233 protein-coding genes, 3 tRNA genes, 1 pseudogene and 1 riboswitch (1 of these 238 cut by a window edge) are annotated in these 228,088 nt (G+C 56.9%); of the genes and pseudogenes, 110 read left to right on the top strand and 127 right to left on the bottom strand.

The genetic code is table 11. The features are described from left to right. On the bottom strand, positions 1-452 hold the 5' portion of the coding sequence (locus GOX73_RS10180; protein ID WP_171126179.1) for a FadR/GntR family transcriptional regulator. It extends 229 nt beyond the left edge of the window; 452 of the gene's 681 nt are visible here — the first part of the coding sequence; it begins with the start codon at positions 450-452; its stop codon lies beyond the left edge, outside the window. A gap of 141 nt (positions 453-593) precedes the next feature. On the opposite strand from GOX73_RS10180, the gene GOX73_RS10175 reads away from it, so the two are divergent. The 5 genes from GOX73_RS10175 to GOX73_RS10155 are packed head-to-tail and all read left to right on the top strand — an operon-like array spanning position 594 to position 5,336. After that, entirely contained in the window at positions 594-1,508 is a 915-nt protein-coding gene (locus tag GOX73_RS10175; RefSeq protein WP_281995639.1) for a fumarylacetoacetate hydrolase family protein, read from the top strand. A 58-nt stretch (positions 1,509-1,566) separates the two neighbouring features. Then, a complete protein-coding gene (locus tag GOX73_RS10170) occupies positions 1,567-2,595 on the top strand; it encodes an ABC transporter substrate-binding protein (protein WP_171126180.1) in 1,029 nt (342 codons plus the stop codon). Next, positions 2,592-3,401 carry an ABC transporter ATP-binding protein gene (locus tag GOX73_RS10165; protein WP_171134881.1) on the top strand — a complete coding sequence of 270 codons (810 nt, stop codon included), beginning with the start codon at positions 2,592-2,594 and terminating at the stop codon, positions 3,399-3,401. Before GOX73_RS10170 ends, GOX73_RS10165 begins: the two co-directional genes overlap by 4 nt. After that, positions 3,398-4,270 carry an ABC transporter permease gene (locus GOX73_RS10160; protein WP_170383463.1) on the top strand — a complete coding sequence of 291 codons (873 nt, stop codon included), beginning with the start codon at positions 3,398-3,400 and terminating at the stop codon, positions 4,268-4,270. Before GOX73_RS10165 ends, GOX73_RS10160 begins: the two co-directional genes overlap by 4 nt. Further along, positions 4,260-5,336, top strand: coding sequence for an Ldh family oxidoreductase (locus GOX73_RS10155; protein WP_170770683.1), 1,077 nt, complete (start codon positions 4,260-4,262; stop codon positions 5,334-5,336). Before GOX73_RS10160 ends, GOX73_RS10155 begins: the two co-directional genes overlap by 11 nt. 42 nt (positions 5,337-5,378) lie before the next feature. Here GOX73_RS10155 and GOX73_RS10150 read toward each other — a convergent pair whose 3' ends face one another. Then, a complete protein-coding gene (locus GOX73_RS10150) occupies positions 5,379-6,053 on the bottom strand; it encodes a GntR family transcriptional regulator (protein WP_171126182.1) in 675 nt (224 codons plus the stop codon). Positions 6,054-6,062: 9 nt separating this feature from the next. Further along, positions 6,063-8,939, bottom strand: coding sequence for an FAD-binding and (Fe-S)-binding domain-containing protein (locus GOX73_RS10145; RefSeq protein ID WP_171126183.1), 2,877 nt, complete (start codon positions 8,937-8,939; stop codon positions 6,063-6,065). 134 nt (positions 8,940-9,073) lie between these two features. On the opposite strand from GOX73_RS10145, the gene GOX73_RS10140 reads away from it, so the two are divergent. Further along, complete coding sequence (locus GOX73_RS10140) at positions 9,074-10,237, top strand: alanine--glyoxylate aminotransferase family protein (protein WP_171126184.1); 1,164 nt, start codon at positions 9,074-9,076, stop codon at positions 10,235-10,237. Here the strand turns inward: GOX73_RS10140 and GOX73_RS10135 are convergent. The 9 genes from GOX73_RS10135 to GOX73_RS10095 form a co-directional block, all read right to left on the bottom strand. Continuing rightward, positions 10,224-11,342, bottom strand: coding sequence for a cytochrome c peroxidase (locus GOX73_RS10135; RefSeq protein WP_171126185.1), 1,119 nt, complete (start codon positions 11,340-11,342; stop codon positions 10,224-10,226). The genes GOX73_RS10140 and GOX73_RS10135 overlap by 14 nt on opposite strands. 8 nt (positions 11,343-11,350) lie before the next feature. After that, positions 11,351-11,728: a hypothetical protein gene (locus GOX73_RS10130; protein WP_171126186.1), complete on the bottom strand. Its 378-nt coding sequence runs from the start codon at positions 11,726-11,728 to the stop codon at positions 11,351-11,353. Then, positions 11,725-12,540 carry an amidohydrolase family protein gene (locus GOX73_RS10125; protein ID WP_174825637.1) on the bottom strand — a complete coding sequence of 272 codons (816 nt, stop codon included), beginning with the start codon at positions 12,538-12,540 and terminating at the stop codon, positions 11,725-11,727. The genes GOX73_RS10130 and GOX73_RS10125 overlap by 4 nt, the downstream gene beginning before the upstream one ends. 12 nt (positions 12,541-12,552) lie before the next feature. Further along, the gene (locus GOX73_RS10120) at positions 12,553-13,419 is read right to left on the bottom strand and encodes a dioxygenase (protein ID WP_171126188.1); all 867 of its coding nucleotides are present in this window, start codon (positions 13,417-13,419) and stop codon (positions 12,553-12,555) included. Positions 13,420-13,429: 10 nt separating this feature from the next. Further along, a complete protein-coding gene (locus GOX73_RS10115; RefSeq protein WP_171126189.1) occupies positions 13,430-14,734 on the bottom strand; it encodes a TRAP transporter large permease in 1,305 nt (434 codons plus the stop codon). Further along, a complete protein-coding gene (locus GOX73_RS10110; RefSeq protein WP_171126190.1) occupies positions 14,731-15,282 on the bottom strand; it encodes a TRAP transporter small permease subunit in 552 nt (183 codons plus the stop codon). The genes GOX73_RS10115 and GOX73_RS10110 overlap by 4 nt, the downstream gene beginning before the upstream one ends. 30 nt (positions 15,283-15,312) lie before the next feature. Further along, on the bottom strand, positions 15,313-16,386 hold the full coding sequence (locus tag GOX73_RS10105; RefSeq protein WP_171126191.1) for a C4-dicarboxylate TRAP transporter substrate-binding protein: 1,074 nt from the start codon (positions 16,384-16,386) through the stop codon (positions 15,313-15,315). Positions 16,387-16,533: 147 nt separating this feature from the next. Beyond that, positions 16,534-17,199, bottom strand: a complete 666-nt coding sequence (locus GOX73_RS10100) for a malonic semialdehyde reductase (protein WP_171126192.1) — start codon at positions 17,197-17,199, stop codon at positions 16,534-16,536. Next, complete coding sequence (locus tag GOX73_RS10095; RefSeq protein WP_171126193.1) at positions 17,196-18,080, bottom strand: fumarylacetoacetate hydrolase family protein; 885 nt, start codon at positions 18,078-18,080, stop codon at positions 17,196-17,198. Before GOX73_RS10095 ends, GOX73_RS10100 begins: the two co-directional genes overlap by 4 nt. An 84-nt stretch (positions 18,081-18,164) precedes the next feature. On the opposite strand from GOX73_RS10095, the gene GOX73_RS10090 reads away from it, so the two are divergent. The 5 genes from GOX73_RS10090 to yghX all read left to right on the top strand — a co-directional run bounded on the left by GOX73_RS10090 (position 18,165) and on the right by yghX (position 23,057). Then, complete coding sequence (locus GOX73_RS10090; protein WP_171126194.1) at positions 18,165-18,551, top strand: YciI family protein; 387 nt, start codon at positions 18,165-18,167, stop codon at positions 18,549-18,551. Positions 18,552-18,593: 42 nt separating this feature from the next. Further along, entirely contained in the window at positions 18,594-19,259 is a 666-nt protein-coding gene (locus GOX73_RS10085; protein WP_171134880.1) for a GntR family transcriptional regulator, read from the top strand. Position 19,260: 1 nt separating this feature from the next. Next, on the top strand, positions 19,261-20,559 hold the full coding sequence (locus tag GOX73_RS10080; protein ID WP_171126196.1) for a malonyl-CoA decarboxylase: 1,299 nt from the start codon (positions 19,261-19,263) through the stop codon (positions 20,557-20,559). Beyond that, entirely contained in the window at positions 20,556-22,079 is a 1,524-nt protein-coding gene (locus GOX73_RS10075) for a malonyl-CoA synthase (protein ID WP_171126197.1), read from the top strand. Before GOX73_RS10080 ends, GOX73_RS10075 begins: the two co-directional genes overlap by 4 nt. A 90-nt stretch (positions 22,080-22,169) precedes the next feature. Next, entirely contained in the window at positions 22,170-23,057 is an 888-nt protein-coding gene (gene yghX, locus GOX73_RS10070) for a YghX family hydrolase (RefSeq protein ID WP_171134879.1), read from the top strand. Between the two features lie 648 nt (positions 23,058-23,705). Here the strand turns inward: yghX and GOX73_RS10065 are convergent. Further along, positions 23,706-24,434 (bottom strand): LysR family transcriptional regulator, encoded by a 729-nt coding sequence (locus tag GOX73_RS10065; protein ID WP_254429162.1) that lies wholly within the window; start codon positions 24,432-24,434, stop codon positions 23,706-23,708. A gap of 130 nt (positions 24,435-24,564) precedes the next feature. On the opposite strand from GOX73_RS10065, the gene GOX73_RS10060 reads away from it, so the two are divergent. The 3 genes from GOX73_RS10060 to GOX73_RS10050 all read left to right on the top strand — a co-directional run bounded on the left by GOX73_RS10060 (position 24,565) and on the right by GOX73_RS10050 (position 25,739). Next, on the top strand, positions 24,565-24,789 hold the full coding sequence (locus GOX73_RS10060; protein ID WP_171126199.1) for a DUF1127 domain-containing protein: 225 nt from the start codon (positions 24,565-24,567) through the stop codon (positions 24,787-24,789). Then, positions 24,779-25,006, top strand: coding sequence for a DUF1127 domain-containing protein (locus GOX73_RS10055; RefSeq protein WP_171126200.1), 228 nt, complete (start codon positions 24,779-24,781; stop codon positions 25,004-25,006). The genes GOX73_RS10060 and GOX73_RS10055 overlap by 11 nt, the downstream gene beginning before the upstream one ends. A gap of 181 nt (positions 25,007-25,187) precedes the next feature. Next, positions 25,188-25,739 carry a GNAT family N-acetyltransferase gene (locus GOX73_RS10050; protein ID WP_171126201.1) on the top strand — a complete coding sequence of 184 codons (552 nt, stop codon included), beginning with the start codon at positions 25,188-25,190 and terminating at the stop codon, positions 25,737-25,739. Positions 25,740-25,898: 159 nt separating this feature from the next. Here GOX73_RS10050 and GOX73_RS10045 read toward each other — a convergent pair whose 3' ends face one another. The 3 genes from GOX73_RS10045 to GOX73_RS10035 all read right to left on the bottom strand — a co-directional run bounded on the left by GOX73_RS10045 (position 25,899) and on the right by GOX73_RS10035 (position 29,192). Beyond that, on the bottom strand, positions 25,899-27,476 hold the full coding sequence (locus tag GOX73_RS10045; RefSeq protein WP_171134878.1) for a PfkB family carbohydrate kinase: 1,578 nt from the start codon (positions 27,474-27,476) through the stop codon (positions 25,899-25,901). A 337-nt stretch (positions 27,477-27,813) separates the two neighbouring features. Next, on the bottom strand, positions 27,814-28,056 hold the full coding sequence (locus tag GOX73_RS10040) for a hypothetical protein (protein WP_171123612.1): 243 nt from the start codon (positions 28,054-28,056) through the stop codon (positions 27,814-27,816). 668 nt (positions 28,057-28,724) lie between these two features. Beyond that, the gene (locus tag GOX73_RS10035) at positions 28,725-29,192 is read right to left on the bottom strand and encodes a cupin domain-containing protein (protein ID WP_171126203.1); all 468 of its coding nucleotides are present in this window, start codon (positions 29,190-29,192) and stop codon (positions 28,725-28,727) included. 86 nt (positions 29,193-29,278) lie between these two features. On the opposite strand from GOX73_RS10035, the gene GOX73_RS10030 reads away from it, so the two are divergent. Both GOX73_RS10030 and GOX73_RS10025 read left to right on the top strand, forming a co-directional pair. Next, positions 29,279-29,857 (top strand): TetR/AcrR family transcriptional regulator, encoded by a 579-nt coding sequence (locus GOX73_RS10030; protein WP_171123616.1) that lies wholly within the window; start codon positions 29,279-29,281, stop codon positions 29,855-29,857. Between the two features lie 149 nt (positions 29,858-30,006). After that, positions 30,007-31,665: a pentapeptide repeat-containing protein gene (locus tag GOX73_RS10025; protein WP_171134877.1), complete on the top strand. Its 1,659-nt coding sequence runs from the start codon at positions 30,007-30,009 to the stop codon at positions 31,663-31,665. Between the two features lie 104 nt (positions 31,666-31,769). On the opposite strand, the gene GOX73_RS10020 is transcribed toward GOX73_RS10025, so the two are convergent. Together GOX73_RS10020 and GOX73_RS10015 are read right to left on the bottom strand one after the other, a co-directional pair. After that, positions 31,770-32,276, bottom strand: coding sequence for a hypothetical protein (locus GOX73_RS10020; protein ID WP_171126205.1), 507 nt, complete (start codon positions 32,274-32,276; stop codon positions 31,770-31,772). 412 nt (positions 32,277-32,688) lie between these two features. Further along, positions 32,689-33,639: a GlxA family transcriptional regulator gene (locus GOX73_RS10015; RefSeq protein WP_171123622.1), complete on the bottom strand. Its 951-nt coding sequence runs from the start codon at positions 33,637-33,639 to the stop codon at positions 32,689-32,691. A gap of 123 nt (positions 33,640-33,762) precedes the next feature. Here GOX73_RS10015 and GOX73_RS10010 point away from each other — a divergent pair, with 123 nt between their 5' ends. Genes GOX73_RS10010 through GOX73_RS09995 form a run of 4 tightly spaced genes read left to right on the top strand, consistent with a single transcriptional unit; the run spans position 33,763 to position 38,233 of the window. Then, positions 33,763-34,470 (top strand): GntR family transcriptional regulator, encoded by a 708-nt coding sequence (locus GOX73_RS10010; RefSeq protein ID WP_171126206.1) that lies wholly within the window; start codon positions 33,763-33,765, stop codon positions 34,468-34,470. 7 nt (positions 34,471-34,477) lie between these two features. Beyond that, positions 34,478-35,395 (top strand): dihydrodipicolinate synthase family protein, encoded by a 918-nt coding sequence (locus tag GOX73_RS10005; protein WP_171126207.1) that lies wholly within the window; start codon positions 34,478-34,480, stop codon positions 35,393-35,395. Between the two features lie 4 nt (positions 35,396-35,399). After that, the gene (locus GOX73_RS10000) at positions 35,400-36,896 is read left to right on the top strand and encodes an aldehyde dehydrogenase (RefSeq protein WP_171126208.1); all 1,497 of its coding nucleotides are present in this window, start codon (positions 35,400-35,402) and stop codon (positions 36,894-36,896) included. Then, positions 36,893-38,233 (top strand): FAD-binding oxidoreductase, encoded by a 1,341-nt coding sequence (locus GOX73_RS09995; protein WP_171126209.1) that lies wholly within the window; start codon positions 36,893-36,895, stop codon positions 38,231-38,233. The genes GOX73_RS10000 and GOX73_RS09995 overlap by 4 nt, the downstream gene beginning before the upstream one ends. Before the next feature lie 16 nt (positions 38,234-38,249). Here GOX73_RS09995 and GOX73_RS09990 read toward each other — a convergent pair whose 3' ends face one another. Then, entirely contained in the window at positions 38,250-39,797 is a 1,548-nt protein-coding gene (locus GOX73_RS09990) for a trimethylamine methyltransferase family protein (protein WP_171126210.1), read from the bottom strand. Positions 39,798-40,000: 203 nt separating this feature from the next. Here GOX73_RS09990 and GOX73_RS09985 point away from each other — a divergent pair, with 203 nt between their 5' ends. The 6 genes from GOX73_RS09985 (at position 40,001) to GOX73_RS09960 (ending at position 45,236) form a co-directional block, all read left to right on the top strand. Continuing rightward, positions 40,001-40,906 carry a LysR substrate-binding domain-containing protein gene (locus tag GOX73_RS09985; RefSeq protein WP_171126211.1) on the top strand — a complete coding sequence of 302 codons (906 nt, stop codon included), beginning with the start codon at positions 40,001-40,003 and terminating at the stop codon, positions 40,904-40,906. Positions 40,907-41,005: 99 nt separating this feature from the next. Beyond that, a complete protein-coding gene (locus GOX73_RS09980; protein ID WP_171126212.1) occupies positions 41,006-42,160 on the top strand; it encodes an aromatic ring-hydroxylating dioxygenase subunit alpha in 1,155 nt (384 codons plus the stop codon). A 47-nt stretch (positions 42,161-42,207) separates the two neighbouring features. Further along, positions 42,208-42,453 carry a hypothetical protein gene (locus GOX73_RS09975; protein ID WP_171126213.1) on the top strand — a complete coding sequence of 82 codons (246 nt, stop codon included), beginning with the start codon at positions 42,208-42,210 and terminating at the stop codon, positions 42,451-42,453. A 173-nt stretch (positions 42,454-42,626) separates the two neighbouring features. Next, complete coding sequence (locus GOX73_RS09970) at positions 42,627-44,099, top strand: NAD(P)/FAD-dependent oxidoreductase (RefSeq protein ID WP_171126214.1); 1,473 nt, start codon at positions 42,627-42,629, stop codon at positions 44,097-44,099. Position 44,100: 1 nt separating this feature from the next. Then, the gene (locus GOX73_RS09965; RefSeq protein WP_171126215.1) at positions 44,101-45,075 is read left to right on the top strand and encodes an alpha/beta fold hydrolase; all 975 of its coding nucleotides are present in this window, start codon (positions 44,101-44,103) and stop codon (positions 45,073-45,075) included. Between the two features lie 84 nt (positions 45,076-45,159). Next, positions 45,160-45,236 (top strand) — tRNA-Met (locus GOX73_RS09960). A gap of 183 nt (positions 45,237-45,419) precedes the next feature. Here the strand turns inward: GOX73_RS09960 and GOX73_RS09955 are convergent. Next, complete coding sequence (locus tag GOX73_RS09955) at positions 45,420-45,827, bottom strand: ectoine synthase (RefSeq protein ID WP_171126216.1); 408 nt, start codon at positions 45,825-45,827, stop codon at positions 45,420-45,422. A gap of 17 nt (positions 45,828-45,844) precedes the next feature. Continuing rightward, positions 45,845-46,594, bottom strand: coding sequence for an SDR family oxidoreductase (locus GOX73_RS09950; RefSeq protein WP_171126217.1), 750 nt, complete (start codon positions 46,592-46,594; stop codon positions 45,845-45,847). 118 nt (positions 46,595-46,712) lie between these two features. On the opposite strand from GOX73_RS09950, the gene GOX73_RS09945 reads away from it, so the two are divergent. The 7 genes from GOX73_RS09945 (at position 46,713) to GOX73_RS09915 (ending at position 57,122) form a co-directional block, all read left to right on the top strand. Next, entirely contained in the window at positions 46,713-47,591 is an 879-nt protein-coding gene (locus tag GOX73_RS09945) for a LysR substrate-binding domain-containing protein (protein ID WP_171126218.1), read from the top strand. A gap of 93 nt (positions 47,592-47,684) precedes the next feature. After that, positions 47,685-51,257: an AAA family ATPase gene (locus tag GOX73_RS09940; RefSeq protein ID WP_171134876.1), complete on the top strand. Its 3,573-nt coding sequence runs from the start codon at positions 47,685-47,687 to the stop codon at positions 51,255-51,257. A gap of 27 nt (positions 51,258-51,284) precedes the next feature. After that, positions 51,285-51,542, top strand: a complete 258-nt coding sequence (locus GOX73_RS09935) for a DUF4242 domain-containing protein (RefSeq protein ID WP_171123675.1) — start codon at positions 51,285-51,287, stop codon at positions 51,540-51,542. A gap of 114 nt (positions 51,543-51,656) precedes the next feature. Then, positions 51,657-53,072: an FAD-binding oxidoreductase gene (locus GOX73_RS09930; protein ID WP_171126220.1), complete on the top strand. Its 1,416-nt coding sequence runs from the start codon at positions 51,657-51,659 to the stop codon at positions 53,070-53,072. A 185-nt stretch (positions 53,073-53,257) separates the two neighbouring features. After that, positions 53,258-54,637, top strand: coding sequence for an amidohydrolase family protein (locus GOX73_RS09925; protein ID WP_171126221.1), 1,380 nt, complete (start codon positions 53,258-53,260; stop codon positions 54,635-54,637). Positions 54,638-54,640: 3 nt separating this feature from the next. Further along, complete coding sequence (locus GOX73_RS09920) at positions 54,641-55,852, top strand: carbohydrate porin (RefSeq protein ID WP_254429161.1); 1,212 nt, start codon at positions 54,641-54,643, stop codon at positions 55,850-55,852. Between the two features lie 28 nt (positions 55,853-55,880). Beyond that, positions 55,881-57,122 (top strand): membrane dipeptidase, encoded by a 1,242-nt coding sequence (locus GOX73_RS09915; protein WP_217351001.1) that lies wholly within the window; start codon positions 55,881-55,883, stop codon positions 57,120-57,122. 8 nt (positions 57,123-57,130) lie between these two features. Here the strand turns inward: GOX73_RS09915 and GOX73_RS09910 are convergent, their stop codons facing one another. Further along, a complete protein-coding gene (locus GOX73_RS09910) occupies positions 57,131-57,676 on the bottom strand; it encodes a DUF2796 domain-containing protein (RefSeq protein ID WP_171126222.1) in 546 nt (181 codons plus the stop codon). A 234-nt stretch (positions 57,677-57,910) separates the two neighbouring features. Here GOX73_RS09910 and GOX73_RS09905 point away from each other — a divergent pair, with 234 nt between their 5' ends. From GOX73_RS09905 to speB, 10 genes are all read left to right on the top strand, one after another. Next, a complete protein-coding gene (locus tag GOX73_RS09905) occupies positions 57,911-59,182 on the top strand; it encodes an imelysin family protein (RefSeq protein ID WP_171126223.1) in 1,272 nt (423 codons plus the stop codon). Positions 59,183-59,315: 133 nt separating this feature from the next. Then, entirely contained in the window at positions 59,316-59,609 is a 294-nt protein-coding gene (locus tag GOX73_RS09900) for a bacterioferritin-associated ferredoxin (RefSeq protein ID WP_171126224.1), read from the top strand. Next, positions 59,557-60,042: a bacterioferritin gene (gene bfr, locus GOX73_RS09895; protein WP_171126225.1), complete on the top strand. Its 486-nt coding sequence runs from the start codon at positions 59,557-59,559 to the stop codon at positions 60,040-60,042. Before GOX73_RS09900 ends, bfr begins: the two co-directional genes overlap by 53 nt. Next, complete coding sequence (locus tag GOX73_RS09890) at positions 60,029-61,543, top strand: di-heme oxidoredictase family protein (protein WP_171126226.1); 1,515 nt, start codon at positions 60,029-60,031, stop codon at positions 61,541-61,543. Before bfr ends, GOX73_RS09890 begins: the two co-directional genes overlap by 14 nt. After that, entirely contained in the window at positions 61,543-62,553 is a 1,011-nt protein-coding gene (locus tag GOX73_RS09885) for an imelysin family protein (protein ID WP_171126227.1), read from the top strand. The genes GOX73_RS09890 and GOX73_RS09885 overlap by 1 nt, the downstream gene beginning before the upstream one ends. Before the next feature lie 3 nt (positions 62,554-62,556). Beyond that, complete coding sequence (locus GOX73_RS09880) at positions 62,557-63,639, top strand: DUF1513 domain-containing protein (protein WP_171126228.1); 1,083 nt, start codon at positions 62,557-62,559, stop codon at positions 63,637-63,639. A 101-nt stretch (positions 63,640-63,740) separates the two neighbouring features. Beyond that, a complete protein-coding gene (speA, locus tag GOX73_RS09875) occupies positions 63,741-65,630 on the top strand; it encodes a biosynthetic arginine decarboxylase (RefSeq protein ID WP_171126229.1) in 1,890 nt (629 codons plus the stop codon). Between the two features lie 14 nt (positions 65,631-65,644). Continuing rightward, the gene (locus GOX73_RS09870; RefSeq protein ID WP_171126230.1) at positions 65,645-66,856 is read left to right on the top strand and encodes a saccharopine dehydrogenase family protein; all 1,212 of its coding nucleotides are present in this window, start codon (positions 65,645-65,647) and stop codon (positions 66,854-66,856) included. A gap of 84 nt (positions 66,857-66,940) precedes the next feature. Beyond that, on the top strand, positions 66,941-68,110 hold the full coding sequence (gene nspC / locus GOX73_RS09865) for a carboxynorspermidine decarboxylase (protein ID WP_171126231.1): 1,170 nt from the start codon (positions 66,941-66,943) through the stop codon (positions 68,108-68,110). Continuing rightward, the gene (gene speB, locus GOX73_RS09860; RefSeq protein WP_171126232.1) at positions 68,107-68,949 is read left to right on the top strand and encodes an agmatinase; all 843 of its coding nucleotides are present in this window, start codon (positions 68,107-68,109) and stop codon (positions 68,947-68,949) included. Before nspC ends, speB begins: the two co-directional genes overlap by 4 nt. Here the strand turns inward: speB and GOX73_RS09855 are convergent. Then, positions 68,946-69,536, bottom strand: a complete 591-nt coding sequence (locus GOX73_RS09855; protein WP_171126233.1) for an HD domain-containing protein — start codon at positions 69,534-69,536, stop codon at positions 68,946-68,948. The genes speB and GOX73_RS09855 overlap by 4 nt on opposite strands. Before the next feature lie 100 nt (positions 69,537-69,636). Here GOX73_RS09855 and GOX73_RS09850 point away from each other — a divergent pair, with 100 nt between their 5' ends. Beyond that, the gene (locus GOX73_RS09850) at positions 69,637-70,467 is read left to right on the top strand and encodes a LysR family transcriptional regulator (protein ID WP_171126234.1); all 831 of its coding nucleotides are present in this window, start codon (positions 69,637-69,639) and stop codon (positions 70,465-70,467) included. On the opposite strand, the gene lptF is transcribed toward GOX73_RS09850, so the two are convergent. The 3 genes from lptF to GOX73_RS09835 form a co-directional block, all read right to left on the bottom strand. Continuing rightward, positions 70,464-71,603 carry an LPS export ABC transporter permease LptF gene (gene lptF / locus GOX73_RS09845; RefSeq protein WP_171123707.1) on the bottom strand — a complete coding sequence of 380 codons (1,140 nt, stop codon included), beginning with the start codon at positions 71,601-71,603 and terminating at the stop codon, positions 70,464-70,466. The genes GOX73_RS09850 and lptF overlap by 4 nt on opposite strands. Before the next feature lie 91 nt (positions 71,604-71,694). After that, the gene (locus tag GOX73_RS09840) at positions 71,695-72,138 is read right to left on the bottom strand and encodes a hypothetical protein (protein WP_171126235.1); all 444 of its coding nucleotides are present in this window, start codon (positions 72,136-72,138) and stop codon (positions 71,695-71,697) included. Positions 72,139-72,269: 131 nt separating this feature from the next. After that, a tRNA-Trp gene (locus tag GOX73_RS09835) sits at positions 72,270-72,345 on the bottom strand. Between the two features lie 142 nt (positions 72,346-72,487). Between GOX73_RS09835 and GOX73_RS09830 the strand changes: the two genes are divergently transcribed. Next, on the top strand, positions 72,488-73,192 hold the full coding sequence (locus GOX73_RS09830) for a DUF374 domain-containing protein (protein ID WP_171126236.1): 705 nt from the start codon (positions 72,488-72,490) through the stop codon (positions 73,190-73,192). Here the strand turns inward: GOX73_RS09830 and GOX73_RS09825 are convergent. The 5 genes from GOX73_RS09825 to GOX73_RS09805 all read right to left on the bottom strand — a co-directional run bounded on the left by GOX73_RS09825 (position 73,189) and on the right by GOX73_RS09805 (position 80,366). Then, positions 73,189-73,434 carry a MoaD/ThiS family protein gene (locus tag GOX73_RS09825; RefSeq protein ID WP_170385336.1) on the bottom strand — a complete coding sequence of 82 codons (246 nt, stop codon included), beginning with the start codon at positions 73,432-73,434 and terminating at the stop codon, positions 73,189-73,191. The two genes, GOX73_RS09830 and GOX73_RS09825, sit on opposite strands and share 4 nt — an antisense overlap. After that, positions 73,427-75,682, bottom strand: a complete 2,256-nt coding sequence (locus tag GOX73_RS09820; protein ID WP_171123713.1) for a xanthine dehydrogenase family protein molybdopterin-binding subunit — start codon at positions 75,680-75,682, stop codon at positions 73,427-73,429. Before GOX73_RS09820 ends, GOX73_RS09825 begins: the two co-directional genes overlap by 8 nt. Next, positions 75,682-76,161: a (2Fe-2S)-binding protein gene (locus GOX73_RS09815; RefSeq protein WP_171126237.1), complete on the bottom strand. Its 480-nt coding sequence runs from the start codon at positions 76,159-76,161 to the stop codon at positions 75,682-75,684. Before GOX73_RS09815 ends, GOX73_RS09820 begins: the two co-directional genes overlap by 1 nt. Then, a complete protein-coding gene (locus tag GOX73_RS09810) occupies positions 76,158-77,024 on the bottom strand; it encodes a xanthine dehydrogenase family protein subunit M (protein WP_171126238.1) in 867 nt (288 codons plus the stop codon). The genes GOX73_RS09815 and GOX73_RS09810 overlap by 4 nt, the downstream gene beginning before the upstream one ends. A 129-nt stretch (positions 77,025-77,153) precedes the next feature. Continuing rightward, positions 77,154-80,366 carry a reductive dehalogenase gene (locus GOX73_RS09805; protein WP_171126239.1) on the bottom strand — a complete coding sequence of 1,071 codons (3,213 nt, stop codon included), beginning with the start codon at positions 80,364-80,366 and terminating at the stop codon, positions 77,154-77,156. Between the two features lie 76 nt (positions 80,367-80,442). On the opposite strand from GOX73_RS09805, the gene GOX73_RS09800 reads away from it, so the two are divergent. Continuing rightward, positions 80,443-81,345, top strand: a complete 903-nt coding sequence (locus GOX73_RS09800; protein WP_171126240.1) for a LysR family transcriptional regulator — start codon at positions 80,443-80,445, stop codon at positions 81,343-81,345. Here GOX73_RS09800 and GOX73_RS09795 read toward each other — a convergent pair. Then, positions 81,336-82,187, bottom strand: coding sequence for a LysR substrate-binding domain-containing protein (locus GOX73_RS09795; RefSeq protein ID WP_171126241.1), 852 nt, complete (start codon positions 82,185-82,187; stop codon positions 81,336-81,338). The genes GOX73_RS09800 and GOX73_RS09795 overlap by 10 nt on opposite strands. Positions 82,188-82,290: 103 nt before the next feature. Between GOX73_RS09795 and GOX73_RS09790 the strand changes: the two genes are divergently transcribed. After that, positions 82,291-82,992: an SDR family oxidoreductase gene (locus tag GOX73_RS09790; protein ID WP_171126242.1), complete on the top strand. Its 702-nt coding sequence runs from the start codon at positions 82,291-82,293 to the stop codon at positions 82,990-82,992. A 2-nt stretch (positions 82,993-82,994) separates the two neighbouring features. On the opposite strand, the gene GOX73_RS09785 is transcribed toward GOX73_RS09790, so the two are convergent. The 4 genes from GOX73_RS09785 to GOX73_RS09775 are packed head-to-tail and all read right to left on the bottom strand — an operon-like array spanning position 82,995 to position 87,529. After that, positions 82,995-84,035, bottom strand: coding sequence for an NAD(P)/FAD-dependent oxidoreductase (locus tag GOX73_RS09785; RefSeq protein WP_371808584.1), 1,041 nt, complete (start codon positions 84,033-84,035; stop codon positions 82,995-82,997). Further along, a complete protein-coding gene (locus GOX73_RS21025) occupies positions 83,978-84,265 on the bottom strand; it encodes an FAD-dependent oxidoreductase (RefSeq protein ID WP_371808583.1) in 288 nt (95 codons plus the stop codon). Before GOX73_RS21025 ends, GOX73_RS09785 begins: the two co-directional genes overlap by 58 nt. 40 nt (positions 84,266-84,305) lie before the next feature. Continuing rightward, on the bottom strand, positions 84,306-85,340 hold the full coding sequence (locus GOX73_RS09780; protein ID WP_171126243.1) for an ACP S-malonyltransferase: 1,035 nt from the start codon (positions 85,338-85,340) through the stop codon (positions 84,306-84,308). Next, on the bottom strand, positions 85,337-87,529 hold the full coding sequence (locus GOX73_RS09775; protein ID WP_171126244.1) for a dehydrogenase E1 component subunit alpha/beta: 2,193 nt from the start codon (positions 87,527-87,529) through the stop codon (positions 85,337-85,339). Before GOX73_RS09775 ends, GOX73_RS09780 begins: the two co-directional genes overlap by 4 nt. 237 nt (positions 87,530-87,766) lie before the next feature. Here GOX73_RS09775 and GOX73_RS09770 point away from each other — a divergent pair, with 237 nt between their 5' ends. After that, positions 87,767-88,681, top strand: coding sequence for a LysR substrate-binding domain-containing protein (locus tag GOX73_RS09770; protein WP_171126245.1), 915 nt, complete (start codon positions 87,767-87,769; stop codon positions 88,679-88,681). A gap of 136 nt (positions 88,682-88,817) precedes the next feature. On the opposite strand, the gene GOX73_RS09765 is transcribed toward GOX73_RS09770, so the two are convergent. Next, a complete protein-coding gene (locus GOX73_RS09765; RefSeq protein WP_171126246.1) occupies positions 88,818-89,975 on the bottom strand; it encodes an acyl-CoA dehydrogenase family protein in 1,158 nt (385 codons plus the stop codon). Between the two features lie 113 nt (positions 89,976-90,088). Next, positions 90,089-90,655: a TetR/AcrR family transcriptional regulator gene (locus GOX73_RS09760; protein ID WP_171126247.1), complete on the bottom strand. Its 567-nt coding sequence runs from the start codon at positions 90,653-90,655 to the stop codon at positions 90,089-90,091. Between the two features lie 305 nt (positions 90,656-90,960). Here GOX73_RS09760 and GOX73_RS09755 point away from each other — a divergent pair, with 305 nt between their 5' ends. From GOX73_RS09755 to GOX73_RS09730, 6 genes are all read left to right on the top strand, one after another. Continuing rightward, entirely contained in the window at positions 90,961-91,425 is a 465-nt protein-coding gene (locus GOX73_RS09755; RefSeq protein ID WP_171126248.1) for a nuclear transport factor 2 family protein, read from the top strand. A 12-nt stretch (positions 91,426-91,437) separates the two neighbouring features. Continuing rightward, on the top strand, positions 91,438-92,058 hold the full coding sequence (locus GOX73_RS09750) for a pyridoxamine 5'-phosphate oxidase family protein (RefSeq protein ID WP_171126249.1): 621 nt from the start codon (positions 91,438-91,440) through the stop codon (positions 92,056-92,058). 327 nt (positions 92,059-92,385) lie between these two features. Then, entirely contained in the window at positions 92,386-94,860 is a 2,475-nt protein-coding gene (locus GOX73_RS09745) for a heavy metal translocating P-type ATPase (protein ID WP_171126250.1), read from the top strand. Next, complete coding sequence (cueR, locus tag GOX73_RS09740) at positions 94,857-95,246, top strand: Cu(I)-responsive transcriptional regulator (protein ID WP_171126251.1); 390 nt, start codon at positions 94,857-94,859, stop codon at positions 95,244-95,246. The genes GOX73_RS09745 and cueR overlap by 4 nt, the downstream gene beginning before the upstream one ends. Positions 95,247-95,323: 77 nt before the next feature. Further along, positions 95,324-96,196: an NAD(P)-dependent oxidoreductase gene (locus GOX73_RS09735; protein WP_171126252.1), complete on the top strand. Its 873-nt coding sequence runs from the start codon at positions 95,324-95,326 to the stop codon at positions 96,194-96,196. A 105-nt stretch (positions 96,197-96,301) separates the two neighbouring features. Further along, positions 96,302-99,367, top strand: coding sequence for an aminotransferase class III-fold pyridoxal phosphate-dependent enzyme (locus GOX73_RS09730; protein WP_171126253.1), 3,066 nt, complete (start codon positions 96,302-96,304; stop codon positions 99,365-99,367). Positions 99,368-99,419: 52 nt separating this feature from the next. On the opposite strand, the gene GOX73_RS09725 is transcribed toward GOX73_RS09730, so the two are convergent. Together GOX73_RS09725 and hemP are read right to left on the bottom strand one after the other, a co-directional pair. Beyond that, positions 99,420-99,896: a hypothetical protein gene (locus GOX73_RS09725; RefSeq protein WP_171134875.1), complete on the bottom strand. Its 477-nt coding sequence runs from the start codon at positions 99,894-99,896 to the stop codon at positions 99,420-99,422. Then, on the bottom strand, positions 99,893-100,060 hold the full coding sequence (hemP, locus tag GOX73_RS09720; protein ID WP_171126255.1) for a hemin uptake protein HemP: 168 nt from the start codon (positions 100,058-100,060) through the stop codon (positions 99,893-99,895). The genes GOX73_RS09725 and hemP overlap by 4 nt, the downstream gene beginning before the upstream one ends. A 220-nt stretch (positions 100,061-100,280) precedes the next feature. On the opposite strand from hemP, the gene gph reads away from it, so the two are divergent. Beyond that, a complete protein-coding gene (gph, locus tag GOX73_RS09715; RefSeq protein ID WP_171126256.1) occupies positions 100,281-100,958 on the top strand; it encodes a phosphoglycolate phosphatase in 678 nt (225 codons plus the stop codon). A gap of 267 nt (positions 100,959-101,225) precedes the next feature. Here gph and GOX73_RS09710 read toward each other — a convergent pair whose 3' ends face one another. The 5 genes from GOX73_RS09710 to GOX73_RS09690 all read right to left on the bottom strand — a co-directional run bounded on the left by GOX73_RS09710 (position 101,226) and on the right by GOX73_RS09690 (position 106,451). Then, a complete protein-coding gene (locus tag GOX73_RS09710; RefSeq protein ID WP_171123749.1) occupies positions 101,226-101,981 on the bottom strand; it encodes an ABC transporter ATP-binding protein in 756 nt (251 codons plus the stop codon). 9 nt (positions 101,982-101,990) lie between these two features. Continuing rightward, positions 101,991-102,746 carry an ABC transporter ATP-binding protein gene (locus GOX73_RS09705; protein WP_171123751.1) on the bottom strand — a complete coding sequence of 252 codons (756 nt, stop codon included), beginning with the start codon at positions 102,744-102,746 and terminating at the stop codon, positions 101,991-101,993. Between the two features lie 12 nt (positions 102,747-102,758). Continuing rightward, positions 102,759-103,964 carry a branched-chain amino acid ABC transporter permease gene (locus GOX73_RS09700; protein WP_171123753.1) on the bottom strand — a complete coding sequence of 402 codons (1,206 nt, stop codon included), beginning with the start codon at positions 103,962-103,964 and terminating at the stop codon, positions 102,759-102,761. Between the two features lie 3 nt (positions 103,965-103,967). Then, positions 103,968-104,999 carry a branched-chain amino acid ABC transporter permease gene (locus tag GOX73_RS09695; RefSeq protein ID WP_171123755.1) on the bottom strand — a complete coding sequence of 344 codons (1,032 nt, stop codon included), beginning with the start codon at positions 104,997-104,999 and terminating at the stop codon, positions 103,968-103,970. A 105-nt stretch (positions 105,000-105,104) separates the two neighbouring features. Next, a complete protein-coding gene (locus GOX73_RS09690; RefSeq protein ID WP_171123757.1) occupies positions 105,105-106,451 on the bottom strand; it encodes a substrate-binding protein in 1,347 nt (448 codons plus the stop codon). Between the two features lie 669 nt (positions 106,452-107,120). On the opposite strand from GOX73_RS09690, the gene GOX73_RS09685 reads away from it, so the two are divergent. Then, a complete protein-coding gene (locus tag GOX73_RS09685) occupies positions 107,121-107,966 on the top strand; it encodes a LuxR family transcriptional regulator (RefSeq protein ID WP_171123759.1) in 846 nt (281 codons plus the stop codon). Beyond that, on the top strand, positions 107,966-108,457 hold the full coding sequence (locus tag GOX73_RS09680; RefSeq protein WP_171126257.1) for a prepilin peptidase: 492 nt from the start codon (positions 107,966-107,968) through the stop codon (positions 108,455-108,457). The genes GOX73_RS09685 and GOX73_RS09680 overlap by 1 nt, the downstream gene beginning before the upstream one ends. A 3-nt stretch (positions 108,458-108,460) precedes the next feature. Here the strand turns inward: GOX73_RS09680 and GOX73_RS09675 are convergent, their stop codons facing one another. The 15 genes from GOX73_RS09675 to urtA all read right to left on the bottom strand — a co-directional run bounded on the left by GOX73_RS09675 (position 108,461) and on the right by urtA (position 123,609). Further along, positions 108,461-109,444, bottom strand: coding sequence for a type II secretion system F family protein (locus GOX73_RS09675; protein WP_171126258.1), 984 nt, complete (start codon positions 109,442-109,444; stop codon positions 108,461-108,463). Positions 109,445-109,456: 12 nt separating this feature from the next. Further along, positions 109,457-110,485, bottom strand: coding sequence for a type II secretion system F family protein (locus GOX73_RS09670; protein ID WP_171126259.1), 1,029 nt, complete (start codon positions 110,483-110,485; stop codon positions 109,457-109,459). 11 nt (positions 110,486-110,496) lie between these two features. Further along, a complete protein-coding gene (locus tag GOX73_RS09665; protein WP_171126260.1) occupies positions 110,497-111,894 on the bottom strand; it encodes a CpaF family protein in 1,398 nt (465 codons plus the stop codon). A gap of 49 nt (positions 111,895-111,943) precedes the next feature. Continuing rightward, positions 111,944-113,146, bottom strand: a complete 1,203-nt coding sequence (locus GOX73_RS09660) for an AAA family ATPase (protein WP_171123769.1) — start codon at positions 113,144-113,146, stop codon at positions 111,944-111,946. Between the two features lie 11 nt (positions 113,147-113,157). Beyond that, complete coding sequence (locus tag GOX73_RS09655; RefSeq protein WP_171126261.1) at positions 113,158-113,844, bottom strand: TadE/TadG family type IV pilus assembly protein; 687 nt, start codon at positions 113,842-113,844, stop codon at positions 113,158-113,160. Further along, entirely contained in the window at positions 113,841-114,344 is a 504-nt protein-coding gene (locus GOX73_RS09650; RefSeq protein ID WP_171126262.1) for a TadE/TadG family type IV pilus assembly protein, read from the bottom strand. Before GOX73_RS09650 ends, GOX73_RS09655 begins: the two co-directional genes overlap by 4 nt. Next, positions 114,341-115,900: a Tad domain-containing protein gene (locus GOX73_RS09645; protein ID WP_171126263.1), complete on the bottom strand. Its 1,560-nt coding sequence runs from the start codon at positions 115,898-115,900 to the stop codon at positions 114,341-114,343. The genes GOX73_RS09650 and GOX73_RS09645 overlap by 4 nt, the downstream gene beginning before the upstream one ends. A gap of 27 nt (positions 115,901-115,927) precedes the next feature. Beyond that, complete coding sequence (gene cpaB, locus GOX73_RS09640) at positions 115,928-116,779, bottom strand: Flp pilus assembly protein CpaB (RefSeq protein WP_171126264.1); 852 nt, start codon at positions 116,777-116,779, stop codon at positions 115,928-115,930. Positions 116,780-116,944: 165 nt separating this feature from the next. Further along, positions 116,945-117,127 (bottom strand): Flp family type IVb pilin, encoded by a 183-nt coding sequence (locus GOX73_RS09635; RefSeq protein WP_171126265.1) that lies wholly within the window; start codon positions 117,125-117,127, stop codon positions 116,945-116,947. Between the two features lie 54 nt (positions 117,128-117,181). Continuing rightward, a complete protein-coding gene (locus GOX73_RS09630) occupies positions 117,182-117,364 on the bottom strand; it encodes a Flp family type IVb pilin (RefSeq protein ID WP_174825635.1) in 183 nt (60 codons plus the stop codon). A gap of 281 nt (positions 117,365-117,645) precedes the next feature. Then, positions 117,646-118,341: an urea ABC transporter ATP-binding subunit UrtE gene (gene urtE, locus GOX73_RS09625; protein WP_171123779.1), complete on the bottom strand. Its 696-nt coding sequence runs from the start codon at positions 118,339-118,341 to the stop codon at positions 117,646-117,648. A 3-nt stretch (positions 118,342-118,344) separates the two neighbouring features. After that, positions 118,345-119,085, bottom strand: coding sequence for an urea ABC transporter ATP-binding protein UrtD (gene urtD, locus GOX73_RS09620; RefSeq protein WP_171123781.1), 741 nt, complete (start codon positions 119,083-119,085; stop codon positions 118,345-118,347). Then, positions 119,082-120,311 carry an urea ABC transporter permease subunit UrtC gene (urtC, locus tag GOX73_RS09615; RefSeq protein ID WP_171126267.1) on the bottom strand — a complete coding sequence of 410 codons (1,230 nt, stop codon included), beginning with the start codon at positions 120,309-120,311 and terminating at the stop codon, positions 119,082-119,084. Before urtC ends, urtD begins: the two co-directional genes overlap by 4 nt. A 3-nt stretch (positions 120,312-120,314) precedes the next feature. Continuing rightward, positions 120,315-122,267 carry an urea ABC transporter permease subunit UrtB gene (urtB, locus tag GOX73_RS09610; protein ID WP_171134874.1) on the bottom strand — a complete coding sequence of 651 codons (1,953 nt, stop codon included), beginning with the start codon at positions 122,265-122,267 and terminating at the stop codon, positions 120,315-120,317. 61 nt (positions 122,268-122,328) lie between these two features. Further along, positions 122,329-123,609, bottom strand: coding sequence for an urea ABC transporter substrate-binding protein (gene urtA / locus GOX73_RS09605; RefSeq protein WP_171126269.1), 1,281 nt, complete (start codon positions 123,607-123,609; stop codon positions 122,329-122,331). A 416-nt stretch (positions 123,610-124,025) separates the two neighbouring features. Between urtA and GOX73_RS09600 the strand changes: the two genes are divergently transcribed. The 9 genes from GOX73_RS09600 (at position 124,026) to ureG (ending at position 129,465) form a co-directional block, all read left to right on the top strand. After that, the gene (locus GOX73_RS09600) at positions 124,026-124,823 is read left to right on the top strand and encodes an urease accessory protein UreD (RefSeq protein WP_171126292.1); all 798 of its coding nucleotides are present in this window, start codon (positions 124,026-124,028) and stop codon (positions 124,821-124,823) included. 1 nt (position 124,824) lies between these two features. Beyond that, positions 124,825-125,127, top strand: a complete 303-nt coding sequence (locus GOX73_RS09595) for an urease subunit gamma (protein ID WP_152460019.1) — start codon at positions 124,825-124,827, stop codon at positions 125,125-125,127. Between the two features lie 15 nt (positions 125,128-125,142). After that, a complete protein-coding gene (locus tag GOX73_RS09590; protein WP_171123792.1) occupies positions 125,143-125,304 on the top strand; it encodes a peptidase M23 in 162 nt (53 codons plus the stop codon). After that, a complete protein-coding gene (locus tag GOX73_RS09585) occupies positions 125,301-125,606 on the top strand; it encodes an urease subunit beta (RefSeq protein WP_171123794.1) in 306 nt (101 codons plus the stop codon). The genes GOX73_RS09590 and GOX73_RS09585 overlap by 4 nt, the downstream gene beginning before the upstream one ends. Beyond that, positions 125,606-127,366 carry an urease subunit alpha gene (gene ureC / locus GOX73_RS09580; RefSeq protein ID WP_171126270.1) on the top strand — a complete coding sequence of 587 codons (1,761 nt, stop codon included), beginning with the start codon at positions 125,606-125,608 and terminating at the stop codon, positions 127,364-127,366. The genes GOX73_RS09585 and ureC overlap by 1 nt, the downstream gene beginning before the upstream one ends. A gap of 115 nt (positions 127,367-127,481) precedes the next feature. Beyond that, positions 127,482-127,706 (top strand): hypothetical protein, encoded by a 225-nt coding sequence (locus GOX73_RS09575; protein WP_171126271.1) that lies wholly within the window; start codon positions 127,482-127,484, stop codon positions 127,704-127,706. A gap of 28 nt (positions 127,707-127,734) precedes the next feature. Next, positions 127,735-128,187 (top strand): urease accessory protein UreE, encoded by a 453-nt coding sequence (locus GOX73_RS09570; protein WP_171123801.1) that lies wholly within the window; start codon positions 127,735-127,737, stop codon positions 128,185-128,187. Next, complete coding sequence (locus GOX73_RS09565) at positions 128,153-128,824, top strand: urease accessory protein UreF (protein WP_254429160.1); 672 nt, start codon at positions 128,153-128,155, stop codon at positions 128,822-128,824. The genes GOX73_RS09570 and GOX73_RS09565 overlap by 35 nt, the downstream gene beginning before the upstream one ends. Then, the gene (ureG, locus tag GOX73_RS09560) at positions 128,821-129,465 is read left to right on the top strand and encodes an urease accessory protein UreG (protein WP_171123803.1); all 645 of its coding nucleotides are present in this window, start codon (positions 128,821-128,823) and stop codon (positions 129,463-129,465) included. Before GOX73_RS09565 ends, ureG begins: the two co-directional genes overlap by 4 nt. 73 nt (positions 129,466-129,538) lie before the next feature. Here the strand turns inward: ureG and GOX73_RS09555 are convergent, their stop codons facing one another. The 7 genes from GOX73_RS09555 to GOX73_RS09525 form a co-directional block, all read right to left on the bottom strand. Next, the gene (locus GOX73_RS09555) at positions 129,539-130,552 is read right to left on the bottom strand and encodes an iron ABC transporter permease (protein ID WP_171126272.1); all 1,014 of its coding nucleotides are present in this window, start codon (positions 130,550-130,552) and stop codon (positions 129,539-129,541) included. 1 nt (position 130,553) lies between these two features. Then, positions 130,554-131,501 carry an ABC transporter substrate-binding protein gene (locus GOX73_RS09550; protein ID WP_171126273.1) on the bottom strand — a complete coding sequence of 316 codons (948 nt, stop codon included), beginning with the start codon at positions 131,499-131,501 and terminating at the stop codon, positions 130,554-130,556. Between the two features lie 12 nt (positions 131,502-131,513). Then, positions 131,514-132,305 carry an ABC transporter ATP-binding protein gene (locus GOX73_RS09545; protein WP_171126274.1) on the bottom strand — a complete coding sequence of 264 codons (792 nt, stop codon included), beginning with the start codon at positions 132,303-132,305 and terminating at the stop codon, positions 131,514-131,516. Further along, the gene (locus tag GOX73_RS09540; protein WP_171126294.1) at positions 132,302-132,658 is read right to left on the bottom strand and encodes a DUF1636 family protein; all 357 of its coding nucleotides are present in this window, start codon (positions 132,656-132,658) and stop codon (positions 132,302-132,304) included. Before GOX73_RS09540 ends, GOX73_RS09545 begins: the two co-directional genes overlap by 4 nt. Before the next feature lie 100 nt (positions 132,659-132,758). Next, positions 132,759-132,965: riboswitch (cobalamin riboswitch) on the bottom strand. A gap of 94 nt (positions 132,966-133,059) precedes the next feature. Next, the gene (locus GOX73_RS09535) at positions 133,060-133,857 is read right to left on the bottom strand and encodes an iron chelate uptake ABC transporter family permease subunit (RefSeq protein WP_171123813.1); all 798 of its coding nucleotides are present in this window, start codon (positions 133,855-133,857) and stop codon (positions 133,060-133,062) included. Then, the gene (locus GOX73_RS09530) at positions 133,857-134,588 is read right to left on the bottom strand and encodes a metal ABC transporter ATP-binding protein (protein WP_171126275.1); all 732 of its coding nucleotides are present in this window, start codon (positions 134,586-134,588) and stop codon (positions 133,857-133,859) included. Before GOX73_RS09530 ends, GOX73_RS09535 begins: the two co-directional genes overlap by 1 nt. A 2-nt stretch (positions 134,589-134,590) precedes the next feature. Beyond that, complete coding sequence (locus tag GOX73_RS09525) at positions 134,591-135,103, bottom strand: Fur family transcriptional regulator (RefSeq protein ID WP_171126276.1); 513 nt, start codon at positions 135,101-135,103, stop codon at positions 134,591-134,593. 56 nt (positions 135,104-135,159) lie between these two features. On the opposite strand from GOX73_RS09525, the gene GOX73_RS09520 reads away from it, so the two are divergent. From GOX73_RS09520 to GOX73_RS09500, 5 genes and pseudogenes are all read left to right on the top strand, one after another. Continuing rightward, positions 135,160-136,167 carry a zinc ABC transporter substrate-binding protein gene (locus GOX73_RS09520; protein WP_171126277.1) on the top strand — a complete coding sequence of 336 codons (1,008 nt, stop codon included), beginning with the start codon at positions 135,160-135,162 and terminating at the stop codon, positions 136,165-136,167. Between the two features lie 303 nt (positions 136,168-136,470). After that, positions 136,471-137,685: pseudogene (locus GOX73_RS09515) on the top strand (GTP-binding protein). Then, a complete protein-coding gene (locus GOX73_RS09510) occupies positions 137,682-138,317 on the top strand; it encodes a DUF1826 domain-containing protein (RefSeq protein WP_171126278.1) in 636 nt (211 codons plus the stop codon). Before GOX73_RS09515 ends, GOX73_RS09510 begins: the two are co-directional and overlap by 4 nt. Continuing rightward, entirely contained in the window at positions 138,317-138,574 is a 258-nt protein-coding gene (locus GOX73_RS09505; protein WP_171123824.1) for a DUF6525 family protein, read from the top strand. The genes GOX73_RS09510 and GOX73_RS09505 overlap by 1 nt, the downstream gene beginning before the upstream one ends. A gap of 204 nt (positions 138,575-138,778) precedes the next feature. After that, positions 138,779-139,627, top strand: coding sequence for a 1-acyl-sn-glycerol-3-phosphate acyltransferase (locus GOX73_RS09500; RefSeq protein WP_171126279.1), 849 nt, complete (start codon positions 138,779-138,781; stop codon positions 139,625-139,627). 22 nt (positions 139,628-139,649) lie between these two features. On the opposite strand, the gene GOX73_RS09495 is transcribed toward GOX73_RS09500, so the two are convergent. Continuing rightward, entirely contained in the window at positions 139,650-140,330 is a 681-nt protein-coding gene (locus GOX73_RS09495; protein ID WP_171127136.1) for a GntR family transcriptional regulator, read from the bottom strand. A gap of 110 nt (positions 140,331-140,440) precedes the next feature. Between GOX73_RS09495 and GOX73_RS09490 the strand changes: the two genes are divergently transcribed. From GOX73_RS09490 to GOX73_RS09470, 5 genes are all read left to right on the top strand, one after another. Then, positions 140,441-141,478: an AbrB family transcriptional regulator gene (locus GOX73_RS09490; protein WP_171127139.1), complete on the top strand. Its 1,038-nt coding sequence runs from the start codon at positions 140,441-140,443 to the stop codon at positions 141,476-141,478. A gap of 211 nt (positions 141,479-141,689) precedes the next feature. Continuing rightward, positions 141,690-143,090, top strand: a complete 1,401-nt coding sequence (locus GOX73_RS09485) for a selenium-binding protein SBP56-related protein (RefSeq protein WP_171127135.1) — start codon at positions 141,690-141,692, stop codon at positions 143,088-143,090. Between the two features lie 3 nt (positions 143,091-143,093). After that, the gene (locus tag GOX73_RS09480; protein WP_171127134.1) at positions 143,094-143,753 is read left to right on the top strand and encodes a hypothetical protein; all 660 of its coding nucleotides are present in this window, start codon (positions 143,094-143,096) and stop codon (positions 143,751-143,753) included. A 324-nt stretch (positions 143,754-144,077) separates the two neighbouring features. Beyond that, the gene (locus GOX73_RS09475; RefSeq protein WP_171127133.1) at positions 144,078-144,383 is read left to right on the top strand and encodes a hypothetical protein; all 306 of its coding nucleotides are present in this window, start codon (positions 144,078-144,080) and stop codon (positions 144,381-144,383) included. Between the two features lie 359 nt (positions 144,384-144,742). Beyond that, positions 144,743-144,916, top strand: a complete 174-nt coding sequence (locus GOX73_RS09470) for a hypothetical protein (RefSeq protein WP_171127132.1) — start codon at positions 144,743-144,745, stop codon at positions 144,914-144,916. 57 nt (positions 144,917-144,973) lie between these two features. On the opposite strand, the gene GOX73_RS09465 is transcribed toward GOX73_RS09470, so the two are convergent. The 6 genes from GOX73_RS09465 to GOX73_RS09440 all read right to left on the bottom strand — a co-directional run bounded on the left by GOX73_RS09465 (position 144,974) and on the right by GOX73_RS09440 (position 150,768). Continuing rightward, the gene (locus GOX73_RS09465) at positions 144,974-146,281 is read right to left on the bottom strand and encodes a TRAP transporter large permease (protein ID WP_171127131.1); all 1,308 of its coding nucleotides are present in this window, start codon (positions 146,279-146,281) and stop codon (positions 144,974-144,976) included. Further along, entirely contained in the window at positions 146,281-146,778 is a 498-nt protein-coding gene (locus GOX73_RS09460) for a TRAP transporter small permease (protein ID WP_371808582.1), read from the bottom strand. The genes GOX73_RS09465 and GOX73_RS09460 overlap by 1 nt, the downstream gene beginning before the upstream one ends. Positions 146,779-146,844: 66 nt before the next feature. Then, positions 146,845-147,852 carry a TRAP transporter substrate-binding protein DctP gene (dctP, locus tag GOX73_RS09455; protein WP_171127138.1) on the bottom strand — a complete coding sequence of 336 codons (1,008 nt, stop codon included), beginning with the start codon at positions 147,850-147,852 and terminating at the stop codon, positions 146,845-146,847. Between the two features lie 98 nt (positions 147,853-147,950). Continuing rightward, positions 147,951-148,562, bottom strand: a complete 612-nt coding sequence (gene leuD / locus GOX73_RS09450) for a 3-isopropylmalate dehydratase small subunit (protein WP_171127129.1) — start codon at positions 148,560-148,562, stop codon at positions 147,951-147,953. Beyond that, the gene (gene leuC, locus GOX73_RS09445) at positions 148,562-149,968 is read right to left on the bottom strand and encodes a 3-isopropylmalate dehydratase large subunit (RefSeq protein ID WP_171127128.1); all 1,407 of its coding nucleotides are present in this window, start codon (positions 149,966-149,968) and stop codon (positions 148,562-148,564) included. Before leuC ends, leuD begins: the two co-directional genes overlap by 1 nt. Continuing rightward, the gene (locus GOX73_RS09440) at positions 149,965-150,768 is read right to left on the bottom strand and encodes a GntR family transcriptional regulator (protein ID WP_171127127.1); all 804 of its coding nucleotides are present in this window, start codon (positions 150,766-150,768) and stop codon (positions 149,965-149,967) included. Before GOX73_RS09440 ends, leuC begins: the two co-directional genes overlap by 4 nt. A gap of 146 nt (positions 150,769-150,914) precedes the next feature. Here GOX73_RS09440 and GOX73_RS09435 point away from each other — a divergent pair, with 146 nt between their 5' ends. From GOX73_RS09435 to GOX73_RS09385, 11 genes are all read left to right on the top strand, one after another. Continuing rightward, on the top strand, positions 150,915-151,481 hold the full coding sequence (locus GOX73_RS09435) for a tautomerase family protein (RefSeq protein WP_171127126.1): 567 nt from the start codon (positions 150,915-150,917) through the stop codon (positions 151,479-151,481). After that, on the top strand, positions 151,478-153,172 hold the full coding sequence (locus tag GOX73_RS09430; RefSeq protein WP_171127125.1) for a hydantoinase B/oxoprolinase family protein: 1,695 nt from the start codon (positions 151,478-151,480) through the stop codon (positions 153,170-153,172). The genes GOX73_RS09435 and GOX73_RS09430 overlap by 4 nt, the downstream gene beginning before the upstream one ends. Continuing rightward, positions 153,169-155,229, top strand: coding sequence for a hydantoinase/oxoprolinase family protein (locus tag GOX73_RS09425; RefSeq protein WP_171127124.1), 2,061 nt, complete (start codon positions 153,169-153,171; stop codon positions 155,227-155,229). Before GOX73_RS09430 ends, GOX73_RS09425 begins: the two co-directional genes overlap by 4 nt. Then, the gene (locus GOX73_RS09420; protein WP_171127123.1) at positions 155,230-155,850 is read left to right on the top strand and encodes a cysteine hydrolase family protein; all 621 of its coding nucleotides are present in this window, start codon (positions 155,230-155,232) and stop codon (positions 155,848-155,850) included. Further along, entirely contained in the window at positions 155,847-156,713 is an 867-nt protein-coding gene (locus GOX73_RS09415) for an oxaloacetate decarboxylase (RefSeq protein ID WP_171127122.1), read from the top strand. The genes GOX73_RS09420 and GOX73_RS09415 overlap by 4 nt, the downstream gene beginning before the upstream one ends. Then, entirely contained in the window at positions 156,694-158,064 is a 1,371-nt protein-coding gene (locus GOX73_RS09410) for an FAD-dependent oxidoreductase (RefSeq protein WP_371808581.1), read from the top strand. Before GOX73_RS09415 ends, GOX73_RS09410 begins: the two co-directional genes overlap by 20 nt. Positions 158,065-158,356: 292 nt before the next feature. Next, a complete protein-coding gene (gene aspT, locus GOX73_RS09405) occupies positions 158,357-160,057 on the top strand; it encodes an aspartate-alanine antiporter (protein ID WP_171134873.1) in 1,701 nt (566 codons plus the stop codon). Between the two features lie 469 nt (positions 160,058-160,526). Then, positions 160,527-160,787: a hypothetical protein gene (locus GOX73_RS09400; protein ID WP_171127120.1), complete on the top strand. Its 261-nt coding sequence runs from the start codon at positions 160,527-160,529 to the stop codon at positions 160,785-160,787. Positions 160,788-160,799: 12 nt separating this feature from the next. Then, positions 160,800-162,098 carry an integrase arm-type DNA-binding domain-containing protein gene (locus GOX73_RS09395; protein WP_171127119.1) on the top strand — a complete coding sequence of 433 codons (1,299 nt, stop codon included), beginning with the start codon at positions 160,800-160,802 and terminating at the stop codon, positions 162,096-162,098. Between the two features lie 212 nt (positions 162,099-162,310). Further along, entirely contained in the window at positions 162,311-162,574 is a 264-nt protein-coding gene (locus tag GOX73_RS21020) for an AlpA family phage regulatory protein (RefSeq protein WP_171127118.1), read from the top strand. Positions 162,575-162,849: 275 nt separating this feature from the next. Then, positions 162,850-163,383, top strand: coding sequence for a hypothetical protein (locus GOX73_RS09385; protein ID WP_171127117.1), 534 nt, complete (start codon positions 162,850-162,852; stop codon positions 163,381-163,383). A 54-nt stretch (positions 163,384-163,437) separates the two neighbouring features. Here the strand turns inward: GOX73_RS09385 and GOX73_RS09380 are convergent, their stop codons facing one another. From GOX73_RS09380 to GOX73_RS09365, 4 genes are all read right to left on the bottom strand, one after another. Next, positions 163,438-164,100 carry a hypothetical protein gene (locus GOX73_RS09380; RefSeq protein WP_171127116.1) on the bottom strand — a complete coding sequence of 221 codons (663 nt, stop codon included), beginning with the start codon at positions 164,098-164,100 and terminating at the stop codon, positions 163,438-163,440. 468 nt (positions 164,101-164,568) lie between these two features. After that, the gene (locus GOX73_RS09375; protein ID WP_170356190.1) at positions 164,569-165,852 is read right to left on the bottom strand and encodes an adenylate/guanylate cyclase domain-containing protein; all 1,284 of its coding nucleotides are present in this window, start codon (positions 165,850-165,852) and stop codon (positions 164,569-164,571) included. Positions 165,853-166,067: 215 nt separating this feature from the next. Next, complete coding sequence (locus GOX73_RS09370) at positions 166,068-166,421, bottom strand: putative quinol monooxygenase (protein WP_010437910.1); 354 nt, start codon at positions 166,419-166,421, stop codon at positions 166,068-166,070. A gap of 96 nt (positions 166,422-166,517) precedes the next feature. Next, complete coding sequence (locus GOX73_RS09365; protein ID WP_170389915.1) at positions 166,518-167,279, bottom strand: IclR family transcriptional regulator; 762 nt, start codon at positions 167,277-167,279, stop codon at positions 166,518-166,520. Between the two features lie 70 nt (positions 167,280-167,349). On the opposite strand from GOX73_RS09365, the gene GOX73_RS09360 reads away from it, so the two are divergent. The 9 genes from GOX73_RS09360 (at position 167,350) to GOX73_RS09320 (ending at position 177,137) form a co-directional block, all read left to right on the top strand. After that, complete coding sequence (locus GOX73_RS09360) at positions 167,350-168,705, top strand: selenium-binding family protein (RefSeq protein ID WP_171127115.1); 1,356 nt, start codon at positions 167,350-167,352, stop codon at positions 168,703-168,705. Next, complete coding sequence (locus GOX73_RS09355; RefSeq protein ID WP_170412916.1) at positions 168,702-169,067, top strand: 2Fe-2S iron-sulfur cluster-binding protein; 366 nt, start codon at positions 168,702-168,704, stop codon at positions 169,065-169,067. The genes GOX73_RS09360 and GOX73_RS09355 overlap by 4 nt, the downstream gene beginning before the upstream one ends. A gap of 3 nt (positions 169,068-169,070) precedes the next feature. Then, positions 169,071-169,535 (top strand): CoA-binding protein, encoded by a 465-nt coding sequence (locus GOX73_RS09350; RefSeq protein WP_170389882.1) that lies wholly within the window; start codon positions 169,071-169,073, stop codon positions 169,533-169,535. A gap of 497 nt (positions 169,536-170,032) precedes the next feature. Beyond that, positions 170,033-171,742 carry an adenylate/guanylate cyclase domain-containing protein gene (locus tag GOX73_RS09345; protein ID WP_171127114.1) on the top strand — a complete coding sequence of 570 codons (1,710 nt, stop codon included), beginning with the start codon at positions 170,033-170,035 and terminating at the stop codon, positions 171,740-171,742. A 297-nt stretch (positions 171,743-172,039) separates the two neighbouring features. Then, complete coding sequence (locus GOX73_RS09340; RefSeq protein ID WP_170464173.1) at positions 172,040-173,458, top strand: circularly permuted type 2 ATP-grasp protein; 1,419 nt, start codon at positions 172,040-172,042, stop codon at positions 173,456-173,458. Positions 173,459-173,460: 2 nt separating this feature from the next. Then, a complete protein-coding gene (locus GOX73_RS09335) occupies positions 173,461-174,402 on the top strand; it encodes an alpha-E domain-containing protein (RefSeq protein WP_171125968.1) in 942 nt (313 codons plus the stop codon). Positions 174,403-174,405: 3 nt separating this feature from the next. After that, positions 174,406-175,203, top strand: a complete 798-nt coding sequence (locus GOX73_RS09330) for a transglutaminase family protein (RefSeq protein WP_171125970.1) — start codon at positions 174,406-174,408, stop codon at positions 175,201-175,203. 11 nt (positions 175,204-175,214) lie between these two features. Further along, positions 175,215-175,964 (top strand): peptidase, encoded by a 750-nt coding sequence (locus tag GOX73_RS09325; RefSeq protein ID WP_171125972.1) that lies wholly within the window; start codon positions 175,215-175,217, stop codon positions 175,962-175,964. A 273-nt stretch (positions 175,965-176,237) separates the two neighbouring features. Next, positions 176,238-177,137, top strand: coding sequence for a sterol desaturase family protein (locus GOX73_RS09320; RefSeq protein ID WP_170464538.1), 900 nt, complete (start codon positions 176,238-176,240; stop codon positions 177,135-177,137). Between the two features lie 427 nt (positions 177,138-177,564). Here the strand turns inward: GOX73_RS09320 and GOX73_RS09315 are convergent. From GOX73_RS09315 to GOX73_RS09300, 4 genes are all read right to left on the bottom strand, one after another. Further along, a tRNA-Arg gene (locus GOX73_RS09315) sits at positions 177,565-177,641 on the bottom strand. A 64-nt stretch (positions 177,642-177,705) separates the two neighbouring features. Continuing rightward, complete coding sequence (locus tag GOX73_RS09310) at positions 177,706-179,088, bottom strand: HAMP domain-containing sensor histidine kinase (RefSeq protein WP_254429158.1); 1,383 nt, start codon at positions 179,086-179,088, stop codon at positions 177,706-177,708. 18 nt (positions 179,089-179,106) lie between these two features. Further along, positions 179,107-180,525 (bottom strand): NAD(P)/FAD-dependent oxidoreductase, encoded by a 1,419-nt coding sequence (locus GOX73_RS09305; RefSeq protein WP_171127089.1) that lies wholly within the window; start codon positions 180,523-180,525, stop codon positions 179,107-179,109. Positions 180,526-180,529: 4 nt separating this feature from the next. Then, positions 180,530-181,261 carry a TVP38/TMEM64 family protein gene (locus GOX73_RS09300; RefSeq protein ID WP_171127088.1) on the bottom strand — a complete coding sequence of 244 codons (732 nt, stop codon included), beginning with the start codon at positions 181,259-181,261 and terminating at the stop codon, positions 180,530-180,532. 297 nt (positions 181,262-181,558) lie between these two features. On the opposite strand from GOX73_RS09300, the gene rpmH reads away from it, so the two are divergent. The 13 genes from rpmH (at position 181,559) to GOX73_RS09240 (ending at position 192,324) form a co-directional block, all read left to right on the top strand. After that, positions 181,559-181,693 (top strand): 50S ribosomal protein L34, encoded by a 135-nt coding sequence (gene rpmH, locus GOX73_RS09295; RefSeq protein ID WP_005980833.1) that lies wholly within the window; start codon positions 181,559-181,561, stop codon positions 181,691-181,693. A gap of 25 nt (positions 181,694-181,718) precedes the next feature. Then, a complete protein-coding gene (gene rnpA, locus GOX73_RS09290) occupies positions 181,719-182,144 on the top strand; it encodes a ribonuclease P protein component (RefSeq protein ID WP_171127087.1) in 426 nt (141 codons plus the stop codon). Further along, positions 182,141-182,398: a membrane protein insertion efficiency factor YidD gene (yidD, locus tag GOX73_RS09285; RefSeq protein ID WP_371808580.1), complete on the top strand. Its 258-nt coding sequence runs from the start codon at positions 182,141-182,143 to the stop codon at positions 182,396-182,398. The genes rnpA and yidD overlap by 4 nt, the downstream gene beginning before the upstream one ends. Before the next feature lie 56 nt (positions 182,399-182,454). Further along, complete coding sequence (locus GOX73_RS09280; protein ID WP_171127086.1) at positions 182,455-184,071, top strand: acyl-CoA dehydrogenase family protein; 1,617 nt, start codon at positions 182,455-182,457, stop codon at positions 184,069-184,071. Positions 184,072-184,115: 44 nt separating this feature from the next. After that, positions 184,116-185,009, top strand: coding sequence for a tRNA 2-thiocytidine(32) synthetase TtcA (gene ttcA, locus GOX73_RS09275; RefSeq protein WP_171127085.1), 894 nt, complete (start codon positions 184,116-184,118; stop codon positions 185,007-185,009). 43 nt (positions 185,010-185,052) lie between these two features. Then, positions 185,053-185,904, top strand: coding sequence for a GGDEF domain-containing protein (locus GOX73_RS21015; protein WP_371808579.1), 852 nt, complete (start codon positions 185,053-185,055; stop codon positions 185,902-185,904). Then, the gene (locus GOX73_RS21010; RefSeq protein ID WP_371808591.1) at positions 185,880-186,623 is read left to right on the top strand and encodes an EAL domain-containing protein; all 744 of its coding nucleotides are present in this window, start codon (positions 185,880-185,882) and stop codon (positions 186,621-186,623) included. Before GOX73_RS21015 ends, GOX73_RS21010 begins: the two co-directional genes overlap by 25 nt. A gap of 123 nt (positions 186,624-186,746) precedes the next feature. Next, a complete protein-coding gene (yidC, locus tag GOX73_RS09265) occupies positions 186,747-188,576 on the top strand; it encodes a membrane protein insertase YidC (protein ID WP_171127084.1) in 1,830 nt (609 codons plus the stop codon). Further along, positions 188,573-189,310 carry an MOSC domain-containing protein gene (locus GOX73_RS09260; protein ID WP_171127083.1) on the top strand — a complete coding sequence of 246 codons (738 nt, stop codon included), beginning with the start codon at positions 188,573-188,575 and terminating at the stop codon, positions 189,308-189,310. Before yidC ends, GOX73_RS09260 begins: the two co-directional genes overlap by 4 nt. Continuing rightward, the gene (gene yihA, locus GOX73_RS09255) at positions 189,307-189,960 is read left to right on the top strand and encodes a ribosome biogenesis GTP-binding protein YihA/YsxC (RefSeq protein ID WP_171127082.1); all 654 of its coding nucleotides are present in this window, start codon (positions 189,307-189,309) and stop codon (positions 189,958-189,960) included. Before GOX73_RS09260 ends, yihA begins: the two co-directional genes overlap by 4 nt. Before the next feature lie 301 nt (positions 189,961-190,261). Then, on the top strand, positions 190,262-191,125 hold the full coding sequence (gene argB / locus GOX73_RS09250; RefSeq protein WP_171126063.1) for an acetylglutamate kinase: 864 nt from the start codon (positions 190,262-190,264) through the stop codon (positions 191,123-191,125). A gap of 18 nt (positions 191,126-191,143) precedes the next feature. After that, positions 191,144-191,830, top strand: coding sequence for a ferredoxin (locus GOX73_RS09245; RefSeq protein ID WP_171127081.1), 687 nt, complete (start codon positions 191,144-191,146; stop codon positions 191,828-191,830). Continuing rightward, positions 191,827-192,324, top strand: a complete 498-nt coding sequence (locus tag GOX73_RS09240; protein WP_171127080.1) for a histidine phosphatase family protein — start codon at positions 191,827-191,829, stop codon at positions 192,322-192,324. Before GOX73_RS09245 ends, GOX73_RS09240 begins: the two co-directional genes overlap by 4 nt. 46 nt (positions 192,325-192,370) lie before the next feature. On the opposite strand, the gene GOX73_RS09235 is transcribed toward GOX73_RS09240, so the two are convergent. From GOX73_RS09235 to GOX73_RS09145, 19 genes are all read right to left on the bottom strand, one after another. Continuing rightward, the gene (locus GOX73_RS09235; protein WP_269149813.1) at positions 192,371-193,162 is read right to left on the bottom strand and encodes an amino acid ABC transporter ATP-binding protein; all 792 of its coding nucleotides are present in this window, start codon (positions 193,160-193,162) and stop codon (positions 192,371-192,373) included. Between the two features lie 12 nt (positions 193,163-193,174). Beyond that, complete coding sequence (locus tag GOX73_RS09230) at positions 193,175-194,473, bottom strand: amino acid ABC transporter permease (RefSeq protein WP_171126058.1); 1,299 nt, start codon at positions 194,471-194,473, stop codon at positions 193,175-193,177. A 3-nt stretch (positions 194,474-194,476) separates the two neighbouring features. After that, positions 194,477-195,709 carry an amino acid ABC transporter permease gene (locus tag GOX73_RS09225; protein WP_171126056.1) on the bottom strand — a complete coding sequence of 411 codons (1,233 nt, stop codon included), beginning with the start codon at positions 195,707-195,709 and terminating at the stop codon, positions 194,477-194,479. 125 nt (positions 195,710-195,834) lie between these two features. Beyond that, positions 195,835-196,851, bottom strand: a complete 1,017-nt coding sequence (locus GOX73_RS09220) for an amino acid ABC transporter substrate-binding protein (RefSeq protein WP_171126054.1) — start codon at positions 196,849-196,851, stop codon at positions 195,835-195,837. A gap of 207 nt (positions 196,852-197,058) precedes the next feature. Then, positions 197,059-197,766: an ATP12 family chaperone protein gene (locus tag GOX73_RS09215; protein ID WP_171127079.1), complete on the bottom strand. Its 708-nt coding sequence runs from the start codon at positions 197,764-197,766 to the stop codon at positions 197,059-197,061. Positions 197,767-197,770: 4 nt separating this feature from the next. Next, positions 197,771-198,442, bottom strand: coding sequence for an HAD-IA family hydrolase (locus GOX73_RS09210; RefSeq protein WP_171127078.1), 672 nt, complete (start codon positions 198,440-198,442; stop codon positions 197,771-197,773). Beyond that, positions 198,439-199,482 carry an RluA family pseudouridine synthase gene (locus GOX73_RS09205; RefSeq protein WP_171127077.1) on the bottom strand — a complete coding sequence of 348 codons (1,044 nt, stop codon included), beginning with the start codon at positions 199,480-199,482 and terminating at the stop codon, positions 198,439-198,441. The genes GOX73_RS09210 and GOX73_RS09205 overlap by 4 nt, the downstream gene beginning before the upstream one ends. A 109-nt stretch (positions 199,483-199,591) precedes the next feature. After that, the gene (locus GOX73_RS09200; protein ID WP_171127076.1) at positions 199,592-200,902 is read right to left on the bottom strand and encodes a replication-associated recombination protein A; all 1,311 of its coding nucleotides are present in this window, start codon (positions 200,900-200,902) and stop codon (positions 199,592-199,594) included. A gap of 4 nt (positions 200,903-200,906) precedes the next feature. Beyond that, entirely contained in the window at positions 200,907-202,292 is a 1,386-nt protein-coding gene (locus GOX73_RS09195) for a trypsin-like peptidase domain-containing protein (RefSeq protein WP_171127075.1), read from the bottom strand. A gap of 137 nt (positions 202,293-202,429) precedes the next feature. Beyond that, positions 202,430-203,320 (bottom strand): DUF2950 family protein, encoded by an 891-nt coding sequence (locus tag GOX73_RS09190; RefSeq protein ID WP_171127074.1) that lies wholly within the window; start codon positions 203,318-203,320, stop codon positions 202,430-202,432. A 1-nt stretch (position 203,321) separates the two neighbouring features. Beyond that, positions 203,322-204,635, bottom strand: coding sequence for a DUF3300 domain-containing protein (locus GOX73_RS09185; protein ID WP_171127073.1), 1,314 nt, complete (start codon positions 204,633-204,635; stop codon positions 203,322-203,324). Between the two features lie 132 nt (positions 204,636-204,767). Beyond that, positions 204,768-205,190: a 50S ribosomal protein L17 gene (gene rplQ, locus GOX73_RS09180; protein ID WP_039538314.1), complete on the bottom strand. Its 423-nt coding sequence runs from the start codon at positions 205,188-205,190 to the stop codon at positions 204,768-204,770. A 117-nt stretch (positions 205,191-205,307) separates the two neighbouring features. Continuing rightward, positions 205,308-206,324, bottom strand: coding sequence for a DNA-directed RNA polymerase subunit alpha (locus tag GOX73_RS09175; RefSeq protein WP_170403678.1), 1,017 nt, complete (start codon positions 206,322-206,324; stop codon positions 205,308-205,310). Positions 206,325-206,438: 114 nt separating this feature from the next. Beyond that, positions 206,439-206,828 (bottom strand): 30S ribosomal protein S11, encoded by a 390-nt coding sequence (gene rpsK, locus GOX73_RS09170; protein WP_008757289.1) that lies wholly within the window; start codon positions 206,826-206,828, stop codon positions 206,439-206,441. 15 nt (positions 206,829-206,843) lie between these two features. Then, on the bottom strand, positions 206,844-207,212 hold the full coding sequence (gene rpsM, locus GOX73_RS09165; RefSeq protein WP_171126038.1) for a 30S ribosomal protein S13: 369 nt from the start codon (positions 207,210-207,212) through the stop codon (positions 206,844-206,846). Positions 207,213-207,422: 210 nt separating this feature from the next. Beyond that, a complete protein-coding gene (locus GOX73_RS09160) occupies positions 207,423-208,070 on the bottom strand; it encodes an adenylate kinase (protein WP_171127072.1) in 648 nt (215 codons plus the stop codon). Next, the gene (gene secY / locus GOX73_RS09155; protein WP_171126034.1) at positions 208,067-209,431 is read right to left on the bottom strand and encodes a preprotein translocase subunit SecY; all 1,365 of its coding nucleotides are present in this window, start codon (positions 209,429-209,431) and stop codon (positions 208,067-208,069) included. Before secY ends, GOX73_RS09160 begins: the two co-directional genes overlap by 4 nt. A 109-nt stretch (positions 209,432-209,540) precedes the next feature. Further along, on the bottom strand, positions 209,541-210,014 hold the full coding sequence (rplO, locus tag GOX73_RS09150) for a 50S ribosomal protein L15 (protein WP_171127071.1): 474 nt from the start codon (positions 210,012-210,014) through the stop codon (positions 209,541-209,543). 240 nt (positions 210,015-210,254) lie between these two features. Further along, complete coding sequence (locus GOX73_RS09145) at positions 210,255-210,467, bottom strand: DUF1127 domain-containing protein (RefSeq protein WP_171126031.1); 213 nt, start codon at positions 210,465-210,467, stop codon at positions 210,255-210,257. A gap of 445 nt (positions 210,468-210,912) precedes the next feature. Between GOX73_RS09145 and GOX73_RS09140 the strand changes: the two genes are divergently transcribed. Beyond that, positions 210,913-212,187 (top strand): adenylate/guanylate cyclase domain-containing protein, encoded by a 1,275-nt coding sequence (locus GOX73_RS09140; RefSeq protein ID WP_171127070.1) that lies wholly within the window; start codon positions 210,913-210,915, stop codon positions 212,185-212,187. A gap of 157 nt (positions 212,188-212,344) precedes the next feature. On the opposite strand, the gene rpmD is transcribed toward GOX73_RS09140, so the two are convergent. The 26 genes from rpmD to GOX73_RS09010 form a co-directional block, all read right to left on the bottom strand. Next, positions 212,345-212,533, bottom strand: coding sequence for a 50S ribosomal protein L30 (gene rpmD / locus GOX73_RS09135; RefSeq protein WP_074736195.1), 189 nt, complete (start codon positions 212,531-212,533; stop codon positions 212,345-212,347). 13 nt (positions 212,534-212,546) lie between these two features. Then, positions 212,547-213,110 carry a 30S ribosomal protein S5 gene (rpsE, locus tag GOX73_RS09130; RefSeq protein WP_170356677.1) on the bottom strand — a complete coding sequence of 188 codons (564 nt, stop codon included), beginning with the start codon at positions 213,108-213,110 and terminating at the stop codon, positions 212,547-212,549. A gap of 172 nt (positions 213,111-213,282) precedes the next feature. Continuing rightward, positions 213,283-213,642 carry a 50S ribosomal protein L18 gene (gene rplR / locus GOX73_RS09125; RefSeq protein ID WP_170356678.1) on the bottom strand — a complete coding sequence of 120 codons (360 nt, stop codon included), beginning with the start codon at positions 213,640-213,642 and terminating at the stop codon, positions 213,283-213,285. Positions 213,643-213,653: 11 nt separating this feature from the next. Beyond that, a complete protein-coding gene (rplF, locus tag GOX73_RS09120; protein WP_170373361.1) occupies positions 213,654-214,187 on the bottom strand; it encodes a 50S ribosomal protein L6 in 534 nt (177 codons plus the stop codon). 11 nt (positions 214,188-214,198) lie between these two features. Beyond that, entirely contained in the window at positions 214,199-214,591 is a 393-nt protein-coding gene (rpsH, locus tag GOX73_RS09115; RefSeq protein WP_155148687.1) for a 30S ribosomal protein S8, read from the bottom strand. A gap of 13 nt (positions 214,592-214,604) precedes the next feature. Further along, the gene (rpsN, locus tag GOX73_RS09110; RefSeq protein ID WP_010437098.1) at positions 214,605-214,910 is read right to left on the bottom strand and encodes a 30S ribosomal protein S14; all 306 of its coding nucleotides are present in this window, start codon (positions 214,908-214,910) and stop codon (positions 214,605-214,607) included. A gap of 19 nt (positions 214,911-214,929) precedes the next feature. Then, complete coding sequence (gene rplE, locus GOX73_RS09105; protein ID WP_171127069.1) at positions 214,930-215,490, bottom strand: 50S ribosomal protein L5; 561 nt, start codon at positions 215,488-215,490, stop codon at positions 214,930-214,932. Continuing rightward, positions 215,483-215,794 carry a 50S ribosomal protein L24 gene (rplX, locus tag GOX73_RS09100; protein WP_170356681.1) on the bottom strand — a complete coding sequence of 104 codons (312 nt, stop codon included), beginning with the start codon at positions 215,792-215,794 and terminating at the stop codon, positions 215,483-215,485. Before rplX ends, rplE begins: the two co-directional genes overlap by 8 nt. A gap of 2 nt (positions 215,795-215,796) precedes the next feature. Next, positions 215,797-216,165: a 50S ribosomal protein L14 gene (gene rplN / locus GOX73_RS09095; protein WP_008757934.1), complete on the bottom strand. Its 369-nt coding sequence runs from the start codon at positions 216,163-216,165 to the stop codon at positions 215,797-215,799. Positions 216,166-216,241: 76 nt separating this feature from the next. Further along, a complete protein-coding gene (rpsQ, locus tag GOX73_RS09090) occupies positions 216,242-216,472 on the bottom strand; it encodes a 30S ribosomal protein S17 (protein ID WP_068340771.1) in 231 nt (76 codons plus the stop codon). A gap of 4 nt (positions 216,473-216,476) precedes the next feature. Further along, on the bottom strand, positions 216,477-216,683 hold the full coding sequence (rpmC, locus tag GOX73_RS09085) for a 50S ribosomal protein L29 (RefSeq protein ID WP_010437082.1): 207 nt from the start codon (positions 216,681-216,683) through the stop codon (positions 216,477-216,479). A gap of 428 nt (positions 216,684-217,111) precedes the next feature. After that, the gene (locus tag GOX73_RS09080) at positions 217,112-217,732 is read right to left on the bottom strand and encodes a 2OG-Fe(II) oxygenase family protein (RefSeq protein WP_171126024.1); all 621 of its coding nucleotides are present in this window, start codon (positions 217,730-217,732) and stop codon (positions 217,112-217,114) included. 71 nt (positions 217,733-217,803) lie between these two features. Beyond that, positions 217,804-219,171: a sodium:proton antiporter gene (locus tag GOX73_RS09075; protein WP_174825634.1), complete on the bottom strand. Its 1,368-nt coding sequence runs from the start codon at positions 219,169-219,171 to the stop codon at positions 217,804-217,806. Between the two features lie 23 nt (positions 219,172-219,194). Next, positions 219,195-219,659: an HPP family protein gene (locus GOX73_RS09070; RefSeq protein WP_171127068.1), complete on the bottom strand. Its 465-nt coding sequence runs from the start codon at positions 219,657-219,659 to the stop codon at positions 219,195-219,197. A 304-nt stretch (positions 219,660-219,963) separates the two neighbouring features. Then, positions 219,964-220,377 carry a 50S ribosomal protein L16 gene (gene rplP, locus GOX73_RS09065; protein WP_058283513.1) on the bottom strand — a complete coding sequence of 138 codons (414 nt, stop codon included), beginning with the start codon at positions 220,375-220,377 and terminating at the stop codon, positions 219,964-219,966. Positions 220,378-220,389: 12 nt separating this feature from the next. After that, positions 220,390-221,100: a 30S ribosomal protein S3 gene (gene rpsC, locus GOX73_RS09060; RefSeq protein ID WP_008758042.1), complete on the bottom strand. Its 711-nt coding sequence runs from the start codon at positions 221,098-221,100 to the stop codon at positions 220,390-220,392. Continuing rightward, positions 221,100-221,480, bottom strand: a complete 381-nt coding sequence (rplV, locus tag GOX73_RS09055) for a 50S ribosomal protein L22 (RefSeq protein WP_039538267.1) — start codon at positions 221,478-221,480, stop codon at positions 221,100-221,102. Before rplV ends, rpsC begins: the two co-directional genes overlap by 1 nt. 3 nt (positions 221,481-221,483) lie before the next feature. Further along, a complete protein-coding gene (gene rpsS, locus GOX73_RS09050) occupies positions 221,484-221,762 on the bottom strand; it encodes a 30S ribosomal protein S19 (RefSeq protein ID WP_005980699.1) in 279 nt (92 codons plus the stop codon). Positions 221,763-221,765: 3 nt separating this feature from the next. Continuing rightward, on the bottom strand, positions 221,766-222,608 hold the full coding sequence (rplB, locus tag GOX73_RS09045) for a 50S ribosomal protein L2 (protein WP_171126021.1): 843 nt from the start codon (positions 222,606-222,608) through the stop codon (positions 221,766-221,768). Positions 222,609-222,822: 214 nt separating this feature from the next. Continuing rightward, positions 222,823-223,146: a hypothetical protein gene (locus GOX73_RS09040; RefSeq protein WP_217350999.1), complete on the bottom strand. Its 324-nt coding sequence runs from the start codon at positions 223,144-223,146 to the stop codon at positions 222,823-222,825. Positions 223,147-223,215: 69 nt separating this feature from the next. Next, complete coding sequence (locus GOX73_RS09035) at positions 223,216-223,695, bottom strand: Panacea domain-containing protein (protein ID WP_171127067.1); 480 nt, start codon at positions 223,693-223,695, stop codon at positions 223,216-223,218. Positions 223,696-223,978: 283 nt separating this feature from the next. Continuing rightward, positions 223,979-224,275, bottom strand: coding sequence for a 50S ribosomal protein L23 (locus tag GOX73_RS09030; RefSeq protein WP_008757532.1), 297 nt, complete (start codon positions 224,273-224,275; stop codon positions 223,979-223,981). Continuing rightward, entirely contained in the window at positions 224,272-224,889 is a 618-nt protein-coding gene (rplD, locus tag GOX73_RS09025; RefSeq protein ID WP_170694153.1) for a 50S ribosomal protein L4, read from the bottom strand. Before rplD ends, GOX73_RS09030 begins: the two co-directional genes overlap by 4 nt. Continuing rightward, a complete protein-coding gene (gene rplC, locus GOX73_RS09020) occupies positions 224,886-225,611 on the bottom strand; it encodes a 50S ribosomal protein L3 (protein ID WP_171126011.1) in 726 nt (241 codons plus the stop codon). The genes rplD and rplC overlap by 4 nt, the downstream gene beginning before the upstream one ends. A gap of 18 nt (positions 225,612-225,629) precedes the next feature. Further along, a complete protein-coding gene (gene rpsJ, locus GOX73_RS09015) occupies positions 225,630-225,944 on the bottom strand; it encodes a 30S ribosomal protein S10 (RefSeq protein ID WP_008756422.1) in 315 nt (104 codons plus the stop codon). A gap of 174 nt (positions 225,945-226,118) precedes the next feature. Beyond that, positions 226,119-227,846: an amidohydrolase gene (locus GOX73_RS09010; RefSeq protein WP_371808201.1), complete on the bottom strand. Its 1,728-nt coding sequence runs from the start codon at positions 227,844-227,846 to the stop codon at positions 226,119-226,121. Positions 227,847-228,088 lie beyond the last annotated feature (242 nt).

Below are 228,088 nucleotides of genomic sequence, written 5' to 3'. Positions count from 1 at the left end.
AGCTGGTTACGAGTGGAGCGGGCTATAGCGTAATGCAAATTATTGTCCCAAGCTTCGTACGTGCGCCAATCCTCTGCGGTACGACATTTGTCCGCGCATAGCCTCATTTGCTCACGATCGGAACGTGTGGAATGGAGCGCTGCGAGGCGGCTAAGCTGCGGCTCGATAGTAAATCTAACAGATACAACCTGCTCAGGTTTAATTTGGTTGCCCAAATAAGTTACATCGGTGAGGTTGAGAACCGGCCTGGAACCAACAAATGTTCCCCGCCCCACATGACGCCAGATCAGCCCCTGGGCCTCAAGCTCTGCCAACGCTCTTCGCAACTGATTGCGAGTGGTCCCAAGTTTTGAACACAGCTCACGTTCAGGTGGGAGCCTGTCGTTATGCCTGTATCCGGCATTGTTAATCATGTCGCGTACACGGTGCGCGAGTTCGGTTGGTGCACTCATATCTCCACCCAATTTGGCGATTGGTTGATTGATTGAAACGCCAAGTCGGAAAAAACTCAAGGGCAAGAGGAAAGCAAGAAACGAGTCGCCGGACAGGATCCGTGACCACGTCTTGACACAAGCACGAGGGAGGAGTGCCGAGTGCGGTTAGCAACTGTTTCCGTAGAGGGCCACGCCGTTTGCGTGGCAATACTAAACGATGGCGGCAAGTTGGACGTTTTGCGCGCAGCGCAAGTGCTTGGCGAAGCGCTGGACGCAGGTTCAATGCAGCATCTGATCGCAGGCGGAAAAGAAACGCTCGGCGTTTTGAAAACCCTCGTTTCATCGGCCGAAACGGGTAATCTAAACGACGCACTGGTCCCGGATGACGCGCCGTTTCTGGCACCAATTCCTTCCCCGCGTAAGAACGTTTTCTGTGTCGGGCGCAATTATGCTGAACACATCGCCGAGGGCGAACGTGCCCAAAACCAAAAAATTGGCGTAACAGAGCATCCGGTCTTCTTCACAAAACCGCCGACATCGATTGTGGCGCCAGAGGCAGACATTCTGATATTCCCCTCGGTCTCACATGCCATTGACTATGAAGTTGAACTGGCAGTTGTGATTGGAAAACCGGGGCGAAACATAGCCAAGGCTGACGCATACGACCATGTATACGGCTATACGATCCTCAATGACATCACCGCACGCGACATTCAACGCCGACATGGTGGGCAGTATTTTAAAGGCAAAGGTTTAGATGGGTCTTGCCCATTGGGCCCCTTCATAGTGACCGCTGATACAATCAGTGATCCGCACGCTCTATCAATCGGATTAACAGTCAACGGCGAACAGCGCCAAAACGGATCGACGTCGGACATGATTTTCGACATTCCAACGCTGATCGCATCCCTTTCAGAAGGTATGACCCTGGAACCTGGCGACGTAATCGCGACCGGCACACCGTCTGGTGTCGGATACGCCATGGACCCACCACAGTTCCTGAAAGACGGGGACACTGTGGTTTGTGAAATTTCAGAAATCGGCACGCTCAGGAATACCGTGCGCGTCGTTTAAGTGGCTCCTGCATAGCTGAATCTGCGGGTTGCCAACCATGCAAGGGAGGAAGACTAAAATGATGAACAGAAGGACTTTCACAGCGTCCTTGCTTTCGGCGGTTCCGGTAGCAGGAGCACTAGGAACACAGGGCTTTGCGCAGGCCTTGCGTAAAATTACCTTCGTGCAGCCAAGCCCTTCGGCAATCAATTCATTTCCGGTTTTTGTCGCCATCGGCGAAGGTTATTTCGCTGATGAAGGGTTGGATGTGACCGTCGAGGCGATCAACGGCTCAGGAGCCGTGCTTCAAGCATTGTCCGCCGGACAGGCTCACTTCGGTCGCCCCGGTCCTGGCCCCTTAATTGCCGCACGGTCGCGGGATGTAGATGCCGTACACATCTACAACGTTGCGGCACGCAGCAACTTTGGCATAGCCGTGCCAGAAGACTCTGACATCCAAAGTGTTGAAGAGCTTCGAGGTAAAGTTATCGGAACAGGTACGGCCGATGGCGCAGAAGTCGGCTTTGCACGTAACGTGATGACCGGAGCAGGCATGAAAGAGGGTGAAGACTTTACCTTCCTTACCGTCGGCGACGGTGGCCCGGCGACCGCGGCTTTCCTAAACGGTGAAATCGACGCTTACTCTGCTTCGACGGCTGATACGGCAATTCTGAACCAGCGCGGAATGGCGGTGCGTGACATCACGCCTGCGGAGTTCGGGCGTTTCTTCGGTAACGGCATCGCCACAATGGCTGACACAATCGCCAACGACCGTGAATTAGTCGAAGCTTGGAGCCGCGCGTTCGCACGTGGTCATGCATTTGCACTGGATGATGCCAACCGTGAAGCTGTTTTGAAGCATTTGGCGGATGGCAACCCGCAGGAAGGCGAGGACAAGGAGTTCCAGTCAGCACTGTTCGATGCCGTACGCTCGAAAACTATCGCGGCGGATCCGAGCAATGGCCTGGGATGGTACCCCGCCGAAGTTTGGCAGGAATGGCAAGACGCACTTGTTGCAGGGGGCGAAATCCCAGGGCCGCTGGATGACCTGAGCGCTGCTTGGACCAACGAGTTTGCTGCCATTGGCAATGCGGCTGTCAGCAAATGAACGCTGTAGTCACACATGAGTTTTCCGGCGCGCCTTTGGGCACGCCGGTCTATGAGTTGACCCATGTAAGCAAGACCTATGCACGCAATCTTGTTGTCGCTCTCGAGGACATCAATCTGACGCTTCGGAAAGGAAGCTTCACATCTGTCATCGGGTCCAGCGGGTGCGGCAAGTCAACTCTACTAAAGATCATGGCGGGTCTGATCCCGCCCACCAAAGGGCGTGTAATCCTTCAGGGGCAACCAGTCACTGGGACCCGCCGGGACATCGGTATGATGTTTCAGCAAGCGACGCTTTTCCCCTGGAAAACAGCGGTGGAAAACATCGTCTTGCCAATTGAGATCCGCGATGGAAAAGCGGCGGCCAAGCAAGCTATGGCCAAGGCGCATGAACTTTTGGACATCGTAGGTTTGCAAGGGTTCGAAAACGTATATCCGAACGAATTGTCAGGCGGTATGGCACAACGCGCTTCGATCTGCCGAATGCTGATCACGGAACCAGCCGTGCTATTGATGGACGAACCGTTCAGCGCGCTCGACGAGTTGTCACGCGACATGATGAACATGGAATTGCAGCGGATTTGCAGGGAACAGGATGCGACTGCTTTTCTTGTGACGCACTCAATTCAGGAAGCTGTTATTTTGTCTGACGAAATCGTCGTCTTGAAACCGCGCCCAGGCAGGGTTGCTGAAATCGTTGAGGTCGACCTGCCACGCCCACGAACACTCGACATGATGACGACACCCAAATTCGGCGCTATCGTTGACTACATTCGCAGCCTCCTTGATAAGGGAGAAGAAATGTGAGCGAAGTTCAGAATTACTCACCTTCCGTAAAAGACGCTGCCCCCTCAGAAGACACTGTATGGGAGCAGAAGGTTCACTTTATCGACTCGGTTCCTCGCTGGCTGGCGATGACCTTTGTCTTCGTGGTTTTTGTCGGAACTTGGCAAATTGTGACCAGCCTTAGGCTGGTCTCTCCGATCATTCTACCCACGCCGATGGAGACCCTCAAAGATATGATCTTCGTGGGGCAAAACCTTTTGACCGGCGGCTACATGCTTGGGGCACTGTGGATTACCATCAAAGAGGTCATCTATGGTTTTGCGCTGGCAATCGCGATCGGATTTTCGCTGGGTGTTTTGGTTGGCGAAACAGCCTTTGGCGAGAAGGCAGTAATGCCCTATTTGGTTTCTATCGATACGATGCCGAAAGTCGCGTTCGCTCCTCTTTTTGTGGCTTGGTTGGGTTTCGGCATTGAATCCAAGGTGGCACTTGCGGCCTTTATCGCGACGTTTCCAATCGTGGTTGGGACTGCGGCCGGACTTCACGCCGCCGACGAAAACGCGCGCATGTTGTTCAAGACGATGGGCGCCAGCCGGATGCAGACATTGATCAAGATGAAGCTGCCAACCGGTCTGCCGCAGATATTCACCGGCCTCAAAATCGGAGCAGTTGGTGTTATGGCAGGCGCGATCACGGGAGAGTTCCTGGGGGGCGGTAAGGGATTTGGTGAGTTGATCCGTGTTGCGGCATCGCAGCTCAATACTCCGCGCGTGTTCTCCTTGATCCTGTACCTAAGTCTCGTTGGTCTCGCTGTATTTGCGACGGTGGTTTGGACACAGCGAAAACTGGTGTTCTGGCACAAAGAGCAGGTTGGCAGAGATGACTTCTGAGCCAGTGAAAATAAACTGCCAGACCTTGCGTGAATTTGTGGCGAGCGCGCTCGAAACTCGAGGTGTTCCAAAAGCGGATGCAGATCAGGTGGCCTCGACGATGGTTGAGGCCGACATATTCGGATATGGCACCCATGGGGTCTTTCGCTTGCGCCAGTATCTTGCCCGATTGGCCGGAGGCGGGTGCAACGCCAAACCAAACGTTACCGTCATACATCAGTCTGTCGCGACCGCGTTGATTGACGGCGATGACGGCCTTGGGCATTTGGCTATGTCGGCGGCGCGAGATCTTGCGATAGAAAAGGCGAAAGAGGCAGGTATCGGATGGGTCGGTGTTCGGCGCGGCAATCATGCTGGACCTTTGGCACTTTATGTGCGCCCACAAGCCGAAGCTGGAATGCTTGGCATGGCCGCAGCGGTGGGCAGTGCTAACCACGTTCCGCCCTATGGCGGAAGCGACTTGCTTCTTGGCACCAATCCTATCGCTTTCTCTGCACCTGCCGATGGCCCCGACCCGTTTGTGTTTGATATGGCGACGACAGTTGCCGCGATGGGTAAGATCAAGACCCTGTTGCAGCAAGGCGAACCTATGCCCGAAGGTTGGATGGTTGGGCGTGATGGCAATCCGTTAACGGACCCTGCCCGCAAATCAGAAGGGTTTCTTTTGCCGATCGGAGGTCCGAAGGGTTTCGGCCTTTCCGTGGCCATAGGGTTGATGGCCGGAGTCTTGAACGGCGCTGCCTTCGGCTCTGACGTAGTCAACTTCACATCAGACACAACCTCACCCACAAACACAGGGCAATTCGTAATGGCGCTTGATCCGGCGGCCTTTGGAATGGAAAAAGACTTTGCTTCGAATGCAGCCCGCGTCTTCTCTGAAATGCGCGCATCCGCCCCCCTGCCCGGTCATGACCCGGTACGCCTGCCCGGAGACGGAAAAACGGCTGCAGCTGAGGCCCGTCGCAAAGACGGTGTAAGCCTCAACCCCGCTCTTTGTCGAGACCTTAACAATCTCGCCCTGGACTGTGGACTGACTCCCCCGTTTCCTGATGTTAACACTGACTAGCGGCATATCTGAGGGTAGCCGGACTGCACTTTTGACCAGGGTTTAGCGAGGCGTCACTTCTGGCTTCAGCGCTTTTACAAGCGCCGAAAGTTTGTTCATCATGTGAAGTTTCATTGCCTTTCCAAGCCCATCTGCATCTCGGGCCTTGAGCAACTCCATCATGGTTTCATGTTCGTCTATTGCCTGTGCCCAACGCTCGTCCGACAAGTTGGCCAAAAAACGTGCACGGCGGACCCGCGCGGCCAAAAGCTTGTGGTGGTTTTCCAGTATGTCGTTTCGCGCGCCCTTTATAAGTGCCTGATGGATGTCTTGATTGGCTTTAAAGTACGCCTGTCGATCACGCGCTTCGTACGCGCTCAGCATATCCTTGTGGCTACTTTCAATCCGTTGAATTTCCGCAACGTCCATTTTCTGACACGCTAGTTCCCCCGCCAGTTGCTCAAGCGCTGCGAGCACTGGAAACGTGTTTTCCAATTCTTCCCTCGTAACACTCGCGACACGGGCACCCCGGTTGGCTTGAAGCACCACAAAGCCTTCGGATGCAAGAACCTTTAGGGCCTCTCGCAATGGTGTCCGGGAAACACCCAATGAGTCGCAAAGCTGTTTCTCGGGCACTTTCTCACCCGGCTTCAAAACGTCTTCGACGACAAGATTGCGCAAGCGTTCGACCAACTCTTCATGTAGGGTCGGGCGATTAATGCTATCCGTCAGGTTCATATCCACATCCTAATATTCAAGGACCATATCCAGCAGGCGCGCGACGTGCATCGCTTGGCGCTGCGTACCTTCGGCGATTTGGTGGCGGCATGATATTCCATCCGCCACAACAATTGCATCCGCAGGCGCCGCCTCTAAAGCTGGAAACAGGTCGAGCTCTGCCATCTTGATCGAGACATCAATAGTACCGGGCGCGTATCCAAACGCCCCGGCCATACCACAACAACTGCTTTCGATCATGTGAACCTGTGATGCGGGAATACGCTTAAGTAAGTTGAGCTTCGGTGTAACGGCATCGTGTGCTTTCTGGTGGCAATGACCATGCACATAAATGGGGCGATCTACCGATTTGAGAGGCAGATCCGGCTGTTTGGCCAGAAACTCCTCAAAAGTATGAGAGGCTTTGGATAGCAACTCCGCATCCCGCCCCGGACAAAGAGCCAAATATTCGTCCCGGAATGTGAGGATAGAAGAAGGTTCGAGACCGACTACCGGTATGCCCTGTGCAGCTGCTTCTCGCGTCGCGTCAATCACACGCTGTGCCTCGTGACGCGCCTCTTCCACGCAACCCTCAGCCAAAAGAGTGCGCCCGCAATCCAGCGGCCTTCCTGTTTGGTCATCTCTTGCTATGGCAACCCGAAGCCCTAGCGCACGCAGAACCCGGACAGCGGCGCGCAGATTGTCTGGCTCGAAATATCGGTTGAACACATCGGCAAACAGAAGCACCTGCGGATCTATGTCTTGGGCCTCGACATCCCGGAACGGGTCGGAGGACCACACTGGCAGGTCACGTCGCGCCGAAATTCCAGTTGGTTTCTCCAACAGCGTACGCAAGGGCCCAATTTTGTTCCGAGCATTCAATAACCACGCGACTTTTGCAGCTTTTGGCGCATATCTCGGCAAATAAGCTATTAATTTATCAGCCAATGTCAGCCCGTCTTTTTTGCGCTTTGCTGAAAGTACTTCGATCTTCATGCGGGCCATATCGACGCCAGTCGGGCATTCACGCGCACAAGCCTTGCAAGACACGCAGTATTCCATCGTGTCCTGCATTGCGTCTGAAGTTAAACCACCCGGCAACTGCCCGCTGATGGCAAAACGCAACGTGTTTGCCCGCCCACGTGTGGCATCACGCTCGTTTCTCGTCGCACGGAAGGAAGGACACATTACTCCGCCCTTGAGCTTGCGACACGCACCGTTGTTGTTGCACATCTCGACGGCACCCTGAAATCCTCCTCCGGCACCCGGCCAAGCGGACCAGTCCAGCGCCGTTTCGAATTCAGGAACTGAGTAGTCCGGGCTGTAGCGAAATAGGCGGCGATCATCCATGGCAGGCGCGTGCACGATTTTGCCGGGGTTCATTAGCCCGGCAGGGTCAAACCGGGCCTTAACCTGTTCAAACGCGGAAACGATACGAGGGCCGAACATCTTTTCATGAAACTCTGATCGCACGATCCCATCACCGTGTTCGCCTGAATGAGACCCTTTGTATCTCTTGACTAGATCAAAGGTCTCTTCGGCAATCGCCCTCATTGTCCGGACGTCTTTGTCCTGCCGCATGTTCAGGACAGGACGAACATGGAGACACCCGACTGAGGCATGCGCGTACCATGTCCCTTTTGTGCCGTGCCGGGTAAAAATTTCGGTCAGGCCAGCGGTATAATCGGCGAGATCAGGCAACGGGACGGCGCAATCTTCCACAAAAGAGATCGGCTTGCCGGCCTCCTTCATCGACATCATAACGTTCAACCCGGATTTTCGGTATTCGGCGATCGAGTTTTGCAGTTTGGTATCAGTAACTGATACAACCCCGCCCCAACGGTTTTCAGTCCCACTGAAATCAAACCCGAGATCTCCCATCAGTTGCGATAGCTCGACAAGCTTTGCAGCATTGGCGTCAGCGCTACCCTCAGCAAATTCCACTAACAACAACGCTTCAGGGCTGCCTTCTACAAACGCCTCAATCGTACTGCGGAACAATGGGATATCTCTCCCCAACGCAATCATGGTGTCGTCGATCAATTCTACCGCCTGCGGCTTGAGCGTCACGAGGTGCTGTGTTGCCTCCATCGCAGCACGGAACGTCGGGAAATGACACACGCCGACAACTTTCTCGCCCGGCAAGTGAGCAAGGTTCAGTTCCAATTCAGCGAAATAGGCCAGAGTGCCTTCTGACCCCACCAGCAAATGAGACATGTTGACGTCGTTGCCGACAAGCGCATCGATGTTATACCCGCCCACACGACGCTGGAGATTGGGAAACCGGGCGTCAATTTCCGCAGCCTCGCTACGCCCCAGAGCACGCATGTCCCCAACAAGATCGGCATAATCGCCAGATGCCGTCGTATCGGCGCTGAACCGTGCTTCCATACCATCGCTGAGGATTGCACTTATTGCACGGACGTTATCGCGCATGATCCCGTAGCGCAGGGATTTTCCACCAGAAGAGTTGTTGGCAGCCATTCCTCCAAGCGTGCAACGCGACGCGGTCGAGGGGTCTACGGGAAACCATAAGCCATATTGCTTTAGTGACTGGTTCAACTGATCCAGAACAACGCCGGGCTGAACACGCGCGACACGGTTCTCAACGTCCACGTCAAGAACACGATTCAAGTGCTTGGTGTTGTCTAAGACAACGCTTTGGTTGACCGTTTGCCCACATTGCGATGTGCCGCCGCCGCGCGGAAGAACGGAGCATCCTTCGTCGCGCGCTACAGACATCACGGCCTGCACGTCCTCTTTGTTTCGGGGAATGACCACGGCGTCCGGCATCATCTGATAGATCGAAGCGTCAGTCGAGTATCGTGCGCGTGATGCCGGGTCAGCCATCACCTCGCCTTGGACGTCAGACATCAGTCGGCGATGCAACGATCCATTCTCAAGCATCGGGTTCGCCTTCCCTTCCCAACTAGCCAATTAGAAGCTTCACTTCACCGTTGACTGAATAATGAATTCATAATTAACTTTTGCCAATAGGTAATTGCGCCACTGTTTCGGCGCCAGCGGAAGGATCAGTTCAGATGCGCCAGGCGGGCAGACATTTTTTGCAAATCCCAGGGCCAAGTGCCGTGCCGGAACGCATCCTGAAGGCCATAAGCATGCAGACCATCGATCACCGGGGGCCAGATTTTGCAGAAGTAGGCCACAAAGCCCTCGCTGGGATGAAAACAATTTTCAAGACACAACAAAACGTCTTTATCTATCCTTCATCCGGTACAGGCGCGTGGGAAGCTGCGCTTGTGAACACAGTGTCGCCGGGCGGAAATGTTCTCATGTACGAAACAGGACATTTCGCATTCATGTGGTGCAACTTGGCTGAAAAAATTGGGTTACAGCCAGAGTTGATTGAAGGGGATTGGCGTGGCGGTGCGGACCCCAATCAGATAGAAGACCGCTTGCGCGCGGACAGTCAGCACGAGATCAAGGCGGTATGCGTCGTCCACAATGAAACTTCTACCGGGTCAGTCTCGCCTATTGAGGAAGTGCGCAGGGCAATAGACACGGCGAAACACCCTGCCCTTCTTTTGGTTGATTCAATCTCTGGCCTTGCATCGATCGATCTTAGGTTCGACGAATGGGGCGTAGATGTCTGTGTCTCCGGTTCGCAAAAAGGGATGATGCTACCGCCGGGTCTCAGCTTCAACGCTGTGAGCGATCGTGCTCTGGAACATTCAAAATCCGTGACCATGCCACGCAGCTATTGGAATTGGCAGGATATGGTCGAGCCGAACCAGAAAGGGTTCTTCCCTTATACCCCTGGCACCAATCTTATCTATGGATTGAATGAGGCCATCGATATGTTGCACGAGGAGGGGCTGGAGAACGTATTCGCTCGTCATGCCCGCCACGGAGCCGCGACTCGAGCTGCCGTGCAAGCATGGGGGCTTGAGGTATTGTGTGCCCGCCAAGGTCAGGAGTCAGGCGTACTGACCGCTGTCAAAGTGCCTGAGGGACATTCTGCTGATGCCTTTCGTGCGACGGCGCTGGAGCACTATGATATCTCACTCGGAAATGGTCTATCCAAAGTAGCCGACAAGGTATTCCGAATAGGTCACTTGGGCGATTTCAACGACCTGATGTTGATGGGCACACTCTCAGGCGTAGAAATGGGACTCGCCAAAAGCGGCGTGCCGCACACTACAGGCGGTACTCAGGCTGCATTGGAGTATCTCAAGGCCGCGTAACGCCGGACAGAGTCTCCAAGAACTCAACCAGGTCTGCAATCTCCTGCTCGGATAAATTCAGTTCAGAGAGTATGGCTTCGCCATCGGCGTGAAGCCTTTCTATATCAATTTCGTTATAGTGTCGGACCACGGCGTCCAGATCATCCAGGCTGCCGTCATGCATGTAGGGGGCGGTTTCGGCCACACCTCGAAGGCTGGGCGTACGAAAGGTTCCAAAATCGGAATGGCTCCTTCGTACATTTCGGACCGCCCACGCGCCTTGCTTTTCCGGATCGTCAGCCCAGTCTCCGTCCAATGTGTAAGGGCTGGAGAGCAAGAAGTTCAGCCCTCCGAACCGGCCATCGTCAACTTCGGTTTCACTCAGAAAATATGGCACGCCCGCGTCGTGGAATTCGTTGTTGGAAAATCTCGGGCCATTATGGCAGAACGCGCAATTCCCGCGCCCCAAGAAGAGCTGAAGCCCTCGCTGGGCAGCTTCGGGGTAGTTCGCAGCCTCTGCCAGATCGCTGCGCTCCAACGCGTCGCGAAAATCGTCAAATTGTGTCCGCTCGGTTACCAGCGTTTCCAGATAAGCTGATAGGGCTTTGGCAATGTTTACCAAGACCTGCTCTGTGTCTTGGCTTTGAACATCGCCAAAAATGACCTCAAAATCTTCAATGTACGTACTCTCGGAAATGGCTCTCATTAGGCTTTCTTTGCTGTGCGCCATCTCTTGTTCTTCAATGATCGGATGCAAGCTGGCAGCCCACAGATTATCGCTCTTTCCGCCCCACCCGTACCATCGCAGACCTGCCAGATTTCGCAGTGATGGCGTATTCCGATCCAAAATCACGCGACCGAATGTTCGTGCCTCGGAGTTGGTGAGTGCCTGCTCGGGGTCGTGACAACTTGCACAGGCAAATGCACCATCAATCGACAACACCGGATGGTCGAAAAGCGCTGCGCCCAGCGCAATCGCTCGGGGATCGTTTGAAACCCTGTTGCTTGGATCAGGTTGGAATGATGGTGGCCACGGCCCAAAGGACAGCGTTTGTTGGATTTCATCTTCTGACAATAGGACTTCTGCACGCACCGAACTCGTCAGTAAGACTAGCGCAGTTGTCACCCACAACTTCATTTCAGCGCAACGTCAAAGGTGTAGGATACCGATTGCCCTTTGTATTCGACGTCCACTTTAAGCTCCCACATTCCCGGCATGTGAAACAGCATATCATCAACACGGAACACACCGTCGCCTTTTGCAGTGACGACTGGAAGGTAGTTCATCCCGTGTTGGTGAGCAGGCATGATTGCATCGACGCGCATATCACTCACGGCAATTTCGCTGCACACAGTGAGGAGTATTGAAAACGGTTGAGCCAACGGAATTTCGTTGACAGTCAAACGCACAGCAGGCGCGTTCTGAATTTCCGAACCCATCCGTTGCCCGGTCGCCTCACAAGCGACGGCAGCGCCGGAAGATACCAGAAACCAGACGAGCCAGCGGATCATTTTGTTGCCAGCAATCGTTCTGCGTTGGCATAGGCAATGTTGTCCGCTATCTGGTCTGGAAGCAAATCCAGCCATTCGCGTGAAAAATCTGCATGCGGGCCGACGTAATACCAGCGCTCCGGCGCAAATGTATCGGTACCGACCATAAACCGATCAGGATGCGCTTCGAACGCAGCTTGCCAATCCGGATCGACACGGCCCCGCGAGACCATGTCGGAACGGAACGCCAGATCGGCCCAAAGCCGGGGATACGCATTTAAAGCGTCGACAACCTTTCCCGGATCGTCAAAGCCAGAATGTGCCCACAATACCCGAGCCTCCGGCCAGGTTTCGAAGATCAGGTCAACCGCGTCGCGATCACCGTGATGGTGCAGAATTAAGTTCCGTTCCTTCGCCAGTGCGATCATACGCTGGATAACCGGCGTTTTGATATCGTCCCCATAGGCGTGAAACTCGCCGATGGCTTCGTAGTCGTTCTTCGACAGATTTGCTTCCAGATAATCGATTACTGTTTCGTCGTGCATCCAGGTGTTGATCTCACCGCGACGACGATAGGGACGAAGTGCCGGAACAACGATGTCCGGCGCTGCAGCCAAAAGCAGTTGCGTTCCGCTATCGTCCGAGCTGGAAACCAGGGCTTTCCGCACGCCTGCATCCCGCAGGATTTTGGCCACTTGTTCGGGCGGAACCAGTTTCACGGCATCATGGCTGTAGTGAATATGTGCATCGAAAATCGGTCGCTCATCGGCGATGGCCACTCCGCTGACTAGCGCTGCATATACAATGAATATGTATTTTAGCACTTCAAGCATCCTCCATAGCGTTCAGTCCCGAGCAAGCGTGACGTCGAAATTCACGTGTAGGTAAGGTTCAGTGATCCTACCAGAAAGTGCCATGTCATCGGGAAATTCCGAAGCTGGTCGTTCAACATACGTCATCACCAGATCGTCTCGAACACCAAAGACCGTATCCTGATCCAGATAGGGATCGTCGTCCGGAAAAATCTCGGTCACGAGTGAGCGATAGCCGGGGGCTTTGACGATAAAGTGCAGGTGTGAGGGCCTCCACGGATGGCGACCGCAAGCACGCAGAATATCGCCAACTGGCCCGTCAGACGGCACAGTGTATTCAACTGGCTTTACTGTGGTGAACGCGTATCTGCCATCGTCACCAACTGTCATCAGCCCGTGGAAAGAGTAGGTGTCCTGTTCTTCATCCTGACTGGCGTAGAGGCCGTTGGGTGCCGTTTGCCAGATGTCGAGTTCTGCTCCTGCAATGGGATTGCCCGCTGTGTCCCGAATGATGCCTTCAGCAAGCAGAACCGACCCGCCGTAGTGTCGTTTCATATCCCCACCCATGGGCAGCGGAGGTGCGCCGGATACATGAAACGGGCCCAACACCGACGAACTTGTTGCGTCTGGACTTGAATGCAGCATGTCCACCAAAGAAGACAGGCCCAGCACGTCCGACGCCAGCACAAACTCGTGCCGGTCCTCGGTTTCCACAGCGGCACAGCCCTCGAGAAACGCAATCCCAGCTCGCCATTCGTCATGCGTCAGGTTGGTTTCGCGCGCGAAGTCATGAAGGTGTTTGACAAGTGACCCCATGATTTCGCGCATCCGCGGATCAGTGTCTTTGGACAAGTATCCCATGAAGACGTCGGTGATATTGTCTTTGGTGACAGAGCGCATCTTGGCCTCCTTAAATCAGGGCAAGGCTGAGGATCGGAAACTCGATCAGAATGAACAGAACAATTAGCATCACGAACGCAAAGGGAAGCGCGCCCATGAACACGTCCTTGAGTGATATGCGATCATCGTTGATCGTGGATTTTATAACAAAGCACGATATGCCCAAAGGCGGTGTCAAAAGCCCGATCTCAGCTCCGACCACGGTGATTATCCCGAACCAGATCAGCGACATATCAAGGGCTTCGGCCATCGGAAGGAACAATGGCACAACGATCAGAATGATGGACGCAGTGTCGAGCAACGTTCCCAAGAAAAGCATCAGAAAGACATAGAGCAGCATGATCGACCAGAAGGACGCCGAATTCCCAGCGAGCAAGTCCTGCAACTGGTTGGGTAGCCCGGCGAGTCCCAGCATGCGGCTGTAGATTGACGCTGCTGTGATCAGGAACAGGATCGCCGCTGTGATATGGCCGGTCTCCAGCAACGCATCCCAGAAGGCTCTGGGCGTCATGGACTTGCGCGCAACGGCGATAACCAGCGCGACCAGCGCCCCGGCTGCCCCTGCCTCGACAGCAGTTAGCCACCCCGTGTAAATGCCGCCGAGCACCACGGTGATGATGAACAATGTCGGCAGGGTTTTAGATGCGATCTCGCGCCCTGACATCCACTCGGTGTCTTCGACAACGCGGCCTCCAACGAAAGATGGTGTGAAACGCCCCATGACCCAGATCGCGCCGACATATGCGATTGCCAGCATAATCCCCGGAATAACCCCCGCTAGGAACATGTCCCCCACGGATTGTTCCGCCACAAAAGAATAGATAATCAGCATCGCCGAAGGCGGGATAATCATGCCCAAAACCGAAGACCCGGCAACCACGCCAACAGCAAAGCGTGGGTTATAGGCCTGCGCCATCATCTGCGGCACTGAGACTTTGGTGAACACGGATGCGGATGCAATTGACGACCCGGTTACGGCAGCAAAAACGGCATTGGCCCCGACGGTCGCCATGCCGATTCCGCCTTTGACCTTGCGAAACCGCATCGTCATGACTTCGTAGATGTCCTTACCTAATCCAGCCTTTGAAACGATGAGCCCCATGAAGGTAAAAAGAGGGATTGTCGCGAAGCTGTATTCCATCGCGCTGTCGCCGACCGCCACTTTCAGCAGGTTGAGCGCCAGCGTGAAGTTGTCCCGCATCAGCCAGATCGACACGAACGAAACCACGCCCAAAGCAATCGGAATGTAGACGCCGGCGTAAATCAGAAAGACGATTGCAATGACCGAGATCAGGCCAATCTCAATCGGCGTCATTCTGCGGCCTCGTCATGCTCTGGGGTGCGAATAAGTTGCGGGCGGTCCTGCGCCGTGACGACCTTGAGCAGGAAAATCACGCAAGCAAGCGCAGTACCGCACGCGATGACCAGTTTGACCGGCCACCATGGCAGTGTGAAAAGACCCGGAACGCCAAAATAGTCCTGCGTCTCCCACATGTGTAGAAATTCTGGAAAAGTCACATAAGCGATCAAAGCCATGAAGATTGCCGAGATGGCGTTTATGATACGCCGCAGGTTGGCTGTCAGGCCGGGGCGGCGATGGTGCAGCAGGTTTAGAAACCCGTCAGAACGTGTCAGCCGGTCCACTCTGACTACGTCGGCCAACTGCAGGAAGACGATCATCACGACCGAAAACTGCACCATCTCGTAGGTTCCGCGCAGTGGGGCAGAAAACAGACCGCGCGCAACGACATCCACGTTTAGGATAACCACCAACGCCAGAACGACGAGCGTACCCAAAGCGTTGGCAGCGATTGCAAGCGAATTGGCAACCCGTGACAGGACAGCAACAGCAGTCTTCAGCATGTAAGGCCCCTTTCTCAGGTCGCCGAAAGGTTATTTGACCGTCCAGTCGCGCACACCAGTGAATCCGGCGCCCTGAAGCTTGCTCAGATAAGCGGCTAGCATCTCTGTGCCCTGTTCGCCGTTTTCGTTAAGCGTTGCAGCCCATTCCTGCGCAACATTGGGCATAGCATTTGCCCACGCGACGCGGTCTTCATCCGAGATTTCAATGATCGATCCGCCAGCTTCTACAAAGGCATCTCGTGACGCTGCGGCTCGGTCCATCGCAATGCCTGCCACATGGTCACGGTAGTCAATAGCCACGGCCTGTAGTACTTCTTTGACCTCATCGGGCAGACTCGCCCAGTAGTCGGCATTGACGGTAACTGTTTTTGTATTCACCGCACCAAGGTCTGCCTTCAACATGTAAGGGGCCACTTCGACGATTTTGAACGTCTTGGAAGCTTCCGGCCAAATCATTACGCAATCGACGAGGCCGGTTTGGACCATGTTGTAGAAATCTGTAAGGCCACCGCGAACGCCAGCCGCGTCCTTGATACCCTCGAGATAGCGCAGGTTCAAACCAGCACCCGCGATCTTGCGTCCTTCAAGATCTGCAACTTTCTCGACCGGCTCTGAGCAGAACATCTGATATGTGTCGAGCACAACGCCCGTCGCCAGATAAACCTGATTTTGCGCAGCAAACTCATTTTGCATAGCCGGGTATTCTCGCGCGATCTCGTCAACTGCCTTGGCCACTGCACGAGCATCCGACGCGACGAATGGTGTCGAGCCCGAGATCCCCTGGCTGGGCAGCTTGGACGAATGGAAGATGGTTGTGACGATGCCAATGTCGCCCAAACCCAACTGTACGCCTTCCAGAACACCTTTGGGTTTTACAATAGAACCGCCATAGTTCTCCTGCCAGTTCATCTTGTAATTGCCGGACTCGGCCAACCGCTTATCCACTTCAGGAATAAAGAAGTTTGTGAATTCTTTCACCCACAAGGCCCGGTCTGGGTAACCATCAATTACGACAGCTGAAATGGTCTCTTCCGCTGCGACTGACAGTGCCATAGTGCTTGCCACGGCAACACCCAGTAGACTGCACTTGGTCCAGTTTTTCATTATCTCTCCTCCCAGAAAGTTTGATCTTGTTGCCCTTTATTTGTTCGCCTTGAACCCCGGCAGTCAGTCTTTTCCACACCAACGGATTTGCGCAGCATTGCGACGGCAAAGTACTTGGCCGATTGGCCACCCACTTGCGTCATTTCCTCATGCATAAGAACAAACCCTGTCGAACGGAAATCGCGGCAGTTTGTGAAACAAACCCGTTTCATCGGCGTAACCTAGATTGCACAGAAAGTTCGATTTGAGGGTGGTTCCTGCAAAGAACTCCTCGTCGACAATCTTGTTCGAAAAGCCTGACATGGCACCAACGTCCAACCCAACGGCCCGTGCCGCGATCATGAAGTAGGCACCCTGAAGCGTACCATTGCGAAACGCCGTATCGGCCACGTAATCGGGATTATTTTCGAACAACGGCCGACGATCTTCGTGTGGGAAAAGGAAGGGCAGTTCCTTCCAGAACTCCATGTCGTGGGCAATTATGGCCGTGACTGGCGCGCCCATCATCTTTGGCACGTTCTTTGGCTTCAAAGACTTGGCAAGCCGTTCTTTGCCCTCGGCACTTTTCACGAAAATGAACCGCGCAGGCAGCGTATTCATACTGGTCGCGCCGCTGATCGTGATGTCGTAAATCTCTTCAAGCATCGCGTCGGAAACCGGCTTGTTTGTCCACGCATAGTGCGACCGGGACTCGCGCAGAATCAAAGCGATTGCGTCATCCGACAGACGAGGAATGCGCGCGCGCAGTTCGCGATGATCTTGCTGCGCCTTGGCGCGAAGTGCCTCCAGCTCTGCCCCGGTCGGTGCGCTCATTCTGCTGCCACCTTTGACCTGTTGTCTTTTTCGTCCACGATCGGGCTGGAACAGACGCCGATACCTTCGATCTCGACTTCAACGGTTTCGCCCGGCTTCAACCAGCGAGGGTCGGGTTTTTTGGCGTGGCCCACGCCCGGCGGTGTTCCCAATGCAACCAGATCTCCCGGTTCCAGGGTCATGAATTCCGAAATTGTCGCGATCACCTGGCGGACACCCCAGATCATGTTGGCGGTATTCGAACTTTGAAGAACCTCATCGCCAACGCGGCTTTCGATCTTGAGGCCCGAAGCGCCTTCGGGCAACTCATCCTGAGTCACGGTGAAGGGGCCAATTGCGCCCGTGTCGTCAAAGTTCTTACCCGGTGTCCACTGAACCGTTTTGCGCTGATAGTCCCGCACCGAACCATCGTTGAAAACGGTATAACCAAACACATGATTCAGCGCCTTTTCTTCCGAGATATGGCGACCGCGTTTCCCAACGATCAGCATCAATTCCGCTTCATAATCGAAATGCTCGGAAGCCGCCGGTCGCACCATGGGTTTGCCAGCCGCCATGATTGAGTTCTTTCCGCGCATGAATAGCGTTGGGTACGCGGGAATGTCGTATCCACCTTCTTTGATATGGTCGGTATAGTTCAATCCCATGCAAACAATGGTGCCGGGGGCGGCCACCGGCAATGCCGGCGTGATAGTCGAGACTGGCACAGGCACCGCTGCTGAGATTTTATCGGCCAGTGAGTCGCTCAAACCAGGATCGGCAATCAACCCCATCAGATCTGTCCCGACACCAGAGTCCAAAGCCGTTAAATTTACTGCTTTTTCGCCGTTCACGGCAAACACCGCGGTACCTTCCAAAGTCTCTCCCACTAGGTATTTCATTTTCATCATCCATATCAGTTTGCTTGATTTTTGCCGATTATTTTGCCATATGTCAATTAATATCGATTTTATTGGAGGGCGCAGATGGTTGCCTGGGCAGACTACAAATCAGAAGCACAGAGCCGCGGCGCACTTGCTTTGGAGCTTTACGTTGCACACAGCACGCCTGCCAAAGCGCCCGAAGACGTGAAGGCGTCACTTCCTGATCACTTGGCATATCAGGCGCAGCTTGAACGTTCGGGTCAGCTGGCTTTTGCCGGACCAATGTCGGATGAAACCGGTGAGCATATGCAGGGAATGGGCCTGATCATCTACCGCGCCGACAGCCTTGAGGCCGCTCGAAATCTAGCCGAGGACGACCCGATGCATAAAAGCGGGGCGCGCAGTTTTGTTCTTCGGCGCTGGATGATCAACGAAGGCTCACTGAACCTGACAGTCGGTCTATCGACCGGAACAAGCGCCCTCAGTTAAAAGCACTTCAAAGATTGCGCATTCAAAGAGGAAAAGTCGGATATGGACGTCATGCTTGATACCGAGGGCAAAGAGAAATCAGCCACTCATGGTGCGTATCGACGGCTGCGCGATATGATCCTCACAGGCGAGTTGCCGCCCGGACAGAAGCTCAAGATCGAACAACTCCGTGGCCTTCTGGATACGGGCGCAAGCCCGGTTCGGGAGGCGCTTAGCCTCCTGACGTCTGACATGCTGGTCGAGCGGATTGATCAGCGCGGATTTCGGGCGGCGCCAGTCAGCAAATCCAACTTCGAGGAAATACTGTTGCTCCGATGCAACCTCGAGGAAACAGCGCTGCGCGCTTCCATCGCTAATGCAGATGGAGCTTGGGAGGACAGGCTTGTTTTGCGGCATCACCATATGAAAAAGGCCAGTCAAAAAAGTGCACCAGACTTCGAAGACGCCCACAAAGTGTTTCATATGGCCTTGTTGGAAAATGCAAAACTGCCGTTGCTGCTACGGTATTGCTCGCAGCTTTATGACCTCAACATTCGCTATCGTTATCTGGCGGCGGGAGGGCCCAGTTACAAAAAGCGCGATATCGCTGCCGAACACCAGCAAATCCTGGATGCCGCACTCGACTACGATGCAGACAGCGCGACCCGGCACTTGCTCAACCACTACCGCCGAACGGGTGAGTACCTGAGCAGTCAGATGGAGTCCTGAAATGCAGCGGAACTGGTTTCTGGGCGATCTGCTGAATCAGCTGTTCGATCGTCCCGGCAAAAAGCGCGGCAACGATGACTATCGATCCATTGCAGAGCTTTGTGAGGCCTTGTTGTCCGCAGAAGGCGAAGTATCGGGCTTCACCCTCGCCTCCACAATTCTTGATCGGTACCAGACCTTAGAAGACCCCGAGAAATTGGAGTTTTTTGCCTATTTGAATGACCAACTTGAGCTGGACGCGGATCAGCTTGCCGAAGTGGCAAGCCTCTATGCAAACGACAGAAGTGTCAATTTATATCAAAAGCTTAGCGAATTCGCGGAACCCAAACGGCAAGAGTTGTTGCGCCGATTGAACCAACCGTCCGGCGCGACACAAGAACTCGTAGCAATGCGCGTTGACCTATTGCGCTTTCTTAAATCCAACCCCGAGCTCAAACGAACAGATATTGATTTCGTTCATTTGCTGAGAAGTTGGTTCAATCGGGGCTTTCTTGTCCTCAAACAAATCAGTTGGGATACCCCTGCCCGCGTTTTGGACAAGATCGTTGCCTACGAAGCGGTCCATCAAATCAACGATCTGGATGATCTGCGACGCAGGCTCTACCCGCCGGATCGTCGTTGCTTTGCATTCTTCCATCCTTCGATGCCAGATGAGCCGCTGATTTTTGTCGAAGTTGCTCTGACGGCTGAAGTTCCAGACGCAATCGATGCGCTTTTGTCCGAAGATCGGGAACCGATCGAAACCGAACAAGCGAAAGTCGCGGCGTTCTACTCTATCTCGAATTGCCAGAAAGGTTTGACCGGTATCAGCTTTGGCAATCTGTTGATCAAACAGGTTGTAACTGAGCTGTCGCGAGAACTTGAGGGGCTTGATACATTTGTGACCTTGTCGCCGATACCGGGACTGAACCGTTGGCTAGAGGGCGAAACAGACAATCCTGAGCACGGCCACGCCGCCGAGGCCGTACTTGCGGCAACAACCTCGCCGCAAGATTTGCGCGCAATGGCCGCCCGGTACCTGTTGTTCGCCAAGCGCGAGGATGGGATGCCGTTGGATCCCGTGGCCCGCTTTCACCTCGGAAACGGTGCTGAGTTGCACGAGTTGCACGCCGAAGCCGATTTGTCACCGAACGGACGATCACAATCCGGCGGTGCGATGGTGAACTACCTGTACGATTTAAACAAAACAGAACGTCATCACGAAGAGTTCGCGACACATGCGACGATCGAAGCCTCGCGTTCTGTTCGCGCGGCCTCAACCGCTGCGCTTGCGACCAAGCCAAGGGAAAATACCGCGTGACCAACACTCTATACGACAGCCTGTTTGCCCGGCATGAGGGCAACGAGGCTCCGTTCCTGCAACTCGACGATGACCAGGTTGTGTCCTATGACGCGTTTTTGAAGCGCACCGCGCAGGTCGCGCATGTTTTGCAAAACAACGGCGTTTCACCAGGCGATCGCATCGTTGTGCAAGCGCCCAAGTTGGCCGATACGATTGCCCTCTACGCCGCTTCGGTACAGGCAGGTGCAGTCTATCTGCCGCTTAACACTGCCTACACTTTGGCAGAGTTGGACTATTTCATCTCTGATGCCCAACCTTCGATGATCGTTTGCGATAGCAGAGACGAAATTGAAGTCGGAAAATTGGCGGCTCGGTCTGGGGCGAAGCTGCGGACACTCGGCGGCGTTTACCCTAGCCTGAGCAGCGAGGCCGACGCGCAGCCCTGCGTCTTCGAAACCGTGGATCGCGCTCCGGACGATCTTGCCGCGTTGCTCTACACATCAGGCACCACAGGCCGTTCCAAAGGCGCAATGCTGAGCCATCAAAACCTATTGTCCAACGCCCAAGCTCTTGTTGGTCTGTGGGGTATCACAAACGACGATCGCTTGGTTCACGCGCTGCCGATCTTTCACACGCACGGGCTTTTCGTGGCGATGAATACGTCACTACTCGCCGGTGCCAGAGTTCGCCTTATGCAAAAGTTCGACCTCAGCGCCATCCTGGATGAATTGCCCAAGTCGACCCTTTTGATGGGGGTTCCCACTTTCTATACCAGACTGTTGGCAGACGACCGGTTCACAAAAGAGATCACAGGGAACATGCGCCTGTTCGTCTCGGGCTCTGCCCCCCTGCTTGCCGAAACCCATCAGGCATTCGAAACGCGCACCGGCCACCGAATACTTGAGCGCTATGGCATGACCGAGACAAACATGAACACCTCTAACCCCTATAGTGGCGAACGTCGCGCGGGAACTGTTGGCATGGCACTGCCCGGCATCGAGGTGATCGTCACACATACGAAAACCGGAGAACCACTTCCCCCGGGCGAAGTTGGAATGATCGAAGTCCGCGGCCCCAACGTGTTCAAAGGCTATTGGCAGATGCCCGAGAAAACCGCCGAAGAGTTACGAGAGAACGGGTTCTTCATCACCGGGGACTTGGGCCAATTCAGCGAGGACAGCTATCTATCGATTGTGGGGCGGTCGAAAGACTTGATCATTACCGGGGGTTACAACGTGTATCCCAAAGAAATTGAAGAGATACTGAACGACATCGACGGTGTTCTGGAATCGGCGGTTTTCGGCGTCCCCGACAACGATTTTGGTGAAGCAATCATCGCCGCTCTGGTTATTGAGCCAAGCGTAAAACTTGAAGCGGATCAGATTGCAGAGACCATCAGGGACAAGCTGTCGCGCTTCAAACATCCGCGCCGCTACGAATTCGTCTCGGAATTGCCGCGAAACACTATGGGAAAAGTTCAAAAGAACGTGCTGCGCGAACGGTACGCGGACATGGAACTGTCGCCGGCAGAATCTTAGTAAGCCCATCCAGACGCTCAATCAAATAAAGACTTTCAGATCGGATACTACCCTCCCCTTCAGACTGCCAAACTCATTAGGAGATCCATAATGACCCGCATGACGGCAAAAGACTTCGACCAGGAACTTCTGGACCTGTACGACTTTTACGCGCACGGCAAGATCACCAAGCGCCAATTCCTGGATCGCGCCGGAAAGTTCACGGTCGGCGGCGTGACGGCGGTTGCGTTGCTGAACATGCTCAGCCCGAATTATGCGATGGCTCAGCAAGTGTCATTCAACGATCCCGATATCCACGCAGACTACATTACCTATCCGTCACCCAATGGAACCGGTGATGTCCGAGGGTATCTTGTCCGGCCCGCTGGCGTTGAAGAGCCCCTACCTGGGGTGCTGGTGATCCACGAAAACCGCGGTTTGAATCCTTACATCGAGGATGTGGCGCGCAGGTTGGCAAAAGCCGGATTTATGGCGTTGGCCCCCGACGGCCTGACATCGGTTGGCGGCTACCCGGGCAACGACGCCGATGGGCGCGAGTTGCAAAAGACAGTGGACCGTGTCGAGTTGATGAACGATTTCTTCAATGGGTTTGAATACCTGTTGAACCGAGATGACAGCACCGGAAAGGTCGGCGCAGTGGGTTTCTGCTATGGCGGCGGTATAGTCAGTGCAATTGCCGTGGCCTACCCGGAACTGGCCGCAGGCGTGCCGTTCTATGGTCGCCAGCCAGCAGCTGAGGATGTAGCCAATATTCAGGCACCGTTGCTGATTCAGATGGGAGAGCTTGATGAGCGCATCAACGCAGGTTGGCCGGATTTTGAAGCCGCTCTGCAATCCAACGGAAAAGTTTACGAGGCCTACATCTACGAAAATGCCAACCACGGTTTTCATAACGACAGCACGCCTCGTTATGACGAGGAAATGGCAAACCTAGCCTGGGACCGCACCATTGATTGGTTCAACACTTATCTGAAGTAACTACAGTGTACAGCGAAGCGAGCATTGTGTTTTCATAGCTACGTCCCAACCCAAGGTTCATCTTGGCCGAGCCCTCAGTGGCCTTAGAAATTTGACTTTCGCAGACTGCGTTTCCGCGACCAGGTCTTGGCCTACTATCCCAAACATTGGATATTTTTTTGGTGTTGAAACGATTGGAAAGTAATGTCGAAGCAGATTTGGGTGAAGCGATCCATCGTTAAGTGTTCAGCTTATCTGCGGGTTAAGCACACTATCACTTTAATGCCGCTAATAGCAGCCATTGATTATGTGTTCGGAGAAAGGCTCCTCTTAGTTTGAATTAACCAAATCTATATTCACCAACCGCTACCAGATTTTTGATCGAGGTGCCCAGTCAGTTCTGTTTGAAACTCGGCTGGGCTTTTAAACAGTCACAGCAGATTGGATCGGATAAACTTGGACAACTGCTATCGTTTCTACGCGTAGTTAGCCGTTCTTTTGGTTCTCTTCGGTATCCCGAAACCGCCGCACGAGATAATCTACGAACGCGCGGGTTTTTGGTGCCAGATTCCGCCTTTCGGCAAACATTACGACAATATCTGTGCTGGGTGGTGCATACTCCGGCATGACGTGGACAAGTTCGCCGGAGCTAAATTTAATGTTTGCCATTTAGCATGGCAGCCGTGCGATCCCGATGCCCGCAAGAGCGGCTCGAAAGACGACATCGGTGCTGTTTCCCTCAAAACTACCCGTTGCTTCAAATTTTTCGCCTGCGTTCGGTTCGATGCTGTTCCAAGCGTTCCGCTGGCTTCTCCCAGCAACTCTCAAGCAATTGTGCTCAGCCAATTCGGCGAAATTCGACGGTGTTCCAGAACGCTCAAGGTATTCAGGTGAGGCACATAGTACCCTCCGACTCTGCATAATGCGCCTGATGACCATATCTGGATTCTTGTGTTGTTCCGCAAAGCAGATCGCCACGTCAAACCCTTCACTGCGAAGATCAATCTCCCGGTCGGTTAAGTCCAACGATACTTGAACTTCAGGATTCTCCTCCATGAATTCAGGCAAGGCGGGGATCAGCTGTGACTTACCAAAGGCGACAGTGGACGCGATCCTGAGTTCTCCGCGTGGGACGCCGTCAAAGCTATGGATCATCGCTTTGGCTTCATTGAATTTGTCAGCCATCGCTTTGCATTTTTCATAGAAATCTTGGCCTTCTCGCGTCGGAGAGACACCCGTTCGGGTGCGATTAAGAAGGCGGTAGTGAACCTGATCTTCAAGTAATCCGATCTGCTTACTTACTGCTGATGGGGTCTGCCCCATTGATCTTGCAGCCGCAGAGATGCTGCCCTGCTCGACAACCGTCGCAAAGATTAACATTTGCGCAGAAATATCCATGTCATGACCCTTGCTGTTCCAATCTGGCATGGGGCCTATGCCAGATTGCCAAATTGTGAGCGCTACCAAACAGGCGTACCTCTGCATTGCAGCATAAATACTGCACTGCAGCAACGGACGAGGCAATATCATGGCAATTACACGATCAAACAGCGCGCTGGATGTCGTTTTCGAAGCTGGCCGCACGTTCTTTCATCAAAATCTGGACACGATACGAAAGGCACAGGCCAAACGCAGGGTTTATCGCGCAACGTATTATGAGCTCTCGGTGCTATCTGACCGTGACTTAATAGATCTGGGCATTCCACGCAGTAGCATCAAAAGACTTTCTATGGAGGCTGCATATGGCTGCTAACACCCAAACGGCTAGTACAGATCGTAGTCACTCCATCGCCCTATCAATCAGCTTCCTGGCGAGGATCGGAGCCACGGCCAATGCGGCCTTGAAGGCACTGAAAATGGCCCGGATGCTCTCTGCGCTTTCAAATATGAGCGATTACCAACTCTCTCAGATCGGAATTTCGCGATCTGAGATCCCGGAATATGCCGGAAAATTGATGGCTGACGAATAGCTAAGCGAGCCCTCAGGTCCAAAAGCTTACACGGAAAATGCTGGTTCTCGCTCCTCCCAGAGTAAGCCAGCATGAGCGGTGGCGAAAAAGCCAACAGGGAGCGCCAACGCACGGGCCAGCATTTTCAACTCCTCCCGAAAGTGCTGGCCCAAACCAACCTGCCAAGCAGGAGCCCCGAAAAATGAGCGATAGGAGAACTTCACAAGATCTGGTCGTCCGTCGTCTCGGTTTCGGCGATCAAGATAAAATCTGTGATCATTTTCTGCGTTTAGATGTCCAAACGCGGCGGGCACGGTTTTGTGGAGCCGTCGACGACAATGGTGTCTTGAGTTACGCACAGAATATCCTTCGATACGACAGTATCGCTTGTGGAGCGTTTGTCTGGGGCCAATTGAGGGGCCTTGTGGAACTGCGCGGCCTCTTTCATTCATGGCCATCAAAGCCAGAGGTTGCACTCTCTGTCGAAGCCGAATGGCAAGGCATTGGGATTGGCGACGCTTTGTTTCGACAGATGTACGCGATGGCGCAGAACAGAGGCGTCCGGACTATCCAAATGATGTGTCTGAAGGAAAACCACCACATGCGCTATCTTGCGGCGAAACATAACGCGCGGTTTATAGCTGACGCAGATATTGTTGAAGCAGTGTTGCATCCCAACTGGCCCACGCCAACGTCAATTGCCATTGAGATTTTCGCTGAAACTAGGGCACACTCACATCTGCTTTTTACTTAGACGACCAATGGCACACTGCGTATTGCGGTCTTTTGATTGCACTTAAGCGAATGACCTTTTCTAATGCCTTTATTGTTTCAGTGTTAAAGTTACCTTTCTTGAGATAATGGCCGTGCGGTGCGAATATTCCACGTTAAACACAAGTCGGGATTAATCGCCTCAGGCTGTAACACGCAGTGCATCGACAGGAACCAGCGCTCCCTTGGCTTGGATTACGTAGCTGGCCAATTGGCAGCCTAATGATATTCCTGCGCGGAAATCGCTTTTCTCCAAAACGCTGAGCAAAACGCCAGCGTTGAAGCTATCACCAGCGGCTGTTGTATCAATAGCGGAAGTTTCCGGCTTAGCGGGCACCTCCCCTCTAATATTCCCATCTTGATAAACCACAGAATGCTCGCCGTTCTTTACGACGATCCGCTCCACACCATGTCTTGCATATCGTTCAAGAGTAGCGGTCGGACAGTCGTCATTAAACCACGCGCTTTCATCGTCAAAAGACGGCAACACGATATCCGAGAGTTCAGCAGCGCGCATGATTGAACGCTTCATTTCTTCGGTACTCGACCAAAGTTTGGGTCTGATGTTCGTATCGAAAGCCACGGTTTTCCCTACATCGCGCCCCTTTTGGAGAGCACCAAGTAGGTTTTCACGCGATTGAGGACCAAGAATTCCCAGCGTAATTCCTGAGTAATAGATCAAATCCGCTTTTTCGATAGCACGGTCAAGCGCATCTGGGTCGTCAGCAAGCCGTCTGGCGGCAGAGCTGTTGCGCCAGTAGGAAAAACTACGCTCGCCGTTGGAAAGGTGGATCATATAGAGACCCACCGTTCCATCCGGGATTTCACAAATGTGAGAGGTATCGATGCCTGTTCTGTCAATAAAGGCTCGCGTTTCGCGGGACAGTTTGTCGTCACCAACTGTCGTAAAATAAGCGACCTCTGTATTCGGTAATATTTTCGCTAAATACCAAGCTGTGTTGAACGTATCACCAGCGTACCCGATCTTGAACTCCCCTGGACCGCCTACCCCGGTCAAAATTAGAAGTTTCAGAGCGAGGTGGGTGACTGTACCTTCGTCCAAGCTTTTGTAGAACTCAGGCACTTCACTCCAGGCAAGCGACGGAATGTTGGTGGTGGCCTTACGCGGTTTGCCAAGCAATGCACGTGCCTTCCTGGGGGCCTGCAAGTCAACATCAATGCCCAGCGCGGCTGCATGCTCCAGACAAATAGATGTCCGTGTCAACGCCTTCCGAGCAGTCTCGGCTTTCTCATGCCAGATAGGCGCAAGGCAATCCCGCAGATCGATCTGAGTAATTTCAGCAACCGGCACATGACCAAGTTTGGGTATGACGTGTAACTCCAGCGGGCTAAACCAACGCCCCGCCTTTCCGCCACCCCGCAACTCAGACTTCCGCGCTTCAAACGCGTCCCGAGCGATGTCTCTAAACAGATGCAAATTGCGCTGGGCTTCTACACGCCGCTTTTGCCCCTCTCTAATCGGGTCTCGGCCTTCTCGCAGTTCGCGTCGTGCTGCGTCAGCTGTTTCCCGGGCTTCCGCCAAGCCAACATCCGGCCACCGCCCGAGGCCCATTTCCCGTCGCTTACCGAAAACCGTCAGTCTAAGAACCCACTTACCGCTGTTAGGATCTGCCTTCACAAGCCAGAGCCCAGCGCCATCGCAGTGCTTTCCAGCCTCTAGCGCGATAACGCCACGCGCGCTCAATTTGTTTTTCGCCATATAGCTCTCTACCAGTCCACCTATTAGTCCACCTCTAGGTATTGTATGAACTGCCGCTAGTCGAGATTAATTGAGGCCGAATGAGGGAGATAAGTTGATGTATTTCATATAGTTAATCTCTATCTGAGATTCTTTGAGACATCTACATATAGGGTTTCAATGCCCTCCAGCAGCACCATCAAGCCCCCAAATTTTTTTGTTTGAAAATCCGGTCGAACACTGGATTAGCAAACTGAATTCGCCGGTATTGGGCGCCCGTGGGTGAAACGCTGTTTATCGATAGGTTTTGCCACCTCCTGCATCCAGCTTTGGTCGCAATTGGTCAGCCCCGTTTGGGCTATTCCGTAAAATGTGCTTCGAAATGCAGAACCAGGTGCTTTGGCTTTTGACTGTTGCCCTGTTCTTTCACGTCGTCGCGCGCCTCGCGCATTAGGCGCAGGACAGTCTCAAGGTCATCGCTTTCTGATTTCATCAACCCGTAGGCGTGCAGGATTTTTCCCGCAGGCTCATGTTCTCCGGCCATCGCCAGTTCCGTGGCGCATTGCCAAGATCGGTTTTTGACCATGTCGGAATACCTCATCGGCGTTCGGTTCCTTACTTAGTCGTTCCGGGCCTCCGTCCACCGCTGGCACATCGTCGCCAGTTACGACCCACATTGGTGTACCGGTTTGTCATTCGGGTCTAATTGTTCGATTAGCGAGACCGTATCATATTCAACAGATACAACATATCCGCTGTACAGTCTGCACAAACCCCGTTCTGGACCTTTTCGGACAACCAATCGGTTTCCAGCCATATTGGGACATCTGCGCAATCTTTGCATTCAGCATATCCAAGGTGGGCTCCTCAATCAGTCTTTCGATATTCGCCATACGTCTATCTCCATTCCAATCACCCAAATGATGTGGAAGGAGGCAGTTCACGCAGCATGTTGCAAAGCGCCAATGACATGCGCATTGCGGCCAAATGGGTTTCCAAGTCTGAATGTGGTTACAGTCGGGGGGCATCACAGCCTCCGCGAGTGCTTGGTGTTTTGGCTATGCGCCGCACCCCCTGATCCCGCCGCAACCCCCTCGGTTGACGTGGCAACCATACGATACAGCAGGACTGCCGCGCATATGGCAAGCGCCCTGCGGGTCTACGTATGAATCCCTGCCAGAAACATGTGTCCAAGCGACAAAAGGCTTTGCATCTAGCGGGCAAGACAAGGCAAATCTCTGTTGCCTTGTCAGGCGCAGTTGAAAGGGATCAGGCGTCAGCAGGTGCCAGGATCGTCATACCGGCGCTGGTTGCGACAGCCATGATCGCCGGTATGTCAGGGGGCGCGTCCATAACCGGAATCTCGGTTGTTCCGTCGGGCATGGCTTCGCCAGCCTGGGTAAAAAACGCGTCATGCATGGCGCCCGGAGAATTGACGCAAAGCAGCCGACCGGGTTGGGCGCTAGTACAAGTAAATGCGTGAACCGCGCCATCTGGCACTTTTACAAAATCACCGCCTGAGACCTTGATGGTCTCACCGTCCACAAGAAACTCAAACTCCCCGTCCAGTACGAAGAAACTTTCGTCTTCACCCGCATGATGATTAGGCGGCGCGCCAGCACCCGGGGCGGTCCTGATCTCGACAATCGTATAACGATCCCCGGTCTCTGCCGGAAAGGCGTGAAAGGTCAAAAGATTACCAAGCAGGTGATAAATGCGTGGACGAGATTCAGTCATCGGGCGACTCCCTTTACTTCAATCTTCATGTCATTATGATACACATATCTACTTATGAGACAAGTGTATCATAAAAGGACCTGAACTTGGCAACACGGACAAATCAGAAAAACCGAACGCGCGAGGCACTTTTGTCGGCGGCGCGTGCGCTCATGTCCGAGGGCACCGAAGTAACCCTGGCGAAAGTGGCCGAACACGCGCAGATCAGCCGCGCCACGGTTTACAGGTATTTCTCCGATCCCGGGGTGCTGGCTCTGGATGCCACATTGGACATGGAGGTCAGGCCGACTTCAGACTTGCTTGAGGGGATATCGGACGTTCGGCGGCGTGTTCATGCGGTGGCGCGGTATTACCTTGAATTCTCGCGCACGCATGAGGCGTATTTTCGCCAATTTTTGTCAGAATCCTTCAAAGCATCGCTTCAGGACGGAACCGTAAAGATGCGGGGGGCCAGACGCGTTGCCGCCTTTGCTGAGGCTCTTACCCCTGTTCGGTCTGCTCTGGGCCCTTCAAAGTTCGAAGATCTTGCAAACCGGCTTTCCATGACAACCGGAATGGAACAATTCATCATTCTCGAAGACATTTTGCGCGTGGACCAGCCGACCGGTGACCGGCTTCAAGAGGGGTTGGTCGATGCCCTGCTGGACAGATATCTTCCGACCTAGGAGTGCATCAAATACTTATTTCGCTGTCACAGGCTGGTGTTAGTCCCAGCGCGTTTTCGGCGAAATTTTCAGAGTTTCCGAAAATGTGGCATAACTCACCAAAGCACGTGTCTCAGTAAACTATTGTTTCCGAAGGACGAGAGCGACGGATGGGTACGAAACGGCCACCCCAAACGACCAAATGTCCGAATTGCGGTCAGCTTACGGATATAGCGTCCGGAACCTGTTCGTCTTGCGGTGCTCCGCTCAGTGCGAATTGGTCGGGGTTTCAGGGGCGCACGCTGTGGGATGTCCTAAACCTTTTGATCGTGCCTTTTGTTCTGGCGGTGGGTGGGTTCTGGCTGAACGATATTTCGGTCAAACGTCAGAACGAAATTCAGCAGCAAGAAACACTTCGGCAACGCGAAAGGGATGAAAGCCGATTGCAGACCAACGCGCTGCAGGCGTATTTCGACGCGATCGGCGAGCTTCAGTTGGAACAGTCCTTGGGAAAAGTCTGGGTCCGACCGGCGGTATTGGCGATCGCAAGAACCAAGACGCAGACCATCATGCGGGAAATCAACCGCGAACGGCAGGGTCTGGTTGTTCAGTTTCTGAAAGACGCCAACCTCATTGTTCACAGGCAGCCGGCAACAGTCGTCCCGTTCTATCAAAACAATGACTGTACGCCGCAATCGACGACGAAAGTTGATAATCGCGCGTTTCTTTCCTTGGAGGATACCAAACTGATCGGGGTGTCCCTAGCCAACGCGGATCTGCAAGCCGTCGAACTGACCGACGTGGACATGCGCGAAGCCGATCTTCGCAATGCCAACCTGTCCTCGGCCATTTTGGTCAACTCGGATCTACGGGGGGCCAACCTTAGTTCCGCGAACCTGATCGGCGCAGAAATGACAGGCGCCTATCTGGTGAATACCCAATTGCGTGGTGCAGGGCTGACCGGTGCAATCCTGAGGTGTTCCTTTCTGAGAGGGGCCAATCTGGAGGCCGCAGACTTGCGCCGCGCGAATTTCAGGGGTTCGTCCATGGAAGGCGCTAATTTCTGGGCCGCCGATATCCGAAACGCAGACTTGTCAGAAACATTTTTGCGCAAAGCAGACTTCAAGGCGGCATTTCTGGATGGCGCCGATTTCAACTGGGCTGATCTGCAAGGGGCGCTGCTGGATGACTCTTACCTGATCGGGACTTCGTTTCTGGGCACCGATCTCAGTGGCGCGAATCTGACCAATGCCAGCTTTATCGAGGAAATCCACGACCCCGAGCACGCTCAGAAAGAGGAAACCCTGAAAAAGAACTTTGAAGTCGCCCGGAAAGCGCTGCAAAACGCGATCCTGTGCGACACGATCATGCCTGACGGTTCACTTGAAAGCCGCGACTGCAATCCAGACTCAGGCTTAGAGGCGGCTGCCCCGATGACAATGCAACCCATCGAAGACGTTGAGCGGATCGTCGGCACGTATTTTGTGGAGGGGTATTTCGACGGTTATTTCGATAACGCGACAAACACCTATGTTGAAGAACAGTGCTGCTACAACGGAATCCTCTCGATTCAGGCCGAGGAAGACCTAAAGAACTATGCACGCCTACACTGGACGATTATTTCCGACGACCAAAACCAACAACGGGCGGAAGGTGTCGGCCAAGTTACTGACACCGGAGAACTGTACTTCATCTTTTCCTTGGGTGCCTTCAAGGGCGACGGCCTGACATCCGCGGTCGAGGCCGGCACGCTGTCAGCCAGGTTCCGCTTTTTGTTCAATGGCGGCTTTGGAGGCGAAACCTGGGGTCTGTTAGAAGCCCGGGAGTAGGATGTTGATTACTCAACCCTGCCCGGCGCTTCTGTAGCGCAAACCGCCCGATTGTTAGTGAGGGTTCCAGCCTGCGTAAGCGGGGCCATTTGCCGCCGATGGCGTCAGTTCAATCGCTTGGACGCTGCCAGCGCACCCGCCAGGGCATTCTCGATCTCACCGGGAAATTCGCGGCCTTTTTCATGCAAACCAGCGGCGACCCAGCCAACCGTATGACCCCTAGCGCCAATGTCGTTCGCCCGACCCAATGTCAAAGAGGTGCGTTCCGTGCGAACAAGCGCCATCGATTCCTCGATTTCGCTTTCCGTCAGCACCATGCTGACGGCGCTGTAGATATCCATAGATACCTGCAACGTCTGATGCTCCAACCGATGCACGGACTCTGAAAGCATCCGCGTGCAAAAGGCTGAAAGAAAATACCACCGGAAAATGGAGAACACGCGTTTCTGGAACTCACCCGTCAAACCCGCACCGAAAGAGGCAGCGCGAGCAATCTGCTCAAACGCTGCTTCTGCCGCCGAGGATGCCTGACAGATCTGATGTTCGCGCATTTTTGTAGGAACACCGCACGATGCTGAACTCACTGCGGCGTCTTGTGTTTCAAAATTCATTTTAGCCCTCCGGTAAAAACCCTTGATGAGGACATGGGAAACTCAAAGTTCATTCTAATGTTTTTTTCTGCCTTATTTCGCTGTAATCCCTCGATTTCTGGCAATTACAAAAATGACACAAATGGGCGTTTAACGCAAACATATCCGCTCTGAGTTTGTTTTCGCCGTGACGCGGCCCGTCCCAAGCACCGGCTGAACCGTGCAACAAAATCAGGCGTTCCCGCGCAAAATGCCCTCAAAACGGACATGATCTGGTACCAGTTATGCCTATTTCACCGCCTATACCAGTTCAATCCCGCGGATTTGTTTACCAGTAAGACTTTAACGAGGGGGTACGAGCGGGACTAAGGGGGGTGAGCGCCTGCCCAGCCCGACTCGCCCAAGGGCAGAGCAGCTCCCCCATCATAGCGACTTAATCGATCTTGCTTTTTTGCGCATGCGGGGTGACGCCGAAACTCGACCGATACACCCTTGAGAAATGGCCCGGGCTTTCGAACCCACAGGCCATCGCCACCTCGGTGACTGACGCTTCGGTTTGCAACAGCAATTTCTGCGCCCGCTCCAGACGTAACTCCATAAAATATTTCTTGGGGGACGTATTCAGGTATTTTCCAAACAGTCGCTCAAGTTGCCGGGTCGAAATGCCAAGGTCTTCGGCAATCTGAGACGGAGACATGGGGGCCTCTATGCAGTCTCGCATGATGTGGATGGCTTTCGCCAAATGCGCATTACGCATCCCGTTTCTGGATTGCAACGAAACGCGTTGTTTTGCGGTGGCATTGCGCACGGCGTTGTAAACCATCTGGTCAGCCACCGCGATGGCCAGTTCCTCGCCGTGGTCGCGCTCAATCAGGTGCAACATCAGGTCGGCTGTGGCCGTACCGCCGGACGCGGTAATGTGCTTTTCATCTGCCACAAAAACGCTACGGACAAGGTTTACTTCGGGAAAGGCCTCCATAAAGGCGTCGTGGTATTCCCAATGAATTGCCGCCTGCATTCCATCCAGAAAACCTGCCTCGGCCAGCAGCCATGCGCCCGAACATAAGGCACCGATCGCCGTTCCTCGCGCCCGTTCGCGGCGTAGGGTCGCCAGCAAAGGGCGTGTGACGTGGTTGCGCATATGGATGCCGGACAACACAAAAAGCTGGTCGGTCTTCGGCAGATCGTCCAGCCCGCCATGCACTAATGTCACCAGTTCATTGGAACAGACCGCGCGTTCACCATCCTCTGAAACCAGCGTCCAGTCATAAAGCTGTTCCTCGCTGACGAGATTTGCGATCCGCAACGGTTCGACCGCGCATGAAAAGGCAAGGTGCGAAAACTCCTCGATCAGGATGAAGGTGATGTGCCGGGTTTGGCGCATGGGGTGATCCGTCTAGTTGGGCGTGTTTCATGCTGCACGATTCTTTTCTGTATACAATTTGTATTTTTTTCGAATACAGAAGGGAAGACCCAACACGAATCGTGTTTGACTGGGGGAAACCGGATGAAAGACGACGCCAAATCTCGCAAAGCGGAGCTGACCGAACATCTGAAGGTCGGAATTCTAACCCTGCGCTTGCAACCCGGCACTGATCTGGACGAGGCGCATCTGTCCGATGCGTTCGGCCTGTCCCGCACGCCTCTGCGCGAGGTGTTCCGACAACTTGCAGGTGAAGGATATCTGGATCTGCGCACAAACCGATCTGCGCGGGTGTCCGAGATGTCATATACCACCCTGCGCGACTTCTTTCTGGCCGCACCGATGGTTTACGGGGCCATTCTGCGACTAGCGGCGCAGAACGCGACAAGGGCACAGATCGACGCGCTGAAAGATGCGCAGCAGGCGTTCAAGGCGGCCTTGCGCGCTGGGTCCGCCGAAGACCGCGCCCTGGCCAATAACCGTTTCCACGACGTGACCGGAGAGATGTCGGGCAATGTCTATCTGTTGCCCTCGTTCAACCGCCTGCTGATAGATCACGCCCGGATCGGGATGACGTTCTATCGCCCTCAAACCACCAAGATGACCGAAAACCTGTCTGAAGCCAGTCGCCAGCACGACGCCATCATCGCCGCCATCGAGGCGGGCAATGAGGCGGCGGCTGCACAGTTGGCCGAGGACCACTGGAACCTGTCACGCGATCAGATCGAACTGTTCGTGATGCCCGACGCGTTGGATGTGCCCATGGGCGCGCCCCTGTCGAAACCTGCATGAGGATGCAATGAACCCGATTTTCAAGTTTGAGGGGATCTATACCCCGGTGATCACGCCCTATCACGCCGATGGGTCCGTGAATTGGGACGCTCTGGCGCAGGTAATCGAGTACCTGATCGACCACGGTGTGCATGGGTTGATCTCGGGCGGGTCGACGGGTGAGAACTATGCCCAGACGGTCGAAGAACGGCTGGAGTTGGCGCGGTTCACGCATCAGCAGTTGAAGGGCCGTCTTCCCCTGGTGATCGGCACAGGCGCGATGCTGACGGCGGATTCGATCGCTCTGGCCTCGGGCGCGCGCGAGATCGGCGCGGATGCAATCCTGCTGGCCAGCCCGCCCTACGCGGTGCCCACCGACCGCGAGAACGCATTGAACGCGCTGGCCGTCGACAAGGCCGCTGACCTGCCCGTGATGCTGTATAACTATCCGCACCGCACCGGCACGATGATGGGAGAAGAATTCCTTGACCGGGTTGGTCGCAGCCGAAACTTCTGCGGCATCAAGGAAAGCTCGGGCGATATCAACCGGGTGCATCTGCTGGCGCGGGATTACCCGCATATCCAACTGGGCTGTGGCATGGACGATCAGGCGTTGGAGTTCTTTGCCTGGGGCGCTCCGTTCTGGGTTTGCGGTGGATCAAACTTTCTACCTGCCGAGCATGTGGCGCTGTATCAGGCTTGCGTGACCGAGGGGGATTTTGCCAAGGGCCGCCGGATCATGTCGGCGATGATGCCCCTGATGCGGGTCTTGGAGCAGGGCGGCAAATTCATCCAGACGATCAAGCACGGCGTAACCATGAACGGGATTAATGCGGGCGAGATGCGCCCCCCGCTGAAAGGGTTGAACAAGGATGACAAGCGCGCGCTGCAACAGGTGACACGCGTATTGAAGAAAACAATCGCTGACATTGTGGCTGAGAGGTAAGGCAATGGAACTGCTGACACAGGACGAATACACATCCATCGCCGCAAGGCTGGACCTGCCCACCGGGGCCTTCATTGACGGCGGCTATCGCCCCGCGATCTCGGGCCAGACGTTTGAGACGGTGAACCCTGCAACCAACGCGAAACTGACCGATATCGCTTCCTGCGGCGGCGCAGACGTAGATTTTGCCGTCGAAAAAGCGCGCGAGGCGTTTGACGATGGCCGATGGTCGCGATTGCATCCTTCGGACCGTAAGGATGTGCTGATCCGCCTGTGCAAACTGATGACGCGCAACGCCCGCGAGCTGGCGGTGATGGAGAGCATCGACAGCGGCAAGACCATCTATGACTGCGAAACCGTCGACATCCCCGAGGCGATCCATTGCCTGAAATGGCACGCCGAGGCGATCGACAAGATTTATGATCAGGTCTCACCCGCCAGCGACGATCACATCGCTATGGTGGTTCGTGAACCGATTGGCGTAGTGGGTCTAGTGCTGCCGTGGAACTTCCCTCTGCTGATGCTGGCGTGGAAGATCGGACCAGCCTTGGCGGCGGGCTGTACCGTGGTCGTGAAACCGGCGGCCGAAACCACGCTGACCGCCCTGCGTCTGGCCGAACTGGCGATGGAGGCCAGTCTGCCGCGCGGCGTGCTGAACATTGTTCCGGGTGGCGGGGCCGAGGTGGGCGAGCCCATCGGGCGACATATGGATATCGACATGGTGTCCTTCACCGGCTCAACCGTCACCGGCAAGCGGTTCCTGACCTATTCGGCGGAAAGCAACGCCAAGGAGGTAGTGCTTGAGATGGGCGGCAAGAACCCCGCCATCGTGATGGAAGATGCCGAAAATCTGGACCGCGTGGCCGCGCATATCGTCAACGGCGCGTTCTGGAATATGGGCGAGAATTGCTCGGCCTCGTCCCGGTTGATCGTGCATAAGGACGTGAAGACTGAGCTGCTGGAACGCATCGCCCATCACGCGAAACAATGGAATATCGGCGACCCTCTGAACCCCGAAACCCGCATGGGCGCGATGGTCAGCGAGGGGCATTTTACCAAGGTCTGCGGCTATCTGGAACAGGCCGATAATGTCGTGATCGGCGGCACCGCCACGGACGGATTTGTCGAGGCCACGGTGGTTGAGGTGCCCGGCAATGACGCAGTTTTGGCGCGCGAGGAAATCTTCGGCCCCGTGCTGTCGGTGATCGAAGTCTCGGGCTTTGACGAGGCCATCAAGATTGCCAATGACACTGAGTATGGCCTATGTGCTTCGATCTTCACGGCCAATGTCAAACGCGCCATTCGCGGCGCTCGGGCGATCCGGGCCGGTACGGTCACGGTGAACAGCTTTGGCGAGGGCGACATCACCACGCCCTTCGGCGGCTACAAACAGTCGGGCTTTGGCGGGCGCGACAACTCGGTTCACGCCCATGATCAATACACCCAGCTGAAAACCATCTGGATTGATCTGGCCGATGACGCGGATGAGGCGGTGGATTGAGCAGCTACACCGCCCGCACCCTGCCCCTCCACCGTGGGCCTGCGGCGTGGAGCGTTCTTTTGGGGGCGCAGCCCTCGGCCCGCGAGCTGAAGGCCGAAATCAATGCTGACTTCACGATCATAGGCGCAGGATTTGCTGGCTTGTCCGCAGCCCGGCGTCTGACGCAACTGCAGCCCAGTGCCAAGATCGTAGTGCTGGAGGCCGGGCGCGTGGCCGAAGGCGCGGCGGGGCGGAACTCAGGCTTTATGATCGACCTGCCGCATGATCTGGCGTCCGACGATTATGCGGGCGCGGGCGATGACAGGGCCATGATCGCATTGAACCGCCGCGCTATTGCGTTCGCGCGTGAAGCCGTCGAGCAATACCGGATCGACCCGAACTATTTCGATGCGGCGGGCAAAGTGAACGGCGCCGCCAGCGCAGCCGGGCACGTGCATAACAAAAGCTACGCACAGCATCTGGCCAGTCTGGGCGAGACCAGTGAAATGCTGGACCCACAGCAAATGTATGAGTTGACCGGCTCGCGCCACTATCGCTCGGGTCTTTTCACACCGGGGACGGTGATGCTGCAACCGGCGGGCTATGTGCGCGGTTTGGCGGCTGGGCTGGTCGGGGATGGGGTCGCGGTGTTCGAGAACTCAGCCGTCACTGGGTTTCAGAAACAAGGCGGCGCGTGGCAGGTACGAACGGCGCGTGGCGCGGTCAGCACGGGCGCGGTTATCCTTACCGTAAACGGTCATCTGGAAAGCTTCGGGATCGAGACCGACCGACTGATGCAACTGTTTCTCTTTGCTGCAATGACGCCCGAGCTGAACGTGGATCAAATGGCCCTTATCGGCGGTCAGCCGCGCTGGGGTGTGACCCCGTCTGACCCGATGGGCACGACCATGCGTCGGATAGATACCGGTCAGGGCGGCAATCGTATCATTACCCGGACCTGCGCAGCGCTGCGTCCCGGAATGGCCGCCACGCCGCGCGATCTTGAACGCGCCTCGCGGGTCATGCAGCGCAAGTTTGATCAGCGTTTTCCACAGTTGGCAGGCCTGCCAATGCAGTACCAATGGGCGGGCCATCTGTGCCTGAGCCTTAACGGAGTGTCCGTCGCGCGGCAGATCGAACCGGGTGTCTTTTCCGGCTGCGTCCAGAACGGGCTGGGCACCGCACGCGGAACGCTGACAGGCATCGCAGCGTCCGAGCGCGCCTGCGGGTACAACTCGGACATCACCCGGCACTTCGAAACAGAACACCCCCCCAAACTCTTGCCCCCGCAGCCCTTTCGCGAGCTTGGTGCGAATGCAGTATTACGATGGAAGGAATGGCGGGCCCGCGACGAATGAACGGACCCACCGCTTTTCAATAGCTTTGGTTCAACTCATCCGCCGCCGGGATTTCCCGTTCCCGTCGGGCGATATAATCCAGCAGCGCTTCGTTCTTGGCCTCGTCCAGCTTTGGTTCCTGGTATTCGGCCAGCAGGGTTTTGGCCCGGGTCAGGGCGCGTTCTGTGATCTCGATGCTGCCTTCGGCCTGCCATTGCTCGATCGAGTTGTTGTCGAACATCTCAGGCATGAAAAAGGCGCTTTGGAAATTGTCCTGCGTATGCGGATGGCCCAGGTAGTGTCCGCCGGGACCGACATCGGGAACAGCGGCCAAGGCTTGATCGAAATCATCCCATTTCGGCCCTTCGGCCATGCGATAGGCCATGGCGCATTGTTCCGCATCGACGATGAACTTGGCGACGGAACAGTGCATCCCGGCCTCATTCCAGCCCGCGCTGTGCCATATATAGTTGGCACCTGCATGGACCACCGCCTGCAACGTGGTGGCGGATTCATATCCGGCCTGCGCGTCAAAGGTCTTGGCACCGCCCAAAGTGTTCGAGGTACGCCACGGCACGCCGTAGTACCGCGCCATTTGGCCGATCATGAAGTTCATCAGGCTGATCTCGGGCGTGCCTGCCATCGGCGCACCGGACTTCATCGAGACGGTCGACAAGTAATGCCCGTAGATCGCGGGCGCACCCTTGCGGATGATCTGCGTATAGGCCAGCGCGCTTAGCGCTTCGGCGTTCAACTGCGCCACGGTGGCTGGAACGGATGCCGGTGTATTCGCCCCACCTAGTACGAAGGGCGAACACAGCACCGGTTGCTTGCGGCGGCAAAAAGCGCGCAAGGCCCCCAGCATGGTTTCGTCCCATACCAAGGGCGAGTTGCCGTTACAATTGCCGGTGGTGACCGGGTGATCCTCTAGGTAATCCTCGCCGAACAGGATGGCGCACATCTCCATCACGTCCTCGGCGTTTTTGGGGCTGGTGGTCATGCCCATGAAGGTCTTGTCCGAATGCTTCATCGACGAATAGGTGATCCGCAGATGGCGCTGGCTGATCGGGTGATCATAGGGTTCGACGATGTGATGGGCGCTGGAATGCAGCGCGGGCAGCATGTGCGACAGCTTGTGGAACATCGCCAGATCGTCCAGCGTCGGGTTGCGGCGCACATCGTCCAGGTCGCGCAGGAAGGGCGCGCCGGTCATCGGCACAAAGATCGAATGCGGCCCGCCCAGCCGCACATTCTTTTTCGGATCGCGCGCGTAATAGGTGAAATCGTTGGGGATGGTGGCGATCAGATCGCGCACCAGGCCCCGATCCAGATAGACCATCTCATCTTCGACCTTGGCGCCAACCCTCTTCCAATCCTCCAACGCGATGGGATCGCGGAACTGGACACCCACATTCTCGAGAATATCCATCGAGGCGTTATCGAGGCGTTCAACCTGCGCGCCGTCCATCACCTCACACAAGGGGATGCGACGGGTCAGGCCGGGCAGCATGTCGAAATTGGGCGCGGTGCGCAGGGCGCGGCGGGCGGAACGGCCTCCTGCGCGGTTGGCGGTGCGAATGTTCATGGGGCAATCCTCCGATCTTGACCCCAGACTGGAGGATTCGCAGGCCACGTACGTCACTGATTGCGATATCTGTTTGCAAGAAGCGACATTGACAAGAAAGCGATCCGCTAAACTCTTAAATGCTGACTGGCTTTCACCCGTCGAATTGCCAATACTGAGGTGAATGAAAGTAATCCAAAACCCGCCGATGATTGCCGCCCATCATGTCCAGACGCCACTATAACCTCCCGCCGTTAACCACCTTATCCGCGTTCGAGGCCGCAGCGCGGCACCTGAGCTTTAAGAACGCGGCCGAGGAACTTTCGGTCACCCCCGGCGCGGTCAGCCACCAGATCAAGGCGCTTGAGGGCGATCTGGGCACAGCCCTTTTCCAACGAAAACACCGGGGCGTTGATCTGACCGAAGATGGGAAAGCCTTGTACGAGGCACTGTCGTCCTCTTTCACTCGTATCTCGAAAACTCTGGGCGCAATCCGGAATCGCGCTTCGGTCGAAAAGGTCACGGTGGGATCGACCACGGCCGTTGCCGCCCTGTGGCTGTCCCCGGCTGTCATCCGGTTCTGGCGCGACATGCCCGAGGTCAACGTTGATCAATTGTCTCAAGACCGCGCCTTTCGCGACAGGCCGGATGTTGACTTCTTTATCCGCTATGGCCGTGACAGTGATCCCAGCCTTACAAATACGCCTTTGTTTCGCGATCATTTGGTGCCGGTCGCCAACCCCGAGGTCGCCGACAGACTGATCGGCGCTAGTTTGGATCAACTTGCAGCCGAGCGGTTGATTCACCTTGAGTCCGAAGACCGTAGCTGGACAACCTGGCCCGAATGGTTTCAGCAATTGGGGTTTAACGGCACAATTCCAATTGAATCCCGCGTAAACAGCTATTCGGTTGCCTTGCAGCTTGCCCGCAAGGGGGCTGGGTTGGCGCTGGGGTGGCAGCGGCTTATCCAGCCGATGCTGCAATCCGGCAAATTGGTCACCATCGGCCCGCATCAACTGACCGCGCCAAACCAGTTCTACCTTGTCGGTCGCCCCGATGAAGACCTGTCCGACAGCGCGCGCGCGCTGAAGAACTGGATCATTCAAGAGGTGCAGAACGGTTCGGTTTAGGTGAAATCACTCTTTGATGAGGTTTTCTGATGTTGTGTGGTGCCCTTCCCTTCCGCCAATACAGATAAAGCGCATCCAGCACACCTTCAGGAGAGCCCGATGAACAAGCATAGCCCGCTATCCTCCGTTCTGGCCGATGTAAATGTCGCCAACGGCCTGCCTAACGAACATTATGTCGACCCGACCGTTTTCGCCGAAGAACGGAAATCGGTCTTGTACGCGAACTGGTCCGGCATCGGGTTCGGCAAGGATGTGCCCGAAGAAGGCGACGCCAAGCCGGTCGACTTTCTGGGAATGCCCCTGCTGATCGTGCGCGACCGCGACGGAGAGGTTGGCGTTTTCCAGAACACCTGCCGCCACCGTGGCATGATTCTGGTCGATACCCCCCGCAAAATCGGCGGCGCGATCCGCTGCCCCTACCATAGCTGGTGTTACAGCCTGAAAGGGGAATTGCGCGCGACCCCACATGTGGGCGGCCCCGGCCACAACACCCACGAAGATGTTGACCGCAAGAACCTGGGGCTGGTCCGCGTGCGATCTTATGTCTGGCGCGATGTGATCTTTGTGAACGTGGACGGCAATGCCCCTGCCTTCGAGGACGCCCATGCCGCTCTGCTGGAGCGTTGGAGGGAATTTGACCAGCCCGTGTATCACGGCGGCGAGACATCCTCGTTCAAGCTGGAGGTCAAGACCAACTGGAAACTGGCGGTCGAGAACTATTGCGAAAGCTATCACCTGCCGTGGGTCCACCCCGGCCTGAACAGCTATTCCCGGCTTGAGGATCACTACAATATCGAAGAACGCGGGCACTATTCCGGTCAGGGCACGCTGGTCTATCGGCAACTGACCGATCAGGACGGCGCAACCTTCGAGGACTTTGAAGGCCTCAGCGACCAATGGGATGAGGGCGCGGAGTATGTGGCGCTCTATCCGAATGTCCTGCTGGGCGTGCAGCGCGACCATGCCTTTGCAATCGTGCTGGAACCCGTCGATCAGGAAAACACGGTCGAGCATATCGAACTGTACTATGCCAAAAGCATAGAAGACACACCCCAGCATGACGGCCTGCGCGCCTCAAACGCGCAACTCTGGAAGACCGTATTCGAAGAAGACGTCTTTGTTGTCGAAGGCATGCAGAAAGGCCGCCACGGTGTTCTGTTCGACGGCGGCCGCTTCTCGCCCGCGATGGACGGGCCGACGCATAACTTCCATCACTGGGTCGCAACACAGATCGAAAACGGTCGCGCGGAGTAGAGCCACGAACCGGTTGGCCTGCGCCGACCGATCCCGACGGAGACCGAATGGACAAGACCGATCTAGACCGTCTGTTACTTGAGGCGCATAATCGCAATGATCTTGACGCCTTGATCCGCTATTTCACCATGTCCGCTGACGAGTGTGAGACCGAGCAGGACATCGACGCGGCCTGTTTCTATTTGACCCACGCCTTTGTCTTTGCACTGGAATCCGGCGCAGCCGAGGCAGACGCCTTGAACGCGCGACTGGCTGCTTATGGGCGTGTGCATCGGTTGGACTTTCTGGATTAGCGTGGCACTAAGCCTGCTCGACCCGAAATAAGAACTGCGTCAGTTGCCCTTCCTGCACCGATGGTGAAAGAAAGCACGTGGATTAGCACCTGACCCTACGGGACCCTATCCACGAGCCTGCGCAGTTTATATCCTGATCGCACCACCACGGTCGCTTTGGGAGGGGCGGACGCATGGAACATGAAACGGATATGCTGATCGTTGGCGCGGGGTTCTCGGGTCTGATCATGGCGATCGAGGCGCGAAAGCGAGGGATCACCAAAATCGCAATCCTTGAAAAGGCAGACGATATCGGCGGGACCTGGCGCGAGAACACCTATCCCGGCGTGGCCTGCGATGTGCCTTCGCACCTGTATTCCATGGCCACGCATCTGAACCCTGACTGGAGCCGCGCCTATGCGGGCGGGGCCGAGATACAGGCGTATCTACAAAAAGTCGCACAGGACGAAGGGCTGTACGACCTGTGCCATTTTCACCATCGCCTGAAGGCGGCGCGGTGGGACGGAGCGCGCTGGCAGGTCGAAACCCACGAGGGTCAGCTCTGGTCGGCCCGGTTTCTTGTTTCCGCCATAGGCGCCCTGCATATTCCCAGTATTCCAAACATTCCCGGCGCAGACAGCTTTCCCGGCCCCAGCTTTCATTCGGCCCAGTGGAACCACAATGTTTCCCTTACAGGCAAACGTATCGCGGTCGTAGGAACAGGCGCTTCGGCTGTCCAGTTCGTCCCTGAGATCGCGAAGATGGCAGCCCAAGTCACGATCTTTCAACGCACCGCGCCTTATGTACTGCCCCGCCCCGATGGACCGATCGCGCCGTGGGTGCGCCGCCTGTATCAACGCCTGCCCATACTGCCTTGGCTTCGCCGCAAACTGATCTATCTGGTTTTCGAATACCGCCACCGAGTCTTTCGCGGCGAAAAGGGGGCCGTCAACTTTGCTATGAAGATGTGGCGCAATTCGCTGGAAAAAGCGATCTCGGACCCAGCCCAGCGCGACATGCTGACGCCCGACTATCAGATCGGCTGTAAACGTATCCTCAGTTCTAACGACTGGTACTCTGCCCTTGCACGCGACAACGTAACGGTCGTACCGCAGGGTGTGGCCGCAATCGAAGGCGATCAGATCATCGCCTCTGACGGCACGCGTACCAAGGCCGATATCCTGATCTGGGGCACCGGGTTCAATGTCACGGAAACGGTCGAATTTCTGAATATCAATGGAACAAATGGCCTGAGCTTGCGGGACGCGTGGTCTGACGGGATGAAAGCCAATCTGGGCACAGCTATCGCCGGATTTCCGAATTTCTTTATCCTGCTGGGGCCCCATACCGGGCTGGGTCATAACTCGGTCGTTCTGATGATCGAGGCGCAAGTGCGCCATATCGGGCGTGTCTTGGACAAAATGAATAGCAATGGCACCCAGACCATCACGCCGGATGCTGAAAAGCAGGCTTCTTTCCTGCAGGAAATGCAGGACCGGCACGTAGACAGTGTCTGGCAAGCCGGAGGGTGCACATCCTGGTATCAGGATGCCAAGGGCCGCAACACAACCCTCTGGCCCGGCACCGTATCAGAATATGAAAAGCGCATGGCGCGGTCCGGGATCGAGCAATACTCGGTCGTCCCGACCCAAAGTGGAGAGCATTGAGATGACCACCCTATTCATTATCGTTCTTTTGATCGCGGCATTTTTCGGAGCCATGAATCTCTGGACCCGAAAGCTGACACAGGATGGCTTGAAGCGAGTTCCGCAACTGGGTCAGATCGCACCGGTGCAAGGCGGCAGTATTCACTATGTCGAGGCGGGCGATCCTGCAAAACAGACCATCGTGATGATCCATGGTCTTGCCGGGCAGTTGCAGCATTTCACCTATGCGATGGTCGACATGATGGCCGATGATTACCATGTCATTGCGGTCGACCGCCCCGGCTGCGGATATTCGACACGCGACACGGGCGATCTTGGTCAACTGCACCAACAGGGCCGGATGATACAAGAGTTGCTGGATGCCAAGGGCGTGGAAAATGCCGTCTTGGTCGGACATTCACTGGGCGGGGCGGTTTCACTGGCCATGGCACTAGACAATCCTGGCAAGACAAAGGCGCTGGCACTGCTGGCTCCGTTGACGCAAGTCATGCCGGGGCCGCCTGACGTTTTCAAACCGTTGGCGATCCGAACGGATTGGCTGCGCAGCTTCATCGGTAATACGATCGCGGTGCCAATGGCCGCAAAAACCGCCCCTCATACTCTGGGCATCGTGTTCGGCCCCGAGCCAGCGCCCGAAGATTTTCTGGATCGCGCGGGTGGTGCCTTGGGTCTGCGCCCGACGGCTTTCGTTACCGCGTCACAGGATGTTGCGGGCATTGACGACAGCATGGACACGCAGGTCGCGCGCTACCCGGATCTGAAAGTCCCCGGCGGCATCCTGTACGGCCAAGAAGACGCCATCCTGTCGCCCGAGGCGCATGCCGCCCCCATGACGCAGTTTGGTCTGACAGACGAACGACTTGAGGGGCTGGGTCACATGATACCAATTACGGCCCCAGAAACCTGCGTTGCTTTTATCCGCCGCATTGCGATGGCCGCAAACGCCGAAGGCGAGGCCGCCGACAAGACAGGTTGAAGCACCGTCAAAAAGAATCCCGGTTTGGGGGTCATTTCCCTCTTGACCCCCTCGGGCCCCTCCCTTAAATCGCCTTTCACTCGTGGCGGAGTAGCTCAGTTGGTTAGAGCAGCGGAATCATAATCCGCGTGTCGGGGGTTCAAGTCCCTCCTCCGCTACCATTATCCCCCTCATTTTCCGTTTGGTACGTGAACTTCCCGCCGTTGGTTTTGCGTGGAATGTGCACTGGGTGACAATCCGGATAACAGCAGATGAAAATTCACCTACGAAAGGTGTTGGGATTCGCTGCACGGGCGTTGCATGAGTTGAAACTGCGCCGCACATCGCATCCTTGGTTGGGCTGTTCAGACCTCGCCGCCATCATCGTGATCCAAGGGCGCATAGCTTCCATCCTTGCGATGCACTTCCCGTCCACTTAGCGGCGGATTGAAAACGCAGACTAGCCGCAGGTCCGTGTCTGTCGCACGCACCACATGCCGGTCGTGTTGGTCCAGCGCATACAGGGTGAATGGCTCAAGGGTGTGCCATGTGTCATCGTCAAACGCCCTGATCTGCCCTTTACCTTCGATACAATAGCACGCCTCGAAATGATGTTTATATTCAAGTTCAAGCGCAGCACCCTTTTTGATGATCGTGTCCGTCAGCGAAAACCCTAATCCGTCAGAGGCAAGCAGCAACCTTCGGCTGCTCCACCCCGGACCAGAGACGTCCCGATCTGTCTCAAGGATATCTGCAAGTGCTGTAACAATCATCTTTCTCCGCCTTTTTGCTATCGCACCGCCCGGTTCATTCCACCGTCGGACAGTACACTCTGGCCATTGATATACCGCGCGGCGTCGCTGGCAAGAAACACGCAGGCCTGCCCGATTTCCTCAAAGGTAGCGGGCCGTTGGGCGGGGATTTCCCGACGGGCCCGATCGGACAGGTTCACATTCTCGCAGAATCCGGGCAGCAGGTTGTTCATGCGAATGTTGTGCCGGGCGTAACGATCACCATACAGCTTCGAGAAACTGTGCAAGGCACCGCGCAGCATGCTCATGGGGTAAGGCGCACGCGGCTCTACAGCGTTCATGGATGAGATATTGACGAATGCACCGCCGCCCTGCTCGATCAATATGGGCGTGAGGATGCGGGCAATTTTGACAACGTTCAGCACGTACATGTCCAAACTTTCGTGCCAAAGCGCGTCGCTGAGCTCCAGCAGCGGCCCGTCAAAATCCGGATCGAATCCGACGGTTTTGATGGCTTCGGGCACCGTCCCACCGTGGCCCATATTACTGACGATCGCGTCAATCCGCCCGTACTTGCTTATGGTGTCGTCGATCATTGCTTGCAGATCATCAACATCCAGCACGGACCCCCTGCGTCCAATACCGCCAAGTTCCTCTGCCAGTTCAACCGAACGGTTAGATGGGGACATCAGCGAGACCTTGTAGCCGGCTTTCGCCATTTCAATGGCGCATCCCCGGCCGATACCTTGTCCGGTTCCCGTCATCAGGGCGACCTTAAGTTCGGGCATGATCTTTCCTTTCTTCAGGCAGACTACTTATGAGATTTACTCAATCGAAATCAGCCTAATTGCTGGAAAGGAAACAGTACTATCGAGTTTTTGGTATCCTGATGTTAGATATTCTCACATGATGGAAAATCTCAGACACCTACGGGCCCTTCAAGCGTTTGATGAAACGGCGACCCATTCCAGCCTGACAAAGGCAGCGGATGTGCTGAACGTCACCCACGGGGCGATCAGCCGTCAAATCAAGCTACTGGAACTGCATCTTGGCGCGGTGCTTTTTCATCGTCGTCCCAATGGAGTCGAACTGACCAAGGCCGAGGAACGCTTGTATCAATCGACGCGAGGGGCGTTTTCCGCATTGCAACTGGGTGTGTCAGAGGTAAAGCGGATTCGTCATCGCCAGTCGATTACAGTGTCGTTGTCCACATCTCTGGCGCTCAAATGGCTTGTCCCATTGCTCAGTTCGTTTCAACAGGAGCATCCGGGTATCGCCCTGCTGCTGGACACAAATGACGCCTATGCGGACTTCGACAGGTCCGAGGTCGACGTAGCCCTGCGTTTCGGCAAGCCCGGCTGGGGCGAGCTGTATCATGAGCAAATAAAGCAAGAAGAATTGATTGTCGTCGCCGCGCCATCGCTTGTTGAAAAACAACGACGACCGATGCACGCCGCGGAGGTTGCTGACCTCCCGCTCTTGCACGACGCCTTCAACGTTGGATGGGAAAGTTGGGCTGCGCAGGTTGGGCTAAGCCCCGAGCGGATCAAGTCACAGAGTGTCAAGTACGTGGATAGCGCCGTTTTGTTGGAGGCCGCTATTGACGGACAGGGCGTGGCATTGGCAAGAAACCTGCTGGCCGCCAGAGACTTGGAACTTGGCCGACTAATCCGCCTGGATGACAGCAGCGTCCCACTGGACCGTGGGCTGTATTTCGTCTGTCGCCCCGGCGATCAGGAGCGGGTCACGGTGAGAATTTTCAAGAAATGGCTCATGTCGATTTGAGGATTTGCCTGTTGTACCGAAGTCAGCATCACCACCTACAGGTTCAGACTCGACGTTCTTGATTAGTATTCAACAACTCAGCATGATCCAAAGATGGGAGTTGGGATCCAAAATTGGCTGAACGGTCTTGGTCTGGACCAGTATGTTGACGCTTTTGTCCAGAATGACGTTGACGCGCGGGTCTTGCCACTTTTGACCGCGGAAGACCTGAAGGAATTAGGCGTCAGCCTCGGTCATCGCAAAATTCTGTTGGCGGCGATCTCTGATCTGACACCCGATGACGCGCCCGCGCCCAAGGCTGTGGACACGGACCCCATCGACCGGCCCACCCGATCAACCCCCGTGCCAGAAACATCGGACAGCGCAAGCCCGGTCGCCGAGCGACGCCACCTGACGGTTATGTTCGCTGACCTTGTTGGGTCGACCGAATTGACGAACCGGCTGGACCCAGAGGACATGCGGATCTTATTGCTGAACTATCAGGACGCAGTCGCAGGGGCCGTCAGTCGATATGGCGGGTACGTGGCAAAATATCTGGGCGACGGGCTTCTTGTATTCTTCGGCTGGCCGCGCGCCTACGAAGATCACGCCATTCGCGCGGTCAAGGCCGGGTTGGATGCGATCAACCGCGTCAGAGAGCTTAGAACACCTGATGGGGACCAACTGTCGGCACGGCTGGGCATCGCAAGCGGCGATGTCGTGGTCGGGGACACCGTCACCGAAAACACTTATGAGGAAGGCGCCATGACCGGCCCGATCCTCAATCTGGCGGCACGGATTCAGGAACATGCAAAACCAAATACGGTTGTCGTACCCGAAGAAGAAACCGAAGCTGCCCTGCATCGTATCTTTGAGTTTGAAACGCTCGGGGAAGTGGATCTGAAAGGGTTCAAAGACCCCCGAACCTTGTTAGAGGTGGTGGCCGAACGCAGTGCCGAAAGCCGGTTCAAGGCCTCCCACGGGGACGAAAGCACCAGCGCCCTTATTGGGCGGGATTACGAAAAGGGCATCCTTCTACAATCGTGGCAAAGGGCCCGTAACGGACAGGGCGAGGTGGTTCTTCTGTCGGGCGAACCGGGCATTGGCAAATCCCGTCTGACAGAAGAGTTCCTGGCTGACTGCACGACGGATGATCAGGCAGACGTTATCCGGCTGAACTGTTCTCCATACCTGACCAGCAGTCCCTTCCATCCGGTCACGGAACGAATTTCCCAAGACGCAGGTGTCGAGCCCGATTTCGACGACAATCAAATTTTGGAACATGTGCGCGACATGCTCAGTTCGCGCCCCGGGCTGAATCTGGAAAAGGTTCTGCCGGTTTTCGCCGCTCTGGTTGCCCCGCGCAGTGCGCTGGCCCGACAGATTCTTGAATTGTCACCACAGGAACAACGCGACCTTACGATCCAAACTCTGATCAAGACGGTCAAGATACGGTCGAACGCACGACCCGTGATCCTGTGCGTGGAAGATGCGCATTGGATCGACCCGTCGACTCAGGCCCTGTTAGAGCGGTTCAAAACGATCTGTGCCGACCTACGCCTGATGATCCTGATTACCCACAGACCAGAATGGGAGTTGGGCAAGAGCGAAGGCGAAGCGCATGTTCAAACACTGAAATTGCGGCGCTTCGATTCCGCTCACGTCGCGAATTTAATCCGCAATATCTCGGGGGCAGAGCCTGATCAGAAGATGATCAATCTGATCATCGAAAAAACCGACGGCGTGCCGCTGTTTGTCGAGGAACTGACGCGCGCAATCCTAGAGGCCGGAGGTCAGGACAACGTCGCCATTCCCTCCTCGCTCAAGGGTGCTTTGATGGCCCGTCTGGACGCCGTTTCTCAAACCGCAAAGCGGGTTGCGCTGACGGGGTCGGTCATTGGCCGTGAATTCGACCCGGTCTTGCTGGGCGCTGCCATGGGAGAAGACAAGTCAAGCGTTCAGACAAGTCTGGATGAGTTGTCCCGTACTGGCCTGATTTTCGAAAGCGGGCATAACCGTGGGCATTTTGTCTTTCGCCATGCCCTGATCCGCGACACGGCCTATCAATCCATGCTTGGCTCTACACGGCGGCAGCAACATGCGGATGTCGCACAGGCCCTGAACACGCTACGATCCGCCGAAATTGCACGCCGGCCCGAACTGGTCGCCCGCCATTTATCCGAGGCCGAGGACTGGACCGCTGCTTTCGACAAGTGGTGCACAGCAACCGAAATGGCCCTTGCCCGGTCCGCCAGCCAAGAGGCAATGTCCAATGCGCGCGAGGCGCTTATGGCGGCCCAAAATATGGGCGCTGGGGTTAGCGTGGAAACGATTGTCGGGCAGATTCTTGTTGGCAGAAGCTATGACAGCCTTGGCGAGTTGCCGGAAGGGATTGCGGTTCTCAAAAAGGCGTCAGACGCCGCCTGTCAGATTGGCGATATCGGATTGGCGGCGGATGCCGCCAACCATTTTGCGGATTCCTGCATGATGTCCAGCGAACGACACGCCGAAGCCATAGAGCTTTGCAGAGACGCTCTGGACGCCCTGCCGGAAGAAGATGAAACCCGCCGCTGCCGCCTGATAAGCCAGCTTGCACGGGCCTATATCTTTGTCGGCCAATTAGCCGAGGGTTCCCGATATGGACAGCTTGCCATGGAGCTTTCAGCGAAACTTGGGGATCATAAGTCCCAGTTTTCGGTCATGATGATGCATTATGGCGCGCCCTTTGTCGCCAGAAAGGAAAGCGAAGCACGTAACTGGCGCGAGAACCTAGAAGCAATGCACAAAGTTGCCGAAAAGCTTGGCAGCATTGATCAGGGTCGCGACAGAACCCTAAGCCTGTTTGTGGGTGCGGAAATGGCAGATCGCCAGCTAATGGAGCACTCGCTTGAGTTGTTGACCGAAATATCCAGAAAGGACAATCACCTACAGCTTTACTGGGTGCAAAAACATGCGCGCGCAATGGTTGCCATAATGGACGGAGACTTTGAGGCGGCGGAGAAACACGCGACAGAAGCCGTCAAAATTGGCCGAAAGACGCATGGTGAGCATGTCGAAGGCGTCTATGGCGTTCAGATGTTCACGATCCGTCGCGAACAGAACCGATTGCACGAAGTGGCGCCAGTCATCAAGAAGCTGATGTCGGAAAGCCCCGGCGATGTCGCTTGGAAACCGGGGTTCGGGCTGATCGCAGCCGAGCTTGGGTACAAGGAACCGGCCGAACGTATTCTTAACGAAATGGCTGAAAACAATTTCGTTTTGCCGCCCGACGCGATGTATACGACGACCTTGTCCTACCTTTCTGACATCAGCGTCGCCGTCGAACACAAGCGGCACGCGGAAGCGCTTTTTGAAATTCTCAAACCCTACGAAGAGCTGACGATTACAGCAGGCGCAACCACAGTGTGTGCCGGTGCCGCAGCGCGGCGTCTGGGCAGCCTTGCCGCTTTGCTTGCGGATTGGGAGGCGGCCGAGCGCCTTTTCGAAAAGGCAATCGAGATCGACACGCGGATGGCCTCGGTCCCCTGGATTGCGCATAGCAAGGCGGCTTTTGCCTCGGCGCTGCGGCGTCGAGGGCGCGCGACCGACATACGCCGGGCATTTCAACTGGAAGCGGAAGCGTTGGCAACGGCACAAAAATTAAGTATGGTTTCCCTTAGGTCAAAGCTTGAAGGAACTGCCGTTTGACCCCTTAAAAATGCTTGGGGGAGCATGATGCCAAGATACATTATCGAAAGAAATTTTGCAGAACAGCTTGATGTAACAGACGACGACAAGATCAAGATTAAAGAAATCAACGACGAAGAAGGGATCGAGTGGATTTTCTCGTTCCTCAGCGCGGATAAGCGAAAAACCTACTGCCTGTACGAAGCCCCGGACGAAGAAAGTTTGCGCAAGGCGGCCAAAAGGCTGAATATCCCAGCCGACGTCATTACGCCGGTCGACAGGATCGACCCCGGAATTTTTGCCTGAAGCCCAACCGTTCTCTTACGGATCAAAAATCACTTCAACACCGGGAAAAGGTGGAACTTCGATTACTGGGGCAGTAGCGCAAGAAACCTTTTATGCAAATGAAAGGTTATCCCAATGTTTGATTTGAAGTCGCTGCACGGCGATATGGTAACGGTTGATCAAGACGCGCTCGATGCCCTTAGCGCATCGCTCAGGGGGGGCGTCTATCTTCGCGGCAGCCCCGAATACGACGAAGCCAGAACAACCTGGAACAGTATGGTCGAGCGATACCCCGGTTTCGTGATCCGGGCCTTGGGCGCCAGCGATGTTCAGAAGGCAGTCAATTTCGTGCGAGATGCCGGGTTGGTGATGTCTGTCAGATCTGGCGGCCACCAGATTGCAGGTCACGCGGTTGCGGACGAAACAGTCATGCTGGACCTGTCGCATATGCGATCCGTCCACGTTGACCCGATTGCAAAATCTGCGCGGGTCGCTCCGGGTGCCCTGCTTGGCGATGTGGACCGCGAGACACAGGCCCACGGTCTTGTCGTTCCGACCGGTATCAACTCGACCACAGGGATAGCTGGACTTACGCTTGGCGGTGGCTTCGGCTGGACCACGCGGAAGTTCGGCATGACAATCGACAATCTGGTATCGGCTGAGGTTGTTACGGCAGAGGGCGAAATTGTCACCGCATCCGCCAGCAGTCACCCCGAGCTGTTCTGGGCGATCCGAGGGGGCGGCGGAAACTTTGGCGTCGTGACGTCCTTTGAGTTTCAATTGCATGACTTGGGGCCAGAGGTCCTGTCAGGCTTGATTGTGCATCCCATTGAAAACGCCCCTGCGCTGTTGGCAGAATATGCCAAAATCGCGGACACATCACCGGACGAGCTGACCGTCTGGAGCGTCATGCGAAAGGCCCCGCCATTACCCTTCCTGCCGGAAGAGTGGCACGGACGAGAAATCCTGATCTTTGCCGCCTGCTATGCCGGTGCAATGGAGGATGGCGAAAAGGCCGTCGCCGGGTTGCGCGCGTTGGGTGATCCGATTGTCGATGTTATCTCGCCGCATTCCTTCGTGGATTGGCAGGCTGCTTTCGATGCTCTTCTGACACCCGGCGCTCGAAATTATTGGAAAAGCCACGATTTCGAAACGTTGTCTTCGGATGCGATAACGGGATTGCTGGACGGCATTGCCACGCTTCCGGATCCGGCGTGCGAGGTGTTCATTGCCCATGTCGGGGGTGCGATGGCACGGGTTGGAGCAGATTCAACGGCCTATCCACAACGGTCGGCGCATTTCATCATGAATGTGCACACACGTTGGGAAGATCCCGCCAAGGACGCCGAATGCATCGACTGGGCGCGTACTCTGTATGACAGAATGCAGCCGCACGCGACCGGCAGCGCCTATGTGAACTTCATGCCCGAGGATGAGGCCGACCATATGGCTGGAGCCTACGGCGCGAACGGCGGCAAGCTGTCCAAAATCAAGGGCAAGTACGACCCCGGCAACCTGTTTAGAGTCAATCATAATATCCTGCCGACCTGAACGGCACAGGGTTATGCCATCCGACGGCGGCCAAAACACGGGTCGCCGTCAAGGGTGATCGAACCGTGACGCTCATTGTTCGACATACGCAAATGCGCCCTTTTCAAATCGTTGACACCGCGCGGGCATCCCCGTCACATTCAAAAATATGATAGTTTAAGAACCAACTTGATCAGGAGGGATGGATGCGGCTTTCCAAGATTAACCTGCTCATAGCACTCGTTTTTTCGGGCGCTGCTTTTGCGCAGGACGCCACGCCCAAGCAAACGCTTTTCACCAACGTGCATGTCTTCGACGGCGTGAATGAACAACGGGTCGAAAACGCAAACGTTCTGGTCGAAGGGAACCTGATCAAAGCTGTCTCGACCTCACAGATAGACGCGCCCAATGCCACTGTGATCGACGGTGAAGGCCGCACCCTGACGCCGGGGTTTATCGAAACGCACGCGCATCTGATGCTGATGGGGCCAAGCATTCCCGCGATGGAAGCCAATGCCACGTGGGAAGATTTCGGCATCCACGGCACGCGTATGGCCGAGATGTACCTGATGCAGGGCTTCACAACTGTACGGGACGCCGGAAGCGCGAATGGAGGGCTGCGCCGGGCCATTGATTCAGGGCAAATACTTGGTCCGCGTTACTATCCTTCAGGTGCGTTTCTCGGCACGCGGGGCGGACATGCGGATTTCGCCAGCTTTACCTCTCCACCCGGCGCGTCGACGAATTTCAGCCGCCTGAACATGGCACAGGAAGTTGACAGCGTTGCAGACGTTCAGAAATTTGGCCGGAACAACTTTCGGATGGGCGCGACGCAGTTGAAATATATGCAGTCGGGCGGCGTGGTGTCTGCCTTTGACCCGTGGCAACTGCTGGCCGGATCCCCCGAAGAAATTGAGGCCGCCGTGCAGGTTGCCAGTGAATACGGCAGTTACGTCATGGCACATTCCTACCGGAAAGAGGCCATCATGAATGCGCTCAACGCGGGCGTCAAAAGCATCGAACACGGGTTTTCCTTTGATTGCGAAATCGCCGCTCTGATGAACGAGAAAGGTGCCTACATCACGACCAACCTGACCGCATTCGACCCCGGCCTGTTGGAAATTCCCGCCGTTGCCAGCGTGCCGTCCAGCCTCGCCAAGGCCAAGTCTGCGTCCGAGACCTTTGCTGGCTATATCAACAACATGAAGGAATGTCCTGTCAAACGCGGGTTTCAGACCGACTGCGTCGGCTCGGTCGAAGCCTGTAGTATCCAGATTGCCTACGAGAAGAAGCTCAACAACGATTTCTTCGGCCCTTTCGTGTCCATGACAACGCTGACCTCGACAGGTGGTGAGATCGTCGCCCTGTCCGGCGATTTCATGAACCCCTACCCTGCGGGCAAATTGGGTGTGATCGAAGAAGGCGCCTATGCCGACATCCTGCTGATCGACGGCAACCCGCTCGAGGATTTTTCCGTCGTTGGCACAGGTGATCAATGGTTCGGCGCTGATCCGCGTCCCGAAAGCCCCGAGACCATTCACCTGATCATGAAAGACGGGGTGATCTACAAGAATACGCTGGAGTAACGCTTGCCTATCCACTGGTCCGAGGGGTTCGGGACGATCAAAATGCTCGGCGCGTCACTGGCGTTCATGTCTTGCGGCACTGCAGCTCTGGCGCAGGGTTTGTCCGGGCCATCATCTGTCGGCGCAGAGCTTGAGCCCGGTGACGGGTTGACCGACCCGCAATACCGATCAGACTTTCCCCGCAATATCGCGCCGAACTGGTTTGCGTGGAAAGATCGCCTTGCCGAGAATGGCTTTCGGTTCAACATCGACTATCTCGCACTTGGACAGACAACGAATGCTGATCTGGGCGAAGCCGAAGCCGCCGGAGGTATCGCGCGGTTCTATGGGAACTGGCAAGCAAGCGACCTTGGCTCGCTGACCTTCAAGATCGAAGATCGCCGCAGCTATACCGATGTCGCGCCGCAGTTTCTGGGACTAGACGGGGGGGCGCTGTCGATCACCGGCACCGCATTCAACGATAGCGGGCTTCTGCTGACCAATCTGTTCTGGACCCAGCGCGCCCAGAACGGTGCATGGACCTTGCAGGTTGGGCAAATCGACGTGACAGATTTCGTCGATATCTACGGGCTGGTCAGCCCCTATAGCGGCTTTCAAAACCTCGCCTTCAACACAAACCCCACGATCAACACCCCCAATCAGGGACTGGGGATCGCCGGGGGGCTTAAACTCAACAACAACCTATACGCGGTGGCCAGCATCGCCGACGCCAACGCGGATCCTTCCGACCCGAATTTCAACGTGTTCAGCGACGGCAACCTCTTTAAGTCGTTAGAACTGGGCTATACCTCTGCCTTTGATCGTATCTACTTCGACAATGTCCACCTGACCCTTTGGCATGCAGACGCCGCAGAAGACGGCAGCCGCGCCGAAGACTACGGTGCCGCCTTTTCCGCAGCGTGGTTCGTTGGCAACACGTGGATGCCGTTCCTTCGCGCAGGTGCCTCTAAGGGAACGGCAGCTTTGTACGACCGATCCGTCTCGACCGGTATCGGGTATTATGGGCGCAACACGGACCTTGCCGGTCTGGGCCTGAACTGGGCCGAAGCGCGCGGCGTGGACGGGGATCAGATCACGCTCGAAGCGTTTTATCGGTTCTCGATTGCGCCGGGGCTGCAGATCACGCCGTCTGCCCAATTCATTTCCAACCCGCTGCTTAATCCCGATCAGGACAGCATCGCAATGTTCAGCCTTCGCACGCGCATCGTCTTCTGACATCCGCCTATCCCAAAGGAGTATCCTGATGAACAAATTGATCGCCGCCGGTATTTTGGCTCTGTCTTTGGGTACCCCGATCCTTGCCAGCGAGGAAAGCAAAACCTGGGACGCCTCTGATGAGGCCAAGCAATTTGTTCAGGACACGATTGTTCTGGGTATGCTGGCCAGTCCCTATGGCACAGGTTGGACGGAATACGACCAGCTTCACACCTATTTCGAACGCGCCCGAGACAACGGTATAACCGGGCACGAAATGACGCTTGCGGCGGCGGGCATGTCTTTTGAAGCGCTGCTTGAACAGCACTATCACTTTCGGGCGGCGATGGCCCAGCAGCCAGAGAACTACCTGATCGTGAACGAAACACGCGACATCGAAGCAGCCCATGCCCAAGGTAAGACGGCTGTGATCTGGAACAGTCAGACAGCCACGGTTCTGGACGGCGACCTGACGAAAATGGCGCTACTCAAGGACATGGGGGTCAAAAGCATGATCCTTGCCTATAACGACATTTTCAGAACCGGTTCGGGGCAACTGGCGGCGTATAACGGGCGTGACATTGGCCTGACGCCGTGGGGCAAGTCCGTCATCGACGAAATGGTGCGGTTTGGGATCTTACTGGACCTTAGCCATACCGGGTCAAAAACCGCCAATGATGCTATGGATTACATGGACGAGACCTATCCCGGCGTCCCGTATGTCTATACCCACTCGGTTCCTGCCGGGCTGTACAAAAACGCGCCAGAAGCCACCGCGCGCGGGTGCTATCGCGCGATCCCCGACGATGAAGCCCTGCGTGCCGCCAAGTCGGGCGGCTATGTCTCGCCCACATTTACGGAATGGATGATGGACGGCATCTGGCCCGAGGATATCTCACCCCAGCAAGCTGCGGACATGATTGACTATTACGTGCAACTGGTGGGCGTTGATCACGTGGGCATCGCCACTGACGACATGTTCTCACTCGAACTTGTGGTGCAATTCGCGACGGCCAATGCCAGCATGTATGACGACGGTGGTTACATGATTGACGCCTTCAATAAAGGCGCAACCGGCAACGGAGAGCTTGCCAAGATTTTGGCCGCAATCACTGACGACCTATGGGCGCGCGGTTACAGCAACGAGGACTTGGCGAAGATTTACGGCGGCAACAAGATGCGGGTCTATGCGCAGGTTTGGGAAGGCAAACCTCCGCAACAGTTCCTGCAGGAATACCCCGAACGCCTGCGCATGCGGCAGGAATTTCGGGATCATTTCCATTCTCGCTGAACCGAAAGTCAGCGCGCGGGGGCTACGCTTAAAACCGGCGTTGTGCGGGTTACCTGCTGTGTGCTGATTCCTTCGGCTTCGGTGATTTTCACCGCCAATGTCTTGGCGCTTGGGAAACGATCGAAATACCGGAACTCGATTTCCCTTAACGCGTCCATGTTCTGACACCTGATCTCATAATCGGCGTGAAACTCAGAATTTTTGACCTGATCTCTTTCTCCGCCCTTGTCGGAAATCACGCCGAAGCGTTTTCCCGGCAGTGTGACATTGGCCGAGGTTGCAAAGCACCTTGCACTGTCAGCCATGCGAAACAATTCCAGCGGATCAGACAGGCGCGAGACTGCAATCGCCACACGTGTTTGGCTGTCTTGTTCGACACCCAATTGATCCATGATTTCCGAACCGGGGGCAGACAATGACAAAGTGATCTGCCCATCCGAAATTGCGATATTCAGGCGGCCTGACCCGACCTGCCCATACGCTTTGGACTGCGTGGATGGCACGGAGATTGCGGTAATCAAGGCCAAAACTAAAACAAAAAACTTCTTTAACACGGCAACACCCGACCTGAGCTCTGCGCCTCAAAAATAAATCTGTGTTACACCCGGTACAACCACAACACGAGCCCCCAAGACCCCACCAAATATGGGGAGTGCGCGGGCTTCGACGAGGAAAGTATCCGACAATAAAAGTCAGGTTGACATTGTTGACTATTTCACTCAGTTACCAATTAGCAAGCGTCGTGATGCCCGCCAAATACCGGCTCAGCAATGGAAGACCCTACCCCGATGATAAAGTTATTTGCCGCCACCAGCGTCCTGACCCTTACCGCAGCAACCGCGTTTGCCGCGGGCGATACTCATTCGAAATCCGATGTCCTGACCACTTATGCCGACATTGCCGAGGCGAAATACGAAGACAGCCTGATTGCGGCAAAGTCCCTGCAGACGGCCGTGAACGCGCTGATCGCACAACCGTCAGATGCAACACTGAACGCTGCCCGGGCTGCATGGATCGCAGCGCGCGTGCCGTATCAGCAGACCGAAGTTTATCGCTTTGGAAATGCCATTGTCGACGATTGGGAAGGCAAGGTTAACGCGTGGCCGCTGGACGAAGGGCTGATCGACTATGTCGATGCCTCCTATGGTGGCTCGAGCGACAAAAACGAATTCGCAACTCTGAACGTGATCGCCAATCCCAGCTTCGACCTTTCAGGCGAAACAATTGACGCCACCGAGATCACCCCAGCCCTTCTAAGTGATACTCTGCACGAAGCGGATGGGATCGAGGCCAATGTCGCGACCGGCTATCACGCCATTGAATTCCTGCTATGGGGTCAGGACCTGAACGGCCACGGTTCTGGCGCAGGAAACCGTCCTTTCACGGACTACGTGCAGGGCAATGCATGCACAGGCGGCAATTGCGACCGCCGCGCGCAGTACCTGAGTGCAGCCACCGACCTGCTGGTCAGCGATCTGGCTTGGATGGCCGATCAATGGAAAGAAGGCGGCGAAGCGCGGGCCGCTCTGGCCGTGGACGAAACCGCCGGTGTGTCCGCCATTCTGACCGGAATGGGTTCGCTGTCTTACGGTGAACAGGCGGGCGAGCGGATGCGCCTTGGCCTGATGCTGAACGATCCCGAGGAAGAGCATGATTGCTTTTCTGACAACACGCACAACAGCCATTACTATGACGGGCTTGGTATCCAGAATGTCTATCTGGGCAGCTACACCCGCATAGACGGCACCCCGGTCAGCGGTGCATCTCTGTCTGATCTGGTGTCGTCAAGCAATCCGGAACTGGACGCCGAGATGAAGATCAAGCTGGCGAACACAATGCAGGCGCTGGGGCGCTTGAAATCCACGGCTGAGGCCGGGTTTGCTTATGACCAGATGCTGGAGCGTGGCAACGAAGGCGGTGAACAACTGATCATGGGCGGCGTTAACGGTCTGGTCGATCAGACGAAGACGATCGAGCGGATCGTCACAGCTCTGGAACTGGACCAGATCGAGTTTGAAGGCTCGGACAGTCTGGACAACCCAAACGCTGTTTTCCAGTAACTCAAGCATTGCCGGAGGCGCGTCTTTTGCCACGCCTCCGACATTCCTGATCCCGCAGACCCACCAGTTGACTCTGGACCAAGGTCAAATAACTTACTAATTAAGTAAGAAATATATCAAGCACCGAGTCGCTATGATCGTATGCCACTGCACAAATATAACGGATCACGACATCCAAACAGCGATTGACTGGATGCGCTCGGCTGATCCCTTCGCGGTCATCACGCCCGGAAAGATCTACCATGCCCTTGGAAAGTCTGCGGATTGTGGCGGTTGCATGCCGCTTTTCTTAGACACGATGCGGTCCAGCGACAAACTGGAAGTCCCCATGCAGCTTCGTGCGTTGCGCACCGATGCATCACAGGAGAATACGAATGAAGGGCGACCCAAAGGTCATAGAATATCTAAACAAGTCTCTGCGGCATGAGTTGACGGCCGTCAGCCAGTACTGGCTTCACTATCGTCTGCAGGAAGACTGGGGTCTTGGTCACATGGCCAAGAAAAGCCGCGAGGAAAGCATCGAAGAGATGGGGCACGCGGACAAGCTGGTCGAGCGGATCATCTTTCTTGGCGGCCATCCAAACCTTCAGAAACTGGACCCTTTACGCATCGGGCAAACCCCAAAGGAAACACTCGAATGCGACCTGGCGGCAGAGATCGACGCCAGGGCCCTCTACAAGGAAGCGCGCGAATGTTGTCAGAGCGCCGGAGACTACGTCACCATGTCTCTGTTTGAAGGATTACTGGCCGATGAAGAAGGGCATATTGATTTTCTTGAAACGCAGCTTGATCTGTTTGAAAGGATCGGCGAGGCCAATTATGCACACCTCAACGCATCGAAAATGGATGAAGGCGAGTAAACTTTCGTTTGCGGTGGCGGCCGTTTGTGCGACGACCCCATCCCTGTCGGCCGAATTACAGGACCTGCACTTAAACGTCATCCCCAGAACCGAAGACGAAAAATCCCGGATTGCGGCTGTCACGGCTACTCCGTTGGATTTCGACGCCCCACAACGGTTTGAAGAACTACCTGCGGGTGCAGCAACCGTGCGCCTGCGCACCGACGCGGATGCGTTTTCCCAACCGTCCGGCAATCTGGAATTCGCCCAGGAACTTGACTTCAAAGTCGGCAATGGGCTGTTCAAGAAAATCTGGGTCTCATCGCCGTCATCCACTCTGGCTTCGGACGGGTTGGGGCCGCTATACAACGCGCGCTCGTGTCAACGCTGCCACCTCAAGGACGGTCGGGGGCACACGCCGAATGGGCCGGATGACAACGCCATTTCGATGTTTCTGCGTGTGTCGATCCCCGGCGGGGATTCGATACAGGAGATCAAAGACTACATCGCCACACAGCCCGAGCCGAACTACGGCGGACAGATGCAGGACCTGTCCCTACCCGGTCACCCGGCGGAATACAGGTTGGACATCACTTACGAGGACGTGCCCATAAAGCTTTCGGGCGATGAAACTGTCGTCTTGCGCAAACCAACTTATAAGGCCGCTGATCTGGGCTATGGCCCTCTGCACCCCGATGCGATGCTCAGCCCGCGTGTCGCACCGCAGATGATCGGGTTGGGACTGCTTGAGGCGATCCCCGTCGATGACTTGCTCGCCAAGGCTGACGCCGACGATGCAGATGGCGATGGTATTTCTGGCCGACCGAATATCATCTGGTCGATCGAATATGGCGCGCCGATGATGGGCCGCTTTGGGCATAAGGCTGGTATGCCGACGATTGCGCAGCAATCCGCTGCGGCCTTTGCCGGGGACATCGGAATTTCAAGTCCCCTGTACCCGGCAGCTTATGGGGACTGCACTGAATTGCAGGCAGAGTGTGTAAGCGCCCCGCACGGAGACGGTGACGATCGCACGTTTGAAATAGACCAGCAGGGCATGGATCTGGTCGTTTTCTACAGCCGCAATCTGGGTGTGCCAGAGCGTCGTGACGTGGACGATGCCGAAGTTTTGCGCGGCAAGCGCGTGTTTCACGACAGCGGGTGCGCCGCGTGCCACACGCCATCACACGTCACGCACCGGCTGGAAGACCGGCCCGAGCATAGTTTCCAATTGATCTGGCCCTATACCGACCTGTTACTGCACGACATGGGCGAGGGTCTTGCCGACAACCGTCCCGAGTCCCGCGCGACAGGCCGCGAGTGGCGTACACCGCCGTTGTGGGGAATTGGCCTGACGGAGCAGGTTTCGGGGCATACCCAGTTCCTGCACGACGGTCGCGCGCAATCGCTGCTGGAAGCTATCCTGTGGCATGGCGGCGAAGCTCAGGTGGCACGCGACAAGATTGTCACGCTGCCCAAGGCGGACCGTGCGGCCCTCATCCGGTTTTTGGAGAGCCTGTAGTGCGTGCCGTTCTACTCGCTTGCGCTCTGATGACCCCTTTGCCCGCAACAGCTCAGAACCGGGGGCCGATCCTGACGGACGTGGTCGAAGGGCACATCCTGCCCGGCTATGCGCGTTTGTCCAAGGCAACCGGCGCACTTAGCAGCGCGGCGCAAGGGGATTGCGCAGCCACATCCCCCGAATTGCGAGCGGCTTATCATGCTGCTTTTGATCGCTGGATTACAGTAAGTCATTTGCGGTTCGGTCCCTCCGAGACCGACAACCGGGCATTTGCGCTGGCGTTCTGGCCCGATACCAAAGGGTTCACACCCAAGGCGCTGTCAGGTCTGATCGCAGTTCGGGATTCCGCCGTCGAAACGCCCGAAGGATTTGCTGAGACGTCAGTCGCCGGGCGCGGTCTCTTTGCGCTGGAGATGATGCTGTACGACCCCGCCTTCATGGAAACCGAAGACGAGCCGTACCAATGCGCCCTTGTTCAAGCAATCGCAGTCGACATCAATCACAACGCCAATGCGATTGATGCGGATTGGGTGTTATACGCAAGTCAAATCACCAAACCCGGAGGCCAAAGCGCATTCCGCTCGGACAGTGAAGCCGTGCAAGAGCTGTACAAGGCGCTTGTCACGGGGTTGGAATTCACGGCCAACACCCGCCTCGGGCGGCTATTAGGAGCGTTAGACCGCCCCCGGCCCAAGCGTGCCGAGGCGCGGCGATCTGAACGCTCGTTGCGCCATGTCGAACTGTCCCTGATCGCATTGCGGGATCTTGCGGCGCGATTGTCGGCTGATCACCCCGAGATTGACACCGATCTGGCCAAAGCGTTCGAAAAGGCCATCGACCGCGCGCAGCGTTTGGATGATCCGGGGCTTGCGGGCATCGCGACACCTCAGGGGCGATTGCGGGTTGAAGCTCTGCAACAGTCGATCAACGACATCCGGTCGGTTGCCACTAGTGACCTTGGCCCAACATTGGGCATCAATGCCGGATTCAACGCATTAGATGGGGATTAAGGTATGACCAGCCGCCGCCGATTTCTGGCAGGACTGGCTGCGGCTAGCCTTGCCCCCACCCAAGGATGGGCGGCCGTCGGTGCGCCCGACTATCTGGCCGCCGCCCTGTTTCCTGATGGATCACACCGTTTGGTCGGTTTGATGGCGGATGGAAGTATTCTGTTCTCACTGATATTGCCCGCCCGAGGCCACGCCGCCGCCGCGCACCCCCATCGCCCGCAGGCTGTTGCCTTCGCGCGGCGACCGGGGACCTTTGCCGTGATCATCGACTGCACAACAGGTGCGCAAACCGCGGCGTTAAACGCGCCTGACGGCAGACACTTCTACGGTCACGGCGCATTTTCACAGGATGGCACCCGACTATTCACAACAGAAAATGACTACGAAGCCGGAGAAGGCGTGATCGGTGTCTGGGAGACTGCACAATATACTCGGTTGGGCGAGTTTCCGTCAGGGGGAACCGGCCCCCATGACATTCGCCTTATGGCGGACGGGAAAACACTGGTCATCGCCAACGGAGGGATTGAAACGCACCCCGACACCGGCCGCACCAAGCTGAACCTGCCGGTCATGCAGCCGAACCTCACCTATCTGGACCTCGACGGCTCCATGCTTGAACAGGCCGAATTGCCGCCGGGGCTGCGCCAGAACTCGATCCGTCATCTGGCGGTCCGGCCTGACGGGCTGATTGGGTTTGCGACCCAATGGCAGGGTCAAACCATTGAACACCCGCCCCTGCTTGGCCTGCACAGACCGGGCGACGAAATCCGCTTATTATCCGCCCCGAATGCGTATCAAAGCAGGTTGCAAGGCTATGCCGGCAGCATCGCTTTTTCCGGCGATGGTGCATCGGTCGCGATCACCTGTCCCCGCGGAAACGCTTTGCACCAATTTCGTGTCGAGGACGGTCAATTGATAGGTGCTTTCGAACTGGATGACGTCTGCGGACTTGGCACCGGCGGAGACGGGTTTGTGTACACCACAGGCACCGGCGCGGTTGGAACGCTGGGCGCGACGGTCAAAACGTCGGCCCTGCAGGACTGCCAATGGGACAACCAGCTGATCCCCGTGGGACGTCCGGCGTAATTTGGGCAAATCCACCCCTTAGATTACACTTGGAAGAATCAAACAGCTACCGTATTGGCGGGCGAAACACCGGCTCCCCTCTGAGTTAAGGACTGACTCGATTGAAACAGACGCCCGACGCACCGCATTCCATCTACGGGGTTGATAAATGGGGCAAAGACCTGATCGAGGTGACGAAGCAGGGTGAAATCGGTCTGCGCAATCCGCTCGCGCCCGACGCTGCCGCGATCAGCCTGCCCGGGATTCTGGCCGATCTGGATGATCGGGGGATCAAGGCCCCGATGCTGCTGCGGGTTTCCTCTTATCTGGAACATGAAATTGCGCATCTGAACGAAAGCTTCCGCGACGCCATTGCGCGCGTGGGCTACAAAGGCTCCTATCGCGGCGTCTTTCCGATCAAGGTGAACCAGCAAGCGCAGGTCGTCGACCGCATCGTCGAGTTCGGTAAGAAGTACAATTACGGGCTTGAGGCCGGATCAAAACCCGAACTGGTTGTGGCGCTGGCGCATCGCCTTGCGCCTGAGGCGTTGATTGTCTGCAATGGCGTCAAAGATGCCGAGTTCATCCAACTGGCCATCCTCAGCCGCAAGATCGGCTTTAATACCGTGATCGTTCTGGAAAGCCCGAAAGAGGCCGACACAGTGATCAAGGTCTGTAACGAGCTGGGCATCGAACCGCTGATCGGCGTGCGGGTGAAGCTGACCAACCAGATCAGCGGCAAATGGGAAGAAAGCTCAGGCGACCGCTCAGCCTTTGGCATGAACACTGACCAACTTGTCGCAGCGGTGGACAAACTGCGCGACGCGGGGCTGTTGCATTGCTTGAAACTGCAACACTCGCATCTGGGCAGTCAGGTACAGGACGTCAACGACGTGCGCCGTGCTGTGGGCGAAGCGTGTCGCTACTACACCGAACTCACGCGCGAAGGCGTGCCGATGACCCATCTGGACCTCGGCGGCGGCATGGGCGTGGATTACACGGGCGAGAAGAAAGCCGCCGAGAACTCGATCAACTACACGGTCGAGGAATACTGCGCCAACGTGGTCGAAACCGTGGCTTATGCCATGGATGAGGCCGAGATCGCCCACCCAACGCTTGTCACCGAAAGCGGGCGGGCCGTGGTGGCTACATCCTCGATGCTGGTGTTCAATGTGTTGGAAAGCACGCTCTACGACGCCCCAACCGGCCCCGAGGTTGAACCCGACGATCATCACATGGTCGCTGACCTTGCAGCCGTTCACGGATACCTCAGCAAAACCCGCCTACAGGAATGCTGGAACGACGCCACATTCTATCGCAACGAACTGCGCGCGCTGTTCAGACGCGGCTATGTCGACCTGCGCCAGATGGCGCGCGCTGAACGAATCTACCTGTCGCTCATGGCCCGCCTCAAGGCGCTGGCCGCAAGCGATGATCTGGACACGGATGTGGATGACCAGCTTGAGAAAGTCGCCGATATCTACCACTGCAACTTCTCTCTGTTCCAATCCCTGCCCGATGTCTGGGCCATCGACCAGCTACACCCGATCGTGCCGTTGCAGGGCCTGAACAAAACGCCCGACCGGCGCGCTGTCCTGTCCGACATCACCTGCGACAGCGACGGCAAGATCGACCAGTTCATTCTGGCCGACGGGGTCTCACCCAGCCTGCCGGTGCATTCGCTCCCGGATGAGGGCGAATACTTCATGGGCGTCTTTTTCGTCGGCGCCTATCAGGAAACGCTGGGCGATCTGCACAACCTCTTTGGCGACACCAACGTCGTCACCATCGACCTGCGCGCCGATGGCGGCTTCGACCTGCTGCATGAACAAGAGGGCGACACGATCAGTCAGGTCCTGTCCTATGTCGAATTCGACCCGCAAGACTGCGTCGCCGCTTTCCGCAAAATGGTGGACGAGGCGATCTCGACCGGTACTCTGCAAGCCAAGGACCGCAAAACCCTGATGAGCGCCTATCGCGACTCGATCAACGGCTACACCTATTACGAATAAGAAGGAGACAGACCATGGGCAAAACACTGGTTGTCGGCGCCGGCGGCGTATCCCACGCAGCCGTGCACAAAATGGCGATGAATTCAGATATATTCACCGAAATCACGCTGGCCAGCCGCACGAAATCGAAATGCGATGCCATCGCAGCGGCCGTCAAGGATCGCGTTGGCGTGGATATCAAGACCGCCGAACTGGACGCCTACAAGGTCGAAGATACGGTCAAACTGATCAAGGAAACCGGTGCTGAAATCCTTGTGAACCTCGCCCTGCCCTATCAGGATCTGGTGCTGATGGATGCGTGCCTCGAGGCCGGAATCCACTATCTCGATACCGCGAACTACGAGCCCGAGGATGAGGCCAAGTTCGAATACCACTGGCAATGGGCCTATCAGGAGCGGTTCAAAGCGGCGGGCCTGACCGCCATCCTCGGCTCGGGCTTTGATCCGGGCGTGACATCCATGTTCGCCAAATGGCTGAAGAAACACAAGCTGGAGACAATCCGCCAGATCGACGTTCTGGATGCCAATGGCGGCAGCAACGATCAGGAATTCGCCACCAACTTCAACCCCGAAATCAACCTGCGCGAAGTGCTGGCCGAGGTCCGCCACTGGGAAGGTGGCGAATGGAAACACTCCCCCGCCATGACCCACAAGGTCGAGTTCGACTTCCCCGCCATCGGCCCCAAAAACATGTACCTGATGTATCACGAGGAACTGGAGTCACTCAGCACCCACTTCCCCGAAATCGAGCGCGCCCGATTCTGGATGACCTTCGGCGACGCCTATATCATGCACGCCAAGGTACTGGAAAATGTCGGCATGACCCGCATCGACCCGGTGATGCATGACGGCAAGGAAATCATACCTATCCAGTTCCTGAAAACCCTTCTGCCCGATCCCGGCGATCTGGGCGCGGAAACCAAGGGCAAAGCCTGCATCGGCGACATCGCCACAGGTCAGGCCAAGGATGGCTCGGGCGAGAAGACCTTTTACATCTACAACATCTGCGACCATGAGGAATGCTACGCTGAGGTCGGCTCCCAGGCCGTCAGCTACACCACTGGCGTCCCCGCCATGATCGGCGCGGCACAAGTGCTGAAAGGCAACTGGCGCGAACCCGGCGTGTGGAACATGGAACAACTCGACCCGGATGACTTCATGGACATGCTGAACAATCACGGCCTCCCGTGGCAAGTCCACGAACTCGACGGCCCAGTCGAGTTCTAGATCCGGAACTTCATCTGGCCAAAAATATCCCGGGGGGTCCGGGGGGCTGGCCCCCCGGCCTCTCCACAATCGGAGACGCCCGATATGTCTGACATGATGACCACCCAAGCCGGCGACGCCGGTGCCTTCCGTAATTTCGATCTTAACCGCGTCCCCACCCCTTGCTTCGTGGTCGACGAAAAAGCCGTCGAACGAAACCTGACCATCCTCTCAGACATCGGCACCCGGTCAGGCGCGCATGTTCTCAGCGCGCTCAAGGCGTTTTCGATGTTCTCTCTGGCCCCGCTGGTGCGCCAGCACCTTGGTGGCACCTGCGCCAGCGGCATCTACGAAGCGCGTCTGGGCCGCGAGGAATATGGTGGCGAGGTCGCAACCTTCTGCGCCGGGTACAAGGACGCGGATATCGACGAGATCCTGTCGCTGTCGGACCACATCATCTTCAACTCTCCAGCGCAAAAGGATCGGTTTCTGAGCAAGGCCGAAAGCGCCAAAGTTCAGGTCGGCCTGCGCATCAACCCAGAACATTCCGAAGGCGAGATACCCAAATACGACCCCTGCGCGCCCTGCTCGCGCCTTGGCACACCGGTCAGTCAACTGACCGCCGAAACCTTGAACGGGGTTGATGGCCTGCACATGCACACGCTCTGCGAACAGGGGTTCGTACCGCTGCAACACACGTGGGCGGCAATCGAACATAAGCTCAAACCCTTTATGGGTCAGCTCAGATGGCTGAACTTCGGCGGCGGCCATCACATCACCCGAGACGACTACGACCGCGACGGGCTGGTAGGTTTCATCAAAGCCATCCGCACCGAATACAATATCGACATCTACCTCGAGCCCGGCGAGGCCGTGGCGCTGGATGCCGGTATTCTGGTCGGAGAAGTCCTCGACCTGCCGACCAACGGAATGCCCCTTGCGATCACCGATATCTCGGCCACCTGCCACATGCCCGACGTGATCGAGGCCCCCTATCGCCCCGCCCTGATGGACGAGGCTGAGGCGGGCCACACCTACCGCCTCGGCGGCCCTTCCTGTCTGGCAGGCGATGTGATCGGTGACTACACATGGGACAGGCCGCTTGAGATCGGCCAGCGTTTTGCCTTCCTCGATCAGGCGCATTACTCGATGGTCAAGACCAACACGTTCAACGGTGTTCCCCTGCCGACTATAGCCCTGTGGAACAGCGAAACGGACGAACTGAAAATCATCAAGCAGTTCGGCTATGACGACTTTAAGGACCGACTCTCATGAGCATTTTCCTCGACAGTGAACTGACCGCATCCGAGCGCACCGAAGACGCCCGGTTCCGCGTGATCCCCGTGCCGCTGGAGCGCACGGTGTCTTATGGCGCGGGCACGGCCAAGGGCCCCGGTGCCATCATCGAAGCCAGCAATGAGTTGGAGCGCATTACCGGCCATGCCGAACCCTGCGTCGAGGGGATCTTTACCGAACCCCCGCTGGACTGCGACGGCCCGCTGCCCGAGGTGATGGAACGGCTGGCCCAACGCACCGAGGCCGCCATTCGCGCAGGCAAGGTGCCGGTCACGCTGGGCGGAGAGCATTCGCTCAGTTACGGCGCGGTAATGGGCGTGGCACGGGCGCTTAACCAACCCATAGGGATCGTGCAGATCGACGCCCACGCCGATTTGCGCAACGCGTATCAGGGCGAGAAACACTCTCACGCGTCGGTTATGCACCTGCTGGCCGAGCAAGGCGTCAAACTGGCCCAATTCGGCGTCCGCGCCTTTTCCACCGAAGAAGCCCAAAGCCGTCTGAAAAACCACGTCTTCCACGTGGATGCCGAGGAGTTGGTCACCGGCAATATCCACGCGGTCGACCTGCCCGAGGATTTTCCCGAACTGGTCTATGTCAGCTTTGACGTGGACGGTTTGGACCCATCGCTGATGCCCGCCACCGGCACCCCGGTTCCGGGCGGGCTTGGATATTACCAAGCCCTGCGCCTGGTCGAACACGCCCTGAAGGGCCGCAAATGCGTAGGCTTCGACGTGGTCGAGCTGGCCCCCGACGGCAATGCAGCGTGGGACTTTACCGCGGCACAAATCGTCTATCGACTGATGGCAGCCTGTTAACCCTCGGACGTTTCATTCAGTTCCATGTGCCCTTCACCCTTGCTCAGGACGCGGCGCAACATAGGCTCAAAGAACTCCAACGGTTTGGTCGGATAGCCCGGGTCAAACGCCTTCTGATCGTATTCGTGGCAGAAATAGCGGCAGTCCTCCCAGTACGGGCTGTCGCGGTACTTGTCGCGGGCATTACGATCTCCGCCCCAATGATGATTGTAGTAATACCCTTGAAAGACACAGTGATGTTTCAAAATCCAATAGGTCTTTTCGCTGACATAAGGCTTCATCATTGCGGCTGATAACTCACCATGATTGTAGGGGGACAGAATATCGCCAGTGTCATGGATCAAGGCCGCTACGACCAATTCCTCATCCGCGCCATCCTCATAGGCGCGGGTCGCGGCCTGAAGACTGTGCTGGTAGCGATTCACCGGATAAGGCGTCCAATCTTCGTCCAGCGAGCGGATCGCATCCAGAATTCGCTCGGGCAGAGCGGCGTTATAGGCCTCTTCATATTCGATGACGGCATCCCAGTCGGCTTTGGTCGCCTCCTCGAAACTGGTCCAGGTGGGTTTGTTGCTTTTGTCCAGCATCGCGCGGTCCTTTGGCTGATTTGTTCAGCGAGGATAGCGCAAACTGCTTGCCCAAAAAAATGAATTGATTTTATCACATCAATCAAAAAATACTTTCAATATGCAAACCAAAGCCCTTGAGACCTTTCTATGCGTTGCCGAGTCAGGAGGCTTTCACGCGGCGGCCCGCAAGCTGAACATCACCCAGACGGCTGTCAGCGCCCGTATCCGATTGATCGAAGAAGAAACCGGAAAGCCCCTATTCACACGCGGTGCCGGGGGTACAAGGCTGACAGAATTCGGACGCCAATTCCGACCCTATGCGGAACAGATGCTGTCGCTTTGGTCCTTTGCATCCCGCGATCTGCCTGCACAAACACAGAACCGGATCGCTTTGCGGTTAGGTGCGCAACTCAGCATTTGGGACCCCTTGCTGGTCGACCTCGCGGTGCGCTTTGAACAGCGTCTTGGGCAAATTCTGCTGACGCTGAATTATGATCACGATCTGAACATGGTCGACGCCGTGGCGACCCATGTACTTGACGCTGCGCTGACACATGAAAAACCAACAGATGCGCGGGTTGAGTGTAAGGAACTTGTCCCAGAACGGTTGATATTGGTTCAGGCAACAACCAACCTGCACGATCCCGTCTTCGTTAATCTGGAATTGGGCAAGGTCTATCAGGATCACATTCGGTCAATCGCGCGACAGGCGTCGACTCAATCGGTCTTTCTGGGAAACTGCATGATGGCCCTGCGCTATATCCTCAAGAGGGGCGGAACCGGCTATTTCCCCGAATATCTCGTTGCTGAGTATTTACACGCTGGCGATCTATGCCGCGTGATCGGTTCGCGCGACCTTTTGCTGCCTGTTTACCTGATCGCCCGGAAGAACAGCCCAGCCCTGGAAAGTGTTCTGGGGTGCGTGACAGACCTTAGAGGAGCAAGCTAGGCCGCAGTCGGCATTGGTGTCGCATTTCGTCGTCTGGTCCGCAAAAGCGGGCGTCCTGCGATCAACAGAAACACGCACGAAATCAAGATGCCCAAAATCGCTGGTAGATAAAGCAATATCCACAGATCCGGATCGTCGATCACGACAGGTGACACAAATCCCCGAACGCCCTCGAGCAGAACCAGAATCGTAAACGCCCCGAAAATCTGCGGCCACAGCCCGAACCTTGAGAAACTTCCCAACATCAAAGTGGCATATCCGGCCATCGCGACTGCCACGCATATGGCAATCCACGAAAACCTCTGATGCAGTTCGTCGATCAACTCACCTTCGCTGAACTCCCCTGCCGCGATAATCTTGTCCCGGCTTTGCAAAAGCTCGAGGGTGGGAATGGCTTCGAGACTGCGATTATTTATCCGGTTGGTGTTTGTCATCCCAGAGATGTCATAAGACGCGTCCTCAAACAGTGTCGAAGACAGCGTTCGCCCATCTTTGGTCAACCGCAAAGCGACCCCGTCCACCATCACAAGGTGTATCCCCTCGCCACTATTGACCAGATAGGCGGTTTTGCTTGAGTAGCTGACCGGATTATCCTCATCCCGACGGTCAGAGACGAACACCTCGTACAGCGTCCCGTCCAGGTCAATCCGCCCGATATAAACCGTCACACCAACCGCGGGGTGCATAAACTCACCCTCATTCAATAGCTGGGCGGTGACATCGCCTGCGACCTCGGCCTGACGTCGTTCAAGCTGATCAACGGACGCGGGGCGCAGGAACACACTGATCGCAGCCATCATCAGCCCGGTTATCAGCCCAAACAGAAACACGGCGCGCGCCAACCGCCACGGGCTGGACCCGGTGGCCAACATGACCGTAAGTTCGCTTTCCCGGCTCAGACGATTGGTGGCATAGACGGCGGCGGCGAACACCGCCATCGGCATCACGGTTCGTATCAGGGTGGGAAGGGTCAGGGCGGTGAACTCCAGAAACACCATAGCCGACTGCCCGCCGCTGATCACACGGTCAAACAGGCTGACCGAGCGGGTGATCCAGAAAACACCCACCAGAACCAGGGTGAAAAAGCCGAACAGAATCAGCAGTTGCCGCAGGAAATAGCCATCGAAGCGCGACATGAGACTCCATCCGTCTGATCAAGTTCCCGCCGACAGTATTGTATTCGGAAAGCCGTGGAAACCGCGTTTGGACACTCGGCTGAATTTTACCTCAATCCGGCAGCAGGTGAATTGTCAGATAGCACAAAAGCTGAAAACCACCCTGAACCATATGGTTTTCTTCCAGATCGAATTTCATGACCGTCTGATCAGACAGAAAGAACGCAAGCCACAGGCCGATTGACACAACAAAGGCCGTATCCACGCGTTTGATCCAAAGCCTCCTGTTCTGATAAGGCGTTGCAACTGCTATCAAAAACAGCAAGGCCGCAATCAAAGCCCAAGCGATGATACCGACAAACAAGGCGATATCCACGGCCGGAGTCGCTCCGAACTGCTCAAGTGTTTTTTGCAGAAACGGATAGTTGTGCCCATCGAACCACGGCGTAGACGTGTACCCAAGCAGCTCCAGACCACCGACAAAGTCGGTGAGGAACGCAAAAGCCCACCATACAAACCAGAACGCAACAAGGCTTTGTTTAAAGAAAATACGCATGGATTGCCCCCAAAACAGCAAAAACTCATCAAGAACGCGACCAACACTACTTGATTTGCTGAAAATTTAGAAATTCCGGTCAGAATGCTACGGTGCCGACGGCACAGGCTCGCCTGAGATTTTGAGGGAAATGGCAGGGGCAGCAGGGTTCGAACCCGCGACCTACGGTTTTGGAGACCGTCGCTCTACCAACTGAGCTATACCCCTATGGTGCGCCTCAGATATGCCAGCCGCGCGGCGGACTCAAGAGGCTTTTTGAGATTCAACCACAGTTATGTATTTCACAAACAAGTTGCGCGCGGCGTTGAGTTCTATAAGACACATTTTCGCCAACAGAAGGACGCTTGACGTGAACCTCCGCAAGAAAATTGCCGACAGCGAAGCCGTTCTGAACTGGGCGGCCCGGCGGATCGCAAGCTATATCCGGATGGTCAACCGCAATACCAAGTGGCAACGTATCGGGTACGAAGAACTTGACCAACTGGCCGATCAAGGCGAACCGGTCATCGTTGTTCTGTGGCATCAGCGACTGGCGCAGTCGCCCTATTTCTTTCCGTTGGACAAGGGTCGCATCTGTTCGATCACCTCGTCGGCACGTGCAGGCAGCATGGTAGGCAGGGTGCAGAAACTGTTCGGCATGGACACGATTGCCATGTCCAGCCACAAGCGCCACGTCGCCTTGTCGCGTGAGGTTCTTGGAAAGATGAAGCAGGGTATCTCGATCGGGATCGCTGCCGATGGTCCGCGTGGGCCTGAACGCGTATCTTCAACCGTGCCCCTGATCTGGGCGCGCACGTCGGGCAAACGGGTCTTTGGCATCACATTCTCAGCCAAACACGGAAGCGAGGCCGGAACCTGGGATCGCCTACTGATGCCGCGCCCGTGGCGGAACGAGGGCGTCTTTTTGTGCCGCGAATGGACGGATTCCGTTCCGCGCAAAGCGACCGAAGACCAGATCGAAGCGCTGCGCCTCAGCCTTGAAAAACATATGAACGACATCACCGCCGAGGCTGACCGGATGGTTGGGCGCGAGCCGTGGTCGCCGAAGGGCTAACCGCCCCTCAGCCTTTGCATCAGATAGATTTCGCTGCCTTCAGGGATCGGCTCGGTCAGACCGCTGGCTACAACGCGCCCGTCAATCGCGATGGACACGCCGGCATCTATCGGCCCTTGAAGCTGAGGATGTAGCCGCACCAGTTCCTGTAGCAGCTCACCCGTGGTTTTGGCATCGACCTCCACCACCTGCTGGCCCCCGGTCAAAGACCGAAGACCAGACCAGAGGTGAACCTCAACCATTGTCCCTAAGCGCGGCCAGAATGCGCGGCGGGGACATCGGCAGTTGCTTCATTCGAACGCCCGCCGCTTGCGATACCGCATTTGCGATAGCGGCCAGAGGCGGCACGATTCCTGTTTCGCCCACTCCGCGCACGCCGAACGGGTGGCCGGGGTTGGGGACCTCGACAATCACCGTGTCGATCATGGGCAGGTCACTGGCGACGGGGATGCGATAGTCAAGGAAGATCGAGTTTTGCAGCCGACCATCCTCGCCATAGATATATTCCTCGTTCAGCGCCCAACCGATCCCTTGTGCAGCGCCGCCTTGGTACTGGCCTTCCACATAGGTCGGGTGGATGGCCTTGCCCGCGTCCTGAATGACCGTATAGCGCGTGATGCTGGTCTTACCCGTTTCCGGATCAACTTCGGCATCCACAATATGCGTACCAAAGGACACACCAGCACCTTCGGGCGTCGCCTCGAAATGGCCCGAGATCGGCCCCCCTGTGCTGCCCATATTGGCCGTGATATCAGCCAGTGGCATCGGATCGAAATCTCCGGCATTGGGGCCAGACGGGACAGCGCAACCGTTTTCCCATTTTACCGCGTCCACGGGGATGCCCCACTTGGCCGCCGCGCGTTCGCTCAGTTTCTCAACCGCATGGCGCGCCGCTTTGATGGTCGCTAGACCGCTGGCATAGGTCACGCGTGAACCGTGGCTGACATCGTTATAGCCCAGCGTCGCCGTATCCGCGATTGTCACACGGATGTTTTCATAAGGGATACCAAGCACTTCGGCCGCCATCAGCGCCATCGACGCGCGCGAGCCGCCAATATCCGGCGTCCCCACCATCAACTGCGCCGAGCCGTCCTCGGACAGGGCCAGCGACACGCTTGTCTCGCCGCCGTGGTTGAACCAGAACCCGCAGGAAATCCCGCGCCCCTGCCCTGGCTTCAGTGGGGCCGAATAATGCGGATGCGCCTTGGCCGCTTCCAGCGTTTCAACCAGACCGATCCGCTGATAGCGCGGGCCATAGCTGGCCTTGGTCCCTTCATGGGCCGCGTTTTTCAGGCGTACATCGACCGGGTCCAGACCCAGCTTCTTGCACAGCTCGTCAATCACCGACTCAACGGCAAACGCGCCCATTGGCGCACCCGGCGCACGGTAGGCGGCCTGTTTCGGACGGTTGGCCATGACGTCATAGCCGATCTGCTTGACGTTGGTCAGGTTGTAAGGCGCAAAGGCGCACATGGCGGTCATGTCGCCGGGCGCGCCCGGGAATGCCCCACCCTGCAAGCGGAACACACCCTGCGCGGCAGAGATTGTGCCGTCCTTCTTCATCCCGATTTTGATATCCATCGACGCCGAAGCTGTCGGGCCAGTCGCCCGGAACACCTCGGATCGGGTCATCACAACTTTAACGGGCCGGTTGGCCTTGCGGCTGAGTGCCAGCGCGACAGGTTCGATGAATACCGTTGTCTTGCCGCCGAAACCGCCTCCGATCTCGGATGCGGTGACGCGCAATTGCGAGGTTTCGATGCCCAATAGCGCCGCACAGGTTTTTTGCGCGATCCAGTGACCTTGGGTGGTACACCACAGCTCACCCTTGCCGTCATTGCCCAGCATGCCCAGACAGGCGTGCGGCTCGATATAGCCCTGATGGGTGGCTTCGGTGACGAAACTGTCTTCGATCACCAGATCTGCCTCAGCGAACCCGGCCTCGACATCGCCGTGGCCGCTTTCGTGATAACGCACGACGTTGGGATGCATCCCCTCGGGCACGGAATAATCCGCAGCCCCTTCGCGGATGACCGGCGCATCCGGGGCCATCGCCTTGTCCACGTCAGTGACGTGGGGCAGAACCTCGTACTCGACCTCGATCAGTTTCAGCGCGTCGCGCGCGGCCAGAGCCGATGTCGCCGCAACGGCCGCAACTGCGTGCCCGTCATACAGCGCCTTTTCCCCCGCCATGACGTTTTCCAGCACATTCCAGAACTCACCTTCCAGGCCGGGCATGAACGGCACTTCGGCGAAATCGGCGCGGGTGACGACGGCTTTGACGTCCTTCAACGCCTCAGCTTTGGACGCATCGATCTTCACAATCCGCGCATGGGCATGGGGCGAGCGCAGGATCGCACCGTGCAGCATCCCCGGGGCTGACATGTCCGCGCCAAACTTGGCCCGGCCCGTGACCTTGTCCAACCCGTCTGGGCGGTTCGGGCGAGTGCCGACAAAGGTAAATTCTGTCTTACGATCGTCCAGAGCCATTACGACGCCTCCCGCAATTCTTCTGCCGTTTCCATCACGGCGCGAATGATCTTGTCATAACCGGTGCAGCGGCAAAGGTTGCCTGCAAGCCAGTACCTGGTTTCTTCCTCGGTCGGGTTGGGGTTCTTTTCCAGCAGCGACTTGGCCGCCACCAGAATGCCCGGTGTGCAGATGCCACATTGCAGGGCGGCATGGTCGATGAACTTCTGCTGTAACGGGTGCAGCACGTCACCATCCGCGATACCTTCGACGGTTTCGATCTGCTTACCCTCGGCCTCGGCACCCAACATCAGGCACGAACAGACCAAACGGCCATCGACGGTGACGGAACACGCGCCGCAGTCGCCGGTTCCGCAGCCCTCTTTCGCGCCGGTCAGGTTCAGCTTGTCGCGCAGACAGTCCAACAAGGTTTCACGGGGGTCGCACAGAAAATCGACCTCATCCCCGTTCACGGTGGTGGATACGTGGAGCTTACTCATGCTTTTTCTCCCTTCGCGCGGGCATAGGCGATTTTCGCGGCACGTTTGGCCAGAACGCCAGCGACCTCGGTGCGGAATGCGATCGTGCCGCGTTTATCGTCAATCGGGTTGCAGGCTGCAGAGGCCGCTGCTGCCAGCGCGTCCAGCGCGGCGTCGTCCAGCGTGCTGCCGATGATGGCTTTGGCGCAATCTTCAACCAACAGCACTGTTGGCGCGACCGCGCCCAGCGACACACGCGCCTCGACCACAGTATCGCCATCCAGACGCAGGCTGACACCTACGCCGACCACGGCGATATCCATCTCGGTGCGCGGAATGAACCGCAGATAGGCGTCGCCCGCGTTGTCCCCGCGCACAGGGATATTCACGGCTGAGACAACCTCGCCCTTGGCCAGCGACGTTTTGCCGGGGCCGGTGGGGATGTCTTCGACCGCCACCTCGCGCTCACCTTTGGGGCCGGTGACCGTCACAGTCACGCCTGCCGCGACCATCGCAGGCACCGAATCCGCCGCCGGAGAACCATTGCACAAGTTGCCGGTCAGCGTTGCGCGGCCCTGCACCTGCGTGGATCCGATCAAATCCATCGCCTCAACCACGCCGGGCCAGTCGCGGCCAAGCTCGGGGTGTTCGCTCATCTCGGCGCCGGTGGCGGCAACGCCCAGCGTCCAGCTTCCATCAGCGTTGCGGGTTATGTCGCTGACACCGTCGATTTTCTTGATGTCGATCAGTGTGTCGGGCGTGACCAATTCCGAGCGCAACTGCACTAGAACATCCGTTCCGCCAGCCAGAAAGCGGGTGAGGCCCGTTGCGTTTGCAGCCAGAGCCGACGCCTCGGCGAAACTGGCGGGGCTGTGATAATCCATGAAAATACCTCGCACCTGTTGATCAGGATTCACTGGGGTTCGCAGGGGACGTTAGTGCAGCACCGCCCCGGCGTCCATGGCTGGAACGACCAAATTCTGCGATTCAAAATGTCGTTTCTAAACTTCCGATCAGAGGTCGATCTCGATCACGCCATCTTTTTGCGCAGCTCGGCTTTGGCAAAGGATGATCGCCCCCTCGCGCTGCTTGTTGGACAAAACGAAATCACGGTGTTCGACCTCACCCGAGACCACGCCGCATTTACAGACCCCGCAGATGCCGTCAGCGCATTTCACATCCACATGTATACCCGCCTCATTCAACACCTGCGCGGCGTCCTTGTCTGCGGGCACGGTCAGATCGCGGCCCGACTTGGCCAGCCGCAAGGTGAATTCGTGATTCTCGTATTCGGGTTGTTCGGGGACCGAGAAATACTCCAGATGCCGCGCCTCATCGGGAAAGTCCTGACGCTCAGCCGCCTGCATCACCCCGTCCATGAACCGATCCGGTCCGCAGGTATAGACATGCCAACCGTCCTGATAGCCTTTCAAGATCACATCCAGGTCGGCGCGCGTGCCTTCGTCCGAGAAATGATAATGCACATGATCCGCCCAAGGCATCCCCGCCAAGTCTTCCAGATACCCGGCCCCGGCGCGGGTGCTGGCGGAATAATGCAGTTCGAACGGTTTGCCCAAGGCGTGCAACCGATGGGCGAAGGCTATCATCGGCGTTATTCCGATCCCGCCGCCCATCAGAAAACTCTTGGTCGCGCCTTCGTCCAGTTCAAAATGGTTGATGGGTTTCGAGATGAAGACCTTGCGCCCCTCGTTGAAAATCCGGTGCAGCAGGGCCGAGCCGCCGCGCCCGTCATCCTCGCGCAGCACACCGATCTGATAGGTCATGCGGTCGGACGGGTCGCCGGACATAGAATACTGCCGCAGGAATTCCGGCGCGACCAGAACGTCCAGATGCGCGCCAGCGGTCCATTCCGGCAAAGGCGAGCCGTCCAGAGTAGAGAATTCGTACTTGGTCACATCTGCCGTCATCTTACCGACCTTCGTCAGTTCAACCCGCATCACCGGAGCATCGCCAGCAATCGCGTAGCGGTGAATCACGGACATATCACCCGCAGCTTTGCGGGCCTTGTATTCATCTGCGGTCACCATTGCCTGATACGCGGCGATCCCGGCCTCGCGGTCCATTCCAAAAGGATAGGGCCAGGGATGCGGCGCAAGATAGGCGGGGTAGACCGCAAGCGTCTGGTCTTCGTATTTCAGATCAAGATCGGTTTGCAGGTCTCGTCGGTTCAACGGATGCTCGGTCGGGCGGTAAGCGCCGTCCGATTGCACTTCAATGTCCCACCACCATTTCTTGATGTCGTTCAGGCCGCCATTGCCGACAGTGTCATCCAGTTTCGCCAACGCGGGCGCGGCCTGAGGGATGTTCATCGCGGCCCATCGGAACGGACGCTCTTTGAATATCCCCTCTAGGTTCCATGGGCAGGTCTTCATGCACCGCCCGCACATTGCACCGCCCGGCGTGGTCACGCGGTAGGTGGCGCATTTCTGGCTGTCGGATTTCCAGATTTCATAGCCGTTGAACATCAGCTTTGGCCCGGCGGTGATCGCGCCCGAGGGACATTCGCGGGCGCATTTGTTGCAAGACTCGCAAAAGGTTTGCAGGCCGAAATCAATCGGCTTGTCATGGGCCATCGGCATATCCGTTGTCACCGCACCGGACTTCAGGCGCGGCCCAAGGTAGGGGTTCAGGATCACCTCTCCGATCCGGCTGACCTCACCCAACCCGGACAGCAACAGAAGGGGCGGTTGCAGCACCTCACCATCCATTACCGTATGCGCGCGGGCCTTGTACCCGAGGTTACGGATCTGCTGCGCGATCACCCCACCCAGAAGCGAGAACCGCAGATAAGCGCGCATCGACTGCGCGACGCTGATCCAGTCATCGCCGCTGGCGCCCTCCATCGTTTCATAGCCTTGGTCGATGATCATGCTGATGGCTTGGTCGTGGGGCGGATTGATCTCCTCGCCCGTCGCATCATGGGAGTACCACGCCCACTCGGGGCAGCGGCTAAGGCCCACCGCATCAACGCCCAGAAAATACGTTGCCGCCTTGATATTCGCGGCATTGCGTGCGGTATCGGTTGGTGGCGAAGTGTCCGCGCTTTCCCCATCCTGCAACAACACAAACGCGCCCAGCGCGCGGCGCTGCGCAAAACTGGGGGCCGCTTTGCGAACGTAATAACCGCCTTTCGCCGCGTCCTGCAGATTTTTCCCCATATCTCCGAATTGCGCCCGTGCGAACATGTCAGCGCGTTTGGGGACGCGGGCGACGTTTTCTTCGTCAATATACGTGGTGGGTGCGTCGACTCGCTTGAGTTTTTCAAACGGATGCGCCCCATCGACATAGCGCCGTTTGGCATAAGCGTCGCGATTCAGCGCGTTCTTGGCAAACCCCGTACCCAGCCACCAAGCGGGGCCTTGGGTGTGAAACCACGGCTGCCGGGCCATCGGCGCCAATGGCAGATCATGCGCGATCTCCATCTCGGTCGTCACGGCAGCCAGCCCGAACCGTTTGCCCAGCCATGGGGCAACGACCTCTCCGTCCTCGACCGAACACAGGCCCGCCGCGACGGCGAGCTTTCCCAGATCAACCTCGGACGACATGACCGTGTGCGCCCGCGCGTCAAACCCCAGAATGCGGATGTAATTGGCGATAACCACCGCGTTCTCGGTGGCCAGCAGACATGCGCGGTGGTCCTGCGCGTTCATGATCCAGTCGGACCCGGGTTCTTCCGGACTTGGGTCGCGGTTGTATTCGTACAGAAAGACAATCGCATGACGATGACGGTCCATGGGGCGCGGCTCGGCCTCCATGCTTTCCTTCAAATCGGCCATGATCAGGTCGATGCCGGACGCCAGCGTCTTGGTCTGGCGCGTCTTCAACGCATGGGCCAGACGGTCAATATCGGGGTTGCGGCGGGGTTCGGACAGCAATGCCTCGGCGGGAAGCGGACCGCAGCCCATCATGGATGCATCGTTGAAATATCCAAACGCCTTCAGGTGGTTGGCACGCTCTGTCGGATCTGTGGGTATATCGGACGGCACCGGGTTCACGAACCCGTCGCGGATCGCATCCATCATCGCCTGAAACTCACCCATCGCATTCACGATACTTTCGGGCTGATTAGGGCGCTGGAAACTGAGAACCGGCATTTGACAGGCCCCAGACATATCTGGCATCGCGGTCTGCCGGGCCAGCCGTTCCAAAGGGTACGACCCCATATGTACCGGCCTGTTCCTGTCCGAGAAAAAGCGGATCCCCATCGCGTGCCTCCTGTTTGCTCAACGTCATCTAAATCGTCATGGACCGCCAATCCATTCATGAATTATCATAGACGGCATGAGTAAAATTGATTTCACTGACCTTGATGGCAAAGTTCTGCGCGTCTTTTTGACGATACTCGAGGAGAACTCGGTCTCAAAGGCTGCGGACCGAATGGGCGTTACGCAATCGGCGATCAGCCATACACTGGCCAAGCTGAGGCAGGTTCTGGGAGACCCTTTGTTTGTTCGTTCAGGTCAAGGCCTGATACCGACCGAACGCGCCCTGTCCCTGAAAGAACCGGTGCAAGGCGTGCTTGATGGATTGCGGGCGCTGACCGACGATCGCCCGTTCGATCCGCTATCCGAGGAATTGCACGTTCAAATCGCCACAAACGACATGCCGCGAGAGTTGATCTTCCCCAAACTGCTCCGCACCGTCCGCGCCGAAGGTATCAGACTGCGGCTTGGCTTTATTCCCTCGGGCGTACCGGATCCGGACCTGCTGCGCAGCGACCGGTGTCAGTTGATGCTGTCCCCATTGCCACCGGATGGGCCAGACATCTTTCAAAAGCGTGTCCTCAGCAGCCCGCTGATGATCTATTACGACGGAACCCGCCGCCAGCCGCCAACCGATTGGAAAACATATTGCGAAACCGAACATGTCGAGGTGCGGTTCACGGACGGGCGCAGTTCGCGCGCGGTCATGCGGGGTGTGGACCAAAACCAGATCAGGCCCGCCACGGTCACCTTACCCCATTTCAACGGCATCCCATCCTTTGTGAAAGGAAGCGACCTGATTTCAACCGACACGGCCTTGATGATGCACGGTCCCCTCGCCGCGTTGGATTGCGCACCGTTACCGTTTCACTGTGAACCGGTCTCGATCTACATGGTCTGGCATCAGAGGTTTGCCAATGACCCCGCGCATCGCTGGTTGCGGGGACGAATAGAAAACATAGCGGCCACGCTTCACGATTGAGACAGCAGCCAGTTCTTCATCAACGCAACCAATTCGGGCTGCCGCGGTTTTGCCGGGCTGACAACATGGAACCCAAGGTCTTCGATCAGAACATCCGACAAGGGCCGTTCAAGCCGCCCCGATGCAAGTTCCGTCGCGACCAGAGGTTCATGTGCCAGTGCAATCCCCTGCCCCGAGGCAGCGGCGTCAATGGTCAGACTCGTCTGGCTGAAACTCATAACCCGAGGCTTGCCAACCAGCCCAAGGCGTTCAAGGAACAGCGGCCACAACCCATGCGTATCGTTCAGAAGAACGTGGTCCAAAAGGTCCGCTGGTCGCGTGATCTCCCCTGCCAATTCGGGGCTGCAGACCGGAACGAACGCATTTGAAAACAAAGGGGTTGATATCAGGCCCGCCCCAAACGGCGCTCGTCCCTGCCGCACGGCGATGTCCACGCCGTCACCCTTGAAATCCGCCAGCCGTTCCCGCGCATCAATTTTCACCGAGATGTCGGGATGCTTGTCTGTCAGATCTGGCAAACGCGGCACCAGCCACTTCGAAGCGAAGCTTGGTGTCACTGAAACAACAACTTGCTGATCGCTGGACAATTCATCCACGGCGTCTTCAATCAACCTGAACGCCCGGCGCAGTGGCGCAAGAAAACGACGACCCGCCTCGGTCAGCGCCAAACCGCGCGGCAGACGTTCAAACAGCTTTTCCGCCAGTCGCGCCTCAAGCCCACGGACCTGCTGCGCCACGGCACCCTGAGTGACGCCAAGCTCATCTGCAGCAAGCCGGAAATTCAAATGCCGGGCCGCAACTTCAAAGGCGCGGAGCGCGTTCAATGGGGGCAAGGCTGCCATCTGCCTATCCTGTAGTTTTTCTACAGTATAAAGACAGAAGAACTGATTGGTCAAACCGCCAGTCAGAGCGCATCCTTAGGGCACCAGACATCGGAGGCTTGAGATGACGAAAGTAGCGCTAATTACAGCAGGCGGCAGCGGCATGGGGGCAGATTCCGCCCGCCGCTTGGCCGCCGACGGGTTCAAGGTGGGCATCCTGTCCTCGTCGGGCAAAGGCGAGGCATTGGCGCATGAACTGGGCGGGGTCGGCGTGACCGGGTCGAACCAGTCGACAGACGACCTGCAAAAACTCGTCGATGCAGCGATGGCCCATTGGGGACGCATAGATGTGCTTGTGAATTCCGCGGGGCACGGGCCGCGCGCGCCCATTCTGGATCTGACCGATGAAGACTGGCACACGGGAATGGATGTGTATTTCATGAACGCCGTCCGGCCAACGCGGCTGGTGACTCCAATCATGCAGGCGCAAGGCGGTGGCTCGATCATCAACATATCGACCTTTGCCGCGTTCGAGCCTGACCCCGTGTTTCCAACCTCGGGCGTGTTCCGCGCTGGCCTTGCCGCCTTCACCAAGCTGTATTCAGACAAATACGCCGCTGACAATATCCGCATGAACAACGTCCTGCCCGGCTTTATCGACAGCCTGCCCGAGAACGAGGATTTCCGCGCCCGCATTCCTATGGGCCGATATGGGCGCAGCTATGATGAGATCGCCTCGGTCGTTGCATTGCTTGCGTCAGAAGGCGGGGGTTACATCACGGGCCAAAACATACGCGTTGACGGCGGCATTACCCGGTCGGTCTGAATTCAGAACCGCGCTTTGACAAAATGAGTCAACGCCGCGCCGGCCTCAAAATAGGCGCGGCGCAGGCCGGTCCAGCTTTCGCAGTATTCCGACACCATCGGGACGGGCAAGAGATCGGGATCTTCGCGCAACAGGCTTTCGGCCACCAACCGGCCAAACACGGTTCCCGGCCCGATGCCTCGCCCGGAATACCCATGGACAGAAAGCGCGTTTGGGCCAATCTCGGTGATCTTCGGGATATGATCCGAGGTCATCGCGATCCGCCCATGCCAGCCCTCAGTCAACGGCTGGTCGGACAGTTGCGGGAACAGTTCGGACAATTTGCGCCGAATCCAACGCCTGTGCGCTCCACTCCCCGCGTGTGAAAGATCACCCATCGCACCGATAATGAACCGACCATCCTGATCGACGCGGAATGAGGTCATGATCAACCCAGTATCCCAACACCCTTCTCCGCCCGGCAAAATGCTGGCCCGCAGGTTGTCCGACAAGGGGGCGGTGGAAAACTGGAAATAGTAGACGGGGACATAAGCCGGTGCCGACGCCGCAAGGCTTTGATGATAGGCGTTTGTGGCCTGAATCACGGCTTTGGCTCGCACTGAGCCTCGTTCCGTTTCAAGCACCCAGATATCCCCGCTACGGGTCAACGATTGAACCGGGCTGCGCGTGAAAAACTGCGCCCCGGCCTCGGACGCAGCCCGTGCAAGCCCGCGCACATAGCCCAGCGGTTGAATGGTTCCGGCCCGCGGGTCAAACAGTGATCCGTGGAAAGCCGCGCTGCCTGTGCGTTGGCGCGTCTGATCGGTGGATAACAACTCAACCGGCGCACCCACTGCGCGTTGCTGCGCGTAGCGGTTTTGCAGATCTTTCAAACCCGCACCGGAATGGGCGCAATGCAGGGTTCCGTTGCGCACAGGTTCGCAATCAATCGTGTGCCGCTCGATCAGTTCAAAGACGTCGGCAGGTGCGACAGCAAGCAGGTTGATCAGGCGATCCCCTGACGCTGCCCCAGATGTGCCCGGATATCCTCGGGTGGCAGCCACAATCCGGCATTTGCAAGACCCACATTGCGGCCTGACCCGCCATGCCCGATCTCTTGCGCCTCAAGCAAACAAACCGACGCCCCGGCACGCGCAGCGGTCAACGCCGCCGCGCAGCCGGTATACCCCCCGCCGATCACCGCAAGATCGACGGTCAGAGTATTTGTCAGCACAGTGCTTTCGACCCTTTCGCGGCAGGTCTGTTGCCAAAGGGACTGGTCGTGGTCGCGCACGGGCTGCTCCTTGAAAATTGTTCGGATCATCCGGCTTGCATCAGCCGGTTGCAGGGACCCTTTGATCCTCGCGCCCCATGGCAAGAAGAATTGGCTGCGTGTCCTGCTGTTCCTGAAAAGCGGCCTTGTCCTGCATCCCACGCCAATTCGCCTGCACCAGTGATTGCGCAACAGCACCGCTCAGCGTTGCGCCGGGACCGGTGACTATGAAAAGGTCAGGTGCGAATTCGCGGGCCGCCGTCTGTACGGAACGGGTTAAGTCGTAGGCCTCCGTCACCTGATGCCCCAACGTATAATCCCAAAGTTCCTGCGTATCCGTAGCGCCCGGCCACCAAACCTTGCCCCGCCCGTCGATAAGGGGCCGGGTCGGTTGGCTGAAAAGTTCAACCCCTAGGCGCGACCGCCCCTCAGCGGCGACTGGCGCTTGCAGAGGTGTATGGAATGCGGCGTGGTTCGCCAGTCGCATTGGGAACTGATTTTGGACAACAGGCTGAGAGGTTTCAAAGGCCTTCAGCCCCACCTCATTGCCCGCCAGCACAAGCATACCCCCCAAGTCGATCGACAATGCCAGATCATGACCGTCGATCACATTGATCCGCGCGACATCGGCCAGCAACTCCGCCTTGCGGACCGGATCGTTTTTCCATTTCTCATCCGTAAAGGGATAGACAAGCTGCCCGCCAATCAGGTGATCCTGCATCAGCGTCCCCATGGTGTTCACGACGCGGAACCCGTTCTCGGGCGACAACGCACCCGCCACGGCCAGGGCGATATACCACCCCATCGAGTTCCCGGTGACAGCGACCACCTCGATATCGTCAGCCAGATCCAAGGCATCCGATAAGGATGCCGCATAGATCAAAGGCGAGGCGACATCCCCCCGCGAATATTTGCTGACCGAAAAGCGCCCCGCGCCGTCCAGATCAGTTACCCGCTCTTGTCCGGCTTCAGCGCGAAGATCGTCAAACCGGCGGAGCATGTCCATGCGGTCTGCGTGGTGGCGATGCAAATATCCCAGCTCAGGCTTATTATAAGTGCCCCGCCCGGGGCAGATGACAACAGCGGTGCGGGTCATGATCGGCCTCCGGTCAGCTTGAGCGCAGCTTCAACGATGCTTTCTTCTGACGGTAAAGGCGCGGCATAGGCGGGGCCGGTCGCGATAAAGCAGTCCTCAGCCACGACCCGTGCGACAGGGGTATCGGCGCTGTTTTCGGCAAAAAAGGCCATCAACGCCTCGGACTGGCTTCCGGTCCGGCGGCATTCATCCATGATCAGGATATGTTTGCATCCCTTGGTCGCCGCGCGCAGCGCTTCTGCCGGTAGTGGCGCAAGCCAGCGCATATCAATGACACGAGGCTTTAGCCCAGCCGCCCGCAAAGCAGGCAGCGCCTTTTGCGACAGGTAGTGCCCGTTGCCATAGGTGACGATCGCCAGATCGGTCCCGTCACCGTGCACCCCGACCTCTCCAATCGCGATGCGTTGATCCGGCGAGGGATAGGTCGTCATCCACCGGGCATCCTGAGCTTCGTGCAGATCGCGCATGGGATACAGCGCGATAGGTTCCAGAAACACCACAACACGTTGTTCTTCCCGCGCCAGCCGCACGCATTCACGCAGCATCTGCGCAGCGTCCGATCCTGTCGAAGGGCAGGCGATAATCACCCCGGGAATATCGCGCAATACGGCCAGAGAGTTGTCGTTGTGGAAATGCCCCCCGAACCCTTTCTGATACCCCAGACCCGCAATCCGCAGAACCATCGGGTTCGAGAACTGGCCGTTCGAGAAAAACGGTAGGGTTGCCGCCTCGCCCCTGATCTGGTCTTCGGCATTGTGAAGATAGGCGAGGAACTGGATTTCGGGGATCGGGATGAACCCGTTATGCCCCATGCCGATTGCCAGCCCCAGAATTGATTGCTCGTCCAACAGCGTATCAATAACCCGATCCGGCCCGAACCGTTGTTGCAGCTTTTGCGTCACGCCATAGACGCCGCCCTTGCGACCGACATCTTCGCCCATACAGACAATCTCGCCATGCTCCAGCATCAAATCGGTCAGTGCCCAGTTAATCAGTCGGCTCATGGGTTGGGGATCGTCCATCGCGCGTAGATCGCTTCCAAACGCGCGCGTGCGTGCCTCGGCGCTTGGGCCATTGGTGGGCTTGCAGGCACGTGTTGGGGGAATCAGGCTTGCCATGACCTCAGCCGCGTCGGCCAGGTGCGGGCGCGAAGCGGCCTCGGCTGCGATACGCTCAGTTCGGGCGCAGGTGTCATTGTAAATCTTCAGCGCCTGATCGGGCGTCAGCGCGCCTGCCTGACCCAACAGTCGCACCGAATGCAGTAGAGGATCATTCGCTTCATCCGCTTCAACTTCGGACTTTGTCAAATAGGTCGTGGGCACGTCCGCCCCGGCATGACCATAAAGGCGCACAGTGCGCAGATGCAGAAACGCTGGCTTGCGCCGGGTTCGGACGTAGTCAGCAGCTTCTTTAGCCACGGCAAAAGTTTCAAAAATGTCCAAACCGTTGGCTTGGAAGTACTTTATCCCCGGTCGGTGCTGCATGGACGCCTGAATCCAACCGGTGGGCGTCTTCACCGAAATGCCGATCCCGTTATCCTCGCACACAAACAAAAGAGGCAACGGCGTTGACTGAACACTGGTCCAACCCGCCGTGTTGATCGCGCCCTGAGCTGTCGAATGGTTGGCCGACGCATCACCAAAGGAACACATCGCTATTCCATCTTCAGGCAGTTCCCGGTGTTCGGGATCGTGACGCCGTGCCGCGCCCAATGAATAGGCCGCGCCAACCGCCTTGGGCAGGTGGCTGGCAATCGTAGACGTCTGCGGCGGGATCATCAGCGCCTTGGACCCCAAGACCTTATGCCGCCCTCCCGATGTCGGCTCTTCTTTCGAGCAGGCAAAGCTTAGCAACATGTCCCACGCTATCTGCTGACCCGGCACTTGCTCGGACCGCGCAATTTGAAACGCCGCATCGCGGTAATGCAGGAACGCGATATCGGTCGGGCGCAATGCATGAGCCACCGCAGCCATCCCTTCGTGCCCCGAGGAGCCGATGGTATAGAACCCCTGCCCCGCCTTCTGCATCGCACGGCTGGTCCGGTCCAACGCCCGACTAAGCACCTGCGACCGAAACAGGGAAACCGCGTCTGTCTTGTTCAACCCCGGGCAAGGCAATGGGCCGTCTGGCAGATCCCCCTGTGCGACCCGGGTCAGAAAATTGTCGTGAACGATCTGAGCGCGATCCATCAGCGGCCTCATTCAAAAACTGTTTCGCAGCAGCATCCACGATGGGATACTCTCTTTGTCACAGGCTTCACACGGTTTTGGCAACGGAAAGTCGCCGTTGCACCTTGCACCGCCAACACATCCCATCCGGCCCGGCCCCAAGGCACCTTCGCCACAAGTGAACCCAGATCTCTGTATCGGACTGGCGCACACGAAAGGCCAGTGATATTCCATTCAAAAGGTATGAGGAAATATCATATGATTGCGCCTCGTCGGTTTCTGCCCTCGATCCCCTCGCTGCTGGCGCTTGAGGCCGTGGATCGTTTGGGAAGCGCCTCGGCCGCTGCCGAAGAACTGTCCCTGACCCAAAGCGCAATCAGTCGGCAGCTCAAGACTTTGGAAGAACAGTTGGGCGTCGACCTCATCCAACGCAGTCATATGCGGCTTCACTTGACGCCTGCGGCACAGGAATATGTTCAGGTGGCCCGCGCGACCTTGCATCAGTTGGCGCAGGCTTCGTTGAAACTAAAGGCCAACCCGACCGGCGGATCCCTGAACCTTTCGATACTGCCCGCGTTCGGAATGCACTGGTTGGCGCCACGCCTTCAGGACTTTGCCCGCAAGCACCCCGAGGTCACGGTGAACCTGAATACACGCCTGCGCCCCTTTGATTTTGACAGGGAACGCTTTGACGCCGCAATCCATTTCGGCCGCAAAGACTGGACCGGCGTCAACTACCTTCCCATCATGCGAGAAGACGTCCTGCCGGTCTGCGCGCCCGCGCTGCTACCCGACCAGAACGGCAACATCGAGTGGTTGCTGAAAGCGCCCCTTCTGCAATTGGAAACGCGCCCCGACGCGTGGGAGAAATGGTTCGCCGTTCAAGGGCACGAGGTTTCGGGCATTCAGGGAATGCTGTTTGACCAGTTCTCGACAATGTGCCAGGCAACCATTCATGGGCTGGGCGTTGCATTGCTGCCCAGCTATTTGGTTGATGATGACCTAAAGTCTGGACGACTGGCCCTTGCCTGGGACGGTCCGGGTTTCAGTCTGGGCGATTTCTACCTTGTTTGGCCGCAATCCAGAGCAGAGCCTGAGCCGCTCAAGTCATTCCGGCTCTGGCTGCAAGATCAGGTTGCGGCTTCAGATACCGACAGCTCTGACGCGGACTAAGCCAGCGCCGCCTTCAACTTAACTGCCAGTTGGCAACGCGCGCGGCAGGTGCGGGCAAGGCCCGCACCTGCCATGCCCAACGGGAGGAGGTGTTTCGACAGAAACATCGACGACGGGCGGGAGAGCCTCTTTCGATCTAGGTATCCAGCGAACGGGCGATCAATTCCTTCATAATCTCGTTGGTGCCACCGTAAATCATCTGAACCCGCGCGTCCGTGTAAAGGCGGGCAATGGGATACTCCATCATGAACCCGTAACCACCGAAAAGCTGAAGGCATTCATGCATGACTTCGTTTTGCGCCTCGGACCCCCAATATTTGGCCATGGACGCCGTCGCAGCGTCCAAAGTTCCTGCCTCCAGCTTGGCAATACAATCGCTCACAAAGCTGCGCAGAATTTCGGCCTTGGTCTTGCACTCGGCTAGCTTGAAGCGGGTGTTCTGGAAATCCATGACACGCTGCCCAAAGGCTTTGCGTTCCTGCGTGTATTTCACCGTTTCGGCGATTGCGTAATCAATGGAACCCAGCGCGATGATAGCGATCGTCAGGCGTTCCCACGGCAGTTGTTTCATCATCTGGTAGAAACCCTGCCCTTCTTCGGGCCCGATCAGGTTCGTCATCGGAACCTTCACGTCTTCAAAGAACAGCTCGGCCGTATCGTTGCCTTTCATACCCAGTTTTTTCAGGTTGCGCCCTTTGCGAAACCCTTCGGCGCCGTCTGTTTCGACGGCGACCAGTGAAACTCCTTTGGAGCCCTCGGACTTGTCGGTTTTCGCTGCAACCAGAATAAGGTCGGCAGATTGCCCATTGGTGATAAAAATCTTAGAGCCATTCAGGCGATAGCAGTTCCCGTCCTTTTCTGCGGTTGTACGGATGGACTGAACGTCAGATCCCGTCCCAGGTTCGGTCATCGCCAATGCGCCAACCATTTCGCCAGAGGCCAGCTTGGGCAGCCACTTTTGTTTCTGCTCATCGCTTCCGTAGGCATTAATATAGTGGGTCACGATGGACTGAATTCCATACCCCCAACCTGCGTCCCCATGTGAGGTTTGCGCATACATCGTGATCGCGTCAAACCCAATGTCGCCGCCAACGCCGCCGTATTCCTCGGGGATGGCACCCGCCATCAGCCCCATATCCCCGGCCTTGCGCCAGAATTCCCGGTCAACAACACCGTTGGCGTTCCACCGTTCGATATTCGGCACCAGTTCATCTGCCATAAATCGGCTCGCCATTTCAGCGAACATCTTGTGTTCTTCTGTCGCCCAAGCGGATGTAGCAGAAAACAGAGACATAGAGCGTCCTCCCAAAAACAAATTTTGCGCACCGTAATCTGCACCGACAGCCGATCCAAGGCGCGCAAAGACCCGCAACGCAACGTCATTTCAGGAATTCGAACGGGCCGAACCTAATTCAGCAACGCCGCTTCCAAAAGAACCTTTGCGGCGGCCTTGGCTTCGCGGGCCGGGTCGCAGGATTTAAGCAGAACCGCCGTAACGATGGCCCCTTCTTTCAGCAGCAGAATCTGACAGGCAAGCGCCTCAGGGACAGACGCGCCTGCCCTGCGTGCAAGATCGGTGAAATACTCCAACAGCAGGCGTTTATGTTCGGCCGCCTGAACATGGATCGGATGCGTCTTGTCCTGAAACTCTGCACCAGCCTTGATGAACATGCAGCCGCGAAATCCATCCCCTTCGAACCACTCGCCCAAAGCGTCGAAACTGGCGATCAACTGATCAGCCGGCGTGTCGGCGAGTTCTTCTATGCGACGCAAGAACCAGTTTCTAAAGTTCTCGTCCCGCAAACGCAGCGCAGCAAGGATCAATTCCTCTTTGGTTCGGAAATGCTTGTACATCGAGGTCTTGGACACGCCAGTTTCCACCACCAGCTTATCCATACCCGTGGCGTGGAATCCGTCTTGGTAAAAGACCTGCAGGGCCTTGCGGACCAGTTCATCTCGTTTGTTTGGGCGCATTTATTAGCTCAATCCTTGACTGATCTGTACATATTATTTTGATCTGAAAACTACAACCTCTTTCCAAATCTGCGGGGAATATCTCAAGTAACACAAGCACCTTACAACACAGCCCCGAGAAAAATATCGACGTGACACTTGAAAAACATTACCGATCTGTACACCTTCAATCACAACATGTACCGATCAGTAAACCTTTGGAGCTTCCAGATGAGACGCCGTGCCAGCCCCTTCTCACCTCAGTATGTCCCCATTCTTCTGACCATCGCATTGCTTGCGGCCTCATTGACCTGAAAGGAACCAGAATGACACGCCCCCCTATTCCCCCGTTCACGCAGGAAACCGCCATTCAAAAGATTCGGATGGCTGAAAACGGCTGGAACAGCCGCGATCCGGATGTCGTCACGCCCGCCTACACCGAAGACAGTCAATGGCGTAATCGCGCCGAGTTCATTACCGGCCATGCAGAAATCCACGCCTTTCTAACGCGAAAGTGGCGGAAGGAACTTGATTACCGATTGATCAAAGAACTTTGGGCACATTCAGACAACCGGATTGCCGTGCGCTATGCGTATGAATGGCACGATGACAGCGGTCAGTGGTTCCGCTCATACGGGAACGAGAACTGGGAATTTGCTACTGATGGCCGGATGGCTAAACGTCATGCGTCATTGAATGATGTGCCGATTTCGGAAGAAGACCGGCTGTTTCACTGGCCCAGCGGCCCCCGGCCTGATGATCACCCCGGCCTGTCAGATCTCGGCCTGTAGAAAGGACAGCCCATGCCCCGTGCATTTTCCGAACTGATGTTCACGCCTGCCGTTCGCGCCCATCAGGAACGTATGGGTTCTGCCAAGACCTATGCCAAGTTCCTTGAGGGCGGCCCCCAGCAAGGTCATGAGATTGGCCCCGCAGAAAAAGCGTTTATCGAAGCCCGGGATGGGTTCTATCAATCCACGGTGTCCGAGACCGGCTGGCCTTATGTTCAGTATCGCGGTGGGCCTGCCGGATTTCTGAAAGTGTTTGGCCCGACAACGATTGGATACGCCGACTTTTCCGGCAACAAGCAGTATATTTCTCGTGGGAATCTGGACGGCAACGACCGGGTGGCCATGATCCTGATGGATTATGCAAACCAGCGCCGATTGAAGATTCTGGGGCGGGTCGCGTTCACCGAAGGCGAAGCCGCCGCAGCCAGCCTGTTTCCCGATGAAGCCGATGCTGTGGCAGAACGCGCCGTCATTATTCGGGTCGAGGGGCTGGATTGGAATTGCCCGCGCCACATCACACCACGTTTTACCGAGGCGGAACTGCGCCCCCACCTGAACACGCTTGGTCAACAACTGGCGCAGCTTCAGGCCGAAAACGAGAAACTGAAACAGCAACTGGCAAGCCGATCCTGAAACGGCTTGCCGGAAGTCCTGATTATGTTCTGTAAGCAAGGAAGCAGTTCATGCCGCGTTCCACGTTGAATTTCGCTTTTATTTGCCTGATTGGCTGTACCCTGTCGACCGGAGTTCTGATGCTAGGCTTTTTTGCATCTCCCGAAGCGGTGCGTTCTTCTCCTCCGGCTACCTACAACTCTTTGTTGCTGGAGCATCTCGCGAAGCGATAAGGCAGATGGGGCTTAATTCTTCTTCAAAATACACATATATCCACTCGCACCCCCTTGACCTTCCCGTGACTGGAACCCTCATTTAGAGGGTGAAAAGCACTTCGGGATGAGTCGGATGACTACACCGCAGAAAATTCAATTGAAAATCACCGGAATGGGGTGTGCGTCCTGCGTTGGTCGCGTTGAGGCTGCTCTGGATGACGTTCCGGGCGTCACATCGGCCGCGGTCAATTTTGCTACCGAAACCGCACAGGTCTCATTTTCCGGGCCAGTTGAGTCGCTGACACACGCGCTGGATCAGGCGGGCTATCCCACTGCTATTGCTCGTACGACGCTGAATGTTTCCGGCATGAGCTGCGCCTCATGCGTGCGCAAGATCGAAGGGCTTTTGTCAGGTGATCCAGCCGTCGTTGAAGCGCAGGTCAATCTTGCGACTGAAACTGCGACGGTGACGTATGTGGACGGGGCAACCACCGCACAGGCGCTGGCGGACCTCTGTACCAAAGCGGGTTATCCAGCCCGCGTCGCGCAAGAGGACGGTGAAGCAGACCACAGCAAGGCGCAGGAAGTCAATTCGCTGACTCGCGCCACACTGTTTGCCGCAATGCTGGCGCTGCCCGTTTTTGTGCTGGAAATGGGCGGGCACATGATTCCAGCCTTTCATCATTGGGTTCACGCCACGATTGGAACTCAGACAAGCCACCTTATTCAGTTTGGCCTGACCACTCTTCTTCTGCTTGGACCGGGTCAGGTCTTTTACGCGAAAGGCATCCCTTCTTTGCTGCGCAGGTCCCCGGACATGAACGCGCTGGTCGCCATGGGAACCGGGGCGGCCTATTTGTATTCGGTGGTCGCGACTTTTGCGCCGGGCGCCTTGCCGGAAGGCAGCGCCAATGTCTATTTCGAAGCGGCATCCGTCATCGTCGTCCTGATCCTTCTGGGGCGCGCGATGGAGGCACGCGCAAAGGGGCGCACTGGCGCTGCGATCCAGAAGCTGATCGGCCTGCAACCCAAAACGGCCAGGGTGGAACGGGACGGCACAATGATCGACCGCCCGATCTCAGAGATTGTGGTGGGCGATATCCTTCAGATCAGACCAGGTGAGCGTGTTCCGGTGGACGCCGAAGTTCTGGAAGGCACGTCCTTCGTGGATGAAAGCATGATTACGGGTGAGCCGATCCCTGTTGGAAAATCCAAGGCGGATCAGGTCGTGGCTGGCACCATCAACGGCACTGGGGCGCTGCGGGTAAGGGCAGCGCGCGTTGGTGCCGATACTGTTCTAGCACAAGTCATTCGGATGGTTGAACAGGCGCAAGGTGCAAAATTACCTATACAGGGGCTGGTCGACCGTATCACCGCGTGGTTCGTGCCAGCGGTTATCGGTGTTGCAGCACTAACGATTGCGGCTTGGTTGCTGTTTGGGCCTGCGCCCGCCTTGCCGATGGCCTTGGTCGCAGGTGTTTCGGTTCTGATCATTGCGTGCCCCTGCGCCATGGGGCTGGCAACGCCGACGTCGATCATGGTTGGCACGGGCCGCGCCGCCGAATTGGGGGTTCTCTTTCGCAAAGGCGATGCTCTGCAACAGCTTCAGCAAGCCAAGGTCGTTGCGCTGGACAAGACCGGGACACTGACACAGGGACGCCCTGAACTTGAAACTATCGTGACGGCCAACGGGTTCGACAACGATCAAGCCCTACGGCTTGCGGCATCGGTTGAATCCCGATCCGAACACCCGATTGCAACTGCGATCACGCGCGCAGGGCCTGCGGTGCCGCCCGATGCGTCGGACTTCCAGTCACTGACAGGCTTGGGAGCTCGGGCCTTGGTTGACGGGCAAGAGATTATCATCGGGTCGCTCAGGCTAATGCGGCAGAACAACGTGGATGTGTCAGAGTTGAAACAGGACGCCGACCAGCGCGCGGCCGAGGGCGCAACCCCCTTGTTCCTGGCTGTCGATAGCAAGGCCGCCGCAATGATTGCAGTTTCAGACCCGCTCAAACCCGGCACTGCCGAGGCCCTTGGCAGGCTACATGCGATGGGGCTGACTCTGGCGATGGTCACCGGGGACAATAGCGGCACGGCGCAGTCGCTTGCCCGGAAACTTGGTATTGATCACGTGACGTCCGAGGTATTGCCGGACGGCAAACTGGCCGCGATCAATGACCTGCGCGACCAGTTTGGATCGCTGGCTTTTGTCGGGGATGGCATCAATGACGCCCCGGCGCTTGCAGCAGCGGATATTGGTATTGCGATTGGTACTGGAACCGACGTGGCCATTGAAACGGCGGATGTGGTACTCATGTCAGGTGATCTGCGCGGTGTGGCGAACGCGATGGATATCAGCCGCCGCACCATGCGGAACATCCGGCAGAACCTGGGCTGGGCGTTTGGATATAACGTCTTGCTGATACCGGTTGCGGCAGGCGTGCTTTTTCCCTTTGGCGGGCCATTGCTGTCCCCAGCCTTGGCCGCCGGAGCAATGGCGCTTTCCAGTGTTTTCGTAGTCACAAATGCGCTGCGCCTGCGCCGGGTCCGGGCCACTTTGCCTGAAAGAGAGCACACAGAAACTCAGCAAACGGTGGCACCATGAATATCGGTGATGTTTCGACCCAGACCGGGTTACCCGCAAAGACGATCCGCTATTACGAAGACATCGGACTGGTCAAACCCCTGCGCGATGACAACGGGTACCGCCGGTACCGCAGTCAGGACATACACAAGCTGAATTTTCTGGGCCGCGCCCGTGCATTGGGCTTTACGATCGAAGACTGCCGCACATTGATGGCCCTATACGAAGACGACACCCGCGCCAGTTCCGACGTCAAGAAGGTCGCGCGCGCGCATCTGGCCCAGGTCGAGGCCAAGATCGCTGACCTGAACGCCATGCGCGATACGTTGGGACACCTGATTGACGCATGTGCGGGTGATGATCGGCCCGACTGTCCAATCCTGCAAGATTTGGGAGGCAAAGCATAACACGGGGTTGCCCTTTGCACGCAGCTTTGGTTTGTCTCTGCTGAACGACCCAACCGGGCATGAGAAAGGATCACCAAATGGCAAAAGTCGCATTCCTTGGATTGGGTGTCATGGGCTACCCAATGGCCGGCCATCTGCAGGCCGCAGGTCACGACGTCACCGTCTACAACCGAACGCAAGCCAAGGCCGAAGCATGGGTTGCCCAGCATGGCGGCGCAATGGCCGCGACACCGCGTGAGGCAGCCGAAGGTGCCGAGTTCGTCATGTCCTGCGTCGGAAATGACGACGACTTGCGCATGGTGTGCACCGGCGAAGATGGCGCGTTTCACGGGATGTCTGACGGTGCGATTTTTGTCGATCACACAACTGTTTCTGCCAAGGTGACGCGCGAGTTGTACGAGGCGGGTAGAACCCGTGGGATCGCCTTTGTCGATGCCCCGATCTCGGGCGGACAGGCGGGGGCCGAAAACGGGGTCCTGTCAATCATGTGCGGCGGCGACCAGCCGGCCTATGACACGGCAGAGCCGGTCATGCAGGTCTATTCCAAAATCTGCCGCCGGATCGGCGACAGCGGCGCGGGGCAGATGACGAAGATGTGCAACCAAATCGCCATCGCTGGTTTGGTTCAGGGCCTTAGTGAAGCGTTGCATTTTGCCGAAAAAGCCGGGCTGGACGGCCGGTCGGTGGTTGAGGTGATCAGCCAGGGCGCGGCAGGAAGCTGGCAGATGGCGAACAGGTACGAGACCATGCTGGACGACCATTTCGATCACGGCTTCGCCGTTGACTGGATGCGCAAGGATTTGGGCATCTGCTTGAGCACCGCAGATGAAACCGGCGCGTCCTTGCCTGTGACGGCTCTGGTTGATCAGTTCTACAAGGATGTGCAGAAACTGGGCGGCGGGCGCTGGGACACCTCGTCCCTGATCAAGCGTTTGCGCGCGTTGGGATGAAGCAAGGGGGCTGTCTGCCCCCTCTTGGGCCGTGGCCCAATTCACCCCCGAGGATATTTAGGGCCAGATGAAGAGGACCCCGCTGAGCGCGGGACAGGAATTCGAATGAGCGACTTGATTGGTTTCTGGACAGGCGCATTGCGCCAGCATTGGGGTCTGGATGCGCGACTGACCCGTTTGGATGGCGAATACGACCTTAACTTTCTGGTGCAGGCGACAAATGGTCAGGACTATGTGCTCAAAGTCATGCGCGCCGGATGTAAGCAGGAACTCGTGGACCTTCAGGTCAAAGCTTTGGATCACATCGCGCACGTTGCGCCGGGATTGCCCTTTCCGAAGGTGATACAAGATCTTGAAGGTGTGGTACTGCCACAAATTGAAGATCAGGAAGGTGCGCCGCGTCTAGCGTGGCTGCTGGAACGCCTTCCGGGGCATTGTTACGCTAAGGCCGCGCCTAAATCCGAAGACCTGATACTCAGGCTGGGGCGCGTATTGGGGGCAACAGATCGCGCATTGGAAGGGTTTTCGCATAGCGGGTTGAACCGGGCCAGCTTCAAGTGGGACCTGACGCAGGCCGGCTGGATTTTGGAAAAGTTGGACGCGATTACGGACACCGCGCAGCGGGCGCTTTTGACAGAGATTTGCGCCGAATTTACAGCGACCTCAACTGCGCTTGCCACGTTGCCGAAACAGGCGATCCACAACGACGCCAATGATTACAACATTCTGGTCGAAGGCGATCTGGGTCAGCGCCAAAGCGTATCCGGACTGATAGATTTGGGCGACATGTGTGCCGCCCCCCGCGTGTGCGATCTGGCGATTGCCGGGGCGTATATCGTTCTGGATCACCCCAGACCAGAACATGCGTTGGCCGCTTTGGTGCGCGGGTATCACGCGGCCAATCGTTTGCGTCCGGAAGAGGTTGACCTGATCTGGCCTTTGTTACGGATGCGGCTGGCGGTATCGGTTGTGAACTCGACCTTGATGGCGGCTGAAAACCCTGATGATCCGTATGTTACGATCAGTCAGGCCCCGGCGTGGCGGTTCCTGGAGAACAAGGCGGTGAATGGTGACCTGATGTCTGCGCGGTTGCGTGTGGCCTGCGGGCTGCCTGTCACCGACGGCGCCGAGCATGTCCTTACCTATCTGCATGAGCATCGCGGACAGTTTGCCCCAATGTTCGGGCAAGACTTGACCGATGTGCCGATGGGGTCTTTGTCGGTGGAAAACTGTGTCTGGCCGCAGAATCCTTTCGACATGCCTTTGGCCGAGGCCGCGCGCGTGGGCGAGGAGTATGGCGAGGGCCTGTGGCTGGGTTACTACAACGAACCGCGCCTGATATATGCCGAGCCGGGGTTCCGCAAGGGGCCGTGGAAAGCGTCAGATCGGCGGACGGTACATCTGGCCGTGGATGTGTTTGCCCCGGCGGGCACCATGCTGCACGCACCGATAAGCGGACGGGTTGAGGCGGTCGAGAACCGTGACGCCCATCTGGACTATGGCGGTGTAGTGATCCTGCATCATGAAACGCCCGAGGGGGATGCGTTCTATACGCTCTATGGTCATCTAGACCCCGAGGTGTGCGAGCGACTGAAACCTGGTGATCCCGTGGCTCAGGGCGCGGCATTCGCGCGTCTGGGGGATGCCAGCCAGAACGGAGGCTGGGCCCCACATGTGCATTTCCAACTGGCGATGACCACGGACGGAATGCAGAATGATTGGCCAGGTGTTGGTGATCCCGATGAGATGGAGCTGTGGCACGCGGTCTGCCCAAACCCCGCAGCCCTGCTGAACCTACCCGATGACAAGATGCTCTATCGCCCGACCGACAAGCAGGCGATCCTACAAGGGCGGCTCGACCATTTCGGTGGCAATCTCAGCCTGACTTATGACGACCCGGTGATGCTGGTGCGCGGGTGGAAACACCACCTGTTCGATGAATGGGGGCGCCCTTACCTGGACGCCTATAACAACGTCCCCAATGTGGGCCACGCACATCCGCGAATTCAGGCGGTGGCGGCGGATCAGTTGCGGCGGATGAACTCGAACACCCGCTATCTGCACCCGGCACAGACCGCTTTTGCAGACAAGGTGCTGTCGAAACTGCCCGATCACTTTGAGGTCTGTTTTTTCGTCAATTCCGGCACCGAGGCCAATGAACTGGCCCTGCGGCTGGCGCGCGCGCATACCGGGGCCAAGGGGATCGTGACGCCGGATCACGGTTATCACGGCAATACGAATGCAGCGGTTGCGATCTCGGCCTACAAGTTCAACAAGCCCGGCGGCGTGGGTCAGGCGGATTGGGTCGAACTGGTCGAAGTGGCCGACGATTATCGCGGATCATTCAAGCGCGACGATCCCGACCGCGCCACAAAATTCGCGAATTTTGTAGACCCTGCGATTGCCGCTTTGCAGGACAAAGGGCACGGCGTCGCAGGTTTCATCGCCGAGACTTTCCCCTCGGTCGGAGGTCAGATCATCCCGCCCAAGGGTTATCTGCCCGCAGTCTATGAAAAAATCCGCGCCGCCGGAGGGGTGTGTATCGCCGACGAGGTGCAGACCGGGCTGGGCCGTCTGGGTGAGTATTACTTTGGCTTCGAGCATCAGGGCGCGCTGCCCGATATTGTGGTCATGGGCAAACCCATCGGCAACGGGCACCCTCTGGGTGTGTTGGTCACGACCAGGGAAATCGCGCAAAGCTTTGACAACGGGATCGAGTTCTTCTCGACCTTCGGCGGTTCAACCTTGTCCTGCCGGATCGGGAAAGAGGTGTTGGACATCGTCGATGATGAGGGGTTGCAGGAAAATGCCCGCGTAATGGGCGCGCGCCTGATGGACGGGCTGCGCGGGATTGAGGGTGATTTCGCCTGTGTTGGCGACGTGCGGGGCATGGGCCTGTTTCTGGGGGTCGAGTTGATCAACCCAGACGGATCCGAGGGCACCGAGATCTGCAAATACGTCAAGAACCGGATGCGCGATCACCGCATCCTGATCGGCAGCGAAGGGCCCAAGGACAACATCCTGAAAATCCGCCCGCCCCTGACGATCGAGGCGGATGATGTCGACATGATCCTGTGGGCGCTGCGCGTTGTGCTGACCGAGGTGGGCGACTATGCCCCTGCCCCGGCCTGCGATCATGACCATCACCATGCCGGATGCGGCTGCTGTTGAGCCAGAAAAACCCCGGCGCGAGGAGCGTGCCGGGGTCTAACGCGCCCGCCACTTAGTGCAGCACGGTCGCTGGGGGTTGGCGGCCAGTCGTCGGCATGGGGACCGCTGACGTCATACGTCGCAGCGCCAGCCCCAGTTCTTCGGATAGCGAAGCCAAAGCCGGGGCAAAATCCGCCCGCACAATTAGCGATGCCATCATCATGGCATCCTCGCGTGCGCCTTCGGAGGCCGATGCGATCATCTGGGCAAAACAGTTTTCATCAGCACCCAGGCACGAGCATCCCAGCCCATGACGGATCAGGGGCCGACGTCCATGATGGGCGCATAGGGAACACAACCTGTCCAATGTCATCATGGCCGCGTGTCCCACATCCGCGCCCAACGCGATCTGAAAATCACTGGCCGCATCCGCACGTGACTGGCCGCCATCGCTCCATAAACGCAGGTACATTACGGCACCGGCCTCGATCGGGCTTAAATCTGCCAAGCGACCGACGGGTGCCCCGCCGCGCGACGTTTGACTGCTCATTTTGTCAAGATCAACTTACCGGCGCGAGTGATGCGCAACGTATAGAGCTGATCACCCAGCTCGATATGCGCAAGATTGCCACCCTTGGTCAGGTCTTCGGCCTTGTGCGAAGGCAACATGGACACAGCGTAGGACTGAGCGGGGTTTGGGGTCTGCATATTCATTAGGGCAACTCCAGAATATCTTGGCGCTTGGCCGATTGTGTTCGCAATTCAAGTTTCTGGCTGGCCCGGTTCCGGGTTTGCTGACTGACTTGCCGATAATCTGATAAATTTACTCAGGTATGTCAAGAGGCATAATCGGATGCTTAATCGACCTTCCTCAATTGCAAGGCGCTTCGGTTGGAGATAGGTGTCTCGCGACGATCAAATGGGGGATTTTTCGATGACCGCAACAATCATGTTCGACCTTGACGGCACGCTTGTCGACAGCATCCCCGACATCGCTGCCGCGGCGAACAAGATGCTGCGGGACACCGACACAGCGCCCTTGCCACAGGACACGATCAAACAGTTTGTCGGTAACGGCCTTCCGAAACTGGTCGAACGGGTGATCCTGCACTGCGGTCTTCCCTTAGCGCACCACGCGGACCTGACGCAAAAAACGCTGGCATACTACAATGCGGCCTCCAGCGACCGGACCGTTCCTTATCCCGGCGTTGCCGAAGCCCTGGCAGAACTGCAAAAAATGGGGTGCGTCCTTGGCGTATGCACCAACAAACCCGAGGCCCCTGCCCGACACATTCTAAGCGCACTTAAGCTGGATCATCATTTTGACACCGTGTTCGGAGGAGATACGCTGCTGGTCCGCAAGCCGGACCCTGCCCATTTGAACGCAAGCTTTGATGCTGTTACATCCGCTGGTCCGCGCCTCTATGTCGGCGACAGTGAAGTTGACGCCGAAACAGCGCAGCGGGCAAAGGTGCCGTTCCTGTTGTTTACGGAAGGGTATCGAAAAACACCAATTTCGGAAATTCCACATTCGCGCGCCTACGACCACGCCAGTGAATTGGCCGCGCTTGTAGTTGACGTGCTGGACGAGATGGGCCAACCGACCTCGTGAAAGCGAGGGGCCAGCATAGGGGGTAAGTCGCCAGCCCCTCAGGGGAAAAGTGGTAATGTCCGCGGTTATTCCTTGGATAAGCCCGTGTTAACCACTTACGCTGGGGCAAGATATAGGGGGTTTCCCGTAGTCCCCTTTAACCTCCTGTTAGTTCAAAACTTTTAAGCGAAAATTTCGTAAGAAGCAGCGCTTCGCCAAAAGAAAATGGCGGAATGGAAAACCCATCCCGCCATAACAGAACTGAACAATTTCGCCGCTCGGCCTGTGTCAGATGGCCAGATACTCTTCGCGCAGTTGGGAGTTCTCAAGCACCTCGCTGGCGGTGCCGTCAAAAACGATGCTGCCCGTATCCAGAATGATAGCTCGATCCGCCAGTTCCAACGCGCGCACAGCGTTCTGTTCGACGATGATCGTTGTCATGCCCTGCTGTTTGACGTGGACCAGCGTCTTTTCGATCTCATCCACGATCACCGGAGCCAACCCCTCGTAAGGCTCGTCCAGCAACAGTACCTTGATGTCGCGGGCCAGGGCCCGCGCGATCGACAGCATCTGCTGCTCACCACCCGACAGGGTCACGCCCTCTTGCTTGCGGCGCTCACCCAGACGGGGGAACAACTCGTAAAGCCGCTCTAGTGACCATCCGATCGGAGGCGCGATCTGGGCCAATTGCAGATTTTCCTCGACCGTGAGGCCGGGGATGATCCGCCGGTCCTCGGGCACCAGACCCAGCCCCGCGGCCGCCGCTTCGTAACTGGTCATGTTGTGCAGCGGTTGATGATCCAGCCAGATTTCGCCATGGCGCACGTCAGGCTCACCCACCCGCGCAATCGAGCGCAGGGTCGAGGTCTTGCCCGCCCCGTTCCGGCCGAGCAGAGCCAAAATCTCGCCCTCATGCACGTTAAAGCTGACACCTTGCACGATGTAGCTTTCGCCATAGTAGGAATGCATGTCCCACACCGACAGGAAGGCAGGCGCGGTGGTGGCCATATTCGCGTTTTTTGAAAAGTCAGGTTTCTCGTTCATAGCTTTTCCTTACGCAGCCTCGCCCAGATAGGCTTCGCGGACCTTGGGGTTACCGCGAATATTCTCCGGAGTGTCCTCGACCAGTGGCGTCCCCTGCGCCAGAACGGTGATCCGCTCGGCCAGACTGAAGACCACATGCATATCGTGTTCGATGATGGCGATGGTGATATCGCGTTCATCCTTGATCTGTTTCAGCAGGTCGATCGTGTTGTTCGTATCGGCCCGCGCCATGCCCGCCGTGGGTTCATCCAGCAGCAGCAGACGCGGGTTCTGGCTGAGGCACATGCCGATCTCAAGCCGCCGTTTATCGCCGCGTGACAAGGATGCGGCATGCATCTCGCGTTTGTCGGCCATGTTCATCTCTTCCAGCATGGCTTCGGCCTGTTCAACGATGTCCTTTTCATTGGCAATCGTTTCATAGGCGTGCATTCGAAACGCACCATCCCGCATGGCGAAGATCGGGATCAGCATGTTCTCCATCACCGTCAATTCGCCAAAGATTTCGGGCGTCTGGAAAACGCGACTGATGCCCATCTGATTGATCTGGTACGGTTCAAGCCCCAGGACCGAGTTGTTGTCGAACAGAACCGACCCGGTGTCCGGCATCAGCTTGCCCACCAGACAGTTCAGCAGCGTCGACTTGCCCGCACCGTTTGGCCCGATGATGGCGTGAACCGAGTTTTCCTCGACGTTCAGGTTCACATCCGTCAGCGCCTTGAGGCCACCAAAGCGTTTACTGACGTCTTTTACTCGCAGAATTGCCATGATCGCCCTCCTTTATTCCGCTGGCTCAGTCTTGCCCGACGGTGCATCGTCGGTGCCTGATTTTTTGCGCTTGAACCATTTCATCAGGCGCTGCCCACCTTCTACAAGGCCACCCGGCAGATAGATAACGACAAGCATGAACAGGATACCCAGGGTCAGGTGCCAGCCTTTTCCGATGAACGGGTGGATTAGGAACACAACGGCGTCTTCCAGACCGTCAGGCAGGAAAGCGAACCAACTGTGCAGGACGTTGTCGTTGATCTTCGAGAAGATGTTCTCGAAATACTTGATGAAGCCCGCGCCCAGAACCGGGCCGATCAGCGTACCGGTACCACCAAGGATGGTCATCAGAACAACCTCGCCCGAGGCTGTCCACTGCATCCGTTCCGCCCCGGCCAGCGGGTCCATCGCAGCCATCAGACCACCGGCCAGACCAGCATACATGCCCGAGATCACAAAGGCCGCCAATGTATATGGCTTGGAGTTCAGACCGGTATAGTTCATCCGCTGCTGGTTTGACTTTACCGCCCGCAGCATCATGCCAAAGGGCGAACGGAAGATGCGGATTGCCAGATAGAACACCACCATCATGACAATTGCACACAGGTAGTAACCTGCGTTGAAGTCAAAGCTCCAGGCGCCCACATCCAGCGTATAGGTCGCCCGCATGGGCAGGCCGAACAAATGCGGCAGGTCCGGCGCATTGGCGCCCTGCAGAATTTGCGGATCATCCGCATAGACCTGAAGGCCGGTTTCACCATTGGTCAGGTTGAACTTGGGGTTCGACAGCACCGAATAGGCCAGAGCAAAGCTCATCTGCGCAAAGGCCAGCGTCAGGATCGAGAAGTAGATACCCGAACGCCGCAGGCTGACAAAGCCAATCAGAAGCGAGAACAACCCGGCGACGACGACACTCAGCGCGATGGCCGGAATGACATTATAGCTGAGCAGTTTGAACATCCAAACGGCCGAATAGGATCCCACGCCCAGAAAGGCCGCGTGGCCAAAGGACAGATACCCGGTCAGGCCAAACAGGATGTTGAAGCCAATGGCAAAAATGCCAAAGATCACAAAACGCTGCATCAGGTCAGGGTAGCCCGCGTTGAACTGCGCCATGGCGCTGTCCGACGGGAATGGGTTCAGGATGAAGGGGGCCAGCAGCGTCAGGATGCCGACGATGATCAGCAGGCTGGTGTCTTTTTTGTTCAGTCCCAACATTGATTATTCCTCCATCACGCCTTTGCGCCCCATCAGACCGCGCGGTCGCGTCAGCAGCACGATAATGGCGACAAGGTAGATGATGATCTGGTTGATGCCCGGTATCGTGGTCGTGGCCCAAGTAGTCGAGGCAAAGCTTTCAAGAATGCCCAACAAGAACCCGGCCAGCACCGCTCCGGGCAGCGATCCCATGCCGCCCACAACAACCACAACGAAGCTGAGCACAAGGAAATCCATACCCATGTGATAATTCGGCGGGTTAAGCGGCCCGTACATCACACCAGCCAACCCTGCCACCGCGGCGGCGATGCCGAACATGATGGTAAAGCGACGGTCAATATTGATGCCCAGCAAACCCACGGTTTCGCGATCCGCCATGCCCGCCCGAACGACCATACCAAAGGTCGTGAATTGCAGGAATGAGAACACAGCGCCAATGATGGCTACGGCAAATCCGAAATAAACCAGACGCCAGATCGGGTAGATGATCGCGTTCGGATCGAAGCCGATCATGGTGCCCAGATCAACCGAACCGCTTAGCGCGTCAGGTGGCGGGGTCTGGATCGGGTTGGCACCGAAGAAATACTTGACGATCTCTTGCAGAACGATGGCAAGGCCAAAGGTCACCAGGATCTGGTCTGCATGAGGGCGCTTGTAGAAATGTTTGATCAGACCACGCTCCATCACGTATCCGACCAACAGCATGATCGGGATCGCAAACAGGATCGCCAGGGGAACGGACCAGTCGATGATGGTCGCTCCGACCTCGGGCCCGAACCACGCCTGAACATAGGGGGTTTCCACTTTCAGCGGATTACCCAGAAAATCGGTCTGGGTTTCGTCAAGGGTTACGAAGCTCAGGTTCATGAGCTTTTGCAGGGTAACGGCGCAGAAAGCCCCGATCATGAACAGCGCCCCGTGCGCAAAGTTCACAACCCCTAGCGTTCCGAAAATCAGCGTCAGCCCCAGCGCGATAAGCGCATAGGCCGACCCTTTGTCCAGACCGTTCAGAATTTGCAATAGGATGGCGTCCATTGGCCCCACCTCGAGATTGGTCAGCGTAGATTGAGTGGCTTAGCAGGCCATCATGCCTGCCGAAAATGTCTGGCCGCCGTCAGGCAGCCAGACCATTACCTCAGGTTATGCGCCCGGGTTGCACTGACCCAGTTCGCCACCGGCGAACATTGGGTGCTCGGGATCGTATTCGACCTGCGCACGTGGCGTGATCTCAACGATTTCCAGCGTGTCATACGCGTTGGTCGGGTTTTCATTACCCCGCACAACCAGCACGTCTTTGAAGCACTGGTGGTCGGCACCGCGATACCAGGTCGGGCCGTTGCCCAAGCCGTCGAACTCGAAATCTTCCAGAGCTTCGACAACACCGCAGGGATTGAAGGTCCCCGCACGCTCACAGGCATCCGCATAAAGCAGGGTCTGCGCATAGCAAGTCTGGGCCGAGTTTGATGGCGGTTTGCCATACTTCTCGCCAAAGGACTTCACGAAGGCCTTGGTGCCTTCATCCTGCAACTGCCAGTTCCAGTTCATCGAACCCAGAACGCCCTTGATGTTCTCGCCCGCACCGGCGGCCATCAGTTCGGAATAAAGCGGCACGACGATCTTGAAGTCCTTGCCGTTGGCAACCTTGTCGAGCAGGCCGAACTGGATCGCGTTGGTCAGCGAGTTCACCATGTTGCCGCCGTAGTGGTTCAGAACCAGCACGTCCGCGCCCGAGTTCAGAACCGGAGCGATATAGGACGAGAAGTCTGTCGACGCGAGTGGTGTTTTCACCGTGTTGACCGTTTCCCATCCCAGAGCTTCGGTCGAAGCGACGATCGACTCTTCCTGGGTCCAGCCCCAGTTGTAGTCAGCCGTCAGGTGATAGGCGCGGCGCTCGTTGCCCATCTCTGCCGCCAGCACCGGTGCAAGGGCTGCACCTGACATATAGGCGTTGAAGAAGTGGCGGAAGCCGTTGGCCTTCTTGTCCTTGCCGGTGGTGTCATTGGCATGGGTCAGACCCGCCATAAAGATCACGCCCGCTTCCTGGCACAGGCCCTGAACCGCAACGGCCACGCCCGAGGACGAACCGCCATTGATCATCACCGCGCCGTCTTTTTCGATCATCGACTTGGCCGATGCGCGTGCGGCGTCCGACTTGGTCTGCGTATCGCCGGTGACGAACTCGACCTTCTTGCCAAGGATACCGTTCCCCTTCAGGGCCTTGGACGAAAACGTGTTCAAACAGCCTCCGTCGCCTTCGCCGTTCAGATGCTCAACCGCCAGTTGCTGCGCGAGCAACTCGTCATTACCTTCTTCGGCGTAAGGACCTGTTTGTGGGACGTTGAATCCCAAAGTGACAGAGGACCCTGTCGGTTCGTTGGTGTAGGCAGCAGCCGACGAAGCGGTAAAGATCGTAGGCAGGGCCAGACCGGTTCCCGCAACGGCACCGGACTTCAGCACGCCGCGGCGTGTGACAGATTTATTGGTCATTAATTCCTCCCATTTCCCATTTTCCGCCCTCTGGCTCCTCTTCCATCGGACGAAATCGCATTTCTGCGTGCAGTAAGTATGGAGGCGCTTCTGAAAAATTCACAACAACCCATTAATTTCGAAGGAATCTTATGTAAACAAATACACAGAAACGAGAATGTTTTGTAACTGTTTTGACACCAGTGATTGTTAGGCTCTATTTTCATTCAATTAAATAGTAAAAATGCTCACCCTCGGCATTCAGGCCCATCCCGATATTTCTGCAAACCATGAGTCCATACTTACTGTAATACCCCTCCACGAAGTACCAGGTTGAAACTTACAGACCGAATGCCTCGCATAAACCCACACGCGTAACATCGCTCTGATATGGCAGTCGATGGCCATCAACCCGACTCAAAGACTCTTCTGACACCAGCACAAAACGGCTGGAATTGCCTCTGCTTTCCGGCCCAATCCCAGACACAGTGAAAGTTGAAACGACGCATTGTCGTCGCAACGGCGACTAATTAGTCACAACTTCCAAGCGATACCCTCGAATTAGTTAAAAATTAATTTTCGGTTCATTTTCAAGTGATATTTCTGGTTGGCCGAGTAGAATCGGTAAATGTGAAAAGACTTTATAAATCATTAACCTGCAATTTTTTACGAGTAACGGAACGGTGTGACATGAATGGGGGGAAAGCTCATCGCGGAGTGTGGCTGCCTAACACGCTTCACGCAAGAGCCATCATAAATTTCATTCACTGGAGCCAAGGTGGTCTGGTATTGGACGCCGCGCTGAAGGGCATTGTTGAAGCCTTCGGTGCAGATTGCGGCGTGATTAGTCGGCTCTGGCTCAACAAGGGGGCGCATCGCGTTGCCGCCCGTGCGGACACGCGTGATCCGGCCGTCAGCCGCCCGCTGTTCTTGTCCTTTGCCAACGATGCATTGGGCCCTTTCCGCAACATGCCGAAACGGGCATCCGTTTTCAGCTTGCGTGAGGATGGTGAAGATCCCAGCGATTTGTCACCCGTCCTTGTCGATTGGGTAACTCATCGCAAGATTAAGGACATTCTGTTTGTCTGCCTGGATCACCAAGGGGGCGAGATCGACTTTCTGGAGCTACATTTCGGGCAAACCCCCGAACCTGGTTTCAAGGAAGCCATTGAACAGATCGCTCCGCAGCTTTCAGAAACCTACCAAAGCCGTCGACCGGGTTTGGTCACCGAAGCTTTGTCGCGCCAAACAGTGTCGACAATTCGGAAAAGCACAACGGACACTCCAATCCTAAGCACAGGAAACCCGGCTGGGTTGACCCGCGCTGAATGGCGCGTATGCGCGCTGGTTTCGCGCGGCATTTCTCCGCAAGGGATCGGCACAGAGCTTGGAATTGGGCCAGCAACTGTTAGAACGCATCTGAAGCATATCTATTCGAAAACAGGTCTGGATAACTTTCACATGCTGGCAAGACGTTTGGTTTCAGTCGAAGAACGCGAAGCACTGCACGGAAAGCAGCATCAGGCAAGGGCTTGATGCCAGACACCGACTGGCAAAATTGGCTGGCATTGTGGCTGTTCGCACCGCTGTTCGTCGCAATGGCCTGGACGGATTTCACCCAACTTCGGATTCCAAATACCTACTGCATTGTGGGCCTGATCCTGTTTGTGGCTGCCGCACCCTTTCTGACATGGAACGAGCTTCTTTTGCGCTTGCTGATCGCGGGGGCGTGCTTTGTGATCTGTTTCGGTCTGTTTGCCATCAACTGGCTTGGCGGGGGGGACGCCAAGATGCTACCCATCGTCTTTCTTGCTGTTCCTTCGACCCAGATACCGAACTACCTGTTCTTGTTTGCGGCCGCGATGGCGGTCGGTCTGGTTGGCATGGCCTTGTTCCGCCGTCTTGCGCGCGATACTTCCCCTCGTTTCAAGTCGACCGCCCAATCACGTGAGTTTCCAATGGGCATCGCAATCGGGTCGGCAGGATTGGTCCTGATCGCCATATCAGTCGCGGAACTGACCGGTTAACGATCAGTTCCCGAACGTTTCAGCATAGCGGATAAAGATCGGCGTCAGGATTAGGCCAGCGATTGCTGGCAGCATCAGGAAGGCCATCACACCCGACATTTTCACCGGCAGCTTGTTGGCCATTTCCTGCGCCCGCAATTCGCGCAACTCGCGCATCTCTTCGGCGTATGTGTTCAGTGCTGCCGCAAGCGGCACACCGAATCTTGTCGACTGAAGGACAACGCTTACGAAGGAACTCATTTCTTCGATACCGGTGCGACGGGCCATGCGCATGAGCGCTGTGTCACGGTCGCGACCGGCCTGAATTTCACTGAGCGCAATCAGGATTTCTTCGGACATTTCGGGCGAAACCAGCTGCATTTCCACAGCGACCTTCAGAAGGGCCTGATCAAATCCCATTCCCGCTTCGACGCCGATCTGAAGAAGATCCAGCATGTTGGGAAAGGCATTTTCCATAAGACGCTTGCGCTCTTTGATGCGCGCGTTCATCCAGTATTGAGGGCCAAAGAAACCAACCGCACACAAAATGGCGACGTTACGGATGATTTCCATCAGGTCCAAGCTGGACATATATTTGCCGATGGAATTACCGACACTGTTCGCCGGCTGCCAGTTCAGCAACAGGATGAACAGCAAAGGCAGTGACGTGGCCAACATCAACCGCAGGAAATAATACCCCGCAATCGCGTTCTTTCCCCGAAAGCCCGATTTCGCCAGAACCTGCCCAACTTCGAAGCGTTCACTGGCATCGCTTGGGATCAAGGCCGCGCTCAACCCTACCGGAGCCTCGCCTTCGAGGTCATTGGTTGTTGTCCGGGCCAGGTTTTGACGCTGACGGCTCGGCATCATACGCTCGGCCGCTGTGGAGCGTTCGCTTAACGATGACGAAATTCCCAGAAAAGCGATAATTGCGCCAACAGCAACAAGGCCAAGGATCAAGGCTTGTGTTGCCCAGCCACCATCCAAAAGTGAACTAATAAATTCCATCGTAAATTCTCCTTATATCCGGAAATTCACGAGCTTGAACATCACGAAGGCATTTAGAACAACTGCCACCGCGATAACGCTCATTGCCGGCCAAAACGCCGGAGCGTCCATTACAGAGCCATAATATGAAGGCGTAATAATCGTCATGAATACGGCGATCAGAACCGGAATGGATGACAGGATATAGGCGGTCATCCGTCCTTCGGCCGAAATCGCCTTGATCTTGCGGCGCAAAGACATGCGCGCACGGATAACGCGGGACAGTGTGCGAAGAATACCCGCAAGGTCGCCCCCCGTGCCGTGCTGCATCATCAGCGCAACGGCCAGGTATTGAACGTCTTCTTCGTCAATACGGTCGGCCATTGCCTTCATGGCCGTCGTCAATTCTTCGCCAAAGGCCACTTGGTCAACGACAAGGCCAAATTCTGTTCCGATGGGATCCGGCATTTCTTCGGCGACGCTTTGCAAGGTCGCGTTCAGCGGGTGCCCCACCTTCAACCCGCGCGACATCAGGTCCAGCGCATCGGGCAGTTGCTTGATCAAGGCAGCTTTACGCTGACGGAGCGTGGCGCCCAAGGCAACAAGCGGCCCGATCAGAAAAACCAAAGCAGAAATCGGAACCACCTGCAGGGGGTTAGCCACCATCGACCCGCCGATCGCGCAAATCAGAAACGCAGCGACGCAAGCCATCAGAAATACTTCGGGAACCATATTCAAACCCGAAGCCTTAAGCGCAGCAGGTAAATCGCCGACCAGGGGAAACTTCCGCAGCAGCGGTCTGGCTTCCTGCGGTTTCAGCAGGTTCAGAACGTCTTCTCCGGTTGAACCCTGGTTCAACATCTGAACGCGACGATTGATCGCCTCTTCCCGGTTTTCACCGCGCTTCAGAAACTGCCGTATACCCTCAAAGGCAATAAGCGCACCTAGGAAAATGGCCAGTGCCATAACCAACTGGGCGTCAAACCCGGCCACTTCCAACTCTGGGCCTAAAATGGCGTTGATGTCGATGTCTGCAAAGAAAGCCCGAATTTGCTCAAACATAGCCGACCTCCTTAGTTGAATTGGACTGAAGACAAGTCCACGCCGGCCGCGGCCAAAACATCGCTGGACTTGGGGCGAATGCCGGTTGCAACGAACTTACCCAGTACCTTGCCGTTTTCGTCCTTGCCTTGACGCTTGAAGACAAAAATATCCTGCATGGTCACCACGTCTGCTTCCATACCGGTGACTTCGGCAATGGATGTTACGCGTCGGGTGCCGTCAGACATACGGTTCAGCTGCAGCACGAAGTTGATGGCCGACGCGATGGTTGACCGGATCGCCGTGTGCGGCAGCTCCATCCCACCCATCTGAACCATCTGCTCGACCCGCGCCAAAGCGTCTCGGGGCGTGTTGGCGTGAACTGTGGTCATCGATCCGTCGTGACCTGTGTTCATCGCTTGCAGCATGTCAAAGGCTTCCGAGCCGCGAACCTCGCCCACCACAATACGGTCGGGACGCATCCGAAGCGCGTTGCGAACCAGATCACGCTGCGCCACCGCACCAGTTCCGTCCAGACCTGCCGGGCGAGTTTCCATGCGCAGGACGTGTTCCTGCTGCAGTTGCAGTTCCGCGGCGTCTTCGATCGTTACAATACGTTCACGGGCACCAATATAAGATGACAGAGCGTTCAGCATGGTTGTCTTACCCGAACCGGTACCGCCCGAGATCAAGACGTTCATCTTGGCTTCGACCAGCCCGCGCAACAGGGCAGCAGCACTGTCATTCAGGGCTTCGTTCTGAACAAGACGCTGCATCGTCAGCGGAACGCGTGCAAACTTCCGAATTGACAGCGCCGGGCCGTCCAGCGCACAGGGGCGGATGATCGCATTGACCCGGCTGCCATCCTCCAGACGCGCGTCCACCCAGGGCTGGCGTTCGTCAATACGGCGACCCACGCGGCTGACGATTTTGTCGATAATTCTAAGCAGGTGACGTTCATCACGGAACCGGGCCGACGTTTTTTCAAGAATACCGGCACGTTCCACGAAAATCTGTTCATGCCCGTTGACCAGGATATCGTTGATCGTCGGATCGGCCAGCAGCGGTTCAAGAGGACCAAGCCCCAGAACCTCATGCATCAGTTCCTCGACCAGTTGCTTGACCTCTTCGCTGCGCATCGCGCGACCTTCGGCACGAAGAAGTTCCGTTGCGTGTTTCCCAATCTCGCCGCGAAGCGTTTCTTCTTCGACCTTGTCGATGACGGCCAGATTCAGCTTATCCAGCAACGAGTTGTGCATCCGCGCCTTCAGATCAATGCGCTCCAGCTCCATTGCTTGCTGGTTCGCTTTTTTCTCGGCATCAAATGCTGCAATATCGGACAGGTTGTCGGCAACCTGCTTCGTGTCCAAAGCCACAATCTTGGCTGCGCCAGAAGATGTGCGACCTGTTCTGTCAAATTCACGAAACATATTCCAAACCCTTATTACTTGTTAATTCACGTCTACAGATGGCGACCGATCACTTACCGACACGAGGCGGCATTGCGATACGGGTTTCATCTGCCAGCTTCTTGATGGCGCGCGTCGCAGGTGCCCGGTTTGAGACCTCCTGCAGCGGGATGCCGCGATCAACGGATTCACGCACTGTACGATCGTCCTTGGGCACCCAATAGGCAAAGTCTTTTTCCAGCAATTTCGACGCTGCCCGATGGTGCGCGGCGGGGAACAGCGGCTTTTTCTCAAGGCTGGCGACAAGCTGAATATCAATCGCCGGATTTTCGGCTTGATAGAAGTCCATCAGTTTACGGGCGGACCGAACCGATGGAACCGCGACGTCCGTGACCAGGTACAACCGGTCTGCCTGAGCAAGAACAGGTGTGATCCACTCTACCAGAGCACGAGGCAAATCCACGACGACGTAGTCATGGGTGCGCCGCAGGCTATCAAGAATAGCCGAGATTTGCTCTTCCTTGATCGCAGACAACGGCCCATAGCGAGACGGCGCAGCCAGAACGTCTACGCCACAGGGCGCTTTCACCATGGCCTGTTCCAGAAACGCATTGTCAGGGATGCTTTCTTCCATAGCCATCCGCCACATCGCGTCACTTTCTTCGACGTCCATCAGGGCCGCGATGGACCCGAACTGGAAATCAAGATCGACGACGGCGACGTCGTTCGCGGCCTTTTTCTTGAAAAAACCTTCCTTGCATTGCAGTTCGTTGGCCATATTCGCGGCAACAAGCGAAGACCCTACCCCGCCTCGGGACTTCGCTACGGCAATGACCTTGCCAAGAGTCGCCTGACCGCCCCAAACAGCGGGCAACTGAGCCTGGCGGCGGGCACGGATTGCGTCTACCTGAGGAACGATTTCTTCGTTAATCGCCTTACGGGGCAGAACATCATCTACGCCCAGCTTCGTGAGCTGACGCGCCTTTTCAAGCGGCAGGTCTTCAGGGGCCAGAGCGATAATGATTGCGTTCGGCATCCGGGCATCGCAGATGGATTGCGCGGTCTCAAGCATGGCGTCCGAATTCTCGTCCACGTCGAAAAGCACAACATCATGCAGCGCGGTCAGCGAGACGGCCGATCCGTTGGCACCCTCGACCGTGTCCTTCTGACCGGTGAACGTGCAGTTATCCTGACTGGCCAGGGATCCTTCGATCGCCGAATAGATTTGTTCGTCAGGCGAAATTAACAATACTGAAATCTGCTTAGCACTCATTATCTTTCTCCTTACTCTACCGCCCCGACAGCCAGGTCTTCGGCAGGTACCGAAGTGCTCATGGCGGGAAGGGAAATACTGTTTGGGGTATTGGATGTGACCGCAGGGCCTCCACCTGCCAAGGCAGCCAGTCCCGCCAGTGGCATCACGAAATTGAAGTCGACACCAACCAGGTCTGCTGTGACAACAGGCGTATAGGGTCCGCCAAGGAAACCAAGCTGCCAGTCATGCGAATAGGTAAATTGAACATTGTCACGGGTCGATCCAGGCGGAAGCAATGGCCCGATCTCGGCCCAAATGCGATCAGCATAGTCGGGCTGCGTGTCACTCGCGCCGGTGTATATTGTCGGCACATCCGCCAAAGTACATGGGTCTGGCAGGTTATTTGTTTCATCAACACAAATACCACCTAATCCACCCGTTCTGCACAAAGTCCCAAATCTGGTGTCGGCCCCTACACCACTGGCAATCTCATGTTCCGGGGGAAGAGCCCCACACAAAGGCGGACCAACTGTGGCCAGTCGCGCGGCTGTTTGCATCGCTTTCTGTGCCGCTGTGGTTGACCAATACAGGCGACCATAGTCGATGACGCCAAAAATCAGGAACAGGAATATGGGAATGACGATGGCCAGTTCGACCAGTGCCGCGCCACGTTCCTGACGGCAAAGCAACCTTGCTATATGGGCTAGCTGTCTCATACGCCGTACACCCTGCTTTGATCCGAAATCACGGTGGTAATGGATGTCAGCGAGTCGCCGAACCAGCCAAAAATTCCACCAAAGATAAAGTCAATCTCAACCTCGGCCGTAACTTCGACGATAGAGGCAGGGCTGACCCGATACGTTCCTGAACGGGGGATACAGGTAGGAGTGACATCAACGACGTTCGTCCCCCCCGGCATGATCGACGAGCTACCCAATTGGTTGGTTACGATATCAGTCACAAGATCATCATAATCCGCAGCCGTTACGGTGCCGGTTCCAGTGCCACACAAGTCCAGTGGGGCAATGCGGGCAATCATGCGGGACGCATCCCGTACACCGCCTGCCGTCGCCTGATGGATCCAGGTGATCCGGCCGCCTTCGATAATAACTGCGATGAACAGCAGCAGAACCGGAAGGATGATGGCAAATTCGACCATAGGCGCGCCTGACTCACAGCGCTTGAGCCGCGTGATATGAGCAATCAGACGTTTCACCGGTACAACCTCACGACGTCGCGGAAGATTCCGTCGTCTTCGTTACCGCCCAGACCGTCACCACCGACCTGGCTGACAACTTCCAGGAAGATGTCAAAGTCTGTACCGGTGGTGTTCGCCAATGGCTGGATCAGGAAGCCTTTTACGTATTCTTTCACCGTGACGTCTTCTGCACGTCCCTGTACGTTGTTTGCGGCGCAGTCGACGGCAGCAAGAATAAAGGTCCGGCGGTCGGGATCAGTTGACGTGGCAGGCGCGTTACATTGGGGGCGGCCGTTCTCTTGGCGTTGTTCCAAGATATCGCCGCTGCCGAACTGGTCAATTTCCTCCAGATACATCTGGTAGCGCGTGGTCGATGCAGGCATTGCGTTCAGCGCGTCAACTTTCAGGCCTTGAGAATGCGCTGGCAGTTCGTTGTCCGGGTCCAGGCCGACGCCATAGTTCTGGGTCAGGTAATCCGACCGGCCATCACTCCAATCCCCGTCACCAAATCGACCGCCACCGCCGGGGAAACTACAGGAGTCGTCCACGAAACAATCATCTGGCGGCAAAGGAAGCGTATCCAGCGAAACTTCTGGCTGGCCGTTTATGCAATTCGGGCCAGTGCCGTTGCCGTTGCTATTGCCCGAGCGGTTCCAGCCCGAGATAACATTCGGTGCGGGCGCGTAGGCCTCTACGGTTTTCAGATTATTCATCGTACCCGAGAAGTAATCGAAGCGAGAGTTATAGATCGCGCTGCCGATCCCGTTTCTTTGACCGGGTTCGGTGTCAACACCGCGCTGCGCAACACAGCGCCCTTTGTTGCCGTCCGCCGCGATCAGGCAAATGTACAGATTGGCCCCGGTCAGCCCGTTGCAGGGCCCCTGCGGATTGATTCCATAATCCGTCGGGTCAAGGAAACCAAAGTTACCGGGACCCCAAGCGGAATTGTTCCCACCGGTACGCAGTTTGATCGTCGTCCCCACAATCGCAGGGTCGCTGGCCGACCAGTTAGGCGGGATGCAGAACATCAGCGGTGTCACGTCACAAGCGTAAGAAGTGTACCCTGCAATCGCCTGGGCACCGACCTGTTCATTGGGGGTCGCTGCACCGACCAAAGATGCCAGCGCACGAGCAAACGGGATGAATACAGTTCTTGGGGTCGCTGTCACTTCAACCATGACAGCCAAAGCCGGGTCGGTCGTGACAAAGCTGTCTACGGCATCATCGTCGTCAGGATCCGCTGCCGGGGTGGGCAAACCCGTCAGGAAACGGAGCGAGAAATCCGCTGCCGAATCCAGGGTTTTGTCACCATCGGCGAAGAACTGTTTATCCACGATCATCGCACCCGCCGCATTTGTGGCACGAGTGATTGAGTCGGGGTTTCCGTCCAGCTCTCCGGCGGCGGCCAAGGCGACGTGGTCGGCGTAGGCCTGAAGGTCAGTTTGCGTCGACGCCATACGTCCAAGGTCAAAGGTCAGAGCGGCAAATCCGATGATCATGGCCAGACATAGGGCCGCAAAGACCAGGATGGTTCCGTCTTCTTCTTTCCTGAAAGTACGTAACGAGAACATCATTAACCCTCCGGACAAATTCGACGCGCCTTAATTCACGGTGCTGGACGTATCAGTGACAGGTGTCTCTTCTTCTGTGGTGTTGTTTACGACCGGAACCTCTTGGACGTCCGTAATGCCGCGGCGTACCTTCACCACAGGCTGCGGCGTGCCGTCATCAACCGGTGACTTTTCAAGCAGGATGTCGCTCAGGCGCACGGTTTCCAGCGGCTTGTCGTCCAGTTCATCCAGCGACCGCAAAGACAGGCTCAGCTGTCCGGCTTTCTGCGCCAGCGCCAGGCGTTGGCTTTCATCCGGTGTCACTTCGACCGTTACGGTGCGGGCAATTCCTGGCTGGTCCAGTTCCTCATCGGTTTTCTGGTCAACACCAATAACCCGGATGTTTTGCAGGATGGTCAGCGCACGCAGGGTATCATTGCTACCACGGGTCAGAACGATGTCAACAAAATCGCCGGGGGTCACGAAGCCGCCAACGCCGGTCTGTGCGTTGACGTTGATAGCCATCGCACGATTGCCTTCACCAATCGTCTGAACAATTGTGACTTTTTCACCAAATCCAGAGACTTTGGACGCCAGCAAAAGCTCTCCCTGCGCCAGGGCACGCTTCGCGCGGCGCGGCTCGCCGCCTGGTGTGGGGACAACATCGTCGAAACTTGTAAATACGCCTGGCGGAACAGAGTCGGCCGGCCAATCAATCGTAGTAAGCTTGTATCTTTCGATCGGGCTACCGAAGGCGATGTTATCTGCAACGGCGACAACGCTTACGACGGTGGTGTCGACAGCGGCTGCCTGATTTCTTTCAAGCTGGTCTTGGGCCCAGAATACTGCGCCCCCGGCCAAGGCGACCCCGAAGACTGTCATCAAAAATGATTTAACTCGCATTTTGCCCTCCAATTTCCGAAGTCGGCTTTGGCAGTCAGATTTGGGCGAATTGCTGTGTTACTTTACAAAACGGTGATCAGACTGACGCTAATGATTAAGTTGGGCGCTATCCCCCCGCTAAAAGCGCGGGGAGTTAGCTATTCGAAGAACTCATGCCGCTCTGAATCAGCGCGCTGTAATGGCTGATCCTGCGTCAGTAAAGTTCGAGTTCGTTTCGTTCGCCAAAGTCGTTAGGAAAGTACCGCCTGCGATAATCGCAACCAGCAAAGCGACCCCGTATTCCACAAGTGTGGCTCCGCGCTCGTCTTCACGCAGTTTTAGGAAAATCTTGCGAATAGATTCCGACATGATTTTTTCTCCAGATTGTTACAAGAGTGCGAAAGACGCACGAAGCAACGCAACTTAGCGAGTCTGAATCGACGTAGTAGCGTCAGTAAAGTTCGAGTTGGTCTCATTGGCCAGCGTGGTCAGGAAAGTACCACCGGCGATAATCGCAACCAGCAGTGCAACACCATATTCGACCAATGTTGCGCCGCGCTCATCTTTGCGCAGCTTCAGGAAGATCTTACGAATTGAATTCGACATAACTTTTACTCCAGACTGTTTACAACGTGCGAAATCCGCACTCACGAGGCAGACATCCCCGTTAACAAATCGATACCAAGCGAAATGCTGCCGAACCTCCCCACAAACGCAAAAGTTTTCCCTTATAACGGGAATTTTTTGTCGTTTGGGGCAGATTTGTGTCCTAAATTCGGCCTCAGTCAGGAGAGTCGCGCCATGATTCTTAAGGATTCTTTAATGCGATCACAAAAAATCCCGCCTCCCATACGCAAGGCGGGGCAGAATAATAAAATCTATTTAGTTTAGACAGTTACACCCTGGAGGACTTGCTCGCGCGACAGATCCTGCCTGCTGCCCTTCATCAGGATTTCACCACGCCTCAGCACGACAAAGCGGTCAGCAAGGTCATAAGCAAAGTCAAAATACTGTTCGACCAACACAATTGCCATTTCACCTTTGGAGCGAAGGTGGCGAATGACTTCTCCAATCTGTTGGATGATATTTGGCTGAATGCCTTCGGTCGGCTCATCCAGCAGCAGCAGCTTTGGTTTGGTGATCAAAGCGCGTGCGATTGCCAGTTGCTGCTGTTGCCCACCGGACAGATCACCCCCCCGGCGATTCTGCATCTGTCTGAGCACTGGGAACAGCTCGAAAATTTCATCGGGAATGTGATGTTCGGTTTTTGGAAGGCAGGCGAATCCGGTCTCCAGGTTCTCACGCACGGTCAGCAATGGGAAAATCTCTCGGCCTTGCGGGACATACGCCACACCTTTCCATGCCATGCGATGCGCAGGCAGGATGCCCAGCTCCTCTCCGTTCAGCACCATTTGCCCGCCGGATCGTGGGTGCGTCCCCGAGATCGCCTTGATCAGGCTGGTCTTGCCAACACCATTGGTGCCCATCACGCAGGTCACCTCGCCTTGTGCAGCCTGCATCGAGATGCCGTTCAAAATTTGCGAATGCCCGTAATGCAGGGTCAGATCGTTAAGTGTCAGCATCGCCTAGCGCCCCAGATAGACGTCGATGACGTCCTGATTTGATGTCACGTGGTCCAAAGACCCCTCGGCCAGAACCGCGCCTTCGTGCAGGACCGTGACCTTGCAGTTCAAACGGCGCACAAATTCCATATCGTGTTCCACCACCACCACGGCACGGGTTTTCGCGGCCTGCACCAGCAGGTCGGTAGTATGCTCACGTTCCTGCGGCGTCATCCCGGCGGCGGGCTCATCGACCAGCAGCAGGCGCGGTTCCTGCGCCAGAAGCATGCCGATCTCAAGCCATTGCTTCTGTCCGTGGCTGAGTTCGCCGGATTTGCGGGTCAGTTCATCTTTCAAGCCGATCTCGGCGGCCAGTTCTTCGACCTTGTCCAGATCAACCGTTGAAGGGCGATAGAACAGCACGCCCAACCACCCGCGTTTGTTCTTCAACGCCATCAGCAGGTTTTCCTGCACCGTCTGATCTTCGAACACGGTGGGTTTCTGGAACTTCCGCCCGATCCCCGCCTGCGCGATTTTTGCCTCGCTCATGCGCAGCAGGGACACGGATTTCTCGCCCCAGATCACGCGGCCCTCGTCAGGGCGGGTCTTGCCGGTGACGATATCCATGAAGGTGGTTTTGCCCGCCCCGTTCGGACCGATCACGGCACGCAGTTCCGCGTTGCCGATCTGAAAGGACAGGTTGTTGATGGCACGGAACCCGTCGAAAGTGACAGAAACGCCGCTGACCTCTAGCAGAGTGCTCATTCCGTGGCCTCCTTTTCGCGCAATGCGCTTTCATCAGGCCCAAGGGCCGCGCCGTGGCGCTGTGGCGCGCGACGGTTGGTCCAGAGGTCGAACAACCCCCCGATCCCTTGCGGGGCGAACAGCGTGACCAGCACAAAGGACACGCCCAGCAGCACCTGCCACCAGTCGACCCATTTGATCGTGTAGAACCCCAGCGGGATATCCGGCGCCTGCCCGCCGGTGAACCATGTGCTGAGCAGGCTGACGAAAGCCGCCCCGATGACTGCGCCGTACAGACGCCCGCGCCCACCGATGGCGACCCAGACGGCCAGATAGATCGAGGCGATGGGGGCCATCTCCTCGGGGTTGATGATGCCCGCCTGCGGGTAGTAGAGCGCGCCCGCGATGGCCGCGATACAGGCGGTCAGGGTGAACACGGCCAGTTTGTAAACCTCGACCGAATAGCCAAGGAACCGCACCCGCGCCTCGTTATCCCGGATGCCGCGGATGACCGAGCCGAACTTGCCCGATACGACCCATGCCGCCAGCATATAGCCCAGCCCAAGCGCCAGCGCCGAAGCCCAGAGGAACCAAATCGACACCACGTCCTGCGAGGCCGTGACGCCGGGCAGGTTCTGAAGACCCGACAGGCCGTTGTTGCCACGCAACCCGCTGTCGTTCTGGAACAGGTACAGCGCCAGCGCCAAAGTCATCGCTTGGGTCAGAATCGACAGGTACACGCCCGTCACCCGGCTGCGGAATGCCAACCAGCCGAAGATCAGCGCCAGCAGGCCGGGCACCAGCACGACCAGCGCCAGTTGCAGGAACAAACTGTCCGAAAAGGCCCAGATCAGTGGGAACTCGGACGATCCGACCACGCCGAAGATTTGCGTGCCGATGGCGTCCACGACCTCGGCTGAGGTTGGCGGGATATCGGCCTGCGATAGCGACTCGACCACGATCAGGCGGGTGCGTTCGTACATTAGCCACATGCCGATCATGTAGCCGCCCAGCCCGAAAAAGGCGAAATGGCCGAGGGACAGGATACCGGTAAAGCCCCAAACCAGATCCATTGCGACGGCGATCAGGCACAGGCACAGGGTCTTGCCCAGCGTCTTGACGAAACTGGTCGAGATCACGCCGATCCCGAACCCTTCGGACAGGACGGTTACGCCCAAAGTGAACAGGGACAGGATGGCCAGAAAGACCAGAACGGATGGGTTCTTGGCGACAAAGCTGCGTTCCATGGCTCAATCCCCCGCCGCGCGGCCTTTGAGGGCGATGATGCCCCTTGGCCGGAACTGGATGAAAATGATGATGAAGATGATCATGTAGGTCTGCGCGGCGAGGGTGTTCGACGGGTTCATCCACTCGATCCCTTTTTGCAGGAAGCCGATCATGCCAGCGCCCGCCAGTGCGCCCCAAATGTTGCCGACACCGCCAACGACCACGGTCATGAAGCTCTGCACGATATAGTCGCTGCCCAGATCGGACGTGACTTTGGCGAACAACCCAATCGCAACGCCCGCAATCCCGGCGATGCCCGAGCCCAAGCCGAATGTCAGCATATTCACCCGCCCCGGATTGATCCCCATCGACCCGGCCATACGCGGATTCTGCGTCACCGCGCGCATCTCAAGCCCAAGCCGGGTGCGTTTCATGATGTAGAGGAACAGCCCCAGAAAGATCATCGCCAGAACGAAGATCGCGATGCGGATATAGCTGATCGAGACCACATCGTTCAGAACCCACGCCCCGTCCAGCCAGCCGGGCGCGGTCAGCGGACGCGCCTGCGTGCCAAAGATGTTCTTGGCCAATTGCTGTAGCGCGATCGAGATGCCGAAGGTTGCCAGCAGCGTTTCCAGCGGACGGGAATAGAGCCAGCGGATCACCAACCGCTCCATCGCCACACCCATGGCGAAGGTGACGGCAAAAGCCATCGGGATCGCCACGATGATTGACAGCGTATGGTCGGGGATGAACTGCTGCACCACGTAGCCGGTATAGGCGCCCATCATGATGAACTCACCATGGGCCATGTTGATCACGCCCATCACGCCGAAGGTGATGGCCAGACCGATGGCCGCGAGGAAATAGATCGACGCCAGCGAGATCGCGTCCAGCGTCAAATCGAGCGTCTGGTTCAGGCCGACCTTCAGCTCGATCTTCTCCAGCGCTTGCGCGGCGGCGGAGGTCACTTCGGGCGACGGCTCTGCGTAGGTTTCAAAGAACACATGTGCGCCCAGCGCGGCGTCGATGTCGACCTCAGTGACCAGTGCAGGAACAAGTCCGGTTTCTGCCAGTGCCGCATAAGCCTGTGCGCGGGTGGCGTCTGTATTCAGTTGCGCGACAGGAACGTCGCCGACGCGGCCACCGTCGATATGAGCAGCCAGTGCAGAGCGGATATCGTCCGGTGAAATGCGCGGGGCGGCCAGATCGCTGGCAACCAGCAGGTCATAGGCCGCATCTCGTGAAAGTACGTCTGATCCGGGCTCCAGCACGGTCGCTATATTCTCATCCGAGGGCAATTCCGCAGCCGTCTGCAATCTGGTCACGACCAGAGGATTCAGCGCTGCGCGGACATCCACGCCCAAATCGCCGGACATGTCCTCAATCGCGGCAACGCGCGCTGCATTGTCTTCGTCATAACCAATGGTCAGCAACCGCTCCAGCCGCTGTTTCTGCGCCTTCAACGCCTCGTCGGGTTCATCTTCAATCGACGCGCGCAGGGGGGCCAGCAAGGCCCCTTCAGGATCACGTTGTATAGATTGCAACGCGGCCGCGCGTTTCGCACGGTCCGGGTCGGTCAGTTGGAATTGCACCAAGGCCGTCCCGATCATTGCGCGGATACCGCTATTGGGCTTCAATTGTTTCAGGTCAGATTTCTTGTACGTGCCAACAACTTCGCCGGTGTCGAAATCGGTCAGCTCATAAGACCGTCCCTCACCCTTTTTACCGGCAAAGAACAGACCATCCGACTTGCGCATCCACACATTCTTGGCGGCCCAAGTCTCAAGCATCACCTGCGCCTGAGGCAGGCCGCTGCTGGCAATCGCGTCAATCGCAGGTCCGATCGTCTTGCGTGAGCTTTTGGCGATGATCTCCTGGTGCTCTTGCAGGATCGGTTGCAGACCGCCCTCTTGCGCGTTGGCAGTCAGGCAGGCGCACAGTATTGCGAGGCCCGCAAGGAAAAGTCGTAACATGTAGAGAAACCCGAGGTGTCTTATGGGCAAGGCGGGCAATCACACCCGCCTTGCATCTGGTTTAGTAGTTCGACAGCGTCTGAACGCAGGTCTTGGTCTCGGTGTTGTACATACCGCAGCCCAGTTCTTTCCAATCCGAGATCAAAACCGCCGATTCCGGCAGGAAGTCGGTCCAGGCATCACCCGGCACAACCTCGGTTTCGCTGATGATGTCGAACTGACCATCTTCCTGAATCTCACCGATCAGAACCGGTTTCGCCAAGTGGTGGTTCGGCAGCATAACCGCCGTGCCGCCAGTCAGGTTCGGGAATTCCTGCCCGTACATCGCGGCGCGTACGTCGTCGACCTCGGTCGAGCCAGCCTCAGTTGCGGCGTTCACCCACATGTTGAAGCCGATATAGTGCGCCTCCATCGGGTCATTGGTCACACGCTCGTCACCCATGGTGGCTTTCCATGTTTCAACGAATTCAGCGTTGGCTTCGGTATCGGCCGACTGGAAATAGTTCCACGCGGCCAGGTGACCGACCAGGTTCGCGGTATCCAGACCCGACAGTTCTTCTTCACCAACCGAGAAGGCCACGACAGGGATGTCATCCGCCGAAACGCCCGCAGCCGCCAGCTCTTTGTAGAAGCCGATATTCGCGTCACCGTTGATGGTCGAGATCACGCCGACTTTCTTGCCATCCGCGCCCAGCGCGACAACGTCCGCCACGATCTTGGACCAGTCGGAATGACCGAACGGGGTGTAGTTGACGAAGATATCCTCGTCCGCGATGCCTTTACCCTTCAGGTAGCTTTCCAGAATGTTGTTGGTGGTACGCGGGTACACATAGTCGGTGCCCAGCAGCGCGAATTTCTCGACTCCCAGCTCATCCAGGAAATAGTCAGTCGCAGGGATCGCCTGCTGGTTCGGCGCGGCGCCGGTATAGAAGACGTTTTTCGAGGATTCCTCGCCCTCATACTGAACCGGGTAGAACAGCAGGCCGTTCAGCTCTTCGATCACCGGCAGAACCGACTTACGGCTGACCGACGTCCAGTTGCCAAAGATCACATCCACCTCATGTACGGTCAGCAGCTCGCGCGCTTTTTCCGCGAAAAGCGGCCAGTCGGATGCGGGGTCAACGACCACGGCCTCAAGCTGTTTGCCCAGCAGGCCACCCTTGGCGTTTTGCTGGTCGATCAGCATCAGCATGGTGTCTTTCAGCGTGGTTTCCGAAATCGCCATGGTGCCCGACAGCGAGTGCAATACACCGACTTTGATCGTGTCTTCAGCAGACAGTGCAGCGGTCGCCATGGCGGCAAAGACAAGTGATCCGGCGAGCGTGGATTTGAGAGATGTCATATGATTCTCCTGGGCGGGGCCGGGAGAGAGGGCTTGCGCAGACGCGCACTCTTCTTCTACCTGATCCCCGCAACTGTTGTTGCGTTCCGTGTGGCGGTTGTGTCCGAGGTCCAATTCGCGCAGCCGTCACACACCCCCGGGTCATCTCCTCGGCGGGCACCCATACGGTTTCTGCATCGCCGAGAATTTAGCAAATGCAGGGCCCATCATTTTTCACAATCCGCCGTATCTGCCTGTTTTTTGACCAGCCGCCTGAGGTCGCGCCCAAAAATTAATCACGTACTGCGGAAAACCGACGAAAACCGACGTCGAAGAATAGAGTTCCGGCGCGCAAACGTTGAAACAAGCAGCATAACTTCTGGTTCCGCAGGTGCGCCATTACTCAACATGCCTCCATATTGCCCAAGCAAGACGCGATGCCGCCGCGCGCGAAGGGCGCGATTCGGCTAAGTGCAAAGCAATTGGGCGAAAAGTCGGTATTGGACGGTTTTCGCCAATCGGGGTCATTTAAGTGCCTGTTTCCCCGAACCGACAGGAACGCGCTGGACGCGGTGCTGCTGAACACCGCTGGCGGCATCACGGGAGGGGACGCATTCCGCTTTAGCGGCCACGCGGGCGATGGCACGACCCTGACCCTGACCACCCAAGCCTGCGAACGCGCGTACAAGGCCAAACCCGGCCCGTCAGGTCAGATCGTGAACCATCTCAGCGTCGCTCCGGGCGCGCGGCTGAACTGGCTACCGCAGGAAACCATTCTGTTCGACGGCAGCGCGCTGGATCGCCGGTTGCAGATCGACCTTGCCTCGGATGCCACCGCCCTGATGGTCGAACCCCTGATCTTTGGTCGCATGGCGATGGGCGAGACCCTGACCAATATCCGCCTGCGAGACCGAATTGAGATCGCGCGCGATGGCGCACCTCTGTTTACGGACGCGATGCAGTTCGACGGTGATCTGCACGCCCACCTGGCCAAGACACATGTCGCGGGCGGTGCGGGGGCGATGGCGCTGGTCGCCTTTGCCTCACCCACTGCCGAGGGTCAGATCGGCCCTATCCGCGAGATGCTGCCCTCCACCGCCGGAGCCTCGCTGATCCAAAGCGATCTGCTGGTCATCCGGGTGCTGGCCGAAGACAGCTTTACCCTCCGTCGAACACTGATGCCGGTGCTGCGGCGGCTGAACAATGACACGCTTCCCCGATGCTGGATGATCTGACATGAACCTGACCCCCCGTGAAAAAGACAAACTGCTGGTCGCCATGGCCGCCGAGGTCGCCCGCAAGCGATTGGCCCGAGGCGTCAAGCTGAACCACCCCGAGGCGATCGCGCTGATCACCGACGCGGTGGTCGAAGGCGCGCGCGATGGGCGCTCGGTTGCCGATATGATGCAGGCCGGAGCCGAAGTGATCACCCGCGCGCAATGCATGGAGGGCGTGCCCGAAATGATCCACGAGGTTCAGGTCGAAGCCACCTTTCCAGACGGCACCAAGCTGGTGACTGTCCACAATCCCATCCGCTAAAAAAGGAACACTGATATGACCCGTATGCTTTTCCCCGCCCTGATCCTTGCTGGCCCTGCGGCAGCCCATAACGGAACACATATCCACGCGCATGGCTCGGATTATGCGACTCTGGGCGTTGGTCTGGCCGTTGTCGCGCTGGCCGCCTTCGCGTTGATGGTAAAGCTGAACAAATGATCCCAGGCGAGCTGTTCCCGGCCAAGGGCGAGATCACCCTTAACGCAAGTGCCTCAGCCATCACCCTGATGGTCGCCAATACTGGTGACCGCCCGGTTCAGGTCGGCTCGCACTATCATTTCGCCGAAACCAACCCAGCGCTGGATTTCGACCGCGCCGCCGCACACGGGCTGCGTCTGGACATCGCCCCCGGCACCGCCGTCCGGTTCGAGCCCGGTCAGGCGCGCGAGGTCTCGCTGATCCCCATCGGGGGCGCGCGTAAGATCTATGGGTTCAATCAAAAGGTCATGGGGTCGCTCTGATGCCAGTAACAATCAAACGCTCTGACTATGCCGCCATGTTCGGCCCCACCACCGGCGACAGGCTGCGGTTGGCTGATACCGATCTAGTGATCGAGGTTGAACGCGACCTGACCGCCGAACGCGCGGGTGCCGCTGCTACCGGGGGCGCCGGCGACAACGCGCTGCTTTACGGCGAAGAGGTCAAGTTCGGCGGTGGCAAGGTGATCCGCGACGGGATGGGGCAGTCTCAGGCCACGCGGGCCGAAGGGGCCGTGGACACGGTCATCACCAATGCGCTGATCGTGGATCACTCGGGCATCTACAAGGCGGATGTGGGCCTGAAAGACGGGCGCATCGCCAAGATCGGCAAGGCCGGGAACCCCGACACGCAACCCGGCGTCGATATCATCATCGGCCCCGGCACCGAGGCTATTGCGGGCGAAGGGCGTATCCTGACCGCCGGGGGTTTCGACAGCCATATCCATTTTATCTGCCCACAACAGATCGAGGATGCGCTGCATTCCGGCCTGACCACCATGCTGGGCGGCGGCACTGGCCCTGCGCATGGGACGCTGGCCACCACCTGCACGCCGGGACCGTGGCATATCGGGCGGATGTTGCAGGCCGCCGACGCGTTTCCGATGAACCTGGCCTTTGCGGGCAAGGGCAACGCCTCGCTGCCCGCCGCGCTGGAGGAACAGATCAACGCAGGCGCCTGCGCCCTGAAACTACACGAGGATTGGGGCACCACCCCTGCCGCTATCGACTGCTGCCTGACGGTGGCCGACGCGATGGACGTGCAGGTCATGATCCACACCGATACGCTGAACGAATCCGGTTTTGTCGAGAACACCGTGGGGGCCATGAAAGGCCGGACGATTCACGCCTTCCACACCGAAGGCGCAGGCGGTGGTCACGCCCCCGATATCATCAAGATCTGCGGCGAGAACCACGTTCTGCCGTCTTCGACCAACCCGACGCGCCCCTTCACCGTGAACACTGTCGAAGAGCATCTGGATATGCTGATGGTGTGCCACCACCTCGACAAATCCATCCCCGAGGATGTGGCCTTTGCCGAAAGTCGCATCCGGCGCGAGACGATCGCGGCCGAGGATATCCTGCACGACATGGGCGCGTTCAGCATCATCGCCTCGGACAGTCAGGCTATGGGCCGTGTGGGTGAGGTTCTAATCCGCACATGGCAGACCGCTGACAAGATGAAGAAACAGCGCGGTCGCCTGCCCGAGGAAACCGGCGAGAACGACAATATGCGCGTGCGCCGATATATCGCCAAATACACCATCAACCCGGCGATTGCGCATGGCCTGAGCCATCAGATCGGCAGTATCGAGGAAGGCAAGCGCGCCGATCTGGTGCTGTGGAACCCGGCCTTTTTCGGGGTGAAGCCCGAGATGGTCTTGCTGGGCGGCACGATTGCCTGTGCGCAGATGGGCGACCCGAATGCCTCGATCCCGACGCCGCAGCCGGTCTATAGCCGGCCTATGTTTGGGGCCTATGGGCGCTCGGTCGAACATTCGGCGATCACTTTTGTCTCGGGCGCGGCGCAGGCGGCGGGGATTGGTGATACATTGGGGTTGGCCAAGCAAACCGTCGCGGTGCTAAACACCCGCAATATCGGCAAAAGCGACCTGTTGCTGAACAACGCCACGCCGCAGGTCGAGGTTGACCCCGAAACCTATGAGGTCCGCGCCGATGGCGAGTTGCTGACCTGCCAACCCGCCGAGGTTCTGCCCATGGCGCAACGCTATTTCATGTTCTGAGGCATGCTGCGTTGCAGCATATGCAGCGCAGCCATGACCAAACATCTACTACAAAACGAGGCCGACATGACACATCATGAAGACCAAGGGAGGACCAACAAATTTGAAGGTCCACATGGCACATTCAGCACCGCAATCCAGCCCGCGCGTTTCGCTACCCGGACTGATCGCATCCTTCGGGACGTCGATCTATTCGTTTCTTATCCGGATGGCAGACGCACAAACGCGCGTTCAGCAGATCAGATTTCTTCAATCCCTCAGCGACGAAGACTTGCGCAAGCTCGGGTTGACACGCGACCGGATCCCACACCGCGTCTTCGCGGATTCAATCTGGCTTTGACACGGCTTTTGGCAGGGGGGGCAACCGCATGACCGCCCTTCTCTGCACGGCACGGCAGTATTCCGACCATACGCATGGTGACCCCGCCGACCACCTGTCACTGACTTATGAAGACCGCTTTCTGCGCCGCAAGGTACTGACCTGTGAAAGCGGTGAGCAGATTCTGATTGATCTGTCACAAACAACCTCGCTAGATCATGGCGGTGCCCTGATCCTTGACGACGGGCGCGAGGTCGAAATTCAGGCCGCGCCAGAAGCGTTGCTGGAAGTCACGGCCCCCGACCTGACCCGCATCGCGTGGCATATCGGCAACCGCCACACACCCTGTCAGGTCGAAGCGGACCGCCTGCTGATCCAAATCGACCACGTCATCCGCGACATGTTGCTGAAAATCGGCGCAACGGTGCGTGAGGTTCAGGAACCCTTTACCCCCGAAGGCGGTGCTTATGGCCACGGCAGGACCCATGGCCACGCCCACTGACACAGATATCCTGACGCTGACCCAATGGCTCTCGCCTGCTTATCCGGTGGGAGGGTTCGCGTATTCGCACGGTCTGGAATGGGCGATCGAGTGCGGCAGCGTTGCCAACGCCGCCGACACAAAGGAGTGGGTTGCCGATGTGATCGAATACGGCTCTGGCCGGAATGACTGCATATTTCTTTCAGCCGCGTATTCGGCACAGACCACCACCTCCTTGTCCGAGGTGGATCAGGCTGCGCGCGCATTCTGCGCCTCGTCCGAGCGGTTGATGGAAACTCGACTGCTGGGAGAGGCGTTTTGCGGCATAACCGCAGATGTCTGGGCGGTGGAGCTGGGCACCCTGACCTACCCGGTCGCCGTGGGATACGCTGCACAGCGACAGGGCTTGCCGCTCGCCCTGACGGCCCAGATGTACCTGCAGGCCTTCATGTCCAATCTGGTCGCGTGTGCGACGCGTTTGGTACCGTTGGGTCAAACCGAAGGGCAGCGAATGATCCGCGACCTAACGCCTTTGTGTCAGCATATGGCGACGGGCGCTGTGACCTTGGGGCTGGATGATCTGGGGTCGACGGCGTTTCTGACAGATGTAGCGTCGATGAAACACGAAACTCAATATTCAAGGATGTTCCGAACATGAGCAAAATGAACGGCCCCCTGCGCGTGGGCATCGGTGGTCCTGTTGGCGCAGGCAAGACAACTCTGACCGCCGCCCTGTCCGAAGCGCTGCGCGACAGGGTATCCGTTGGCGTGATCACCAACGACATCTACACCCGCGAAGATGCCGAGGCGCTGATGCGGATGCAAATCCTGCCGCAGGACCGGATCATCGGCGTCGAAACCGGCGGCTGCCCGCATACGGCCATTCGCGAGGATGCCTCGATCAACCTTGCGGCTGTTGCCGAGATGCAGGCGCGTCACCCCGACGTCGAGGTCGTTCTGATCGAAAGCGGTGGCGACAACTTGTCTGCCACGTTCAGCCCGGAACTGGCGGACGTTACGCTCTATGTGATCGACGTGGCCGCGGGTGAAGAGATTCCGCGCAAAGGCGGTCCTGCGATCACCAAATCGGACGTCCTGATCATCAACAAGACCGATCTGGCCCCGCATGTTGGCGCGTCGCTGGAGGTGATGGACCGAGACGCAACAAAGATGCGCAACGGTCGCCCATTCGTGTTCACTTCGCTGCGGCATCGCAAGGGCGTGGATCAGGTCGTTGACCTGCTGGCGCAAATCGGGGGGCTGAATATTCCCGTCGCCGTGACCGAGGGGGCCGCCTAGCGCAGCCCCCTGGCAATGGAAGCTCATCGCGAGACTGCAGGCAAACTTTTCGACCTAGACAAAAGTGCCTTCGTCACTTCGTGTCCCTTGCTGTTTTAAACAACAAAAGAAAAACAAAAACCGACCCGATCGAGGTGGTAACAATACCCACTGGCAGTTCCTGAGGCGCAAGCAACAGGCGGCTGAGGATATCTGAACCGGTCAGCAAAGCCGCCCCGACGATGGCGGCAGCGGGCACAAGACGGTTGTGCAAAGGTCCAGCGATCCCACGTGCGATATGGGGCACCATGAGCCCCACAAAACCGATAACCCCCGCAACCGAAACAAAAACGGCGGTCGCAAGTGCCGCAACAAAAAACATGCGGAACCTCAATGCCTGTACCGGAACGCCCAGCGTCGCTGCCGTCAAGTCGCCGGTCAAAAGCGCATCCAGCCAGCGACTGCGCCACAGGGCATACATCAAGATCAGAAACATCCCGGCGCAGACCAGCGGAAATGTCTCCCATCGGGCCAGACCCAGTCCACCCAGCATCCAGAAGATGACCGAGTGCGCGGCGCGACTGTCGCCCGCAAATATCAGATAGTTCGTGATCGCCGAAAACAGAAACGAAACTGCCAACCCCGCAAGGATCAGCTTTTCCGGCGCACTGGTGCGCAACCCGTGAACCAGTGCCAGCACAATTCCCGACGCGACAAGCCCGCCACAAAATGCAGCCAGCGGCAGCGTCCAGAATCCCAGGATGTCGCCGGTCACCGTAATGACGAAAACCGCACCCGCCGCCGCACCCGACGAAAGGCCGAACAGGAAGGGATCAGCCAAGTCGTTGCGTGTTGTGGTCTGAAGCACTACGCCAACAACGCCCAGCCCTGCACCGATCACGGCCGCAAACAATGCACGCGGCAAGCGAAGGTCAAAGACAATGCGGTGCAGCGGCGACACCTCGCCATCCGCCATGCCGGTGCCCAGCATCACCGCATCCAACGCAACCGCGGCTGGAATTTGCGTCGTGCCGTAAATGGTCGAAACCAGCAAAAGGGCGGCCACAACAACCGCCCCCAGCAAGAGTGTCAGGCCAAAACGGCCCATATTAGTTCAGGCCCGGGTGCATCGCGTCGGCCATTTTCGAAATCGCCGCGATATTTGCGGGTCCGGGAGTCAGTTCTTCGTAACGTAGGCCAATCCAGCGCTCGTTCCTGACCGCGTCGGTCTGCGACATCACGGGGTGTTCCTGCAGAAACTTGAACGTGTCTTCCGCGCCGTTGCCGGTCTGATAATCCAGCAGCACCAGAAATTCGGGGTTCGAAGCTGCCACAGCTTCCCACGAGGTGCGGCCCCAGCTTGTGTCCATGTCATGAGTGACATTCGCACCACCAGCTGCAGCGATCATCGCGTCAGGGATGGCGAATTTACCTGCGGTAAAGGGCGCGTCGGCTGGTCCATCCAGCAGGAAAACACGGGGTTTTGGCAGGTCCGCAGTCTGCGCCTGGATCGCTGCCAGTTCCTCTTTCCAGCCGGAAACCAGAGCCTCGGCCTTGTCTTCAACATGCATGACCTTGCCCAGACGAAGCACATCATCAAACAACAGGTCCATGCTGGCCTCGGGACGGTCCTTGTCCAGATGCACACAGCTTTCCGTTAGGATCATTGTCTTGATGCCAAAGGGTTCCAGCGTGTCGGGCGTCACGTCGCCCCCCGGCTTCATCCCATAGTACCAACCCGCGAAGAACAGGTCAGGCTCTACCGCCACAAGGTTCTCAACAGTTGGGTATTTCGGCGCAAGCTCGGGGATGTCACCGCGCAGCGTGTCAAACTCGGGGCTGGTCTTGTACCAGCCGGTGATGCCGGTCAGACCCACGATCTTGTCCTGCAGACCCAACGCAAAGGCCATGTCGGTCATGTTCATATCATGCACAACCAGACGCTCGGGCTGGGTGTCGAACACCAGCGGCGCACCGCAATTATCAACCGTGACTTCGTGCGCGACGGCACCACCTGCCAAAACGGTGGTCAACGCCACAGACAAGATCTGTTTCATTCAGAAATATTCCTATTCATAAGTTGTTATCGAGGTTTTTCGGATATCCAGCGCCCGGATCACGCGCCCTTCGTGGTGAAAGCACAGGTAATCGACGCCAAACGTGTCACTAACCCTGTCCGGGGTCAGCACATCGGCGACCAGCCCAAAACCGGTCAGCCGTGTATCTTTCATCAATGCCACATGAGTGGCAAATTCTGGGATCATCACCAGATCATGCAGGATCATCACCACAGTGATACCCAGTTCAGCGACCAGCGAAAGCATCCGCCCCTTCGTGTCTGGATCCAGATGGTTGGTGGGTTCGTCCAGAAACAAAAGCGTAGGATTCTGGGCCAAAGCACGGGCGATATGCGCGCGCTGGCGTTCCCCCCCGGACAGAAAGGCCATCTTTTTTTCGGCCAAAGCACTAAGCCCGGTAAGGCTCAGGATTCTGACCAGATCCGCGGCGTGTTCCTCGGCAGAGCGGTCTGCACGGATCGGAATCTGGCCCAGCGCCACATAATCCCGCAACAGCAACCTGCCATCCGGGAACTCCTGCTGACTGACCACGGCGATCGTCCGCGCCCGATCCCGTGCGGACATCTGTTTCAGGCTGCGTCCGTTGACCAGAACATCACCCTGATTCACCTCGTGCGCGCCGCATAACAGATTCAAAAGCGTCGTCTTGCCTGCCCCGTTGGGCCCGGCAATTGCAAGGATTGCGCCATCGCATAATGTGAATGAGACCCCCTGCAGCAGTATATCGCCACTAAGAACCTGATGGGTCAGATCACGCGCAACCAAAATAGCTGGGTTGGTCATGGACACACCCCTTTTTGAATTTGGGGCATGCGGGACAGTGTCTTTGTGAACAGTTTTTCCGGACGCTCGGTCGCATTGGTCCAGCCATCTGCGCTGTTTTGGTATTGGTGGGCAAACTCAGTCAGTGCCTGGATATCCTGCGTATCAAGAATGTCACCAAAAAGGTACTGCGCTTTATCGACTGCCTGAAATCCAACAATCACAGGCCGCGCGCATCCAGCCATGCAATCGACCATGCGGATGGAAAAACCATTTGGCAAACGATCGAACAGCGCGTCGGACAAGCCCTGCGCGTGGGCCTCTCCCTGGCACGTTTTGCAGATGAGAAGAAAATGGTCAGGCGCTGACGGCATGGGTTCCTCCGCCAGCTTCAAAGCGCGGGCAGACAGTGCCGGAAATGTAAACACGATGTGCTCGTGCCATCAAAGCCTCCTTTCAGGACGCCCCGCCCCGAGTTGGTTAACATTTGATGGCAGGTCTCCTGACTTGCGGGTCGATGCTCGGCCATCCTTCCCGGCACTTGGGCCAGTGGGTTGTTGGCGTCGCTCACCGCTTACAGTTGCGGGGGCAGTCACGGACTTGGCGCCAAATGGCGGCCTCACCGTATTCCCTTTTCATCCCTTGGGCGCACCATCGGGAACCATCATCCGAACGAGTGCCCAAGATCACATGTCAGGTCAACGACAATATTGTGGCAGCCAATCAATTTTTGGCAGACGCAAAACCCCATTGACCAATCCAAAGTATAATTGTCCTACACCCCGCTTCGCGACCGCCATCCCGTGAGGCTGAAACCGGCAAACAAAACCGCGGCCACGCAGACGATTGAGGGACCCGCCGGTGTGTCAAACACATAAGCTGAGCGCAGTCCTGCTACGGCCGAGAAAGCCCCGATTGCCGCGGCAATCAATGCCATCGTTTCCGGAGATCGCGCCAGGCTGCGCGCGGCCGCCGCCGGAATGATCAGCATCGCGGCAATGAGCAACACGCCTACAACTTTGATCGCGACAGCAACCGTAACCGCCAGTGACAAAGTCAGGATCAACTGCTCGCGCTTGGGGTCGAACCCGGTGGCGTAGGCCAATTCTTCGTTCAGCGTAGCGGTCAGCAGTTGCGACCATCGCCATACGATCAACGCGACGACCAGCGCGGCCCCGCCCCAGATCACGACAAGATCGGTGCGCGAAACTGACAGTATGTCACCAAAAAGATAGGCCATCAGGTCGATGCGAATGCCCGACAAAAACGACACCGCGACAAGGCCAAAGGCAAGCGACGAATGCGCCATAACTCCAAGAAGGGTATCCATGGCATAACCGCGACCGGACAGCAATGTGACGGCCAACGCCATGATAAGCGCGACAACCAATGCGCCCAGAAAGACCGACATCTGGAAAGCCAGCGACAGCGCAACACCTAGGATCGCAGCATGAGCGGTGGCATCGCCAAAGTAAGCCATACGCCGCCAGACCACAAAACACCCAAGGGGGGCGGCTGCAATTGCCACGCCAATACCGGCGAGCGTTGCCCGCGTCATAAAATCATCAAGCATTATTCTGCCGCTTCGTGAGAGTGGTCGTGGTTGTGATCATGTTCGTGGCGATACAGGGCAAGCGCGCCACCGGTGCCTGTTCCAAACAGGGCGCGGTATTCTGGTGCCGAAGCAACCACGGCAGGCGACCCCTCGCAGCAGACATGACCATTGAGGCAGATCACCCTGTCCGAAGCACTCATCACAACGTGCAGCTCGTGGCTGATCATCAGGATGGCGCAACCGGTTTCCTGTCTCACCGCCTCGATCTGCTGGTAAAAACTGGCCGAGCCTCGCTGGTCTAGACCTTGCGTGGCTTCGTCCAGCAAAAGGATGTCGGGACGATTGATCAAAGCCCGCGCCAGCAATACGCGCTGAAACTGGCCCCCGGACAGTTGGGACATCTGGCGCTTCAAAAGATCCGGCACACCTGCCGCCGCCAGCGCCGCAGCGCAGTCATCTTTTGAAACACGGTGCGTCAGACGCATGAACCTTGCAACCGAGATCGGCAATGTCGGGTCAACATGCAGTTTTTGCGGCACATAGCCGATTTTCAGCCCAGGCTTCCGGGAAACATGGCCAGCAGAGGGATTTGTCGCACCGATGATGGCCCTAAGCAGACTGGTTTTGCCCGATCCGTTCGGGCCAACGATGGTGACGATCTCACCTGCCTCAATCGCCATATCCACATTTTGCAGAACGGTGTTCGCACCGTACCTTACGCTGAGTTTTTCAACGGTGATCAGGGTCATTTCTACGCCTTTTCGGTGCAGTCGGGGCAAAGCCCTTCGGCTTCTACAACCGTTCGTTCAATTTCGAAACCCGCCGCGCGTGCTGCAGCCCCCAAAACACCTTTGGCCGGAGTGGATTGCGCCTCGGCCACGGCGTCGCATTTTCGGCAGATCATGAAGGCCGGCGAATGAGAGGCCCCCGGGTGAGAACAGGCAACAAAGGCGTTCAGTCGCTCAATCTTATGCACGAACCCATTCTGAGCAAGAAAGTCGAGCGCACGATAGGCCACCGGAGGCTGTGACCCAAAGCCTTCCTCGCGCAATCGGTCGAGTATCGCGTACGCGCCCAGCGCGCGATGCTCTTGCAACAGCATTTCCAGAACCCTGCGACGGACTGGCGTCAGACGCAGTCCTTCTTCCTTGCACCGGTTTTCCGCCGCGGACAGCCCGGCCGCAACGCAAGTCTTGTGGTCATGCTTTTGGAACCCAACCGGGGCCGTATCTCCGGTTAATTCGAATTGCGTATCACTTGTCATGTTATTCCATATCATGTATGTCGCTCGCAATGTTATAAAATCACACAGAGGGTCTGATGTCCAGAAAGCTTCTCCCACTATCTATCACCGCTGCATTCATGGGCGGAACGGCCTTGGCGGATGTACCCAATGTCGCGGTCGACATCGCGCCAGTTCACTCGCTTGTGGCACGGGTTATGGAAGGTGTCGGAACGCCCGACCTGATCATCTCACAGGGTGCCTCGCCGCACGAATACAATCTGCGCCCCTCAGAAGCTGCTGCGCTGCAAATCGCCAACTTGGTATTTTGGATGGGTGAAGACCTGACACCGTGGATGGAAGGGGCCGTCGAGACTCTTGCCGACGGCGCAACCGTCACGACCCTGTTGGAAACGGATGGAACAATTCTTCTGGATTTCCGTGAGAACGCCCTGTTTGAAGCCCACGATCACGACGATCACGCCAAACATGACGACCATGACGACCATGCTGAAACCAAAGGCCATGACGATGAACATGCCCATGATGATCATGACCACGAAGGGCATGACGACCACGATGGTCACGCGCATGGGGACCATGACCCGCACGCCTGGTTGTCGCCAGAGAACGCAAATACGTGGCTGAATGTGATCGCCGCTCAACTATCTGCGGCTGATCCGGACAACGCCGGTACGTATTTCGCAAATGCTGCGGCGGCGCGCGAAGAAATGGCGGCCCTATCTGCTGAGATCGCCGAAACGCTCGAGCCGGTCCGAGGAGGCAGCTTTGTCGTCTTCCACGATGCCTACCAGTATTTTGAAAATGCGTTTGATTTTCCCGCCTCTGGCGCCATTTCGATCGGTGATGCATCCGACCCAAGCCCGGCCCGCATTGCTGAAATTCAGGCGCGCATCAAGGACGAAGGCGTGAAATGCGTTCTGGCCGAACCGCAGTTCAATCCTGGGATCGTCGAGGTTGTGATGGATGGTGCCGACGCCAATACCGCAGTGATCGACCCGCTCGGCTCTGATCTTGAGCCCGGAGCGGCGCTTTACTCCCAAGTCATTCGCAACATGGCGCAAACACTGGCCGATTGCCTTTGATCCCCTGCCCGGCCGAAGTTCAAAATTCGGCCGGGTTGAACGTCAGCGGCATCGCAAGTGAGTGTTTGCCCAAGTTCCGAGTGATCGCGATCCGCTGACGTTTTCAAATTCGCCCTAAAACCGAACGAAAGACCGACGGCCTTAGCCCCAATCCGCAAACATCCACGAGGCGCTTGTGGTTTACATTTTCTTATCGTTACGTTATTACATTTTATTATCTAAATTGCGACCTCCCACCCCACGCCAACATGTTGCGAACCCGTCGCCCCATACCCACCACAAAAGAAGAAGTGTTTTTAAGCTATGACTGATACCCGCCTTCCCGTTACTGTCCTGTCCGGTTTTCTTGGAGCTGGCAAAACAACCCTGCTGAACCGGGTTCTCGATAATCGCGAAGGCCGTCGTGTCGCCGTCATCGTTAATGATATGTCCGAAGTGAATATCGACGCTGATTTGGTTCGGGCCGAAACGGAGCTCAGCCGGACCGATGAATCTCTGGTTGAAATGTCAAATGGCTGTATCTGCTGCACCCTGCGCGATGAACTGCTGGCCGAGGTCCGGCGACTGGCTGCGGAAGGTCGGTTTGATTATCTCCTGATTGAATCCACTGGTATCTCAGAACCCCTGCCCGTCGCGGCGACTTTTGATTTTCGCGATGAAGACGGTGAAAGCCTGTCTGACGTGGCCCGCCTTGACACGATGGTCACCGTGGTTGACGCGGTGAATCTGCTTAACGACTACTCCAGCCACGACTTCCTTCACCACCGTGGCGAGACCCTTGGCGACGAGGACGATCGCACTCTGGTGCATCTACTGACCGACCAGATCGAATTTGCCGACGTTGTCATCCTGAACAAGGTTGCTGATGCCGGGCCCGAACGCACCGATGCAGCGCGCAAGATCATCCGTAGCCTCAATGCGGATGCAAAAATCATCGAAACGAACCAATCCGAGGTTTCCAGTGATGCCATTCTGGACACTGGCCTTTTCGATTTCGAAAAGGCGCATCAGCACCCCATGTGGGTCAAGGAGCTTTATGGTTTTGCCGACCACGTGCCGGAAACCGAAGAGTATGGCGTTTCGTCCTATGTTTTTCGCGCCAGACAACCCTTTGAGCCCGAGAAAATCCTGACGCTGCTGAATGGCGATTTGCCCGGTGTGATCCGCGCGAAAGGTCATTTCTGGATTGCAACCCGTCCCGATTGGGTGGCTGAGTTTTCCCTTGCAGGCGCTCTGTCCAGCGTGAAGCCAATCGGAACTTGGTGGGCGTCCGTGCCCGATACCAGATGGCCTGATCACCCGTCAGTGCTTGACTAAATCAAACAACACTGGGTCGAGCCTTGGGGCGATCGGCGGCAAGAGATTGTGTTTATCGGTGCAGGTATCGACTGGCCACCCCTCAAGTCCCGTCTTGAATCCTGCCTGCTATCTCAGGCCGTTGCGCCCGGGCCGGATGCCCTTCCATCTGACTTGCCTGACCCGTTTCCGCTGTGGCGCCGAGTGGAGGATGCCGCATGACCTATCATCGCACCGACCTGAACGGCGCAGCCGTCGGAGTGGGCGTATCGGATAAGCCGGACGGATTGGCCAAAATCGAAATGCCGGGGTGCGCGGCGACTATCTGGCGCCGTCAACTTGCGCCGGAATTTCAGGCATGGATCAACACCCTGGACCCATTGCATCTGCCCAAAGCGCGGCTAGTCCTACGCCCTCAGGCCGTTCCGGACGTCCTGTGTCACTTGTGCAACATGGCGGGGATGGACGAAGGTGCAGAACGCACTTGGTTAGAAAATGACATCTCGGACCTCGCCACGCGGTTTGCCGAGATGATGCGCGCACCCTATCTTCGACTTCGCCTAGACGCGATCAACACCAATGCCTGCAGGAAATTCCACATAGATGCCTTATACGCGCGCCTGATCTGCACCTATCGCGGGACAGGCACGCAATACGGTGTTTCAAGGGATGGCCTTGATCCAGACCGCGTGTTTACCGTGGCAACCGGTGCCCCCATAGTTATGCGTCGCACGCTTTGGCCACAGAACCCTCCGTCAGGGTTACTGCATCGCTCGCCACCAATTGCGGGAACAGGTGAGACCCGCCTTGTTCTGGTGCTCGATCCCATTTTTGACATCGAGGAAGACGTCTGATGCCGCGAAATCTTGGCCAGACAAGACTGAGAAAGCGCCGCCGCGCCGAAAATCCGATGCGCGAGTTTGACCGCCTGCCTCCGGTCTTGCGTGCGTGGGTATCTCAGGCCGCGTTGCCTTGGCGTCCACGATCAGTCCTTCGTGCCTATCAGAAAGCGCTGGCCCATACAGGTGATCATGGCCGTGCCCTAGAGGAACTGGGCCGCCTTGAAGCCTTGCAACTTGCCAAAGATAGCAAAGGCGCAGCATTAGCATGATATGTTTGGACCTCACCGAAAACGATCTGAAAGGGCGACTTCCTCGCCCGTCAAACCAGCCCCCATAATCTCACGGTGTCCGGAGTTGAACAGCCTGTAGACTTTCGCAAGGTTGTGCAGTTGAACCGAATACGTGTAAGCGTCGTGATCACGACACTACAATGATTTGGGCGCGCCTTGGGCAACGACAATAATGATAATCCGGTGGATGACTTACTGCGCGCCCGTCTGCGCATTCCAGTTGGAGCAGACTTTAGGTTAAGGGTCTTGCGGTACCTGATGGAGGGCGTTGACTGGATCAACCGCACCACGACTGGTCAGGCTTTCTTTGCCCTGAAAGAAACCGAAGAGATATTGTCGGAGCTTGGTGAACGCACCGGGCCAGAGTTGGTGCGCGCGGTTTTGCAGATGAACCACGGAACCACGATACGCGCGCACGGGCTTGAGAATATTCCGACCCAAGGCCCGGTCGTCATCGCCTCGACCCATCCGATCGGGACCTTCGATTTTCTTGCCCATGCGGGGGCATTGCAGGACCATCGCGCGGACCTGAAGGTTGTCGCCGGGCGCGAAGCTGAAAGGTTTTTGGGCCGCGATCTGATCGTCCCGGTGGATCTGGATCAAAAGGACAGGGTTTTGACGGCCCGACAGACCCGTGCCGGAATGTTGCAACACCTTAAGAAAGACGGCGCCCTGCTCGTGTTCGGCTCTGGCCGGGTTCCGTATTTGAAAGGTGACCGTCTGGTCGAACCTCCCTGGAGGACCGGGGTAACCCGTGTTTCAGCAGAGGCCGGGGCGCCAATCGTTCCCGCATCGGCAAACATGCGCAACTCTCGGCACTACTACCGGACGCGCCGTCTGGCTGGGGTCCTGAGTGGGGGCAACGACGAGTTTGGGCGCAAAGTCGCGTCTCTGCGATACGTGTCAGAGCTGATTGCTAAGCTTGGCGGCTCATATGATGTCTATTACGGCCCGGTTCAGCAAGCAGGCACCGCACCCGACATTCTGAAAAGACTGTCCGAAGGGTTGGTTCCCGACCTCTATGACCAATAGTGGCGCTTAGCTTTTCCCGGCCTTATAAATCCTGGTCCTTTGCCCGGTCGCGCTCCTGCAGCGCGCGGATGCGCATTCGTTGCGCCGCCTGGATATGAGCGCGCATTTCAGATTCTGCCGCAGCACCGTCGCGTGCTTTCAACGCGACCATTATGCGCCGGTGTTCCGCCACGGCTGACGCGGCCCGTTCACTGTCCAAAAGCTGTGAGGGTCCCAGAATCAACAACGCCTTCTGCAAGGACAATGTGGATTTCGTCAGAAATCTGTTCTTTGCCGCATCCAACAACGTGGCGTGGAAAATCTTGTTGATCCGCACGGCATCCGGCCCTGTGCCTGCCTCGGCCAGCCGGTCATTGAGAACGTCCAGCTCATCCAACTCAATGTCAGAGGCAGCCCGCGCAGCAAGTCGCGCCGCAGTCCCTTCAAGCACTGCGCGCATCTCATACAGCTCCATCACTTCGGCATAGTCGAGGCTGCGGACCGTCGCGCCCAGACGCGGAACATGCGTAACCAGCCCATCCGCCTCTAGCTGTCGGATCGCTTCCCGCACAGGGGTGCGGCTAACGCCCAGCCGTTCCGACAGCTCTATCTCGCGCAGACGATCCCCCGGCAGCAAAGCCCCTGCGCGAATTTCATCCAGCAGGGATTGATAGGCAGAGCTGCCCTGCGGTCCGGGCTTAATCTGATCGTCCTGAATGCTCATAACGCCTGTACTTGCATGCTGCGTCCAATTGTATACATTTGGATACAAAATGAGTCAATGCCGATGGAACACGAGAGTTGGCCAATCAAGACATTTTTCATTCTCTGCTGATGAAGCGGTTCGTGACCGCTGGCCTTGCGGTTCTTGGCACAGGGGTCTTTTGGGTTTTGGGCCTGCCGCTGCCGTTTTTGTTCGGCCCGATGACAGCTTGCCTGATGGCTGCTCTGGCCCATGCGCCGATGGAAGGCTTCGGACAGGTTTCTGTTGCGGCGCGGACAATTCTGGGTGTTGCAGTCGGCGCGTCGATCACCCCCAGCCTGTTTGCCGAACTGCCCAAAATGGCGGCCTCGATCATGCTGATCCCGTTGTTCATCCTCCTGATCGCCCTGATTGGTGTGCCGTTCTTTCGCAAGCTATGGGGGTTTGACACCACAACCGCATTCTATGCCGCCATGCCCGGTGGCCTTCAGGACATGATCATTTTCGGCACCGAAGCCGGGGCCAACCCGCGTACCTTGTCCCTGATCCACGGTACGCGCGTTCTGATCATCGTGACGTTGGCCCCTATTTTCCTGACAGTTTTCTACGATGCGGACCTGACAAACCCCATTGGACAACCCGCCAGCGAGTTACCCATCCACGAGGTTCTGCTAATGGTTCTGGCCGCGGTTGTAGGCTGGAAAGGGGGTGAGAGGATTGGGTTGTTCGGCGCGTCCATTCTGGGCCCCATGATTTTGACAGCCGCGTTGTCGTTGGGCGATTTCATACACTCGCGCCCCCCACGCGAGGCTATCTTGGCGGCGCAGTTCTTTATCGGCTGCACCATCGGGGTGAAATTCGTTGGCGTCACTTGGCGAGAGCTTCAGCGCGTTGTCGCCGCCGGTTTCGCCTATGTCGTAGTGCTTGCGGTCTTGGCGGCAGGGTTCACAGCCATCGTTACCACTTTGGGATTGGGGCGTCCGGTCGAAGCATTCCTTGCTTTCGCACCCGGCGGACAGGCGGAAATGACGGTGCTGGCGATTGTATCAGGCGCGGATCTGGGGTTTGTCATCACGCACCACCTGACGCGAATTGTGCTGGTCATCATTGGCGCGCCGATTGCCGCAAACCTAATCCTGCGATTGTCCAAACCGAAGGACTACCCCTGATTTGTAATCGTTTCGCCTTGGGTCAGCACTTGGTTCAGTGGGCCCGCCGGATGACGAGGTTTTCAGGCTTAAACAACAAGCCAACTTGCGGGGTCGGGCATTGGCCGCCGCCACAGATTTAACGAATCTCGATTATGTGGCATTCTCTGGATTGGGCGCTAATAGGCCAACCCATTTTGGTCAGGCGCCCACGCTTTGGGAGGAGCCAGATATGAACTTGAGACCTGATCCCACTTTTCACGCAACCCCTAAACTTGCAATGGAGGCTCCGGCGGAAACGCTAGCCTTTACTTTGATGCTCAGTCCGGACGGTTCGAAACCGGATGGGTTAGCAGTTATCGACGTTGATCCGAATTCCAAAACCTACAGCAAGATTGTTCACAAACTCATTATGCCCAACAAAGGTGATGAGTTTCATCATTTCGGGTGGAACGCTTGCTCGTCTGCGCTGTCCCCTCTGACCGGGCACGCCTTTCTTGAGCGCAGGTACCTGATCATTCCCGGCATTCGATCCTCACGCATCTACGTGATCGACGTCAAAGAGCCGCTCAAGGCGAAAATCCACAAGATCATCGAACCCGAAGAGGTGTTTGCCAAGACAGGATACTCGCGCCCGCATACAATCCATTGCGGCCCCGAAGGTATCTATGTCTCGACGCTTGGGGGTGGTGGCAAAGACGGCACAGACGGACCACCCGGCATTTTCATCATGGATTGTGAAAGCTTCGAAATCCTCGGCCGATACGAGATGGACCGGGGTGAGCAAACCAAGCACTACGACTTCTGGTGGAACCTTCCGCGCGATTACATGGTGAGCTCGGAATGGGGCCTGCCCCCACAATTCGAAAACGGGATCGTGGCCGAGGATTTACTGTCCAACAAATACGGTCACAAAATTCACTTCTGGAACCTGCGCGAACGCCGCAACGTCCAGACCATCGACCTTGGCGAAAACCACCAGATGGCGCTGGAAATCCGGCCTGCGCATGATCCGGCAAAAGATTATGGGTTCTGCGGGGTCGTTGTGGATACGACCAATCTGCAGGGTTCGATTTTCACGTGGTGGCAGAAGGACGATGGCACGTTCGAGGCGAAGAAAACGATCACGATCGACCCCCGGCCAGAAAAGGCCGAAAACCTTCCACCCCTGTTGCAGGGGTTCGAGGCCGTGCCGCCACTGGTCACCGACATCGACCTGAGCCTGGATGACAAGTACCTTTACGTCGCATGTTGGGGTCAGGGTGAAATGCACCAATATGATGTATCCGACCCAATGAAACCCAAACTGACTGGCAAGGTCGAGCTGGGCGGGATTGCGCGTGGGACGAAACACCCCAACGGCAAGGCTTTTGCCTATGGTCCACAGATGGTCGAAATCAGTCGTGACGGCAAGCGGGTCTACTGGACCAATTCGTTGTATTCGACATGGGACGACCAGTTCTACCCCGATGACGATGGCGGCCAGATGGTGATGGCCAATGTCGGCGAAAATGGCGGTTTGGAGCTGGACAAGGACTTCTATGTCACTTTTCCAAAGGGGTATCGCAGCCACCAGATCCGCCTAGAGGGCGGCGATTGTTCAACCGACAGTTTCTGCTACCCGTCTGTCTGACACGTGGACGGATTAGATACGGCAGCAGCTCTTTGGTGGGCTGTTGTCGCTTCGGGCATATATCACGGGGTCAACCCCGGTATGGGTTGGCCCTTGGCGGTGTCTGCGGCACTGATGGACAAAAGCGGCAACAGTCTGCTCAAGGCGCTGCTCGCCTTGGCAACCGGGCATCTTCTGGCGATGGCCGCGATACTGTTTCCCTTTACCGCATTGCTGTTTCTGGCCGAGTGGCAGCGGGAAATCCAGATTGCCGCGTCGTGCCTTGTGATTGGCCTGGGCCTTTACCTGCTTTTCAATCGCCGCCACCCGCGCTTCCTTGCGCGCGTGCTTCCGACAAGGCTTGTGCTGTGGTCATTTCTGGCTGCGATGGCGCACGGAGCGGGCCTGATGCTGGTTCCGATCTATCTGGGAATCTGCCGAACAGTTGCCACTAATGCAGGTCACGCAGCCGCGTCTGACCTGATGACCGGAAATGCCGGAGTTGCCGTTGCTGTTGCCCTTGCCCACACCATAGCCATGACTGTTTCCGGTGGCCTGCTTGCCTTTGGCGTCTATCATTGGCTGGGCCTCAGGTTTCTGTCGAAAAGCTGGTTCAATCTGGATCTGGTTTGGGCACTTAGCCTGATCCTAGTGGGGTCATTATCGCTGATATTCATCCACTAAGTTGCCCAACCTTTTGCAACTCAACGATCTGAACTTGGTATGGTTCTCCGCGGAGATGAGCGAATGCCCTGCCCTCTCGATGACCAAAAACGGATTTATGGCGTCTCGACCTGCGCGGGCTGAAAACACCGGACGCAGTTACTACTTTGTCGGTTCAGCAGACGAACGGCTGAATTCGTAGTAGGCCGTATTTTGGAAACAAGCCCAAATTAACGGCTTTGGACAAAGCGCATCCTGAGGTAAGTTGTGACCAGTTGTAAGATTTTCGATTTTCGCGTTTTTTGGCCGTGTGCGTAACGCCTTGAGACAGACAGGATTTTTTGTTTGAAGCACAAATTCAAGATATTGGCAGGATTGGCGGTGCTGTCTTTCGTCTGCGCCTTTTTGTTTCAATTGCATCGTAACTTTACTGACCCAGAGTTGGCGCTGGGTACAAGATGCAAAATCCTTTGGCACGACGCAGGGTATCGGGTTCCGTTTCGCAGAACCGAAGAACGTCACATCAGCCACGAAGGCTTCCTGATCAGTATCGGGTTACAAGACCCTTCGGGAACTGAATTGGACCCCGGTTTTTGCGCATATGATCCGTTTTCGGACACCCTGAAACTGGTTGAGATGCGCAATGGCTAAGTTCCACGAGCGAACATCGTAGGCTGCATCCGTTTTGGTTGACTAAGGGGGGGCACCGCAACGGCTGTGAGTGCGTGGTACGTTAGCTGCGGGCCGCACCCCCTTATCCTACCGAACTCCCCTCAGCGGACGATCTCGCCACGCTATCCGGCAGGATTGCCGAATATGTGGCTGATGCCCGGCGATATGGCTTGCGCCCCGCCGCCAAATTTATACGCAGTTTTGCCAACACCGGTACGCATGGGCGCGGCGTGATTGGACGGGAACTCATAAAATTTTGGCGCAACCTCGCAAGCCTCAGGCGACCGGACGAACCACTTAACAATAAGTGAAGTCGCAAGCGCAAAGAGGGGTTCGAGATGAACAAAAGACCGTCGCTATCATTGCTTATTGTCTTGGCTGTAACCGGCATCGCGTCAGCCATAGGAGGCCCCTTTGTCGGAGTTTCAGCATTTTTTGGCATCGTCCTGATAAGCGCCATCATCGTCGGTGGACGCTCAGAGAAACGCAGCCTTGCGGCCCAACGCGCCTGACGACCCGTGCAGAACCATACATCGTACGTTTGTGGCGGCTTACTGGTCGTGGCAGCCTCATAAGCTAGGCAGAAACAATGCCAAGCCGGGGAACGCGATCAGTAGAACCACCAACAAGATCGAGCAGAAAATAAACGGGAAAGCTGATGTATAGATTTCGCGCATTGTGGTACCCGGCGGCGCGACGCCTTTCATAACAAACAGCAACAACCCGAATGGCGGGGTGGTGAAGCTGATTTCAAGCGAAAGCAACATGATCAGGCCGAACCAGATGGGATCGAACCCAAGCGTCTGCGCCAGCGGAAAGAAGATTGGCACGGTCAGCAACATGATCGAGATCTGCTCCATGAACATGCCAAGCAGCAGCAAGACAGCGAACATCACGGTCAGCATGGCCAACGGGGCAAGTTCAAATGCGATGGCCCAGTTCACCAATCCTCGTGACGCTCCGGAAAATGCCAAAAGCTGACTGAACGTGGCCGAGCCAAAGACAATCAGATAGGCCATCAGCGTAACCTTGAGGGCACCGATGACCGACTTTTTGATAGCCTTCCACGATAGGCAGCGGAATATGGCGGCCAGGATCAACACGCCCAATGCGCCAAATGCTGCCGCCTCGGACGGGGTGACAAAACCTTTAATCATCAAGATGATGATCACGACCATGACGCCAACCATCGGCACGACCTCGGTCATGAGCAGTTTCAGGCGGTATGCCAAAGACATAGGCTCCACGTCGTAGGCCGGAGCCGCGTTGGGGTCCAACCGTGTTTGGAGCCAGATCGTACCAATATAAAAGAAGGCGAGTATCAGGCCCGGAATAACGCCCGCGATCAGCAAGGCCGCCACGTCTATCTGTGCGAGCGTGGCCAGAAGAACGGCAAGCGCCGAGGGCGGTATGATGATCGCCAAGCCACCCGTTCCCAATATTGGTCCAATGCTCATATACGACTTGTAACCGCGGCGGTTCATTTCAGGCACCATCAGCGACCCCAAAAGCGCGGTTGAGCCCATTGACGACCCCGACAACGTGGAAAACGCGGTGCCGCCCAGAACCGTTACGTAGCTCAGCCGCCCCGGCAGGCGGCCCAACAGCTTATCTATCGCGCTGAACATGCGCCCACCTAACCCGGTGTGAAAGAAGATCTCTCCCATCAACAGAAACAGCGGGATTGGCATCAGCGCATATTTGGTCAACGCGCCCAGCCCGTTGTTTAGCAGTTGCGTAACCCCCCGTTCACCCCCCATGAAAATCCAGGCGCCCAGAATGTTGGCCGCAAGAAACGCCAGCGCAACAGGCATTCCAATGGCCATCAGGAACACTATTGACCCAAGCAGCAGGGCAAGCGCTTCGTACCATTCCATTATTCGTGTATCCCTGCTTCTCCGCTGTGCATCAGCTCGGGTCCGAAGACAAAGCGCGAAAATTCAACCGCCATCATTCCAAACGAAAGCGGAAAGGCGATCGTCAGCATCCATCGGGGGAAATAGTAAGCGCGGGTGTCATAGTCCCCGCGTTCGATATTCGTCAGGACCAAGTCGGCCCCTTGCCAGGCAAGGATGAGGCAGACCAGAACACAGGCGGCAGCCACCGAACGGCTGACTATCCGGCGCAAACCAGTCGGCAGCGCTGCCGTCACCAGTTCGATGTGGACATGGCCCTTTTCCCGTACCAGCCAAGGCGCGCCCAGCATGGTCATGTACAACAGCCCGTATTCTGCAGACGTAAACAGCCAAGCAAAGGGTTGCAGCCCGGCATTTCGCATCAGAACTGACGTGATGACGGATAGCATCAGCCAAACCAGCAAAAGACCAGCGATTATGGCCATGCCAAACAGCACTGCATCATAGATCCTTTTCATCATCCCGCCTGCTTTGCCCCAGAAATGTTATAGGCCCGTCCAACCAGAACGGGCCTGTCTTTGGACTTAGTTTGCAGCGTCGAGATCGTAGAACAGCTCGATCAGGCGATCATAGTTATCAGTGCCGCCGGGCTGTTCGGCCATCAGACCTTTCATACGCTCCCACGTCTTTTCGCGGGCCGCTGCAAGGTAGTTTGCCTTTGCTTCCCCTTCCAGACTGACAACTGTCATTCCCGCTGCATCAAGGGCCGCAAAGTCTTCGTCGCGTTTGCTGCGAAGGGCTTCAACACTGTCTTTTTCGTGTTGGATCGCGACGTCTTGCAGGATCGTGCGCGCTTCTTCAGACAACGAGTTCCAACGGTCGAGGTTCACGATGACACCAAGATCGGTCGAGAAGAAGCATGGCTCGATACGAAAGTTCAGGAACTCGTTCCATTTCAGGTCAATCAGGCCAATCTGGGTCCAGCCCGTCGCATCAACAACACCACGTTGCAGCGCCGAGTAAACCTCGCCAGTTGGCAGGTCGATCACCTGTGCGCCAAGGTAGTTTGTGAAAAAGGCGTTGTAGACGTTGTTGCCGCGCAGCTTCAGCCCTTCGACTTCCAGATTGCCGTCGGCATCAAAGCTGGGCTCGTTACGGGTCCAAAGGTTGTAGCAGACGCCGCTGTCGAACCAACCAAGGTACTTCAGGCCCATTTTGTCCTGATGAATTTGGTCGATCAGTTCTGTTCCGCCATTTTCGCGGGTTTCAATAGCGGTCAGGTTCGAGGCGACCATCGCGTCTTTTTCGGGCAGCGCGCCACCATAGAACGAGCCTGGGGTATAAACCATGTCGACGACACCGTCGCGAACCGCATCGGGTTGTTGGAACATGCCAATGGCTTCCGGACCGCCGCGCACGTCTATCTGGATGACTCCTTTGCCCGCTTCGTTAACTTTGTCGACAAAGTCCAGAAAGCTCTGGGTGTAAATCAGCGTTTCGGGAAAAGCGTGAACGGCCGAGATGGTTTCTTCGGCTCTGGCCGTTCCGGCGACGATTACGGCCCCTGCCAACAGGGCAGCCAATGAGTTCATTTTCATAAGTCTTCCTCCACTTGTTGAAGGGGCATTTTTTGGTCTCACCCCATTTCAGGCCGCTTGGCCTGTATTACGCCGTCTTCACGCGACGTGTCCTAATTCGGTTTATTCGGCCACGCCCAAGGGGCGGCCTTGTTGCGGTTTTTCCTATGCGCGCCGATTGCCTGCATATGCTGCCGGGTCAGGTCGATGTCGTCCCAGCCGTTGATCAGTTTCACACGCCATCCTTCGTCCAGCTCAAAGGTCACCTTTAGGTCACCAAGGGTCAGTCGGCTTGCGCGCAAATCAATCGAAACCTGGGCCGGGGCATCCTTCAACGCGTGCTGTAGCTGCATCACCTTCTGGGCATCGACCTGCGCAGGCAGCAGGCCGTTGTTGATCGCATTGTTGGCAAAGATGTCACCGAAACTGGGCGCGATGACCGCGCGAATGCCCGCATCGACCAGCGCATAAACCGCAGCCTCACGCGACGACCCGCTTCCAAAGTTATGCCCGGCGACCAGAATACTGATCCCTTCGTGACGGTTCAGCGGAAAATCTGCGGACAGTTGTTCGTCATCGCCCCGCCGCATGTCGTGCAGCAGATACTGGCCATATCCCTCGCTGCGTGGGGCCGACATGAAACGCGCCGGGATCAATTGATCCGTGTCGATATTGTCGATCGCCAGCGCCAAGGCGTGCCCCTTTTGTGTGCTCCAACCAGCCATTATGCCGCCCTGCCCTGAATAAGCGGCCTGACATCTGTGATTGTGCCCGTTACGGCCGCTGCGGCAACCATCGCCGGGGACATCAGATGCGTTCGCGCACCGCGTCCCTGACGCCCACGGAAATTGCGGTTGGTCGAGGATGCGCAGCGCTTACCCTCGGCCACAACGTCGCCATTCATGCCGACGCACATTGAACAACCCGACGCGGCCCACTCCAACCCGGCATCTTGGAAAATCCTGTCCAACCCTTCGGCTTCGGCCTGTGCCTTGACACGTTCCGATCCGGGCACAACAAGCCCCGGTACGCGCGCCCGGCGCCCTGACAAAACCAAAGCAGCCTCGCGAAGGTCTTCAATGCGCCCATTCGTACACGAGCCGATAAAAACCTGATCTACAGGAATACCGTCCAAGGGTTGCCCTGGTGCCAATCCCATGTAATCCAATGCTTCACGCGCCAAGTTTGACGTGGCTGGATCGCTGGGGTCCGGAGCGGGAATATTGGCCGTTATAGGCAGGGCCTGCTCTGGGCTGGTGCCCCAAGTGACAGTTGGCGAAATGTCAGCCGCGCCCAGGGTGATATCGCGGTCAAAAACAGCCTTTTTGTCCGTGACCAGACCGCGCCACACCTGTCGCGCGCTTTGCTGGTCTGCCCACGAAGGGGCGTACTCGCGCCCTTCGAGATAGGCAAACGTGACCTCGTCAGGTGCGACCATGCCAAACCGCGCCCCACCTTCGATTGAGAGGTTGCACAGAGTCATTCGCCCCTCCATCGACAGATCCCGGATCGTTTGCCCCGCGTATTCAATCGCATGACCCTGCGCACCGCCGCTGCCCAGTTGCGCGATCCAGTTCAGGGCAATGTCCTTGGCCGTTACACCAAACCCTAAACGACCTTCGACGTTGATGCGCATCGCCTTGGGTTTGCGCTGCCAGACCGTCTGCGTCGCCAGCACATGCGCAACCTCGGTCGCCCCGATCCCGAACGCCAGCGCACCAAATGCTCCGTGAGTGGATGTGTGGCTGTCCCCGCAATTGATAAGCAGTCCGGGCAAAGTCAGGCCCAACTCGGGCCCAATCACGTGAACGATGCCCTGCGAAGGGTCGCTCAGATCGAAAATCCTGAGGTTGTGAGCCGACGCATTGTTTCGCAGGGTTTCGATCATCCGGGCAATCTTTGGATCGGCAATCCGTTCCCGGCTTCGTGTGGGCGCGTAATGATCTGCCACCGCAAAGGTGAGGGCTGGTTCAGCCACAGGCAGGCCGCGCTCGGCCAGCTTGGCAAAGGCATGATGCGACCCTTCATGTACAAAGTGTCGATCCACCCAAAGCAGCGACACACCATCCTCGCGCCTCAGAACCTCATGCGAGGCCCAGAGTTTGTCGAGCATGGTGCGCGGTGCGTTCACTTCCCGACCTCCTCGCTGCGTCCGATCGCAGGTTCCCAATGCCGGGCCGAGCCGGTTCCCACGCGCGCCAAGGGCATCTCGAGCCGAAACATGTCAGAGCGATAGAGGCCGGAAAGATATTCGACCCCATTGCCTTCGACGTCCCGAACGATCCGCTTGAGCGACAACAGAGCCGAGCCGACAGCGATGCCCAATGCGTCGGCCACATCAGGCCCCGCCAAGGTCGCCGAAACGGTTTGATGCGCTTCCTCGATCTGCACGCCGCTGCGCTCCAGCAGTTTGAAAAGCGGTGTCGTTGCGAGGTCACTTTCCGAATAGTTCTGCGCAATCGAAGCAGGTACGTAGGTCGTCAGATGTGAAAACGGAACATCATCAGTCAGGCGCACGCGCGTAGCGATCTGCACCTGCTGGTCACTCGGCAGCCCCATGGCCGATGCCACCACCTCCGGCGCCTTGCCGTATGAAAAGGACAAAAGCCGCGCGGTGGTGCTTTGCCCCATTTCAACAAGTTGCGGCATCAGCGTGTTGAAGTCCATCGCAGCAGGTGCCCCAAGGGTGGATTGGCCCGAAACCCGGGTGCCGCTACCTGCCTGACGTTCTATCAGACCATTTCGAGAAAGCGCGTCCAGCGCCCGCCGAATTGTGACACGCGAGACCCCGAATTTTTCAGCCAACCGCTGTTCACCGGGCAAAGTTTCCCCTGACGCAAGCTGCCCTTCGGTGATCTGATCATGCAGATGCAGATAGACGCGTTGCGCCTTGGTCCCGTCCGGAAGATTGGCCGCGTTGATCTTGTTCACCCGATGATTCCCCTTTCACAGCGCTTCCAATCGTAGAACCGGAACTCTAAAAAGCAAGCTTTAGTATTATTACAACTCGAAAAATAGTCTTACAATTATTTTCAAACCTGTATTACAGATAATACAATAACCGGAGGAGCTTTTGCATGCCGATTGTCGAATTGCATGTGATCAAGGGCTATAGCGCACAAGAAAAACAACGACTTGGCGTGGCGCTGACCAATGCAGTGCGATTCGTTGTGCCTGCCGCGCCAGAGCTTGTGACCGTCTTGATCCACGACATATCCGATCAAAACTACTATCGTGGCGGCAAGGTTCGGCAGCCCGCCCGGGCGAAAGACGACCCCGAACATATCGTGCGTGCGTTTCTATCCGATATGGGCGAAGGCACGGTTGAAAGCGCGCGCAAAAGGCTAAGCCCGGACTTCGTAATGCAATTTCCCGGAACCGCGCCTATGCGAGATATTGAGGATCTCAGGAGTTGGGAGGCAAACCGGTATCGCCGCATCGCAAAAACCTACGACGGGTTCGATGCCATGCAAAGCGATGGTGATGCCGCGATCGTTTATTGCAGGGGTACGTTATCCGGTGAATGGACTGATGGTTCACCATTCGAAGGCATCCGCTTCATTGACCGGTTCGAGATACAGAACGATTTGATCACACGCCAGGATGTCTGGAACGATATCGCAGAAACAAGGGCGCAGGCATGAGCGAAATTGACCCTATCACCCTTTCTGTTCTTGCAGGCCGCATGGAGCAGATCGCCGACGAAATGGACGCCACCCTGTTTCGGGCGGCTTTCAACCCGATCATTGCCGAAGCGCATGACGCCAGTCATGGGCTTTATTCTGCGACGACAGGCGACACTCTGGTTCAGGGCAAATCCGGTTTGCCGATCTTTGTGGGGGTGATGTCCTTTGCGGTGAAAGCAGTGATCGAAAAGGCAGCCTCGGACGGGGATCTGGAAGACGGCGACATCTATATCTTCAACGATGCGCATATCGGCGGCACGCATTTGTCCGACATGCGTCTGGTGCGTCCCTATTTCCGCGATGGCACGTTGTTCTGCTATCTCGCGTCGGTTGGGCATTGGCATGATGTGGGCGGCGCTGTGCCTGGAAACTATAACCCCGCTGCGACCGAAGTTTTCCAGGAAGCCTTCGTTCTGCCGCCAGTAAAGCTGGCGCGCAAGGGCGAGATAAATCAGGACATTATCGACATTCTTCTACGGAATTCCCGCCTGCCTCAATCGGCGATGGGTGATTTGAACGGGCAACTGGGCGCTTTGGATCTTGGGGTCCGGAGAATGGACGAGCTGCTGGATGAATACGAGGCTGACACGGTTTCAACCGCACTTGCGGCGCTCAGCGATCGGGCCGAAGCTCTGATGCGATCCGAGTTGCAGGAACTGCCGGACGGCCGGTGGGAGACCGAGGATTTCCTCGATAATGACGGGATCACAGATGAGCCGCTTCGCATCAAACTGGCGCTTGAGATCAAGGACGATCAAATGGTGCTGGATTTCACGGGCTCATCCCCGCAATGCGCCGGGCCTGTAAACATTGCCCTGCCGACGACCGTTGCGACCGCCTATGTGGCAATCAAACACGTCTTCCCGGCGCTGCCTGCCAACGCCGGGGTAATGCGCCCCATCGACGTCATCGTGCCCGAAGACAGCCTGTTGTCGGCCAAGTTCCCTGCCCCGACAGGTGGATACACGGAAACTATTCTACGGATGATCGACGTGGTCTTCTCGGCCTTTGCCAACGCCGCACCTAATCGGGTTGTCGCCAATGCCTATGGGACAATCAATGCGCTTTCCATTGCTGGGAAACGCTCAAACGGACAGCCATGGGTGATGTTCAGCTTTTACGGAGGGGGACACGGCGGCTCGGTCGAAAGCGATGGGTTGAACCACGGCAACGCTCCGATCTCAACGGCGACGATCCCACCGATGGAAATTCTAGAAGCCGCCTATCCGGTCATGTTCCGTCAATGGGCTTTGCGCCCTGACAGTGCAGGTCCGGGCACCCATAGGGGCGGGCTTGGGGCCATCTATGAGATTGAAGTACTTGAAGAAAATGGCGCTCAGGCTTTTTTGTTTGGCGAACGCGGCAAGTTCGCCCCGAAGGGGATCGCCCAAGGCGGCGACGGGGCGATGAATGTCTTCACCTATGAACAGGACGATGGGTGGAAGGCACCGCCCCTGGTTTCAAAAATGAGAGGGATCGAATTGAAGCAAGGACAAGCGGTGCGCCTAGAGACACCCGGCGGCGGGGGTTATGGCGCTGCGGGTCGCCGTTCACCTGAAGCGATCGCTCGGGACGTGGCACGCGGGCATGTAAGCGCCGAACAGGCGGATCAGGACTATGGCCCCGCATGGCGCGAGGTGGCTCCATGAGCAGGCGTATGATCGGAGTGGACGTTGGCGGCACGTTCACGGATGTCTTTGTTCTGAACGAATCGGACGGCAGCGCAACCGTCGCCAAAGTTCCCACCACACGCCCGGATCAGTCGGGCGGGTTTCTCGATGGGATCGGGCGCGAGGTGGAAGACCTATCCGAGATCTCTGTTGTCGTACATGGCACCACAGCGGGCACGAATGCTCTGCTGGAACGCAAAGGGGCCAGAACGGGCGTTATCTGCACCGAGGGCTTGCGGGACGTGTTGGAGATGCGCCGCAGGGATCGGCCGCGCACTTGGGGGCTGCGCGGTGATTTCGAACCCGTTGTGGATCGTCGCGACCGTCTGGAGGTGCCGGAACGCACGCTTGCGGACGGCACCATTCGCACGCCGGTTGACTTGGACGCCGTGCGCAAAGCGGCAAAGCAATTGCTTGAACAAGGGTGCGAAGCTGTCGCGATCCTGTTCGCCAATGCCTATGCCAACCCAGATAACGAAGCCGCTGCTGTCGCGGCCACACGCGAAATCTGGCCAAATCCACATGTGTCGGCCTCGTCTGAAATCCTGCCGGAAATCCGTGAATTCGAACGATTTTCAACCACGGCGCTGAACGCCTATCTGCAACCCGAGGTTTCGGGCTATTTGACCCGCTTGGAAAACGCCCTGCGATCCGGCGGGTTCGATGGTGAGTTCATGATTGTGCAATCCAATGGTGGCGTCATGGGGGTCAACACCGCGTCCCGCCTTCCAGTGCGCACGGCGCTGTCTGGTCCCGCAGCCGGTGTGATTGCGTCAGGCTACATCGCGCAATCGGCGGGCTTTGACAACGTCATCACCGGGGACATGGGCGGCACCAGCTTTGATGTTTCGTTGATCTCACAAGGGCAGACGATGCTGTCGGCCCAGACCTCCATTGATTTCGGGATGGTTGTGCGCAACCCAATGATCGAAATAACGACCATCGGCGCGGGAGGCGGGTCGATAGCGTGGGTCGACAAGGGCGGATTACTGAACATCGGCCCTGAAAGCGCAGGATCAAATCCCGGCCCGGTCGCCTACGGCCTTGGTAATGATCGCCCGACGGTAACGGATGCCAATGTCGTGCTGGGTCGTATCGACCCGGACAACCCGATTGGTGGCAAACTGGAGAGGCTGGACGTAGAGGCCGCTGGCAAAGCCATTGATATCCACGTCGGCGAACCATTGGGTTTGACGAGGCTTGAGGCGGCCGAGGCCATTTTGCGTGTTGCCAATTCACGTATGGCTGGGGCGATCCGGCTTGTAAGCATCGAGCGCGGCTTTGACCCCAAGCGTTTTGCCTTCATGCCGTTCGGCGGTGGCGGCGCGTTGCATGCCGGGGCAATGCTGGCCGAAGTGGGGATCGCCCGCGCCATCGTTCCACGTTATCCCGGCGTCACCTCGGCACTGGGCTGCGTGATCGCGGATATGCGGCAGGACTTCGTTCAGACCATCAACACATTGGTCTCGCAGTTGGATCAGGCTGCTTTGGGCGCGTTCATGCAAGAACACGTGGATCAGGGAATGGCGCTTCTTGATGCCTCACGGACGACGTTCGACAGGCGTGAGATTTCATTCGAACTGGACATGGCCTATGTGGGTCAAACGCATACCGTACCGGTTCCGCTGACTGTGAAGATGACAGACGGCAAGGTGACTGCGCCAGGCAAAGCCGATATCGAACAAGCCTTTGATACGGCTTATCACGCCACTTATGGAAGACTGCTGAAAAACGGTGTGCGACGCATCCTGAACCTGCGCAGCGCGGTTACGGGCAAGCGGCCGAAATTCGATCTTTCGTCCCTTGCCCCGGCAACGGAAGGCAGCATTGCGCCCTCGTCGACGCGCAAAGTTCATTTTGGCAACGCCTGGCATGACACGGCCATTTATGATCGCTTGTCTTTACCGGTTGGCACTGTAATCAAAGGGCCAGCCATTTTGACCCAACCGGATACGACCGTTCTGATCGAACCGGATTTTCAAGGACGCGTAGACTCCTTTGGCAACACGATCATCGAACCACTGGGGGAGGACTGAATGAGCGAACCAGAAACCTGGGACCCGCGCAAAACGGCGCTGCTGACCATCGACCTTCAGAACGACTTTATCCATCCTAAAGGTGCCTATGGCCGGGCAGGCCAGTCAGCACAAGAAATCGCGGCACTTCCCGAACGCATCGCCCCCTTGGCGCGAAAACTGCAAGCCGCTGGCGGGTGCTATTTTTCAGCGCAATTTACACTTGTGCCGGACCGCAACGGCGAGCCGTTGATTGCTCCGCATCTGAAGAAGTTGCGCCCGTTTCTGACCAAAGGCGACTTTGCGCCGGGCGGATTTGGTCACAGTCTGGTCGATACCCTGCAACCTTGCGATTTCGTCATCGAAAAGGTTGCCTACTCGGCCTTCTACCAGACGCGGCTGGAATATCTGATGCGCGCTTTGGGCATCGAAAACCTGATCGTCGGGGGCATCGTGACCAATGGCGGCGTGGCCTCTACTCTTCGAGATGCCCATTTGCGGGATATCGACACCGTTATGCTGACAGATGGGTGCGCCGCATTTCGGCAAGAGGTTCACGATGCAACGCTCCTGTCGTTGGGCACTGTTACACACCAGCGAAGTTGCGATCACATGATGAACTGGCTGGAGGGAGCCAAATGAGCCTTAAGTCCCGCCTGAAAAACAAAGAAATTCTTGTCGCCCCCGGCGTGTATGACGGCTTGACCGCATCTCTGGCTGAAAAAGCTGGTTTCGAGGCGCTGTATCTAAGCGGTGCAGCCGTTGCCTACACGCGGCTGGGCCGCCCCGATATCGGACTGTCCACCGCGTCCGAGATGGCAGACACCATGACCCTGATCGCAGATCGGGTCTCATTACCTGTTATCATCGACGCTGACACCGGCTTTGGTAACGCGCTGAATGCCCAGCGAACCATGCGCCTGTATGAACGCGCCGGCGCATCTGCGCTTCAAATCGAAGACCAGACCTATCCAAAACGCTGCGGGCATCTGTCGGACAAGTCGCTTATCCCCGCGCAGGAAATGGCTGGGAAAATCGCAGCGATGGCCGACGCGCGCGCCAATAGTGACACCCTGATCATTGCCCGAACAGATGCCATCGCCGTCGAGGGATATCAGGCCGCCACCGACCGCGCGGAAATCTATCTGGAGGCTGGTGCAGATGTTCTGTTCCTCGAGGCCCCTCAAAGCCGCGAACAACTTACATCCATCGCCGATCAATTTGCCCCGCGCGTCCCCCTTTTGGCGAACATGGTCGAAGGCGGCGCGACCCCGATACTTGGCGCCAACGATCTTGAGGCACAAGGATATTCCATCGTCATTTTCCCCGGAGGGATTGTCCGAGCTTTGGCCAAAACCGCTCAGGCATACTATCAAAGTCTGGCTGTCAACGGCTCAAACAAGCCCTTTGCCCAGAACATGTTCGACTTCGGCGGTCTGAACGAAGTCATCGGAACTGCTGAGATGCTGGAAGCTGGGGCCCGCTATGATGACACCCAAGGTTGAGAGCGTTCCGCCGGACCGGTTCGATCTGACGACCGGCACGCTGATCATCGGCGCGGGGGCTTGTGGTCTGGTTGCCGCCCTGTCGGCATCGGAGGCTGGACAGGACGTGCTGGTCATTGAGGCCGATCCAGTTCCAAGCGGTTCAACCGCGTTGTCCGCCGGGTTGATCCCGGCTGCGGGCACAAAGCTTCAACGGGCTGCAGGGATCACGGATGATGCCGCACTTTTTGCGCGTGATATCCAGACAAAGGCACATGGCGAAAACGAGCAGGCTCTGGTCGATCTGTTGGCCAGCAACGCCTGCGAAGTCATCGACTGGCTGTCTGAACGCCACGCCCTGCCCTTTTCGGTTGTCACGGATTTCGACTATCCCGGTCACTCGCGCCGCCGGATGCACGGGCTGCCGTCACGGTCGGGCCAAGAACTGATCGACGCCCTACGCAGCACTTGCGAGCGTGAAGGTTTAGACATCATATGCAATCGACGGGCGGTAACGCTGTATCGGGATCAAGACCGGATCTTGGGTGTTGCCGTGACTGGCCCGGACGAAACCGTTGAAACCATTGCATGTGATCGGCTTATTCTTGCCTGCAACGGTTTCGGTGGCAATCGCGCCTTAGTGTCCGCGCATATGCCCCAGATCGAAGAGGCGCTCTGGTTCGGGCACAGCGGCAACCGGGGCGAGGCTATCGTTTGGGGGGAAGGGCTTGGTGCAGGGCTTCTGAACTTAAGCGCCTATCAGGGTCACGGAAATGTCGCTCACCCTCATGGGATATTGATTACGTGGGCAGTGATCACCGAAGGCGGTGTACAGGTGAACCGCAATGGCCATCGTTTCTGGAACGAAGCGCAGGGCTATTCGGAAGCCGCCCGTGCGGTTCTGGCGCAGCCCGGCGCAGAGGCTTTCGCCATTTTCGACGACCGTATCGCAGCGATTGCGCGCCAGTTTGAGGATTTCAAGCGCGCAGAAGATTCAGGGGCAATTCAATCCGCTGAAACCATCGAAGACCTGTCAAAAGCACTGGGTTTGCCGTCTACGGCTTTGGAGCAAACCATTCACGACATTCCTACCGGTCACACGGATGAATTTGGCAGGTCCTTTAACCAGCCGCCTTTAGCACCGCCTTACAAAGGCGTTCGCGTCACTGGCGCTTTGTTTCACACCCAAGGTGGATTGCGGGTCGATTCCTGTGCGCGCGTTCTCAAAGCTGACGGTACTAAATTCGCCAACCTCTACGCAGGCGGCGGCGCGGCTGTTGGCGTGTCTGGCAAAGGGGACAGCGGGTATCTTTCCGGAAATGGTTTGTTGGGTGCCGTTGTGCTAGGTCGAATTGCGGGCCGGATCGCTTAATATCAGGCTTTGCACCTGAATATTCCGGTCATTTCTACCTGTAGGCAGGAATGCAGCCTCGTCGTGTTTCGGATTTGGAGGCCAAACTAAAACGCCAATTTGAATGACAGGCGAATTTACCTTTCAAAATAAGACGTTTCCGTTTCTTCCGTTTTCATCTGTTCTTGATGCAAGCTCATTCTAGGTGTTTTATCCACATGACGCTGGTCTTCATAATTTGCCAGTCGTCATAATAGTTACGCTATGTATCTTGAGCAAAACGGACCATTTGAACGACCCAGGAGATTTCATAATGGAATTGATTACTGAACAGCTACGGGCATTTCCGATCATGGCGCTGTTTCTTTGTCTGGGCCTTGGATACGGTCTTGGAAAGTTTCGGGTTGGCAAATTCGAACTGGGTGGCATCGCCGGAACCCTTCTGGTGGCAGTTTTTGTGGGCCAGATCGGTGGCATCAACCTAAGTACCGACGTTCAGAACGTTTTCTTTTCGCTCTTTATATTTATGGTTGGCTACAATGGCGGGCCTCAGTTTTTTGCGGCTCTGAACCGAACCGCCCTCACGAAACTTCTGGCCGCGTTTATGATGACGCTTTGGGGGCTGTTCTTTGTCATCGTCGTCGCCCGATTGGCTGGGCTGGACAAAGGCTTGGCCGCCGGGTTGGCCGCCGGGGGGCTGACCCAATCCGCAATCATTGGCACCGCAGGAAACGCGATAGACCTATTAGGGTTGGCCGCGGACGAGGCTGAAAAGCTGAAAACCAACATCGCCGTCGGGTATTCGGTGACTTACATCTTTGGCTCGATCGGCCCAATTTTGGCGGTAAGCGTTATTCCAATCATAATGCGCGTCAACCTGAGGCAAGAGGCAATCAAGCTTGCTCAGAAACTTAGCGGCGGGGGCCGCAAACTAGAAGAAGGCGAGTTTCTTCCGATGAACCGCTTCGACGCCCGCGCTTATCGAGTAAATGCGGATGCCTCGGTTTCCGGCCAATCGGTCAAAGCGATCGAAGGCGCCTATAACGGTGATCTGATCGTCGAAAAGCTGCTGCACGATGGGGTCCCGGTGGACCCGACCCCTGAAATAGTTGTGTCGGCAGGCGACGTTATTGTCGTATCTGGCCTGGTCACAACGCTGACCCAGTTCGAGGGCACCGCAAGCGGTGAGATTGGCGAATACCCGCCCGAACTGACCGTTGTCGAAGAACGCCGCAATGTCGTTGTCACCAATCGCAAGTTGGCGGGCAAGACTCTGGCCGAAATCCGCGAAGCCCTAACCGTGGATCAACGCCGCGGTGTTCATATCTCAAAGATCACGCGGGTTGGTCACGACGTACCGGTTCTGCAAAACACCGTGATTCAAGCAGGCGACGAAATCAGCATTGTCGGCCACAAGGACGACCTTAACAGGGTGGCGAAAGAGGCTGGATATGTTCCCCCTTCGGCTTCGGTCACCAATTTCATCGCGCTGGGGATCGGTGTGGCGGTCGGCTATTTGATCGGTGAGATCAGTTTTGTCATTGCAGGGACAAAAGTCGCGCTTGGCCCGGGCCTCGGCTGTCTCGTGACCGGGCTGATCATCGGATATCTGCGTGTTCGACAACCCAAGATTGGCGGTATCAACCAAGGGGCTGCGAATTTTCTGCAGAGCTTTGGTTTGGCAGTTTTCGTCGGGGTCGTTGGTCTGAACGCTGGAAAACCCGCTTTGGAAGCGATTCAACAATATGGCGTCATACTGCTGTTGTTGGGTGTTGTCGTCACTCTGATGCCCATGATCGTTCAGTTCCCGATCAATTATTACTTCCTGCGGATCAAAAACCCGATCGAGGCCTGCGCAGTCGTGACAGGATCACGCTCGGGCAACCCCGGTTTTGCCACGCTGTTAGAAAAGGCCGGGAACTCGACCCCTACACCAGCATTCACCATGACCTATGCGGTTGCGAACATTTTCCTGACGCTATGGGGGCCGCTGGTCGTCGCGTTTGTGCCGTAGGTTACAAAGGCAGGATCACGATGTTTGACCCCCAAAGGACCGGCATCGCCCTCGGACCATTACATCTCGGACTCATCTGGGGTTGGGTATGAAGACAAAACTCTGAACTGCAACGTCTTGGGCCATGCAATTACCACTCAACAGGGACAAACTGGGATAGTCGTGAAAATCCAACAAGCCCCGCTCGCGCGGCAAAAGCCGTAAATCACACAGTCTAAAAGAACTCTGTACAGATCATCGCAGTTTGAGGAAATCACCAAGTGGCGGACCGAGGAGCCGCCACTGTATGTCCGAGGACGTCCGAGCGCGTCCAAATTCAAATAATTTGTTCAACTATTTATAACCTTCCTATCGCCACACGTCCGGGAACTTCCGAGGATTTCCGTTGACTGCCCCTAAAATTTAGGGGCACACAAGGGGCGCGAATAGGGGCCGCACCCGATGCCCCGGATTAGTAGAAAGAAAAGAAATGCAAACTATCGAACACGCAGGCACTTCCGCTCACACAAACGAAACCAATGTCGGGGAACCGCTGTTGGCGCAGGCGATGGCCCTTCTGCCGACGCTGCCCGACACATTCTATTTTGGCATGCCGAAAAGCTGGCGTGACCTTGCGGATTTGCTCTGCACGCTGGTCAACGATCTTGGTTTCGACAATCAAAAAGCGGCGGCGGTGGCCGGTGTTTCAACAGGCGTTGTTGCAAGTTACCGCTCGGCAATTTCAAGCTAAAGGAGAAACCACATGGCGCGGGGAATGCACCGGCTCACAGTTAAACAAGTTGAAAACGCCGCGCCCGGCACCGCCCTCAACGATGGGGGCGGTCTGTCTTTGCGCTGCACAGCCAACGGGACAAAGCGCTGGGTGTTCCGCTTTACCCTTAAGGGGCAAAAGCAGCGGGAAATGGGTTTGGGCGGCTTCCCGGGAACCACCCTTGCCCAAGCGCGCCAGAAAGCCACAGCCGCACGCGACTTGCTAGCAAGTGGGATTGACCCGATTGCCGAGGCTGAAAGAGAAGCCGAAGCGACGCGGGTAGCTTCGCAAGCAGCAGAAGCCGCTATGGTCACGTTCTCTGACTACGTTGAGATTTTCTTACCCTGGAAGACAAAGGGGTTTTCCAACCCCAAGCACGTCGCCCAATGGGGCATGTCGCTGCGCAAGTATGCGGCACCGCTGGCGAACAAACCTCTGGTCGGGATAACGCGGCAAGACATATGGGATGTGCTGACACAGCCAGTGGCTGTTAAGCAAGCGGACGGAGCCGAAACTAAAGAACCAATGTGGGACGCTCTACACGTTTCCGCCACACGTCTACGGGCACGGCTTGAAGCCTTGTTCTATCATGCGATCCAAAATGGTGCTTACCATCAGGACAACCCTGCCCGCTGGGAACTATTCAACGCTACCCTGTCAGCGCCCCGAAAGCTAACCGGCGGACATCGGCCCGCAATGCCGAGAAAAGACATGCCATCCTTTATTCAGCAATTGCGCGGCAGCAAAACCGTTGCTTCGCTTGCCTTGGAGTTCCTTATTCTCACCGCATCACGCTCCGGCGAAGTTCGGTTGGCACTGTGGGGTGAGATTGATGAAGAAAACGCATTGTGGTCGATACCGGCGAAACGCATGAAGGCGCGTAGAAATCACGCGGTGCCACTTTGCCCCAGAGCACTAGAAATTCTTACGGAAGTTAAGGCTCAACGAAACGTGGTTGTTAAGTCGGACGACTACGTGTTTGAGGGTGCCAAACCCGGCAGGCCAATGTCCGACATGACAATTCGCGCCGTGATGCGTAGGAAGAACTTAGGTCAATATGTCCCGCACGGCTTCCGTAGCGCGTTCAAAGATTGGGCCGCTAATGACACGGAGTTCCCGCGCGAGTTGGCAGAAGAAGCACTGGCGCACCAATTGAACGACGTCGAAAGAGCCTACCGGCGCGAACAGGCGGTCGAACGCCGCCGTGCCCTAATGTTGGCTTGGCAAAACTTTGTGGACGGAAAAGACCACGACGAAACACACGTCATTCCGTTTCGTGATCGCAGATAGTTGAGGCGGATTTCTGAACTAACGTGGCTACCTCCTTGCAGGGGCACCGCCGCCCAGCCAAAAACTGACTAGGCAGTCAAATGGGGCGCGATTTCTGACAGAGCAGTCAGAAAACCTACAGTTTTCAGTCACTTACATACATTTCACTGTTGCCGCCGTGAGGCGCATTTGAGAATTTCCGAGATACACCCACAGCTACCGAGGAAGCCCGAATGAACAAAATTCCTGAAAATGACGACCGCCTGCTGCGACTTGGCGATGTAGAACAACGAACTGGACTGAAACGCTCAACTATCTACGAGAAGATGGCGCGCCCTTCAGAACAAGGCGGCGGCTTCCCCCACTTCCCCCACCTTGGGTGGGGTGCCGTGGGGAAGCTGGGAAAAACCGTAGCTGGGCAGGGGGTGTGCCCCCTAAAAGGGGCACCCCCCACCCCACTTGGTTTCCTAAGGGGGCGGTGGTGGTGGGGAAAGTAAAACGCCTTGTTTTCTTGGGTTTCGTCCCCCTGCCGGAAGTGGGGGAAATTGGGGTTTCCGTGCCCGGAGCGGGCCGTGTCGAAGTGGGTAAAATCACATGATCTGACCATCACCCTAGCTGAACGAAAAGGTCGTTCGGGCAGGGGAATGCAGCGATAAGCGTGCGGGTAACGCTGCCCCGCAGGAGCGATAAATCAGAAAGTGCGCGCGTAGCGCACCCTCAGACGACGTTCCGGTCTGTGGAAGTGGAAACGAGATACGAAAAAGGACAAGATATGTCTCAGACCCCCGCAGCGTTCAGCGCACGAAAAAAGCAGGCCCGTTCCTGCGAACTCCTAACTTACTGCGGCGAGTTGCCATGTGAAATTCCCGCCAAAACAAAAGCACCGGCCAACTATGCTTGGTTGTCCCCCCAACTTGCTCAAAAGATCGACTTTGACGCCGAGCGAAACTGGTTGGAGAAAAACACAAAATTTGCCGCCCACTTGCTTCGCCTGCCCGTGCGATGGCGCGGCTTCATCGTAGACTGCCATGTGGCTGTCTTTCGCGTCGCTGACCCTAAGAAAAAGGGTAAGTGGCGTGTAGGAGTTGTGGAGTTTGACAAAGGCGAACCCGCGTTTTTTCACACCACTGCTATCGGCTGGCCAGATAAAAAAGGTATGAAAAGCGCCCGCTGGGTGAACGAGTGCGCCTTGGACTTGCTTTGGTGCGAAGCTGAAATCCATCCGCAAGTCGGCGTTCTCTTGAAAAAGATGGTGATCCCCGAACGCTGCACACTGACCGAAGAACTGAGCGTTGATTTTGCCTGATAGGGCGACGCCTAAACAACAATCAGCGGCGCAGACAGCGCCGCTGACGCCCATTTACATCCGTGCAGCCACCACCAACCCCAGCCAGCGTTTGCACGCCTGTGCGTCCGCAGGGCGGGTTAGATAGTCCCGCAAGGTGCGCAGCACCGCCAGTTGCTTCGCCTCGTCTTGTACCGCTGCCATGATGGGTTCCAGCAGACCGGTGTTTTCCCGATACACCCGCGACAGATCCGCGAACTCATCCTCACCGGCAGGTTGCGTCCGTGGGCGTCCGGGGCGTCCGTAGCCTTTCCCGCGTTGGACTTTGGGTGCTTTGGGCCGGTCCGGCAATACGCGCCGCGACGTACCCGCCTCCTGCTCGGCACCCACCGCCCAAGTCCGAGGCGCAACGTCGGGTTTTGAGTCACGTCCGCGAACATCTGTCGGACGCGGTCCCGCGTCTGCGACTCGCCGGGACAAGTCCTGCGTCAATGCTTTATGCCAAGCCTCTGCGTTCTGCCGGTCGATCTGCGTTCGCCGGTAGCGCCAGCGCAGCCAATCGGCCGCGGCAGGAGGCAGCGTGTCCACGTCCACTGCGCCCAGCGCGTCGCGGAATGCGCTTTCATGCGCGCCCAAGTCAATCGTGCTGCCTGGCAACCACGGATTTTTCTTCGATTGATCCCCTAGCCGGTTAGCGGCACGACGGGCTTCGGCACGGTTCCATTCTTCGGCGGACACGCTGCCCGCCTCAAATCGGCGTTTCTGACGCTCTCGATAAGCACGCGCTGCATGAGGTCCGCAATGGCTAAGGCACCGGCCTTGCTTGCTTTCCTTGACTGGGGGATTTGGGCAGGCCTCACCTGCTCTGAGGCGCGCGCCACAAGTCAGCACGTTTGGTCCTCCCAAGCGGTAGGAGGCGCCCTTTTCGTGGAACAGGTTCTCATGTTCTGGCGACGTGAAGTTCATTGAATTTGACGATTGGTGCTTTGGCGCTCATGGGATGTGTTATATAGTAACATAAATGACCCTATGACGCTACAAAACTTATATTAATTGGCGGTGCAGTAGATCTAAACGAACTCGTGAAGACTGAGGCCACATCTGTGTCCGCTTTGTTCCGACAGCCGTCATTTACGCCGTGTGCGGCGAATGACTGCTTCGAGCCCAAAGCAGCCTTCAGAGCAACCGTCGCCAATGCGTGTTATTCTACTCTGCATTGCCCTTGGTCATTCGAAAAACCTCAACCGGTTCGCGGATGCCCTTGAGCGTGACCTCTCCTGCTGAGACCGACGGGAATTCGTTTTCCACAGCGATCGCTGCGCGGGTGCTGAGTAGTATCTCGCCGTCCTCAGCCATATCGCAGAGACGAGCCGCTAAATTGATCGCAGTGCCCGAGGCGGTGTAGTCTGATCGATCTTCATACCCGACCATGCCTACGGTCGCATATCCGAGTGACACGCCCACGCCGAACCCAAGTCTATGGCCAAGCCGCTTCCATTTCTTGGACAACGCAACCATTTTCGCGCGCATCGCAACCGCGAGCCGAACCGCGTCTCTGGCAGGGTCTTCGCAGGGCAACGGATCGTTGAACAGCACCATGATTCCATCGCCCATACGATGGTCTACGCCCGCTCCATGCGCGTTGATCAGCTTCCCCATTTCCTCGTGATAGGTCTGCAACACCTCGATGGTTTCTTCGGGTTCCGCAGTTTCGCAAAATGCCGTGAACCCACGAATGTCACAAAAAATAACACCCAAAAGGGAGCGATGGCTTTTCAACAAGGCCTCAGAGCCTGAGGAGATCACCGTGTCGGCGACAGCGTTGGGAAGAAAGCGTTTAAGGCGGCTCATTCGCTCAATCTCGCCTACCTGTTCCTCGACGCGGTCTCCAAGTTCTGCATTCAGCTTTTCCAAGGCTCTAAACTGTCGCGCGTTTTCGATGGCGATGACGGCTTCGGTGGCAAAGTTCTCGACCAAAAGCAGGTCGTCAGGTGCGAATTTGCCGACCTCTCGTCGCAGCAGAACCAGATTGCCAAGAGATTTCCCCTGCGAAACAAGCGGGACGAACACACGCGACAGGATACCATCGACGTCCACCAATTTTATCGCATCCGCATGCCTGGATTTGTAGAACTCCGTCTCGCGTATATCAGGCTCTTCGACGATCCGACGCGTTTTGACGCTTTTGTAAGGTGCAAATTCTCGGCCGACTTGAAAGACGTTGCCGACCTTCATCATAGTAGTCGCTTCCCCCGTGGCAGCAGCTATTTTCCATTCGGTATGGTCCTCATTGATCAAAACCACAAAGGTCATCGGAGCACTACACAACCGCGCTGCGTTTTTTACGATAGTCTGAAAAACTGGCGTCTCATCGTCGCGGCTTTGGCTTATGACAGTCAGGATTTCCCGCGTCGCGGCCTCACGGTCACGCGCTCGAACAAGTTCGGCTCGAAGGGTTTGTTTATAGGCGTTGTCCTGTGAGTCCGGCACAATTTGCCCTCGGTTCCTGATCACATTTCAACATGGATATCACACAGGGCTTGCGAGACCAGAGAATTGCAGAGCGGACGCCAGGCGGAGGCAGCTTTGTCCGCAGAGCAGACATTCGCCGCGATTGAGTGAATGACTGCTTCGAGCCCAAAGCGGACAAGCACCAAATCTCATAATTTTCTCGTACCGGTGGTAGTTTCAAACGTCGGTCAATTTTACCATAGTAGCAGGCTTGCTTTTTGCGCCTCGAAACCTTTTGGCGTCGGAAAAAGCGAGCGCATCCTAGCAACAAGTTCGATCTCTCCATCCAGCATCTTTCGGACAGTGTTTAACCAGTTATTGAAGGTTTCAGATTCCCAATGATCCTGGACTGCGGCTTCGTTCCGGAACACTTCGTAGAAATAGAAACGATTTGGGTTTGTTTCATCCACCATAATATGAAACTGGAAAACTTCGGGTTCTTCACTGACAACATTTTGCGCTTGGAAGATGCTGGCGTCCAAAAAGGGCTGCCGATACTCAGGTTTTACGTTGATCACGAAGAACCCACCAAACATTGCATCGTCCATATTTGTCTCCCTCATTGACCTGAAAGCGGCGAAGGTCGCAAAACACACCTGTCCTGCTGGATGGTATAAACCTAAAGCACTGCGATACCCATGAACCTAAGCGGATATCCTTTCTTCATCTGCTTCACCCCATCCTAGCGCGCGAGCAAGTTCGTGTGACATTGTGGTAAGTGTATGGCCAATCTTTTCTCGCTCGGAAGGTGTAAACACCCGAAGAGACGCCGTAGCGCCGATTGAAAGCGTCGCACCAACACCTGTCTTGGTCAGCGTTGTAGCGACAGAACTGATTCCGCGCTCGAGCTCTTCAACACATTCGGCATACCCTTTGGCTCGAATGACATCGAGTTCCGCGGCCAGATCCTTGGGGTCTGTAATCGTGCGATCTGTGTACTGCTTAAGCTGCCCATCCAATCGGTCTTGAGACAGCAGTTCAGGCGAAACGGCGGCGATTGCCTTGGCGCAAGAGCACGCGTGCATTGGTCGTTTGCCCATACCTGGATGAAGAAAAGACACGCCCGTCTGCGGTGTCTCCACATGAATAATCTCGACCCAATGGCCCCGTAGCCGAGACAAGAAAAATGCAGCGCCATAGTCATTCGCGGCGCCAGATAGGACAGGCGCAATCACTTGCAAAAGAGCGGGATCAGAGTGATCGCTCAACGTGATACGCTTTAGCCTATTCCCAATCGCGAACTCTCCGCGGGTTGGTGATTCAAGGAGGCCGGACGAAACAAGGTCTTGAACCAGCCTGTAGGCCGTCGGTTTAGGTATATCGGACTGAGCACATATATCCGCTACGGACGCACGTCCTTTTTGACCCACGATTTCCAAAACCAGCGCTAATCGTTCGAGATGCATTTTTCTCACTTTATGATAATTGATTTTTCGATATACGATACAATTTGGGGAATCAAGGGAGGAGCATACGATGGATGGACAATGCTGTGGACCGGGCTTCAAGAGTCCGCAAGAAGCCATCAAAGCCCCCCGAGAAAAGCTACTCTACACGATCGCCATCTACACCGGGACAGGGATCCAGAAACCTGATTACCTTGCTACAGTGGATGTCGACCCTGACAGCCCGACCTATTCTCAGGTAATCCATAGGCTGGAAATGCCGGGGATTGGGGACGAGCTTCACCACATGGGGTGGAACGCCTGTTCGTCCTGTCACGACGACGGCTCGATGTCCCGCAAATACCTGATCCTGCCGGGCGTACGCTCTAACAACCTTCACATCGTTGATACAGCCACTGACCCGCGTGCGCCGCGGTTGCATAAGGTCATCGACGGGGCCGAAATCAAGGCCAAGGCAGATTTATCGGGCCCGCATACGGTGCATTGTTTGGGCTCGGAAATTATCATTTCCTTCCTTGGAAATGCCAAGGGTGAGGCTCCTGGAGGCTATCTGCATCTCGACAAAGAGTTCAACATCGTCGGTCGCTGGGAAACCTCGATGGGCGATATCAAATTCGGCTATGACTTCTGGTACCAACCACGCCACAACGTGATGGTCAGTTCCGAATGGGCTGCGCCCAATACCTTCATGCCGGGCTTCGATCTGGAAGAAGTGGGCCATCTAAAATATGGGCGGGAGCTGCATTTTTGGAATTTCGAAAAGCGCGAACCGGTCGAAAGTTTCTATTTGGGTGAAGACGGGCTGTTGCCACTGGAAGTCAAGTTCCACCATGACCCCGACAGCACGCATGGGTTCTGTGGCGCAGCTCTTTCGACCAATGTGATCCATTGGTGGCAAGACGATGCTAAAAAGTGGCGGTGGGAAAAGATCATCGACGTGGAAAACGAGATGCACCCCGAATGGCCGATCCCGTTGCCGGGGGTAATGTCGGCGATCCTGATCTCGATGGACGACAAATACTTGTACCTGAACAATTGGCTGCATGGAGATATGCGCCAGTATGACATCACCGACCCGCATAATCCCAAGCTAACCGGCCAAGTGTTTATGGGAGGTCTTTTGGGTAGAGCTCCGATAGTTAATGGGGTTGAGGTCGCGGGTGGTCCGCAAATGTTCCAGCTCTCTCTCGACGGACGAAGGCTTTATGTCACGACTTCGCTGTTCTCGACTTGGGATAACCAGTTCTATCCCGAGATCCGCGAAAAGGGCGGGGTTATGGTGATGATCGATTGCGACCCTGAAAACGGTGGCATGAAGATCAACGAGGATTTCATTGTGGACTTTGGCAAAGAACCGAATGGGCCATCGCGCTGTCACGAGAGCCGGTATCCGGGCGGTGATTGCACAAGCGACATCTGGCTATGACTGTGTATACCGTGACGATCGCGAACAGAGATGGCGCGCAATACTGTGTGGATGCGCGGCGTCCACTTCTGGAAACGCTGAGAGAACAGGGCGTCGACTTGCCTTTTGGGTGCAAGTATGGCGGCTGCATTACCTGCGCGGCAAAACTACAGAGTGGTGCGATCGATCAACGCCGACAGGTTGCGCTGAATAATCGGCAAATCGCGAACGGCTATGTGATCCTTTGCGTGGCACGTCCGACATCCGACATCACGCTTGAGATCGGGGTCGAGAGCCATGACAATCTGTACCGCAATCCGTTTCTCGACCCTCTAAAACCCCACGAACTCAAGGCTGACATTGCGACGCCGAAGGAAGGTTAACCGATGCCCGAAGCAGATATCGACCGCATCTACGATTACGACCCCAAATACCTCGCCGACATCCTGCAGTCGGTTAAAACCATTGCAATGGTGGGGGCTAGCGCGGACAAAACGAAATTCAGCTATGGCGTTCTGCGACAGCTGAGTGAAATCGGCTATGATATTCTACCGGTGAATCCTAACCCGAATGTTTCGGAAATTAGAGGGCTCAAGGTCTACCACTCGCTGGAAGAGATCGACAAACGTGTTGATATGGTAGACGTTTTTCGTCCAAAGGAAGAGTTGTATGCCTTTGCCGAGAAGGCTATCGCAATCGGGGCAAAAGTTCTTTGGGGTCAAATCGGTGTGTACGACGACAAAGCAGCGCAACTCGCCGAAGCGGCGGGCCTTAAAGTCGTGATGAACCGATGCCCCAAGATTGAACTCTTCCGCCCTTTTTGGAAGCCGCGCCTGGACCTAAAGATATGATGGAAATTCGATTGGTAGCGGCCTCCTCAGCATCCAATAAGGGTGCCAATTGAGATATTGTGCTTACGGAAGAGAAGACACATAATCCTGCCCGCTTTACGAAATCCGCGTACTCTAAACCCAAGAATGGCCGTTTTATATATAGAACCAACGGCCACCTTGTCCGCGAACCGGATTTTCAGGCTACGTCCCAGCGCCGCGCAGCGGCGAACGGCAGCTTTGTGCGCTCTTCGGACCTCCGTCCCTCTTCCAGCCTCACTCATGCAACGAGTATCTCCTTTGACGGGCCGCACCGCGGCGACAGAGGTCAAGGTCAAACGGCCGCTTTTGGTCGTCCGCGAAGGGCAGGCGCCTTGTGATCACACATGCTGCACGGGCTCCCGTGTCTGTTGAGAGCCCAAAGCGATCGCGCTTTCTTGATGGGACCACTTTGCTCTAAATACCGGGCTGACAGTGCTCTCTCTGCAGGCTAGCTTCCAACAAGCGGGGAGAGAAACATGGAAAAGAGGCTTGCGGCTGTGCTGGCGGCTGATGTCGCTGGATACTCGGCGTTGATGGATCAGGATAGTGACGGAACACTCAAAGCGCTTAAGGCTTTCCGTGAGGATCATCTAATGCCCGCTTTGGCTATTCATGAAGGGCGATTGATCAAAAGCATGGGTGACGGCTGGATTGCTGAGTTTCGCTCCGCATCGGCTGCGACAGAATGCGCGATTGCTGTTCAGACGGCTGAACGACCACAGGAGATTCAAGTCCGCATCGGCATACATACAGGGGAAGTAGTTTCGGAAGGCGATGACATATTCGGTGACGGTATCAACATAGCTGCCCGTCTCGAGGCATTAGCGGAACCGGGGCAGATATTGCTTTCAGACGCAGCACACAACAGCCTAGACCGGAAAGCCGCCGCCTCGTTCTCTGGCGGTCGGAAGACTGAGTTGAAGAACATTGCACGCCCAGTTGGCGTGTGGCAGTGGCCTGTCGGTTCGACGGCTACAAGTGCAACTGTCAAATCTGAGAAACCCGGTATTGCCGTGCTGCCGTTTGACAATATGTCAGGCGACCCGGAACAAGAGTTTTTCGCTGATGGAATTACCGAGGACATCATAACAGAGTTGTCTCGTTTTCGTTGGTTGATGGTCGTAGCGCGAAACTCATCTTTTACTTTTAAAGGTAAGAGCACCGACATTCGCGAAGTTGGGCAGGCGCTCGGCGTGAGGTATGTGCTTGAGGGTTCGGTAAGGCGCGCAGGCCAGCGTCTACGGATAACAGGACAGCTAATTGATGCAGAGAATGGCAGTCATCTTTGGGCCGATCGTTTCGATGGGATGCTGGACGATGTTTTTGACCTTCAAGATCAGGTCACGCAGGAAGTTGTTACGGCGATCGAACCGTCCGTTCGCCATGCCGAGACAGTTCGCGCTCGGGCGAAACCGACAGAAAATCTCGACGCTTATGAACTTTATCTTCGGGCCCAGTCACATTTTCACCTGCTGACGGACGAAGACAACCGTGAGGCCATTCGCCTTACGCGTCTGGCGTTGGTGCGCGATCCTGATTATTCGTCGGCAGCTGGATTACTTGCGTGGTTGCATATCCAAAGAATGGTGCAGGGACTGAAACCGATTGACGAAGGGCCGAAGGCAGCTGTTGCTGCAGCAGAACGTGTATTGTTGAGCGATCGCGCAGATGGAATTGCGTTGGCCTACGCCGCACACTCGATCTCTATGCTTGCACAAGACTTGCCGCGAGCTCGCGCAGTTTTCAAACAAGCATTGGCCGAAAATCCAAACGCTGCGACCGTTCACATGCTCGCTAGCATCAATCTGAGTTTTCTCGACAGACCCGAAGAAGCCCTGGAACACGCGACACACTCAATCAATCTCAGTCCGAAAGATCCGATGCGGCACGCAGCCTATGTTGGGCAGGCCTCCGCATTTTTCCAACTTAGCCGCTATGCTGAAGCCGTTGAGGCCAATCGAAACGCCTTGGCCATTAGGGCGAAATTCGTGATTACGCATCTCATGCTCATCGCATCCTTGGCTCAAAACGGAGACCTGGAGTCAGCGAGGGCTGCGGTATCTGAACTGAAGGAGCTTCGTCCGGATCTAGACATTAAAGAACAAACGAGACTCCCCATTTTCAGGGTTCCCGAATGCTCGGAGCAATGGAGGGATGGATGGCTAAGAGCAGGCCTTCCAATCTGAGAAAACAAAATCAAGCAGGCTATGCAGCCCGGCGGCTTCGTCCGCACTCCGGTCACTGACGTACTGCGCAGCGAATGGCTGCTTCGAGCCCAATGCGGACGTTCAAATGCAGCAAAAACCAGTTACTGTTGAGCGCAAAACATTGAATGTGACTTCAACTGGAAACACAAATAACGCCATATTGTTAAGATCATCACGTTATCCAGTTAGCCTGAAAATTAGACGCTCCTTCCAAAGGCAGCTTTTAACCAAGCCTGAATGACTTGAAAAATCTGATCTATGCGTAAAACTTAAAGAATGAGTGAGTATTTTGACGAAATGTTCAATGGCGATGGATCACTCAGAGGTCCATACGAAGAGATCGGCCGCTGGTTCAACGCGGAAGACGTATCACGACTGAGGGCGAAACAGCGCGAAGCCGAAAAAGTTTTTAGGCTGACGGGCATCACTTTTAACGTATATGGCAAAGCCGAGGCCGAAGAACGTCTAATACCTTTTGATATCGTGCCACGAGTTATTTCAGCTCGGGAATGGCAGCGGTTGGAACGCGGTATCGAACAGCGGGTGCGGGCAATCAACGCATTTCTACATGACATTTACCACCGTCAGGAAATTGTCCGGGCCGGGCGTGTACCTGCTGAAATGATTGCCGGAAACGAGGCCTTCCTGCCGCAGATGCTTGGGGTCTCACCACCCGGTCAGGTCTATACGCACATTGTCGGCGTCGATCTGGTGCGAACCGGCCCAGACGAGTTTTTCGTCCTGGAAGACAATGCTCGTACGCCATCCGGGGTCAGCTATATGCTGGAGAACCGGGAGACGATGCTAAAGATGTTCCCCGAGCTTTTTAGCGCGACGAATGTTCGGAATGTTTCCGACTACCCCCGCAATCTGAGGCGGTCTCTTGCGGCCTGTGCGCCAGCTTGCGCAGACGGAGAACCCACTGTCGCGGTGTTAACCCCCGGCATCTATAACTCAGCCTACTATGAACATGCGTTTCTTGCTGATCAAATGGCCGTGGAATTGGTCGAAGGCCACGACCTTCGCGTTGTCGACGGGCGCGTCTGCATGCGCACCACCAGAGGCTATAAACCCATCGACGTGCTTTATCGCAGGGTTGATGACGACTTCTTGGATCCATTGAATTTCAACCCTGACAGTGCATTGGGTGTGCCAGGCATTCTGGACGTTTATCGCGCAGGCGGCGTCACGATCGCGAACGCACCCGGAACGGGTATTGCCGATGACAAGGCGATCTATTCCTACATGCCCGAGATCGTCGAATTTTACACGGGCGAAAAGCCTCTGCTTCAGAATGTTCCAACCTGGCGATGCAGCGACCCTGTCTCGCTGTCTTACGTCATGGACAACCTGTCCGAGCTTGTTGTGAAAGAAGTGCATGGGTCTGGCGGTTACGGTATGTTGATTGGCCCGACCGCCAGCAAAAAAGAGATTTCTGCTTTCCGGGACAAGCTCAAAGCGCGGCCAGCGAACTATATCGCTCAGCCGACACTGTCTCTTTCAACGGTTCCAATCTTCGCACGTTCAGGGCTGGCCCCCAGACATGTCGACCTTAGGCCGTTTGTTTTGGTGTCTCCCGACGGGATCAAAATCACACCCGGTGGATTGACCCGCGTAGCGCTGAAAAAAGGCTCGCTGGTCGTAAACTCGAGCCAGGGCGGCGGGACCAAAGACACCTGGGTTCTGGAGGACTGACCATGCTGGGAAAAACTGCTGGCGGGTTGTTCTGGATGTCCCGATACCTGGAGCGCGCGGAAAACACGGCCAGGCTGCTGGAGACAGGTCAAAGGATGGCGTTGACCCGGACTAAGAACTCCGCCGAGGAATGGGGGTCAGTTCTGAAAACGGCCGGAGTTCTGGATGGATACCACGCCAAGTACGATGATATTACCAAGGACAACGCTGTTGATTGGGTGCTGCGGGACGCGGACAATCCATCCTCGATCAAGTCGGTTATCAAGCAGGCACGAGACAACGCGCGCCTTGTTCGGACAGCACTGACCCACGATGTGTGGAGTGCTGTAAACGCGACTTGGATGCAGATTGACGAGGTCATGAAGCGCCGCGTGAATGAGCGGGATTTGCCTGCGACGCTGGAACTCATTCGTCAACAGGCGGCTCTGGTTCGCGGTGCCACCTTGGGGACCATGCTGCGCAATGACATTTTCGACTTCACCCGCATTGGCACATTTGTCGAGAGGGCAGACAATACCGGGCGCATTCTAGACGTGAAATACTATGTTCTTCTGCCCACAGCCTTCTCGGTCGGCTCGTCACTGGACAACATCCAATGGGAAAGCATCTTGCGTTCCGTCGGCGCTGGTGGAGGGTATCGAATGACCCATGGTGAGAAAACCCGGCCGTCTGACATTGCGCAGTTTCTGATCTTGGATCAGCGGATGCCTCGCAGTCTTCACTTTTGCTGCAGAAAGATTCAAGAGAACCTGTCATACCTGAAGAAAGACTACGGCTTTGCCGGGCCTTCGTGCGAGGCGTCTAATGCTCTCTACGAAAAATACCTGGATCAGAAGATCTCAGATATCTTTGAAATCGGACTTCACGAATACATTCAGGACTTTCTAGCCGACCTCGGCAACTTAAGCCGTCAGATCGAGATTGATTACCGGTTCTACGAGTAGACAATGAAACTGCACATTCGACACGAGACACGATACGATTTCGACGCACCAGTCCCCTTCGGGTTGCAACAGCTCAGGAAGACACCAAAGTCCTTTCGCAATCAAAGCATCGAAAGTTGGAACACAGAAATCACCGGCGGGCGAAAAGAACTGACGTTTGAAGACTACCACCGTAACACTGTGGAATTGATCAGTTTCGACGCAAACACCCAAAGTATTTCGTTGATCTCTGAAGGCGTTGTTGAGGTGGAAGACATCCACGGCGTCTTGGGGCGTCACGAAGGGTCGACACCCTTGTGGCTGTTCAATAGGGGTACCCCGCAGACAACGCCGGGGAAAGGGGTTGCCGAACTGATTGGCGCGTTACCTAAAGGCGAACCGCTGGAACGGATGCATGCCCTGTCCGAAAACATTCGAACTCAGGTCGCGTATGAAATTGGAAGTTCGCACCCGAGCTGGAGCGCAGAAGATGCCCTCAAAGCTGGGCGTGGCGTGTGTCAGGACCACACTCATATCTTCATTACATGCGCGCGACAGATCGGAGTGCCAGCACGCTATGTATCGGGTTACTTGATGATGAGCGAAACAGAACTGCAGGACGCGACCCATGCCTGGGCCGAAGTGCATTTGGACGGGCTTGGCTGGGTCGGGTTTGACGTTTCAAACGGGATCTCGCCTGACGATCGATACGTCCGCGTCGCAACCGGGCTGGACTATGCCCAAGCCGCACCGGTAATAGGGAATAGAATTGGGACAGCGGGCGAGCAATTGACAGTGCAGTTGCAGGTCGCACAGCAGTAACGGAGAAATTGATGACCTATGCTGTGGGCATGCGGCTGAATCGCGGGCTGGTGTTCATGTCCGATACGCGCACGAATGCAGGCGTGGACAATGTTTCGACCTTCAACAAGATGTTCAATTGGACGGTAGAAAGGGACCGTTCGATCACAATCCTAACGGCTGGAAACCTTGCGACTACTCAGGCTACAATAAGCCTTTTGGAAGAACGAACAAAAGCGCCGGCAGATCGTTCACCATCGATTTTAGAGGCACCGACAATGTTTCAAGTTGCGCAACTGGTCGCGGCTACTCTGAACGACGTCATCGAGGAGCATGCCCGGTCCGGTCAGCAAGCTGACAGCGCTTTTCACGCGACGCTCATTGTTGGAGGCCAGATCAACGGCGGCCCGTCTCGCCTGTTTTTGATCTACCCTGAAGGCAATTTTATCGAGGCCAGCGACGACACCCCGTTCTTTCAGATCGGTGAAACAAAATATGGCCGTCCTATTCTGGTGCGAGCCTACGATCCGGAAATGAGTTTTCCAGAAACCGTGAAACTCTTGCTTGTCAGTTTTGACTCCACGATTAAGGCCAATCTGTCTGTCGGTGCTCCGCTCGACCTGCTTCTCTACGATGAAGACAGCCTTGACGGCGGTACGCGGTCAAGATTCGAGTCCGACGACCAGTACTTTCGCATTGTTTCCGACGGATGGGGAGATGCGTTGAAGTCGGCCTTGGCCAAACTTCCAGAATACAAATCGGGGCGAAAGTCAAACGATTGAGCGTCCGCTTTGTCCGCAACTCGGACATAAAGCCTAATTTGCTGAATGCCCGGTCTCGGTGAAAGCAGATATCGCGCAATATCGACTCGTTTTTTCGACTTAAATGTCTGCTTCTGCCGAAAACGGTCATTCCCGAAAACCATTGGAAGTTCCGCTAAGCGGACCAAGCCGCTCTCAGATGGTATCGCTTGCATGTCTGCGTTACATTGGAGCGGTCGTCGCCTAGAACAGCTTGCAATTCTATCGCGACGGAAACCCGAATGGTGGAAGTCCATGTCCGACACAATCCTTGTTGCTGAACCAACTATCCGCCTTATTGCCTTCCTTTCCGTCCTGGCCGCGATGGCACTTTGGGAAGTGGCCGCACCCCGGCGAAGACGGGATATTCCGCGTGTTATCCGATGGACAAACAACCTTGCGCTCGTGGTGCTCGACACCGCCATTCTGCGGCTGACCTTTCCAATCCTCGCAGTCGGTCTCGCAGCCATGGCCGAGGATCGCGGATGGGGGCTCTTCAACAACATCGAGGCGCCGGTTTGGGTTGCCATCTTGGTCTCCATGCTGCTTCTCGATCTCGCAATCTACCTTCAGCATGTGATGTTCCACGCCGTACCTGGGCTTTGGCGTCTACACCGGATGCATCACGCCGACCTCGATTTTGACGCGACCACTGGCTTGCGTTTCCATCCGGTAGAAATCCTGATCTCGATGGGGATCAAGCTGTCGGTTGTAGCAGCCTTAGGGCCGCCCGCTGTCGCCGTACTCCTGTTCGAGGTGATCCTGAACGCTACCGCGCTTTTCAATCACGCAAACATCGATTTGCCGCGTCCGGTGGATCGAATTCTCAGATGGCTCGTTGTCACTCCAGACATGCACCGAGTCCACCACTCCGTCGATCCAAGCGAGACCAACTCGAACTTTGGCTTTAACCTACCGTGGTGGGACCGCCTTCTAGGTACTTACATTGCGCAACCCGAGAAGGGGCATAAAGGCATGGAAATCGGCATCGAGCAGTTTCGCACACGCCGAGACCTCTGGCTCGACCGAATGCTGCTTCAGCCGCTGCGCGGCCCGGCGAGCGGAGGTGCCCTCGACGCCCCGAGCCAACGGAGGCGATCTTCATCTGTCTCGTCCGGGCGAACCAAGCTTGGCACTGACCAAATAGACCAATAGCGTTGAACCAAAGACTGCTTTGCCGCGCTTGAGTGTCCTTCGCAAGGCGTTCAGCATCGGCAGAAAAGTCCGCAAAGTAGACGTTCAAACAAGTTGCAGCGAATGACCGCTCTGACTTCAAAGCGGCTGTTCTTGCTTGGTGCAACAAATGACCAAATTGCTTATATAATCTCGGTGAAACACTTTAATAACTGCACGGATGATCTCATCTCATCTGACACAACAGTCAAAAAGTCCCGACATCCCGCGCTTGCTATGCGTGGCTTATAAACAAAATCGCGCGGCGTCCGGGTGAGGCCGGGGGGGGGTGCGACAATGGGACTCAACCGGATTTCGGACAGGTGAACTGGCAAGCGTTTCGATTTTAGTGGCAGTAAAGGGGCAGGATGACGCTGAGGGAAATTTACTCAATGTTTCCAGTACCAAGTGGCGGACCGAGGAGGATTCGAACCCCCGACCCCTTGATTCGTAGTCAAGTACTCTATCCAGCTGAGCTATCGGTCCGCGTTGGTGAGGCGCTATGTAGACCCGGTGTTCGGGACGTGCAAGTCGATTCTGCAAAAATAATTCAAAAAGTACCACCGCCCCGTGGAAGCCTTATTTCAAACCTTGTTCCGCCAGGGCCGGTTTCGGCAAGAACCAGATCGCCGCCGTGCCCACGCACCAGTTCCTGCGAGATCGCAAGCCCAAGACCAGAGCCACCTTTACGCACCCCTCCCTGAAACGGGGTAAACAGGTTTTCGCGCGCCTTCGGCGGCAAACCGGGGCCTGTGTCCTTCACCTCAAGGTACCAATTGGCCTCATCCGCATAGCCGGAAATCGTGATATTCCCGGGTTTCGCCGACGCGACCAGCGCCTGACGCGCGTTGCGAACCAGATTCATGATGACGCGGAACATCTGTTCGGGATCAGCGCGCGCCACAAGATCCTCTGGCACCTCGTTAAGGATTTGCACACAGCCCCCAGTAACGGACAGCAATTCGCTGGAGACAACGTCATCTGCCACGTCACGCAACGGCACCATCGTCAGCGTAGGTGCCGGCTCTTCGGCGCGACCAAAGGCCAATGTGCTTTCGCACAGGGAAACCGCGCGAGTGATCGAATTCACCAGTTTAGGCGCCATACGCCGCACCAACGGGTCATCGCTTGCCTCGATCCGGTCTGTAAAAAGCTGCGCCGACGTGAGGATGTTGCGAAGATCGTGGCTGACCTTGGCCACCGCTCCGCCCAGTTGCGCAAGACGCTCGCGTTGCTTCAGGGCTTGGGTCAGCTCTTTCTGCAACTGTTCCAGCGCTTCTTCTGCCTCGCGCAGTTCGGTCACTTTCGAGTTGGGCGAGATGATTCCCCGCGCATCCTCGGGCGCGCCAGCATAGCGCTGCATGTAACCTACGACGCTTTTGATTGGCTTCACCAGAACCACGCGCACAGCCAGAAACAGAAAAAACGCCGTGATAATCGAAATTACGAAAGACAGCCCCAGAATACGCAGCCCGTAATCTGTCATCGCCATGCGCAGCGGTTCGCTGTCTGTTGTGACTTCGATCAGCAAGCCCGCGTCTTTCACTGGCTCACCTATCACGCGGATCACCTCGTTTTCAGGGGTAAACAGCCGGGCCACAGCGTCACGGATCAAAATCCATGGGGTCGCGTCGCGCAGATCGTAGGTGTTGGTGATCCGATCAGGGATAGGAGAAGACAGCATCAACTGCCGCACCTCATCGCGGCGCAGCACCACGTTATAGACACCCGCATTGGCCAGCAATTCTGCCTCAAGATCATCAGCCAGCATGTCGTCGGCCAACAGCGCCAGGGATGCGATCTGGGCGCGTTCAAGACGGTTTAGCAGGAAATCCTCGCGGAAACGCGCGATCGAGGGGACAAAGATCAAAATCTCGGCCAACATGACGAAGACCGTGGTCAGGATCAGAAATCGGCCTGACAGAGAATTCAATCTGCTCTCCCTTCCCGGTCAGGGCAGCCAGCGCTGGACAAACCTGACCACTTGTTTAACCGTCTGATTCTCAAACAGCCTTGGCGAGAAATAGGCACCCGCCACCCGTTTGTTAAGTTCTCCGATCGTCGGATAGGGCGAAACCATCGCGGCGATCTGTCCCATCTTGAGGTTATTGGCCAATGCCAGAGACCAAAAGTTGATCAACTCTCCCGCCTGATGCCCAACGATTGTCGCACCGACCGGGCGGCCTTTTACGACCATGACCTTAATGAAACCTTTCGTTTTGCGCTCGGAAATGGCGCGGTCGTTATGGTGATAGTCAAAGCGGGCGATTTCCATATTGTCGCCATGCTGCGCGCGGGCCTGAGCCTCGGTCAGGCCGACCTGTGCCAGCTCAGGGTCAGTATAGGTGGCCCAAGGGATATGCGCGGTTTTCGCTTTGGAGGGCAGTCCGAACAAGGCCGAGCGGATGATGATGCCCGCGTGATAGCCCGCCACATGGGTAAACTGCAGCCCACCCGCCACATCACCAATGGCGTAGACCTTTTTGTTGGTTGTGCGCAGCGCGTCATCCACCTTGATACCGGTGCGCGTGGGTTCGATCCCAGCCGCCTCAAGGTTCAGCCGGTCGGTATTGGCCTTGCGCCCTGCGGCCAGCAACAGGTGCGAGCCCGCGTAGATCTGGCCGGTTTCGGTTACAACTTCGACCTTCCCGTCCGCGCCGCGAATCTGGGCGACCATGGCCTGTTCGTGGATCTCGACGCCCTCAGCACGCAATGTGTCCAGCACGATCGCCGCTGCCTCGGGGTCGTCCTTGCCCAGCGCCTGCATCCCTTCGATCACAGTGACCTTGCAGCCCAGACGAATATGGGCCTGCGCCATCTCCATCCCGATGGGGCCGCCGCCGATGATCAGCAGATGCTCGGGCTTGTCGCGCAGGTCAAAGATCGTCTCGTTGGTATAATACGGCACCTGATCCAAGCCGGGGATCGGCGGCACCAACGGCGACGAGCCGGTGGCGATCACCACCCGCCGCGCGGTGATCAGGTGGTCCCCCGCCTGTACCTGCGTGGGCGAGATGAACTGACCATGTTCGCGGATCACCTTGACGCCAAAGCCTTCGAACCGCTCCTGACTGTCCATCGGCTCGATCTGGGCAATCACGTCATGCACGTGGTCCTTGGCGGCGGCATAGTCCACCTGTGGTGCCACATCTGCCACGCCCAGCGCAGATGAATGCGCCTGCCCATAGGCCGCCTTACCGCTGGCTATCAGCGCCTTAGACGGCACGCAGCCAAAGTTCAGGCAGTCGCCGCCCATCTTGTGACCTTCCAGTAAGATGACGTCCGCACCCATCTGGCTGGCACCGGCGGCCACAGACAAGCCACCCGACCCGGCGCCGATCACCAGGATATCTGTCTTCAGCTCTTGCATGGGGTCAGGCGTCCTTTTTACCACGTATCGCTTTGATAACTATCGGCAAAGCCGCTAGTACACACAAGCCGATGATCGGGCCAATTACGAAAGGCTCCCACAGCAGCGACACATCCGGCGTCTCGCCCCGGTCAAACACGCCGCCCAGACCGACACCAATCCAAGTATAGACGATGCCCCCGGGGATGATGCCCAGCGCAGTGGTGATCAGGAAGTTGCGGAATTTGACGCCCACCAGCGCGGGCACCAGATTGGCCACGAAAAACGGTACCACCGGCACAAGGCGCAGCAGGAACAAGACCGAGACTTCATTCTCGCGCAGCCCATCCTTCAGCTTTTTAACAGTACCTTCCGATGATTCCAGACGTGCGGTCAGGGTTTCCCCAAGCCCCCAGCGTGCTGCCAAAAAGATTGCGCAAGCGCCGATGGTCGCGGCAAAGACGTTGAAGACCGTGCCTGCAAGCAGGCCGAACAAGAACCCTCCTGTCATCGAAGCCACCGCCGCTCCGGGCAACGAAAATGCAACGATCACGACATAGATCGCGACAAACGCACCGGCCATGGCCCAAAAATGGCTGTCACGCCATTCCAGCAACGCCTCGCGGTTGTCACGCAACGTTTCAAAGGTCAGGTAGTCGCCCAGTGTGAAAAACCCCACCGTGGCCACAGCAAGAATCACCAGCAAAGGAATATGCCGCGTAAGCCCAGCGCGGGGGGCCTGCGTTGTGTCGCTCATGAGGCTGTCCGATTTTGTACGTTTCATCCTGCCCCCAACATGCGACGTCTGGCAGTTCGACAACAGGGACCTCACGCTGCGTTGATGTTTACGGTAAGGAATGTGAGGGTTTGAGGCAGTAAAACCCCCAAATTGAAACCTTTCGGCTTGCGCGGCTACAGAATTGTTGCAAAAGGCATGAAAACCCCCACCTAGGGGTTTGACTTACCCCCCGCTACCCAGTAGAGGACGGGCTTCGAACACTAGGGCCAGGCGAATCCGCGCCGCACCCGACCGCTATAGATTGGAGACGGAGCGATGAAACGCACCTATCAGCCTTCGAACCTGGTTCGCAAACGCCGCCACGGTTTCCGCGCGCGCATGGCCACCAAGGCCGGCCGCAAGATCCTGAATGCACGTCGCGCACGCGGCCGCAAATCGCTGAGCGCATAAACCGCTCACCGATCAGGTTATGAACATGACGCCGCCGGAGGCCCCTGAGGATGGTAACAACCAACCGAGGGTGAAGCCCCCGGCGGCGTCCGTTTGCGCGCCTGAAACTCTCATCATCCTCAAAAAACGGTCCGATTTCCTGAAAGCCGCCCGCGCGCGCAGGCAGGGGACACCGTCGATGATGGTTCAGGCCCGAAAGCGCGCCGATGACGAAGCGGACGGTATTCGCGTCGGCTTTACCTGCTCCAAGAAAGTTGGCAATGCCGTGGCACGCAATCGCGCCAAGCGCAGACTGCGCGAGGCGGCACGTGCGGTCCTGCCGGACAGTGGGAAAAGCGGTTGGGACTATGTCCTTATAGGTCGCGCCGAGGTCACTGCAGGACGCCCCTATGACGCGCTTCTGGGCGATTTGCGATACGCGCTGCGCAAAATTCACAGCGCGAAGACGTGACGCTGCTTTCCCATATCCTCGCCCTGCCCATCCGGATCTATCGTTTGGTCTTCAGCCCTTGGGTCGGTTTTAACTGCCGGTATCAACCAACCTGTTCGGCCTATGCCCTTGAAGCGTTGGAAAAGCACGGGCCGGTCAAGGGAACTTGGCTGACCATCCGGCGCATCGGGCGCTGCCACCCTTGGGGCGGGGATGGTTATGATCCCGTACCGAGCTGTTCGGACTGTGAACGCTCTTCCCACGACCCGCAGTAACACTTGACCCGTTCCGATCCGCGCTGAACAGTTGCCCTATTCAGCCGGAGGCCCAAATGACATCCCAGGCGCGTCACACTCTGCCCACGCATGACGTCGTGAACCAACCTCCTTTGCGCGGTGATAGCGACCTTTGGGTGGCTGATCCTGTTCTCCAAAATCTTCTCCACAACTTCGGTGGGCGTGCCGACCCGGTATTGACCTATGGTGACATACTGGGCCGCGCCGAAACGCGCGAGTTGGGGCTCGAGGCCAATCGGCACCCGCCAGAACTAATGCTGTTCGATCAAGGCGGCCGTCGCATCGACGAAGTCAGGTTCCATCCCGCGTATCACCAGATGATGCAGATCAGCCAAGCCGCTGGCTATGCAGCGTTGGCCTGGGACGGACAGCCCGGTGGCCACACCACCCATGCGGCAATGGTATATATGGCCAGTCAGGTCGAGCCCGGACATTGCTGCCCTCTGACAATGACCTATGCCGCAATTCCTGCGATCGAAGCTGACGCACACTTGGCTTCGATCTGGCGCCCAAAACTGTCCGCCTTCGACTACGACGGGACGATCAACCCCATTTCCGACAAAAGCAGCGCCACGCTGGGCATGGCAATGACCGAGAAACAGGGCGGCTCGGATGTGCGGGCCAACACAACAACCGCTACAAGGGACGGCGATCACTGGCGATTGCGCGGGCATAAGTGGTTCTGCTCGGCCCCAATGTCGGACGGATTCCTGACCTTGGCGCAGGCTTCGGGCGGCTTGACCTGTTTCTTTGTTCCCCGCTGGTTAGAAGGCCAGCGCAATGCGATTCATCTGATGCGCCTGAAAGACAAGCTGGGGAACAAGGCGAACGCTTCTTCCGAAATCGAATACCAAGACGCGCTCGCTTATCAGCTTGGTGACGAAGGGTCCGGAATACGCACGATTCTGGAAATGGTACATCACACTCGGCTGGACACCGCCATCGCCCCGGCCGGACTGATGCGCGCCGCGTTGACCGAAGCCCACCACTGGGTCTCAAATCGCAGTGCTTTTCAGCGTCGGCTGATCGACCAACCGTTGATGCGCGCCGTCCTTGCCGATCTGGTGCTGGACTGGGAGGGCGCATTGACGCTGGGATTGCGTGTCGCCCAAGCGTTTGATGGCACCTCTGCCGAGGACCGCGCCTTTGCCCGCATCGGCGTCGCACTAGCCAAATTCCTGAACAACAAACGCTGTCCCGTCGTCGCTGTTGAAGCTATGGAGATTCTGGGCGGTATGGGATACGTCGAAGACACCCCCCTGCCGTTGATCTACCGCGAAGCCCCCCTGAACGGGATCTGGGAAGGTTCGGGGAACGTGATCTGCCTCGACATCCTGCGAACCCTGGCGCGAGAGCCGCTGGCCGCCGAGGTTCTGCAAGCGGAACTGAACGCCGCAACGGGTGCGGATCGGGAATACGACGCCGCGCTAAAGGCACATCGCGACCGCTGGCCGGGCATCCCCCCCGAAACCGAGGCGCGCTGGTTCGCCGAACGCACAGCGCTTTTGCTGACCGCGTCCCAGTTGCTGAGACACGCGCCCGGTCCCGTGGCCGATGGTTTTGTCGCCACCAGAATCGCCGAACACAGCGGTCGGATCGCGGGATCGGTCGCAGGTCTGGACACAAACGCGCTGCTGGGGCGCTTGGGATGACCCGGCCACTTGCCGGGTTCCGTCAACTATTGTAGGGGCTGCGCATGTTTGACGAAGCTGACGATATCCACCCGCTCTTTGCCGGTGCGCCCTCGACCACCGAGTTCAAGAAGCTGCGCAAGCGCATCGTGCGCCAGACCCGCGAGGCGATCGAGCAGTACGGGATGATAAGTCCGTCAGCCCATGACAAAGATGGCAAACCCCCTCGTTGGCTGGTCTGCCTGTCGGGCGGCAAGGACAGCTATACGCTTCTGGCGGTGCTGTATGAGTTGAAGTGGCGTGGCCTGCTGCCGGTTGATCTGCTGGCGTGCAATCTGGATCAGGGTCAGCCGGGCTTTCCCGCCACTGTTCTTCCTGAATTTCTGGAACGGATGGGTGTTCCCCACCGGATCGAATATCAGGACACATACTCTGTCGTGATGGACAAAGTTCCGCAGGGCCGGACGTATTGCGCACTATGTTCACGCCTGCGCCGGGGCAACCTGTATCGTATCGCGCGCGAAGAGGGGTGCTCGGCCGTTGTTCTGGGCCATCACCGCGACGATATCCTTGAGACGTTCTTTATGAACTTGTTCCACGGCGGACGTTTGGCGACGATGCCGCCTAAACTGGTGAATGAAGAAGGCGATCTGTTTGTCTTCCGCCCTCTGGCACATGTGGCCGAGGCCGATTGCGAGAAATTCGCCAATGCAATGAACTATCCCATCATCCCCTGTGACCTGTGCGGCAGTCAGGACGGGCTGCAACGCCAGCAGGTAAAACAGATTCTGGACCAATGGGAAAAGAACAGCCCCGGACGCAGACAGGTGATGTTCCGCGCGCTGACCAATGCAAGGCCCTCGCACCTGCTGGACCCAAAGCTGTTCGATTTCGAAGGTCTGAGCCTGAACTCTGACAAAAATGACGAAATTGAGGGCAAAATTCCTCAGTTGCGTTAACGACTGACTCAGATAGGTCTTCTACGGTTACCCTGAGCGTGCGATGCCCAAGGGAAAGGCCGGAAACCTGATGTGGAAACATTTCTCTGTTAACAGAGCTCTCGATTTTCTAGCCACCGTGTTCAGCGGACCATCCGTTCTGGCATTTGCGCCGGCGATCTGCCTTGCTGCGTTTTGGATAGGCGGAGAGCGTACGCTTGTTCTCGTGGCCCTCATTCTGCCTGTGGTGATCGCCGCAATCATGGCGCTTGTCCGCAAGGTCCAACCCGATTCCACCGATTTGAACGCAGCCAGCGGCCTGATGACCATTGATATGTTCGCCGCAGAGATGGAAGGCTTTTTTGAGGCCAGCCGAAACATGCAGGAGGACTCTGCCTGCATGATTGTCGCACTGGACGGGTTTGCCGACATTTTAGACCTGCATGGTCAGGCGGCGGCAAATCATTTGGCAGAACAGTTCTGTGACCGTGTCCTGTCGTCGATTCGCACGCATGACATCACGACAAGACTGGATCAGAACTCGGTCGCAATCGGCTTGCGCCCGTCCAGTCATCTGGATCTTGAAGCGTGCATTCAAATGTCTGGCCGCATTCAGGCCGCCATAGAGGAACCGATCAGCGTAAACGGTGCCAGCATTTATGTTTCCTGTTCCATCGGCTTCTGCCTTTTGTCCAGCGTGAAGGAAGACGGGTTCGACTACTGGATCGACGCAACGAACGCAGCCTTGAGCGAGGCGCAGCGAAACGGACCATCAACGATCCGTGCCTATTCCAGCGAAACCCGCCGCAGGTCGCGCACCCGTGCAAACCTGCGCAAAGAATTCGAGGCCGCGCTGGACAGCGGTGAAATCCGCCATGGTTTCAACCTCAGATATCCACAGACACCGGCAAGGTAACTGGGTTCGAGGCCCTTGCCCGATGGGAGCATCCGAAGAAAGGCGTCATCGGCCCGCAGGTGTTTTTGCCCTTTGCCGAGCAAGCCGAATTGATGGAGCGATTTGGGCAGGCTATGCGCCACCACGCCTTCGCGGCGATGCAGAAATGGGATCACGCCGGGATCGGTGTGCCCCGGATCGGCATCAATTTCTCGTCCGACGAACTGCGCGACCCTGCCCTGATGGATCGGCTGAAATGGGAACTGGATCAGCATGACCTTACCCCTGACAGGCTCGCGGTAGAGATCCTTGAGACCGTGTTTTCCCGGCACCCCGATGACGTGATTACCCGAAATGTAATCGGTCTATCCAGCTTGGGTTGCTGCATTGATCTGGATGATTTCGGCACCGGCCATGCGTCGATCGCGTCTATCAAACGCTTTGACGTATCCCGGATAAAAATCGACCGCTCATTCGTGGCCAAAGCCGACAAGGATGCCAGCCAGCAGCAAATGGTCAGCGCGATTCTGACGATGGCGGAAAGGTTGAACGTGGAAACTCTGGCAGAAGGTGTGGAAACCCCCGGGGAACATGCATTGATGGCACAATTGGGCTGCAATCACGTTCAGGGGTTCGGTATAGGTAAGCCGATGCCGTTTGAAAAAACTCTGGATTGGATGACTGCGCACCGAAACAAGGTTGGGGGTGTACCCAGGATCGGGCGTCAGGCGGGATCATAAACGCGAAATTACGCCACAAAAGCCTTATACGCGACGATAGCAGGGGCGATTCCGCTTGACCTTTGGGGCTGCACTCTGTTGAACCCACCGGGTGTGTTTCACTGCTTAAGGTGGCTGTCCCAGATGGACGATCAGAATAAGAATCTCATCCTCGCAACCGCGCTCAGTTTCCTCGTGATCCTCGTTTGGTTCGTGCTCTTCCCGCCGCCCGAGCAGGCCACGTCACCGGAACAGGCCGAAATCAGCGCGACCGAGGCCAATGAGGTTCAAACCCCCAACGCCACAGGAACCGGCACTGTAGGCGAAGCAACCACTGCGGCCGAAGAAACACTGCCCGACGCACAGGCTCCGCGGGTTCAGATCGACACGCCCCGTTTGGAGGGCAGCCTGTCCCTGTCGGGTGGGCGCATCGACGAGCTGTATCTGAAGGACTACAAGGTCTCGATCGAAGAAGGCGCTCCGATTGTCGAGCTTCTGTCACCGGTCGGATCTGAGTCCGCCTATTACGCCCTTTATGGCTGGGCACCGGGTGCCGGTGTCGCTGGCACGGATGTGCCCGGTCCGAACACAGAGTGGTCCCTGGAACAAGGTGAAACTCTTGGCGTAGACTCTCCTGTCACGCTGAAGTGGGACAATGGAAACGGCCTGACCTTCCGCCGCACAATTGCGGTGGACGAGAACTATATGTTCGAGGTCACCCAGTCCGTTGAAAACAACACCCAAGCCGAAGTCGGCATGGCCCCTTACGGTATTCTGGCCCGTCACGGTATCGGCGAGGATGGTGATCTGCCCGGTCTCAAAAACTTCTTCATCCTGCATGAAGGCGTGATGGTCATGGCCGACGGAGTTCTGGACGAGATCGACTATGGCGATGTCCGTGATTTCGACATTGACCCCAACGAACGCGCGCAGGCCGAGGTGTTTCAGGTCAAAGAAGGCGGCTGGGTCGGCTTCACCGATCACTATTGGATGACCACCCTGATCCCCGAGGAAGGCTCGGCCTTCAAAGCCGCAGCGAAATACGACGCGCGTCGCAAAATCTATCAGACTGAGACTGTTCTGCCGACACTCACAGTGGCTCCCGGCGCAACCGAACAGGTAACCACGCAGCTTTTTGCTGGTGCAAAGGAATGGGAAACCATTCGGGAATATCAGGCTGACGGCGTTCAGAAGTTCATCGACAGCATCGACTGGGGCTGGTTCTACTTCCTGACCAAGCCGATCTTCTGGCTGCTGCACAACATCAACGCGCTGATCGGCAACATGGGTTGGTCCATTATCGGCCTGACCCTGATCATCAAGGCAATCCTGTTCCCGCTGGCGTTCAAATCTTACGTCTCGATGGCGAAGATGAAGGAACTGCAGCCGCAGATGGAGGCCCTGAAAGAAGCCGCTGGCGACGACCGCCAGAAAATGCAGCAAGGCATGATGGAGCTCTACAAGAAGGAAAAGGTGAACCCTGCCGCGGGTTGTCTGCCGATCCTGATGCAGATCCCGATCTTCTTCTCGCTGTATAAGGTAATCTTCGTCACGATCGAATTGCGTCAGGCCCCGTGGTTTGGCCCCTTCCAGGACCTGAGCGCACCTGACCCAACCTCGATCATGAACCTGTTTGGCCTGCTGCCTTGGGGTGGCCCGCAGCCAGACACGCTGATGGCGCTGATCTTCATCGGTATCCTGCCGCTGTTGCTGGGTATCTCGATGTGGCTGCAGCAAAAGTTGAATCCAGCGCCAACCGATCCGACGCAAGCAATGATCTTTGCCTGGATGCCATGGGTGTTCATGTTCATGCTGGGCAGCTTTGCCAGCGGACTGGTGGTCTACTGGATCGCGAACAACACGATCACCTTCACCCAGCAATACCTGATCATGAGGAGCCAGGGTTATAAGCCCGACGTGTTCGGCAATATCAAATCCAGCTTCAAGCGCGCACCAAAGACGGATGACAAATGAGCGCAGAAGTAACCAGCCTCTGGCGGCATCCGATCAAAAGCCACGGCCATGAAGCTGTGGAAACCGTAACACTGAGCCCCGGGCAGACCATGCCCGGGGATCGTGTTTGGGCAATCGCCCATGAGGCGTCCAAAGCGGACGGTTCGGAATGGGCGCCCTGCGCGAATTTCAGTCGTGGTGCCAAGGCCCCTCAATTGATGGCAATCACGGCGAAACTGTCAGGTGATACGGTGGAACTCAGCCACCCACAGCGCCCAGACCTGAGTTTCCAGCCGGACGCAGAACAAGATGCGTTCCTTGATTGGGTAAAACCATTGATGCCCGCTGACCGCGCCGCGTCTGCACGTATTGTTCGCGTACCCGGGCGGGGAATGACCGACAGTGACTTCCCATCCGTCAGCCTGTGCAACATGGCCTCGCACAGAGCGGTCGAGCAGAAACTGGGCAAAGACCTGTCGATCAGGCGCTGGCGCGGCAATATCTGGTTCAACGGCCTGCCCCTGTGGGAAGAGTTCGAATGGTTGGGTCGCGAGGTTCAGATCGGGCAGGCCGTGTTCCACGTGCGTGAGCGGATCACACGCTGTCTGGCCACAACCTCAAACCCGGATACCGGTGAACGCGACGCGGACACTTTAGGCGCGTTGAACCGTTGGAACCACCAGGATTTCGGCGTTTACGCCGAGGTGATCCGAGGTGGAGAGGTCAAAACCGGCGACACGGTGCAAGTGCTATGACAACGCTTCCCTTCCCCCTTGCCGAGACACCCGACGAATTCGCGCTGGAGCGCGGGCGCAAACTGTTTGCCGGGCCTTCGGAATTCGTCAAAGGCGTTGTGGCGATGAACGGCCTGCCTGCCCCGGATCGGCTGGAGGTCTGCTTTGCTGGCCGTTCCAATGTCGGCAAGTCCAGCCTGATCAACGCGCTGACCGGGACCAAAGGTCTGGCCCGCGCCTCGAACACGCCGGGCCGGACACAAGAGATCAACTTTTTCACCCAAGGCCCCGAGCTGTATCTGGTTGATTTGCCCGGCTATGGCTATGCCAACGCGCCGCTCAAGGTGGTGGAAAAGTGGCAGCGGCTTCTGAAACAGTACCTAAGCGGCCGTCAGACCCTGCGCCGGGCTTTTGTTCTTATTGATTCCCGCCATGGGGTAAAACCCGTCGACGCCGAGATCATGAAGTTGCTGGACACCAGCGCCGTGACGTTTCAATGCGTGCTGACCAAAGCTGACAAGGTCAAAGCCAAGGATCGGGAAAAGGTCTTGGATCAAGTGCGCAGTGCATTGTCCAAACATCCCGCCGCCTTCCCGGAAATCGTGTTGACCTCATCCGAAAAGGGCGACGGGATCGAAACGCTGCGCGCGATTATTGCCGGGCTGGAGTAGCGACGCAGAATCGCGCAGCGCTTCATCGGTAGTTGGTACAGGTATTGCAGCCCGCTTCCCATTTATCCCACGTACCACCTAAACCCTGCGCGAAGAAATTCACGCCGGAACTCTTCCCTTTTGCCGTGAGGTTGGACGCCAGACTTCTCGCACCCACCTCTTGGGGCTTGCTGGCAACGCTGCGGTGAACGCCGCGTTTTGCCGGGCGTCGGATTTGCAGGCCGGTCAACCTATGGCACCCACAACAGCGATCTTGGCTTACGCGTCCAAAACGCCTAACACGAGGGGAAGAGGACAAGACATGAAGACAAGAGATATGAACCGGGACTGGATCGCTACTGCTGCAACTCTGAACAGCGCATTGCCATATCTGCAGCGCTATGACGGCGCGGTCGTCGTTATCAAACTTGGCGGTCACGCCATGGGCAGCGATGAGGCCATGGAAAGCTTTGCCCGCGACGTCGTGCTGATGCGTCAGGTCGGTGTGAACCCTGTGATCGTCCATGGCGGTGGACCGATGATCAACGCAATGCTGAAACAGTTGGATATCCAGTCCGAGTTTGTGGGCGGCAAACGCGTGACGGACAAGGCCACCGTAGAAGTGGTCGAAATGGTTCTGTCAGGGCTGGTCAACAAACGCATCGTTCAGGCCATCAACGGTCAGGGCGGCACAGCCGTTGGCCTGTCGGGCAAGGACGCCAATCTAATTGTCTGTGACCAAGCCGATCCCGCGTTGGGATTTGTCGGCGCTCCGGCGCAGATGAACCCTAAAATACTCCACGATTTGTTCGCACATGATGTGATTCCCGTAATTGCCCCCTTGGGCGCGGGTCGCGAAGGTGAAACTTTTAACATCAATGGTGACACGGCAGCGGGAGCGATTGCCTCGGCCCTGAAGGCGGATCGCCTTTTGCTGTTGACCGATGTGTCCGGCGTCAAGAACGCAGCCGGCGAGGTGGTGACAGAACTCAAGGCCGGCCAAATCCGCGAGATGACGATGGATGGCACGATTGCGGGCGGCATGATCCCCAAGACAGAAACCGCGCTGGATGCGTTGCACAGCGGCGTCAGGGCGGTGGTCATTCTGGATGGACGCGCGCCGAATGCAGTATTGCTGGAACTGTTTACCGAGCACGGCGCGGGGTCGCTGATCCGGCCCGACTAATCCCAATGCGGAGGTCCCATGACCGGGCAGTCCACCCCCCTCACTTACGCTCCGGCCATTAGTTATGGCTGGGTCGGGCGTGTTGCGCATCAAGCTGGCCTGATTGTCATGGGCGCGACCCATCCTCGTAAAAGCGGTGCCAAGGGACTGGACGGGGGCACACTGGTTCTATTGGGCGCGGGTTCGGCCTTTTGGACGGTGCTGAAAACCTCACCCGAGTGGCAAGGCCCTGATCCAGTGGATCGCTGGTCTGCGCGTGTCATTGGCCAAATGGCGCAGGAACTGGGCGGGCAAGCCCATTTCCCCTTTGGCGGACCGCCTTACGCCCCGTTCATAGACTGGGCGCTGAAGTCACAACGCACCTTCAGCAGCCCGGTTGGGGCGTTGGTTCATGACACGGTTGGCATGATGATTTCATACCGTGGCGCGCTGCATTTCCCGCAGGAGTTCGACATCCCCGAAGTCACAACCGCTTCGCCCTGCGTCGAATGCCCGGCACCCTGCACGACGACCTGTCCGGTCGGTGCGCTGAATAGTCAGGATTTCTATGATGTTGCCGCGTGCCATGCCCATCTATCAACCGAAGAAGGCCTGACCTGCATGACGGGCGGTTGTCTCGCGCGCCTGTCCTGCCCGATCAGCGTCGGGGCCGACCGGGACCCCGAGCAATCCGCCCATCACATGAGGGCGTTTCACCCCTCATGACCTTGACCCTGATCCTGACACGACACGCGAAGTCCAGTTGGGGCAACCCGATGCTTGACGATCACGCCCGTCCTTTGAACAAGCGCGGACGTAAATCCGCCCCTGCTATCGCCACATGGCTGCGCGACAATGGGTGGCTTCCCGACGAAGTGCTCAGCTCAACCTCGGCCCGCACGCGTGAGACATGGGATCGGATGGGTTTGCAGGCAGACAAGGTTTGCTTTCATCGGCGTCTTTATCATGCTGCACCCGAAGACATGTTGACCCAACTTGCTGGTACAACAGAACCCACGGTCCTGATGCTGGGTCACAATCCGGGCATTGGCGATTTTGCCCAGCGGATCGTTGGCAAAGCACCAAACCACCCCCGGTTTCAGGATTATCCCACCTGTGCCACGGCTGTGATTCAATTCAACATCTCAGACTGGGCCAATATCAAATGGCAGAGCGGGGTTGTTCTGGATTTCACCACACCGCGCGAGTTGCTGGAATAGAAAAAGGCGAGGCCAAAGCCCCGCCCTTTCCCTGATTTCAACCGGATCAGTGCCCCAGGATTTGGCTGAGGAAAAGCTTGGTCCGTTCACTTTGAGGGTTGTTGAAGAACTCTTCCGGTTCATTCTGTTCCACGATCTGGCCAGCATCCATAAAGATCACACGGTTGGCGACCTGACGGGCAAAGCCCATCTCGTGCGTGACGCACAGCATGGTCATGCCTTCCTCGGCCAGTTCGATCATGGTGTCGAGCACCTCTTTGATCATCTCGGGGTCCAGCGCCGATGTCGGTTCATCGAACAACATAATCCGAGGCATCATGCAGAGCGAGCGGGCAATCGCCACACGCTGCTGCTGACCACCCGAAAGCTGGCCGGGATATTTCAGCGCCTGATCGGGGATTTTCACCTTTTCCAGGAAATGCATCGCGCGCTCTTCGGCCTCTTTCTTGGGCGTCTTGCGCACCCAGATCGGGGCCAGCGTGCAGTTCTCCAGGATGGTCAGATGCGGGAACAGGTTGAAGTGCTGGAACACCATGCCAACCTCGGACCGGATTTTGTCGATGTTTTTCAGGTCATTCGACAGTTCGGTCCCGTCTACGACGATCGTGCCCTGCTGGTGTTCTTCCAGCGCGTTCAGGCAGCGGATCAAGGTGGACTTACCCGACCCCGACGGCCCCGCGATCACGATCCGCTCGCCCTGATTGACGGTCAGATTGATGTCGCGCAGCACGTGGAAGGACCCGTACCACTTGTTCATGCCGTTGATTTCGATGGCGACCTCGTCGCTCACCTGCATCTTCGAGCGGTCGATTTCGCGTTCTACTGCAAGTTCAGACATGTGTTGAACTCCTTAGTGATGATCCGTGGCAAGGCGACGCTCGAGCCACTGGGAATATTGAGAGATGCCGTAACAGACGACGAAGAACAGAAGCGCGGCAAAGCCCAGAAGCTCCCAATAGACGCCGTTCCATTCGGTTGACGCCAGGATGGGGCCCCGGATCATGCCCACCAGATCGAACATCGAGATGACCGAAACCAGTGTGGTGTCCTTGAACAGGCCAACGGCCACGTTCACGATACCGGGGATCGAGATCTTCAGAGCCTGTGGCAGGATGATCAGCCGCATCGCCTGCGGGTAATCCAAGCCAAGACTGTCTGCTGCCTCGTACTGTCCGCGCGGAAGTGCTGCCAGACCGCCGCGGATCACCTCGGCGATATAGGCGGCCGAGAACATGGTGATCATGATCACAACGCGCAGGAACAGGTCGACCGTGCTGTCAGGCGGGAAGAAATAGGCCAGCATCACCGAAGCCACGAACAGCAGCGTGATCAGTGGCACGCCGCGGATGAATTCGATGAAGATGACACAGACCCACTTGATCAGCGGCATATCGGACTGACGGCCCAGAGCCAGTGCAATGCCCAAAGGCAGGGACAGCGACACACAGGTCACGCCCAGCATCAGGTTCAGCATAAAGCCACCCAGATCACGGCTGGGAACAGCCGAAAGCAGCGCGCCCTCGTTGGCATCATCGGGAATCAGCGCCCCGCCGATATTCCACACGACCAGCGCCACAACGATGCCCCCAAAGAACCCGGCTGCAAAACTGTTCTTGCCGAATTTCTGAAACACCACGGCGGCTGCGACACAGCCCAGCAGTGCCACGATGGGGACCATGATGGTTCCGCCCCAGATCAGCCAGAACGCAACGAACGGGTACACCGCAGTAAACAGCAGCAACTTGCGCGGCAGGTCGAAGAAAAGCACGGGTGCCACCGCGACCAGCATCAGCAAGAAGGCCAGGTTCGGGCGCCAATAGGCATCGTCAGGGTATTTGAACCCATAGATCAACTGGTGCCAACGCTCGGTCAGAACCGCGAAACAGGCTCCGGTCTTGCCGTCCAGAATCTCACGGCATTGCGCCAATGAATCCGCGTTCCATACACCATTCAAAATCCACGGAAGTGTGTTCTTGAGCAGCACATAGATCAACAGGATCGACAAAACCGTCAGGATGGTATTCGCCACGCCCGAGAAGAGATTCTCGCGCAGCCACTTGATGATACCGGTCTGGTTTGCTGGCGGAGGCGATGGCGGGATTGTGCCATCAGCGACAAAGGCGATCGGGTTTGTTGTTTGATCAGCCATAACTCAGCGCTCCTTCAACTTGACGGATGCGTTGTAGATGTTCATCGCCATCGAAATCAGCAGCGAGGCCGTCAGATAGAACAGCATCAGCAGCAGGACGCATTCGATTGCGCGACCGGTCTGGTTCAGCGTGATGCCGCCCAGCGTGGCCGTGATATCCGCATAGCCCACAGCAATCGCCAGTGACGAGTTCTTGGTGATGTTCAGATATTGCGAGATCAACGGCGGGATGATGACCCGCAGCGCCTGCGGCAAGATCACAAGGTTCATGATCCGTCCTGGGCGCAGGCCCAGCGCAGCCGCAGCTTCGGTCTGACCCTTCGAAATCGCCTGAATACCAGCACGTACGTTTTCTGCGATGAAGGCACCCGTATAGATGGACAGAGCAAACCACAGCGCGATCAGCGGACCGCCAACCTTGATACCCCCGCTGAAGTTAAAGCCCTTGAGCGCGGGAACTTCCCATGTCAGGCCCATCAAAACCATCAGCAGCGCAAACGGCACCAGCCATACGGCCAGTTTTACAAGACCGGTTTTTGGACGCTCACCCGTCTGTTCCTGCTTCAGCGTGGCGCGCTTTTCGATTTCACGAGTTGCAAACCATGAGCCCACCAGCACTGCAATGACCAACAGCCAATTCAGGAACGTCGCGCCAAACAGACCATTCGCAAACTCGGGGCGCGGAATGTAAACGCCTCGGTTGGTAAATGCGAACAGATCAAACAACATGCTGGATGTCGGGTTATCCCCGCGAAATTCCCGCGGACCCGGCAAAACCGCCGTCATGATCGTGAAGATGATGATGATCCAGATCAGAACCGGAATATTCCGGAAAATCTCGACGTAAACCGCCATCAGCTTGGACACCAGCCAGTTATTGGACAGGCGCAAAACCCCGGCGATCACACCAAACACGGTTGCGGTGATACAGGCCAGAAACGCGACCAAAAGCGTGTTGAGAATACCGACAACAGCCGCACGTCCGTGCGAGGACTGGCTGTCATATTCGATCAAACGCTGGTTGATGTCGTACCCGGACGGATCGCCCAGGAAGGAATACGAGATGTTGAGGCCTGCGGCCCTGAGGTTCTGGATCAGGTTGTTGCCCAGATACCAGATACTTAGCGCAATAACGATCGCCGCGATCACCTGGAACGTCAATGATCTGTAGCGGGTATCGTTTATGAGCATCGACAACCGAAAATCTGCTTTCGGCGGGTCAGTCATAGTCGACATATTTTGGGATCCCCGTGCTTTTCGGGAGCTTCCTTCCCGGCGAGGTTTTCCCCGCTCCTGAGCAGCCCGTAGCATTCTGTTATGGAAAAAGGGCGCAGGTTAACCCGCGCCCTTTTCTGTGGATTTTAGCGGAACGGCGGCGAGTACAGCAGACCGCCGTCGGTCCATTGTGCGTTCAGGCCACGTGCCAGACCGATCGGAGTTTCCTCACCGATGTTCTTGGCAAAGACTTCGCCATAGTTACCACCGGATTTGATCGCCTTCATAGCCCAGTCAGCGTCCAGACCCAGCATCTCGCCCAGCGTACCTTCGGTACCCAGCAGGCGGTTGACTTCAGGGTTGTCGGTGCCAGCGGCCATTTCGTCGATATTTGCCGAGGTCACGCCCAGTTCTTCAGCCGAGACCAGTGCGTTCAGAGTCCAACGGACAACGTCGCCCCACTCGTGATCGCCGTGACGGACCAGCGGGCCCAGCGGCTCTTTCGAGATGATTTCGGGCAGCAGGACGTGGTCACCGGGGTTTTCGAACGTGGCGCGGGTTGCGGCCAGGCCCGATGCGTCGGTGGTGTAAACGTCACACGCACCAGCCAGGTACTGCTGCTGCGCTTCAGCGTTGGTTTCGATCGGAACCGGCTCGTAGCTGATGTTGTTCGAGCGGAAGAAGTCCGCCAGGTTCAGCTCGGTGGTGGTGCCGGTCTGGATGCAGACGGTCGCGCCGTCCAGTTCTTTGGCCGAGCTTACGCCCAGTGCCTTGGGAACCATGAAGCCTTGACCATCGTAGTAGTTCACGCCCACGAATTCGAACTTCAGGTCGACGTCGCGGCTGAAGGTCCAGGTGGTGTTACGGGCCAGCATGTCGATCTCGCCTGAAGCCAGCGCGGTAAAGCGTGTCTTACCGGTGGTCGGAACGAATTCAACGGCGCTTGCGTCGCCCAGAACGGCTGCAGCAACTGCGCGGCACAGCGAGACGTCAAAGCCCTGCCATTCGCCATTCGCGTCGGGTGCGGCAAAGCCAACCAGACCGGTGGTCACACCGCAGTTCAGCTTACCGCGCGCTTTGACATCATCGACAGTCCCCGCTGCCGCTGCGCCTGCAGCAAGGCCGGCAACGGTTGCCACGCCCAAGATTACGGATTTTTTCATTTTTACCTCTTCCTGATTTTCCGCCCCGACTCTGGGACGGTTCTGTCCGGCACCTTTGGTACCAGAAAGGTTTCCCCAAAGGTGTCTCCCCTTTAGTGGGCTTGAGTTTGGGCGCATTCATAAACAAACGTCAAGGGTCGGATCAGCGAAAACGATGGTTCATCTTACAGATGTTCGGCACAGCGGCGGATTTTCAGGCGTAAGAGCTCAAACCGAGAGGTCGAAGAACCTTTTGGCGTGTAGAAATGCAGCCCTTTTGACTTCGGAGGCGGCGTGGGCCTCGTCGTCATGACCCCATTGTTCGATTTGCCACAACTCGTCCAACCTTGAGATTTGCCAGATGTCCTCGGCAGAGCGCCAGTCCGCAGCGGCTGCAAACCCCAGCACCAGCGACCCGGACAGGCTGACCAAGTCGTGGAAAGCGGCAAGCTGGAAGTTATTGAAATCATGGACACGTTGGCGCAATTCGTGCAAAGCCGATGCGACCTGGGGCTGATGCAAAACACCGGCGACCGGCAGCAAACGCGCCGCGAGCGCCTCGGCCGCCCAATCCAATGCCGGGTCCCACTGTTCGGCCTGCCGTTGCTGCAACTCCTGCGGGTGCGTGGCGCGATAGCATAACAGGTCCGAATCGCCGTAATCGGCCAGCATGTCCGCAACCTCGGAGTGCTGATGCTGGACCTTGTCGATGGCTGCGTTCGCCGAACGGGTAAACGGCATCGTGGTCGGGTCTACTTCTTTTTCCTGCGCGTCCCACTCGGCAGCGATTTCCTGCGCCATGGCTTGAGTGGGCACGATCAACCCTGCCTTGGCCGGCGTTTTGACGCGCCGACCATCCAATTCCACAGTAAACCCGCCTTCTGCGTCAACAACCGCGCTTTCGGTCCAGAATCGTTTCGGTTTCCAATCGCTCATCACTTCAGGTCCAGATTTGATCCAGCGCGCCCGGCAACTGGTCGAAGGTTTCGATTATGGTCGTGGCGGCATCAAGTGCAGGGCGCGTATGATACCCCCATGTCACACCGATGGCGGGGACACCCGCAGCCGCGGCCATATCCATGTCAAACCGGGTATCGCCGATCATGACCGTATTCACCGTCTCAACACCCGTTTCGGCCCGGGCCGTGTCAATCATCGACGGATGCGGTTTCGAAGGGTGGTGATCGGCGACCTGCCGCGTAACAAAATAACCTTGCAACTCGTACCCTTCGATCAGCGCATCCAAGCCGCGCTGAGATTTCCCGGTTGCAACGCCCAGCAAGACCTCGGGGATGGCGTGCAGCGCTTCGATTGCCTCTCGCGCACCAGGATAAAGCGGCGACCCTGCCATGCCCTGTTCCAGCCGATGCGCATGATAGGCTTGCTTATACCCTTCGACCAACCGCGCCTGATCCGCATCAGACTGAAGCGGCGCAAGCTGTGCGATGGCTTTGGGCAGCGACAGGCCAACGATGGACAAAATCGCCTTGCGGTCCGGCACCGGCAGGGACAGCGCGTCAAAACTGGCGGTCATCGCGCCGACGATACTGCCCTGACTGTCGACAAGGGTGCCGTCCACGTCGAACAGCACCAAACGCAAGGGTGCGCTCATTGCAGCTCCTCGAACGGGTCGTCGGCGGCCAGATCCTCGGTCCAGCCGAAGGTATCCCAGCTGTGTTTCATGTGGTCCGGCAAGGGGGCTTTTACGGTGATCGTCTTGCGTGTTACCGGATGCTGGAACGACGCCTGCCGCGCATGCAGGTGCAGCTTTTTGCTGATGATCCCGCCCAGTTGTGCGCCCCAACCGTCACCGAGGTTTTCCTGACCCGAACCGCCATATTTACCGTCACCGATAATCGGATGACCGATCGCGGCCATATGTGCCCGCAACTGATGCGTTCGACCGGTAATCGGCTCCATGGCCACCCACGCGGCGCGCCCTGCCACCCGGTAGAGAGTGGCATAGAGCGTATGCGCGCGTTTCGCACCCGGTGTATCGTTGACCTCATTCAGGTGAACGGCGACCATCTTTTCGCCTTCGCCCTGCTTTCCATGGCCCGACGCCTTGACCAGACCAGTCTTGATTTCGCCCAGATACGGCGTCGGCACCCCGGCCACCAACGCCCAATAAATCTTACGCGTATCGCGGTGGCGGAAGGCTGCGGTCAGGCCCTTGGCGGCTTCGCGTGTGCGTGCCATCAGCAGAACGCCGGAGGTGTCCTTATCCAACCGATGAACCAAACGCGGATTTTCGTCATAGCCAAACCTCAGTGCTTCGGACAGGCTGTCCACATGGCGGGTTTGGCCGCTGCCGCCCTGCACAGGCAAGCCATGGGGTTTGTTCAACGCCAGCACGTGATCGTCGCGGTAAATCACGCAGGATTGGATCATCTTGGCGTCCGCGTCGGAAACCCAGCGTTTAACTTCGGCCGGTTTGTGATCAACGTCGGGCAGAGGGGGGACACGCACAACTTGTCCAGCCTCAAGCCGGGTCGAGGCTTTGACCCGGCCACCTTCCACACGCAATTCACCCTTGCGGCACATCTTCTCGATACGGCCCTGACTGACATGTGGGAACAGACGGCGCAGCCAGCGATCCAACCGCTGGTCTCCGTCACCTTCTGCCACGGTGATCATCTGTACGCCGCTCATGCCAATATCCCCTGCGCCGCGCGGTGATCCCGCGCGAAATGCGTATCATTCAGTGCCATAGAAAACATGCGCGTCTGTGGCGTGCCCAACCGCAAGAGTCAAGCGGGCGTTAGCCGTTGCGTTGCGCGCGAAGCTTGGCGAAATATTCCAGTCGCTTTTTCAACTCGCGCTCGAAGCCGCGTTCGACAGGTTGATAGAGATCAGGCCGCTGCATGCCGTCCGGAAAATAATTCTGACCGGAAAACCCGTCTTCGGCATCGTGGTCATAAGCATAGCCCGCGCCATAGCCCTGATCCTTCATCAGGGATGTTGGGGCATTCAGAATGTGCTTGGGCGGGGGCTCGCTGCCGGATTGTTTGGCCAGCCGCATGGCGGCCTTGTACCCTACATAAGCGCCGTTCGATTTGGGCGCCAAGGCCAGATAGACCAGCGCCTGTGCCAAGGCCAATTCCCCCTCCGGGCTGCCAAGACGTTCATAGGTTTCCCATGATTGCAGGCATATCGCCTGAGCCTGCGGGTCAGCCAACCCGATATCTTCAACCGCCATCCGGGTGATACGGCGCGCCAGATATCGAGGATCCTCGCCCCCCGTCAGCATCCGCGCAAACCAGTACAAAGCCGCGTCGGGGTCGGACCCCCGCACGGATTTGTGCAGCGCCGAGATCAGGTTGTAGTGCTCATCACCGGACTTGTCGTATTTTGCGGCCCGACGCATCAGCCTTGTGGACAAGGCACCCGGGTCCAGCGGCGCATCAACCTGCCATGCCGCAACCTGTTCGATCAGATTCAACAAAGCCCGACCATCGCCATCCGCCATTTCCTGAAGCGCTTCACGGGCAGTACCCGTCAGAGGCAATGCCCGGTCCAATTCTTTTTCGGCACGTTGGGTCAGATGCTCCAGATCAGACAGGCTCAGACGCTCAAGCACCAGAACCTGCGATCGGCTCAGAAGGGCCGCGTTCAGTTCGAAAGAGGGATTTTCGGTCGTGGCCCCGACCAACAGGATCGTTCCGTCCTCCATATGCGGAAGAAACCCATCCTGCTGCGCCTTGTTGAACCGATGAATCTCATCCACGAACAAAAGCGTGCCCTGCCCATTCTGACGCCGTATCTTCGCGGCCTCGAACACTTTTTTCAGATCCGGAACGCCGGTAAATATTGCGCTGATCTGAACAAAATGCAGGTCCGTTTCCTGCGCAAGCAACCGCGCGATTGTGGTTTTTCCAACACCCGGCGGCCCCCAGAATATCAGGCTCGACAAACTACCTGACGCCAGCATGACGCCCAATGGCGCGTTGGGGCCCAGAACCTGCTGCTGCCCGATTACCTCGGACAGCGTTTGCGGCCGCAGGCGATCTGCCAGCGGTCGGTGCGGGCTTGCTGTGGGTTGGGTGGACCCGGTATCGAACAGATCGCTCATCGCGTCACAGCCTGAATCGCAAAGATACAGCGCGCCCACCGCGCAGGATATCAAATTGCAGCCTGCGGCCCGGATCGGTTAGCGCGTCGACCAGATCGTCGGGATGCTGAATGTCCTGACCGTTGACGATGTTGACCACATCGCCCGCACGCAGACCGGACCGCCCGCCATAAGGGCCGGGATCAACCACGACGACCCCGGTCTGTGACAACAGCAAACCCATCCGTGAAATCACTGCCGGATTGATGCGCGACACCTCTAAACCGGGCATGACCGTTTGATCATCCAGCGTAGTTTCGTCGGCTGTTGGTGTTTCCGGGGCTTTGATCAGCGCGATCTCAATCTCTTCGCTGCTGTCGCCGCGCAACAGGGTAAGAACCGATGTTCCGCCAACACCCGCGACAGACATCCGAAACTTCATCTCGGCGGGTGAGTTCACCTCATCCCCGTCAACATGGGTCACGACGTCACCAACACGCAATCCAGCCTCGGCCAAAGGACTCAGTCCGTGCAGGTCCGAGATCACGACGCCCTGCGGGATGACAAGCCCCAGAGACTCGGCGATATCGGCGCTCATATGCTGCCCGGCCATCCCTGCCCATGGGCTTACAAAGCTGTCATTGCCGGACTGCGCTTGCCGCAGAAACTCGGCCACCAGATTAGCAGGGATGGCAAAGCCGATGCCGTTCGACCCGCCGGATCGCGTCAGGATAGACGTATTGATCCCGATAAGGTTCCCGTTCACGTCGATCAATGCGCCGCCCGAGTTGCCGGGATTGATCGCAGCATCCGTCTGAATGAAGTAGCCCCGCGCATTGCCCGTCGCAGTACCCGTGCGCGCCAGCCCTGAAATAATCCCCGACGAAACGGTCTGCCCTACTCCAAACGGGTTTCCGATGGCCAATGCCAGCTCTCCGACCTCGACCTGATCGGAATCGCGCATCTGAAGGTATGGCAGGTCCGTCGCATCCTCCAGCCGCAAAATGGCGATGTCACTTTCCTTGTCACCTAATACAACCTGCGCCGAGTATTCGCGGCGGTCTGTTGTCACGACACGAATCTCGGTTGCCATTCCGACGACATGGTAATTCGACACCACGTAGCCATCGTCTGACAGGATCACACCGGACCCCAATGAGTTCTGGACCCGTTGACGAGGTTCCGAGAATCCGCGACCGAAAAAGTCCTGAAAGAACGGGTCAGAAAACAGGGTGTTCGCACGCCCCTGACGGATGATCTTGGCATAGATATTCACGACAGCCGGCGACGCCTGCTTCACGACCGGCGCAAATCCCAATGAGATTTCGGCCTGTGACTTGGGAACACGGGTTTCTGCCGCAGCAAAAGACGCGCACGCTATGAAAAGTGCGAAAAGGGACGGGCGGAGCATGGTTTCCTCGACCTGCAAATCTCAGATGGATATGCGGCTCCGTGCGCCGTAATGCAAGCGCCGACGCACGAAGATGGCGGCTTCGGTGCCTGGGCTGAACGTTAGAAAAGGACGCCTCGGCGTTCACTGGTGGCGCGTCATTCTGTCGGTGACCAATCTGGGCCGGGATCATAGGTCTCGATATCTGCGCTCAGGTTCAGCGTTTCCGGCCCCAAGTCAGCCTCGTATACGATCCCGTTTTCGCCCACTAGGAACGAGTGTATGCCCGTCTCGCCATAATCCGCCGGAACCGCGAGCATCGCGTGACCGGCCACGAACCTGTCGCCGACCATATAAGAATAAGCGCCACCGGGGGCACTTGGCCCCTGCCCCTGCAAGATCGTGTAATAGTAGCCAAGAAACGGCTCGGCGTCGTAATCCGCTTCGCCGTCGCTCCATCCGGATGCCGCGGCCCTTGCAAGGGCTGCACCGACAAAACTGTCCTCATCCGGCCAGAATAGCCCGTTGCGCGCGCCCGGATCGGCAATGATGTTGCGTGCAAATTCCATGACACCGTCGCCGTCGTGATCGACCAGCCGGAACGCCGCCTGCAGATCAACATAGGCTTCGAGCAGGTCGATCACTTCCAGCTCGTTCAGGCCAATCTCACGCGCGGCGACTTCTTCAGCGCCCGCTTCGATGTCGAATTGCCAAGCCTCTGCGCTGCGCAGGATCGGGATAGGGAAAGGCCAGCTATCCTCGCCCAAGAGGATCACAACCCCGTCGTTTTCAGGCTGAAAGCGATAGCCCTCGGCGTACATGGCCAGCACCTCACGCCGCCTTTGCTTGTCCTCAGCAGGATCGCCAGAGCCAATCAGATCTTCGGCTTCAGGCCCAAAAATGTCCAGAATGGCATTGTGATCATCCGACCTGAGAGCATCCAAAAACGCGTCCAGCGCCGACTGAGGCGTGTCAAATCGCGTGCCCTCGGACATTGCCAGACCAGCAGATGCGAGAAGAAAGAATACAGAAACAACCGCTTTGCGCATATTACCTTCTCCGTGCTCCCTTGGCCGCGTGTCCACGTTTCGACGCGCTTTTGGCCCTGTTACCAGAGGATTTCTTTTTCATGGCCGCGCCCTTGGCAGCAGATGGCTTCCGCTGAGTCGTCGCCGGTTTCTTGGCCTGAGGTTTCTTGACGCTTTGTGGCTTCTGCTTGACCGGTTTCTTGGCAGCGTCCGGCCTTTGCTTAGTGCGGTCAATGGCCTGCTGCTTGGCGGCGGCCCTGTCCCCGTCCACGTTGCCACGGTTCACCTTCGGCAGTTGCTTGTCGCCGCCACGGTTGGCCAAAGCACTTCCGGCGACGGCTCCGGCACCAGCGCCGGCAGCAACGGCAGCGGCGCGATCACGACTGATATCCGCCGCACCGGATTCCCGGCTTAGCTTGGCTCGCAGTTCATCCGTCCGCCCGTCCGGTCGGTTGACAGGTAAATCGCCGCGCCCGCCTTCAGGCCTTTTGTGATCCGATATCTTGTCGCGCGCTTGTTCTTTCCGCTCGGGGTCCGGAGTCCAACCGATATCCGTCCGGTCGCCCCGGTCAATCTCATTACCGATATTGATATTACCATCCACATCAATGTCGATGTCGGGGTTTCTGACGATGGGTTGACCGTTCCATCCACCACAATTCCGGCAGCCCCAGTAGTCATTCCAATCGTCATCGTCGTCAAAGATTTCGTCAATCAGGGCAACGGCCCCAAATGTCAGCAGCGCGGTTCCGATCACGTCCCCGGTCGAGGGACCGGTGTAGACGGTCTGCGGATCATATTGCGGGACATAAACCGTTTCCGTGTTCGTCGGCGTGATCACTACCGTTTCGTCTTCGGTCACCTCGACGGTTTGTTCCGGCCCCGAGACCAGCGCGCCACTGTCAATCGCCTGATCCCGCATGACCTGTACGGCGTCCATCACATCATCGGACTGAGCCAGCATTGCCGTCCCCATAGTCTCGGTCCAGTCGATATGCGTAGCCATCTGCCCTACAACTTCGGGGAAGGCCGTTGCCAGTACGCTGACGGAAGGATCCCACCCCATGGCGTCAATCTCTGACTCCAGCTCTGTTGGATCGCGATCGGCGTTGTCCAGCAGGAACCGCTCGGCCTTAACGATCTCCAACGGTTGGGTGGCCGCCACGAAAATCTGGATGAGTAACGTGTCGGGATACAGCGCAACCGGCGCGACCAGCGTTTGCAGTTCGGCGTCGGTCAACAGGGTATCGTCGGTCTGCGCATCCTGAGATGCCTCCTGCGCAAACATAGAAACCGGTGCGCAAAACCCGAGTAATAGGACAAGATATCTAAACATATTGCGATCCTTCAATTGAACCAAGGATCGCCCAAGTTAATGATTCTGGCAACAAAACCGCTTTTTGGCCGCCAAAACGAAAAAACCCCCACGCCTGTAGCGCAGGGGTTTCGTTCAGAAAGACGGGCTTTCTTATTCTTCGTCTGCGGCTTCTTCAGCAGCAACGCGGGCTTTGTCAGCCGCACCTTTGGCGTCGACGTCACGATCAACGAATTCGATGATCGCCATCGGTGCCATGTCGCCATAGCGGAAGCCAGCTTTCAGGATGCGGACATAACCGCCCTGACGCTCGGCATAGCGGGGGCCCAGAACTTCGAACAGCTTTGCGACGTCCTTGTCTTCTTTCAGCTGTGCTGCGGCCTGACGGCGAGCGTGCAGGTCGCCGCGCTTGCCCAGAGTGACCAGCTTTTCGATGATCGGGCGCAGTTCTTTCGCCTTGGGCAGAGTTGTTTTGATTTGCTCATGCTCGATGAGCGAGCCAGCCATGTTCGCAAACAGAGCCTTACGGTGCTCATGAGTACGGTTCAGGCGGCGGTAACCACGTGCGTGACGCATTTTTCAATTCCTATCTTGCGTTTTGCTTTGTCTGGCCGGCGATGCGTGTCACCGGCTCTCCTTGGGGCGGAAGTGCCCATTTTGTCCCCGGCAGCTCGGGCATTGGAGAAGACGCGCTTAAAACGCGTCTTCGAATTTCTTCGCCAGATCTTCGATATTGTCGGGCGGCCAGTCCTCGACATCCATGCCGAGGTGCAGACCCATGCCGGACAGCACTTCTTTGATCTCGTTCAGCGACTTGCGGCCGAAGTTCGGGGTGCGCAGCATCTCGGCTTCGGTCTTCTGGATCAGGTCGCCGATATAGACGATGTTGTCGTTCTTCAGGCAGTTTGCCGAACGGACCGACAGTTCCAGCTCGTCCACTTTCTTCAGCAGCAGCGGGTTGAACTCCAGACCATCGTCCTCGTCCTGGCGGCCAGCCGATTCCGGCTCGTCGAAGTTGACGAAGATCGACAGTTGATCCTGCAGGATACGAGCGGCAAAGGCCAACGCATCTTCCGGCGTGATCGAACCGTCGGTTTCGATCTTCAGGGTCAGCTTGTCATAGTCCAGAACCTGACCTTCACGGGTCGGCTGAACGTCGTAGGCAACCTTCTTGACCGGCGAATAGATCGCGTCGATTGGGATCAGACCGATAGGCGCGTCTTCCGGCTTGTTCTTCTCAGCCGAGACATAGCCCTTACCGGTGTTGACGGTCAGTTCCATGAACAGGTCGGCGCCATCGTCCAGGTGGCAGATGACGTGATCGCGGTTCAGAACCTCAATGCCGGCGCTTTCGCTGATGTCGCCAGCGGTGACAACGGCTGGGCCTTTGGCATTGATCGACAGGCGCTTGGGGCCTTCGACTTCCATGCGCAGGGCAACCTGCTTGAGGTTCAGGATGATGTCGGTGACGTCTTCGCGGACACCTGCGACCGACGAAAACTCATGCAGAACGTTGTCGATCTGAACGCTGGTGATGGCCGCACCTTGCAGGCTGCTCATCAGAACGCGGCGCAGCGCGTTGCCCAGAGTCAGACCAAAGCCACGCTCCAGCGGTTCAGCGACCAGAGTCGCCTGACGCGCAGGGTCGTTGCCCGGCTTGCCGTCCAGCTGGGTCGGCTTGATCAATTCTGCCCAATTCTTGTGGATCATGTAATCCCTCCATTCCTGTCCGCGCCCCATGACCAACAAGGTGCAGACGCCCGAGGTTCAAAATGACGTGCTGGGGCCGCGCAAAAACGCAGCCCCAGCTGAATTCAAAATCGCTCAGACGCGGCGACGCTTCGGCGGGCGGCAGCCGTTGTGAGCAATCGGAGTCACGTCGCGGATCGACGTGATGTTGAAGCCCACGGCAGCCAGCGCGCGCAGAGCCGATTCACGACCCGAACCGGGGCCCTGAACTTCGACTTCCAGCGTCTTAACGCCATGTTCCTGCGCCTTCTTGCCTGCATCTTCTGCAGCCATCTGAGCGGCGTAGGGTGTCGATTTCCGCGACCCTTTGAAGCCCATGGTACCGGCAGACGACCACGAAATGGCGTTGCCCTGTACGTCCGAGATCAGGATCTTGGTGTTGTTGAAGGTCGAGTTCACATGGGCAACGCCCGATGCGATGTTCTTACGCTCTTTGCGCTTAACGCGAGTCTTGTCACGTGCCATCAGTCAGACCCTCCCTTATTTCTTCTTACCAGCGATGGCCTTTGCGGGGCCTTTGCGGGTACGAGCGTTGGTGTGGGTGCGCTGACCGCGAACCGGCAGGTTGCGGCGGTGACGCAGACCGCGGTAGCAGCCCAGGTCCATCAGGCGCTTGACGTTCATCTGAACTTCGCGGCGCAGATCGCCTTCGACGGTGAAGTTTTCGTCGATGAATTCGCGAATTTTCAGAACTTCGGCATCGGACAGTTCGTTGACGCGACGGGTCGCTTCAATGCCCACAGCGTCGCAGATCGCTTTGGCCGAGGTGTTGCCGATTCCGGTGATATATGTGAGGGCGATAGGTACCCGCTTTGCAGTCGGGATGTTTACGCCGGCAATACGTGCCACGTGTCACTTTCCTTTTCGTTGCGGTTCCGTAGCTCCAGAACCTTTTTTCACAACGCTTGACCGTGGCAGTGTCGCCATTGGGCCCAGCATTATTCGAGGTGGTCGGGGCAGTTGGGACGAATCCCGCCTGCGGTCTTGATTCCCTATAGGGATGGGGGTCGATATGGGCTTTTGACGCTGTCGTCAAGCCCATATTCAAATGCCGATCGCTCAGGCGTCGAGCACAGCTGCGATCGCGCCCTGAACCTCATCAATTTCACCCAAACCATCCACCCAGGACAGGTTGCCCTTGGCGTGGTAATAGCCGATCAGCATCGAGGTCTTCTTGTAGTATTCCATCAGACGGGTCTTGAGGCTTTCCTCATTGTCGTCCGCGCGGCGTTTAAAGTCATTTTGCTTGCCGCAGTTGGTGCATTTCCCATCTGCCGGGATCGGTTTGGTGATGTCGTTATAGACCTCACCGCAACCAGCACAGGTCGACCGGGCCGTGATCCGCGCGACCAGAGCGTCATCGTTGACCTCCATCGCGATGACAGCATCCAGAGACTCACCCGTGCTGTCCAGCAACTCACCCAGCGCGTCAGCCTGGGCCAACGTGCGCGGGAAACCGTCAAAGATGAAACCACCTTTGGCACCCTGCTCCAGTTTTTCGCGGATCAGACCAATCACGATCTCATCCGTGACCAACTCACCCTTGGCCATCACTTCGGCCACGCGGTTGCCCATCTCGGTACCGCTGTCCTTGGCCTCGCGCAGCATGTCGCCGGTGCTCAGCTGGACCATGCCGCGTGTTTCCACCAAGTGGCGCGCCTGCGTCCCTTTACCTGCCCCCGGGGGGCCCAACAAAATAATGTTCATCGACGAGCGGGTCCCTTCCTGCCGCGTTTCTTACCTTTACCGCGCAACTGGGACTTTTCAATAAGCCCTTCGTACTGGTGCGCCAGCAGGTGGCTCTGGACCTGTTGGATCGTGTCCATGGTCACAGAGACGATAATCAGAACCGAGGTGCCGCCGAAATAGAACGGGATGGCGAACTGGTTCCGCAGAATTTCAGGCAGCAAACACACCGCCGCCAGATACGCCGAACCCAGAACCAGAACGCGGTTGACCACATATTCCAAATATTCAGCGGTTTTCTTGCCCGGACGGATACCCGGAACAAAGCCATTCTGCTTTTTCAGGTTATCCGCCACATCGTCCGGTTTGAACGAAACGTTGAACGTATAGAAATAGGCAAAGAACACGATCATCGAAGCGAAGAACAACAGGTACAAAGGTTGTCCGGGGCCAAAGTTGGCCAGCAGCCATGACATGATCGGCCCGTTGGTTGCACCTGACGAAAAGGTCGAGATGGTCACCGGCAGAAGCAACAACGAGCTGGCAAAGATCGCCGGGATCACGCCTGCCGGGTTTACCTTGACCGGAAGGTGGCTGGAGCCGCCCTCATAGATCTTCATACCGGCCTGACGGCGCGGGTATTGAATGTGGATTTTACGCAGGGCGCGCTCCATGAATACCACAAAGGTAATCACGGCAATCACCATCACGATCACACCGATGATCACTGCAGGGCTGATCGCGCCCGAGCGGCCCGAGGCAAAGAACTGCGCCAGAGCAGCCGGAACTTCGGCAATGATGCCCACGAAGATGATCAGAGAGATACCGTTGCCGATGCCGCGTGCGGTGATCTGTTCACCCAGCCACATCAGGAACATCGTACCACCGACCAGCGTGATCATGGTCGACAGACGGAAGAACAGGCCCGGATCGGTTGCCAGATCGCCCGATTCCAGTGAAACGGCCAGACCATAAGCCTGTACGGTGGCCAGTGCCACGGTGCCGAAACGGGTATATTGGTTGATCTTCTTGCGCCCCTGCTCGCCCTCTTTCTTGAGCTGTTCGAGCGCGGGAACCATAGATGTCAGCAGCTGCACGATGATCGAGGCTGAAATGTAGGGCATAATGCCAAGGGCAAAGATACCCATCCGCCCAAGCGCCCCGCCGGTGAACATCGAAACCATGCCGCCGATGCCCTGCCCCGCTTGCTCCATGAACTCGCGCAATGCTTGGCCGTCGATGCCCGGAACCGGAATGAAGGTGCCCAGACGATAGACGATCAGCAATGCAAGCGTGAACAAGATGCGGTTGCGCAGATCGGTGGCTTTACCAAGGGCAGACCAGCTTGTGTTGGCTGCCATTTGTTCTGCTGCTGATACCATAAATCGGTCTCTCTTATGAAAACACCGCCCGGAACCGTTTTCCGGCTCGGGCGGCGTCTTGGAAAACTCTGAGGTCTATGTAAGCGGGTCTTGGCCCGCTCACAAGCGCTTACTCTACCGCAGCGGCTTTTGTGACCTTAAGTGAGCCGCCCGCTTTCTCAACTGCTTCAACAGCAGACTTCGAAGCACCGGTGACTTCCAGGTTCACTTTGGCGCTGATTTCACCTTTGGCCAGAACGCGGACACCGTCCAGCTTTCGACGAACCAGACCGGATTCAACCAGTACATCTTCGGTGATCGCAGCTTTAGCGTCCAGTTTGCCGGCATCGACGAATTTCTGGATCAGGCCCAGGTTGATAACGGCGAATTCCTTACGGTTCGGCTTGTTGAAGCCACGCTTGGGCAGGCGTTGGTACAGCGGCATCTGGCCACCTTCGTAGCCATTGATGGCCACACCCGAACGGGATTTCTGGCCTTTGATACCACGGCCACCCATTTTACCCTTGCCAGAACCGGGACCACGGCCAACGCGGGTCCGTTTCGGTGCAGCGCCGGGATTATCGCGCAATTCGTGCAGTTTCATATCGCTTCTCCTAAGCCGGATGTGACCCCCGAAGCGTGATGGGCCAAACACGGCGTTTCTTGGTTTTGATTCTCGTGGACGCAATGCCACCGGGGCGGGTTACAGCGTCGCGTTGCAGGATGCAAGTTTTGTTGTCCCCAATGTTCAAGATTTCGGGAAAAACAAACAAGCTCGCCGCCTAAAACCCAAAAGAGACGCCAATTGGCGCCTCTGGGTCAGGTCAACGGTCTGATCAGTTTATCAGCAGTAGACATGCTTTTGAGCGATATCGCGGATATCGCACCGACGCACACCGATATCGTTTAACTCACGGTCCGACAGGCTTTGCAGCTCTGAATAGGTGCGGTTGTACTCGGCACGCAGGGTATAAGCCTCTTTGATGCGAGCGACGAGCGTTGCGATGCGGGCGTTCAGGCCAAAGCCTTCGCGGGTGTATGTTGCAGTATTTGCCATAGTTCATTTCCTTTCTAAGCCCGAAGCGAATTCCCCGGGATACTGATTGCGTTCCTGTTTGGGACACGGCTCAGATAAGGAGGGCGGGTATCGCTAACAACGGATGTTTCGGTCTATCCGCTATGCGTTGGGGGAATGGCGAAACAGGAGTATGTACACCGCGCTTAACGCGATGAATGTCCACTTGGCGGAAGGAAGCGGCCGTTAGTTGCACCGCTGCACAGGACATTGGAAAGAGTATTTTAGAGTTGAATAGTAACGTTTCTCTATCGACTGTTTCGCCTGGCACATTTTCGTAGCTCGAAAAATTGACGGGCTTTGGCCAATATTGCGAGCGAATGCGCGTGAAAATTTGCAAACCCATCGCTGGAGAATTGAGTGTTCGAAGACAAACCGAATGACACGAGCCTTCGGCTGTAACAAGATGATGGTGGAGGTGTAAGGTATGGCGGATGTTTTCGACCGCATTGCAGATTGGCTGCAAAAGTTGGCCTTTTTTGATGCTGATCTTGGTGGACTAGTCGAGCAGTTAAGTAACAGGCTGATCGATGGTGGCGTGCCGGTCACGCGTGTTTCCTTGGGCCGTCTGATGATGCACCCTGTAATTGGATTACTCGATGCAACGTGGGATGCATCGAACCATCGTATTGAATGGACCGTTCTTCCACGCAGCTCTGTAACGGCTGATCTCTTCGACAAAGCACCCTTCGGAGAGAATTCGAAATTGGCCAATGAGATTGCGAAACAGCACTTTAATGAGGAAGTTTGGGACTTGGCGGACGGACTTGCCAACGGCACAATCAAGTTTCCTTTCATGCGTGCAAATCTGACTGACCAAACGACCCGTGACAAATTTCCGCTATTCCGAAAACTCGCTGAAGCAGGTGTCACCGACTATGTCGTATGCAGTGCACCATTCGGCAATCGTACCGTTGTCTTTGACGGTGAGATGGAGTGGGCTTTGGGCGCGTCAGTGTCTTTTGCTACAAAGCGTCGTTCTGGCTTCACAGATCGTGAGGTAGATGGTCTGTCGCGGCTATCTTTACCTTTGCTTGGTGCAGCGCGTGTACTGTCAGAGCAGTTCTTGGCAGCTGAGTTGATGGAGGTCTATCTAGGCAAGTTGTCCGGGCGATCCGTACTGAACGGTCAAATAGCCCGGGGAGATGTCAGCATAATTGACTGTGCTCTATTGTTCAGCGATATGCGCGGCTCTACGGCTTTGAGCCAGCGCTTGTCTTCGGAAAAATATGTCGCGACGGTTAACCAATTCTTCGATTGTGTCGGTGGGGCGGTACACGATCACGGCGGAGAGGTTCTTAAATTCGTTGGCGATGGGTTGCTTGCGATCTTTCCTTTTGATGGTCAACGAAGACTACCCGAAGACATGTGCGAAGCAGCCCTGTCCGCGGCACGTGAAGCGTTCCAAAGGAATGAAGAACTTGATCCATCAGACCGTGCTGAATTTGGGGTTGGATTGCACACTGGGGCGGCTGTCTACGGGAATGTTGGCACTGAAAAGCGTTTGGATTTTACGGTAACTGGCCCATCAGTCGCGATAGCCAGCAGGTTAGAGGGCCTGACGCGAAAATTGGAGGCGCGGCTTTTAGCAACGGGTGATTTTGTGAACTTGGTATCTGAAGAGCCGAAAAAATTGGGGCGGCATTCTTTGCGGGGTTTTGAGGAAGACTTAGAAGTCTTTTCTTACGAAATTTTCACATAACGCTGAATTGCGTTAGGCGAATAGCAATCATTCGTTTAGGCGCGGGTACTGGAATGAAACCGGTCAGCTTTGACCTCAAAGCGGGCAAACATGATCGTAGGCATGAAAAAAGCCCCCGCAAACAGCGGGGGCCTTTCAATTCTAAAAGAGGCTGCGCTTAGCCGCGCTCTTCGATGATCTCAACCAGATGCGGGATCTTGTTGACCATGCCGCGAACCGAAGGCGTATCCTCCAGCTCACGGGTACGGTGCATCTTGTTCAGGCCCAGACCGATCAGGGTTGCGCGCTGTTCGGCGGGGCGGCGGATCGGGGAGCCGATCTGTTTGACGACAATGGTTTTTGCCATGGTACGCTACTCCTTACGCTTCGGCTTCAGCCGGTGCTTCGTCCCGCTTGGGCAGGATGTCGGCAACTTTTTTACCACGACGTGCGGCAACCGAACGCGGGCTCTGCTCTTTCTGCAGGCCGTTGATGGTGGCGCGGATCATGTTGTACGGGTTCTGCGAGCCCAGCGACTTGGACACAACGTCCTTCACGCCCAGCATTTCGAACACAGCACGCATCGGACCACCGGCGATGATACCAGTACCTTCTGGTGCGGTTCGCATAACCACTTTACCAGCGCCGTGACGGCCCTCGATGTCGTGGTGCAGAGTACGACCTTCGCGCAGCTGCACGCGGATCATCTGACGCTTGGCTTGTTCAGTCGCCTTGCGGATGGCCTCAGGTACTTCTTTCGCTTTACCTTTGCCAAAGCCCACGCGGCCTTTCTGATCGCCGACAACCACCAGAGCGGCGAAGCCAAAGCGCTTACCACCTTTGACGGTTTTCGACACGCGGTTGATTGCGACCAGACGATCTGCAAATTCCGGTGCTTCTTCACGGTCGCGGCCACGGCCCCGACGGTTTTCACGTTCTGCCATTTGGCATCCCTTTTCTCATATGGCGTTTGTGACGCCGTTTTCTTCAATCGAAGTGAGCGTGAACGCCCCCCGATCATCGAGGCGAGATAACCCGCCTTCAGGTGCCGAAGCCGGGCTGAAGCCCGGCCTACAGCGATGTCGTAGGCAGGCCGGGCCTCAGCCCGGCGCACCATCAGATCTTCAAACCACCTTCACGCGCGGCGTCGGCAACTGCCTTCACCTTGCCGTGGAACAGGAAGCCACCACGATCGAAATAAGCCTCTTCGACGCCTGCCTTCTTGGCACGCTCGGCGATGGCCGCGCCCACTTTGGTGGCCGCTTCGACGTTGTTCTTGCCAACAACACCCAGATCTTTTTCCAGGGTCGAGGCTGCGGCCAGGGTCACGCCACGAACGTCGTCGATCAGCTGAACGCTGATGTTCTTGTTCGAACGGTGAACCGACAGGCGTACGCGGCCCGCGTTGACTTTGCGAAGTTTGTTCCGAACGCGCAGGCGGCGCTTCAGAAACAGGGTTCTTTTGCTGTTTGCCATTGTCTGCGTCCTTACTTCTTCTTGCCTTCCTTGCGGAAGATGAACTCGCCCTTGTAGCGGATGCCCTTGCCTTTGTACGGCTCGGGACGGCGCCATTCGCGAATTTTGGCCGCGACTTCGCCCACCTGCTGCTGGTCGATACCTTCCACAACGATTTCGGTCTGCTTCGGCGCGGTGATGGTCACACCTTCCGGAGCAGTGAAATCAACATCGTGGCTATAGCCCAGGTTCAGCTTCAGGGTGTTGCCCTGCATCTGAGCCCGGTAACCAACACCCTGGATCTCCAGCTCTTTTTTGAAGCCTTCGGTCACACCGGTTACCAGGTTGGCAACCATGGTGCGGCTCATGCCCCACTGCTGGCGGGCACGCTTGGACATGCCACGGGGGTCGATTTTGACCACGTTGTCTTCAACCGACAGCGTCACGTCGTCGGTGGCGGTGAAGCTACGGGTGCCTTTCGGACCTTTGACTTCGATGGTCTGACCCGACACAGAGGCAGTAACGCCGCTGGGCAGCTCGACCGGTTTTTTACCAATACGAGACATTGCAGACCTCCTTAGAAGACGGTGCAGAGCACTTCGCCGCCAACATTGTTGGAGCGAGCGTTTGCGTCCGACATCACACCTTTCGGAGTGCTGACAATCGACACGCCCAGACCCTGACGGACCTGCGGGATGTCATTGACGCCCATGTAGACGCGACGACCGGGTTTCGAAACCCGCTTCAGTTCGCGAATGACAGGGGTGCCTTCGTAGTATTTCAGGCTGATTTCGATGGCCGGATGACCGTTTTCACCGGTCGTGTTTTCGTAGCCACGGATGTAACCTTCGTCCGCCAGCACGTCCAGAACCCAACCGCGCAGCTTGGAAGCCGGAGTGGAAACGGTGGACTTGCCGCGCATTTGCGCGTTGCGGATACGGGTGAGCATATCGCCGATAGGATCATTCATATCTATGTCTCCCTTACCAGCTCGATTTCACCATGCCGGGGATCTGACCAGCAGAACCCAGCTCGCGCAGCGCGATACGGCTGACCTTCAGCTTACGGTAGTAAGCGTGGGGACGACCGGTCAGCTGACAACGGTTGTGCAGACGGGTAGCCGAGCTGTTGCGCGGCAGTTTCGCCAGTTTCAGACGCGCCTTGAAACGCTCTTCCATCGGCTTGCTCTCGTCATTCGCGATTTCTTTCAGCTCGGCACGCTTTGCGGCATATTTGGCCACCAGGCGTTCGCGCTTCTTCTCGCGTTCGATCATTGCTTTCTTAGCCATGTCTCAATCCTCCCGGCGCTTACGCGTTGAACGGCATGTTGAACGCTTTCAACAATGCCTTTGCTTCAGCGTCGGTTTTCGCTGTGGTGGCAATTACGATATCCAGGCCCCAGACCTCGTCGACCTTGTCGAAATCGATTTCCGGGAACACGATGTGCTCTTTCATGCCCATGGCAAAGTTGCCCTGACCATCGAAAGACGGCTTAACACCGCGGAAGTCACGAACACGCGGCATCGCGATTGTGATCAGACGATCCAGGAATTCGTACATCCGGTCACCGCGCAGGGTCACTTTCGCGCCCAGCGGCATGTCTTCACGGACGCGGAAACCCGCGATCGACTTCTTCGCCTTGGTTGCAACAGCCTGTTGGCCAGCAATTGCAGTCAGATCTTCGACAGCAGCTTTCGCTTTCTTCGAGTCCTTGACCGCCTCAGCACCACAACCGATGTTCAGAACGATTTTGTCCAGCTTGGGCAGCTGCATGTCGTTCTTGTAGCCGAACTCTTCTTTCAAAGCGGCACGGATGGTTTCAACGTACTGAGCTTTCAGACGCGGGGTGTAGGTTGCGGAATCAAGCATCGATCACGTCCCCTGTGGTCTTGGCGAAGCGCACCTTCTTGTCACCTTCCATGCGGAAGCCAACGCGGGTTGCTTTGCCGTTTTTGTCCAGCAGCGCCAGGTTCGACAGTTGGATCGGGTTTGCCTGAGGCAGACGACCACCTTGCGAAGTTTGCGACTGACGGGTGTGACGGATGGCAATGTTGATGCCTTCGACAACAGCTTTACCGGCTTTGGGATCAACCGAGGAAATGGTTCCCTCTTTGCCCTTGTCCTTGCCGGCCAGCACGACGACCTTGTCGCCTTTGCGGAGTTTAGCAGCCATGATTACAGCACCTCCGGAGCCAGCGAGATGATTTTCATGAAGTTCTTGCCGCGCAGTTCACGAACAACGGGGCCAAAGATACGTGTACCGACTGGCTCGTTGTTGTTGTTCAGGATGACGGCGGCGTTGCGATCGAAACGGATCGCGGTGCCGTCTTCGCGACGGACTTCCTTGGCGGTGCGTACGACGACGGCCTTACGGACGTCCCCTTTCTTTACGCGGCCGCGCGGGATGGCTTCCTTCACCGAGACGACAATGATGTCGCCAACGGAGGCGTATTTACGCTTGGAACCACCCAGGACCTTGATGCACTGAACTCGGCGTGCGCCGGAGTTGTCAGCGACATCCAGATTGGTCTGCATCTGGATCATGTGGTTTCTCCCGACCTGTGGGGGCTGGTCTAGTTAGATCCCCCAGGGTTTCGACAAATGGGAAAATCCCGGAAACTTACGCTTCCAGAACTTCCCAACGTTTCGTCTTCGATTTCGGCGCGCATTCGATGATGCGGACTGTGTCGCCGACCTTGAAGGCGTTCTTTTCATCGTGAGCCCGGTATTTCTTGGACTTACGGATGGTTTTCTTAAGAACCGGATGCGTAAAGCGGCGCTCGACGGATACGGTTACGGTCTGTTCGTTGGCGTCGCTGGTCACGGTGCCTTGCAGGATACGCTTGGGCATCTGATTACTCCTCGGATGCCGCTGCAGCGGCCTTTTCGTTCAGAATGGTTTTGACACGGGCAGCATTGCGGCGAGCCGCTTTGATACCAGCAGTGTTTTCCAGCTGACCGGTTGCCTGTTGAAAGCGCAGGTTAAAGCTTTCTTTCTTCAGGTTGGCCAGTTCCTCGCGGAGCTGGTCCGGGGTCTTGTCACGCAGTTCTTGGGCGTTCATCGCCTTTTTCCTTTGCTCAAAACACCAGAAGGCCCCCTGACAGGGTCACCTTGGACCTGGTGGATGAATGATAGACATACGAATCGCCCGACAACGCCGGGAGATCGCAGGATGCCGCCGTATAAGGGTTTGGGGGGTGCGTGGCAAGAGGAAGTTTGGCGGAGCTGCGTTAAGTTATCACGATCTAAATTGATCAGCCCGCGCACGCCTTAAAGGCCGCCCACGAGACATAGAGTGCCACAGTCAATATCATCACCCATAAACCAACTTCAAATCTTGGCAAAAGATGCAGATGCGACCGCCACAAGGCTGCCAAAAGGCTCTCTTTGAATTTCCATCCAGAGCGGCGCAAAGTGATCAAGTAAAGAACGAGAAACCCACCCCAGAAAAACGGCGAACCAGCACTCACGGCCTCGCCGATGCAGGAGTCACTCCCACTTGTAGTTAAAGCTGACACTGATCCGCTCTTCCTCGGCCATGTTCATCGGCACCTCGTGGCGCAACCAGCTTTCCCACAGCAACACGTCCCCGACTTGCGGCTTCATGTAAATGAACGGCTGCAAATCCCGCCGACCACCTTTGATCCGCGTCGGCGCAGCCATCATGCGACCCGAACGCGGGTCTTCCAGTTTCAGCGCGCTCGCCCCTTCGGGCATCGCCACATAGGTTGTGCCCGAGATGACGCTGTGCGGGTGCAAATGGCTGGAGTGCATGCCGCCCTCAGGAAGGATGTTGATCCACAGGTCTTCCAGCTTTAGCTCACCCTCGCCCAGATCAAACTCTAGATCCTTGGCAAAGGACGCCACGTGCTGATCCAATGCGGCGACCAGATCGGCAAAGATCGGGAACCGCCATGGTAGGTCGGTAAGCGAGGCGTAACTTGTATAGCCGGGATAGCCGTTTTCCTCGCACCATTCCTGCCCGGCCTCATCATCCTCGGCGATGACAATGCACGAGCTTTCCAACTCCTCCGCGTCGATCTTGGGATCGAACTCGGACAAGGTTGCGCGATAGAGACGGGTAACGAAGAGTGATTCAATCTGTGCCATGTCCCGGCTATAGCCCAGCCGGGACGCAAGCGCGAGACCAGCCGCCCCAGAAAAGCGGCTGGTCGGATGCCTTAAAAAAAGTAGCGCAGCCAGATATAGACGTTGGCGATCATCAGGGTCAGGATCATGATCGGAAAGGCCATGATCGCGAATTTGACAAAACCGATCGGCTGTTTGGCTTTCTCGGCAAAGGCCGCAACGGTCAGGTTCGCGCTGGCGCCCAACAAGGTCCCGTTGCCACCCAAACAGGCACCCAGAGCCAGCGACCACCACAGCGGCTCGATCGCATCCGGGCCGCCGAATGTGTCAGCGGTGGATTCAATCAGCGGGATCATCGTGGCAACAAAAGGGATGTTGTCCAGAATGGCGGACAGGATGCCCGAGGCCCAGAAGATGAAGAACGCGGTCCACATCATGTCACCTTCGGTCAGTTCCAGCACTTTCTGGCCAAAGAACTCCAGCAGCCCAACATGCTCGACACCTGCGACAATCACGAACAAGCCACCGAAGAAGAAAATCGTGATCCATTCGACCTCACCAAAAATATGGTGCACGGACTCGGATTGTTCTTCACCGCTTTGGTGACCGTAGGCTAACAACATCAACAACCCAGCCCCAGCCAGCGCGGAAGTCCCCGGTTGGATGCCGTAACCATGGCCAAGCGTAAAGCCCAGAAGAACCAGCGCCAGAACAGACAGGGATTTGATCATCAGGCGAACGTCCGTGATCGCCTCGTCTTCGTTGAACCGCATGATCTTTTCGCTGGCCGACTTGGGAATGGCGGCCAGAGTACGCCGGTTCATCAGGTAAATGATCCCGGTCAGCACAACCAGACAGATGGCTGATATCGGCGCCAGGTTCACCACGAATTCATTGAAACTGAGCCCGGCGGCCGAGCCGATGATGATGTTGGGCGGGTCACCGATCAAGGTCGCTGTCCCTCCAACATTCGACGCCAGAATTTCGGCGAAGAAAAACGGAAATACAGGCGTATCCAGCGCGTCCGTGATCAGCAAGGTTATCGGGGCAATCAGCAGAACGGTCGTCACGTTGTCCAGCAGAGCAGAGAAGACCGCGGTAATCAGGGTCAGCATGATCAGGATACCCGTAGGGTTGGCCTTGACCACCTTGGCCGCCTTGATTGCGACGTACTGAAACAAGCCGCACTTACTGGTGATACCCACAATCACCATCATGCCGATCAACAGGGCCAGGGTGTTGGCGTCCACCCCTGCCACGGCCTGTTCCTGATTAAGGATGCCAAAAAGCACCATCAATGACGCCCCCAGCATGGCCAAAATTGCGCGATTAACTTTTTCGGTAATCAGGACAGCATAAACAGCAATCAGAATACCGGTGGCGATCCAAAGGGGATCAATTCCCAACAGTTGAGGGACAGAGAACGCGTGTTCTCCGTGCGAAACGGAATGGTTGGTCAAGGGTCTGATCCGGTATTTAGGGGTTAACTTAGCGCGTGTTCAATCAGCGAATTGGGGCTGACTGTGCCCACAAAATGATTGGTATCGGGCTCAACAAGGAAGACGTGGCGCTTGAATTTGTGGATCAGGAAAATGCCTTCCATGACCGGAGTATCGGGCGCGGTCACCGGAATATTTGCCGGTTCTGACATGTGATCCCCTACCCGTTCTTCGTTCAGGCGCTTAATCTGCTCACCGAAGTCTTCTTTGGTCAGGTCCATGAAGCTGAGATTTGCGATCGGCACACGCGCCGTTTCAGAGCTGACGCCAATCCGTGCGGCTTGAGGCAGGATCATCTTGATGAGCGTTGGAGCGGTAAACACGCCCTGAAAGCTTCCGTTGTCGGAAACCACAGGCAGGAACCGGGCCCGGCTGTCGCGAATGATCTCGAACGCCTTTGCGACGGTATCATCGGGATGGATTGTCTTCTGAATTTCTGGGGGGACCATGACGTCCCTGCAAGTAAGGCCCATTCGTGCTCTCGGTCTTTCAACGGGGTGGCAAAGCCAGGATATCATACGCGCTCAAACCAAGTTGAGGGATTGAACTGCCCAAGCTTTGATCGGGAATAAGTGTGGGGGCTTCTTTTCACCAGATCAGGGAATTTTCCACCCCTGATCTGCATGATTTTTGCAATGCCGGTATTGAATTTCGGAAACAACCCACTGGTCGCTCATCGCAAACCGCCAAAACGAAAAAGGCCCCCGCCGAGTGTTCGGCAGGGGCCATGTTCTTTGGGTTTCCCCAGACTGTTTACCAGTCTTCGCGAACCACGACGCGGGTCTTGATCGGCAGCTTCATCGCGGCCAGGCGCAGGGCCTCGCGGGCGATGTCGTCATTGACGCCATCGATCTCGAACATCACGCGGCCAGGCTTGACTTTGCAGGCCCAGCGGTCGACCGAACCTTTACCTTTACCCATACGAACTTCGATCGGCTTGGCCGTGACCGGAGTGTCGGGGAAGATGCGGATCCAAACACGACCCTGACGCTTCATGTGACGCGTCATGGCACGACGTGCAGCTTCGATCTGGCGTGCGGTTACACGCTCAGGCTCAAGAGCTTTCAGGCCGTAGGTGCCAAAGTTCAGATCAGAGCCGCCTTTGGCGAGACCCTTGATCCGGCCTTTGTGCATCTTGCGGAATTTAGTACGCTTTGGTTGAAGCATATCTTTCCCTCCTTAGCGACGACCGCCACCAGCACCACGAGGTGCAGGGCCGTCCTGGAGTTCCTGTGCTTTACGGTCACGTGCCTGCGGATCGTGCTCCATGATCTCACCTTTGAAGATCCAGACCTTGATCCCGATGATCCCGTAGGGGGTCATCGCTTCGGCATGTGCGTAATCGATGTCGGCACGCAGGGTGTGCAGAGGCACGCGGCCTTCGCGGTACCACTCGGTCCGTGCGATTTCGGCGCCGCCCAGACGACCAGCGACGTTCACCCGGATACCCAGGGCGCCCATGCGCATGGCGTTCTGAACCGAGCGCTTCATGGCGCGACGGAACGAAACACGACGTTCCAGCTGCTGAGCGATGGACTCGGCAACCAGCTGCGCGTCAAGCTCGGGCTTGCGCACTTCGACGATGTTCAGGTGCAGTTCGCTGTCGGTCATACGAGCAAGCTTTTTGCGCAGAACTTCGATGTCCGCACCTTTCTTGCCGATGATGACACCGGGACGTGCGGTGTGGATCGTAACGCGGCACTTCTTGTGCGGACGTTCGATGATCACACGGGCAACACCGGCCTGCTTGCACTCTTTGTTAATGAACTCACGGATTTTGAGGTCTTCCAGCAGAAGATCACCGTAGTCCTTGGTGTCGGCGTACCAGCGGCTATCCCAGGTGCGGTTGACCTGTAGGCGCATGCCGATCGGATTTACTTTATGACCCATTAGGCTTGCTCCTCAACTTGACGCACCTTGATGGTGATCTCCGAGAACGGCTTCATGATCTTGCCGAAACGACCACGGGCACGCGGACGACCGCGCTTCATGACCAGGTTCTTGCCAACCCATGCTTCGGCGACGATCAGCTCGTCAACGTCCAGGTTGTGGTTGTTTTCAGCATTCGCGATTGCGGACTGCAGGCACTTCTTGACGTCCTGCGCGACACGCTTGTTGCTGAAAGTCAGGTCGGTCAGAGCCTTCTCAACTTTCTTGCCGCGGATCATTTGCGCAACCAGGTTCAGTTTCTGCGGGCTGGTGCGAAGCATACGGGTTTTCGCCATTGCTTCGTTTTCAGCCACGCGGCGGGGGTTCTTTTCCTTGCCCATGACTTACTTCCGCTTCGCTTTTTTGTCTGCGGCGTGGCCATAATAGGTACGGGTCGGCGAGTATTCACCGAACTTCTGACCGATCATGTCTTCCGAGACGTTGACGGGAATGTGCTTCTGGCCGTTGTACACACCAAAGGTCAGACCCACGAACTGGGGCAGAATGGTGGAACGACGCGACCAGATTTTGATGACTTCGTTGCGGCCCGACTCGCGCGCTGCTTCGGCTTTTTTCAGCACGTAAGCATCGACGAAAGGACCCTTCCAAACAGAGCGAGACATAGATTAACGTCCCTTCTTCTTGGCGTGCCGCGAGCGGATGATCAGCTTCTGGGACGCTTTGTTCTTGTTGCGGGTACGCTTACCCTTGGTGTCCTTACCCCACGGAGTAACCGGCGTACGGCCACCCGAGGTACGACCTTCACCACCACCGTGCGGGTGATCGATCGGGTTCATTGCAACACCACGAACCGACGGACGAACGCCCTTGTGGCGCATACGACCGGCTTTACCGAGGTTTTGGTTGCTGTTGTCGGGGTTGGACACGGCACCAACGGTGGCCATGCATTCCTGACGGACAAGACGCAGTTCGCCCGAGCTCAGACGGATCTGAGCGTAGCCGCCATCGCGGCCAACGAATTGCGCGTAAGTACCGGCCGCACGTGCGATCTGACCGCCTTTGCCAGGCTTCATCTCGATGTTGTGGACGATGGTACCGATCGGCATGCCCGAGAAAGGCATTGCGTTGCCCGGCTTGATGTCGGCTTTTGCCGACGAGATGACCTTGTCACCAACAGCCAGACGCTGCGGAGCCAGGATATATGCCTGCTCGCCGTCTTCGTATTTTACCAGTGCGATGAATGCGGTCCGGTTCGGGTCATATTCGATCCGCTCGACGGTTGCCGCGACATCAACTTTGTTCCGTTTGAAGTCAACGATCCGGTAGAGACGCTTTGCGCCACCGCCGCGGCGGCGTGAAGTGATCCGTCCGGTGTTGTTCCGGCCGCCCGATTTGGTCAAACCCTCAGTGAGAGACTTGACCGGACGTCCTTTCCAAAGCTCCGAACGGTCGATCAGCACCAGCCCGCGCTGGCCCGGCGTCGTCGGCTTGTACGACTTGAGTGCCATGCTTTCTGTCTTCCGTTTAGCAAGTGCGAGGGGTTTCCCCGCTATGTGATAGGCCCCCGTAGGTGCCAAGGGTATAGGGCCCCGAAGGTCCCCGGTTACAAATATCAGAGGCCCCGGAACGAATCCGAGGCCGCAAGATTGGGAGCGTTTAGCAGTGTTGGGGGTCGGTGTCTATAGGGGCGCTTTCGTTTTTTGACCTAAGATCGGCAGCCCATTAATTCTTGCGCGCTCCGACAAAAATACCGGTCAACACCATGCCCACCAACCCGATAACGGTCGCAGCAGTACTTCCCACTAAGAACTCCAACACGGAAGTTTCGACCGGCTTGTGAAAACAACCAAATGCGTCCAACAACAGGAAAATGCCGACAAAAGCCGAGTAAGAACACATAAATATATATGCCTTGCCAGCGTAGGGCTTCATGAGGTCGTCTAAAATCTCAGTTGTTCGGACTTTTTTCTTGAGACGGTTGTTTTCTTCTTTCAGCGCTGCATTTTCCTCGGTTACCCGAGAAAAAGCCGCATTAATTTCTTCCATGCGCACAGGAACATCCGTAGCACTTGGTTTAACTGACTGTGTGAGTTATCGAGATCGTCGAGTGTAATCTCAGGCTGGTTGGGCTCGTCCTGCAAGTGCTAGCTCTACAAAATGCTGATGAATATCTGACTGGGGCAGCACCGCGTTCCTCCCGGAACCATAGTATGCATTGCTCCAAGGAGTGCCCGGTTGATGCGTCATCTCTGACAACTCCAAACCGGAAAATTGGCCATAACGAGCCCAAACGTGGTCAATTACAGCACCTTCATTGGGGTTTAACTCCGCTTGGAACGCTTTGTCAGATCGCCATGGCGCCAACAGATTAATTGCCGAGTTGTACCCAAAGTCTCTGATATGGTTCCATATCTTTCTAACAACAGGTCCGCCATCCCATGCTTCAAAACGATCCATAATCAATGGTTCGCGGTTGATCGCTAAGTTCCAACCGTTTGCAATGTAAACCAGCTTTTGAAGCTTCATTTGAGGCATAACGCCACCGTTTCTTTTCAGAAACTCATTGGCGATAGCCAAAGCGTTATGATTTGCCATGAGAGACTCCCCTCTAAACACGTTGGGCTCAAATTCTAAAGTCCAACAAGCCGACCTCGCGCCCTAGATAACACGAGTTATGTGCCTTGAGGAAAAATAATCCACAACCTTTGTATATTTCACCTACAGCACAGCAAATGTGGTGGTGAATGCGTTCTTTTCAAGGCGACAGAAAAAAGCAGCGATTTGCCATCTACGTCAGGTAAACCAATCACCGCACATAGTTCTTAAAAAAACCCCCGCTTTCGCGGGGGCTTTTCTCTCTCTCCAAAGACGGGTTCGATCAGAGACCGGTGGACACGTCGATGGTGTTACCTTCTTCCAGGGTCACATATGCTTTTTTGACGTCTTTCCGACGGCCCAGCTGGCCGCGGAACCGCTTGACCTTGCCTTTGGTCACGGTGGTGTTCACCGCTTTGACCTTCACACCAAACAGCGCCTCAACGGCCTCTTTGATCTGGGGCTTGTTGCTGTCGATCGCCACTTCAAAGACAACCGCGCCGTTTTCGGACGCCATGGTCGACTTTTCAGTAATGATCGGCTTGCGGATCACGTCGTAATGTTCTGCCTTCGCGCTCATTTCAGACGAGCCTCCAGTGCTTCGACAGCCGCTTTGGTGAGCACCAGGGTGTCACGCTTGAGGATGTCATAGACGTTTGCGCCCATCGACGGCAGGATATCCAGACCTTCGATGTTCTTGGACGCTTTCAGGAACCCTTCGTTCACGGTCGCGCCGTCGATGACCAGAGCGCGTTTCCAGCCCAGGTTTGCAACCTGTTTGGCCAGAGCGGCGGTCTTGCCTTCGGCTTCGGCGTTCTCGATCACAACCAGCTCACCTGCTTTGGCTTTGGCCGACAGAGCGTGGCGCAGGCCAAGCTTGCGGAACTTCTTCGGCAGGTCGTGGCCATGCGAACGCGGGGTCGGGCCTTTGTAGATACCACCCTTGCGGAAGATCGGCGCGTTACGGTCACCATGGCGTGCGCCACCGGTGCCCTTCTGGCGATAGATCTTCTTGGTCGAGTAGCTGGTTTCCGAGCGGGTCTTCACCTTGTGGGTGCCAGCCTGCGCGTTGTTGCGCTGCCAACGGACCACACGGTGCAGGATGTCCGCGCGCGGCTCGAGGCCGAACAGGTCAGCATCCAGCTCGATGTTGCCGGCTTTGCCGCCGTCCAGTTTGATTACATCAAGTTTCATGCTTCACCACCTTCCGCGGGAGCTTCTTCCGCAGGTGCTTCAGTTGCGGCACCTTTTACGGCTGCCGGGAAAGGCAAGCCTTCGGGTGCTTTCTTCTTGACGGCGTCCTTGACGGTAACCCAGCCCGATTTCGGTCCGGGAACGGCGCCTTTGATGAAGACCAGGTTCCGGTCGGCGTCGGTTTTGACGACTTCCAGGTTCTGGGTGGTTACACGGGCAGCACCCATGTGACCGGCCATCTTCTTGCCTTTGAAAACCTTGCCCGGATCCTGACACTGACCGGTCGAACCGTGCGAACGGTGGCTGATCGAAACACCGTGCGAGGCGCGCAGACCACCGAAGTTGTGGCGCTTCATCGCACCGGCAAAGCCTTTACCGATCGAGGTGCCCGAAACGTCAACTTTCTGACCTTCCAGGAAGTGTTCTGCCGAAATCTCGGCGCCCACTTCGATCAGGCCGTCTTCGGAGACGCGGAACTCGGCCAGCTTACGCTTGGGCTCAACCTTGGCAGCGGCATAGTGACCGCGCATGGCTTTCGAGGTGCGTTTTGCCTTGGCAGCACCGGCGCCCAGCTGAACGGCGGTGTAGCCGTCTTTGTCAGCGGTACGCTGTGCAACAACCTGCAGGTTGTCCAGGTGGAGAACGGTCACAGGGATCTGCTTGCCGTCTTCCATGAACAGGCGGGTCATGCCAACTTTTTTTGCAATAATACCAGAGCGCATAATCTATACCCTCCGATCTTACGACTGCAGCTTGATCTCGACGTCCACACCAGCAGCGAGGTCGAGCTTCATCAGCGCGTCAACGGTCTGGGGGGTCGGATCAACGATGTCGAGCAGACGCTTGTGCGTACGGATCTCGAACTGGTCGCGGGATTTCTTGTCAACGTGAGGGCCACGGAGAACCGTGAACTTCTCAATCTTGTTCGGCAGCGGGATCGGGCCGCGCACGTTCGCGCCGGTCCGCTTGGCAGTGTTGACGATCTCTTGCGTGCTGGCATCCAGAACGCGATAGTCAAATGCCTTCAGCCGAATACGGATGTTTTGGCTTTGCATATTAACAGCCTTTTTTAGGCGTTGAGGTTGAGAGGAGGACAGACGCGCATCGCCAACCCTCTTCGAACCCAAAAGGCGGGAATCACCCCGCCTCTGTTCACAATGAGCGAACTCGCGCGTATTAGTGGGGTTGGTGCGGTTTGGCAAGAGGCAAACGCCATAAAGACAACCCTCTTATTGATCGTCAGACATGCGGTTGCTTAACCATGGATCTTCAACCTTCATGCCTTGATAAACTGCATGCAGGAAAAGATGAGCAATCACAGGGTCATTCGAAAACGGCGAGAACTGCAGGTTGCCTTCTTTGACTTCCTCTACGGCTTCATAGACGACCTCGTCGCCCTTTACCGTCAAGAGCACTTTGAGTTCGGCCAATGTCTCTGGGTCAACCGCCGTGGGATCGTCTGACAAGATTACAAAATCTGCTACTTTCCCCATTTCAATCGAGCCTTTTTCGTTCTCCTCGAAATGCTGCCAGGCGGGCCAGATTGTCATGGCTTTCAAGGCGGTCATGACATCAACCCTTTGATGCGGGCCCAAAATGTCGCCGGACCGAGTGCGCCGGGTGACGGTTGCGGCCAGGACCCGCATACTGTCCGGAAAGGCCACCGGGGCATCATGATGCGTGCCAAACATCATGTCACGCTCGCGCAGCCACCCGGTCGGCGAGATGTTGTCCGCATTCACCGGCCCAACCGTGTGGTCCCGGTGCCAGTCGCCCCAATAGAATGTGTGCATCGGGAACAGGGATGGGAAAACACCCAACCGTTTAAAGCTTGCGACCTGATCCTCCCTTAGAAACTGCCCGTGAATAAGAACTGGGCGGTTACCGGGGTCGCCATACTTGATCTGCGCTTCTTCTAAGGCCGCAATAAGCATGTCAGATGCGCCTTCGCCATTGGAATGAACGAGAATTTGGAAACCGTTCTCAAAACACCAGTTCACCGCGTCTTGGAGTTGCTCCATCGTGATGGCGGCGTATCCCGCATACCCGGGAACATAGTTCCCTACCGGATCGTAATAAGGTCGATCCCTCAATGCTGTGAACCCCTGAGGCGAGCCGTCAATCGTAAGCTTGCAGCCCCCGACCCGGACACGGTTTTCATAGTTCCTAGACGTGTTCGCGCCGATAAAATCCCGCGCCTCAAGAACATCCGGAAACGCGACTACGTCAATGGGAAGCCCGTCTTCGGCGGCAACCTTCCTCAGAACCTCGACAATTTCGCCGGACGAGCGACCTTCTTGTCCGGTTGTGTACCCAAATTTGGCCCAAAGCTGTGTGCCCGCCTTGGCAAATTCTGCAAGACCATCTTCACCCAGATTTCCCAACATGGGAACAAGGACGGAAAAGAATGCGTACTCTTCCAGCACGCCGTTCGGCTCACCAGTCTCGTCACGTTGAATTACGCCGCCCGGAGGAGCCTCGGAAGCGGCAGTGATGCCAGCCAGTTCCAAGGCTTTTGAATTTGCAACACCCAAGTGCCCGGATTGATGAACGATTATGACAGGAAATTCCTCAGAAACCTGGTCCAGCTCTTGCCGTGTTGGGTGGCGAAGCTCCTTTAGCTGGGCATTGTCGTAGCCGAAGCCAATGATCATTTTAACCTGTTCGACAGCCTGCGCATTCTCGTCGGCCCAACTTGAAAGCGTGGATTGCAGACTTGCGATATCAACCACCTCTCCATCCGGCGGCGCGAGAAGGTTCGCAGACAAAGCCTGCAAGCCCCCCATGACGACATGCCCATGGCTGTCGACGAAACCCGGAAGCATCGCCCGCCCTTCCAAGTCGAAGGTTTCGGTTGCGCTCCCTTGATGGGCCGACACATCAGAAAGCGCTCCCACCGCAAGAATGCGCCCATCTTTGACTGCGACAGCTTCGGCTGACGGAGCCGCGTCGTTCATCGTAACGATTGGTCCCCCGAGATAAATCCTATCCGCGGTTTCTTGCGAGGATGCCGAGGTAGATAAGCAAGCAACAGCCGCGACAAGACAAACTGAACGAGCCGAGAAAAGCATCTTATGACCTCTTTTTAATTGCAATTTGTTAATAAGAATGAAGCTAGCACCTCAGGTAGCTTAGGCAAAAAAGAAAAAGGCCGCCCTGTTTGGAGCGGCCTTCTTTAGTTTTATCGATGCGCCGGGCT

The organism is Ruegeria sp. HKCCD7221 (genome assembly GCF_013031225.1).
GTDB lineage: Bacteria > Pseudomonadota > Alphaproteobacteria > Rhodobacterales > Rhodobacteraceae > Ruegeria.
The sequence above is the reverse complement of the archived record's forward strand: the minus strand, read 5'-3'. Positions and strand labels throughout refer to the sequence as shown.

Excerpts from the sequence above, each read along its gene's own strand:
- GOX73_RS10170 (WP_171126180.1), top strand. The coding sequence starts at position 1,567 with ATGATGAACAGAAGGACTTTCACAGCGTCCTTGCTTTCGGCGGTTCCG.
- GOX73_RS10165 (WP_171134881.1), top strand. The coding sequence starts at position 2,592 with ATGAACGCTGTAGTCACACATGAGTTTTCCGGCGCGCCTTTGGGCACG.
- GOX73_RS10155 (WP_170770683.1), top strand. The coding sequence starts at position 4,260 with ATGACTTCTGAGCCAGTGAAAATAAACTGCCAGACCTTGCGTGAATTT.
- GOX73_RS10150 (WP_171126182.1), bottom strand. The coding sequence starts at position 6,053 with ATGAACCTGACGGATAGCATTAATCGCCCGACCCTACATGAAGAGTTG.
- GOX73_RS10145 (WP_171126183.1), bottom strand. The coding sequence starts at position 8,939 with ATGCTTGAGAATGGATCGTTGCATCGCCGACTGATGTCTGACGTCCAA.
- GOX73_RS10140 (WP_171126184.1), top strand. The coding sequence starts at position 9,074 with ATGCGCCAGGCGGGCAGACATTTTTTGCAAATCCCAGGGCCAAGTGCC.
- GOX73_RS10130 (WP_171126186.1), bottom strand. The coding sequence starts at position 11,728 with ATGATCCGCTGGCTCGTCTGGTTTCTGGTATCTTCCGGCGCTGCCGTC.
- GOX73_RS10125 (WP_174825637.1), bottom strand. The coding sequence starts at position 12,540 with ATGCTTGAAGTGCTAAAATACATATTCATTGTATATGCAGCGCTAGTC.
- GOX73_RS10120 (WP_171126188.1), bottom strand. The coding sequence starts at position 13,419 with ATGCGCTCTGTCACCAAAGACAATATCACCGACGTCTTCATGGGATAC.
- GOX73_RS10115 (WP_171126189.1), bottom strand. The coding sequence starts at position 14,734 with ATGACGCCGATTGAGATTGGCCTGATCTCGGTCATTGCAATCGTCTTT.
- GOX73_RS10110 (WP_171126190.1), bottom strand. The coding sequence starts at position 15,282 with ATGCTGAAGACTGCTGTTGCTGTCCTGTCACGGGTTGCCAATTCGCTT.
- GOX73_RS10105 (WP_171126191.1), bottom strand. The coding sequence starts at position 16,386 with ATGAAAAACTGGACCAAGTGCAGTCTACTGGGTGTTGCCGTGGCAAGC.
- GOX73_RS10100 (WP_171126192.1), bottom strand. The coding sequence starts at position 17,199 with ATGAGCGCACCGACCGGGGCAGAGCTGGAGGCACTTCGCGCCAAGGCG.
- GOX73_RS10095 (WP_171126193.1), bottom strand. The coding sequence starts at position 18,080 with ATGAAATACCTAGTGGGAGAGACTTTGGAAGGTACCGCGGTGTTTGCC.
- GOX73_RS10090 (WP_171126194.1), top strand. The coding sequence starts at position 18,165 with ATGGTTGCCTGGGCAGACTACAAATCAGAAGCACAGAGCCGCGGCGCA.
- GOX73_RS10085 (WP_171134880.1), top strand. The coding sequence starts at position 18,594 with ATGGACGTCATGCTTGATACCGAGGGCAAAGAGAAATCAGCCACTCAT.
- GOX73_RS10080 (WP_171126196.1), top strand. The coding sequence starts at position 19,261 with ATGCAGCGGAACTGGTTTCTGGGCGATCTGCTGAATCAGCTGTTCGAT.
- yghX (WP_171134879.1), top strand. The coding sequence starts at position 22,170 with ATGACCCGCATGACGGCAAAAGACTTCGACCAGGAACTTCTGGACCTG.
- GOX73_RS10065 (WP_254429162.1), bottom strand. The coding sequence starts at position 24,434 with ATGGATATTTCTGCGCAAATGTTAATCTTTGCGACGGTTGTCGAGCAG.
- GOX73_RS10060 (WP_171126199.1), top strand. The coding sequence starts at position 24,565 with ATGGCAATTACACGATCAAACAGCGCGCTGGATGTCGTTTTCGAAGCT.
- GOX73_RS10055 (WP_171126200.1), top strand. The coding sequence starts at position 24,779 with ATGGCTGCTAACACCCAAACGGCTAGTACAGATCGTAGTCACTCCATC.
- GOX73_RS10050 (WP_171126201.1), top strand. The coding sequence starts at position 25,188 with ATGAGCGATAGGAGAACTTCACAAGATCTGGTCGTCCGTCGTCTCGGT.
- GOX73_RS10045 (WP_171134878.1), bottom strand. The coding sequence starts at position 27,476 with ATGGCGAAAAACAAATTGAGCGCGCGTGGCGTTATCGCGCTAGAGGCT.
- GOX73_RS10040 (WP_171123612.1), bottom strand. The coding sequence starts at position 28,056 with ATGAGGTATTCCGACATGGTCAAAAACCGATCTTGGCAATGCGCCACG.
- GOX73_RS10035 (WP_171126203.1), bottom strand. The coding sequence starts at position 29,192 with ATGACTGAATCTCGTCCACGCATTTATCACCTGCTTGGTAATCTTTTG.
- GOX73_RS10025 (WP_171134877.1), top strand. The coding sequence starts at position 30,007 with ATGGGTACGAAACGGCCACCCCAAACGACCAAATGTCCGAATTGCGGT.
- GOX73_RS10020 (WP_171126205.1), bottom strand. The coding sequence starts at position 32,276 with ATGAATTTTGAAACACAAGACGCCGCAGTGAGTTCAGCATCGTGCGGT.
- GOX73_RS10015 (WP_171123622.1), bottom strand. The coding sequence starts at position 33,639 with ATGCGCCAAACCCGGCACATCACCTTCATCCTGATCGAGGAGTTTTCG.
- GOX73_RS10010 (WP_171126206.1), top strand. The coding sequence starts at position 33,763 with ATGAAAGACGACGCCAAATCTCGCAAAGCGGAGCTGACCGAACATCTG.
- GOX73_RS10005 (WP_171126207.1), top strand. The coding sequence starts at position 34,478 with ATGAACCCGATTTTCAAGTTTGAGGGGATCTATACCCCGGTGATCACG.
- GOX73_RS10000 (WP_171126208.1), top strand. The coding sequence starts at position 35,400 with ATGGAACTGCTGACACAGGACGAATACACATCCATCGCCGCAAGGCTG.
- GOX73_RS09990 (WP_171126210.1), bottom strand. The coding sequence starts at position 39,797 with ATGAACATTCGCACCGCCAACCGCGCAGGAGGCCGTTCCGCCCGCCGC.
- GOX73_RS09985 (WP_171126211.1), top strand. The coding sequence starts at position 40,001 with ATGTCCAGACGCCACTATAACCTCCCGCCGTTAACCACCTTATCCGCG.
- GOX73_RS09980 (WP_171126212.1), top strand. The coding sequence starts at position 41,006 with ATGAACAAGCATAGCCCGCTATCCTCCGTTCTGGCCGATGTAAATGTC.
- GOX73_RS09975 (WP_171126213.1), top strand. The coding sequence starts at position 42,208 with ATGGACAAGACCGATCTAGACCGTCTGTTACTTGAGGCGCATAATCGC.
- GOX73_RS09970 (WP_171126214.1), top strand. The coding sequence starts at position 42,627 with ATGGAACATGAAACGGATATGCTGATCGTTGGCGCGGGGTTCTCGGGT.
- GOX73_RS09965 (WP_171126215.1), top strand. The coding sequence starts at position 44,101 with ATGACCACCCTATTCATTATCGTTCTTTTGATCGCGGCATTTTTCGGA.
- GOX73_RS09955 (WP_171126216.1), bottom strand. The coding sequence starts at position 45,827 with ATGATTGTTACAGCACTTGCAGATATCCTTGAGACAGATCGGGACGTC.
- GOX73_RS09950 (WP_171126217.1), bottom strand. The coding sequence starts at position 46,594 with ATGCCCGAACTTAAGGTCGCCCTGATGACGGGAACCGGACAAGGTATC.
- GOX73_RS09945 (WP_171126218.1), top strand. The coding sequence starts at position 46,713 with ATGATGGAAAATCTCAGACACCTACGGGCCCTTCAAGCGTTTGATGAA.
- GOX73_RS09940 (WP_171134876.1), top strand. The coding sequence starts at position 47,685 with ATGGGAGTTGGGATCCAAAATTGGCTGAACGGTCTTGGTCTGGACCAG.
- GOX73_RS09935 (WP_171123675.1), top strand. The coding sequence starts at position 51,285 with ATGCCAAGATACATTATCGAAAGAAATTTTGCAGAACAGCTTGATGTA.
- GOX73_RS09930 (WP_171126220.1), top strand. The coding sequence starts at position 51,657 with ATGTTTGATTTGAAGTCGCTGCACGGCGATATGGTAACGGTTGATCAA.
- GOX73_RS09925 (WP_171126221.1), top strand. The coding sequence starts at position 53,258 with ATGCGGCTTTCCAAGATTAACCTGCTCATAGCACTCGTTTTTTCGGGC.
- GOX73_RS09915 (WP_217351001.1), top strand. The coding sequence starts at position 55,881 with ATGAACAAATTGATCGCCGCCGGTATTTTGGCTCTGTCTTTGGGTACC.
- GOX73_RS09905 (WP_171126223.1), top strand. The coding sequence starts at position 57,911 with ATGATAAAGTTATTTGCCGCCACCAGCGTCCTGACCCTTACCGCAGCA.
- GOX73_RS09900 (WP_171126224.1), top strand. The coding sequence starts at position 59,316 with ATGATCGTATGCCACTGCACAAATATAACGGATCACGACATCCAAACA.
- bfr (WP_171126225.1), top strand. The coding sequence starts at position 59,557 with ATGAAGGGCGACCCAAAGGTCATAGAATATCTAAACAAGTCTCTGCGG.
- GOX73_RS09890 (WP_171126226.1), top strand. The coding sequence starts at position 60,029 with ATGAAGGCGAGTAAACTTTCGTTTGCGGTGGCGGCCGTTTGTGCGACG.
- GOX73_RS09880 (WP_171126228.1), top strand. The coding sequence starts at position 62,557 with ATGACCAGCCGCCGCCGATTTCTGGCAGGACTGGCTGCGGCTAGCCTT.
- GOX73_RS09870 (WP_171126230.1), top strand. The coding sequence starts at position 65,645 with ATGGGCAAAACACTGGTTGTCGGCGCCGGCGGCGTATCCCACGCAGCC.
- nspC (WP_171126231.1), top strand. The coding sequence starts at position 66,941 with ATGTCTGACATGATGACCACCCAAGCCGGCGACGCCGGTGCCTTCCGT.
- speB (WP_171126232.1), top strand. The coding sequence starts at position 68,107 with ATGAGCATTTTCCTCGACAGTGAACTGACCGCATCCGAGCGCACCGAA.
- GOX73_RS09855 (WP_171126233.1), bottom strand. The coding sequence starts at position 69,536 with ATGCTGGACAAAAGCAACAAACCCACCTGGACCAGTTTCGAGGAGGCG.
- GOX73_RS09850 (WP_171126234.1), top strand. The coding sequence starts at position 69,637 with ATGCAAACCAAAGCCCTTGAGACCTTTCTATGCGTTGCCGAGTCAGGA.
- lptF (WP_171123707.1), bottom strand. The coding sequence starts at position 71,603 with ATGTCGCGCTTCGATGGCTATTTCCTGCGGCAACTGCTGATTCTGTTC.
- GOX73_RS09840 (WP_171126235.1), bottom strand. The coding sequence starts at position 72,138 with ATGCGTATTTTCTTTAAACAAAGCCTTGTTGCGTTCTGGTTTGTATGG.
- GOX73_RS09825 (WP_170385336.1), bottom strand. The coding sequence starts at position 73,434 with ATGGTTGAGGTTCACCTCTGGTCTGGTCTTCGGTCTTTGACCGGGGGC.
- GOX73_RS09820 (WP_171123713.1), bottom strand. The coding sequence starts at position 75,682 with ATGGCTCTGGACGATCGTAAGACAGAATTTACCTTTGTCGGCACTCGC.
- GOX73_RS09815 (WP_171126237.1), bottom strand. The coding sequence starts at position 76,161 with ATGAGTAAGCTCCACGTATCCACCACCGTGAACGGGGATGAGGTCGAT.
- GOX73_RS09810 (WP_171126238.1), bottom strand. The coding sequence starts at position 77,024 with ATGGATTATCACAGCCCCGCCAGTTTCGCCGAGGCGTCGGCTCTGGCT.
- GOX73_RS09805 (WP_171126239.1), bottom strand. The coding sequence starts at position 80,366 with ATGGGGATCCGCTTTTTCTCGGACAGGAACAGGCCGGTACATATGGGG.
- GOX73_RS09800 (WP_171126240.1), top strand. The coding sequence starts at position 80,443 with ATGAGTAAAATTGATTTCACTGACCTTGATGGCAAAGTTCTGCGCGTC.
- GOX73_RS09795 (WP_171126241.1), bottom strand. The coding sequence starts at position 82,187 with ATGGCAGCCTTGCCCCCATTGAACGCGCTCCGCGCCTTTGAAGTTGCG.
- GOX73_RS09790 (WP_171126242.1), top strand. The coding sequence starts at position 82,291 with ATGACGAAAGTAGCGCTAATTACAGCAGGCGGCAGCGGCATGGGGGCA.
- GOX73_RS09780 (WP_171126243.1), bottom strand. The coding sequence starts at position 85,340 with ATGACCCGCACCGCTGTTGTCATCTGCCCCGGGCGGGGCACTTATAAT.
- GOX73_RS09775 (WP_171126244.1), bottom strand. The coding sequence starts at position 87,529 with ATGGATCGCGCTCAGATCGTTCACGACAATTTTCTGACCCGGGTCGCA.
- GOX73_RS09770 (WP_171126245.1), top strand. The coding sequence starts at position 87,767 with ATGATTGCGCCTCGTCGGTTTCTGCCCTCGATCCCCTCGCTGCTGGCG.
- GOX73_RS09765 (WP_171126246.1), bottom strand. The coding sequence starts at position 89,975 with ATGTCTCTGTTTTCTGCTACATCCGCTTGGGCGACAGAAGAACACAAG.
- GOX73_RS09760 (WP_171126247.1), bottom strand. The coding sequence starts at position 90,655 with ATGCGCCCAAACAAACGAGATGAACTGGTCCGCAAGGCCCTGCAGGTC.
- GOX73_RS09755 (WP_171126248.1), top strand. The coding sequence starts at position 90,961 with ATGACACGCCCCCCTATTCCCCCGTTCACGCAGGAAACCGCCATTCAA.
- GOX73_RS09750 (WP_171126249.1), top strand. The coding sequence starts at position 91,438 with ATGCCCCGTGCATTTTCCGAACTGATGTTCACGCCTGCCGTTCGCGCC.
- GOX73_RS09745 (WP_171126250.1), top strand. The coding sequence starts at position 92,386 with ATGACTACACCGCAGAAAATTCAATTGAAAATCACCGGAATGGGGTGT.
- cueR (WP_171126251.1), top strand. The coding sequence starts at position 94,857 with ATGAATATCGGTGATGTTTCGACCCAGACCGGGTTACCCGCAAAGACG.
- GOX73_RS09735 (WP_171126252.1), top strand. The coding sequence starts at position 95,324 with ATGGCAAAAGTCGCATTCCTTGGATTGGGTGTCATGGGCTACCCAATG.
- GOX73_RS09730 (WP_171126253.1), top strand. The coding sequence starts at position 96,302 with ATGAGCGACTTGATTGGTTTCTGGACAGGCGCATTGCGCCAGCATTGG.
- GOX73_RS09725 (WP_171134875.1), bottom strand. The coding sequence starts at position 99,896 with ATGAGCAGTCAAACGTCGCGCGGCGGGGCACCCGTCGGTCGCTTGGCA.
- hemP (WP_171126255.1), bottom strand. The coding sequence starts at position 100,060 with ATGAATATGCAGACCCCAAACCCCGCTCAGTCCTACGCTGTGTCCATG.
- gph (WP_171126256.1), top strand. The coding sequence starts at position 100,281 with ATGACCGCAACAATCATGTTCGACCTTGACGGCACGCTTGTCGACAGC.
- GOX73_RS09710 (WP_171123749.1), bottom strand. The coding sequence starts at position 101,981 with ATGAACGAGAAACCTGACTTTTCAAAAAACGCGAATATGGCCACCACC.
- GOX73_RS09705 (WP_171123751.1), bottom strand. The coding sequence starts at position 102,746 with ATGGCAATTCTGCGAGTAAAAGACGTCAGTAAACGCTTTGGTGGCCTC.
- GOX73_RS09700 (WP_171123753.1), bottom strand. The coding sequence starts at position 103,964 with ATGTTGGGACTGAACAAAAAAGACACCAGCCTGCTGATCATCGTCGGC.
- GOX73_RS09695 (WP_171123755.1), bottom strand. The coding sequence starts at position 104,999 with ATGGACGCCATCCTATTGCAAATTCTGAACGGTCTGGACAAAGGGTCG.
- GOX73_RS09690 (WP_171123757.1), bottom strand. The coding sequence starts at position 106,451 with ATGACCAATAAATCTGTCACACGCCGCGGCGTGCTGAAGTCCGGTGCC.
- GOX73_RS09685 (WP_171123759.1), top strand. The coding sequence starts at position 107,121 with ATGAATGGGGGGAAAGCTCATCGCGGAGTGTGGCTGCCTAACACGCTT.
- GOX73_RS09680 (WP_171126257.1), top strand. The coding sequence starts at position 107,966 with ATGCCAGACACCGACTGGCAAAATTGGCTGGCATTGTGGCTGTTCGCA.
- GOX73_RS09675 (WP_171126258.1), bottom strand. The coding sequence starts at position 109,444 with ATGGAATTTATTAGTTCACTTTTGGATGGTGGCTGGGCAACACAAGCC.
- GOX73_RS09670 (WP_171126259.1), bottom strand. The coding sequence starts at position 110,485 with ATGTTTGAGCAAATTCGGGCTTTCTTTGCAGACATCGACATCAACGCC.
- GOX73_RS09665 (WP_171126260.1), bottom strand. The coding sequence starts at position 111,894 with ATGTTTCGTGAATTTGACAGAACAGGTCGCACATCTTCTGGCGCAGCC.
- GOX73_RS09660 (WP_171123769.1), bottom strand. The coding sequence starts at position 113,146 with ATGAGTGCTAAGCAGATTTCAGTATTGTTAATTTCGCCTGACGAACAA.
- GOX73_RS09655 (WP_171126261.1), bottom strand. The coding sequence starts at position 113,844 with ATGAGACAGCTAGCCCATATAGCAAGGTTGCTTTGCCGTCAGGAACGT.
- GOX73_RS09645 (WP_171126263.1), bottom strand. The coding sequence starts at position 115,900 with ATGATGTTCTCGTTACGTACTTTCAGGAAAGAAGAAGACGGAACCATC.
- cpaB (WP_171126264.1), bottom strand. The coding sequence starts at position 116,779 with ATGCGAGTTAAATCATTTTTGATGACAGTCTTCGGGGTCGCCTTGGCC.
- GOX73_RS09635 (WP_171126265.1), bottom strand. The coding sequence starts at position 117,127 with ATGTCGGAATCTATTCGCAAGATTTTCCTAAAACTGCGTGAAGACGAG.
- GOX73_RS09630 (WP_174825635.1), bottom strand. The coding sequence starts at position 117,364 with ATGTCGAATTCAATTCGTAAGATCTTCCTGAAGCTGCGCAAAGATGAG.
- urtE (WP_171123779.1), bottom strand. The coding sequence starts at position 118,341 with ATGCTGACACTTAACGATCTGACCCTGCATTACGGGCATTCGCAAATT.
- urtD (WP_171123781.1), bottom strand. The coding sequence starts at position 119,085 with ATGAGCACTCTGCTAGAGGTCAGCGGCGTTTCTGTCACTTTCGACGGG.
- urtC (WP_171126267.1), bottom strand. The coding sequence starts at position 120,311 with ATGGAACGCAGCTTTGTCGCCAAGAACCCATCCGTTCTGGTCTTTCTG.
- urtB (WP_171134874.1), bottom strand. The coding sequence starts at position 122,267 with ATGTTACGACTTTTCCTTGCGGGCCTCGCAATACTGTGCGCCTGCCTG.
- urtA (WP_171126269.1), bottom strand. The coding sequence starts at position 123,609 with ATGACATCTCTCAAATCCACGCTCGCCGGATCACTTGTCTTTGCCGCC.
- GOX73_RS09600 (WP_171126292.1), top strand. The coding sequence starts at position 124,026 with ATGCCGCCGCGCGCGAAGGGCGCGATTCGGCTAAGTGCAAAGCAATTG.
- GOX73_RS09595 (WP_152460019.1), top strand. The coding sequence starts at position 124,825 with ATGAACCTGACCCCCCGTGAAAAAGACAAACTGCTGGTCGCCATGGCC.
- GOX73_RS09590 (WP_171123792.1), top strand. The coding sequence starts at position 125,143 with ATGACCCGTATGCTTTTCCCCGCCCTGATCCTTGCTGGCCCTGCGGCA.
- GOX73_RS09585 (WP_171123794.1), top strand. The coding sequence starts at position 125,301 with ATGATCCCAGGCGAGCTGTTCCCGGCCAAGGGCGAGATCACCCTTAAC.
- ureC (WP_171126270.1), top strand. The coding sequence starts at position 125,606 with ATGCCAGTAACAATCAAACGCTCTGACTATGCCGCCATGTTCGGCCCC.
- GOX73_RS09575 (WP_171126271.1), top strand. The coding sequence starts at position 127,482 with ATGGCACATTCAGCACCGCAATCCAGCCCGCGCGTTTCGCTACCCGGA.
- GOX73_RS09570 (WP_171123801.1), top strand. The coding sequence starts at position 127,735 with ATGACCGCCCTTCTCTGCACGGCACGGCAGTATTCCGACCATACGCAT.
- GOX73_RS09565 (WP_254429160.1), top strand. The coding sequence starts at position 128,153 with ATGGCCACGGCAGGACCCATGGCCACGCCCACTGACACAGATATCCTG.
- ureG (WP_171123803.1), top strand. The coding sequence starts at position 128,821 with ATGAGCAAAATGAACGGCCCCCTGCGCGTGGGCATCGGTGGTCCTGTT.
- GOX73_RS09555 (WP_171126272.1), bottom strand. The coding sequence starts at position 130,552 with ATGGGCCGTTTTGGCCTGACACTCTTGCTGGGGGCGGTTGTTGTGGCC.
- GOX73_RS09550 (WP_171126273.1), bottom strand. The coding sequence starts at position 131,501 with ATGAAACAGATCTTGTCTGTGGCGTTGACCACCGTTTTGGCAGGTGGT.
- GOX73_RS09545 (WP_171126274.1), bottom strand. The coding sequence starts at position 132,305 with ATGACCAACCCAGCTATTTTGGTTGCGCGTGATCTGACCCATCAGGTT.
- GOX73_RS09540 (WP_171126294.1), bottom strand. The coding sequence starts at position 132,658 with ATGCCGTCAGCGCCTGACCATTTTCTTCTCATCTGCAAAACGTGCCAG.
- GOX73_RS09535 (WP_171123813.1), bottom strand. The coding sequence starts at position 133,857 with ATGCTTGATGATTTTATGACGCGGGCAACGCTCGCCGGTATTGGCGTG.
- GOX73_RS09530 (WP_171126275.1), bottom strand. The coding sequence starts at position 134,588 with ATGACCCTGATCACCGTTGAAAAACTCAGCGTAAGGTACGGTGCGAAC.
- GOX73_RS09525 (WP_171126276.1), bottom strand. The coding sequence starts at position 135,103 with ATGACAAGTGATACGCAATTCGAATTAACCGGAGATACGGCCCCGGTT.
- GOX73_RS09520 (WP_171126277.1), top strand. The coding sequence starts at position 135,160 with ATGTCCAGAAAGCTTCTCCCACTATCTATCACCGCTGCATTCATGGGC.
- GOX73_RS09510 (WP_171126278.1), top strand. The coding sequence starts at position 137,682 with ATGACCTATCATCGCACCGACCTGAACGGCGCAGCCGTCGGAGTGGGC.
- GOX73_RS09505 (WP_171123824.1), top strand. The coding sequence starts at position 138,317 with ATGCCGCGAAATCTTGGCCAGACAAGACTGAGAAAGCGCCGCCGCGCC.
- GOX73_RS09495 (WP_171127136.1), bottom strand. The coding sequence starts at position 140,330 with ATGAGCATTCAGGACGATCAGATTAAGCCCGGACCGCAGGGCAGCTCT.
- GOX73_RS09490 (WP_171127139.1), top strand. The coding sequence starts at position 140,441 with ATGAAGCGGTTCGTGACCGCTGGCCTTGCGGTTCTTGGCACAGGGGTC.
- GOX73_RS09485 (WP_171127135.1), top strand. The coding sequence starts at position 141,690 with ATGAACTTGAGACCTGATCCCACTTTTCACGCAACCCCTAAACTTGCA.
- GOX73_RS09470 (WP_171127132.1), top strand. The coding sequence starts at position 144,743 with ATGAACAAAAGACCGTCGCTATCATTGCTTATTGTCTTGGCTGTAACC.
- GOX73_RS09465 (WP_171127131.1), bottom strand. The coding sequence starts at position 146,281 with ATGGAATGGTACGAAGCGCTTGCCCTGCTGCTTGGGTCAATAGTGTTC.
- GOX73_RS09460 (WP_371808582.1), bottom strand. The coding sequence starts at position 146,778 with ATGAAAAGGATCTATGATGCAGTGCTGTTTGGCATGGCCATAATCGCT.
- dctP (WP_171127138.1), bottom strand. The coding sequence starts at position 147,852 with ATGAACTCATTGGCTGCCCTGTTGGCAGGGGCCGTAATCGTCGCCGGA.
- leuD (WP_171127129.1), bottom strand. The coding sequence starts at position 148,562 with ATGGCTGGTTGGAGCACACAAAAGGGGCACGCCTTGGCGCTGGCGATC.
- GOX73_RS09435 (WP_171127126.1), top strand. The coding sequence starts at position 150,915 with ATGCCGATTGTCGAATTGCATGTGATCAAGGGCTATAGCGCACAAGAA.
- GOX73_RS09430 (WP_171127125.1), top strand. The coding sequence starts at position 151,478 with ATGAGCGAAATTGACCCTATCACCCTTTCTGTTCTTGCAGGCCGCATG.
- GOX73_RS09425 (WP_171127124.1), top strand. The coding sequence starts at position 153,169 with ATGAGCAGGCGTATGATCGGAGTGGACGTTGGCGGCACGTTCACGGAT.
- GOX73_RS09420 (WP_171127123.1), top strand. The coding sequence starts at position 155,230 with ATGAGCGAACCAGAAACCTGGGACCCGCGCAAAACGGCGCTGCTGACC.
- GOX73_RS09415 (WP_171127122.1), top strand. The coding sequence starts at position 155,847 with ATGAGCCTTAAGTCCCGCCTGAAAAACAAAGAAATTCTTGTCGCCCCC.
- GOX73_RS09410 (WP_371808581.1), top strand. The coding sequence starts at position 156,694 with ATGATGACACCCAAGGTTGAGAGCGTTCCGCCGGACCGGTTCGATCTG.
- aspT (WP_171134873.1), top strand. The coding sequence starts at position 158,357 with ATGGAATTGATTACTGAACAGCTACGGGCATTTCCGATCATGGCGCTG.
- GOX73_RS09400 (WP_171127120.1), top strand. The coding sequence starts at position 160,527 with ATGCAAACTATCGAACACGCAGGCACTTCCGCTCACACAAACGAAACC.
- GOX73_RS09395 (WP_171127119.1), top strand. The coding sequence starts at position 160,800 with ATGGCGCGGGGAATGCACCGGCTCACAGTTAAACAAGTTGAAAACGCC.
- GOX73_RS21020 (WP_171127118.1), top strand. The coding sequence starts at position 162,311 with ATGAACAAAATTCCTGAAAATGACGACCGCCTGCTGCGACTTGGCGAT.
- GOX73_RS09385 (WP_171127117.1), top strand. The coding sequence starts at position 162,850 with ATGTCTCAGACCCCCGCAGCGTTCAGCGCACGAAAAAAGCAGGCCCGT.
- GOX73_RS09370 (WP_010437910.1), bottom strand. The coding sequence starts at position 166,421 with ATGGACGATGCAATGTTTGGTGGGTTCTTCGTGATCAACGTAAAACCT.
- GOX73_RS09365 (WP_170389915.1), bottom strand. The coding sequence starts at position 167,279 with ATGCATCTCGAACGATTAGCGCTGGTTTTGGAAATCGTGGGTCAAAAA.
- GOX73_RS09360 (WP_171127115.1), top strand. The coding sequence starts at position 167,350 with ATGGATGGACAATGCTGTGGACCGGGCTTCAAGAGTCCGCAAGAAGCC.
- GOX73_RS09355 (WP_170412916.1), top strand. The coding sequence starts at position 168,702 with ATGACTGTGTATACCGTGACGATCGCGAACAGAGATGGCGCGCAATAC.
- GOX73_RS09350 (WP_170389882.1), top strand. The coding sequence starts at position 169,071 with ATGCCCGAAGCAGATATCGACCGCATCTACGATTACGACCCCAAATAC.
- GOX73_RS09345 (WP_171127114.1), top strand. The coding sequence starts at position 170,033 with ATGGAAAAGAGGCTTGCGGCTGTGCTGGCGGCTGATGTCGCTGGATAC.
- GOX73_RS09340 (WP_170464173.1), top strand. The coding sequence starts at position 172,040 with ATGAGTGAGTATTTTGACGAAATGTTCAATGGCGATGGATCACTCAGA.
- GOX73_RS09335 (WP_171125968.1), top strand. The coding sequence starts at position 173,461 with ATGCTGGGAAAAACTGCTGGCGGGTTGTTCTGGATGTCCCGATACCTG.
- GOX73_RS09330 (WP_171125970.1), top strand. The coding sequence starts at position 174,406 with ATGAAACTGCACATTCGACACGAGACACGATACGATTTCGACGCACCA.
- GOX73_RS09325 (WP_171125972.1), top strand. The coding sequence starts at position 175,215 with ATGACCTATGCTGTGGGCATGCGGCTGAATCGCGGGCTGGTGTTCATG.
- GOX73_RS09320 (WP_170464538.1), top strand. The coding sequence starts at position 176,238 with ATGTCCGACACAATCCTTGTTGCTGAACCAACTATCCGCCTTATTGCC.
- GOX73_RS09305 (WP_171127089.1), bottom strand. The coding sequence starts at position 180,525 with ATGCAAGAGCTGAAGACAGATATCCTGGTGATCGGCGCCGGGTCGGGT.
- GOX73_RS09300 (WP_171127088.1), bottom strand. The coding sequence starts at position 181,261 with ATGAGCGACACAACGCAGGCCCCCCGCGCTGGGCTTACGCGGCATATT.
- rpmH (WP_005980833.1), top strand. The coding sequence starts at position 181,559 with ATGAAACGCACCTATCAGCCTTCGAACCTGGTTCGCAAACGCCGCCAC.
- rnpA (WP_171127087.1), top strand. The coding sequence starts at position 181,719 with ATGACGCCGCCGGAGGCCCCTGAGGATGGTAACAACCAACCGAGGGTG.
- GOX73_RS09280 (WP_171127086.1), top strand. The coding sequence starts at position 182,455 with ATGACATCCCAGGCGCGTCACACTCTGCCCACGCATGACGTCGTGAAC.
- ttcA (WP_171127085.1), top strand. The coding sequence starts at position 184,116 with ATGTTTGACGAAGCTGACGATATCCACCCGCTCTTTGCCGGTGCGCCC.
- GOX73_RS21015 (WP_371808579.1), top strand. The coding sequence starts at position 185,053 with ATGCCCAAGGGAAAGGCCGGAAACCTGATGTGGAAACATTTCTCTGTT.
- yidC (WP_171127084.1), top strand. The coding sequence starts at position 186,747 with ATGGACGATCAGAATAAGAATCTCATCCTCGCAACCGCGCTCAGTTTC.
- GOX73_RS09260 (WP_171127083.1), top strand. The coding sequence starts at position 188,573 with ATGAGCGCAGAAGTAACCAGCCTCTGGCGGCATCCGATCAAAAGCCAC.
- yihA (WP_171127082.1), top strand. The coding sequence starts at position 189,307 with ATGACAACGCTTCCCTTCCCCCTTGCCGAGACACCCGACGAATTCGCG.
- argB (WP_171126063.1), top strand. The coding sequence starts at position 190,262 with ATGAAGACAAGAGATATGAACCGGGACTGGATCGCTACTGCTGCAACT.
- GOX73_RS09245 (WP_171127081.1), top strand. The coding sequence starts at position 191,144 with ATGACCGGGCAGTCCACCCCCCTCACTTACGCTCCGGCCATTAGTTAT.
- GOX73_RS09240 (WP_171127080.1), top strand. The coding sequence starts at position 191,827 with ATGACCTTGACCCTGATCCTGACACGACACGCGAAGTCCAGTTGGGGC.
- GOX73_RS09235 (WP_269149813.1), bottom strand. The coding sequence starts at position 193,162 with ATGTCTGAACTTGCAGTAGAACGCGAAATCGACCGCTCGAAGATGCAG.
- GOX73_RS09230 (WP_171126058.1), bottom strand. The coding sequence starts at position 194,473 with ATGGCTGATCAAACAACAAACCCGATCGCCTTTGTCGCTGATGGCACA.
- GOX73_RS09225 (WP_171126056.1), bottom strand. The coding sequence starts at position 195,709 with ATGTCGACTATGACTGACCCGCCGAAAGCAGATTTTCGGTTGTCGATG.
- GOX73_RS09220 (WP_171126054.1), bottom strand. The coding sequence starts at position 196,851 with ATGAAAAAATCCGTAATCTTGGGCGTGGCAACCGTTGCCGGCCTTGCT.
- GOX73_RS09215 (WP_171127079.1), bottom strand. The coding sequence starts at position 197,766 with ATGAGCGATTGGAAACCGAAACGATTCTGGACCGAAAGCGCGGTTGTT.
- GOX73_RS09210 (WP_171127078.1), bottom strand. The coding sequence starts at position 198,442 with ATGAGCGCACCCTTGCGTTTGGTGCTGTTCGACGTGGACGGCACCCTT.
- GOX73_RS09205 (WP_171127077.1), bottom strand. The coding sequence starts at position 199,482 with ATGAGCGGCGTACAGATGATCACCGTGGCAGAAGGTGACGGAGACCAG.
- GOX73_RS09200 (WP_171127076.1), bottom strand. The coding sequence starts at position 200,902 with ATGAGCGATCTGTTCGATACCGGGTCCACCCAACCCACAGCAAGCCCG.
- GOX73_RS09195 (WP_171127075.1), bottom strand. The coding sequence starts at position 202,292 with ATGCTCCGCCCGTCCCTTTTCGCACTTTTCATAGCGTGCGCGTCTTTT.
- GOX73_RS09190 (WP_171127074.1), bottom strand. The coding sequence starts at position 203,320 with ATGCGCAAAGCGGTTGTTTCTGTATTCTTTCTTCTCGCATCTGCTGGT.
- GOX73_RS09185 (WP_171127073.1), bottom strand. The coding sequence starts at position 204,635 with ATGTTTAGATATCTTGTCCTATTACTCGGGTTTTGCGCACCGGTTTCT.
- rplQ (WP_039538314.1), bottom strand. The coding sequence starts at position 205,190 with ATGCGTCACGCACGTGGTTACCGCCGCCTGAACCGTACTCATGAGCAC.
- GOX73_RS09175 (WP_170403678.1), bottom strand. The coding sequence starts at position 206,324 with ATGATCCACAAGAATTGGGCAGAATTGATCAAGCCGACCCAGCTGGAC.
- rpsK (WP_008757289.1), bottom strand. The coding sequence starts at position 206,828 with ATGGCACGTGACAAGACTCGCGTTAAGCGCAAAGAGCGTAAGAACATC.
- GOX73_RS09160 (WP_171127072.1), bottom strand. The coding sequence starts at position 208,070 with ATGAACATTATTTTGTTGGGCCCCCCGGGGGCAGGTAAAGGGACGCAG.
- secY (WP_171126034.1), bottom strand. The coding sequence starts at position 209,431 with ATGGTATCAGCAGCAGAACAAATGGCAGCCAACACAAGCTGGTCTGCC.
- rplO (WP_171127071.1), bottom strand. The coding sequence starts at position 210,014 with ATGAAACTGCACGAATTGCGCGATAATCCCGGCGCTGCACCGAAACGG.
- GOX73_RS09145 (WP_171126031.1), bottom strand. The coding sequence starts at position 210,467 with ATGGCAAATACTGCAACATACACCCGCGAAGGCTTTGGCCTGAACGCC.
- GOX73_RS09140 (WP_171127070.1), top strand. The coding sequence starts at position 210,913 with ATGGCGGATGTTTTCGACCGCATTGCAGATTGGCTGCAAAAGTTGGCC.
- rpmD (WP_074736195.1), bottom strand. The coding sequence starts at position 212,533 with ATGGCAAAAACCATTGTCGTCAAACAGATCGGCTCCCCGATCCGCCGC.
- rpsE (WP_170356677.1), bottom strand. The coding sequence starts at position 213,110 with ATGGCAGAACGTGAAAACCGTCGGGGCCGTGGCCGCGACCGTGAAGAA.
- rplR (WP_170356678.1), bottom strand. The coding sequence starts at position 213,642 with ATGGCAAACAGCAAAAGAACCCTGTTTCTGAAGCGCCGCCTGCGCGTT.
- rplF (WP_170373361.1), bottom strand. The coding sequence starts at position 214,187 with ATGTCTCGTATTGGTAAAAAACCGGTCGAGCTGCCCAGCGGCGTTACT.
- rpsH (WP_155148687.1), bottom strand. The coding sequence starts at position 214,591 with ATGAATGATCCTATCGGCGATATGCTCACCCGTATCCGCAACGCGCAA.
- rpsN (WP_010437098.1), bottom strand. The coding sequence starts at position 214,910 with ATGGCTAAGAAAGCAATGATCGAACGCGAGAAGAAGCGCGAACGCCTG.
- rplE (WP_171127069.1), bottom strand. The coding sequence starts at position 215,490 with ATGCTTGATTCCGCAACCTACACCCCGCGTCTGAAAGCTCAGTACGTT.
- rplX (WP_170356681.1), bottom strand. The coding sequence starts at position 215,794 with ATGGCTGCTAAACTCCGCAAAGGCGACAAGGTCGTCGTGCTGGCCGGC.
- rplN (WP_008757934.1), bottom strand. The coding sequence starts at position 216,165 with ATGATCCAGATGCAGACCAATCTGGATGTCGCTGACAACTCCGGCGCA.
- rpsQ (WP_068340771.1), bottom strand. The coding sequence starts at position 216,472 with ATGCCCAAGCGTATCCTGCAAGGCACCGTGACCAGCGACGCCAACGAA.
- rpmC (WP_010437082.1), bottom strand. The coding sequence starts at position 216,683 with ATGAACGCCCAAGAACTGCGTGACAAGACCCCGGACCAGCTCCGCGAG.
- GOX73_RS09080 (WP_171126024.1), bottom strand. The coding sequence starts at position 217,732 with ATGGCACAGATTGAATCACTCTTCGTTACCCGTCTCTATCGCGCAACC.
- GOX73_RS09070 (WP_171127068.1), bottom strand. The coding sequence starts at position 219,659 with ATGGTCCCCCCAGAAATTCAGAAGACAATCCATCCCGATGATACCGTC.
- rplP (WP_058283513.1), bottom strand. The coding sequence starts at position 220,377 with ATGCTTCAACCAAAGCGTACTAAATTCCGCAAGATGCACAAAGGCCGG.
- rpsC (WP_008758042.1), bottom strand. The coding sequence starts at position 221,100 with ATGGGTCATAAAGTAAATCCGATCGGCATGCGCCTACAGGTCAACCGC.
- rplV (WP_039538267.1), bottom strand. The coding sequence starts at position 221,480 with ATGGGCAAGGAAAAGAACCCCCGCCGCGTGGCTGAAAACGAAGCAATG.
- rpsS (WP_005980699.1), bottom strand. The coding sequence starts at position 221,762 with ATGTCTCGCTCTGTTTGGAAGGGTCCTTTCGTCGATGCTTACGTGCTG.
- rplB (WP_171126021.1), bottom strand. The coding sequence starts at position 222,608 with ATGGCACTCAAGTCGTACAAGCCGACGACGCCGGGCCAGCGCGGGCTG.
- GOX73_RS09040 (WP_217350999.1), bottom strand. The coding sequence starts at position 223,146 with ATGGAAGAAATTAATGCGGCTTTTTCTCGGGTAACCGAGGAAAATGCA.
- GOX73_RS09035 (WP_171127067.1), bottom strand. The coding sequence starts at position 223,695 with ATGGCAAATCATAACGCTTTGGCTATCGCCAATGAGTTTCTGAAAAGA.
- GOX73_RS09030 (WP_008757532.1), bottom strand. The coding sequence starts at position 224,275 with ATGAGCGCGAAGGCAGAACATTACGACGTGATCCGCAAGCCGATCATT.
- rplD (WP_170694153.1), bottom strand. The coding sequence starts at position 224,889 with ATGAAACTTGATGTAATCAAACTGGACGGCGGCAAAGCCGGCAACATC.
- rplC (WP_171126011.1), bottom strand. The coding sequence starts at position 225,611 with ATGCGCTCTGGTATTATTGCAAAAAAAGTTGGCATGACCCGCCTGTTC.
- rpsJ (WP_008756422.1), bottom strand. The coding sequence starts at position 225,944 with ATGCAAAGCCAAAACATCCGTATTCGGCTGAAGGCATTTGACTATCGC.
- GOX73_RS09010 (WP_371808201.1), bottom strand. The coding sequence starts at position 227,846 with ATGAACGACGCGGCTCCGTCAGCCGAAGCTGTCGCAGTCAAAGATGGG.